Annotated in this window: 218 protein-coding genes, 2 tRNA genes, 2 pseudogenes, 1 riboswitch and 2 other annotated features (2 of these 225 running past the window's edge); of the genes and pseudogenes, 47 read left to right on the top strand and 175 right to left on the bottom strand. The window is 52.5% G+C overall.

Going from position 1 to position 230,686, the window contains the following annotated elements:
* Positions 1–410: the 5' portion of an MBL fold metallo-hydrolase gene (locus KNP60_RS07925; RefSeq protein WP_034778027.1), read on the bottom strand. Its footprint begins 211 nt before the window's first position; only the first 410 of its 621 coding nucleotides appear in the window; the start codon lies at positions 408–410; the stop codon falls past the left edge of the window.
* Between the two features lie 158 nt (positions 411–568).
* On the opposite strand from KNP60_RS07925, the gene KNP60_RS07930 reads away from it, so the two are divergent.
* Positions 569–748, top strand: coding sequence for a DUF2759 domain-containing protein (locus KNP60_RS07930; RefSeq protein WP_029595254.1), 180 nt, complete (start codon positions 569–571; stop codon positions 746–748).
* A gap of 80 nt (positions 749–828) precedes the next feature.
* On the opposite strand, the gene KNP60_RS07935 is transcribed toward KNP60_RS07930, so the two are convergent.
* From KNP60_RS07935 to KNP60_RS08040, 22 genes are all read right to left on the bottom strand, one after another.
* Entirely contained in the window at positions 829–2,745 is a 1,917-nt protein-coding gene (locus KNP60_RS07935; protein WP_214797256.1) for an LTA synthase family protein, read from the bottom strand.
* Between the two features lie 242 nt (positions 2,746–2,987).
* The gene (locus KNP60_RS07940; RefSeq protein ID WP_034778031.1) at positions 2,988–3,950 is read right to left on the bottom strand and encodes an ROK family glucokinase; all 963 of its coding nucleotides are present in this window, start codon (positions 3,948–3,950) and stop codon (positions 2,988–2,990) included.
* A 93-nt stretch (positions 3,951–4,043) separates the two neighbouring features.
* Positions 4,044–4,238: a YqgQ family protein gene (locus KNP60_RS07945; RefSeq protein ID WP_034778034.1), complete on the bottom strand. Its 195-nt coding sequence runs from the start codon at positions 4,236–4,238 to the stop codon at positions 4,044–4,046.
* Entirely contained in the window at positions 4,235–5,257 is a 1,023-nt protein-coding gene (locus KNP60_RS07950) for a M42 family metallopeptidase (protein WP_214797257.1), read from the bottom strand. The genes KNP60_RS07945 and KNP60_RS07950 overlap by 4 nt, the downstream gene beginning before the upstream one ends.
* 15 nt (positions 5,258–5,272) lie before the next feature.
* Positions 5,273–6,325: a rhomboid family intramembrane serine protease gene (locus KNP60_RS07955; RefSeq protein ID WP_138859253.1), complete on the bottom strand. Its 1,053-nt coding sequence runs from the start codon at positions 6,323–6,325 to the stop codon at positions 5,273–5,275.
* 151 nt (positions 6,326–6,476) lie between these two features.
* The gene (locus tag KNP60_RS07960) at positions 6,477–7,433 is read right to left on the bottom strand and encodes an L-lactate dehydrogenase (RefSeq protein ID WP_034778040.1); all 957 of its coding nucleotides are present in this window, start codon (positions 7,431–7,433) and stop codon (positions 6,477–6,479) included.
* A 169-nt stretch (positions 7,434–7,602) separates the two neighbouring features.
* The gene (locus KNP60_RS07965) at positions 7,603–8,373 is read right to left on the bottom strand and encodes a DUF92 domain-containing protein (RefSeq protein ID WP_214797258.1); all 771 of its coding nucleotides are present in this window, start codon (positions 8,371–8,373) and stop codon (positions 7,603–7,605) included.
* Positions 8,352–8,906 carry a 5-formyltetrahydrofolate cyclo-ligase gene (locus KNP60_RS07970; RefSeq protein WP_214797259.1) on the bottom strand — a complete coding sequence of 185 codons (555 nt, stop codon included), beginning with the start codon at positions 8,904–8,906 and terminating at the stop codon, positions 8,352–8,354. The genes KNP60_RS07965 and KNP60_RS07970 overlap by 22 nt, the downstream gene beginning before the upstream one ends.
* 55 nt (positions 8,907–8,961) lie before the next feature.
* Positions 8,962–9,126: a 50S ribosomal protein L33 gene (rpmG, locus tag KNP60_RS07975; protein ID WP_255313299.1), complete on the bottom strand. Its 165-nt coding sequence runs from the start codon at positions 9,124–9,126 to the stop codon at positions 8,962–8,964.
* An 84-nt stretch (positions 9,127–9,210) separates the two neighbouring features.
* Positions 9,211–11,412: a 1,4-alpha-glucan branching protein domain-containing protein gene (locus KNP60_RS07980; RefSeq protein WP_214753107.1), complete on the bottom strand. Its 2,202-nt coding sequence runs from the start codon at positions 11,410–11,412 to the stop codon at positions 9,211–9,213.
* A 14-nt stretch (positions 11,413–11,426) separates the two neighbouring features.
* Positions 11,427–12,194 carry a DUF4912 domain-containing protein gene (locus KNP60_RS07985; protein ID WP_214706178.1) on the bottom strand — a complete coding sequence of 256 codons (768 nt, stop codon included), beginning with the start codon at positions 12,192–12,194 and terminating at the stop codon, positions 11,427–11,429.
* Between the two features lie 118 nt (positions 12,195–12,312).
* Entirely contained in the window at positions 12,313–12,975 is a 663-nt protein-coding gene (phoU, locus tag KNP60_RS07990) for a phosphate signaling complex protein PhoU (RefSeq protein WP_034778050.1), read from the bottom strand.
* Positions 12,976–12,990: 15 nt separating this feature from the next.
* The gene (gene pstB, locus KNP60_RS07995) at positions 12,991–13,752 is read right to left on the bottom strand and encodes a phosphate ABC transporter ATP-binding protein PstB (protein WP_052090224.1); all 762 of its coding nucleotides are present in this window, start codon (positions 13,750–13,752) and stop codon (positions 12,991–12,993) included.
* 103 nt (positions 13,753–13,855) lie between these two features.
* Positions 13,856–14,767 carry a phosphate ABC transporter permease PstA gene (gene pstA, locus KNP60_RS08000; RefSeq protein WP_034778052.1) on the bottom strand — a complete coding sequence of 304 codons (912 nt, stop codon included), beginning with the start codon at positions 14,765–14,767 and terminating at the stop codon, positions 13,856–13,858.
* 1 nt (position 14,768) lies between these two features.
* Positions 14,769–15,713 (bottom strand): phosphate ABC transporter permease subunit PstC, encoded by a 945-nt coding sequence (gene pstC, locus KNP60_RS08005; RefSeq protein ID WP_034778054.1) that lies wholly within the window; start codon positions 15,711–15,713, stop codon positions 14,769–14,771.
* 83 nt (positions 15,714–15,796) lie between these two features.
* Positions 15,797–16,735: a PstS family phosphate ABC transporter substrate-binding protein gene (locus KNP60_RS08010; protein ID WP_034778056.1), complete on the bottom strand. Its 939-nt coding sequence runs from the start codon at positions 16,733–16,735 to the stop codon at positions 15,797–15,799.
* A 152-nt stretch (positions 16,736–16,887) separates the two neighbouring features.
* Positions 16,888–18,945, bottom strand: a complete 2,058-nt coding sequence (locus KNP60_RS08015; protein WP_052090135.1) for a peptidoglycan D,D-transpeptidase FtsI family protein — start codon at positions 18,943–18,945, stop codon at positions 16,888–16,890.
* A gap of 165 nt (positions 18,946–19,110) precedes the next feature.
* On the bottom strand, positions 19,111–19,719 hold the full coding sequence (locus KNP60_RS08020) for a superoxide dismutase (protein WP_034778058.1): 609 nt from the start codon (positions 19,717–19,719) through the stop codon (positions 19,111–19,113).
* An 84-nt stretch (positions 19,720–19,803) separates the two neighbouring features.
* On the bottom strand, positions 19,804–21,273 hold the full coding sequence (locus KNP60_RS08025; RefSeq protein ID WP_034778060.1) for an alpha-amylase: 1,470 nt from the start codon (positions 21,271–21,273) through the stop codon (positions 19,804–19,806).
* 125 nt (positions 21,274–21,398) lie between these two features.
* A tRNA-Ile gene (locus tag KNP60_RS08030) sits at positions 21,399–21,472 on the bottom strand.
* A 4-nt stretch (positions 21,473–21,476) separates the two neighbouring features.
* Positions 21,477–21,553, bottom strand: a tRNA-Met gene (locus KNP60_RS08035).
* Positions 21,554–21,661: 108 nt separating this feature from the next.
* Positions 21,662–23,305, bottom strand: a complete 1,644-nt coding sequence (locus tag KNP60_RS08040; protein ID WP_034778062.1) for a Na/Pi cotransporter family protein — start codon at positions 23,303–23,305, stop codon at positions 21,662–21,664.
* A gap of 181 nt (positions 23,306–23,486) precedes the next feature.
* Here KNP60_RS08040 and KNP60_RS08045 point away from each other — a divergent pair, with 181 nt between their 5' ends.
* Positions 23,487–23,963: a hypothetical protein gene (locus KNP60_RS08045; RefSeq protein WP_235420204.1), complete on the top strand. Its 477-nt coding sequence runs from the start codon at positions 23,487–23,489 to the stop codon at positions 23,961–23,963.
* Between the two features lie 15 nt (positions 23,964–23,978).
* Here KNP60_RS08045 and KNP60_RS08050 read toward each other — a convergent pair whose 3' ends face one another.
* Positions 23,979–25,610, bottom strand: coding sequence for a methyl-accepting chemotaxis protein (locus KNP60_RS08050; protein WP_251131362.1), 1,632 nt, complete (start codon positions 25,608–25,610; stop codon positions 23,979–23,981).
* Between the two features lie 271 nt (positions 25,611–25,881).
* Here KNP60_RS08050 and ispG point away from each other — a divergent pair, with 271 nt between their 5' ends.
* Complete coding sequence (gene ispG, locus KNP60_RS08055) at positions 25,882–27,003, top strand: flavodoxin-dependent (E)-4-hydroxy-3-methylbut-2-enyl-diphosphate synthase (protein ID WP_021065716.1); 1,122 nt, start codon at positions 25,882–25,884, stop codon at positions 27,001–27,003.
* 71 nt (positions 27,004–27,074) lie between these two features.
* Positions 27,075–27,656, top strand: coding sequence for a hypothetical protein (locus KNP60_RS08060; protein ID WP_233004382.1), 582 nt, complete (start codon positions 27,075–27,077; stop codon positions 27,654–27,656).
* A gap of 31 nt (positions 27,657–27,687) precedes the next feature.
* Here the strand turns inward: KNP60_RS08060 and KNP60_RS08065 are convergent, their stop codons facing one another.
* From KNP60_RS08065 to KNP60_RS08080, 4 genes are read right to left on the bottom strand one after another with little or no spacing between them, the layout of a single operon-like run.
* Positions 27,688–29,085, bottom strand: a complete 1,398-nt coding sequence (locus KNP60_RS08065; RefSeq protein ID WP_214797261.1) for an NAD(P)H-hydrate dehydratase — start codon at positions 29,083–29,085, stop codon at positions 27,688–27,690.
* A 59-nt stretch (positions 29,086–29,144) separates the two neighbouring features.
* Positions 29,145–29,555 (bottom strand): Fur family transcriptional regulator, encoded by a 411-nt coding sequence (locus tag KNP60_RS08070; protein WP_034778069.1) that lies wholly within the window; start codon positions 29,553–29,555, stop codon positions 29,145–29,147.
* Positions 29,542–30,405, bottom strand: coding sequence for a metal ABC transporter permease (locus KNP60_RS08075; protein WP_034778071.1), 864 nt, complete (start codon positions 30,403–30,405; stop codon positions 29,542–29,544). Before KNP60_RS08075 ends, KNP60_RS08070 begins: the two co-directional genes overlap by 14 nt.
* Positions 30,402–31,160 carry a metal ABC transporter ATP-binding protein gene (locus tag KNP60_RS08080; protein ID WP_034778073.1) on the bottom strand — a complete coding sequence of 253 codons (759 nt, stop codon included), beginning with the start codon at positions 31,158–31,160 and terminating at the stop codon, positions 30,402–30,404. The genes KNP60_RS08075 and KNP60_RS08080 overlap by 4 nt, the downstream gene beginning before the upstream one ends.
* A gap of 189 nt (positions 31,161–31,349) precedes the next feature.
* On the opposite strand from KNP60_RS08080, the gene KNP60_RS08085 reads away from it, so the two are divergent.
* From KNP60_RS08085 to KNP60_RS08095, 3 genes are all read left to right on the top strand, one after another.
* On the top strand, positions 31,350–32,882 hold the full coding sequence (locus KNP60_RS08085; protein ID WP_214797262.1) for a Ppx/GppA phosphatase family protein: 1,533 nt from the start codon (positions 31,350–31,352) through the stop codon (positions 32,880–32,882).
* Positions 32,879–35,044, top strand: coding sequence for an RNA degradosome polyphosphate kinase (locus tag KNP60_RS08090; RefSeq protein ID WP_034778078.1), 2,166 nt, complete (start codon positions 32,879–32,881; stop codon positions 35,042–35,044). Before KNP60_RS08085 ends, KNP60_RS08090 begins: the two co-directional genes overlap by 4 nt.
* Before the next feature lie 92 nt (positions 35,045–35,136).
* The gene (locus KNP60_RS08095) at positions 35,137–35,307 is read left to right on the top strand and encodes a DUF1427 family protein (protein WP_021065708.1); all 171 of its coding nucleotides are present in this window, start codon (positions 35,137–35,139) and stop codon (positions 35,305–35,307) included.
* A 33-nt stretch (positions 35,308–35,340) separates the two neighbouring features.
* On the opposite strand, the gene KNP60_RS08100 is transcribed toward KNP60_RS08095, so the two are convergent.
* The 5 genes from KNP60_RS08100 to KNP60_RS08120 form a co-directional block, all read right to left on the bottom strand.
* Positions 35,341–35,946: a hypothetical protein gene (locus KNP60_RS08100; RefSeq protein WP_251131363.1), complete on the bottom strand. Its 606-nt coding sequence runs from the start codon at positions 35,944–35,946 to the stop codon at positions 35,341–35,343.
* Positions 35,906–36,808 carry a deoxyribonuclease IV gene (locus KNP60_RS08105; protein ID WP_034778080.1) on the bottom strand — a complete coding sequence of 301 codons (903 nt, stop codon included), beginning with the start codon at positions 36,806–36,808 and terminating at the stop codon, positions 35,906–35,908. The genes KNP60_RS08100 and KNP60_RS08105 overlap by 41 nt, the downstream gene beginning before the upstream one ends.
* Positions 36,809–36,889: 81 nt before the next feature.
* Positions 36,890–38,242 (bottom strand): DEAD/DEAH box helicase, encoded by a 1,353-nt coding sequence (locus KNP60_RS08110; protein WP_353047329.1) that lies wholly within the window; start codon positions 38,240–38,242, stop codon positions 36,890–36,892.
* A 52-nt stretch (positions 38,243–38,294) separates the two neighbouring features.
* On the bottom strand, positions 38,295–39,233 hold the full coding sequence (locus KNP60_RS08115; RefSeq protein ID WP_034778085.1) for a sugar ABC transporter substrate-binding protein: 939 nt from the start codon (positions 39,231–39,233) through the stop codon (positions 38,295–38,297).
* Entirely contained in the window at positions 39,230–40,993 is a 1,764-nt protein-coding gene (locus KNP60_RS08120) for an ATP-binding protein (RefSeq protein ID WP_214797263.1), read from the bottom strand. Before KNP60_RS08120 ends, KNP60_RS08115 begins: the two co-directional genes overlap by 4 nt.
* Positions 40,994–41,113: 120 nt before the next feature.
* Here KNP60_RS08120 and KNP60_RS08125 point away from each other — a divergent pair, with 120 nt between their 5' ends.
* A complete protein-coding gene (locus KNP60_RS08125; RefSeq protein ID WP_214753094.1) occupies positions 41,114–42,067 on the top strand; it encodes a 4-hydroxy-3-methylbut-2-enyl diphosphate reductase in 954 nt (317 codons plus the stop codon).
* A gap of 47 nt (positions 42,068–42,114) precedes the next feature.
* Here KNP60_RS08125 and KNP60_RS08130 read toward each other — a convergent pair whose 3' ends face one another.
* The 26 genes from KNP60_RS08130 to KNP60_RS08255 all read right to left on the bottom strand — a co-directional run bounded on the left by KNP60_RS08130 (position 42,115) and on the right by KNP60_RS08255 (position 65,737).
* Positions 42,115–43,227 (bottom strand): Nif3-like dinuclear metal center hexameric protein, encoded by a 1,113-nt coding sequence (locus KNP60_RS08130; RefSeq protein WP_214753093.1) that lies wholly within the window; start codon positions 43,225–43,227, stop codon positions 42,115–42,117.
* Positions 43,227–43,943, bottom strand: coding sequence for a tRNA (adenine(22)-N(1))-methyltransferase (locus KNP60_RS08135; protein ID WP_214753091.1), 717 nt, complete (start codon positions 43,941–43,943; stop codon positions 43,227–43,229). Before KNP60_RS08135 ends, KNP60_RS08130 begins: the two co-directional genes overlap by 1 nt.
* 97 nt (positions 43,944–44,040) lie before the next feature.
* The gene (gene cccA / locus KNP60_RS08140; RefSeq protein ID WP_021065699.1) at positions 44,041–44,379 is read right to left on the bottom strand and encodes a cytochrome c550; all 339 of its coding nucleotides are present in this window, start codon (positions 44,377–44,379) and stop codon (positions 44,041–44,043) included.
* A 132-nt stretch (positions 44,380–44,511) separates the two neighbouring features.
* Positions 44,512–45,606, bottom strand: coding sequence for an RNA polymerase sigma factor RpoD (gene rpoD, locus KNP60_RS08145; RefSeq protein WP_034778096.1), 1,095 nt, complete (start codon positions 45,604–45,606; stop codon positions 44,512–44,514).
* 35 nt (positions 45,607–45,641) lie between these two features.
* Positions 45,642–47,462, bottom strand: coding sequence for a DNA primase (dnaG, locus tag KNP60_RS08150; RefSeq protein WP_233004389.1), 1,821 nt, complete (start codon positions 47,460–47,462; stop codon positions 45,642–45,644).
* Positions 47,463–47,569: 107 nt separating this feature from the next.
* On the bottom strand, positions 47,570–48,418 hold the full coding sequence (locus KNP60_RS08155) for a pyruvate, water dikinase regulatory protein (RefSeq protein WP_214711413.1): 849 nt from the start codon (positions 48,416–48,418) through the stop codon (positions 47,570–47,572).
* On the bottom strand, positions 48,405–49,034 hold the full coding sequence (gene ccpN / locus KNP60_RS08160; protein ID WP_034778102.1) for a transcriptional regulator CcpN: 630 nt from the start codon (positions 49,032–49,034) through the stop codon (positions 48,405–48,407). Before ccpN ends, KNP60_RS08155 begins: the two co-directional genes overlap by 14 nt.
* Positions 49,035–49,055: 21 nt before the next feature.
* Positions 49,056–51,110 (bottom strand): glycine--tRNA ligase subunit beta, encoded by a 2,055-nt coding sequence (glyS, locus tag KNP60_RS08165; protein ID WP_214797264.1) that lies wholly within the window; start codon positions 51,108–51,110, stop codon positions 49,056–49,058.
* Entirely contained in the window at positions 51,103–51,996 is an 894-nt protein-coding gene (glyQ, locus tag KNP60_RS08170; protein WP_371743415.1) for a glycine--tRNA ligase subunit alpha, read from the bottom strand. The genes glyS and glyQ overlap by 8 nt, the downstream gene beginning before the upstream one ends.
* A 287-nt stretch (positions 51,997–52,283) precedes the next feature.
* Positions 52,284–53,033: a DNA repair protein RecO gene (recO, locus tag KNP60_RS08175; protein ID WP_034778111.1), complete on the bottom strand. Its 750-nt coding sequence runs from the start codon at positions 53,031–53,033 to the stop codon at positions 52,284–52,286.
* A gap of 3 nt (positions 53,034–53,036) precedes the next feature.
* Positions 53,037–53,945, bottom strand: coding sequence for a GTPase Era (gene era, locus KNP60_RS08180; RefSeq protein ID WP_029595225.1), 909 nt, complete (start codon positions 53,943–53,945; stop codon positions 53,037–53,039).
* A 35-nt stretch (positions 53,946–53,980) separates the two neighbouring features.
* The gene (locus tag KNP60_RS08185) at positions 53,981–54,331 is read right to left on the bottom strand and encodes a diacylglycerol kinase family protein (RefSeq protein ID WP_034778113.1); all 351 of its coding nucleotides are present in this window, start codon (positions 54,329–54,331) and stop codon (positions 53,981–53,983) included.
* On the bottom strand, positions 54,328–54,804 hold the full coding sequence (gene ybeY / locus KNP60_RS08190; protein WP_034778115.1) for an rRNA maturation RNase YbeY: 477 nt from the start codon (positions 54,802–54,804) through the stop codon (positions 54,328–54,330). Before ybeY ends, KNP60_RS08185 begins: the two co-directional genes overlap by 4 nt.
* Positions 54,782–56,863, bottom strand: coding sequence for an HD family phosphohydrolase (locus KNP60_RS08195; protein WP_034778117.1), 2,082 nt, complete (start codon positions 56,861–56,863; stop codon positions 54,782–54,784). Before KNP60_RS08195 ends, ybeY begins: the two co-directional genes overlap by 23 nt.
* An 18-nt stretch (positions 56,864–56,881) precedes the next feature.
* Positions 56,882–57,838: a PhoH family protein gene (locus KNP60_RS08200; protein WP_034779973.1), complete on the bottom strand. Its 957-nt coding sequence runs from the start codon at positions 57,836–57,838 to the stop codon at positions 56,882–56,884.
* Positions 57,839–57,972: 134 nt separating this feature from the next.
* Positions 57,973–58,413, bottom strand: coding sequence for a hypothetical protein (locus tag KNP60_RS08205; protein ID WP_214706245.1), 441 nt, complete (start codon positions 58,411–58,413; stop codon positions 57,973–57,975).
* Positions 58,414–58,418: 5 nt separating this feature from the next.
* Positions 58,419–59,399: a flotillin-like protein FloA gene (floA, locus tag KNP60_RS08210; protein ID WP_034778121.1), complete on the bottom strand. Its 981-nt coding sequence runs from the start codon at positions 59,397–59,399 to the stop codon at positions 58,419–58,421.
* Positions 59,396–59,908, bottom strand: coding sequence for an NfeD family protein (locus tag KNP60_RS08215; protein WP_034778122.1), 513 nt, complete (start codon positions 59,906–59,908; stop codon positions 59,396–59,398). The genes floA and KNP60_RS08215 overlap by 4 nt, the downstream gene beginning before the upstream one ends.
* A gap of 136 nt (positions 59,909–60,044) precedes the next feature.
* Entirely contained in the window at positions 60,045–60,494 is a 450-nt protein-coding gene (locus KNP60_RS08220) for a GatB/YqeY domain-containing protein (protein WP_021065683.1), read from the bottom strand.
* A gap of 33 nt (positions 60,495–60,527) precedes the next feature.
* Positions 60,528–60,722, bottom strand: a complete 195-nt coding sequence (gene rpsU, locus KNP60_RS08225; RefSeq protein WP_029334745.1) for a 30S ribosomal protein S21 — start codon at positions 60,720–60,722, stop codon at positions 60,528–60,530.
* A gap of 77 nt (positions 60,723–60,799) precedes the next feature.
* Positions 60,800–61,465 (bottom strand): deoxyribose-phosphate aldolase, encoded by a 666-nt coding sequence (gene deoC, locus KNP60_RS08230; RefSeq protein WP_029595219.1) that lies wholly within the window; start codon positions 61,463–61,465, stop codon positions 60,800–60,802.
* 91 nt (positions 61,466–61,556) lie between these two features.
* Positions 61,557–62,444 (bottom strand): EamA family transporter RarD, encoded by an 888-nt coding sequence (gene rarD, locus KNP60_RS08235; protein ID WP_214797265.1) that lies wholly within the window; start codon positions 62,442–62,444, stop codon positions 61,557–61,559.
* A gap of 122 nt (positions 62,445–62,566) precedes the next feature.
* Entirely contained in the window at positions 62,567–63,724 is a 1,158-nt protein-coding gene (locus KNP60_RS08240; protein ID WP_214797266.1) for a bifunctional cystathionine gamma-lyase/homocysteine desulfhydrase, read from the bottom strand.
* Positions 63,690–64,628 carry a PLP-dependent cysteine synthase family protein gene (locus KNP60_RS08245; protein WP_214797267.1) on the bottom strand — a complete coding sequence of 313 codons (939 nt, stop codon included), beginning with the start codon at positions 64,626–64,628 and terminating at the stop codon, positions 63,690–63,692. The genes KNP60_RS08240 and KNP60_RS08245 overlap by 35 nt, the downstream gene beginning before the upstream one ends.
* On the bottom strand, positions 64,629–65,096 hold the full coding sequence (locus KNP60_RS08250) for an S-ribosylhomocysteine lyase (protein WP_021065678.1): 468 nt from the start codon (positions 65,094–65,096) through the stop codon (positions 64,629–64,631).
* Positions 65,093–65,737: a class I SAM-dependent methyltransferase gene (locus KNP60_RS08255; protein ID WP_034778130.1), complete on the bottom strand. Its 645-nt coding sequence runs from the start codon at positions 65,735–65,737 to the stop codon at positions 65,093–65,095. Before KNP60_RS08255 ends, KNP60_RS08250 begins: the two co-directional genes overlap by 4 nt.
* Before the next feature lie 329 nt (positions 65,738–66,066).
* Here KNP60_RS08255 and KNP60_RS08260 point away from each other — a divergent pair, with 329 nt between their 5' ends.
* Positions 66,067–69,732, top strand: a complete 3,666-nt coding sequence (locus tag KNP60_RS08260) for a S8 family serine peptidase (protein WP_034778133.1) — start codon at positions 66,067–66,069, stop codon at positions 69,730–69,732.
* Positions 69,733–69,819: 87 nt separating this feature from the next.
* Here the strand turns inward: KNP60_RS08260 and KNP60_RS08265 are convergent, their stop codons facing one another.
* The 6 genes from KNP60_RS08265 to hrcA all read right to left on the bottom strand — a co-directional run bounded on the left by KNP60_RS08265 (position 69,820) and on the right by hrcA (position 76,207).
* On the bottom strand, positions 69,820–70,566 hold the full coding sequence (locus KNP60_RS08265; RefSeq protein WP_034778135.1) for a 16S rRNA (uracil(1498)-N(3))-methyltransferase: 747 nt from the start codon (positions 70,564–70,566) through the stop codon (positions 69,820–69,822).
* 3 nt (positions 70,567–70,569) lie between these two features.
* Complete coding sequence (gene prmA / locus KNP60_RS08270) at positions 70,570–71,508, bottom strand: 50S ribosomal protein L11 methyltransferase (RefSeq protein WP_034778137.1); 939 nt, start codon at positions 71,506–71,508, stop codon at positions 70,570–70,572.
* Between the two features lie 17 nt (positions 71,509–71,525).
* A complete protein-coding gene (gene dnaJ, locus KNP60_RS08275; protein WP_034778138.1) occupies positions 71,526–72,632 on the bottom strand; it encodes a molecular chaperone DnaJ in 1,107 nt (368 codons plus the stop codon).
* A 109-nt stretch (positions 72,633–72,741) separates the two neighbouring features.
* Positions 72,742–74,565 carry a molecular chaperone DnaK gene (dnaK, locus tag KNP60_RS08280; protein ID WP_138859216.1) on the bottom strand — a complete coding sequence of 608 codons (1,824 nt, stop codon included), beginning with the start codon at positions 74,563–74,565 and terminating at the stop codon, positions 72,742–72,744.
* 29 nt (positions 74,566–74,594) lie between these two features.
* Entirely contained in the window at positions 74,595–75,167 is a 573-nt protein-coding gene (gene grpE, locus KNP60_RS08285; RefSeq protein ID WP_034778140.1) for a nucleotide exchange factor GrpE, read from the bottom strand.
* Between the two features lie 17 nt (positions 75,168–75,184).
* The gene (gene hrcA, locus KNP60_RS08290) at positions 75,185–76,207 is read right to left on the bottom strand and encodes a heat-inducible transcriptional repressor HrcA (RefSeq protein WP_034778141.1); all 1,023 of its coding nucleotides are present in this window, start codon (positions 76,205–76,207) and stop codon (positions 75,185–75,187) included.
* Between the two features lie 191 nt (positions 76,208–76,398).
* On the opposite strand from hrcA, the gene KNP60_RS08295 reads away from it, so the two are divergent.
* Entirely contained in the window at positions 76,399–77,004 is a 606-nt protein-coding gene (locus tag KNP60_RS08295; RefSeq protein ID WP_214797268.1) for a DUF1054 domain-containing protein, read from the top strand.
* A 41-nt stretch (positions 77,005–77,045) separates the two neighbouring features.
* Here the strand turns inward: KNP60_RS08295 and hemW are convergent, their stop codons facing one another.
* The 5 genes from hemW to lepA all read right to left on the bottom strand — a co-directional run bounded on the left by hemW (position 77,046) and on the right by lepA (position 83,624).
* The gene (gene hemW / locus KNP60_RS08300) at positions 77,046–78,215 is read right to left on the bottom strand and encodes a radical SAM family heme chaperone HemW (RefSeq protein ID WP_214797269.1); all 1,170 of its coding nucleotides are present in this window, start codon (positions 78,213–78,215) and stop codon (positions 77,046–77,048) included.
* A 65-nt stretch (positions 78,216–78,280) separates the two neighbouring features.
* Entirely contained in the window at positions 78,281–79,465 is a 1,185-nt protein-coding gene (locus KNP60_RS08305; RefSeq protein WP_214797270.1) for a DUF1015 domain-containing protein, read from the bottom strand.
* 12 nt (positions 79,466–79,477) lie between these two features.
* Entirely contained in the window at positions 79,478–80,641 is a 1,164-nt protein-coding gene (locus KNP60_RS08310) for a 3-phosphoglycerate dehydrogenase family protein (RefSeq protein ID WP_214797271.1), read from the bottom strand.
* Entirely contained in the window at positions 80,619–81,692 is a 1,074-nt protein-coding gene (gene serC, locus KNP60_RS08315; RefSeq protein WP_214797272.1) for a 3-phosphoserine/phosphohydroxythreonine transaminase, read from the bottom strand. Before serC ends, KNP60_RS08310 begins: the two co-directional genes overlap by 23 nt.
* 108 nt (positions 81,693–81,800) lie before the next feature.
* A complete protein-coding gene (lepA, locus tag KNP60_RS08320) occupies positions 81,801–83,624 on the bottom strand; it encodes a translation elongation factor 4 (RefSeq protein WP_034778150.1) in 1,824 nt (607 codons plus the stop codon).
* A 219-nt stretch (positions 83,625–83,843) separates the two neighbouring features.
* On the opposite strand from lepA, the gene rpsT reads away from it, so the two are divergent.
* A complete protein-coding gene (rpsT, locus tag KNP60_RS08325; RefSeq protein WP_034778152.1) occupies positions 83,844–84,104 on the top strand; it encodes a 30S ribosomal protein S20 in 261 nt (86 codons plus the stop codon).
* 30 nt (positions 84,105–84,134) lie between these two features.
* On the opposite strand, the gene KNP60_RS08330 is transcribed toward rpsT, so the two are convergent.
* Positions 84,135–84,569 carry a GNAT family N-acetyltransferase gene (locus KNP60_RS08330; protein WP_214797273.1) on the bottom strand — a complete coding sequence of 145 codons (435 nt, stop codon included), beginning with the start codon at positions 84,567–84,569 and terminating at the stop codon, positions 84,135–84,137.
* Positions 84,570–84,578: 9 nt separating this feature from the next.
* A complete protein-coding gene (holA, locus tag KNP60_RS08335; protein WP_353048645.1) occupies positions 84,579–85,589 on the bottom strand; it encodes a DNA polymerase III subunit delta in 1,011 nt (336 codons plus the stop codon).
* 90 nt (positions 85,590–85,679) lie between these two features.
* Between holA and KNP60_RS08340 the strand changes: the two genes are divergently transcribed.
* Positions 85,680–85,844, top strand: coding sequence for a YqzM family protein (locus KNP60_RS08340; RefSeq protein WP_016508105.1), 165 nt, complete (start codon positions 85,680–85,682; stop codon positions 85,842–85,844).
* Between the two features lie 49 nt (positions 85,845–85,893).
* Here KNP60_RS08340 and KNP60_RS08345 read toward each other — a convergent pair whose 3' ends face one another.
* The 7 genes from KNP60_RS08345 to KNP60_RS08375 all read right to left on the bottom strand — a co-directional run bounded on the left by KNP60_RS08345 (position 85,894) and on the right by KNP60_RS08375 (position 93,952).
* Positions 85,894–88,035, bottom strand: coding sequence for a ComEC/Rec2 family competence protein (locus KNP60_RS08345; protein ID WP_214797275.1), 2,142 nt, complete (start codon positions 88,033–88,035; stop codon positions 85,894–85,896).
* 1 nt (position 88,036) lies between these two features.
* The gene (locus KNP60_RS08350; RefSeq protein WP_034778163.1) at positions 88,037–88,606 is read right to left on the bottom strand and encodes a helix-hairpin-helix domain-containing protein; all 570 of its coding nucleotides are present in this window, start codon (positions 88,604–88,606) and stop codon (positions 88,037–88,039) included.
* 155 nt (positions 88,607–88,761) lie between these two features.
* Positions 88,762–90,405, bottom strand: coding sequence for a methyl-accepting chemotaxis protein (locus KNP60_RS08355; protein WP_214712729.1), 1,644 nt, complete (start codon positions 90,403–90,405; stop codon positions 88,762–88,764).
* Positions 90,402–91,373: a BMP family lipoprotein gene (locus tag KNP60_RS08360; RefSeq protein ID WP_034778167.1), complete on the bottom strand. Its 972-nt coding sequence runs from the start codon at positions 91,371–91,373 to the stop codon at positions 90,402–90,404. The genes KNP60_RS08355 and KNP60_RS08360 overlap by 4 nt, the downstream gene beginning before the upstream one ends.
* Before the next feature lie 138 nt (positions 91,374–91,511).
* Positions 91,512–93,026: a flotillin lipid rafts scaffold protein FloT gene (locus KNP60_RS08365; protein WP_214797276.1), complete on the bottom strand. Its 1,515-nt coding sequence runs from the start codon at positions 93,024–93,026 to the stop codon at positions 91,512–91,514.
* A gap of 3 nt (positions 93,027–93,029) precedes the next feature.
* A complete protein-coding gene (locus tag KNP60_RS08370; protein WP_034778172.1) occupies positions 93,030–93,551 on the bottom strand; it encodes an NfeD family protein in 522 nt (173 codons plus the stop codon).
* Complete coding sequence (locus KNP60_RS08375) at positions 93,551–93,952, bottom strand: hypothetical protein (protein ID WP_034778175.1); 402 nt, start codon at positions 93,950–93,952, stop codon at positions 93,551–93,553. Before KNP60_RS08375 ends, KNP60_RS08370 begins: the two co-directional genes overlap by 1 nt.
* A gap of 123 nt (positions 93,953–94,075) precedes the next feature.
* On the opposite strand from KNP60_RS08375, the gene rnhC reads away from it, so the two are divergent.
* The 3 genes from rnhC to KNP60_RS08390 all read left to right on the top strand — a co-directional run bounded on the left by rnhC (position 94,076) and on the right by KNP60_RS08390 (position 97,222).
* On the top strand, positions 94,076–94,987 hold the full coding sequence (gene rnhC, locus KNP60_RS08380) for a ribonuclease HIII (protein ID WP_214797277.1): 912 nt from the start codon (positions 94,076–94,078) through the stop codon (positions 94,985–94,987).
* A 72-nt stretch (positions 94,988–95,059) separates the two neighbouring features.
* Entirely contained in the window at positions 95,060–95,872 is an 813-nt protein-coding gene (locus KNP60_RS08385) for an alpha/beta fold hydrolase (RefSeq protein WP_138859206.1), read from the top strand.
* A gap of 327 nt (positions 95,873–96,199) precedes the next feature.
* A complete protein-coding gene (locus KNP60_RS08390; protein WP_034778182.1) occupies positions 96,200–97,222 on the top strand; it encodes a PTS sugar transporter subunit IIC in 1,023 nt (340 codons plus the stop codon).
* Between the two features lie 42 nt (positions 97,223–97,264).
* Here KNP60_RS08390 and pheT read toward each other — a convergent pair whose 3' ends face one another.
* The 9 genes from pheT to infC all read right to left on the bottom strand — a co-directional run bounded on the left by pheT (position 97,265) and on the right by infC (position 104,820).
* A complete protein-coding gene (gene pheT, locus KNP60_RS08395; RefSeq protein ID WP_214797278.1) occupies positions 97,265–99,640 on the bottom strand; it encodes a phenylalanine--tRNA ligase subunit beta in 2,376 nt (791 codons plus the stop codon).
* Between the two features lie 12 nt (positions 99,641–99,652).
* Positions 99,653–100,675 (bottom strand): phenylalanine--tRNA ligase subunit alpha, encoded by a 1,023-nt coding sequence (pheS, locus tag KNP60_RS08400; protein WP_034778187.1) that lies wholly within the window; start codon positions 100,673–100,675, stop codon positions 99,653–99,655.
* A gap of 301 nt (positions 100,676–100,976) precedes the next feature.
* Positions 100,977–101,723: a TrmH family RNA methyltransferase gene (locus KNP60_RS08405; RefSeq protein ID WP_034778188.1), complete on the bottom strand. Its 747-nt coding sequence runs from the start codon at positions 101,721–101,723 to the stop codon at positions 100,977–100,979.
* A gap of 1 nt (position 101,724) precedes the next feature.
* Complete coding sequence (locus tag KNP60_RS08410; protein ID WP_214797279.1) at positions 101,725–102,804, bottom strand: M42 family metallopeptidase; 1,080 nt, start codon at positions 102,802–102,804, stop codon at positions 101,725–101,727.
* 25 nt (positions 102,805–102,829) lie between these two features.
* Positions 102,830–103,312 (bottom strand): dUTP diphosphatase, encoded by a 483-nt coding sequence (locus KNP60_RS08415; protein WP_214797280.1) that lies wholly within the window; start codon positions 103,310–103,312, stop codon positions 102,830–102,832.
* Between the two features lie 23 nt (positions 103,313–103,335).
* A complete protein-coding gene (locus KNP60_RS08420; RefSeq protein WP_214797281.1) occupies positions 103,336–103,590 on the bottom strand; it encodes a hypothetical protein in 255 nt (84 codons plus the stop codon).
* A gap of 86 nt (positions 103,591–103,676) precedes the next feature.
* Positions 103,677–104,036, bottom strand: coding sequence for a 50S ribosomal protein L20 (gene rplT, locus KNP60_RS08425; RefSeq protein WP_021065642.1), 360 nt, complete (start codon positions 104,034–104,036; stop codon positions 103,677–103,679).
* A 28-nt stretch (positions 104,037–104,064) separates the two neighbouring features.
* Positions 104,065–104,259 carry a 50S ribosomal protein L35 gene (rpmI, locus tag KNP60_RS08430; RefSeq protein WP_021065641.1) on the bottom strand — a complete coding sequence of 65 codons (195 nt, stop codon included), beginning with the start codon at positions 104,257–104,259 and terminating at the stop codon, positions 104,065–104,067.
* Between the two features lie 30 nt (positions 104,260–104,289).
* Complete coding sequence (gene infC / locus KNP60_RS08435) at positions 104,290–104,820, bottom strand: translation initiation factor IF-3 (protein ID WP_021065640.1); 531 nt, start codon at positions 104,818–104,820, stop codon at positions 104,290–104,292.
* Between the two features lie 338 nt (positions 104,821–105,158).
* Here infC and KNP60_RS08440 point away from each other — a divergent pair, with 338 nt between their 5' ends.
* The gene (locus KNP60_RS08440; RefSeq protein ID WP_034778198.1) at positions 105,159–105,368 is read left to right on the top strand and encodes a hypothetical protein; all 210 of its coding nucleotides are present in this window, start codon (positions 105,159–105,161) and stop codon (positions 105,366–105,368) included.
* 52 nt (positions 105,369–105,420) lie between these two features.
* Here KNP60_RS08440 and KNP60_RS08445 read toward each other — a convergent pair whose 3' ends face one another.
* The 8 genes from KNP60_RS08445 to KNP60_RS08480 all read right to left on the bottom strand — a co-directional run bounded on the left by KNP60_RS08445 (position 105,421) and on the right by KNP60_RS08480 (position 113,575).
* Positions 105,421–106,284 (bottom strand): DUF1002 domain-containing protein, encoded by an 864-nt coding sequence (locus KNP60_RS08445; RefSeq protein ID WP_214797325.1) that lies wholly within the window; start codon positions 106,282–106,284, stop codon positions 105,421–105,423.
* Between the two features lie 113 nt (positions 106,285–106,397).
* Positions 106,398–108,335: a threonine--tRNA ligase gene (thrS, locus tag KNP60_RS08450; protein ID WP_034778201.1), complete on the bottom strand. Its 1,938-nt coding sequence runs from the start codon at positions 108,333–108,335 to the stop codon at positions 106,398–106,400.
* Positions 108,336–108,647: 312 nt separating this feature from the next.
* On the bottom strand, positions 108,648–109,562 hold the full coding sequence (gene dnaI / locus KNP60_RS08455) for a primosomal protein DnaI (protein WP_021065636.1): 915 nt from the start codon (positions 109,560–109,562) through the stop codon (positions 108,648–108,650).
* Between the two features lie 5 nt (positions 109,563–109,567).
* On the bottom strand, positions 109,568–110,920 hold the full coding sequence (locus tag KNP60_RS08460; RefSeq protein WP_034778203.1) for a DnaD domain protein: 1,353 nt from the start codon (positions 110,918–110,920) through the stop codon (positions 109,568–109,570).
* A 42-nt stretch (positions 110,921–110,962) separates the two neighbouring features.
* Positions 110,963–111,430 (bottom strand): transcriptional regulator NrdR, encoded by a 468-nt coding sequence (gene nrdR, locus KNP60_RS08465; protein ID WP_021065634.1) that lies wholly within the window; start codon positions 111,428–111,430, stop codon positions 110,963–110,965.
* Positions 111,431–111,442: 12 nt separating this feature from the next.
* The gene (locus KNP60_RS08470) at positions 111,443–111,814 is read right to left on the bottom strand and encodes a hypothetical protein (protein WP_034778204.1); all 372 of its coding nucleotides are present in this window, start codon (positions 111,812–111,814) and stop codon (positions 111,443–111,445) included.
* A 111-nt stretch (positions 111,815–111,925) separates the two neighbouring features.
* A complete protein-coding gene (speD, locus tag KNP60_RS08475; protein WP_029595188.1) occupies positions 111,926–112,312 on the bottom strand; it encodes an adenosylmethionine decarboxylase in 387 nt (128 codons plus the stop codon).
* Between the two features lie 231 nt (positions 112,313–112,543).
* A complete protein-coding gene (locus KNP60_RS08480) occupies positions 112,544–113,575 on the bottom strand; it encodes a glyceraldehyde-3-phosphate dehydrogenase (protein WP_034778206.1) in 1,032 nt (343 codons plus the stop codon).
* Positions 113,576–113,730: 155 nt separating this feature from the next.
* On the opposite strand from KNP60_RS08480, the gene KNP60_RS08485 reads away from it, so the two are divergent.
* Complete coding sequence (locus KNP60_RS08485; RefSeq protein WP_034778208.1) at positions 113,731–114,213, top strand: site-2 protease family protein; 483 nt, start codon at positions 113,731–113,733, stop codon at positions 114,211–114,213.
* Positions 114,214–114,232: 19 nt separating this feature from the next.
* Here KNP60_RS08485 and coaE read toward each other — a convergent pair whose 3' ends face one another.
* The 15 genes from coaE to dnaE all read right to left on the bottom strand — a co-directional run bounded on the left by coaE (position 114,233) and on the right by dnaE (position 133,871).
* A complete protein-coding gene (coaE, locus tag KNP60_RS08490) occupies positions 114,233–114,838 on the bottom strand; it encodes a dephospho-CoA kinase (protein WP_034778209.1) in 606 nt (201 codons plus the stop codon).
* 12 nt (positions 114,839–114,850) lie between these two features.
* Positions 114,851–115,675 carry a DNA-formamidopyrimidine glycosylase gene (mutM, locus tag KNP60_RS08495; RefSeq protein ID WP_034778211.1) on the bottom strand — a complete coding sequence of 275 codons (825 nt, stop codon included), beginning with the start codon at positions 115,673–115,675 and terminating at the stop codon, positions 114,851–114,853.
* A gap of 20 nt (positions 115,676–115,695) precedes the next feature.
* Positions 115,696–118,293, bottom strand: a complete 2,598-nt coding sequence (gene polA / locus KNP60_RS08500; protein ID WP_214797282.1) for a DNA polymerase I — start codon at positions 118,291–118,293, stop codon at positions 115,696–115,698.
* A 207-nt stretch (positions 118,294–118,500) separates the two neighbouring features.
* Positions 118,501–120,228, bottom strand: a complete 1,728-nt coding sequence (pnpS, locus tag KNP60_RS08505) for a two-component system histidine kinase PnpS (protein WP_034778215.1) — start codon at positions 120,226–120,228, stop codon at positions 118,501–118,503.
* A complete protein-coding gene (locus tag KNP60_RS08510; protein ID WP_034778217.1) occupies positions 120,225–120,929 on the bottom strand; it encodes a response regulator transcription factor in 705 nt (234 codons plus the stop codon). Before KNP60_RS08510 ends, pnpS begins: the two co-directional genes overlap by 4 nt.
* A 195-nt stretch (positions 120,930–121,124) precedes the next feature.
* Positions 121,125–122,060, bottom strand: a complete 936-nt coding sequence (gene mdh, locus KNP60_RS08515) for a malate dehydrogenase (protein ID WP_214797283.1) — start codon at positions 122,058–122,060, stop codon at positions 121,125–121,127.
* 30 nt (positions 122,061–122,090) lie between these two features.
* Positions 122,091–123,359: an NADP-dependent isocitrate dehydrogenase gene (icd, locus tag KNP60_RS08520; protein ID WP_034779982.1), complete on the bottom strand. Its 1,269-nt coding sequence runs from the start codon at positions 123,357–123,359 to the stop codon at positions 122,091–122,093.
* Between the two features lie 118 nt (positions 123,360–123,477).
* The gene (gene citZ / locus KNP60_RS08525) at positions 123,478–124,590 is read right to left on the bottom strand and encodes a citrate synthase (RefSeq protein WP_034778221.1); all 1,113 of its coding nucleotides are present in this window, start codon (positions 124,588–124,590) and stop codon (positions 123,478–123,480) included.
* 185 nt (positions 124,591–124,775) lie between these two features.
* Positions 124,776–125,240 carry a DUF441 domain-containing protein gene (locus KNP60_RS08530; protein WP_034778223.1) on the bottom strand — a complete coding sequence of 155 codons (465 nt, stop codon included), beginning with the start codon at positions 125,238–125,240 and terminating at the stop codon, positions 124,776–124,778.
* 66 nt (positions 125,241–125,306) lie between these two features.
* Complete coding sequence (pyk, locus tag KNP60_RS08535) at positions 125,307–127,049, bottom strand: pyruvate kinase (RefSeq protein WP_214797284.1); 1,743 nt, start codon at positions 127,047–127,049, stop codon at positions 125,307–125,309.
* Between the two features lie 95 nt (positions 127,050–127,144).
* Positions 127,145–128,113 (bottom strand): 6-phosphofructokinase, encoded by a 969-nt coding sequence (gene pfkA / locus KNP60_RS08540; RefSeq protein ID WP_034778227.1) that lies wholly within the window; start codon positions 128,111–128,113, stop codon positions 127,145–127,147.
* Positions 128,114–128,273: 160 nt separating this feature from the next.
* Positions 128,274–129,209 (bottom strand): acetyl-CoA carboxylase carboxyltransferase subunit alpha, encoded by a 936-nt coding sequence (locus tag KNP60_RS08545; RefSeq protein WP_034778229.1) that lies wholly within the window; start codon positions 129,207–129,209, stop codon positions 128,274–128,276.
* On the bottom strand, positions 129,202–130,056 hold the full coding sequence (gene accD, locus KNP60_RS08550; RefSeq protein ID WP_034779984.1) for an acetyl-CoA carboxylase, carboxyltransferase subunit beta: 855 nt from the start codon (positions 130,054–130,056) through the stop codon (positions 129,202–129,204). Before accD ends, KNP60_RS08545 begins: the two co-directional genes overlap by 8 nt.
* A gap of 14 nt (positions 130,057–130,070) precedes the next feature.
* Positions 130,071–130,625, bottom strand: coding sequence for a FadR/GntR family transcriptional regulator (locus KNP60_RS08555; RefSeq protein ID WP_034778231.1), 555 nt, complete (start codon positions 130,623–130,625; stop codon positions 130,071–130,073).
* Positions 130,626–130,700: 75 nt separating this feature from the next.
* Positions 130,701–133,871 (bottom strand): DNA polymerase III subunit alpha, encoded by a 3,171-nt coding sequence (gene dnaE / locus KNP60_RS08560; protein ID WP_214797285.1) that lies wholly within the window; start codon positions 133,869–133,871, stop codon positions 130,701–130,703.
* 103 nt (positions 133,872–133,974) lie between these two features.
* Here dnaE and KNP60_RS08565 point away from each other — a divergent pair, with 103 nt between their 5' ends.
* The gene (locus KNP60_RS08565; protein WP_034778236.1) at positions 133,975–134,166 is read left to right on the top strand and encodes a YtzJ family protein; all 192 of its coding nucleotides are present in this window, start codon (positions 133,975–133,977) and stop codon (positions 134,164–134,166) included.
* Between the two features lie 18 nt (positions 134,167–134,184).
* Here the strand turns inward: KNP60_RS08565 and KNP60_RS08570 are convergent, their stop codons facing one another.
* Positions 134,185–135,150, bottom strand: coding sequence for a DHH family phosphoesterase (locus KNP60_RS08570; RefSeq protein ID WP_214706652.1), 966 nt, complete (start codon positions 135,148–135,150; stop codon positions 134,185–134,187).
* Between the two features lie 77 nt (positions 135,151–135,227).
* Here KNP60_RS08570 and KNP60_RS08575 point away from each other — a divergent pair, with 77 nt between their 5' ends.
* Positions 135,228–135,542 carry a YtpI family protein gene (locus KNP60_RS08575; protein ID WP_233004412.1) on the top strand — a complete coding sequence of 105 codons (315 nt, stop codon included), beginning with the start codon at positions 135,228–135,230 and terminating at the stop codon, positions 135,540–135,542.
* 45 nt (positions 135,543–135,587) lie between these two features.
* Here KNP60_RS08575 and KNP60_RS08580 read toward each other — a convergent pair whose 3' ends face one another.
* Positions 135,588–136,898, bottom strand: coding sequence for a DRTGG domain-containing protein (locus KNP60_RS08580; RefSeq protein ID WP_034778238.1), 1,311 nt, complete (start codon positions 136,896–136,898; stop codon positions 135,588–135,590).
* A 161-nt stretch (positions 136,899–137,059) separates the two neighbouring features.
* On the opposite strand from KNP60_RS08580, the gene KNP60_RS08585 reads away from it, so the two are divergent.
* Positions 137,060–138,157 (top strand): M24 family metallopeptidase, encoded by a 1,098-nt coding sequence (locus KNP60_RS08585; RefSeq protein ID WP_034778239.1) that lies wholly within the window; start codon positions 137,060–137,062, stop codon positions 138,155–138,157.
* A gap of 44 nt (positions 138,158–138,201) precedes the next feature.
* On the opposite strand, the gene KNP60_RS08590 is transcribed toward KNP60_RS08585, so the two are convergent.
* Positions 138,202–138,924, bottom strand: a complete 723-nt coding sequence (locus tag KNP60_RS08590; RefSeq protein WP_214753041.1) for a metallophosphoesterase family protein — start codon at positions 138,922–138,924, stop codon at positions 138,202–138,204.
* A gap of 12 nt (positions 138,925–138,936) precedes the next feature.
* Positions 138,937–139,662 (bottom strand): SDR family oxidoreductase, encoded by a 726-nt coding sequence (locus KNP60_RS08595; protein ID WP_214797286.1) that lies wholly within the window; start codon positions 139,660–139,662, stop codon positions 138,937–138,939.
* A 183-nt stretch (positions 139,663–139,845) separates the two neighbouring features.
* Between KNP60_RS08595 and KNP60_RS08600 the strand changes: the two genes are divergently transcribed.
* A complete protein-coding gene (locus tag KNP60_RS08600) occupies positions 139,846–140,283 on the top strand; it encodes a universal stress protein (protein ID WP_021065608.1) in 438 nt (145 codons plus the stop codon).
* A 52-nt stretch (positions 140,284–140,335) separates the two neighbouring features.
* Here the strand turns inward: KNP60_RS08600 and KNP60_RS08605 are convergent, their stop codons facing one another.
* The 4 genes from KNP60_RS08605 to tpx form a co-directional block, all read right to left on the bottom strand.
* Positions 140,336–140,932 (bottom strand): 3D domain-containing protein, encoded by a 597-nt coding sequence (locus KNP60_RS08605; protein WP_214797287.1) that lies wholly within the window; start codon positions 140,930–140,932, stop codon positions 140,336–140,338.
* A gap of 431 nt (positions 140,933–141,363) precedes the next feature.
* Positions 141,364–142,575 carry an acetate kinase gene (locus KNP60_RS08610; protein ID WP_214797288.1) on the bottom strand — a complete coding sequence of 404 codons (1,212 nt, stop codon included), beginning with the start codon at positions 142,573–142,575 and terminating at the stop codon, positions 141,364–141,366.
* Between the two features lie 126 nt (positions 142,576–142,701).
* Complete coding sequence (locus tag KNP60_RS08615; RefSeq protein ID WP_034778248.1) at positions 142,702–143,589, bottom strand: class I SAM-dependent methyltransferase; 888 nt, start codon at positions 143,587–143,589, stop codon at positions 142,702–142,704.
* Positions 143,590–143,688: 99 nt separating this feature from the next.
* Positions 143,689–144,177 (bottom strand): thiol peroxidase, encoded by a 489-nt coding sequence (gene tpx / locus KNP60_RS08620; RefSeq protein ID WP_131471299.1) that lies wholly within the window; start codon positions 144,175–144,177, stop codon positions 143,689–143,691.
* Between the two features lie 155 nt (positions 144,178–144,332).
* Here tpx and KNP60_RS08625 point away from each other — a divergent pair, with 155 nt between their 5' ends.
* Complete coding sequence (locus KNP60_RS08625; RefSeq protein WP_034778250.1) at positions 144,333–145,151, top strand: NAD kinase; 819 nt, start codon at positions 144,333–144,335, stop codon at positions 145,149–145,151.
* A gap of 48 nt (positions 145,152–145,199) precedes the next feature.
* Here the strand turns inward: KNP60_RS08625 and KNP60_RS08630 are convergent, their stop codons facing one another.
* Positions 145,200–146,780 carry an amidohydrolase gene (locus KNP60_RS08630; protein ID WP_034778251.1) on the bottom strand — a complete coding sequence of 527 codons (1,581 nt, stop codon included), beginning with the start codon at positions 146,778–146,780 and terminating at the stop codon, positions 145,200–145,202.
* A 74-nt stretch (positions 146,781–146,854) separates the two neighbouring features.
* Entirely contained in the window at positions 146,855–148,585 is a 1,731-nt protein-coding gene (gene ezrA / locus KNP60_RS08635; protein WP_214711728.1) for a septation ring formation regulator EzrA, read from the bottom strand.
* Positions 148,586–148,822: 237 nt separating this feature from the next.
* On the opposite strand from ezrA, the gene KNP60_RS08640 reads away from it, so the two are divergent.
* Positions 148,823–149,305, top strand: a complete 483-nt coding sequence (locus tag KNP60_RS08640) for a GAF domain-containing protein (RefSeq protein ID WP_034778253.1) — start codon at positions 148,823–148,825, stop codon at positions 149,303–149,305.
* A 223-nt stretch (positions 149,306–149,528) separates the two neighbouring features.
* Positions 149,529–150,128 (top strand): 30S ribosomal protein S4, encoded by a 600-nt coding sequence (gene rpsD, locus KNP60_RS08645; RefSeq protein ID WP_029595169.1) that lies wholly within the window; start codon positions 149,529–149,531, stop codon positions 150,126–150,128.
* 44 nt (positions 150,129–150,172) lie between these two features.
* Here the strand turns inward: rpsD and KNP60_RS08650 are convergent, their stop codons facing one another.
* Both KNP60_RS08650 and tyrS read right to left on the bottom strand, forming a co-directional pair.
* Complete coding sequence (locus tag KNP60_RS08650) at positions 150,173–150,796, bottom strand: GTP pyrophosphokinase (RefSeq protein WP_034778254.1); 624 nt, start codon at positions 150,794–150,796, stop codon at positions 150,173–150,175.
* Positions 150,797–150,902: 106 nt separating this feature from the next.
* Positions 150,903–152,150 carry a tyrosine--tRNA ligase gene (gene tyrS / locus KNP60_RS08655; protein ID WP_214797289.1) on the bottom strand — a complete coding sequence of 416 codons (1,248 nt, stop codon included), beginning with the start codon at positions 152,148–152,150 and terminating at the stop codon, positions 150,903–150,905.
* A 47-nt stretch (positions 152,151–152,197) separates the two neighbouring features.
* Positions 152,198–152,395, bottom strand: a binding site (T-box leader).
* Positions 152,396–152,563: 168 nt separating this feature from the next.
* Between tyrS and KNP60_RS08660 the strand changes: the two genes are divergently transcribed.
* Positions 152,564–155,044 (top strand): transglycosylase domain-containing protein, encoded by a 2,481-nt coding sequence (locus KNP60_RS08660; protein ID WP_214797290.1) that lies wholly within the window; start codon positions 152,564–152,566, stop codon positions 155,042–155,044.
* A 44-nt stretch (positions 155,045–155,088) separates the two neighbouring features.
* Here KNP60_RS08660 and acsA read toward each other — a convergent pair whose 3' ends face one another.
* The gene (gene acsA / locus KNP60_RS08665; protein WP_214797291.1) at positions 155,089–156,795 is read right to left on the bottom strand and encodes an acetate--CoA ligase; all 1,707 of its coding nucleotides are present in this window, start codon (positions 156,793–156,795) and stop codon (positions 155,089–155,091) included.
* A gap of 155 nt (positions 156,796–156,950) precedes the next feature.
* Between acsA and KNP60_RS08670 the strand changes: the two genes are divergently transcribed.
* Genes KNP60_RS08670 through KNP60_RS08680 form a run of 3 tightly spaced genes read left to right on the top strand, consistent with a single transcriptional unit; the run spans position 156,951 to position 159,391 of the window.
* On the top strand, positions 156,951–157,580 hold the full coding sequence (locus KNP60_RS08670; protein WP_034778259.1) for a GNAT family N-acetyltransferase: 630 nt from the start codon (positions 156,951–156,953) through the stop codon (positions 157,578–157,580).
* Between the two features lie 12 nt (positions 157,581–157,592).
* Positions 157,593–158,225, top strand: coding sequence for an acetoin utilization AcuB family protein (locus KNP60_RS08675; protein WP_214753029.1), 633 nt, complete (start codon positions 157,593–157,595; stop codon positions 158,223–158,225).
* Positions 158,222–159,391: an acetoin utilization protein AcuC gene (locus tag KNP60_RS08680; RefSeq protein WP_214788791.1), complete on the top strand. Its 1,170-nt coding sequence runs from the start codon at positions 158,222–158,224 to the stop codon at positions 159,389–159,391. The genes KNP60_RS08675 and KNP60_RS08680 overlap by 4 nt, the downstream gene beginning before the upstream one ends.
* Before the next feature lie 50 nt (positions 159,392–159,441).
* On the opposite strand, the gene ccpA is transcribed toward KNP60_RS08680, so the two are convergent.
* The 4 genes from ccpA to KNP60_RS08700 all read right to left on the bottom strand — a co-directional run bounded on the left by ccpA (position 159,442) and on the right by KNP60_RS08700 (position 163,068).
* Entirely contained in the window at positions 159,442–160,455 is a 1,014-nt protein-coding gene (gene ccpA / locus KNP60_RS08685) for a catabolite control protein A (RefSeq protein WP_034778263.1), read from the bottom strand.
* A gap of 126 nt (positions 160,456–160,581) precedes the next feature.
* Positions 160,582–161,673, bottom strand: a complete 1,092-nt coding sequence (locus KNP60_RS08690; protein WP_214797292.1) for a bifunctional 3-deoxy-7-phosphoheptulonate synthase/chorismate mutase — start codon at positions 161,671–161,673, stop codon at positions 160,582–160,584.
* 137 nt (positions 161,674–161,810) lie between these two features.
* Entirely contained in the window at positions 161,811–162,521 is a 711-nt protein-coding gene (locus KNP60_RS08695; RefSeq protein WP_214797293.1) for a YtxH domain-containing protein, read from the bottom strand.
* 22 nt (positions 162,522–162,543) lie between these two features.
* On the bottom strand, positions 162,544–163,068 hold the full coding sequence (locus tag KNP60_RS08700; protein ID WP_034778266.1) for a DUF948 domain-containing protein: 525 nt from the start codon (positions 163,066–163,068) through the stop codon (positions 162,544–162,546).
* 172 nt (positions 163,069–163,240) lie between these two features.
* Here KNP60_RS08700 and KNP60_RS08705 point away from each other — a divergent pair, with 172 nt between their 5' ends.
* Positions 163,241–164,353 (top strand): aminopeptidase, encoded by a 1,113-nt coding sequence (locus KNP60_RS08705; protein WP_034778267.1) that lies wholly within the window; start codon positions 163,241–163,243, stop codon positions 164,351–164,353.
* A gap of 39 nt (positions 164,354–164,392) precedes the next feature.
* On the opposite strand, the gene KNP60_RS08710 is transcribed toward KNP60_RS08705, so the two are convergent.
* The 6 genes from KNP60_RS08710 to KNP60_RS08735 form a co-directional block, all read right to left on the bottom strand.
* Complete coding sequence (locus KNP60_RS08710; RefSeq protein WP_034778268.1) at positions 164,393–164,845, bottom strand: Dps family protein; 453 nt, start codon at positions 164,843–164,845, stop codon at positions 164,393–164,395.
* A gap of 101 nt (positions 164,846–164,946) precedes the next feature.
* Entirely contained in the window at positions 164,947–166,254 is a 1,308-nt protein-coding gene (gene murC / locus KNP60_RS08715; RefSeq protein ID WP_034778269.1) for a UDP-N-acetylmuramate--L-alanine ligase, read from the bottom strand.
* Between the two features lie 88 nt (positions 166,255–166,342).
* The gene (locus KNP60_RS08720) at positions 166,343–167,293 is read right to left on the bottom strand and encodes a hypothetical protein (RefSeq protein ID WP_214797294.1); all 951 of its coding nucleotides are present in this window, start codon (positions 167,291–167,293) and stop codon (positions 166,343–166,345) included.
* Between the two features lie 53 nt (positions 167,294–167,346).
* Positions 167,347–167,967, bottom strand: a complete 621-nt coding sequence (gene ytpR / locus KNP60_RS08725) for a YtpR family tRNA-binding protein (protein WP_138859168.1) — start codon at positions 167,965–167,967, stop codon at positions 167,347–167,349.
* A gap of 48 nt (positions 167,968–168,015) precedes the next feature.
* Positions 168,016–168,807: a DUF1444 family protein gene (locus KNP60_RS08730; protein ID WP_214797295.1), complete on the bottom strand. Its 792-nt coding sequence runs from the start codon at positions 168,805–168,807 to the stop codon at positions 168,016–168,018.
* Between the two features lie 5 nt (positions 168,808–168,812).
* Positions 168,813–169,124 (bottom strand): thioredoxin family protein, encoded by a 312-nt coding sequence (locus KNP60_RS08735; protein ID WP_034778277.1) that lies wholly within the window; start codon positions 169,122–169,124, stop codon positions 168,813–168,815.
* Positions 169,125–169,238: 114 nt separating this feature from the next.
* Here KNP60_RS08735 and KNP60_RS08740 point away from each other — a divergent pair, with 114 nt between their 5' ends.
* Positions 169,239–169,571, top strand: coding sequence for a hypothetical protein (locus KNP60_RS08740; protein WP_114167197.1), 333 nt, complete (start codon positions 169,239–169,241; stop codon positions 169,569–169,571).
* Positions 169,572–169,621: 50 nt separating this feature from the next.
* Here the strand turns inward: KNP60_RS08740 and KNP60_RS08745 are convergent, their stop codons facing one another.
* Positions 169,622–170,638, bottom strand: a complete 1,017-nt coding sequence (locus KNP60_RS08745; protein ID WP_214797296.1) for a PTS sugar transporter subunit IIC — start codon at positions 170,636–170,638, stop codon at positions 169,622–169,624.
* A gap of 125 nt (positions 170,639–170,763) precedes the next feature.
* Positions 170,764–171,837: a M42 family metallopeptidase gene (locus tag KNP60_RS08750; protein ID WP_214797297.1), complete on the bottom strand. Its 1,074-nt coding sequence runs from the start codon at positions 171,835–171,837 to the stop codon at positions 170,764–170,766.
* A 136-nt stretch (positions 171,838–171,973) separates the two neighbouring features.
* Here KNP60_RS08750 and KNP60_RS08755 point away from each other — a divergent pair, with 136 nt between their 5' ends.
* From KNP60_RS08755 to dhaM, 4 genes are all read left to right on the top strand, one after another.
* Positions 171,974–172,276 (top strand): PepSY domain-containing protein, encoded by a 303-nt coding sequence (locus KNP60_RS08755; protein WP_021065576.1) that lies wholly within the window; start codon positions 171,974–171,976, stop codon positions 172,274–172,276.
* A 103-nt stretch (positions 172,277–172,379) separates the two neighbouring features.
* Positions 172,380–173,357 carry a dihydroxyacetone kinase subunit DhaK gene (dhaK, locus tag KNP60_RS08760; protein ID WP_214797298.1) on the top strand — a complete coding sequence of 326 codons (978 nt, stop codon included), beginning with the start codon at positions 172,380–172,382 and terminating at the stop codon, positions 173,355–173,357.
* A 24-nt stretch (positions 173,358–173,381) separates the two neighbouring features.
* Positions 173,382–173,972, top strand: a complete 591-nt coding sequence (gene dhaL / locus KNP60_RS08765; RefSeq protein ID WP_138859163.1) for a dihydroxyacetone kinase subunit DhaL — start codon at positions 173,382–173,384, stop codon at positions 173,970–173,972.
* Positions 173,965–174,333 (top strand): dihydroxyacetone kinase phosphoryl donor subunit DhaM, encoded by a 369-nt coding sequence (gene dhaM / locus KNP60_RS08770; protein WP_256440833.1) that lies wholly within the window; start codon positions 173,965–173,967, stop codon positions 174,331–174,333. The genes dhaL and dhaM overlap by 8 nt, the downstream gene beginning before the upstream one ends.
* A gap of 24 nt (positions 174,334–174,357) precedes the next feature.
* Here the strand turns inward: dhaM and KNP60_RS08775 are convergent, their stop codons facing one another.
* Both KNP60_RS08775 and trmB read right to left on the bottom strand, forming a co-directional pair.
* Positions 174,358–174,867, bottom strand: coding sequence for a hypothetical protein (locus KNP60_RS08775; protein ID WP_235420207.1), 510 nt, complete (start codon positions 174,865–174,867; stop codon positions 174,358–174,360).
* A 105-nt stretch (positions 174,868–174,972) separates the two neighbouring features.
* Complete coding sequence (gene trmB / locus KNP60_RS08780) at positions 174,973–175,620, bottom strand: tRNA (guanosine(46)-N7)-methyltransferase TrmB (protein WP_034778289.1); 648 nt, start codon at positions 175,618–175,620, stop codon at positions 174,973–174,975.
* A 135-nt stretch (positions 175,621–175,755) separates the two neighbouring features.
* Between trmB and cydS the strand changes: the two genes are divergently transcribed.
* Positions 175,756–175,866, top strand: a complete 111-nt coding sequence (gene cydS, locus KNP60_RS15675; RefSeq protein ID WP_021065570.1) for a cytochrome bd oxidase small subunit CydS family protein — start codon at positions 175,756–175,758, stop codon at positions 175,864–175,866.
* A gap of 45 nt (positions 175,867–175,911) precedes the next feature.
* On the opposite strand, the gene KNP60_RS08785 is transcribed toward cydS, so the two are convergent.
* From KNP60_RS08785 to pepV, 6 genes are read right to left on the bottom strand one after another with little or no spacing between them, the layout of a single operon-like run.
* On the bottom strand, positions 175,912–176,706 hold the full coding sequence (locus KNP60_RS08785) for a phosphotransferase family protein (protein ID WP_034779996.1): 795 nt from the start codon (positions 176,704–176,706) through the stop codon (positions 175,912–175,914).
* Positions 176,707–176,756: 50 nt separating this feature from the next.
* On the bottom strand, positions 176,757–178,922 hold the full coding sequence (gene pulA, locus KNP60_RS08790; RefSeq protein ID WP_214797299.1) for a type I pullulanase: 2,166 nt from the start codon (positions 178,920–178,922) through the stop codon (positions 176,757–176,759).
* 21 nt (positions 178,923–178,943) lie between these two features.
* Complete coding sequence (locus KNP60_RS08795; RefSeq protein ID WP_034778292.1) at positions 178,944–179,783, bottom strand: NERD domain-containing protein; 840 nt, start codon at positions 179,781–179,783, stop codon at positions 178,944–178,946.
* Complete coding sequence (thpR, locus tag KNP60_RS08800; protein WP_034778294.1) at positions 179,753–180,328, bottom strand: RNA 2',3'-cyclic phosphodiesterase; 576 nt, start codon at positions 180,326–180,328, stop codon at positions 179,753–179,755. The genes KNP60_RS08795 and thpR overlap by 31 nt, the downstream gene beginning before the upstream one ends.
* 5 nt (positions 180,329–180,333) lie before the next feature.
* On the bottom strand, positions 180,334–181,485 hold the full coding sequence (locus tag KNP60_RS08805) for an MFS transporter (protein ID WP_084592834.1): 1,152 nt from the start codon (positions 181,483–181,485) through the stop codon (positions 180,334–180,336).
* Between the two features lie 59 nt (positions 181,486–181,544).
* Positions 181,545–182,930, bottom strand: a complete 1,386-nt coding sequence (gene pepV, locus KNP60_RS08810) for a dipeptidase PepV (protein WP_034778296.1) — start codon at positions 182,928–182,930, stop codon at positions 181,545–181,547.
* A 306-nt stretch (positions 182,931–183,236) separates the two neighbouring features.
* Between pepV and KNP60_RS08815 the strand changes: the two genes are divergently transcribed.
* A complete protein-coding gene (locus tag KNP60_RS08815) occupies positions 183,237–183,458 on the top strand; it encodes a DeoR family transcriptional regulator (protein WP_081637897.1) in 222 nt (73 codons plus the stop codon).
* 81 nt (positions 183,459–183,539) lie between these two features.
* Here the strand turns inward: KNP60_RS08815 and KNP60_RS08820 are convergent, their stop codons facing one another.
* Both KNP60_RS08820 and KNP60_RS08825 read right to left on the bottom strand, forming a co-directional pair.
* The gene (locus KNP60_RS08820) at positions 183,540–184,250 is read right to left on the bottom strand and encodes a pseudouridine synthase (RefSeq protein ID WP_214797300.1); all 711 of its coding nucleotides are present in this window, start codon (positions 184,248–184,250) and stop codon (positions 183,540–183,542) included.
* Positions 184,250–185,947: a putative polysaccharide biosynthesis protein gene (locus KNP60_RS08825; RefSeq protein WP_034778300.1), complete on the bottom strand. Its 1,698-nt coding sequence runs from the start codon at positions 185,945–185,947 to the stop codon at positions 184,250–184,252. The genes KNP60_RS08820 and KNP60_RS08825 overlap by 1 nt, the downstream gene beginning before the upstream one ends.
* A gap of 138 nt (positions 185,948–186,085) precedes the next feature.
* On the opposite strand from KNP60_RS08825, the gene KNP60_RS08830 reads away from it, so the two are divergent.
* Entirely contained in the window at positions 186,086–187,360 is a 1,275-nt protein-coding gene (locus tag KNP60_RS08830) for a BaiN/RdsA family NAD(P)/FAD-dependent oxidoreductase (protein WP_034778302.1), read from the top strand.
* Positions 187,361–187,399: 39 nt separating this feature from the next.
* On the opposite strand, the gene KNP60_RS08835 is transcribed toward KNP60_RS08830, so the two are convergent.
* The 4 genes from KNP60_RS08835 to KNP60_RS08850 form a co-directional block, all read right to left on the bottom strand.
* The gene (locus tag KNP60_RS08835; protein WP_214797301.1) at positions 187,400–187,912 is read right to left on the bottom strand and encodes a pyrophosphohydrolase domain-containing protein; all 513 of its coding nucleotides are present in this window, start codon (positions 187,910–187,912) and stop codon (positions 187,400–187,402) included.
* A gap of 14 nt (positions 187,913–187,926) precedes the next feature.
* Entirely contained in the window at positions 187,927–189,000 is a 1,074-nt protein-coding gene (locus KNP60_RS08840; RefSeq protein WP_214797302.1) for a hypothetical protein, read from the bottom strand.
* A 117-nt stretch (positions 189,001–189,117) separates the two neighbouring features.
* Positions 189,118–191,520 carry a leucine--tRNA ligase gene (gene leuS / locus KNP60_RS08845; RefSeq protein WP_214797303.1) on the bottom strand — a complete coding sequence of 801 codons (2,403 nt, stop codon included), beginning with the start codon at positions 191,518–191,520 and terminating at the stop codon, positions 189,118–189,120.
* A 41-nt stretch (positions 191,521–191,561) separates the two neighbouring features.
* Positions 191,562–191,780 (bottom strand) — a binding site (T-box leader).
* Positions 191,781–191,822: 42 nt separating this feature from the next.
* Positions 191,823–193,013: an MDR family MFS transporter gene (locus KNP60_RS08850; protein WP_214797304.1), complete on the bottom strand. Its 1,191-nt coding sequence runs from the start codon at positions 193,011–193,013 to the stop codon at positions 191,823–191,825.
* 176 nt (positions 193,014–193,189) lie between these two features.
* Between KNP60_RS08850 and mnmL the strand changes: the two genes are divergently transcribed.
* Together mnmL and mnmM are read left to right on the top strand one after the other, a co-directional pair.
* Positions 193,190–194,167, top strand: coding sequence for a tRNA modification radical SAM protein MnmL/YtqA (mnmL, locus tag KNP60_RS08855; RefSeq protein WP_214797305.1), 978 nt, complete (start codon positions 193,190–193,192; stop codon positions 194,165–194,167).
* Positions 194,121–194,693 carry a tRNA 5-(aminomethyl)-2-thiouridylate-methyltransferase MnmM gene (gene mnmM, locus KNP60_RS08860; RefSeq protein ID WP_034778311.1) on the top strand — a complete coding sequence of 191 codons (573 nt, stop codon included), beginning with the start codon at positions 194,121–194,123 and terminating at the stop codon, positions 194,691–194,693. Before mnmL ends, mnmM begins: the two co-directional genes overlap by 47 nt.
* Before the next feature lie 32 nt (positions 194,694–194,725).
* Here the strand turns inward: mnmM and KNP60_RS08865 are convergent, their stop codons facing one another.
* On the bottom strand, positions 194,726–195,442 hold the full coding sequence (locus KNP60_RS08865) for an alpha/beta fold hydrolase (RefSeq protein WP_034778316.1): 717 nt from the start codon (positions 195,440–195,442) through the stop codon (positions 194,726–194,728).
* A 90-nt stretch (positions 195,443–195,532) separates the two neighbouring features.
* On the bottom strand, positions 195,533–196,003 hold the full coding sequence (locus KNP60_RS08870) for a GNAT family N-acetyltransferase (protein WP_034778317.1): 471 nt from the start codon (positions 196,001–196,003) through the stop codon (positions 195,533–195,535).
* 164 nt (positions 196,004–196,167) lie between these two features.
* On the opposite strand from KNP60_RS08870, the gene KNP60_RS08875 reads away from it, so the two are divergent.
* The gene (locus tag KNP60_RS08875) at positions 196,168–196,695 is read left to right on the top strand and encodes a hypothetical protein (protein ID WP_214797306.1); all 528 of its coding nucleotides are present in this window, start codon (positions 196,168–196,170) and stop codon (positions 196,693–196,695) included.
* 41 nt (positions 196,696–196,736) lie between these two features.
* On the opposite strand, the gene metK is transcribed toward KNP60_RS08875, so the two are convergent.
* Positions 196,737–197,945: a methionine adenosyltransferase gene (gene metK / locus KNP60_RS08880; protein ID WP_138859148.1), complete on the bottom strand. Its 1,209-nt coding sequence runs from the start codon at positions 197,943–197,945 to the stop codon at positions 196,737–196,739.
* Positions 197,946–198,075: 130 nt separating this feature from the next.
* Positions 198,076–198,195: riboswitch (SAM riboswitch) on the bottom strand.
* Between the two features lie 314 nt (positions 198,196–198,509).
* Here metK and pckA point away from each other — a divergent pair.
* Positions 198,510–200,081: a phosphoenolpyruvate carboxykinase (ATP) gene (pckA, locus tag KNP60_RS08885; RefSeq protein ID WP_034778322.1), complete on the top strand. Its 1,572-nt coding sequence runs from the start codon at positions 198,510–198,512 to the stop codon at positions 200,079–200,081.
* Between the two features lie 29 nt (positions 200,082–200,110).
* Here the strand turns inward: pckA and KNP60_RS08890 are convergent, their stop codons facing one another.
* The 12 genes from KNP60_RS08890 to KNP60_RS08945 all read right to left on the bottom strand — a co-directional run bounded on the left by KNP60_RS08890 (position 200,111) and on the right by KNP60_RS08945 (position 210,071).
* Complete coding sequence (locus KNP60_RS08890) at positions 200,111–200,872, bottom strand: alpha/beta hydrolase family protein (RefSeq protein WP_214797307.1); 762 nt, start codon at positions 200,870–200,872, stop codon at positions 200,111–200,113.
* The gene (ytkD, locus tag KNP60_RS08895; RefSeq protein ID WP_034778327.1) at positions 200,853–201,326 is read right to left on the bottom strand and encodes an RNA deprotection pyrophosphohydrolase; all 474 of its coding nucleotides are present in this window, start codon (positions 201,324–201,326) and stop codon (positions 200,853–200,855) included. Before ytkD ends, KNP60_RS08890 begins: the two co-directional genes overlap by 20 nt.
* A gap of 98 nt (positions 201,327–201,424) precedes the next feature.
* On the bottom strand, positions 201,425–202,777 hold the full coding sequence (locus KNP60_RS08900; protein ID WP_034778329.1) for a glucose-6-phosphate isomerase: 1,353 nt from the start codon (positions 202,775–202,777) through the stop codon (positions 201,425–201,427).
* Between the two features lie 106 nt (positions 202,778–202,883).
* Positions 202,884–204,047 carry an iron-containing alcohol dehydrogenase gene (locus KNP60_RS08905; RefSeq protein WP_034778331.1) on the bottom strand — a complete coding sequence of 388 codons (1,164 nt, stop codon included), beginning with the start codon at positions 204,045–204,047 and terminating at the stop codon, positions 202,884–202,886.
* A gap of 68 nt (positions 204,048–204,115) precedes the next feature.
* Positions 204,116–205,114: a Gfo/Idh/MocA family protein gene (locus KNP60_RS08910; RefSeq protein WP_214797308.1), complete on the bottom strand. Its 999-nt coding sequence runs from the start codon at positions 205,112–205,114 to the stop codon at positions 204,116–204,118.
* A gap of 93 nt (positions 205,115–205,207) precedes the next feature.
* Positions 205,208–205,600 (bottom strand): S1 domain-containing post-transcriptional regulator GSP13, encoded by a 393-nt coding sequence (yugI, locus tag KNP60_RS08915; RefSeq protein WP_016509788.1) that lies wholly within the window; start codon positions 205,598–205,600, stop codon positions 205,208–205,210.
* 194 nt (positions 205,601–205,794) lie between these two features.
* The gene (locus tag KNP60_RS08920; RefSeq protein WP_353048646.1) at positions 205,795–207,030 is read right to left on the bottom strand and encodes a lysine N(6)-hydroxylase/L-ornithine N(5)-oxygenase family protein; all 1,236 of its coding nucleotides are present in this window, start codon (positions 207,028–207,030) and stop codon (positions 205,795–205,797) included.
* A gap of 68 nt (positions 207,031–207,098) precedes the next feature.
* Positions 207,099–208,286 carry an aminotransferase gene (locus KNP60_RS08925; RefSeq protein WP_214797310.1) on the bottom strand — a complete coding sequence of 396 codons (1,188 nt, stop codon included), beginning with the start codon at positions 208,284–208,286 and terminating at the stop codon, positions 207,099–207,101.
* On the bottom strand, positions 208,283–208,777 hold the full coding sequence (locus KNP60_RS08930; protein WP_021065542.1) for an Lrp/AsnC family transcriptional regulator: 495 nt from the start codon (positions 208,775–208,777) through the stop codon (positions 208,283–208,285). The genes KNP60_RS08925 and KNP60_RS08930 overlap by 4 nt, the downstream gene beginning before the upstream one ends.
* 2 nt (positions 208,778–208,779) lie before the next feature.
* Positions 208,780–209,580 carry a glycosyltransferase family 2 protein gene (locus KNP60_RS08935; protein ID WP_214797311.1) on the bottom strand — a complete coding sequence of 267 codons (801 nt, stop codon included), beginning with the start codon at positions 209,578–209,580 and terminating at the stop codon, positions 208,780–208,782.
* Positions 209,577–209,825, bottom strand: coding sequence for a NifU N-terminal domain-containing protein (locus tag KNP60_RS08940; RefSeq protein ID WP_214797312.1), 249 nt, complete (start codon positions 209,823–209,825; stop codon positions 209,577–209,579). The genes KNP60_RS08935 and KNP60_RS08940 overlap by 4 nt, the downstream gene beginning before the upstream one ends.
* A 12-nt stretch (positions 209,826–209,837) precedes the next feature.
* Positions 209,838–210,071, bottom strand: coding sequence for a DUF1871 family protein (locus tag KNP60_RS08945; protein WP_034778345.1), 234 nt, complete (start codon positions 210,069–210,071; stop codon positions 209,838–209,840).
* A gap of 508 nt (positions 210,072–210,579) precedes the next feature.
* Here KNP60_RS08945 and KNP60_RS08950 point away from each other — a divergent pair.
* Genes KNP60_RS08950 through KNP60_RS08960 form a run of 3 tightly spaced genes read left to right on the top strand, consistent with a single transcriptional unit; the run spans position 210,580 to position 214,380 of the window.
* Positions 210,580–212,847, top strand: a complete 2,268-nt coding sequence (locus tag KNP60_RS08950; RefSeq protein WP_285800878.1) for a ribonucleoside-diphosphate reductase subunit alpha — start codon at positions 210,580–210,582, stop codon at positions 212,845–212,847.
* 29 nt (positions 212,848–212,876) lie between these two features.
* Entirely contained in the window at positions 212,877–213,383 is a 507-nt protein-coding gene (locus tag KNP60_RS08955) for a flavodoxin domain-containing protein (RefSeq protein WP_214797314.1), read from the top strand.
* Positions 213,340–214,380 (top strand): ribonucleotide-diphosphate reductase subunit beta, encoded by a 1,041-nt coding sequence (locus KNP60_RS08960; RefSeq protein ID WP_034778351.1) that lies wholly within the window; start codon positions 213,340–213,342, stop codon positions 214,378–214,380. Before KNP60_RS08955 ends, KNP60_RS08960 begins: the two co-directional genes overlap by 44 nt.
* A 52-nt stretch (positions 214,381–214,432) precedes the next feature.
* On the opposite strand, the gene KNP60_RS08965 is transcribed toward KNP60_RS08960, so the two are convergent.
* Positions 214,433–216,574 (bottom strand): N-acetylmuramoyl-L-alanine amidase, encoded by a 2,142-nt coding sequence (locus KNP60_RS08965; protein ID WP_214797315.1) that lies wholly within the window; start codon positions 216,572–216,574, stop codon positions 214,433–214,435.
* A gap of 127 nt (positions 216,575–216,701) precedes the next feature.
* Positions 216,702–217,490 carry a MazG nucleotide pyrophosphohydrolase domain-containing protein gene (locus KNP60_RS08970; RefSeq protein WP_034778353.1) on the bottom strand — a complete coding sequence of 263 codons (789 nt, stop codon included), beginning with the start codon at positions 217,488–217,490 and terminating at the stop codon, positions 216,702–216,704.
* An 85-nt stretch (positions 217,491–217,575) separates the two neighbouring features.
* Here KNP60_RS08970 and ytvI point away from each other — a divergent pair, with 85 nt between their 5' ends.
* On the top strand, positions 217,576–218,703 hold the full coding sequence (ytvI, locus tag KNP60_RS08975) for a sporulation integral membrane protein YtvI (RefSeq protein WP_214797316.1): 1,128 nt from the start codon (positions 217,576–217,578) through the stop codon (positions 218,701–218,703).
* A gap of 4 nt (positions 218,704–218,707) precedes the next feature.
* On the opposite strand, the gene KNP60_RS08980 is transcribed toward ytvI, so the two are convergent.
* The 3 genes from KNP60_RS08980 to KNP60_RS08990 are packed head-to-tail and all read right to left on the bottom strand — an operon-like array spanning position 218,708 to position 220,945.
* The gene (locus tag KNP60_RS08980) at positions 218,708–219,367 is read right to left on the bottom strand and encodes a DUF429 domain-containing protein (protein WP_214711847.1); all 660 of its coding nucleotides are present in this window, start codon (positions 219,365–219,367) and stop codon (positions 218,708–218,710) included.
* A complete protein-coding gene (locus tag KNP60_RS08985; RefSeq protein WP_161787546.1) occupies positions 219,348–219,506 on the bottom strand; it encodes a hypothetical protein in 159 nt (52 codons plus the stop codon). The genes KNP60_RS08980 and KNP60_RS08985 overlap by 20 nt, the downstream gene beginning before the upstream one ends.
* Positions 219,503–220,945, bottom strand: a complete 1,443-nt coding sequence (locus KNP60_RS08990) for a leucyl aminopeptidase (protein ID WP_214797317.1) — start codon at positions 220,943–220,945, stop codon at positions 219,503–219,505. Before KNP60_RS08990 ends, KNP60_RS08985 begins: the two co-directional genes overlap by 4 nt.
* A gap of 329 nt (positions 220,946–221,274) precedes the next feature.
* Here KNP60_RS08990 and ptsP point away from each other — a divergent pair, with 329 nt between their 5' ends.
* A complete protein-coding gene (ptsP, locus tag KNP60_RS08995) occupies positions 221,275–222,993 on the top strand; it encodes a phosphoenolpyruvate--protein phosphotransferase (RefSeq protein WP_214797318.1) in 1,719 nt (572 codons plus the stop codon).
* Positions 222,994–223,128: 135 nt separating this feature from the next.
* On the opposite strand, the pseudogene ptsG (KNP60_RS09000) reads toward ptsP, so the two are convergent.
* The 5 genes and pseudogenes from ptsG (KNP60_RS09000) to KNP60_RS09020 form a co-directional block, all read right to left on the bottom strand.
* Positions 223,129–225,066 (bottom strand): annotated as a pseudogene (gene ptsG / locus KNP60_RS09000) (glucose-specific PTS transporter subunit IIBC); the annotation flags it as partial.
* Between the two features lie 140 nt (positions 225,067–225,206).
* Positions 225,207–226,706, bottom strand: a pseudogene (ptsG, locus tag KNP60_RS09005) (glucose-specific PTS transporter subunit IIBC); the annotation flags it as partial.
* Between the two features lie 216 nt (positions 226,707–226,922).
* Positions 226,923–227,768, bottom strand: coding sequence for a glucose PTS transporter transcription antiterminator GlcT (glcT, locus tag KNP60_RS09010; RefSeq protein WP_214751818.1), 846 nt, complete (start codon positions 227,766–227,768; stop codon positions 226,923–226,925).
* 105 nt (positions 227,769–227,873) lie between these two features.
* On the bottom strand, positions 227,874–228,191 hold the full coding sequence (locus KNP60_RS09015) for a YuiB family protein (protein ID WP_021065526.1): 318 nt from the start codon (positions 228,189–228,191) through the stop codon (positions 227,874–227,876).
* A gap of 123 nt (positions 228,192–228,314) precedes the next feature.
* Complete coding sequence (locus KNP60_RS09020) at positions 228,315–229,526, bottom strand: NAD(P)/FAD-dependent oxidoreductase (protein ID WP_138859130.1); 1,212 nt, start codon at positions 229,524–229,526, stop codon at positions 228,315–228,317.
* A 266-nt stretch (positions 229,527–229,792) separates the two neighbouring features.
* Here KNP60_RS09020 and KNP60_RS09025 point away from each other — a divergent pair, with 266 nt between their 5' ends.
* Positions 229,793–230,686 carry the 5' portion of an NAD(P)/FAD-dependent oxidoreductase gene (locus KNP60_RS09025; protein ID WP_214797320.1) on the top strand. It continues 84 nt past the right edge of the window, so only the first 894 of its 978 coding nucleotides appear in the window; the start codon lies at positions 229,793–229,795; the stop codon falls past the right edge of the window.

Below are 230,686 nucleotides of genomic sequence, written 5' to 3' on the forward strand. Positions count from 1 at the left end.
ATGTGGAGCGTGACGCTGCCCGGCGAATGACCAGGCGTGTGATGCAACTCAATCGTGAAGGCACCGATTTCGAGCGTTTTACCTTGATAGACCCGTTCGGCCGGACGCATCGATGCGCTCGGCAGATGGAACTTCGCCGCCCCGTTCTTCTCGTCGTCCATCAACCACGTCCGTTCCGCTTCATGGACGTACACCGGTACGGCGTAACGATCACGCAGGGCATCGATGCCACCGATATGATCAAAATGGGCGTGTGTCAACAAGATGGCGTTCAAGCCACCGAAGCGTTCGACCGCCTCAAAGAATTTCGGATCGTCCGTACCTGGGTCGACAATGAGGACCGTCCCGTCTTTCTCGAGCACGTATCCGTTCTCTTGGGCCAAGCCCGATGTGATTTTTACAATATTCATTCAGAACACCTCCACATCCCATTCTAATCGATATTGTGGCAAAATTGTAGCGGAGGCTTTCTTTGCTCGACAGCGTGTACATTATCGGATAAAATAATAATGATATTTCAGTGAAATTTTTATGAATTTCATGACGTATAATAAAGGGGGAACTCGTCATGCATTTGTATGAACCATTTGGATGGATCTCGCTCATCGTTGCACTCGTTGCAATCTGGGGAATGGCCCGTTCGTTTAAGAAACGCCAATTCTTTCCACTGGCTTTCGCCGCGGTCACTGTACTCGTATTTGGATTCTTCGGCGTCGCGACATTGATTTACGGTGGAATCCCAGGCTAATGAGCATGAAGACGACCTCGGTCGTCTTTTTTTGTATAACAAACAGCGCCGTCCCGGCTAAGCCGGGATGGCGCTGTTGCTTACTGTTCGGTCTGTTCTTTAAAACGAAGCAGATCCGAATAAATCAAGTCATCATTCATTTGGAGAATCTTCTCTGCTTCTTCACTATCCGGTCCACAAAGTGAAACGTCCTCAACGACTTCACCACTCGAGGCGTCATAGCATGTCGATTGCGTCCAGACATACTCCTCAGTGATAACGGTGCCGTCACGGAAGATGGCGCGGCTCGTCCGGTCTTCCGATAACAAGTCGCTACCGAATCCGACCGTGTCCGACGTATCGATTCCGAGCAAGTGAAGGATCGTCGGTTTCATGTCGACATGACTGCCGATCGTGTCATGTACTTCGCCCTTGGCTTGTCCCGGTAAGTGGACCGCGAACGGGACCGCTTGGAGCTTGGCGACGTCGTATGGCGTCAACTCGTCTTTCCCGAGCAGGTCGGCCATCGCGTCGTTATGGTTCGTCGAGATGCCGTAATGGTCACCGTAGACGACGAAGATCGTGTCATCCCACATACCGTTCGCCTTCAACTCGTCGATGAACAACCCGAGCGCGTAATCCTGATACGCGAGCGCCTGCGGGAAGTTGTTGAGCGTCGTCGAGTTCGTCTCGAATTTCGGGACGAGCTCATAGTCTTCGCTCGGCATCGTGTACGGGAAGTGGTTCGTGAGCGTGATGAACTTCGCGTAGAACGGCTCCGGCAACTCTTCGAGCATCGGGATCGACTGTTCGAAGAAACTGTCGTCGAGAAGTCCCCACTCCGTCATATCCTCGGGGTTCCCGAGGTCATAACTCTTTTCGTCGAAGAATTGATCGACGCCGATATTTTTATACATCAAGTCCCGGTTCCAGAACGACTTGTTGTTGGCGTGGAACACGGCCGAGTAGTAGTTGTCTTCCTTGATCAATTCAGGAAGCGCCTGATACTCGTTGTCGGCGTTCGTGAAGTAGACGGCACCGCGCGGGAGGCCGTAGAGCGAGTTATCGAGTGCGAACTCGGCATCTGACGTCTTCCCTTGTCCGACCGTATGGTAATAGTTCGGCCAGTAGTGTGACTCTTCAATCAATTTGTTCAAGTTCGGCGTGATGTATTCGCCGTTCGAGGCCTTCATGTTGTGCGTGAAGTTTTGGGCCGACTCGAACGAGACGACGATCACATTTTTGCCTTTATATTTCCCGAAGTAGTCCGGGTTCGGTGCCGCGTAATGTTGACGGGTATATTGCTCAACTTTCGCCAGTTCCGATCCATCGGCCATCGCTTTCTGGGCCGATGTCTTCGTTTGAAGCATCGCGTCATAGACGTGGAAGTTGAACGTCCCAATATTTTTGACCAACAGCTCCCGGTCGAACGAACGTGTCAATAGTTCAGGGCGTTCCGTTTCGGCGAGCGATAAGTTGAACAAGAAAACGACGACCGCTGTTGCGAACGTCACGAGCGCTCTCCGATGAGAGGCCGCCGTCGCCTTCGCATTGATGCGCCGTAAAATGAACGGCAAGGCGAGCACATCCCCGAGGATGATCAAGTCCTTCCATTCCAACAATGAGGTGAACGAGGTCGACAACGTCTCCATGTTCGAAGGTTGCAAGATGACCGGCATCGTCAAGTAGTCGGTGAACTCGCGGTAATAGACGGCGTCAGCGAACAAGATGAATGACGCCGCGGCATAGAGCATATACAATACCCACTTCTGCTTATTTCCTTTAAAGAAGAAACTGAAGGCGAATAAGAATAGTGTGGAGCTGATCGGGCTGATCAGCAAGATGAATGCCTGGGCGGTGTTTTCAATCGGGATGTTGAAGAAAAATTGGTAAACTACGTACGTCTTCGTCCAAAGTAATAGCGTGAAAATCCAAAATAACCGATATTCTTGAAACGAAGCGCGGACCGTATCATTCAGTCGCATAGTAAGCTTCGAAAAGCTCTGAGATGACTTCATCTGACGGCCTCCTCCTCTGTTCAACGGGCGACGAGATCAAACGAACTCGCTCCCCCTATTTTTTTATAAGTTCAATTGGCTTGTTATCCATTTCACGTACGATAACAGTCCGGTATCAAGTCCAAATCTTACCCCTTTTTTAACAAAAAATCAACTCTGTCATTACAAATTTTACATTATCCCATACCCGTTCCATATGAAAAACACGCCTGCGTCAAGACGCAGGCGTGCCTAGACAATTATTAGACACGAGTCGGCAAGAAATGTTTGCGGGCGAGCCAAGCACACCCGATGACACCGGCGTCGTTCTCGAGTTCCGCAATTTTGAACGTGGTCGAGGCGTAGACGCGTTCAAGCGCGAACCGTTTGAACTGCTCATCGAGCGGTTCAAGGAGCGCTTCACGCGCTTTCGAGACCCCTCCTCCGATGACGATCATCTTTGGATTCAACGTGTTGGCGATATTTGAGATCGTTAGGCCGAGATATTCCGTCATCTCTTCGACGACTTCTGTGGCGACGGGATCGTTCGCCTTGAACGCTTCAAACACGTCACGTGCCGTCACTTCTTTCAACTCGTTCAACGACGTCGTCCGATTTTTTCGTTTTTGGAGCGCCAAGCGGGCGACACCTGTCGCCGAAGCGATCGTCTCGATGCAACCTTTGCGTCCGCAACCGCACATGACGGCTTTCGACTCGTCACGTTCAACAGTGATGTGACCAATCTCTCCAGCCATCCCTGCTGCCCCGTGGACGATGTTCCCATTCGTGATGACACCGCCACCGACGCCCGTGCCGAGTGTAATGGCAAGGAGTTCTGACGCGCCTTCACCGGCACCTTTCCACATCTCACCGAGTGCGGCGGCGTTCGCGTCGTTCTCTAGGACGGCCGGCAATCCCACGGCTTTCTCAAACTCGCTGACGAGCGCAAAGTTTTTCCAACCGATGTTCGGCGAGTATTCGACGACACCCTCTGAGAAGTTGATGAATCCAGGTGCCCCGATCCCCGCACCGGCGAACTCCTCTTTCGCTTTTCCCGATTTTTCTAGATAAGCCTCGAATGAAGCAGCGATATCAGTCGGAATATGTACCCCGTTTTCTCGAATGTCCGTCGTGATCTCCCATTTGTCAGAAATGATCCCGTTCATATCTAAGACGGCCATTTTCACCGTCGTCCCACCAATGTCGATTCCTAATAACCACTTCATCTGTTCCACTCCTCATCTCGATTAAATCGCTTTCATCCCATAGTTTACACTATTAAACCCCTAGTGCAAACCTTTGCACTAGGGGTTTTTCTGTCAATCTATTGAATTTTTCAATTCATGCGTCAAAATGATCTTGGCCGTGTCATACTCTCGTTGTTCAATCATCCCGCCGGCATGCAACTCGTCGAGTTCCATCATCATGAGGCCAATCTCGGCATCGCGTTCGCCGATATAAATGATCGTCCCGAATGATTTCAAGAATTGTTGGACATCATAAAAATTTCTCATCGTCCGTCTCCCATCGTCGTGAGCACATAACGATAGAGCAGTTCCCGTGTCGCTTCGAGCGATTTTGTATGCGTCCGCTCATAGCTATGGCTCGACTCGATGCCTGGTCCGACGAGTGCATGGCGTACATCGTAGCCGGCACTGATTGCTGCCGAGGCATCGGATCCATAATACGGATAAATATCGACTTTATGGGCGATACCGTGTTCCCGGCACAACGCGGTGAACTGACGGCGTAATCCAAGATCGTACGGACCTGATGAATCTTTCGCGCAGATTGAAACCGTATATTCGTCCGAGTGCTGGCCGTCCCCGAGCGCTCCCATATCGACGGCGATATATTCGGTCACCGCTTCCGGGATCCCGGCGTTGCCCCCGAACCCGACCTCTTCATAGTTGGAGATCAAGTAATGGACCGGATGTGGCAAGTCGGCGCCGACGAGGTCTTTTGCCAAGTCGAGCAAAATGGCGACGGACGCCTTGTCGTCGAGGTGTCGAGATTTGATATAGCCCGCGTTCGTCTGGCGAAAGCGTGGATCGAACGAGACAAAGTCCCCGACCTCGATGCCTAGGGCACGCACGTCTTCAGCCGAATGAACGTCAGCGTCCAGTCGTACCTCGATATTTGATGCCGTCCGTTCGGCACTGTTCGTGTCTTTATACACATGGACGCTTGATTGATGGATAAGAATCGTTCCTTCGACAGGTTCACCCGCCTCCGCATGGACCAAACAGTTCTCCCCTTCAATGGCGGTCCAGGCGTAGCCGCCGACTTGTGTCAACCGTAGACGGCCACTCGGCAAAACCTCTTTCACCATCGCCCCGAGCGTGTCGACGTGAGCCGTCAACAGGCGCGCCCGATCCGATTTCCCGTCAAACGTCGCAAGGAGCGCTCCTTTATTCAAGCGTTTCGTGGCGACGCCGAGATTCGTGAGTTCTTGCTCCACGAAGCCGATCGCCTCATCCGTCATGCCCGACGGACTCGGAATTTCAACCAGTTGCTTCAACGTATTAATCATATCCTTACTCCTTTGTCATCGATTATAGCCGAACCAGAATAACGCTCCAGATGCCACGAGTACGATCACCGCAAACAACAGGCGGCGCTTCTTCGTATGCTCATCCGGCAAGCCGACCACTCCCGCCATCAGAAAACCCCCGACCAGCCCCCCCGCATGTGCGGAATGGTCCAAACTAGCGCCAAGGACGAAAGCGAGTCCTACGTTTAATCCTAACATAATAAACAGCGGCGGACCGAGCGTCTTCATAAATAAGGAACGGTCTCGGAGGCCAAAATAGAGGAGTGCCCCGACGAGCCCGAACAGCGCCCCCGATGCCCCGGCCGATATGGCTTCACTGAACGCGTAAGAGGCGACTGTGGCGATGACGCCGGCTAACAAATAAATGGTGACGAAGCGTGACGAACCGTACATCCGTTCAACGAGCGGACCGAGCGACCAAAGCGCGAACATATTGATTGCGAAATGGAACCAGCCGATATGGAGGAACATCGGTGTGACCAGGCGCCACCATTCCCCTTCGTCGATGAGCGGATTCACTTTCGCCCCGAAGCGGATGAGCGTATTCGGGTCGAGCGTCGACCCGATTGATTCGGCGAACCACATGACAAGAAACGTCACGAACATGAGTCCATAGACGAATTGTGGTTTCCCGAAGGAGAACCGTTGCTTTAGTTCGTTCTTCCGTTGTTGATCGAGCGCGACGGCCCGTGGTCGGTACGACTCTTCTGTTTGCCCACACGGTCTCATGCCGAGCTTCACTTTCGCCGCAATCGGAAACGTGAGGGACGATAGGCGCTCCTCATCGACAAGCGGATCGCCGTAAATGTGGACGTGTAACTTCTCACGACCGATACGGGCCAATCGAAACGAGTTCATGACCGCCTCGACGTCCATGCCGACATGGTTCGCCCAGGCTTTGTCCGTCCGTATGTAGAGGTGATAGACGTCCCCCGCTTTCGTGTCGAACAATAAAAGTGCCCGCGACGGCTCTAAGATGCCCTCGATGCGCCCTCCCGATTCGACCGCACGATATACGTCTTCCCAAAAACAAGCTGGCTCTGACATCGATGGTCACCTCCTTCTATACTTTTATTTTAAAGGAAATTATAGCTGGCGACAAAAGAGAGCCTCTATGCAACGTGTCGAGAAGAGCGGATGACAAAAAAACCGTAGCGGCGTTAGCCGGCTACGGTGATGAGCGAAGGATTGCTCGGTTTTATAAGACAGGTTGCATCGTTTTCAAGAGCACTTCTGCCGAATGATGCATCTTTTGTTTTTCTTCTTCTGATAACTCGATTTCCACGACTTGACGGACACCTTGACGGTTGATGATCGCTGGTACCCCGATGTGGATGTCGTTCAAACCGTACTCACCATCCAAGTGCGCGCCGACCGTCAATAACGTGTTCTCGTTGCGAAGCACGGCTTTGACAAGACGAAGGAGACCAAGACCGATGGCGTAGTACGTCGCCCCTTTACGTTCGATGATATGGTAGGCTGCGTCACGAACGTTGACGTAGATATCTTCGAGGTCTTCCCATGTGTACTCGTCATTCTCTTCAAGCAACTGTTCGACCGATTTTCCGTAAATGCGGGCGTTGCTCCATGCCGCGAACTCTGTGTCGCCATGCTCGCCCATAATGTAAGCGTGGCAGTTACGTGGATCGACGTTGAAGTAATCTCCGAGCATGTAGCGAAGACGTGACGTATCGAGTACCGTTCCTGAACCGAACACCCGATGCTTCGGTAATCCTGAATATTTCCAAGCCAAGTGGGTCATGATGTCGACCGGGTTCGAGGCGATGATGATGATACCATCAAAACCAGATGCCATGATGTCCCCAATCATCGACTTCATGATTTTGGCGTTCTTTTCGACGAGGTCGAGACGTGTTTCACCTGGTTTTTGCGGTGCGCCGGCAGTGATGACGACGATATCTGCTGCACCACAGTCTGTGTAGTCTCCTGCCCAGACGCGCATCGGTGAAGAGGCGAACGAGACACCGTGATTCAAGTCCATTGCTTCCCCTTCAGCTTTCGATTTGTTGATATCGATGATCACAAGTTCCTCACAGAGACTAGCTGTCGTCAATTGGTAAGCAAAGCTGGCACCGACCGCTCCGGCCCCGACGAGCGCGACGCGTGTTACTTTAGCATGATTTAATGTTTCCATATTGATTCTCCACCCTTCGAACAATCTGTTTCATGTTTTTGTTTTGTCTGTTACATAAAGATTGTAACATCATTCACAAACACTCACTACAAGGGAAACCGTTTTCAGTTTGGCAATATTGTGACAATATTCACATTCATTTGAAACATCTTCACTGACTGTACTACCCTCATCGCAGCAAGAGGAAACTAATCGCCGCCGCCGAGGCGATCGCCAAAAAGTTGACGGCGTCATTGCCGAGAAAGCGCCAGCCTGAAACGTAAGTCGTCGGCTCGTGATGATGGACTTTCTTCTCGGTCAGCTTACCGCATACACGACAGCGAAACTTGCGTTGAACCGTCGCCCCAAGGAGAGTGTCGACAACGCTTCCGGTCAACCCGAGAGCAATCAACAAGCCGGCGAACCGTAAGCTGATATCGATAAATGGCAACGAAGCGACGATAATGACCGTTGCCCCCGCGACCGACATGAACGTCCCGAACGGAGACACCCCGCCACTCGTTCCCGGTTCCACTTCGCGGAACGTCAAAATGGAGCGCGGTTTTTGTTTGGCGAGCACCCCGAACTCGGAGCCCCATGTGTCGCTCGTCGCCGCCGCAATCGAAGCGATGTACGCGAATAACCAGGCATCGTTCGGTGTAAGCAACGTACCGAGCGCCGTCGCCATCCCGATACCACCATTGGCGAGCACTTGAACGAAGTCACGAGGTCCCGATTTCTCAACGATTTCATCGACAGGCTCTTTGTCGCGGGAACGGTATTTCGAGGCGAGCGATGACGTCGAAAAGAAGACACCGAGCAAATAGAGCCCGAACCAACCAAATCCGTACCCAATGACCGTACCCGTCACGACCGTCAAGACAGCCCCAGAACGGGTCAGTGAGCGCAGACGATAGCCGGCGAAGGCTACCAGACAAGTTACGAGAAAGATGGCGAGCATAGAATCGTTTCCCTTTCCGTCACGATAAATTCGACAGGAATGTCGTGTGGCTCGACCGGGATTTCATCGAGCAGTTGGACGTCATAGGCCAACGAGATGGTGACACCTTCATACGTCGCTAAAAAACGGTCGTAATATCCCCCACCCCAGCCGATCCGATACCCGGATCGGTCAAAGACACGTCCCGGCACGATACAGACGTCAATCGTCCGCGTCGTCGCGGCCGTCGTCGGCTCTAAAATACCCATGACGCCCGGCTCAAGGTCTTCGAACGAATGAATTTCATGGAACGTAAGTCCCTGTTTTGTAACTTTCGGCACGAACACCGATTTTCCTGCCTGCCAAGCTAAGCGAATGAGTGGCAACGTATCAATCTCTAAATCGAGGGCGAGCGTGACGGCCACCGTATCCGCCTCTCGCCACGCCTTCAGTTCGGTCAATGTATGTATGATGACGCGGTCCCGGTCCGGTCGGTCGTCGAGTTCACGGATTTGACGATGTACATTTTGCCGGAGTAGTTTCTTTTCAATCACTTCAATTCCCCCTTGTTCAAAAAAAAGGCCGCCACATGAGTGACGGCCAGTCTCATTATTTCACTTCGCGGTAAAGCGTGTGACGACGGAGACGTGGGTTGTATTTGCGCAATTCGAGGCGCTCTGGGTTGTTACGTTTGTTTTTCTTCGTGATGTACGTGCGATCGCCTGTTTCTGTGCAAGCTAGTGTGATTTTAACGCGCATTTCTTTCACTCCCATCTTACTGATGTTGTATCAAGTGCTTTTGCTTTACAGTCTAAGCATACTCAATTATCCTACCAAGTTTTATTTGAAAAAGCAAGGTTATTTCGTGTTCTTTTTCAAACGTTTCTGCCCGTATGGCGAAGCATCGAGCGGCAGGCAGGTTTTTACGTTATCGCCAATCGGATAGCGCATTCCGACTTCCTCGGTCGACAGTTGTTCGCAAATAAAGACCGTATCGGCTTCAGCGAGGATGCTGCTCTCGATTCGATGGATTGCGTCGAACAGTCCGCCGTGTCCATGCGGATTGCGAGTCGTTTCAAATGACAACATAGTTGAGTATAACGGAACTTGTAGTGCTTTCGCAAGTGAACGTGCCGCTGTAATCGTCATCCAATCGAATTGATGGATCGCTTTGAAGGTGACTTTCGAGACAAGCTCATGTGCAAGTTTGACGTAGGCCACGTTTTGAGCCGCAACTTGGTTCATCACATGCTCCAAGAACGGGCTCGTCAGGCGAACGCGGTACACGTGAACACGGTTGTGGCGTTCATATTCCGGCAACCCTTCTTTGAACGGTGTCAAGACGTACACTGTCTCCCCATCCGCTGCTCGTGCCTCGACCTCGTCGATGACGCGACGACCGAGGTCCCCGACGACGTTGCCTGTATATTCAGGCGTCAAGACGAGGATTGCCTCGTCCTCTTGGCCACGCTCCGTAGTCACATAATAGTCGTGTGGCGACAAGAACGTGTCGATGTCGATGTCCACATCGTCAAGGAACGGATACGCGCGATAATGTTCAGCGAGCAACTCGTCCGATAGCTTGTCTTGATAAAGTGCCGTCTCGAGCTCGGCGAACAGTCGCGTATGCTCGCGGAACCTTTCTGCCGCATATTGGGCCGTAGTCTGCCCGTCGAGGATAAACGCCCAGTCACTCGACACAGCGAGTACGTAATGGCGAATGAGTTGGATCAGTGTCCGGTCGACGAGTGGCGACTTGTGACGATAGTCGGCCACGTCTTTGACGAGTTGCGTCTCCATCATGTGTAAGTGACGTAGCATCCATTCGTTGCGTTCGTTGATCCAGACGTCGCCGTACCCTTTACGTCCCCACGTGTTCATCGATACGTGGACCGTCTCGAGGTCTTGGAAGTGACGCTCGAGGAACAAAGCTGGCGTGATTGTCTCGATGCCAAACTCTTCGAGCCGTTCGGCGACTTTCCCGAGGAACTCGGGTCCTTCAAACCACCAGTGTCCGAACAGCTCAGCATCGAACGGTGCCGTCACGAGAAACGGCGGGAACATCTGTCCACCGTGGGCCTCGAGATGCCCTTCGAGCGTCTGTGCGAAATCGAGGGCGTGGTTGTCGATTTGATGTTCGGCCCAGGCGCGGACATAATAGTCTTTCTCATCCGAGTCGCCCGTGATGCGGTGCATCTTCAAGCCCGTATCGAAGCGAATTCCTTCCGGATGCATGAACTTTTCAATATACTCCCAGTCGCGATCGTAGGCGAGGTCACGATAAAACTCGCGATAGTCCGGATGGCCCGGATACCCGATCATCGAGCTCCAGATTTTTCCGGAGATGATTTGGTCACGCGGGAACAAGGCGACGCCATGTGGCGAGTAGACCGGAGCGCCAATGCCTTTCTCCGGCGTCGGATCAGCTTCGAGCAAGGCGTGCTCATCGACGAACGTATAGCGAATCCCTTCTTCATAAAGGATACGGTCGACACCTGGTGTGTAGGCGCATTCCGGTAACCAAATGCCGGTCGGACGGAACCCGTAATGACGTTCGAAACAGTTCAGTCCCGTCCGGATTTCAGCGCGAGCCGCCTGCTCAGTGAACAAGTGCGGGTTGAAGCCGTGCGTCGCCGTACACGTGACCATATCGATGAACCCTTGCTCACGATATGTACGGAACGCATGGTTCAAGTTCTTTTCCCAATGCAGGAACGTTGTTTTCAAATCGTTGTAGCGCCCGCGATAAAAATGGAGCGTCTCAACTTCCTGTTCGCTCCGTCCTTCGGCGAGCTCGATCTCAATCAATTCGAGCATCTCATCCAAATGTTCCACGTAACGGTCCTGGACGAGCGGGTCGGCGAGCATCTCGACGACGGGCGGTGAGATGCTGACCGTCCAATGGAGCGGTTTTTGCAGACGGTCGACTTGCCAAAGAATCGGGATATATGTCTCGGAGATGGCTTCATACACCCATCTCTCTTCTAGGCGGTGTTTCTCTTCATGTCTTACGTACGGAAGGTGGGCATGAAGGACGAGTGAAAAATAACCTGGTTTCATCTAAAAAATCCTCCTCAGCGCACGAATCGATATGCGGAATATTTTGGTAACGTGTCGAGTAGTTCAGGAGCCTCGACTTCCCCGTACTGCCAGCGTCGCACCGGTTCGGCGAAACGACCGTGCCCGGCCGGCTCTGCCCGTGGCGTATCAATCGGTGAGGATGCGAGCAACGGCAGGAACTCCCCTTCCATCGTCCGAATCCCAAACTCAAATACGTATGTCGTATTCGGGTCGAGCGGACGGACGAACCAACTGTTCGTCATCTCCGGCAATTCGAACGTATACGCCCGGTTCGCATGCCCGCTCGCGTAATCAAGCAATGTGATGTCAAGGATGCGGAACGCTTTCGGCAAGTCTTCCCATGGACGCATAAATTGCATCGAGAGCGTCTCTTTGACGCTGTCCGACACTTCCCAGAAGACGTAAACGGCGTTCGGTGATTGGACGACCGCATGCATCAAATCTTGATCATAGCGGTCTGGGAGCTTCCAGAACCCTTCTGGACCTTTGTCAAGAAGCGGTGATTGGGCAGGCTCCTCGTGTTGCAGTGTCGAAGCGACCTGCTTCACAGACGAGGCGGGTACTTGCTTCGATTTAGATGTCATTGCTTTCTTCCCTTCAGTCTTTCGTTTTGGTGCGGCTACCGGCTTCGCCGGCTCCCCATGTTGGGAACGCCATTTACGCCAAGCGTATTGGACTTTCCCGATTGGCATATCTAATTGTTCTGCAATCTGTTTTAACGTCAGTCCTTGTTGTTTCAAGGAAACGATTTTCTCTTCCATATATATGTGGCTCCCTTCCTAAAAAAAATCCATGTGTTCTACTATTCGCTCCTTATCCGTGAATTCCTGCACAATAAAAAGTAAAGAACAACTGGTCTGTTGTTCTTTACCACTCTTGTCACTGATTTAAATCATAATGTTTCCCTTTTTCAAGGAAAATGAGATGTTCTCCGAAATTGGTCACATGATCACCCATCCGTTCTAAATAACGGGCGATGTTCGAAAACTCATACACGTCGTTCGTCCCAACCGTCATGTTCGGAACGAATCCCATGTATTGTTTGATTGTCTGTAAGTTCAAATCATCGATGACTTTATCCATCTCATTCAATTCACGCACCCGGCTGACCTCACCCTTCCGGTAAGCGCGCGTCGCGAGCTCGAGCATGTCGATCAACTGCTCGGCCATCTGTTTGAGCGGTTTGATGTCGAGGACGTACGGGACGTGCTCGATACGGCCGACGGCTTTGGCGATGTTCGTCGCATAGTCCGCAATCCGCTCAAGGTCCGTCGCCGATTTCATCGTCACGATCAAGCGGCGGAGGTCGGTTGCGACCGGTTGCTGTTTCGCGATCAATAGAATGGCCTCGTCGTTGATTTCGAGCTCGAGGTCGTCAAGCTCATTATCGTTGTCGATGACCGTCTGGGCGAGCTCGAGGTCACGTTTCTCGAGCACCTCGATGGCGGTCGCCGTCTGGCGCATCGTCAAGTTCGCCAAGCGAACGACTTTATCTTCTAATTCGTTTAACTTCATATCAAAGAATGTGCGATTTTGTGCCATGATTGTCTCCCCTTCTTAACCGAACCGGCCAGAAATATAATCTTCAGTCCGTTTATCAGTTGGATTCGAGAAGATTTTGTCGGTCGCATCGAACTCGACAACTTCTCCGTTCAAGAAGAACGCCGTCTTATCCGATACACGAGCCGCTTGTTGCATGTTGTGTGTGACGATGATGATCGAGTACTGCTCTTTCAACTCTTGGACGAGCTCTTCGACTTTGAGCGTCGAAATCGGGTCGAGCGCTGACGTCGGTTCATCCATGAGGATGACGTCCGGTTCGATGGCGAGCGTACGAGCGATACAGAGACGTTGTTGTTGACCACCCGAGAGGCCATAGGCGTTCTCGTTCAAACGATCTTTCACTTCATCCCAGATCGCCGCGCCGCGAAGCGAACGTTCGACGATTTCATCGAGCACTTTCTTGTTTTTGATTCCGTGTGTACGCGGCCCGTATGCCACGTTGTCATACACTGATTTCGGGAACGGGTTCGGCTGTTGGAATACCATACCGACCGACGTCCGAAGATCTTCGACCCGATAGTCGCGGTCAAAGATGTTGCGGCCGTGATAAAGAATCTCACCGTTCGTACGCACCGAAGGCACGAGCTCGACCATCCGGTTCAACGTCTTGATGAACGTCGACTTCCCGCAACCCGACGGACCGATGATGGCCGTCACTTCGTTTTGCTTGATGTCGAGATTGACGTCAATCAACGCCTGATCGTCACCATACCATAAGTTCAAGTTGTTCACGACATAGGCACTGTCTTTCTGCATCACCGTTTCGTTCGGTTGGGTCGTCGTTGTATTCACTTCATGATCTCCTTTGAGTTCTTTTTGTTTCATCATCTCGAGAGTCCTCCTCGTTTACTGCTACGACTTAATGTCGGTTCGTATATTTGTTACGGATATAGATGGCGGCCGAGTTCATGATGATCAACATCGTCATCAAAACGATGATACCGGCAGCGGCCAAGTTTTGGAATTCCGCTTGCGGACGGCTCGTCCAGTTATAGATTTGAATCGGGAGCGCTGTGAAGTCCGAGAACACGCTGCTCGGCGTCGTCGAAATAAACGTCGCCGCTCCGACCATGATCAATGGAGCCGTCTCGCCAATCGCACGTGATACGGCCAAGATGATCCCTGTGATAATCCCTGGAATCGCCGACGGCAAGACGACGTTGAACGTCGTCTGCCATTTCGAGGCTCCGAGCGCGAGCGATGCGTGACGCAACTCCATTTTGACCGAGCGGAGCGCTTCTTGCGACGCGACGATGACAATCGGTAGACTCATCAGTCCGAGCGTCAAGGCTCCGGCCATAATCGAATTCCCGAGTTCCATGACACGTACAAAAATGGTCAATCCGAGCAAACCGAACACAATTGACGGCACGCCGGCCAAGTTCGAAATGTTCACTTCGATAAACGACGTGATGCGGTTCTTCGGTGCGTACTCTTCAAGATAAATCGCGGCACCGACACCGATGACAAACACCATCGGGACGATGAGAAGCATCAACCAAAACGTCCCAATCAAGGCAGGGTACAGCCCGGCCTGTTCAGGACGACGGGATGGGAAGTTGCGGAGGAAATCCAAATTCACCCAGCCGCCACCTTTAGATACGACGTCATAAATCAACGTCGACAAGACGAGCAGGGCGAAAACGAGCCCCGCTAAGAAGATATATTTAAAAATCTCATTCAATTGAAGACGGCGTTTGATTCGTTGTGAAACCGAATCACGATCCATCAAGTTCTTCGTATTCTTGAACTCACTGTTCGGCAATGCCATATTAGTACTCCTCTCTGAAGCGGCGCGTCACCCAGTTCGCGAATAGGTTCATCACAAGGGTGAAGACGAACAATAACGCACCAACCGCATAGATACTGTAGTATTCGATTGTCCCGTATCCTGCATCACCTTTGGCGATTTGGACAATATACGCCGTCATCGTTTGAATCGCGTTGAGCGGGTTGAACTCGAAGTTCGGCTGCGACCCACCAGCGATCGTTACGATCATCGTCTCACCGATGGCACGGCTTATCCCGAGGACGATCGAGGCGATAATCCCTGAGAGCGCGGCTGGCATGACGACTTTGATGGCGACTTCGAGACGTGTCGCGCCAAGACCGAGGGCTCCATCCCGAATCTTTTTCGGTACGGCGCTCATCGAGTCTTCCGAAATAGAAGCGATCATCGGAATAATCATGATTCCGACAACGATCCCCGGGCTGAGTGCGTTATAGATTTGAAGCCCCGGAATCAACGCTTGCAAAATCGGTGTAACGAACGACAAAGCGAAGAATCCGAAGACAATCGTTGGAACGCCAGCGAGCACTTCAAGAATCGGCTTCAAAATGGTGCGGGCACGCTCAGATGCGTACTCGCTCAAATAAATCGCCGATGCCAAACCGAGCGGGACAGCGACAATCATGGCAATGACGGTGATCTGGAGTGTTCCCATGACGAGGGCCCAGACGCCGAACCGTTGATCGGCACTAAGCGGATACCATTCGGTCGAGCCTAAAAACTCGGCGACCGGTACGCGCTCGAAAAACTTGAACAGTTCAAAACCGAGTGTGAACGCGATGCCGACCGTCGTGACGACCGAAACGAATGCGCTCAAGAATAATAAGAACGGCATGACTTTATCAAACACGTTCGTCGTACTATATTTCTTTTTCTTATTGGCTTCAATCATCTCTCGAATTGACAGCCCTTTGTTTGGTTGATTCATCTCGTGTATCGCTCCCTACCTCTTCATACTAGAAAGCACGGCGAGAAGGCGAGAGCGACTCTCACCTTCTGCCTTCTGCGCTATTACTCGCCAGCGATCTCGTCGATCACTTCAGCGTTCTCATCGTATCGTGCTTGTTCCATTCCGACATATCCGACTTCTTCTGAAAGGGCTGCTGCATTTTCATTCAAGAAGCGCGTGTAGTCAGCGACTTGCGGCTTATCTTTCAACGACGCGTTGTTCACGTATGTGTAGATTTCACGTGAGAGCGGGTATGAAAGATCATTGATTGTGTCAGTCGTCGGTTCAATACCTTCGACGTTCAATGCGCGAAGCGTATCTTTGTTTTCAATGTAGTACGCATATCCGAAGAATCCGATCGCACCTTTCGTACCGGCAACACCTGTTACGAGAACGTTATCGTCTTCTGACAATTGTGCGTCTTCGCGGATGTCTGTATCTTCAAGGACTGCTTCGTTGAAGAAGTCATACGTTCCTGAATCTTTACCAGGTGAGAAGAATGAGATTTCTTCATCCGGCCAGTCTGAACGGACGTCCTTCCATGTCTTCACGTTCGGATCAGTCCACATTTTGTTCAATTCATCAATCGTGATATCTTGGGCCCAATCATTCTCTGGGTTGACGACGAGCGAGAGACCGTCAAGCGCTACAGCGAGTTGTGTGTACTCAACGCCATTCTTCTCGGCTTCAGCCGCTTCTTCTTCTTTGATTTCACGTGATGCGTTCGAGAAGTCTGTCTCACCAGTGACGAAACGTTTGAATCCGCCACCTGTACCTGAAACCCCGACCGTCACTTCAACGTCTGGCTGTTCAGCTGAGTATTCTTCCGCTACAGCTTCCATGATTGGGAATACGGTAGACGAACCATCCATGACGACTTTACCTGAAAGTCCTTCACCTTCGGCTGCGCCGTTTCCTTCTTCATTGTTTCCACACGCGGCACCGATAATGGCCACCGAAGTGATTGAAGCGACTAAAGCTGATTTTTTCATCCAAGACATTTCTGACGTCCTCCTTGAGTTTGCTTTGATTTGTGTTGTAGCTTCCTTGCTCTGTCCTACAATTAACATCCTAATAAACTACTATTAACGAGAAATAAACGGAACGTAAAAGAATTGTAAAGACAAAAAAAGAAGCCACCGAAGTGACTTCTTTACTGGAGCTGTGCTTGGACGTCTTCTAAATCAAAGTACGCCTTCATGATGTCGTGCGCGACACGGGTGTTGATCCCTTCTGCCTCGAGCCCTGGCATGATGATGGCCCAGGCGATTTCCGGGTCATCATACGGCGCCCAGCCGACGTGGTTCGAGTTGAGCGTCTTGATCGGTTCCCCGTTCGCGTTGCGCTTCGCTTGACCATCCGGCCCTTCTGCGATCGCTTGAGCGGTACCGGTCTTACCGGCCGCCGTGATTCCTGTCTGTTGCAGGATACGAGACGTTCCGCTCTCGACCCCTTGTCGGAAGCCTTGGCGCGCCCGTTGAATGAATTCATCACGGATGTCGACTTTATTGAGCGCATTCGGTTGGAACGTGCTGACGACTTGCTTGTTCGACTCGTCGAGCGAACCCGGTTCGATGATTTCTTTCAATAGGTGCGGTTGAATCCGGTAGCCGCCGTTCGCGAGCGTCGACGTATACTGCGCCAATTGAATCGGCGTGTACGAGATGAACTGACCGATCGACATGTCCATGAGGAGCGTGACACGGTCCGGTACACTACGGAATCCGATTGATTCGTACGGGAGGTCGATCCCTGTCTCGATTCCGAGCCCGAACTGTTTGTAGTAATGTTCCATCGTATTGAACGCCTCGGTCACGTTGTCGCCGACGATTTGGCCGGTCGAGTAATAATCGGCGAGCCGCAGGGCAATTTGGAACATATAAATGTTCGATGACAAAGCGAGGGCATCCAGGTCGTTGATGTTCCCCATGTTTCGATACGACGACTTGAGTGACGAGCCGATGCGAATCGGCGTGTCATAAATGTATTCACCCGGTTGGATGACTTCTTCTTCAAGGCCGAACGCGACCGTCGCTCCCTTGATCGTCGAGCCGATTTGACTCGCTCGCAGGACCGTCCCGGTCGAGACATCTTTGAATTCGTTCGTTTCATAGTCGAGCTCTTGTCCCGATAGGGCGAGCAGTTCACCCGTCCGCGGGTTCATGACGACGACGAAAGCACGGTCAAAGTGTGGGCTACCCGAACGGCCGGCTCGAATCGCTTTCTTCAAAATCTCATCGATTTCTTTTTGGAACTCGATGTCGGTCGACAAGATGATATCTTTCCCTGGGTTCCCGCTGACACGAGTCGGTTCTCCGACCGGTTCCCCTTTATACGTCGTAAAGACGTCATAGGCCGGGGTTCCGCGTAGCACGTCCTCATACTGTTGTTCGAGATAAGATGTGCCGACGCGGTCGTTCAAGCCATAGCCTTTCGCTTGATACGAGGCGCGTTGCTCGGCCGGGATTTGACGATAACTTCCGAGGAAACTTTGGAACGTCTCACCGAACGGATAATCCCGCTGATAATACGGTTCAACGCTGACGCCAGGGAGCAGTTCCAAGTTTTCTTCAATCAGTGCCATCTCTTTCGGAGACGCCCCGATTTTGATGACTTGCGGGTCGAGGGCGTAACCCGACTCCATGTTATGTTTGATGGCGATGATTTCCTCGGTCGCATCATCGAACGTGATTTCCGCTTCTGTGATCGAATCGAGCAACAGTTGGTCGACATCTTGGTTCGACAGGGCGGCCCGCTCTTCTTCCGGGAGATCGGCTAATAGATTTTGGACACGTTCTTGCGAGCGCTCAGGATCGATGGCGATCCAATAATCCTTGCGGTCCCGCTCCGTCACTTTGCGGTCTTTCTCTGGGACGTCGACGATCTCAGCGAGCTTGATGGCGACATCGAGCCGTTCTTCCGTCTTTGTCACTTGCGAACGACGGTACATGACCGAATAGTTTGAGATAGTATCGGCGAGTACTTGCCCGTTCCGGTCGTAAATCTTGCCACGCGGCACCTCGTATTTGATTTTACTCGATTCCGTCTTTTGCACTTCACGGGCGATCAACTCGCCGTTGACGATTTGAACGACGCCTAAACGAAAAATGAGCGTCGCGAACAAGATGAACACAATGAAAAACAATAAGTTCAATCGCAAGGGCAGGTGGTTGCGCCGTTTCTTCGGCACTTTCACACGGTGTCTGGCCAATTCAGTTGTCTCCTTCCTGACTCGTTCTTTCTATAAGTATAGGTGACATATATGTCGATGATATTTCTATTTTTAGACTCGATTTTCACTATATCATAATTTGTTTACAAAATAATGAAATGTAGAAAAAATCCCGAGATTCAATAGAATCCCGGGACAGTGTCATTATTTTGCGTCTGCGTAGAGCTTCGCGACGTAATCCCAGTCGATGACATGGAAGAACGCTTGGATGTAATCCGGACGACGGTTTTGGTAGTTCAAGTAGTACGCATGCTCCCAAACGTCAAGACCGAGGATTGGCTGAACGCCTTCCATGATCGGTGAATCTTGGTTTGGTGTCGATGTGACTTCGAGCTTACCATTTTTCACGACGAGCCAAGCCCAACCAGAGCCGAAGCGAGTTGTTGCTGCTTTCGTGAACTCATCTTTGAAGGCATCAAAGCTACCGAACGCCTCATCGATGGCAGAAGCGAGTTCGCCTGTCGGTGCGCCGTTCTCGTTTTTCTTCAACAATTTCCAGAAGAATGAGTGGTTCCAGTGACCGCCACCGTTGTTGCGGACCGCTGTTTGAATGTCAGCAGGAAGCGAATCGATTTTTTGGAGCAAGTCTTCGAGCGAAGAGTATTCCACATCTTTTCCTTCGAGTGCATTGTTCACGTTCGTGACGTAAGTGTTGTGGTGTTTCGTGTGGTGGATTTCCATCGTGCGTGCGTCAATGTGTGGTTCAAGTGCATCGTATGCGTAATCAAGTTGTGGTAATTCAAATTTAGCCATAACTAAAATCCCCCTTAAAATTGGTTTGAACAACGTTCGTTTTAAATGTAACAGATTTGTGACGGCTGACTCAATTGTAATGCCTCACTCGACGTCTTGTTCCGGCAATGCCCATACGGAAATCGACCCTGCCGCCACTTTAAATACCCCTTTTCCGTCTTCGTCAATCTCGACGACCTCATCGACGGTCTGCGTCAAATCGACCCATTTCTCACCGGCTCGTTGTTCGCCGACGAACATCTGCTTCTCAGCTGCTTCGCTGTTCGAAATCACAACAGCACATCCTGAGCGCTCGATATCTTCACTGCCGTGACGGACCCAGCCGATGACGTGCTCGTCATCGAAGTAGTCATCTTGCTGGCCGTATGCCTTTTCACGACGGGCATAAAGAAGCGGATCGATCGCCGGTTTTTTCCCTTCGGCCGGATGCGGACCGTTGATTCCGTAATAGTCACCGTAGAACACACACGGATAACCGTCTTGGCGAAGCAAGATCAATCCGTAAGCGATCTGTTTGAACCAATCCTCGACCCATGACTCGAGCGCCTCTTCCGGCTGTGAATCGTGGTTGTCGACGAACGTCACCGAATGGAGCGGGTGGGACTGGACGAGCGTGTCGTCAAAGATGGTCCGCATATCGAACGATTCTCCTTCGGTCGAGGCGCGTTGCAAGTTGTAATGGAGCGGCACGTCGAACAAGTCGACATGATAGTCAATGTTGTCGAGGAACTCACGGCATGCCTCGAGCTCTGACTTCCAAAACTCACCGACCAAATAGAAGTTCTCACCTTTTTCAGCTTTCATCGTCTGACTGAACTCTTTGACGAAATCATAGTTGATGTGTTTAATCGCGTCGAGTCGGAACCCGTCACACTTCGTCTCTTCGATAAACCATTTGCCCCAGCTGAGTACTTCTTCCTTCACTTCTGGGTGATGATAGTCGATATTGGCGAACATCAAATAGTCATAGACGCCGAACTCGTCGTCGACGTTATCGTTCCACTTCTTATTCTCACCCATGATGAAGAAGATGCCGCTCTTGTCGTTCGCAGCGTCATAATCCGTCCCGTTGAAATGATGGAAGTTCCATTTAAATGAAGAGTATTTATCTTTGCGGCCTTCAAAATCGAATTTCGTCCATCCTTCGATCTCGAACGGCTCTTCTGAAAGTACGTTCGTACGGTCCTCCGGGTCGACCTCGAGCACATCGAACTTCTCGGTCGCATCGGCACCGGCTTTATGGTTCAAGACGACATCCATATAAATCTGCATGCCGAGCTCTTGCGCGTGTTTTGTCGCCTCGAGCAGTTCTTGTTTCGTCCCGTATTTAGTTGCGACGGTTCCTTTTTGGTCAAACTCTCCTAAATCATACAAATCGTACACGCCATATCCCGTATCTTCGTCGCTCTGGCCTTTCGTGACCGGCGGCAACCATAATGCGGTGATTCCAGCTTCATTCAACTCGGAAGCCCGTTCTTTCAATCGCTTCCAATGCTTCTGGTCAGCCGGGACGTGCCATTCAAAAAATTGCATCATCGTATGATTTCGTTCCATCTCGCTTCGCCTCATTTCATATTTTTCAAAAAACAAAATGCTAACGGATATTTACCCAGGACTTCGGATTTGAAAACTAAAAATGAAAACAAAAAAACAGCTTTCATCTGAAAGCTGTTCACAAATGGACCCTGTAGGACTTGAACCTACGACCGGACGGTTATGAGCCGTCTGCTCTAACCAGCTGAGCTAAGGGTCCTAATTGGTAGCGGCGGAGGGAGTCGAACCCACGACCTCACGGGTATGAACCGTACGCTCTAGCCAGCTGAGCTACACCGCCACGTTGTTATACAGTAATAATATACTGAATGCAGGCGTGACTGTCAATCAAAAGTCACATCTATACAAAAAGTCCCTCTGGCTCAATCGAGCCAGAGGGACCGTTTGATTAAACGATTCCTTCGTTTGCATCTTCAAGCGTGATTTCTGTGATGTTCATCGCGTGGTCACCGATGCGCTCCAAGTTCGAGAGCATATCGACGAAGAACATCCCGGCTTGACCGTCACACTCGCCTGTGTTCAAGCGGACGACGTGATTTTTACGGAATTGACGTTCAAGCATGTCGAGTTTCGCTTCCATCTCGATGACTTGACGAGCTTCGACCATGTCGCCGCTCGCAAGCGTTTGAAGCGACTTCTCAAGCGTGGAACGAGTCAAATCGTACATCTCCGTCAACTCTTTTTGAGCGTCGGCCGAGAGATTGACGCGCGTTGCCGTCTTATAGTCGATCAACTCGATGATGTTCTCGACGTGATCACCGATGCGTTCAATATCATTGATCGCATGCATGAGTGTCTTGTGTTCTTGTGATTCTTGTTCTGTCAAATCGACAGCGGCAAGCTTCACGAGGTAATCCGTGATTTTTGAGTTGAGTGAGTTGAGCGCGTCTTCGATGTGCGCCGACTTCTCAGCATGTTTCTTATCACCAGTTGCCATATATTTGCGTGCTTCATCGAGACCAAGTTTTGCGAAATCGCCCATGCGGATGACTTCATATTTAGCTTGCTCGACAGCAATTGATGGCGACTGTTGGATGAAGATTGGATCCAAGTGCTGTGCTTTCGTATCGACGATTGAATCTTCCCCTGGTACGAATTTCGTCACGATCCATGCGATCGTTCCGATGAACCAGAACTGGATGAACGTGTTGACGACGTTGAACGTCCCGTGAGCGAAAGCGATTTGCATCTTGTCTTCGATTGCTAAGAGATCTGTGACCCAGTAGATATATTGCGTGAACGGAATCAACAAGATCATGAAGATTGTTGTTCCAATCAAGTTAAAGATAACGTGGGCTGCTGCTGCACGACGGGCCGCGACCGAAGCACCAATCGAAGCAAGAATCGCCGTGATCGTCGTACCGATGTTATCCCCGAACAAGACCGGGAGTGCCGCGTCGAGTTGAATCGATCCACCAGAGTACAATTCTTGCAAGATTCCGATCGTCGCTGATGATGATTGGACGATGACCGTGAAGACCGTACCGACGACGACACCGAGGAACGGGTTGTCACTCATCGATTGCGTCAAATCGATGAAGTATTCGCTCGAACGGAGCGGCTTCATCCCGCTGCCCATGAGTTCAAGACCGTAGAACAGCATCCCGAACCCGAAGAAGATTTGACCTAAGTGTTGCAACTTCTCTTTTTTAAAGAAGAACAGAAGAATCGCACCGATAGCGATAATCGGCAATGCATAGGCGCCGACGTCGAAACCGATGATGAACGCCGTCACCGTCGTTCCGATGTTCGCTCCCATGATGACCCCGATTGCTTGACGGAGTGTCATGAAGCCGGCACTGACAAGACCGACCGTGATGACCGTCGTACCTGACGATGATTGAATTAAGACCGTTACAATGATCCCGGCTAGTACTCCGAGGAACGGATTCGATGTATACTTATCAAGGATGTCGCGCAGGCGGTTACCTGCTGACTTTTGGAGGCCGTCTCCCATCGATTTGATACCGAAGAGGAAGATTCCTAATCCTCCAAAAAACATGAATAACATTTCTTGCAAATTGTATTCCACGATTTTTGTACTCCTTTTGATTGTGAATTAGTTGTGTTTGCTTGGTTTTTATTGCCCTACTCATTATGCCCGCATCACCCATTCGATGTAAACAGGTTTAATGTTAAGGTTTTATTAAACCACTGTATGATTTACGTGTGTTTTACTAGATTTGTACTATAACAGATTGGAGTTAGATTTTATGCTCAAAACGACGTCACAGTTTCTCCGCCACAGCCTCTTCCCGTCCAAGCAGGCGTTACGGTTACGCCTCGCCCCACTCCACGCCTATATGTTGGCGAGTCTCGTCTTGACGGTTGTGGTCACGTTGCTCGATTACATCGTATTACAACCCGATTTCTTTTGGCCGATGTGGATCTTTTTACATGGCTTCGCCATCTTCTTCTTCTATATGGGGTTCGTCGCGCTCAGTGCCCTTCTCGTCCAACTCGCCACGAAATGGCGCACTAAGAAAACGTGGCCGTATCGCCAGGCTTGGCCGTACGCAGTCGCGATGACGATGATTCCAGTCCTCCTCCTGGTTATGTTGTACCATGCCGCGCCTCCACTGACTTGGCTCGGAGTTCTCTTATCCCTCGTCTATTTGATTGTTCCGTTGCGTCATATCCCCGTCAAATCGAAGTCATCAAACAAGCCGGACAACGCACGTTTGCGTTGAACCGGCTTTCTATCGTTATAACGTCGGTGCCAAATCAGATAATACGGTTTGAAGCCGTTGACTTTGTTTGCCTAAGTCGACCCCTGCGCCTTGTAACGTCTGTTGTACGCCCGACCAACCCTCGACGCCTTTATATAATTCGTCTAATTTACGTTCGAGTGCCACGCCGACTTCTTTTAGTTGCTCATTTGCTTCCGCCATATGTAGTAATTGATGTCCGGTGGCAGTCGTTTGCTCGGTGATGGATTGGAACTGCGTCATTTGTCTTCTCATTTCCTGGTCAATGGTTTCAATCCCGCCCTCAACCCGGCGCAACGTCTCGCCTAAATAAAGGATATCTTCTTCGAAGCGTTTCATCTCATTAAATATCTCGGCACGCTCCAAGCGAATGGCTTCGATGGCAGCCACGGCCGACAGTGTCGATTCGTTCGTTACTTTCGCCAACTGACCGACCTCATGGGCGACGACGGAAAATCCTTTGCCGTGTTCTCCAGCCCGTGCCGCTTCAATCGAGGCATTGAGTGCCAACATCTTCGTCGCAGCCGCGACAGACAAAATCTTCTGAAGTGCGTCATCCGCCTGTTCAGACGTCGTTTCACTTTCTAGCAACCGGTTCTGAACCGCACTCGCTTTTCTTGCGAATCGCTCGCTGGCTCCTTTGACAGTCGAGAATGATTCAATCTCTGTCTTAATCGTCTGTTTCAACGCCTCGGCCCGCTGATCAACCGAACCGATCTCTTGTTCGAGCGAACGGACGTGTCCCGCCAAATCTGTAAAGCGGTGCGTCGATTCGTTCGTGAACGACTGATAAGACTGACTCGTCGACGCGACGGTCGCGGCAACTTGTTTGAACCCCGTCACTTGCTCTTGATTCGCTTCAAGTTGTTGCATAAAGACCGGTAGACTCGATTCGAAAGCGGTCGAGGTCTCGAGCATCGTCAACAACGAACGTTTCCATAGCCCGATAAACGTGTTGTACTCTCGTTCCAAACTTCGCATTTCAAACGATTTTGCGTGAAGTTCAACCTCTGAGAACGAACGCGTGGCGACTGATTCGCGAAGCCGGACCGCAAATGCCGTCAACGGCTTGATTTCACGCCGAATCATGAACGAGAATAAGCCAATCATCATAACGAGCATGACCGTGATTGCGACGAGAACAAGTTCTCTTAAATTCCACATCGTGCCGAGCACCGACTGTTTCATGACGACAATCGCATAATGGGCTTTCAACTCGGGAATCGGTGCCGTAACGATAAACACGTCTTTTTGTTCGCTGACACTCACATCGTTCGATATGATGTCGGCCATACGATTCATAAACCGATCCTCGACTTGTCGACCGCTCAATTGCTCGACTTCTGTGTCGCGCAATAAATATTGACTCGCTTCTAGACCATCCGCCGATAGAATGGAAGCCTGTTGCATATACATCGACTTCAACGCCCGATTCAACACTTTTTCATTCGCGACGTACGCCCCATACGTCGTCTTGACCGTTTCGCGGACGACGGTCGCTTCACGATGTAGCCGTTTCTCAACCTCGCTCGTCAACAACTGCTCCGCTTTCAAAGCGAACCAGCCGAACACGGTTAAAAACAGGACGAGCATGACCGGCATCAACGTCCATAGCAAACGTTGACTCATTTTTCTCTCCGGCTGATGATTCCTACTCCATATTCGTTTCATTCGTTCCAACATCATACATTCCACCTTTTCAGACGTCATTTCTTTGAATATATCGGTCCTGAGACGGTGGAAAATTATGAAGCATCTGTTAAGATAACGTTAGCGTTTCGTAAGAGCACACCGATCAAGCGCTTGCCGGGTGCTTTTTCACAAACATTTCGTTATGATAATAAGGAAACCACTCATCTTAAATCGATTGGAACCTTTCCAAAAGAAGGAGATTACGTATATGTCAGAAATTTTGCATCGTTCATTAACCCGTCCGATCCGTGTCGGTAACCTCATCATCGGTGGATCCAATGAAGTCGTCATCCAGTCGATGACGACAACAAAAACTCATGACGTCGAGGCAACCGTCGCTGAGATTTTACGTCTCGAAGAAGCGGGCTGCCAAGTCGTCCGCGTCGCTTGTCCTGACGAGCGTGCGGCTGACGCCCTCGCTGAAATCAAGAGCCGCATCAATATCCCGCTCGTCGTCGATATTCACTTTGACTATAAACTGGCGCTCAAAGCCATCGAGAGCGGTGTCGATAAGATCCGCATCAACCCGGGTAACATCGGCCGCCGCGAGAAAGTTGAAGCGGTCGTCAACGCTGCTAAAGCAAAAGGTATCCCGATTCGAATCGGTGTCAACGCCGGCTCGCTCGAAAAGCAGTTTCTCGAGAAATATGGTTACCCGACGGCCCAAGGGATGGTCGAGAGTGCCATGCACCACGTCAAGATTTTGGAAGATCTCGGCTTCTATAACACGATCATCTCGCTCAAGGCGTCTGACGTAAACCTCGCCCTCGAAGCATACACGCTCGCGGCCAAGACGTTTGACTACCCGCTCCACGTCGGGATCACCGAGTCGGGTCCTCTCTTCTCAGGCTCACTCAAGTCAGCAGCTGGCCTCGGTGCGATTCTCTCGCTCGGTATCGGTTCGACGGTCCGCGTCTCGTTATCGGACGATCCGGTCGAAGAAATCAAAGTTGCCAAAGAAGTGCTCAAATCGTTTGGTCTCGCGGCTAACGCAGCGACACTCATCTCATGCCCAACATGTGGTCGCATTGAAATCGACTTGATTTCGATCGCCAAAGAAGTCGAGGAGTATATCCAAAACATCAACGTCAACATTAAAGTTGCCGTTCTCGGCTGTGCAGTAAACGGACCAGGGGAAGCCCGTGAAGCCGATATCGGGATCGCCGGCGCCCGCAACGAAGGCCTTCTCTTCCGTCACGGGAAAATCATCCGGAAAGTACCGGAAGCCACGATGGTCGAAGAATTGAAAAAAGAAATCGACGCCATCGTCGCCGAAAAATTGGCCGCACGTGAACTCGAAGAGCAAGAGCTCGCCAACCAATCTAACTAATCCTTTGCCCGCTCGGTTGCAACCGAGCGGGCTTTTGGTACAATAAGGGTTATGAGCAAGGAGGGACGAATATGCACATTGGAATTGACCTCGACGGAACCGTCACGGATCCGCAAAGTTGTTTTCATTATATGAACGATGCGCTCGGATACGCCATCGATTATCATCAGGCGACCGAATACGAGCTGCACACTTATACAGATATGACACAAGAGGCGTTTTGGCGCTTCATGATTGAACAAGGTCATGAGGAAGCGATTTATCGTCGCTCACTTCCGCATTCCGAAGTGAACGCCGTCTTATGGAATATGCGCAAGTCGCACCGCCTCCATTACGTCACGGCCCGGAGCGAGGCCGTGCGCGCCGTCACCGAGGAGTGGATTCGACAGCATGAACTCCCACTCGATTCCCTCATCATGACGGGGAGTCATGACAAGGTCGGTGTCGTCAAACAGCTCGACCTCGACTTGTTTATGGAAGACCGCTATGAGAACGCGATCTCCATCCATGAACAGACGTCGATTCCGGTGCTGTTGTTCGACGCCCCGTATAATCGTAAGCCGTTGCCGACCGGCGTGAAACGCATCTCCACGTGGAGCGAGGCCCAGCACATCGTGCGTCACATCGAGACGACAAATTCAATCACCATCTAAAAAAGAGGAATCCACTCGGGATTCCTCTTTTTTAGATGCGTCCGATCGCTTCGATGACATCGGTCGCGAGCACGCTCGCCGGATGAACCTGTTCGCTCGCCTTTCTCGCCGCGAGCGCATGCCAGAGAACCGCTTGCTCATTCGGGGACTTGTCGGCATGGATTCGGTCCGTTCTCGCCCATAACGCGAGCAACATCCCCGTCAACACGTCCCCACTACCACCTTTCGCGAGCGCTGAAGCCTCGACCGTATTGACCGCCCCGGTACCATCCGGATTGACGATGAGGGTAAACGTCCCCTTCAAGATGAGATGGACCCCGTGCGTCCTCGCAAATTCTGAGGCAACCTGAAATCGATTCGCTTCGATCTCGTCGACTGATTTATCGATCAAGCGCGCCAGTTCACCCGGATGCGGTGTCAGCGTGAGCGGGCCAGATGCCTCGAGGCGCTCTTTCGTCAGCGCTCCGGCATCGACGATGAGTGGCGCGCTCACGTTGCTGATGAGTGCCCACACTCGCTTGAGACGCTCGTCATCGATGAGGCCAGGACCGATCGCCGTGGCAGCGTAGTCCTTGTCCGGTAACTCGTCGATGTCGTAATACATTGCCTCCGGCAAACTCGAGGCGAGCGCGAGCGCCTCATGCGGGATGGCCAGATCGAGCAGACCGACTCCCGTCCGGAGCGCCGACCGCGCCGCCAAGAACGGGGCGCCGATCAAATGACGACTTCCGCCAATCAAGCGACCGTGCCCATACGTATTTTTATGACTATAGGAATCCCGTTCGAGTAGGTTACGGTCAAAGTCTGATTCCGTCAGCACGCGCCATCTTGACGTATGCGGCAGTCCGATCTCAACGACCTCGACCTTGCCGTAATACGGCGCAGTCCGTTTTAAAAACGCGCTTCGCTTATAGCCGTGGAGCGAAAACGTCATCTCCGCCTCAACGGCGTGACCGTCAAAGTTGATTGCGTCGTCACTCGGGACACCGGACGGGACATCGATTGCCACAACGGGTGCTTGTTGCTCGCGTATCCATGTGATCACGTCACGAGCCTTACCCGTGACCGGACCATGGAAGCCCACTCCGAACAACGCATCGATGACGTGATCGGCGTCTTGCGGCTCATCGCTGACCGTGACAAACTGTCGCGCGTACTGTGCATGCCTGCTGCCTTCTGTCGATTTCGGTTCACCGAACGGGGCATAGACAGTGACGGCATGACCTCGTTGCGCCAATTCGCGCGCCACGACCCAACCGTCTCCCCCATTGTTGCCCGCTCCACAGACGATGAGGACGGACGTTCTCAACTTGAAGGTAAGACGTGCCGCCAAGGCCGAGGCCGCCCGCTCCATCAAGACGTCAGCCGGCATGCCATGTCGGAGCGCTGTCTCATCGGCCTGCTTGATTTCAGCTGCCGTGTAAATCATTCCGACTCCCCCTTTCGTGATTCGACAAAAAAGGGATTGCATGAACAATCCCTTTTTGGTCACTTACATTGTTTACAATACCCATAAATCTCAAATTTATGATCGACGACTTCAAAATCAGGGTCGAGCGTCTCGACGTAGCGCATCGGACAGAGTTCGAGCAACTTCGTCTTACCACAACCTCGACAAATGAGATGGTGATGGTGATGATTCGATCCGCAGGTGACACGGAACGCTTTTTCCCCGTTCAACTCGGTCGCCTCGAGCAATCCTTCCTCAGCGAATGACTTCAAGTTGCGGTACACGGTGTCAAAACTCATCGTCGGATGCTTTGAGCGCATATAATCGAGGACGTCTTTCGCACTGACATAGCGTTCTTCCGCTGCGAGAAAGGCAAACATCTCGATCCGTTTCGGCGTCACTTTGAGCGACGAGGACTGCAAGCGGGCCAACTGTTCAGTTTCCTTCATAGCGAACCTCCTTTTTCCGGGCGATCCCGAATCGCTCGGCCAACATGACGACGGCCAAAATCAAGACGGCGAGCAAAACGATGACACCGCCTGGGGCGACATCAAGTTCATAGGCGAGCACGAGCCCACCGATTGTCGCGACCTCACCGAAGACGATCGACCAAAGAATCGTCTGTTTAAAGCTGTTTGTGAACCGGAGTGCAGCCGCGACCGGTAACGTAATGAGACTCGATACGAGAAGCGTACCGACGATGCGCATGCTGACGGCGATGACGAGTGCGACGACGAACATGAACAACACATGCAACATCGTGCTCGGCAAGCCGGACACTTTGGCTTGTTCCTCATCGAACGACAAGAACAACAGCTGTTTATAAAACATGACGATGACGAGCAAGGTGATACCGGCCACCGCCAAAATCAACCAAATATCCGACAGACTGACCGCCGAAATCGATCCGAACAACAGCGTCGATAAATCAATTGAAAATCCACGCGATAGCGAGATGAAGATGGCACTAAGCCCCATCCCTGCCGACATCATGATGGGAATCGACAACTCTTGGAAGTGCACATATTTCCCGCGAAGCCAGTTCAGCCCGAGTGCTGCGAGGACGGATACGAGCGTCCCGAGGTAAAGCGGGTTCAACTCGTTGAACAGTAAAACGTACTGTCCGAGAAATAGACTGAACGATATTCCGGCAAGCGTCATGTGGGATAGCGCGTCGGCAATCAGGCTCATCCGTCTGACGACGACAAATGAGCCGATGAGCGGTGCGGTGAACCCGATGACGACGGCTGCGATGAACGCATAACGTAAAAAGCTGTACGTAAACAGATCCGCAATCATGACGTACCTTCATGGACGAGCACTTTGACCGGATATGGCTTGATCGCGGTCAATTCGCCGAGTTCACTATATTCTTTCAATCCACAGTTGCACGCCATCCGTCCGTGGTCGAGATGGACGACTTTCGTGACGAGGTCGGTGACGACGTTCAAGTCATGGGTGACCAGAATGAACGTACATGTCGTATGTTCACGCAACAGATGAAGCACTTCGTAGAAGTCGCGCAAATGCTTCTGGTCGACGCCGACCGTCGGCTCATCCAAGATCAGCAGGTCCGGCTGATTGACGATGGCCCGGGCGATAAAGACGCGCTGTTGTTGCCCACCAGACAAGCTACCGATCTTCCGATGCCGGAACTGCCACATGTTGACTGTCTCAAGGGCGTTTTGAATGGCCGCCTTATCCTCGATGTTCAAACGCTTGAACAAACCGAGCCGTCCATAGCGGCCCATGGCAACGACTTCCTCGACCGTCACCGGAAAACCCGAGTTAAACGATGCCGCTTTTTGGGAAACGTAACTGATACGGGACTTGTCTTTGAACTGGCCTTGAGGGCGTCCAAACAGTTCCACTGTCCCGGTTTGTGGGGATAACAGTCCGAGAATCGTTCGAATCAATGTCGATTTCCCGGATCCGTTCTCCCCGACGACAGCAACGAAGTCGCCTTGTTTGATATCGATGGACACGTCCTGTAGCGCGGCGGTCCCATCGTAGTGATAGGAAACATGATTTAATTTTACGACGGATGTCGTCATAAGCTACCCTTCTCTCGTGTTATAAATCGTAATCATTTCTACTTGCTTGGCGTCTGTATTATACAGAATATCAGGCGAGGCTTCAAGTATGAGGCGATGAGAGAGGATGGTCGGTCCGTCCGTATGAAATGCATATGTCTTTTCAGGATCTTCGTTGTACACTAGAGATAACGCAGAGGGGGTTTTTCCGTGGAGAAAAAGCTAGCAGTCATCGATATCGGATCGAACTCGATTCGAAACGTCATCTTTGAAGTGAACGGGCACGGCCAATATTTCGAACGGCTGAACGTAAAAGAAGTGGCCCGGTTATCGAGTCATATTACCGACGACAATGAACTGTCCGATTCCGGCATCGAGGCGCTCATCGAGACGCTCAACCATTTCCGCTGGTTGAACGATCATCATGGAGTGAAAGAAGTACTGCCGGTCGCGACAGCCGCCATCCGTAACGCCAGCAATTCTGAAGCCATCTTAGAGGAAGTGCGACAGGCGACAGGGATGGAGATTCGACTGTTGAGCGATTATGAAGAAGCCTTTTACGGCTATTCAGCCATCGTCAATTCGACGTATATCGAGGATGGCTATTCGGTCGACATCGGCGGCGGTTCGATGGAAGTGACGTACTTCAAAGACCGTGAACTCGTCTTCTATCACAGTTTTCCATTCGGCGCCGTCACGTTGACTGAAGACTTCATGAGAGGTGACACGCTCTCAAAAGACGAGCGCAAGCAACTGACGTCGTTTTTGAAGAAGTCGTTCAAAGACATCGACTGGCTCGTGCCGCATGGCATTCCGCTCGTCGGAGTCGGAGGGACCGCTCGAAACCTCGTCCGGGTCGAACAGTCGCTGTCATTGTTCCCGCTCGAAGGCATCCATCAATACACGATCGGGGCCGACCGCTTGCACGATGTCGTCGATGAGCTCATCGATATGTCGAGTAAACAACTGGGCCGACTTGACGGGTTGTCGAAAGACCGAATCGATATCATCGCCCCAGCTGTGACCGCCATCGATGAACTAGCGAAATATTTGAAAGTGCCCGAGTTCATGATGAGCAACAACGGGCTGCGCGAGGGCTTATTTTACGAATATTACTTAAAAGAAAACAACCGTGTCCGCTTCGGCGACGTCAAAGAGGAAAGTTTCCGTCACTTTGAGAAGCAGTATGACGTCGACCCAATCCGGCACAAACATTTGATTCACTTGGCCCGTCAAATTTATACCGGCCTGATCGAGACGAAGACGATTAAACCGAAACCGTTCGAACCCGGCCTGTTAGAAGGGGCCTGTCGCCTCGCCTACGTCGGGGAATATATCGACCATAACAATAAAAGTGACCACACGTTCCACTTGATCACGACGAACGACTTTAAAGGGATGAACAATGAGGACCGGCTCGCACTCGCCTTGGTGACGTCATATAAATCGCGCCGCCTGCTCGAACAACACATCGAGGGCTTCCCGGAATGGTTCGACTCGAAGATGTTGAAGAGCTTAGAGCTGCTCGGCTCAATCGTCAAACTCGTCGATGCGCTCGATTTGACCGAACGTCAAGTCGTCGAGGACATCGACGTCTCTTCGACGGACGAGGGACTCGTCTTCACGCTTCATACGCACAGCTCGCCGCGTTTTGAAGTCCAGCGCGGCATCCGTCATAAAAAACATTTGGAACGTGCCATCGACCAAACGATCGAGTTACGTGTAGAGGAGAGAGATTCATGACCATCTACTTACCCGAACATTTCAATAACCGCGAGCTCAGTTGGCTGAGCTTCAACGAACGCGTCCTCCAAGAAGCGATGGACGAACGCAACCCGCTCATGGAACGGTTGAAGTTTCTCGGCATCTTCAGTTCGAACCTCGACGAGTTTTACATGGTCCGTTTCGGCGGATTGAAAGATGAAGTGCTCGCCGGCTTCAACCGTCCGGAAGACAAGGCCGGATTGACACCGAAACAGCAAATCAAAGCCATCTCTATCAAAGCTCAGGAACTCGTGGAGGTCCAGTACGCGACATATAAGAAAATCGTCAAACAGCTCGCCTCGGAGAACGTCCGCTTCCTACGTCCGAAACATTTGAACAAAGAACAGCTCGACTTCGTCAAGTTATACTTCCGGACCCACGTCTTCCCGGTGTTGACGCCGATTGCCGTCGACGCTTATCGACCGTTCCCGATGCTGTTGTCCAAATCACTCAATATCGCCGTCGAGATCGCCTCGACCGATGAAGGCAAAAAACGGCTCGCCCTCGTCCAAGTCCCTGCCGTGTTGCCGCGTTATCTCGAATTGCCGACAGAGGACGAGGACCATACCGATTTGATGTTGCTCGAGGACGTCATCATCCAGTTCATCGACTCGCTGTTCAAAGGTTTTGAAGTCGAGTCGACGATGCCGTTCCGGATCACACGGAACGCGGATATGCCGTTCCATGAGGAAGGAAGCCGCGACGTCCTTAAACAGATTGAAAAAGAGTTGAAGAAACGGCGTTATGGTGTCGCGATACGCCTTGAGGTTCAGCAACGGTCGCTCAGTAAAGAGCTATTGTTCATGCTTCAAGACGTGCTCGACTTGCATGACCGCGACATCTTCCTCGTCGACGGCCCGATCGATTTGACGTTCCTGTTTGGGGTGTATAACAAGATTGGTATCGAATACGATGACATGATCAATGAGACGCTCATCCCGTTCGTCCCAGAAGGACTCGAGCCGGGGAAAGACTTGTTCCAAGCGTTACTCAAACGCGACTATTTGCTCCACCACCCGTACCATTCGTTCGACCCGATCGTCCGCTTCATCGCCCAAGCCGCCAAAGACCCGAACGTGCTCGCCATCAAGCAGACGCTCTATCGTGTCTCCGGCGACTCACCGATTATCAAGGCGTTGACCGACGCCGCCGAGAGCGGGAAACAAGTGACCGTTCTCGTCGAATTGAAGGCACGGTTCGACGAGGAGAAGAACATCCAATGGGCGAAACAGCTCGAGAAGGCCGGCGCCCACGTCATTTATGGCTATAAGGAGTTGAAGACCCACTCGAAGATCACGCTCGTCGTCCGCATCTTAGAAGGCGGGGTGCTGCAGCGGTTCGTTCATCTCGGTACCGGCAACTATAACGACTCGACCGCCAAACTGTACACAGACATCGGTTTGTTGACGACAAATGAAGAACTCGCTGAAGATGCGACCAACTTCTTCAACTGGCTCTCCGGTTACGGCGAACGCCCGTCATGGCACAAGTTCGAGACGTCACCGGACGACATGCACGACTTCTTCCTTCAAAAGATTGACGAAGAGATTAAACTGCATGAGAAATACGGGAACGGTCGCATCGTCGCCAAGATGAACTCGATCACCGACAAACCAATCATCACAAAACTGTATGATGCCTCACAGGCCGGGGTCAAAATCGATTTGATCATCCGTGGCATCTGTTGTTTACGTCCCGGAATCAAAGGCATCTCGGATAATATCCGCGTCGTGTCCATCATCGACCGGTATTTGGAGCACTCGCGCATCTTCTACTTCTATCAAAATGGGAAAGAAGACTTGTATTGCTCATCGGCCGACTGGATGACGCGCAACATGCGCAAACGGATCGAGATCCTCTTCCCGATTCTTGACGCGGGACACAAGTCATACATCAAAGATATGCTCGCGCTGCAACTCGTCGATAACGTGAAAGCGAGAATCCAGCGTGCTGACGGCAGTTACGTCTATTTGAAACAAGAGGCCGGACAAGAGCGCATCCAATCACAAATCATCATCCATCAATACACGGGCGGACGTTGGAACAACATCCCGAGCGTGTTTGAGCGCGAACCGTCGAACTGGGCCGAACGGGAAGTCCTCCGCTTGCGAGCCGAAAACGAGAAAATGACAGATGACTGATGTTAGACTTCTCAAACGAGAATGAACATTGTATAATGAACTCGGTTACCTGTTAGTTAAGCGTTTTCATTTCGATTATGGAGGAATCATTCATGCAAGAAATCCTATTGTCATTGCTCGCTGGTCTCATTTGTGGCATGATTTTCACGGCCTTGAAGTTGCCGCTCCCTGCCCCGCCGGTCTTACCGGGCGTCATCGGCATCTTCGGTGTGTTTCTTGGGATGAAAGTATATCAATTCGCACTCGCGAACTGGCCCTTTTAATTCAAAAAACGAAGCCCGCGGGCTTCGTTTTTTTTATAGATTATAATGTCTCGCTTTGTGACACGTCGGGCAGAGCCACGTGCCGCTCCCTGCTTCGAGATGATACTCCATCAAACGAATGCCGATCGGCCCGAAACGGTTCATGTCATCCCCGCACGCTTCACAGATGGCCATCGGGGCGAGCTGTGACACTGCCTGCTCTTCGGTCAAGTGGGCAGTGAACGTCTCCCGGGTCCACTTGGCAGACGGGACGCGGTACCCTTGCTCCCATTTGGTACGGATGACGGCGTCCGTGTCTTCCTCGTACATACCTGATTGAAGCAACGGATGATGGAAATCAAGACCGACCACGTCGACGAGGCTATACGCCTTCGCCTCTGGTACCGCCTCCGTCCGCCAATAGCGGTCGGCCGGGCGCTTGGTCATCTCGACGAGCATGACTTCGACTTCAGCCACGATACCGTATCCGAGAATCTCAATCCAAGCTGTCCCCTCTTCGAGCCGGCCTTCCACATAGAACGGGCTCGCTTCCTGAAAGTAGATCGGGAGCGCGGACCAGACATCATACTCGTTCGGATCGATTCGGATGATGTTCATCTTACTGGTGCGCGAGCGTGAACTGTTCGCGCCATTCGGCATCGAATCGGTTCGCCCGGAACATCTCGATCTCTTGTTTGTATGGTGCCACTTTCGTCTTCTCACTGATCGGGATATACGGCGTCTCCAAAATTTTTGGCAAGTGGGTGAACGCCTCGTGGTGGATGATCCGGTTCAACGTGTCGAAGCCGATTTCGCCATAGCCGATATTCTCGTGACGATCTTTTTTCGCGCCGCGCACGTTCTTCGAATCGTTGACGTGGATGACGCCGAGACGGTCCAGTCCGACGATTTGGTCGAACTGTTCAATGACACCGTCCAAATCGCCGACGAGGTCATAACCCGCGTCATGAACGTGACATGTGTCGAAACAGACCGAGAGCCGGTCGTTGTGTGTCACCCCGTCGATGATCGTTGCCAGTTCTTCGAACGTCTTGCCGAGTTCGCTGCCTTTTCCAGCCATCGTCTCAAGTGCGATTTTCACGGTCTCGTCACCGGTGAGCACCTCGTTCAAGCCTTCGATGATGCGGGCCAAGCCGACGTCTTCCCCTGCACCGACATGCGCGCCCGGGTGAAGGACGACGTGACGTGCGACTTGGAGCGCTTCGGCCCGTTTGATTTCGGCGGCCAAAAACGAGACGGCGAGTTCGAACGTCTCCGGTTTCGTCGTGTTGCCCAAGTTGATGATATAAGGGGCATGGACGACGATCTCATCGATGTCGTGCGCCGCCATATGGGCGAGCGCCGCCTCGATATTCAAATCCTCGATTGGCTTGCGCCGTGTGTTTTGGGGCGCACCCGTATATACCATCATCGTGTTAGCGCCGTATGAGACGGCTTCTTCACTGCCAGCGAGCAACATTTTCTTACCGGATACAGAAACGTGGGAACCAATTTTTAACATAGTCATTTCTCCTTCATTCTCATCTGTCCTTAGTGTACACAAAAAGAAGAATCGACTCCACGAAGTCGATTCTTCTTTTGCTTAGCGTCGGTTCTTTTTACGAACTTCGCGACGTTCCTTACGTTGGCTCTGCATATGCTCACGTGAGGCCGTCTCTTTCAATTTATACTTGAACTTCTTCTTGTAACCAGGTTTGACCTTTTTCTTCGCCTTCTTGATTTCGCCCGCCATCCGGCTGTGCGCCGTTTGCGAGACTTTCATCTTCCGGTCGGTCGTGCGGCGTTTGCGTGTCTTGATCTCTTGAAGCGATCCGTTCTTCAAATCGACGTGCTTGAACGTGAATCCACGCTCTTCGAGTCGATTGATTGGACCGTTCTCGTGATCTTCATACAGCGTGTACGCTTCGCCAGTCTCACCAGCGCGGCCCGTCCGGCCGACACGGTGCGTATAGAAGTCGAGGTCTTTCGGAATGCCGAAGTTGATGATGTGCGACACACCTTTAATATCGATGCCGCGCGCCGCCAAGTCGGTAGCAATCACGAACTGATATTTCGCGTCGTTGATGTCTTTGATCGCTTGCTTCCGGCGACGGGCTTGCATGTCCCCATGAAGCGTGCCGACGTTGAGTCCCGCCTCGCGGAACGACGTCTCCAACTCATCCGCATCTTGTTTCGTGTTCGTGAACACGAGACAGACGAACGGGTTGATTGCTTTTGCGATGTCGACCGTCAATGCCTTGCGGTCCCGGTGACGGACCGGGATGACGTGATGCTTGATTTTCGGAACGACGCGGTGCTCTTCACTCGCTTCCGCGTAACGCGGGTCATGCAAATATTTCTTCAAGAACGGTTGTAGCTTCTCAGGAATCGTCGCTGAGAAGACCATCGTTTGAAGTTTCTCTGGCAACGACTGCGCGATGCGGTCGACTTCAGGCAAGAAGCCCATGTCGAGCATTTGGTCGGCTTCATCGACGACGAAATGCGTGACTTTGTGCGGGAATAACGCTTGGACTTTCATCAAGTCGAGTAGACGACCTGGTGTCCCGATGATCAGTTGTGGTGGGTTTTTCATCTTGTCGATTTGTCGTTCCCGGTCAGTTCCTCCGACAATCAGACTTGTTTTAATGTAGTCCGGCTGTTTGACGAGGAGTGTTTTCAACTCTTCGTGAATCTGCCAAGCGAGTTCGCGCGTCGGTGCGACGACGATGGCTTGGACCGATTCTTCTTTCGGATCGATTGCTTCTAAAATAGGTAAGAGGAACGCAAGCGTCTTCCCCGTCCCGGTTTGTGATTTCCCAATGATATCGCGGCCATTCATCGCAGCCGGAATAATCCGGGCTTGAATGTCCGTCGGTACTGTGATGCGCTTTTCTGTCAAGGCATCGACGATAAACGGTAACAATTTGAACTGTTGGAAGCTGTTCAATCGATACACCTCCTGTTTCTTTCCACTTTTCCTAGCATAGCGGAATCTAATCATTTGTCAATTAATCTTTTGCGAGCCCTTCGTACAAATAGCTCGACGAATAGTAGTGTGACGCAATTTTCTTGCCGTTCAAATGATGTTCGAGCGCCTTGAATCCGACCTCGATCATTTCGTTCGGTGATTGGACGACGGTCGCATCGACTTTCCCGCTATGAATCAGCGGATAAATGCCGGTCACACCGTCGACCGATACGAGCGTTTTGTCACTGAGGCCATGGCTTTCGAGGGCCCGGACGACACCGAACGTATTGTCATCATTGTGAGAAAAGACGGCATCGAACGGAATACCGGCATCGAGCCACCGAGACATCTCTATCTCGGCTTGGAACGTGTCGTAATTACCCGTGATTGAGGCGACGACTTGCAGGTTGTCGTTGGCCTTGTCATATTCCGTCAACCCGAGGCTCCGATCGATCGTCGAACGGACTTTGGCGGTCCCTCTCACTTCGACGACACGAATCGGACGGTCGAGCCCGGCGTGTTGGGCGGCGATATGGTTCGCTGCCATCCGGCCGATCTCGACGTTATCGGACATGACCGACGTCAAGACGCTGTCATGGTCGATCATCCGATCGATGGCGATAATCGGAATACCCTCCCGTTCGGCCCGTTCGAGCGATGGCCGGATGAATGCTTCATCGAGCGTCGTCACGAAAATCGCTTCGACCCCGCGGTCGATCAGCGCGTCCAATTTTTCTTTCTCCAGGACACGGGAATCCTCACTCGTCGTCGGGACAGGGATAAAACCTTTTTGATTCGCCGTCCGGACGAACGCGGCCAACAGTTTATTGGCATGCTCATGCTTTTCACTGACGAATACGAAACCGACTTCATTATTTTCTCTCGCCCGTTCCGGTAATTGGATTGACGTAATCAATAGAATCGATAGCGCCCAGACGATCGGCAGCCAAAGCCAGTAATGTTTGAACCCTTTCGTCATGGGTGCGACCGCCTTGGGATTTTAATCATCATGGCCGTACCTTCTCCTTCAACACTTTCAATTTCCATGTGACCGTTCACGGCTTTCAAGTATTCCCGAATCATGTAGAGCCCTAAGCCGTTGCCGTTCTCTTTCGTTGTATAAAACGCGGACCCGACCGACTTGACTTGAGATTTGGTCATCCCGATCCCATTGTCTTCGATCAAGAAGCGGTAGTCCCGTTCCGTGAATTGAATCGTGACCGTCACGACGCCGTCGGCACCTTTCGTATCGACGGCCTCGACCGCGTTTTTGAACAAGTTATAGATGATTTGGACGAGCATGTCGTTCGAACAGTAAAACGGCGGCATGTCGTTCGGGACGTTCAACTCCCAGTTCGTGACCCGCTTATAGCATTCGGCGTCGAGCAAGAATTCGAGACGTTTCGCAAACTCGGTCATGTCGAGCCACTCTTCTTGTAGCTTCGCCTGGTCGGGCTTCGCGAGCGTGAGCATCGTCGTGATCAAATGGTTGGCCCGATCAAGTTCTGAAAGCGCGAGATCGAGCATGTCGCTGCTACTGTGCCCTTCTTTCACCATCTGCAACGTGATTTGGACCGGCGTGAGCGGATTGCGAATCTCGTGGGCAATCCCTGCCGCGAGCTGTCCGAGCGAGGCGAGCTTCTCTTGCTGCAACAATAGTTGCTGTTGACTGAGCTGTTCGCGTCGGGCCGTCTCCATGCGGCGGGAATAATCGTTGTACGTATCGAGCAGCGTCTCGACTTCTTTGGAGCCGGTCCGTTCGAGTTGGATCGGTTCGAGCGACTGTTGTTTCTTGATGTTTTGCACAAGTTCAAGCAGCGGACTTGTCAACGTCTTCGACAACAGTAGACCGACCATGATACTCAAGAAGAACGTCACGAGCGTAATCATCAAGTATTGCCAACGCGTCGCGTACACCGCTTCGTAGACCGAATCGGTACTATGCTTTGCAAGGACGCTCCATCCGTTGACACGCGCATCGGGCTCAAACATGAGGACATCGTCTTTCGTACTGAACACCGAACGGACGTCGTAGGTGTCCGTCGCTTCGATGATGGACCGGGACAAACGCCGTTCTGCGTCCGTGACGAGATTGAACGAGGTCGACAATACTTCGCCCCGTTCATTCAACAAGTAGAGAATCATGTCATCATTCGCCGATTCGAGCATCCGACGATATAAATCTGAATTGAGCACGCTGATACTACCGCCGAACATCCCGATCATCCGGTTGTCTTCAAGCACCGGTACGTATAAATACGTCCCGACGTCACCCGAGATCGAAATCGGGTCACTCATAAACAAGTCGTTCCTGCCGCCGGTGAGCACCTCTTTAAATTTCGGATCACTCTTGAGCGTCAGCGCCGGTACTTGGCGTTGCGAGTACCACGTGAACGCATCGCCTTCTAAATCGTAATAAAAAATCGAGGTGAAGCTCGTCCGCTGATTCAAATAACCGGTGCGGATCCGCTCTTCGATATACGTCTCATTCCCGACGTAAGCACCGAGATAGACCAAGTCTTCGTATAGTTTACCGAGCCGCGTCTCCAGGTTTTCAATACTCCCGTCAATCGCGTAGTCGAATTGTTCTTTCGCCAGTTCTTCCGCGCGGGACACCGTCACGCGGTCGGCAGAGAAGGCTAATGAAGAGATGACAAGTCCTAGTATAATGAAGATAATGAATGTAATCTGAAAGAAGTACGATTTTCGAACTTCAAGCAATGTTCTTAGGCGTTCCACGGTGTCCCTCCTTTCTAACCTTAAGATTATAGCATGAATACACGGAAATCTTTTCGTATTTTCGAAACAATGTTAGACTAATACGTATGAAAGCATCGCGAAAGGAGCGTTCCTTACAAAATGAAAGTTAAAAAAATTAGTCCACGCGGATATTGCTACGGCGTCGTCGATGCCATGAAGCTCGCCAACGAAGCTGTGGCCAACCCAGATTTACCGCGTCCTATCCATATACTTGGCATGATTGTCCATAACCGTCATGTCACCCAAGCATTCGAGGAACTCGGCGTCAAGACGGTCGACGGTGAGGATCGAATGAAAGCGCTCGAGACAATTGATCGTGGAACGGTCGTCTTTACCGCCCACGGCATCTCGCCGCTCGTGCGTAAGCGTGCCATTGAGAAAGGCTTGACGATTGTCGATGCCTCGTGCCCGGATGTACTGGTCACCCACGATTTGATTCGCGAAAAGACAGCTGTCGGCTATGAAGTCATCTACATCGGCAAGCATGGCCACCCGGAACCGGAAGGCGCGATGGGCGTCGCTCCAGGAAAAGTTCACCTCGTCCAATACGAGAGTGACTTCGAGGCGCTCCCGGCTCACCTGTATGATGCAAAAATTCTCGTCACGAACCAGACGACGATGAGCCAATGGGACGTCTCGGCCTTGATTGAGATGATTCAAGAACGGTATCCTCATGTCGAGGTCCACAACGAGATCTGTAACGCGACCCAAGTCCGGCAAGAAGCTGTCGCTGAACAAGCCGGTGACTGTGAACTATTGATCGTCGTCGGTGACCCGAAGTCGAACAACTCGAACCGTTTGGCCCAGGTATCGAAAGAGATTGCAGGCACGAACGCCTACCGCATCGGCGACTTGAGCGAACTCGACCTGGCTTGGCTCGAAGGTGTCGAAACGGTCGCCGTCACGTCAGGCGCGTCGACCCCGACACCAATCACAAAAAAAGTCATCGACTTCTTGACCCAATATGACCCGCTCGATTTGAGCACGCACGATAAGACGCCATATCTTGAACTGCGCAGCATTCTTCCGAAAGTGAAGGCGCTCCGTAAATGACATGAACCCCCGTCCTCTCCCGAGGACGGGGGTTTTTCGTTTAATCATCAGTAGAAGCGGAACGGGTTTGTATCGGCTTCCGAAACAAACAATTCGACATCGAGTTTCGCACGTTCACACTTCTCGCGCATCACGTCGACGACGCCTTGCTTCATCACGCTCTCCACGTGATGACCCGGGTCGACGACAGAAAGTCCGAGCGCCATTGCATCGTGGGCCACATGGAAGTACAGGTCGCCCGTCACATACGCATCCGCACCTTTGAAATGGGCTGCCGATACGTATTTATTCCCGTCCCCGCCGAGCACCGCCACTTTCTCGATGATCCGGTTCGGATCGCCGACGACACGGACGGCTTCGACGTCAAAGCTCGTCTTGACGTGTTCTGCGAACGCGGCGAGTGTGAGAGGCACCTCGAGACGTCCGATACGACCAAGGCCGAACACGGGCCCGTCAATGTCGTCACGAATCAAATCGTAGGCCACCTCTTCGTATGGATGCGCGTCCGTCATCGCCTTAAGCACTCTTTTCTTTTGGCTCTCCGTGACAATCGTCTCGATTTTCACTTCTTCGACACGCTCCGTCTTGCCATGCTGACCGAGGTACGGGTCGGACCCGGCAAGCGGAGTAAACTGCCCTTCTCCTGAAACAGTGAACTGGCAGTCCCCATAATCCCCAATTCGGCCGGCGCCGGCACGTCCTAGCGCATCCGAGACGGCGGTCCGATGGGTCACCGGAACGAAGACGGACAGCTTATACACCGGTTCTTCATACGTCGGAATGAGTACCGTCGGGTCGACGAGTCCAAGTGCCTGACTCATCCAATCGTTGACCCCGCCCTGACAGACGTCCAAGTTCGTATGGGCGACATAGACGGCAATGTCATGCCGAATGCATTTCATAACGATCCGGCCAGCGGCACTGCGATCGTTCACTTGCGCAAGCGCGCTGAAAATGGGTGGGTGATGGGCGATAATCAAATCGACGTCTCGCTCGATCGCTTCATCGACGACCGATTCGAGCACGTCTAGCGTCACCATGACTCGTCGTACCGGTTTATTCAACGTACCGATTTGAAGACCAATTTTATCGCCCTCGACCGCGAGATGTTTCGGGGCGAACTCCTCAAACAATTGAATGACATGATTTCCGTTCGCCATCAGTTGCTCACCTCTCTCATTTTGTCACGCAGCGTCTTGAACTCCTCCTGTTTGCGGATGAGCGCTTCGGTTTGGGCACCTGCCGCCATCTGACCGAGCACGTAATCGAGCTTGTCCGCCTCGCGGCCCCATTTCATTTTGAACGCCTCTGGGCGTGTCGTGAGCAAGTACGGTCCGAACATGAGCTGCCACGCGCGTTCTGTGTCATCTAGGCTATAGCACGTCTCCGTGCCACGTTCGCCGACGAGAATCTCGTATACTTTGTCATTCTCTTCAACGATTGATTCCGCGACTAGGACGAATCCTGCGTCGAGCAACCATTCGCGGACGTATTGCCCGTCCACGTTCGGTTGCAGGACGAGCCGTTCGACCGCTCCTAACTTGTCACGGCCGCTCTCTAAAATCGACCGAATCAAACTTCCGCCCATCCCGCAAATCGAGATGCATGTCGCCTCATCTGCTTCGAGGACGGCGAGCCCGTCACCGAGACGGACGTCGATGTTTTCGGTCGCCCCGATGAGCTCGACTTGAGCTTTGGCCGCTTCCATCGGTCCACGGTTCACTTCGCCTGCGATGGCGCGGTCGACGATGCCTTGCTGAACGAGATAGCATGGCACGTAGGCGTGGTCAGAGCCGATGTCCGCCACTACACTGCCTTTCGGAATGAAATCGACGACTTGCTTCAGCCGCCGGTCTAACGTCACTTGTTCTTGCATAGGGACAACTCCTTTTTCTACTTCTTCACTATTAGGGTAACGAATATTTATATCCAGGACAATAAAAAACGTACCCCAGAAGGAGTACGTTTCACCCTTATTGTTCGAGCAACCAAGTCGCGAGTACGTCTGCTTCTTCGGCAGTCGCGAGACCGGCTGGCATTGCACCTTTACCGTTGACGATGATGTTTGTGATCTCTTCCGCCGATAAACGTTCGCCGACGCCTGTCAACGCAGGACCGACGCCACCTTCGAGATTTCCACCGTGGCAACCTGTGCAGCCTTTCGCCGCATACAAGTCTTCCGGGTTCATCTCAGTGACCGACGGACCTTCAGCAGCCTGCTGAGCTTGGTTCACGCCAAAATACGATAATGAGACCATGGCAATGATTGCGACGATCGCGATCGCTGCAAACGGTAACAATGGATTACGCATTGTATTTCCCCCTCATGTTCATTCCAAATTTCTACCCATCACTATTTTACTCAAAAAATAATAAAGAAGGAAGGAAAATCACTCATTTTCCTTCCTTTCTTCTAAAACTTCACATTTTATTCAAAAACACAATTAATCAAGGAAGTCTTTCAAGCGTTTCGAACGGCTCGGGTGACGGAGCTTCCGGAGCGCCTTCGCCTCGATTTGACGAATCCGCTCGCGGGTGACGCCGAACACTTTCCCGACTTCTTCGAGCGTGCGCGTACGGCCATCATCGAGACCGAAACGGAGACGGAGCACGTTTTCTTCGCGGTCCGTGAGCGTGTCGAGCACGTCTTCGAGCTGTTCTTTGAGTAGCTCATAGGCAGCGGCGTCTTGCGGTGCCATCGCATCTTGGTCTTCGATGAAGTCGCCGAGGTGCGAATCATCCTCTTCCCCGATCGGTGTCTCGAGCGAGACAGGCTCTTGGGCGATTTTCAAGATCTCACGCACTTTTTCAGGTGTGAGTTCCATCTCTTTGGCGATTTCTTCAGGTGCCGGTTCGCGCCCGAGGTCTTGCAACAGTTGACGTTGAACACGAATCAACTTGTTGATCGTCTCGACCATGTGGACCGGGATCCGGATTGTCCGAGCTTGGTCGGCGATGGCGCGGGTGATAGCTTGACGAATCCACCACGTCGCGTACGTCGAGAACTTGAACCCTTTCATGTAGTCGAACTTCTCGACGGCTTTAATGAGGCCCATGTTTCCTTCTTGAATCAAGTCAAGGAAGAGCATACCGCGCCCGACATAACGTTTCGCGATCGAGACGACGAGACGGAGGTTGGCTTCGGCAAGACGTTTCTTCGCCTCTTCGTCCCCTTGTTCAATCCGTTTCGCGAGTTCGGTCTCATCTTTCGCACTGAGGAGATCGACGCGGCCGATCTCTTTCAAATACATGCGGACCGGGTCGTTGATCTTAATACCTGGCGGGACGGACAAGTCGTTCAAATCGACCTCTTCGTCCTCTTTTTTGGTTGGTGTTTCTTCGGCATCGGCCGCATCTTCTGTGACGCGGATATCTTTACCTTCTAAGTCTTCAATGAAGTTATCGATAAAGTCCGAATCCACCTCGAAATGGCTGAGGCGATCTTGGATTGCTTGCATGGATACGACGCCTTTTTTCTTACCTAATTTCTCGAGTTCGTCTATGGCGTTAAATAAATCCTCTTTTTTCTTCTCTGCCATCTAGCAGTTCAACTCCTTCCAAACTTCCTTCACGTTCATCGTTCACGAAGACGACGACTCCGGGTAATCAATTCTTGTAACTTGGATGCCTGGTCTACTATACTTTCGGCATCTTGTCCGATTTCCCTTTTCGCTCGTTCGATTTGACGCTGTTCCTCATAACTGTTTATGACCTTAATGTATTCATCTAAAACCTCTTCGGTCAGTTCGTCCGGTGCGGACATGAGCCGAATCTCGGCATACCGATTCGCATAGTCCGGACGTTGGTCACAATAGCGCTCCATGAACGGGGGCGCCACTTGTTCGAATTCTTCATGCGTCATGTCCTCCGAGACGATCTCATAGAGGGCCGTCGCCAGCATGCGATGCACTTCGTCCTGATAGGCTAGCCCGAGGCGGTCCCTGACGAAGCGGACCCGCTCCGGACCACTCAGCATGGCCCGAAGTAACAGCTTTTCGGCTTTGACATAACGCGGTTCATTCGTCTTAGATGAACGCCGGCGAACCGGTTCAGCTTCCGGCACTCGTTGGGGTGCGATTTCTTTCGGTCTTGTCGAGGGCATCCGTGACAACAATGTCTCGACTGGAATCTCAAATTCGTCGGCCAGCTTTCTCACATATAAATCACGTCGAATCGAATTGTCCGTTTTACTGATTTCCACAAGCATAGATTCAATAAATCGAATCCGTTCTCCTTCTCGATTCATGTTTTTCCCACGCCGTAGCGTCCGGTTCATGAAGTCGAGGACGGATAAACGCTCCGATTCGACAAGTCTGTGCCACTGCTCCGCCCCGTTCGTCCGAATATAATCATCCGGGTCGGTCTTCTCAGGTAACATCAGCACCTGGACATCGAGCGGGTAGCCCTCGAGCAAGCGGACGACTTTCATCGTCGCTTCTTGTCCGGCCGTATCACCGTCATAACAGATGATCACCTCTTCGACCATGCGTGCTAACGCACGGGCATGCTGCGTCGAAAACGCCGTCCCGAGCGACGCGACGACTTCCTTCGTCCCAGCTTGCGCGACTTGCAAGACGTCGACGTTCCCTTCCACAAGCACGACCCGTTTTTGCTTTCGCATCGTGGCCCGTGCCTGTGAAAAGCCGAAGAGGAGTTCGCTCTTGTTGAACAAGGGCGTATCCGCCGTGTTGACGTACTTTGGCTGTCGTTCATCGATCGCCCGTCCGCTAAATCCGACGATGGTGCCGTCTCGATCCGCAATCGGAAAGACGACTCTGCCTTCAAACCGGTCAAAATATTCACCGGACCTTGACTTAGAAATCAACCCCGCCTCCACCATGACCTCGAGGTCGAAACCTCTTCGTTCCAGTGAATCAACGGTAAAACGGCGATGATCAGGCGCATACCCGATCTTATACTGTCCGATCGTCGTCTCCTGTAGACCGCGCGCTTGCAAATACGTCAATCCGACTTCGCCCGCTTCGGTCTTCATCAACACTTCATGATACAAATCCGCCACGACACGATGGGCATCGCGCATCTGTTTACGAATGACTTGGTCTCGTGACAACTCCTCATCGCCAGACACCCCGCCCTCGATGGCGATGTTCGCCCGCGTCGCGAGACGTTCAATCGTCTCAGGGAACGACAAACCTTCTGTCTCCATGACGAACGTAAATACGTTCCCGCCGGCTCCACATCCAAAACAATGGTACATCCCTTTTTCCGGGGACACGGAGAACGATGGACTGTTCTCCGAGTGGAACGGACAGAGACCGACGAGGCGATGGCCTTGCTTCTTCAATTCAACGCGTTCACTGATTAAATCAACGATATCTGTGGCTTGTTTCACTTCCGCAATGACTTCATCCGGTATTCGCGGCAACTCGACCACTCCCTATCCAAACTCGCAACGAAACGGAACGCTCACCACGTTCCGTTTCACTGTAATGTCAGTACTCTATTATACCGTTAACACCAGTCGATTACTAATCCGAGTACTCAATCGTCTTTCGATTGGTCGAGCATCCGTAAAATGATGCCTGCCGTCTCTTCGACGGCTTTGTTCGTCACGTCGATGACCTCGCAACCGATTCGTTCGTAAATCCCTCGGGCATACTCGAGTTCACGATTGATGCGTTCGAGTTGGGCGTAGTCGGCCTCCGGTTTCAAACCGAGCGACTTCAACCGTTCCATCCGAATCGAAATCAACTTATCCGGCGAGATGATCAACCCGACGCACTTGTCAGGCGGCAGATCGAACAGTTCTTCCGGCGGGCGTGATTCCGGCACGAGCGGTACGTTGGCGACCTTATACCGCTTCAACGCCAAATATTGTGAGAGCGGCGTCTTCGATGTGCGTGATACGCCGACGAGGACGATATCAGCTTTTTTCAAGCCTCTTGGGTCACGTCCGTCGTCGTACTTGACCGCGAACTCCATCGCTTCGATTTTCCGGAAGTAATCCTCATCGAGACGATAGATGAGTCCCGGTTTCTCGCGCGGACTCTCTCCGAGTTGACCGGCGAGCACGTCGAGTAAGTCGCCGAGCAAGTCGACCGTCTTCACGTCATGCTCTCTTCCGAGTTGGACGAGGAGGGCCCGATGCTCTTCGTTGACCAACGTGAAGGCGATGACTGCTCCTTGGGCACGCGCTTGTGTCACGACATCGTGAATCGTCTGTTCATCTTCCACGAACGGAATTCTAAGCGTCTCAATCGCATTCTCGTGGAACTGGATGCTCGCGGCGCGGACGACGAGTTCACATGTCTCCCCGACCGAATCGCTCACGACAAATACGAGTTGTTTTTGTGTCAGTGTCAAACCAGATTCCTCCTCAGAACGACTCATCGTTGGCGAGTGCGATCAATACTTTCGTCATGTTCGTCTTCGTCATGCGACCGAGCACGATCAGCTTGCCGTCTTTCTCTTCGACGACTGGCATGGCATCGATTTGTTTCTCGATCAGCTTCATCCCGGCCCGAATCAACGTCTCACTCTTCTCGCACACCGTGATGTTCGGCATGCGGGTCATGATGACGTTGACCGGCAATTGATCCAAGTCTTGATTGCCGATGGCGGCCCGAAGTAAGTCTTTACGTGACAAGACACCGACGAGCTCGTTGTCCTTGCCGACGACGAACAGCGAACCGACGTCTTCTAAAAACAAGGTCACGACGGCGTCATACACCGTCATCTCGTCACTGACGACTTTCGCGGACGACATGAAGTCGCCGACCGTCAATGAATCCAATTTTTCCCGAAGCAGGGATGAGTTTCGTTTGCCGACGAACGTGTAGCCGACACGTGGCCGGGCTTCTAGTATTCCAGTCATCGTCAAGATGGCCAGGTCCGGGCGGAGCGTGGCGCGAGTGAGCGACAGCTCTTGCGCGATCTGCTCACCCGTGATCGGTCCGTTGACCCTGACGATCTCAACGATCTTCTGTTGGCGTTCATTCAGCTGCATAGCCAACCCCCTCAAGTTTGGTCAGAGTACGAGCGCGCTAAAGTCGGCGACGCTCTCGATCGTCATGGCGAGTCGTTTCATCTCGCGCAGACGGTTCTCGCGAATCGCTTCAACGTCGCTCATGACCATTGTATTTTCGAAATAAGCGCTAATCGGTTGTTCCAATACGCGCAATGACGCGATCGCTTGATGATAATCCCCATCCTCGACGGCTCGCTCCGTTTCCGGTAGCGTCGCTTCGATGGCGACATGGAGTTCGTTCTCTTCTTTGTTTTCGAACAATGCCGGATCGACCTCTCCAGCCTCACCTTTCTTGGCGATATTGACGACACGCGTCAATTGCTCAATGAGTAGTTTCGCATCGTTTGCGAGCATGGCTTGAACCGCGTCCGCTCGGGCATCGAGCCGGTTGATGGCGAGCTCTGTCGTCAATACGGCGTCGATGACGTCATAACGGACTTGCCGTTCTTGGAGACGATACTTCAGGCGAAGCATGAAGAAGTCTTTTAGTTGCGCCTTGACTTGTTCTTTATCGGCATCATAAAGTCCTGCCTGAAGTTGCGAATCGACAACTTGTGAAAGTAATTTGTCGAGTGGGAGCGCAATCTTCCAATCCGCTAGAATTTGGACGACCCCTTGGGCTTGACGACGAAGCGCGAACGGGTCTTGCGAACCGCTCGGAATCATGCCGATTCCGAAGAATGCAGCGATCGAATCCAATTTATCGGCGAGTGCGAGAACCGCACCCGTTGGCGTCGATGGTGACGCGTCGCCCGCAAAGCGTGGCATATAGTGTTCACGGATGGCCGCGGCCACTTCTTTGTCCTCACCTTGTTGGAGCGCATACTTCTCACCCATCACCCCTTGGAGCTCTGTGAACTCATACACCATTTGGCTGACGAGGTCGAACTTATGGATGGCTCCAGCCCGGGCGACTTTGGCTGCATCCGCATTGAACAATGGCGCCAGCGTTCCGGCGAGTTGTTCTACGCGACGGACCTTGTCTCCCGTCGTGCCCAACTTCTCATGGAAGACGATGCGGTCGAGACGGACGAGTTGATCGTCAATCTTCGTCTTTTGGTCTTCCTCATAGAAGAAGACGGCGTCTGCCAAGCGGGCCCGGATGACCTTCTCGTTCCCTTTGGCCACGTTTTGAAGATGGTCTGCGTTCCCGTTACGGACGGTCACGAAATAGTTTTTAAGCGTTTCACCGATATAGACCGGGAAATAGCGTTGGTGCTCTTTCATCGTCGTGATCAATACTTCTTCCGGAAGTTCGAGATAGCTTGCATCGAATTCACCGAACAGCGCAGTCGGCCATTCGATGAGGTTCGTCACTTCCTCGAGCAACGACGCGTCGAGCGGAACCGTCCACCCTTGTTCTGAAGCCAACTCGTCGATTTGACGCTCGATGCGGGCCTTACGGTCTTCATATGACGCGACGACGAATTCGCGTTCGAGCGTCTCGGCGTAGGCGGCCGGCTCGGCGATCGTGACGTCACCTTTACTCAAGAAGCGGTGACCACGTGTCACGTTTCCTGTTTTTACGCCTTCGATTTCAAAATCGATTTGCTCGGCACCGAACAACGCGACGAGCCAACGAATCGGACGCATGTAGCGGAGACTGCTCGTGCCCCACTTCATGTTTTTCGGGAACGTCATACCACGGACGACGTCTTCGAGTGCCGGAAGCAGCGTGCTCGTCGCCTGACCTGACTCGTGACGGTCTGCGAACACGTACTCGACACCTTTCTCTTCAGCGAAGTACAAGTCGTCGACCGAGAGACCACGGCCACGGGCAAACCCAGCGGCTGCTTTCGACCAGTTTCCTTCAGCGTCTTGAGCGATCTTTTTCGCCGGTCCGCGAAGCGTCTCCGTCAAGTCTTGTTGCTTCTCTTCGACGTCTTTGACAAGAACGGCGAGACGGCGCGGTGTTGAATAGACGGTCAATGTCCCGAACTGGACACGGGCGTCCGTCAAGAAGGCGGTCACACGCTCTGCCAATTGTTTCTCCGAACGGAGGACGTATTGCGCTGGTAATTCTTCAAGTCCAATTTCTAATAAAAGGTCACGCATCAAGGGCACCTGCTTTCTCTTGGTTCAAAAGTGGGAAACCGAGACGTTCCCGCTCTTCGATAAATTTGGCAGCACACGCACGGGACATGTTACGGACACGTTGGATGAAACCGGTCCGTTCCGTCACCGAGATGGCGCCTTTCGCATCGAGTAGGTTGAACGTATGCGAACATTTGAGGATATAGTCGTAAGCCGGGAAGACGAGGTTCTCGTCAAGGGCACGCTTCGCTTCTTTTTCGTACGTATCGAACAACGTGAACAACATGTCGACGTCTGAAAGTTCGAACGTATATTTTGAGTGTTCATACTCGGGCTGGTAGAAGATGTCCCCATACTTGAATCCGTCCGTCCAGACGAGGTCAAACACGCTCTCGACTTCTTGGATGTACGACGCGAGACGTTCGAGACCGTATGTGATCTCGACGGCGATCGGGTCACACTCGATACCACCGACTTGTTGGAAATACGTGAACTGGGTGATCTCCATCCCGTTCAACCAAACTTCCCAACCTAGACCGGCCGCGCCGAACGTCGGGTTTTCCCAGTTGTCTTCGACGAAACGGATATCGTGCTCGAGTGGGTTGATTCCGATCAACTCTAAACTTTCTAAGTAAAGCTCTTGGATGTTGCTCGGTGACGGCTTCATGATGACTTGGAACTGATGATGCTGATACAAACGGTTCGGGTTTTCACCGTACCGTCCATCCGCCGGACGACGTGATGGCTCCGTGTAACAGACGTTCCACGGCTCTGGTCCGAGACTCCGTAAGAACGTCATCGGGTTCATCGTACCGGCCCCTTTCTCAACGTCATACGCTTGCATTGTCAAGCAGCCTTTCGACGCCCAGAAATTTTGTAACGTCAAAATAATTTCTTGCACGGTCATGTGCTTCATATGTGACACCTCCAAAAGTATTGAAACGACAAAAAACGCCCCTATGTGCCATGCACATAGGGACGGGATTACCCGCGGTTCCACCCTACTTGCCTCGAGATGAGGCCACTCTTTGGATTGTGGGCGCTCCGGAATTGCCATTCACTTCCCCCTGGCGTTCGGCTCCCACCTCCCCGAACTCGCTGTACCCATGGCGTAAAAGCTACTCGTTTCCTTCATTGCGCACGCTATTTCATTTGTCTAATCGTAGATTATGGTATCGAATCTTGTCGAAAAAGTCAATCATCGTTCAAGTAAAGGCGCTGCATTTGATCGAGGACACGTTTCGTCTTCAGCCGCAAGCCACTGTATGATTCCATATAGGCGTCGAACAGCTGCCTGAGCAGAATCCGCGTCTCTTTTGTGAGCGGGACGTTACTGAATTCGGACAGCTCGTGTCGGCTCATCAAATAGAGGAGCTTCGCTAGACGTTCGCTCATGCGGGCCGACCCTTCTTCTTGGTGACGCGAGCAAAGAAAACCACCGGCCGCCACTGAAAAATACATCGGGTCGGTCACATCGTTGCAACGGATGCACCCGGTCAAGACCGGTGCGACCCCGAGCAGGTGCAAAATGCGCAGTTCAAAGTGGTGCGTGATCACATCCGGATCCATCCCTGCATTGAGCGCCTGCAGGGCGTCGTTCAAGATGCGATAGAGCGGGCGGTTCGGCACCCGGTCCTCGACGGTGCGGTCGACGAGCTCGAGCCAGTACATGGCGTACGCCATGCGCTCGACGTCTTTCCGGATTTCCGGATAGGACGTGATCACATCCGACGACTTCAGTTGACCGAGGCCACGGCTCGCCGGGAAAATATATACCGCCTCGACGAAAGGCTGGCTCGACGCATGCAGGCGACTGCCCGGCTTTTTCGCACCGCGCGCCATGACGGCGACTTTCCCGAGTTCTTCGGTGAACAACGTGACGACTTTGTTCGATTCCCCGTAATTGACCGTCCGAATGACGATTCCCGTGACCTTTTGCAACATGGCTTAATACTCGTCGTCGCGGAAACCGAGGTCGCGGAGTTGACCCATCTTGTTACGCCAATCTTTTTGTACTTTCACCCATAGGTTCAAATACACTTTTGTCCCGAGGAGTGCCTCGATGTCGTGGCGTGCTTCTGTCCCGATTTCGCGGAGCATCGCACCTTTTTTGCCGATGACGATTCCTTTTTGCGAATCACGCTCGACCATGATCACGGCCTCGACATCAATCATTTCCGAGTTTTCCCGTTTCTTGATCGATTCAATGGCGACCGCGATTGAGTGCGGCACTTCATCACGCGTCTTATGGAGCACTTTCTCGCGAATCAATTCAGAGATGATGAACCGTTCCGGGTGGTCGGTCACTTGGTCGGCCGGGTAATACATCGGTCCTTCCGGGAGCAACTTTTTGATTTCTTTAAGAAGCGGTTCGACGTTATTGCCTTGAAGTGCCGAGATCGGGACGTACGCCGCGAAATCGAGTTGGTTCGTATACTGCTCGATGACAGCCGGAATCTCGTCCGGATGAATCAAATCGATTTTGTTCATGACGAGGATGATTGGCGTATCGAGCCCTTTTAACTTCTCGATGATGAACTCATCGCCGGCGCCTCGCGGTTCCGTGACGTTGACCATGAAGAGGATCGCGTCGACTTCACGGAGTGCGTTCGTCGCGACTTTCATCATGAAATCGCCGAGACGGTGTTTCGGCTTATGAATCCCTGGCGTGTCGATAAAGATGATTTGCGAATCATCCGTCGTATATACACCTTGGACCTTGTTGCGCGTCGTCTGCGGCTTGTCTGACATGATGGCAATCTTTTGTCCGATGACCCGATTCAAGAACGTCGATTTCCCGACGTTCGGACGACCGATGATGGACACAAACCCTGATTTAAAATCTTCTTGATACATAGTGCACCTGCTTTCTAAATTTCCAATACGTTCAATCATATAACGAATTTGTCGATTACATAAGGGCCAAAAATGAAAAGTGCCGTGATGGCGGCCCCGATGGCGGCAACGAGCACTGATCCGGCTGCGACGTCTTTCGCTTGCTTCGCTAACGGTTTAATGTCTTTCGTGACGAGGTCGACCGTGCGCTCGACCGCCGTGTTCATCAGCTCGAGAGCGATGACGAGTACGACCCAACCGAACAGAATCAAGTTCTCGAGTTTCGTCGTTGGGAGCCACCAGGCAAATACGACGACGAGCAGGCTCGATGCGAGATGAATCAGCATGTTGCGTTCGGTCCGCACTGCGTGCACGATACCGTGCACGGCGAACCAGAACGGTTTCACACTTCGCCTCGTTTCAGCTCGAAGTGAGCAAGCACTTGTTCTTGGCGCGCCGTCATTTCCGCTTCTTCCTCAGGCGTCATGTGATCATAGCCGAGGAGATGTAAGAAGCCATGAATGGCCAAAAATCCGAGTTCTCGTTCGAATGAGTGGCCATAGTCGGCCGCCTGTTCGCGGCAACGCTCGACCGAGATGAGTAAATCGCCAAGGAGACGAGGCTCGTCTTCATCGAGCATGAAATCCATCTCTTCTTCGCCCATCTCGTCAAAAGCAAAACTGATCACGTCGGTCGGCGCATCTTTCCCGCGCCATTCCCGATTGATTGCTTGAATCTCGTCGTTCGTCAAAAAGGTGACCGACAGTTCGCTCGGTTCTTCAATGTCCTCTTCGAGCGCTGCGTGCATCAAAATAGATTCGACGAGCTCGACTTGAGCATCGGTCAACAACCCGTGCTCATCGTTCGAAATGATTTGCATGTAATTCGCCTTCTTTCTTCAGTTCTGGGTACTCGATCCGTTCATGGAACAAGCCGGTCAACGTCTCACACGCGCTCTCCCCGACCCGCCATACTTCTTTCGTCGTCAACTCGCAGTCTTCGAACTGTCCGTCTTGCAACTTGTCACGGATGATCGCGCTGACAAGCTGCCGGATCCGTTCTGGTGTCGGCTGCTTCTGTGACCTTACCGCCGCCTCAATCGAATCGACGATCATGACGACCGCCGCCTCGCGCGTCTGCGGTTTCGGTCCCGGGTAACGGAAGCGCGACTCAGTGACATCTCGTGTCTCTTTCGCTTTCACATAAAAGAACTTCAACAATGACGTGCCGTGATGTTGCTCGGCGATATCGATGATTTCTTTCGGTAGCTTGTAACGGCGCAACAGATCAGCACCGTCATACGGATGGGCCATGATGATGTCGGCCGATTCTTCTGGTGTAAGCCGGTCGTGCGGGTTGACGCCGCTCTGTTGGTTCTCGATGAAGTGGAGCGGCCGCTCGGTCTTCCCAAGATCATGGTAATAACTAGCGACCCGGGCGAGCAATCCGTCGGCTCCGATCGCCTCACAAGCCGATTCAGCCAGGTTGGCGACCATCATGCTGTGATGATACGTACCCGGTGCCTCCATCAATAATTTCCGCAACAGCGGGTGCGTCGGGCTCATCAATTCGATTAAGCGACCCGATGACAAGACGCCGAACCACGGCTCGAGGAACGGCAGGAAGCCGAACGTGAGCACGATTGATAACAGGGCACTCGTGATCGCGAAGCCTGACAGATACGCGACCATCTCCCATGTCACTACCGTGTTACGAAGGAACAAGAGCGCGAGCACCATAATGATGTTGATGATGCCGAGCAAGACACCTGACAAGAATAAGCGTTTCCGCTGAATCTTCGGTTCGACGAGGAAGACAGCCAGGAAACTACCGGTCGCAAAATAGACGACCGTCATGAAGCTCGTGTTTTGCCCGAAACTCGCCACGATCGATCCGGCGATCATCGTAATGAGTGCCGAGGCGAGCGCGACCCGTTCATCGACGAGGATACGGAGCAAGAGGACAACGAACGCCGTCGGTGCGAGCACGTATGCGTACGTCGTAAACTCGATGCCGATATAGCCGACCCCGAAAAAGATGCCGAGTTGAAGCAGTAACAACCCGTACACGGTAATCAAAATTTTAGGACGAAGCAACAACTGTTGAATCTTCGACCGGATCAACATGAACAGAAATCCGGTCGTCAACAGTCCGCTCAGTAAGTAAGCCCCGAACAGCGGTGCGAACGAACGGTTCGGGTCGATCGCACCGGTCAATTCGAGCTTCCGATAAATCTCACGTGTCACGACCTCGCCTTGATTGACGAGCAATTGTCCTTCTTGGATGATGACCGGCTCGACCGCGTCGAGCGCCTGCTGTTCTTTCTCGCGCGTCGCCTCAGAGTCGAACACGTAGTTCGGGACGATCAATTGATCGCTCAGGCTGTTGGCGATGGCCCGGAACTCGAGTGAGAGCGGGGATTGGTCGACGAGCGTCTCGGCCCGGTCTCTCGCTTCTGAAATCGACTGTGAGCTCGTCTCGATGCGGTTGCCCATTACTTCTTGGAGCGCCGTCACGGTGACGTCTTCGACCGTTCGACGCGTGTTCTCACTAGCCTCGAGCAACAGATTCAACTCATCGTCACCGAGAAAGCCATTCACTTCGGTCGAGTTCAACCGGTTCTTAATATCCGAGAGTTCGGTCTCTTCTCCCGTCTCCTCGAACGCCGCGAACAGTTGCTCGACTTTGGCGATTTGTTGATCGGCAAACTCGCGTCGGAGCGAAAATTGACTACCGACGCCATTGACGGCTTCTTGTTGCAACCGTTCCGTCGCCGTTCGGTCCTCGACCGTGATGGGCGAGCGGATATCCTGTTCGGCAATCCCGAGCGGTTCGACGCTAATAATAGATGGGCGCACCGTAAAATAGAGAATCGCGCCTAGAATGAGAAAAAAGAGGACGGAGATTGTCGCGACCGTCCAATGACGTGCTTGCTGCATCAGTGCCCCCCCTTTTTGTTATGTGAGTTCGGTACTATAAGCGTTAATAATTTTCTTGACGAGCGGATGTCGAACGACATCGGACGACGTGAAGTGTTCGAAATGAATCCCTTCGACTCGCTCGAGCAGGTGTAACGCCTCTTGAAGACCTGACGCCTTCCCTTTAGGTAAATCCACTTGCGTCAAGTCGCCGGTGACGACCATTTTCGACCCGAAACCGAGTCGCGTCAAGAACATTTTCATCTGCTCTTTCGTCGTGTTCTGCGCCTCATCTAAAATGACGAACGCATCTTCAAGCGTGCGTCCTCGCATATAGGCGAGCGGGGCGACTTCGATTGTGCCACGTTCGAGCAACCGATTCGTCTGCTCGACGCCATAGACGTCAAACAAGGCGTCATAGAGCGGACGTAAGTATGGATCGACTTTCTCTTTCAAGTCGCCTGGCAAGAAACCCAAATTTTCCCCTGCTTCGACGGCTGGACGCGTCAAAATAATACGTTTGACTTGTCCTTCTTTCAATGCCCGTGCTGCCAAAACGACGGCCAGATAGGTCTTTCCGGTCCCGGCCGGCCCGATTCCGAAGACAAGATCGCGTTTTTCAATGGCACGAACGTAGCGGCTTTGTCCGACTGTCTTCGCCCGGATCGGTTTGCCTTTGTTCGTCGTGAAGACGACCCGCTCATAATGCTCGAGCAGTTCATCGCCTTTGCCGACCTTGATATGTTGAATCACGCTGATGGCATCACTCTCGTTCAAGCGAGCCCCTTTTTTGACAAGCTGTTGTAGCGTCTTGATGACGGTTTTCGTCAATTCAAGTGTGTCAGCAGTATCGGCCTGAATGATCAATTCTTCTCCACGAGGAGTGAGTGCGACCGCGAGTTCTGCCTCGATAGCGTGAAAGACCTCGTCTTTCGGCCCGAGGAGTGCCTGTGCTTCGTTCGCATGTTCCATGACGAACGGTATCTTATCAGTCATAATCAATGGTTGTTTCTCCTCCCCATCAGTAGATTGTTCCTTCTTTACTTTAGCACTATCAAGCCGTTCGTGAAAGAAAGACCGTCCGTTTCGGCCACAAAAAGAAGCAGTGACTCGATGTCACTGCTTCAGGCTTAGCGACGGCGTTTCGACACCGGCGGCTGCAAAATTTCACTCCAAACGACAGCTTGCCGAACTTGCTTCATCGACATGCGCGGTTGCGGTTGCGGCCGAGACTCGGTCGCCTCCGAAATCGGCGGAATCTTGACTGTCTGTTCGAACTGCGCACTCACGTGCGGTAATTCTTCCCGCCGGCGCGGCGGCTGAGACTCTCTTGATTCAGCCGGGGCAGCGACACGACGACGCAGTTTTTGCGGCGTCGGTTTTTCCTTGCCATCGCGTGGCTCGTCAAATGTCGCCTCGACTTCTTTCATCATGTCACCGACCGTATCGAGATAGCGTTTCAAATCCGTACTCGGCGGCCGTTCTCCAGTAGAAGATGATTTCTCCATCCGCTTCATGACCGCCGAAGCGATCCCGAATGCGGCGAGGAGTAGTACCCAAAGTCCATCCATCCCGATCACTCTTTGTCAGATTCGACTGGGTGACCGATCGCTTTACGCATTTCTGTATCGGCTTGGACGTTCAAGTAGTTGACGTAGTCCATGACACCGAGCTTGCCGTGGCGAAGCGCATCTGCCATCGCAAGCGGGACTTCAGCCTCGGCCGCGACAACTTTCGCGCGCATCTCTTCGACTGATGACTTCATCTCTTGCTCACGGGCGATCGCCATCGCGCGGCGTTCTTCCGCTTTCGCTTGCGCGATTTTCTTATCAGCCTCGGCTTGGTCGGTCTGAAGAACCGCTCCGATGTTTTTACCGATATCAATGTCGGCGATATCGATGGACAAGATTTCAAACGCGGTCCCTGAATCAAGACCTTTCGTCAATACGGTACGTGAAATCATATCCGGATTTTCCAAAACGTGTTTATGGTTGTGTTGCGAACCGATCGTCGAGACGACCCCTTCACCGACACGGGCGATAATCGTCTCTTCTCCGGCACCCCCGACAAGACGGTCGATGTTGGCACGAACCGTGATCCGGGCTTTCGCTTTCACTTCAATCCCGTCCATGGCCACACCGGCGATGAACGGCGTTTCGATGACTTTCGGGTTGACGGACATTTGAACAGCCTCTAACACGTTTCGGCCGGCAAGGTCGATTGCTGCGGCACGTTCAAACGACAATTCGATATCGGCACGGTGGGCCGCAATCAAAGCGTTGACGACACGGTCAACGTTACCCCCAGCCAAGAAGTGACTCTCGAGCTGGTTCGTGTTTAAGCCAATACCGGCTTTGACCGCTTTGATGAGCGGGTTGACGATTTTCGATGGGACGACGCGACGGAGTCGCATCCCGATCAATGTGAAAATCGAGACGTGGACGCCAGCGGCGAACGAGCTGATCCACAGCCCGACCGGGACGAACGTGAAGAATACGGCGAGCGCAATCAATCCTCCACCTGAGATGAGTAACGTGGTCAATAGTTCTGGTGTCATTCTGTTACATCCTCCTTCGGCTCTATAAAGCTACGGACGACAACGCGCCCTGAATCGACTTTATACACCTGAATTTTCGTTTGCGAATCGAGATAGCTACCTTCTGTCACGACATCAATCCGTTCTCCGTCAATCTCAGCGGTACCCGCCGGGCGCAGCGGCGTCAATGTGACCCCGACTTTCCCGAGTAACCGTTTGCGGTCATCGTGAGACAGATACCCTTTGTCTGATGACGTCGAATCGGTCAAAATCAACCCTTTATACATGAGCGAACGATTGGACTGCAGGCGACGATATGCCCAAAATCCGAGTCCAGCGACGATAGCCGTGGCTAAACCGAGCGACAACCATAGCTGCCCGATCGTGGCGCCCGCCATAATCAAACTGGCGACGACCGCCCCGATCCCTAGCACGCCAAACAATCCAAAACCGGCAACGAACACTTCAATTCCTAGAAGGACGATCCCGACAAAAAACACCGTCAGAATCACTCCGAGACCAAATGTCATCGTATTGCAACCCCCTTCCGAGTTCACAAGCTACCTCTTATCTCTAGTGTATACGAAACAAGTTTGCTTGTGGTTTCAGAATACGCAAAAAAAGACAGAAACTTTTGGTTTGACCCAAAAGCTCCTGTCTCTTTCATTAATTCGTCAATTGTTGTTTGACAATGCGGTTCACAAGACCACCGTCTGCCTTGCCTTTAACTTGAGGCATGACGACGCCCATCACCTTACCCATATCTGACGGGCCTGTGGCATTCGTTTGAGCAATAGCTGCTTTCACGATCGCCGTGACTTCATCTTCAGAAAGTTGTTCAGGCATATAGGCCTCTAGTACGACAATCTCGTCAGCTACTTTAGATGCAAGGTCTTCACGACCAGCGCTTTCGAATTCTCGGAGGGAGTCTCTGCGCTGTTTCATCTCTCGGTTGAGCACCGTGAGTTCCTCTTCCTCAGTAAGATCTTGTCGACCAAATTTGATGGCCTCATTTTGGAGCGACGCTTTGACCATCCGGATCGTCGTGAGACGATCTTTTTGTTTTGCGCGCATGGCTTGCTTCATGTCGTCCGTCAAGCGTTCTTGAAGACTCATGAGCTAACACCCTCTCTACAAATGAAACTGAAATTAGAATTTCTTACGCTTACGCGCAGCTTCTGATTTCAATTTGCGTTTTACGCTTGGCTTTTCGTAGTGACGACGTTTGCGAACTTCGGCAAGAGTGCCATCTTTCGAAACACCGCGTTTGAAACGACGAAGAGCGTCTTCAAGCGATTCGTTTTTACGGACACGAGTTTCCACTAGTTTTCCCTCCCTCCGAATTACACGACTAAGGAAACGTGTTTCACACGTCATAACATATTATAGTGAAAGTAAGTCGTGCGGTCAACCACTAGTTATTAATAGTCGCTATCTGAACGTCCGCCTGTGACGATGGCGATTCCAGCTGATGCGCCGATGCGCGTCGCGCCGGCATCGATCATTGCTTGTGCGCCTTCGAAATCACGTACGCCGCCTGAAGCTTTGACGCCGAGATCTGGTCCGACCGTCTCACGCATGAGGCGGATATCTTCTACCGTCGCGCCGCCTGTTGAGAAGCCAGTCGACGTTTTCACGAAGTCTGCACCTGCTTTGACTGAAAGTTCAGCCGCTTTTTTGATTTCTTCTTTTGTAAGGAGGCACGTCTCAAAGATGACTTTGACGAGCGTCCCGTTTGCCGCTTCGACGACAGCGCGGATGTCGCGTTCGACGAGATCGAAGTCGCCGTCTTTCATGGCGCCGATGTTGATGACCATGTCAATTTCATCTGCACCGTTGGCAATCGCGTCTTTTGTTTCGAACGCTTTCACTTCTGGCGTGTTGGCTCCGAGCGGGAAACCGATGACCGTACATACTTTGACGTCGTCATCTGATTTGAGTTGTTCCGCCGCGTACTTCACCCATGTCGGGTTGACACAGACGCTTGCGAATTTGTATTCGAGCGCCTCGGCACAAAGTTTCGTGACTTGATCTTTCGTTGTTTCTGCCTTCAAGGCTGTGTGGTCGATATAACGTGCTAATTCCATCGTAAAATTCCTCCTCTGATGTATCGGTCTGACATATAGGTCTGACATCTAACATATTATCATGTTTTCTTGAAATGTAACAGCTTTCAATTCAGACGAGTTGACGACGTTTTCGTGTCTGGATCCAGCTGTTCCAACTAAAGAAGAAAATCGCAATCCAGATGCACGTGAACGCAAAAATGTGATAACCCGTGAACGGCTCATTATAGAGGATGACCCCGATCGCGAGACTGAGCGTCGGTGCGATGAATTGAAGAAACCCGACAAGCGTGAACGGGATATGTTGTGCTCCGTACCCGAACAAAAGAAGCGGCAACGCCGTCATCACGCCTGTCCCGACCAAGGCGACCCAAATGACCGGTTCGGTCGTCATCGTCAATCCGCCCTGTGACGTCTGCCAACCTAAGAAAATGATAGCGACCGGCACGACCGCGAGCGTCTCAATCCCGAGACTGACCGTCGAGGCAAGCGGTCGGCGTTTCTTCACCATGCCGTAAAATCCGAACGTACTGGCCAGAATGAAGGCGATCCAAGGGAACGACCCATACCCGAACGTCAAGACGAGCACGCCGATCGCCGCCACGGTCACCGCGAGCCATTGGACTCGGTTTAATGATTCCCGAAAAACAAGCACACCTAACACCATGCTCACGAGCGGATTGATGTAATAGCCGAGTGACGCCTCGATGATATAGCCGTGATTGACCGCCCATATGTACACGAACCAGTTGGCACTGACGATGAAGCCGTTCAACATAAAGGCGTTCCGCGTCGCCCGGTGCCGGAGCGCATAGTTGAACTCAGTCCACTGCTTCGTCCATTTCAAGACGAGTAAGATGAAGAGAAACGACCAGACGATCCGATGGGCCAAGATTTGACCGCTCGGTATCTCCTGTAAAAACTTCCAATAAATCGGTAGGACGCCCCACATGACGTAGGCTCCGACCGTCGGCATGACGCCTTTGTTCACTTCGTTCACCCGCTCTCGTAATCAATTATCGTCAGTGTAGTCGATGCGATTAGGACATTCAAGCGAATTCTTTCGCCATGCACACGACAAAAGAGGTGCGCTCGCAAGCGCACCTCGCATCACTATGAATGTTAGTTCGGAATCGTCGCCACGGTCGCGAGCGCTTGCTCCAAATCTTCAATCAAATCTTGTACATCTTCGAGACCGACGGAGATGCGGACGAGCCCGTCCGTAATGCCGAGCTCGAGACGACGTTCCGCCGGGATTGACGCATGGGTCATCCGGGCCGGGACGCTAATCAAGCTCTCGACCGCGCCGAGACTCTCGGCGAGCGTGAAGTATTTCGTCTTCGCGACGACGAGTTCGGCCGCATCGGCTGAACCGACATCGAAGGCGATCATTCCACCGAAGCCGCGTGCCTGCGACAAGTGGACCCGCTTCGCTTCTTCGCTGCCGACACTCGGATGTAGGACACGGCTCACCGCCTCGTGCTTCGTCAAGTAGTCGACGAGCGCGAGCGCGTTTGACTCGATCGCTTCCATGCGGACCGCGAGCGTCTTGATGCCACGGACGACGAGGAAGCTGTCTTGCGGTCCGAGTACCGCGCCGACTGAATTTTGAAGGAATGCGAGACGCTCTCCGAGTTCTTCCGTCCGAGCGACGACGAGACCGGCGACGACGTCGCTGTGGCCACCCAAATATTTCGTGGCGCTATGAAGCACATAATCGGCCCCGAATTCGATCGGATTTTGGAAGTACGGGGTCATGAACGTGTTGTCGACGACGAACAAGACGTCCGCCTCGTCAGCGATGGCGCGAATCAGGCGCATGTCGGTCACGTTCAACAGCGGGTTCGTCGGTGTCTCGACGTAAATCATTTTTGTGTTCGGTTGGAGCGCTTCACGGACCGCTTGCGTATCGGCCGTATCGACAAAAGATGCCTCCAAGCCAAGTGATTGAAATACTCGATTGAATACACGGTACGTTCCCCCATATACGTCAGAACCGACGATGACGTGGTCCCCTGATTTCATTAACATTAAAATCGTCGAGATGGCTGCCATCCCAGAGCCGAACGCGAATCCGCGGGCACCGCCCTCGATATCGGCGATGAGCGTCTCGAGTGCCGTCCGCGTCGGGTTGGCCGTCCGCGAATACTCATATCCGTCCCGGAGATTGCCGATGCCGTCTTGCTTGTATGTGCTCGTCTGATAAATCGGTGGTGTGACGGCTCCTGTCAGGGGATCCGTCGTTTTACCGCCATGAATGAGTGCTGTTTTTGTACGCATATTCTGCCTCCTTGACTATTCCTTGACTTAAATACCGTTCGACACTGTCCGGTAAAATCGTGACGATGACACCTTCCGTCATCTTCGCTGCTTCTTGAACACATGCCGCGATGGCCGCTCCGGATGAACTTCCGACGAGCAAGCCTTCTTGTTTAGCGAGATGAGCGACATAATAGAACGCCTCTTCGTCCGTAATCGTGTAAATCCCGTCGACGAGGTCGTGCGGCAAGAATGCCGGCCACGCCTCGACCCCAATTCCTTCTGTCTTATGGGGGCCAGGAGCTCCCCCGTTCAAAATCGACCCTTCCGGCTCGACGACGATCGCCTTCGTCCCGTTCGGCCGCAACTTGCTCGCGACACCGGTGAACGTGCCGCCTGAGCCGGCCCCGGCGACGAACACATCGATGTGGGGAAGGTCGGCCTGAAGCTCGAGTGCGAGCGTGTCGACGTACGCGTCCGGGTTATCCGGGTTCGAGAACTGTTCCGGCACATAGGCGTCATGTTCGATGGCGAGCTCTTTCGCCCGCGCGATGGCGCCTTTCATCCCAAGTTCGGTCGGCGTGTTGACGACGGTCGCCCCGAGAAGCGTCATGAGCGCCTGCTTCTCTTGACTGAACTTCTCCGGGGTGACGGTCATCAACTTGATGCCGTGTCGTTGACAGGCGAGCGCGAGCCCGATTCCGGTGTTCCCGGCCGTCGGTTCGACGACCGTTCCCCCGCGTTCAAGTTGTCCACGTTCAAGCGCCCGTTCAATCAATTGCAGACCGAGCCGGTCCTTGACGCTACCGCCCGGATTCATCATCTCGAGCTTGCCGTATACTTTGACGCCCGCAGGTACCGGCAACGTCCGTAACTCAAGCAGAGGCGTCTCACCAATCAATTCATAGACGCTTTGGACAATCATTTACGCTTCGTCCTTGAAGATGATGTGCCACTCGTCACGCTTGGCAAGCATATCGGCCGCGAGCTTCTTCGCGCCTTCGAAATCGTGATGGTTCGCGCTCCCGCATTGAATTGGGTTTTGTGCCGGCAACTCCGTCGCATTTGCTGCGTCGCGGAGTGTCGCTTCGACGAGGTCGAGCATCGCTTCGTAATCCCCATCGTTCAACATCGTCCAATAGAAGCCTGTCTGGCAACCCATCGGCGAGACGTCGATGATTTGATTCGAATGGCTGCGGCTGTTCTCGGCGATCAAATGCTCGAGCGAGTGGACGGCCCGCATTGGCATGAGCCCTTCGTTCGGTTGAATGAAGCGGATGTCATATTTATAAATCGTATCGGCCGTCCCTTTCTTCACTCCGGCTAAACGGACGTAAGGCGCTTGTACTTTTGTATGGTCTAAATTGAAGCTCTCGACTTTATAACTTTTCATGATTGAGTTCCTCCTGATTGTTTCGTGGCCACGACGAGCCAGACGAATTTATTTTTTTGCGTGAGCGTAACCGTATAGCCGTTTGCTTCGAGCATCGCTTGAATCGTCTGGGTATACGGATAAAACTCTCGATTCAAATCCTCGAGTAAATCGGTATAGCCGTTCGCTTCGGCCCAGTCCAAGATGCCCCGTTTCGCTGTTTGCGAGGCGAACATCGTATCAAGCAAGACGAAGCGCGGGGCGTCGAGATGTTCGACGTAACTTCGAATCGCCGTCCGTTTCTCGTCATCCGTCAAATGATGGAACGCATACGACGACACGATCGTATCGACGGATTTGTCAGTCGGATAGTTGAGAAAATCACCGTCAATGATATCGAGCTGTAACTTCTCAGCCGCGACGGCCCGCATCTCTGGCGACGGTTCGACAGGGATGAGGTCGTGCCTCTCTAGAATTCTTGCGCTTAAGTTCCCCGTCCCAATCCCGAACTCCATGACCCGGCCTTCTAACTGGTCGACGACCTCGCCGAGCATCGTCTCGTACCCCGCGAATACTTCGCGATATTGTTCGTCGTGTCCGGTCACGGCTGCGTCATATTCCGACGCCCACTCCTTAAAAATGTCCATGAACTGTAATCCCATTCTGTCACCCCATCATCTTTATTCCGACTATATCGATAAGTTTTATATGATTTATCTACTACAGACTGTATCAACTTACGCTAGAAATCTCAAGTAAATTGTTCATTTCGTTTTAGAGACTTCATTTTTTTGAGACTTGGAGGCCTACACTGGAAAAAGACCTATCTGCCAATTTGAGCACATAGGTCCAAAGTAATTGTCAGAATCTTTTAATTTGTTCAAATTCATTACCCTTCCGTTTAAAAAACAGGAGGATTTTTGGATTTAAATCCGCTATCATTTTCCACAAATGGATTTATTTTTTCAAAAAACGATTGGAGGATACTAAATTGCCACAACCAAAATTTTATTTGAACGTCTCCCTCGCGACATGTCTCGCGTTGACCCCTGGCCTGCTCGGTCTCGGTGCCGAACCGGTCTTGGCCAAACCGTCCGTCAAACAAAGCGTGAACACGACGGACAAACACGAGAAGTTACGTGTCGTCGTCGAACTCGTCGGTGCCCCGGCGATCGATCAAGCGAAAAAGAAAGGCAAGAAATTCAATGAATTGACGAAGACCGAGAAAGATGGCGCCCAAAAGGTCGTCAAAGCCGAACAAAAGAAAGCAAAAGCGGCCATCTCGAAAAAAGGCGTTAAAGCCGTGACGCTTGAAGAGTTCACAACCGTCTTCAACGGGTTCAGTACGATGCTCACAGCGACAGATGTCAAAAAAGTCGAGGCGTTACCTGAAGTTGCGCACGTCCACGTCGTCAATGAGTACGAACGTCCAGAAGTCAAACCGGATATGGTCACGAGCAACGGCATGGTCCAATCGCAACAGACGTGGGGCGACTATGGCTTCACGGGCGAAGGCACGATCGTCGCCGTCATCGATACAGGCGTCGACGCCGACCATCGCGACTTCCGTCTCACCGATGATTCGAAGGCTGAGTTATCTCAAACCGAAGTCGAGACGGCCGTCAGCACGTTCGGCATGCCAGGAACCTACATAAACGAGAAAGTCCCTTATGCCTATAACTATTATGATGAGAACGATGACATCCGTGACGATTCGCCTGGCGCCTCGATGCACGGCATGCACGTCTCGGGTACCGTCGCCGCCAACGGTGATGAAGCGGCCGGTGGCTTGAAAGGTGTCGCTCCTGAGGCACAAGTGCTCGGGCTCAAAGTATTTAGTAACGACCCGAACTACGCTTCGACATATGGCGATATTTACATTAAAGCCATCGATGACGCCATCAAACTTGGGGCGGACGTCATCAACATGAGTCTCGGATCAACGGCCGGATTCGTCGACGCCGACTCACCGGAACAACAAGCCGTCCAACGTGCCGTCGACAACGGTGTCTTCATGTCCATTTCAGCAGGGAACTCGGCCTACTTCGGGAACGGTTATGACCTTCCATACGCCAACAACCCGGACACGGGCGTCGTCGGTGCCCCGAGTGTCAGCTCGGCATCGACATCGGTCGCATCGCTTGAGAACGATCAAATCCAATTGGACGCGTTCTCCATCAAGTCAGGCGACAACACCGATAAAATCGGTTGGAAAAAACAAGACGGTCCCGCCTTTACACAAGGAGACTATGAACTCGTTTACGTCGGCGACGGACAACCGAGCCAGTACGTCGGAAAAGATGTCAAAGGGAAAATCGTCCTCGCCGTCCGTGACGGTAGTTACTTCTATTCGAACATTCAGCAGACGGCCGAAGCGAACGGCGCGGCCGGTGTCATCGTCCGCGGTGCTGTCGGTCACGGCGACTACGTGAGCATGGCCTTGTCAAACCCGCAAGTCCCGATGGCCTCGCTCAGCATCAAGGACGGAAACGCCTTGCAACAACGTCTCCTTGCGGGCGAACAGATGACGATCGGCTTTGCCGGCGATCGACTCAGCGTCGTCAACGGTGCGGCCGGTCAGCTCTCGAACTTCACATCATGGGGCATGACGCCAAACCTTGACTTCAAACCAGAGATCTCGGCACCAGGCGGACAGATCTTCTCGACGTTGAACGATAACCAGTACGGCTTGATGAGCGGTACATCGATGGCTGCGCCACACGTTGCCGGTGGAGCCGCCCTCGTCCTCGAACGCGTTGACCGCGACTTCAACTTGACAGGCACGGCACGTGTCACGATGGCGAAGAACTTGCTTATCAACACGTCAAAAGCTGTCACGGATATCGGACCGCTCAACAAACAGTTGCAACAAAACCTTCCGTACACGCCACGTCGTGGTGGAGCAGGTCTCATGCAATTGCATGCTGCCGTTTCGACACCAGCGATCGCGTACGAGAAGAAAACGAAAGAAGCAAAAGTCGCGCTCAAGGAATTGAACCGCAGCAAAGCTACGTTCACACTCGTCGTCGAGAACTTGTCGGATAAGGCCGTGTCGTATAACGTGTCTTCGTCACTCCAGACCGATCTCGCCATCGAACAGACGGCTGGACTCGTTCAGAACGCGATGGAAGCACAAGCACTCGAGAATGCAAAAGTGACGGTGAATGGCAAAAAAGTTCGCACGGTCAAAGTGAAACCAAATCAAAAAGTTGAATTGAAAATCGCGCTCGACGTCTCGAAAGCGAAAGTGCTCAATCCGAAAACGCTCGACGGCCTCGTACCGGCGAAAGACGTCTTCGAGAACGGTTACTTCGTCGATGGATTCGTCCGCTTGACGGACGTCAACGGTCCTGAGGGCAACCCGTCACTCGTCGTACCGTTCGTCGGTTTCGAAGGAGACTGGGGCAAGGCACCGATCTTCGATGCCTCGATCTATGAAGACGGCTCGTTCTATGAAGTGTCAGGCATGGTCGACCAGACAGGGAACTATCTCGGTTCGAACCTTGACAAGTCTGTCGATGCCGACGCGATCGCCTTCTCACCAGACAAAGATGGCTCGAAAGATGCTGCCGTTCCGGTGTTCTCGTTGCTCCGTAACGCCAAAGACGTCAAGTACCGCATCGTCGACGAGTCAGGGAACGTCGTCCGGACGCTGTTCCAAGACGAAGAACTTCGTAAGAACTACTTTGACGGTGGTGCCAACACGCCTTACTACTACTCGGCCGCTTACACGTGGGATGGTCAGTTGAACGGAAAACCAGCTCCTGCCGGTAAGTACTTCTACGAAATCGAAGGAAGCATCGACTACATGAAGAAACAAGCCCAGACGCTTCGCTTCCCGGTCAAAGTCGATTACACGGACCCGACGTTCACGACGAAATGGCAAGGGGACAGCTTGGCCGTCCAAGCGAAAGATGAGTTCTCAGGCATTCATTCGGTCGAATATTTCTTGAACGGAAAATCCGTCGCCAAACAGGCTGACGGAAAAGCGGCTTACACGTTCGCAGGCGTCAGTGACGCCGATCAAGTCAGCGTTCGCGTCGTCGATCACGCCGGCAACAGCACAACGAAGACGGTCGTCTACTCGACAGACGCCGATAAGCCTGGCGTGTTCGTGAACGCCCCGCTCGCTTTGACGCCATACGCGACATCGGACATCCCGGTATCTGGAACGATTCAAGATGCATCTGCGATCCAATCGTTCCAAGTTGACGGCGTTGACGTGCCACTCACGTGGGATGATGCGAAGAAAGAACACGTCTTCAACACGACTCGCAGTTTCGGGGACGGCGTCCATAAATTACGTTTCGTCGCCGAAGACGCGGCCGGCAACGTGACCAACTTCCAACGTGCGATTTTCGTGGACACGACACCAGCCGTCATCGAAATCGGGAAACTGCCGAAGAAAATCGGTAAAAAACAATCGACGGTCAACGTCGATGTGACCGTGAAAGACAACTTTGATGAAGTGAAGCTTCTCGTCAACGGTGACTTGAAATTCAGCCAAACGCTGAAGGCTCCGTATGAGATGCGTTCGTTCACTAAAACCGAGCGAATCGCGTTACCTGTGACATCAGGTGAGAACACGTTCACGTTCGAGGCGACTGACCTCGCCGGAAACGTGACGACGAAGACGATCACACTCGTCAAAAAATAAGTAGAAGGGCTCGCCTCTTGGATGCGAGCCCTTTATCTTTCCACAAAAAATGGCTCTCGCATATGCGAGAGCCATTTTTGTGGTGTATCAATTCAATTCAAGGGCGTAGGAAATAGCTGAGAGCGCATAGAGCGGAGCCGTTTCCGAACGCAAGATACGCGGACCGAACGCACAAGGTACGGCACCCGCCTCGATCCAACCGGCCACTTCCGCTTCATCGAAGCCGCCTTCTGGACCAACGAGAAGCAGGAGCTTCGAGCCCGGTCGAGCGGCTGTCAACACCGTCGCAAACGCGGAACCTTCTCCGTGTTTGGCCACCTCTTCGTACGCGAGAACGACCGCATCATACGCATTGAAACGAGCCGTTAGCTCTTTTGGGGTGAGATAAGCACATGTCGGGACGACGGCGCGGTACGACTGTTCGGCCGCCTCCTGCATGATTTTTTGGAGCCGTTCCAGCTTTTTCGGCACCTTCTTGGCGTCCCATTTGGCGACCGAGCGCTTCGACTCGAACACCAACAGATGATGCATACCGAGCTCGGTCCCTTTTTGGGCAACGAGTTCGACTTTATCCCCTTTCGGGAGCGCGTAGGCGAGCGTCACGTCAACCGGCAGTTCGGTCGTCGCTTCCCGCTTCTCGACGACGCGTGCCGTACCGGACTTCTTATCGAGCGTCACCACTTCGGCCACGTATTCAAATCCGGTCCCGTCCAAGAGCACGAGTTGATACCCAGGACCTCCCCGAAGCACTGTGCCGATGTGATGCACGACGTCGGCCGGCAATTCGACGAGATCGCTTCCAAACGCTTCACGTTGTAAAAAATATCGTTGCATGGCTTACCCTTTCTTCGCGATGATGGCGACCCAATCTTCCATGACACGCGTCTCTTCAATCGTGAACCCGGCCGCTTCGAGCGCAGCTGTCACTTCGGCCCGCTTCTGACCGATGATCCCAGACGTGATGAAGTAACCGCCTGATTTGACGCGCGCATAAGCATCATCGATGAAGAGCATGATGACGTCGGCCAAAATGTTGGCGACGACGAGATCGTACTCGCCCGTCATCCCTTTCAGCAGATCTCCCGTCTTCACGTCGACGACGTCTTGGGCATCGTTCGTCTCGACGTTTTGACGCGCCGATTCGACGGCGACCGCATCCAAATCAAGCGCCTCGACACGTTCGGCGCCAAGCTTCGCCGCGGCGATGGCGAGTACACCGGATCCGGTACCGACATCAATCAAGCGGTCACCCGGCTCGATATAATTCTCGATTGCTTGAATGCACAGCATCGTCGTCGGATGTGTCCCGGTGCCAAACGCCATGCCCGGGTCAAGCAAGATGACGTTCTCTTCAGGTTGCGGCTCATAATCTTCCCAGAGCGGGACGATTGTGAGATGTTGCGAGATTTTGACGGGCTTGTAGTATTGCTTCCACGAATGGGCCCAGTCCTCTTCGTCCATCTCGACGACCGTCACTTCGCCGGTGCCGATGTCGAGCATATGACGCAACCCGTCCACTTCTTTTTTGAACGCGGCGAGGGTGTCTTGGAAATCACCCGACGCCGGGACGTACGCTTTCACGTAGACGCCGGACGTCGGATACGATTCTCGTCCGGAAACGTCCCAAATCTCTCCGAAATGGTCTTCGGCCATCATCTGGTCGTAGTCCTCGACGTCCTCGATGACGACCCCTTGTGCCCCCACTTCATGTAATAAGTTCGATACGGCTTCGACTGCCTGCTGTGTCGTGTGGACACAAATTTCAGACCATTTCATCGTTTCACACGCTCCTTTTACTGGCTAAAAAACTTCTTCATTTTTTGGAACAGGCCGTGCTGTTCTTCGACGCCTGCTTCCCCGCTAATCTCTTCGAACTCACGAAGCAGTTCTTTTTGACGGTCGGTCATGTTCGTCGGTGTCATGACGACGATATTGACGTACTGGTCGCCATTGCCGCCGCCGCGGACGCTCGGCATCCCTTTGCCGCGCAAGCGGAATTTCGACCCGGTCTGCGTGCCGGCTGGTACTTTTAGGCTCACCTTGCCGTGGACGGTTGGCACTTCTAGCTCGGCACCGAGTGCTGCTTGTGCGTATGTGACCGGCATCTCCATCGTGATGTGTTGGTCGACCCGTTCAAAGATCTCGTGGGCCCGGACGCGGACGACGATATATAGGTCACCGGCTGGTCCGCCGTTATAACCTGGGCCGCCTTTACCGGAGAGACGGATTTGTTGGCCGTTGTCAATCCCGGCTGGAATCTTGACTTCGACTTGCTTCTGTTTCTTGACGTGGCCAGAACCATGGCACGTTTCACATTTTTCTTTAATCGTCTTCCCGCTGCCGTGACATTGGCTACACGTCCGCTGGTTGACCATCCGCCCGAGAATCGTGTTCTGTTCAACCGTCTCGACGCCACTACCGCCACAACGGCCACACGTCTCTGGTTTCGTCCCTGGTTTGGCACCGCTGCCCATGCACGTGTCACATTCCACTTCGATCTCGAGGTCGATTGTTTCCGTCTTACCGGTCACGCTCTCCATGAAATCGAGATCGACGACGTATTGATAATCTTCGCCGCGACGTGGAGCGTTCGGGTCTTGACGTCGTCCGCCGCCACCGAAGAACATATCAAAGATGTCACCGAAGCCACCTTGGAAGTCGCCACCGCCACCGAACTGGCTGGCCCCTTCAAAACCGAAGCGGTCATACTGGGCCCGTTTCTGCTCGTCTGACAGCACTTCATACGCTTCTCCGAGCTCTTTAAATTTATCGGCCGCATCCGGCTCTTGGTTAATGTCTGGGTGATATTGTCGTGCGAGCTTACGATATGCCCGCTTGATGTCTTGTGCCGAGGCCGATTTATCCAGGCCAAGCACTTCATAATAATCTCGTTTCGCCACGTTACTCTCTCCTCTACACTGTCTAAACTAAGATTCTACCGAATCTACCTTAACATGGAAAGAGCCAAAGCAGAAACCTGCTTTGGCGCTCTCCTATCTATCGGTTGCCTTATTTACGATCGTCGAGGTCTTCAAACTCCGCGTCGACGACGTTGTCGTCTTTCGCTTCCGTCTGTGTCTCGGCACCTTCAGCACCTTGCTCTTCAGCCATGTTCGCATATACTTTTTGCGTCAATTCTTGAACGACGTTTGACAATTCGTCTTTCGCCGTACGGATTGCTTCGAGGTCTGTGCCTTCGAGTGCTGACTTGGCTTTTTCTTTCGCCGCTTCAGCACGTTCTTTGTCAGCCGCATCGACTTTGTCGCCAAGGTCTTTGATCGCTTTGTCTGTCGCGAAGACGAGTTGATCCGTTTCGTTGCGGAGTTCGGCTTCTTCTTTACGCTGTTTGTCCGCTTCTGCGTTCGCTTCCGCTTCTTTTACCATGCGCTCGATTTCAGCCTCATCGATACCTGAAGACGATTGGATCGTGATCGACTGCTCTTTGTTCGTACCGAGGTCTTTCGCCGATACGTGAACGATTCCGTTCGCATCGATGTCGAATTTGACTTCGATTTGCGGCACACCGCGTGGTGCCGGCGGGATGTCCGTCAATTGGAAGCGGCCGAGCGTCTTGTTATCCGGCGCCATCGGACGTTCCCCTTGGAGGACGTGGATGTCTACGGCCGGCTGGTTGTCAGCTGCCGTCGAGAAGACTTGTGATTTCGAAGTCGGGATCGTCGTGTTACGGTCAATCAACTTCGTCATCACGCCACCCATCGTCTCGATACCGAGCGAGAGCGGAGTCACGTCGAGAAGGACGACGTCTTTGACGTCACCAGCGAGGACACCACCTTGGATGGCTGCACCGAGAGCAACAACTTCATCCGGGTTGACACCTTTGAACGGCTCTTTTTTCGTGAAGTCGTGAATTGCTTTTTGGACCGCTGGGATACGTGTCGAACCACCGACGAGGATGATCTTGTCGAGGTCAGATGGTGTGAGCCCAGAGTCTTTCAAGGCACGGCGTGTCGGTTCCATCGTGCGCTCGACGAGGTCGGCTGTCAACTCATCGAATTTCGCACGCGTGAGCGTCGTTTCAAGGTGAAGCGGACCAGCAGCTCCGGCCGTGATGAACGGAAGGCTGATGTGTGCGCTTGTCACGCCTGAAAGGTCTTTCTTCGCTTTTTCAGCTGCGTCTTTTAGACGTTGGAGCGCCATCTTGTCTTGTGCGAGGTCGATGCCGTTCTCTTTTTTGAATTCAGCTACGAGGTAGTCGATGACTTTTTGGTCAAAGTCGTCACCGCCGAGACGGTTGTCCCCTGCAGTAGCCACAACTTCGAAGACACCATCGCCAAGTTCGAGGATCGACACGTCGAACGTACCGCCACCGAGGTCATAAATCAAGATCGTGTGGTCTTCACCTTTGTCGAGTCCGTAAGCGAGTGCTGCTGCCGTCGGCTCGTTGATGATCCGCTTGACATCAAGTCCAGCGATTTTCCCTGCGTCTTTCGTCGCTTGACGCTCGGCATCGTTGAAGTAGGCAGGAACAGTGATGACCGCTTCTGTTACTGACTCACCGAGGTAGTCTTCTGCATCTTTTTTCAATTTTTGTAAGATAATCGCCGAAATTTCTTGCGGCGTGAACTTCTTGCCATCGACTTCTACTGTATGAGCCGTACCCATGTGACGTTTGATCGACTGGATCGTGTTCGGGTTTGTGATCGCTTGACGTTTCGCGACTTCTCCGACTTGACGCTCTTCCCCTTTGAAGGCGACGACAGATGGTGTCGTACGGTTCCCTTCCGCGTTCGAGATGACGACTGCTTCGCCACCTTCCATCACTGCTACACATGAGTTCGTTGTACCTAAGTCAATTCCGATAATTTTACCCATTGTCTATTCCTCCATCTAATTAAGTAATGTTATTCTGAGACTTTTACCATGCTCGGACGAATGACGCGCCCGTGCATCGTGTACCCTTTTTGAAGCTCCATCGTCACGATCCCTGATTCGAACTCATCGCTCGGCTCTTGCATGACCGCTTGATGATAGTTCGGGTCAAACGGTTGTCCGACCGCTTCGATCGCTTCGACGTTCTCACCGTTCAAGACGTCGAGCAACTGGCGGTGAATCATGTCGACACCGGCTTGAATCTGCTTGGCGTCGTCCGAATTCGCTTCGACTTGGAGCGCACGCTCAAAGTTGTCGATGAGCGGGATCAATTTCTCGACGACCGTCTGCGATGCGAATTTGACTCGTTTCGCGTTCTCTTCGTTCGTCCGGCGTCGGAAGTTGTCAAAATCCGCACGGATGCGGAGCTCGCTCGCCTTGAGCGCATCGATTTCTTTTTGTAAATCCGTCCCCTCAGAAGTTTCTTCCACAAACTCAACATTTGAAACCTCTTCAGCTTCTACCGTCTCTGTCTGTTTCGGATCAAAATCTTTTTCTTCGAGCACTTCTTCTGGCTCTGGCCCATTCTGTTTGTCAGTTGTCATAATGAGGCTCCTTTCCATCACTCTTCTAATTTCGTTCGCCTGAGCGCCTCAATGATTTGTCCCATCATCTGAACCCCGTGTCGATAATCCATCCGGGTCGGTCCGATCATCGCGATCGTCCCGAACGTCTGACCGTCGAGCGTATAGTCGGACGTGATGACGCTACAATTTTGAAGCGCGACGATGCCATTCTCGCTTCCAATGCTCACATAAATCTCGCGGTTTGGCAACGATTCGAGCCAGTCGGTCAACCGCTCCTGCTCGTCGATCCATTCAAGGAACGGACGCAACGTATCAAGCGTCTGGAACTCAGGTTGGTTGAAGATGTTCTTCTTCCCGCCTAAGTAGAGCGAAGCAGGATGTTGGACGCCGACGGTCGATTGAATGAGTTGCATCATGAACTCGAATTGTTCCTGATGCGCGAGTCGAAGCTTGGACACTTCTTCTCCGATCCGGAACTTCAGCTGACCGAGTGGAGTTCCTTTCAGACGATCGTTCAAGAAGCGGATCGTCTGTTCGACCAGGTCCGGCGCCATCGGAGAGTCGAATACGACCGTCCGATGTTCGACGTGGCCTTGATCGGTCACGATCAAGACGACGCCACGCCTTTCGTCGAGCGGCATCAAATCGATCCGGGCCAGCCGATTCATCTGGCTGTTCGGACCGAGCGCCACCGTCGTATAATTGGTCAGGTCAGAGAGTAGGTCGGCGGCTTGACGGATGAGCACTTCCGACTCTTGGGCCGAGGCACGTAGCCGCTCGCCAAGGCGATACGTCTCCCGCTCGTCGATGATTTTCGTCTCGACGAGATGGTCGACATAATACCGATAGCCGACTTCGGACGGGATGCGTCCGGCCGACGTATGCGGCTTTTCAATCAGACCCATATCTTCTAAATCAGCCATGTCGTTCCGAATGGTTGCCGAACTGAATGACAAGTCATCCCGCTTCGATAACGTTCGCGAACCGACTGGTTGGGCCGTTTGAATATAATCATCAATGATGGCTCGTAAAATGAGCAATTGTCTTTCTGTCAGCACAACGTCACTCCTCTCTGAAGGATTGGCCTCGCTTTATTAGCACTCATATTTACTGAGTGCTAATCACACTTCAAATATTATCATGTTCTCCATATTTGTCAATTCATTCGCATCATTTTTTCCAGTCCCATAGAGCCTTCCGGTATGCATGTTTCTTCAAGTTTCGGTATGATACGAATTGAGGTGATTAGATGTTTACAACACAACAATTTAACGTATTCACGCAAGACGGACTCGATGCCCGCATGGCAGGCATCCGCTCTGAGATTCAACCGCTGTTCCATCGTATCTATGAAGAGGTCGGTCCCCAACTCGAGGCCGATGTCGGTGTCCCGCTTTACTTGCATGTCGCCAAACATGCCCGTCGGACGGTCAATCCACCGAAAGACACGTGGATGGCGATCGGCCATGACAAACGCGGCTATAAGAAACATCCCCATTTCCAAGTCGGGTTATTCGACGACCGGGTCTTCGTCTGGCTCGCGTTCATCTATGAGATGCCGAACAAAGAAGCGATCGGCCGTCGACTCATGACGATCGACTTCAAATCAGAGTTCCCCGACTTCCATATCGCCGGGGACCATATGAAAAAAGACGCGTTCTTAATCGAGGATTCGTCAGCTGAATCGATCGAAGCGATCACAGAACGGTTCGCGACGGTGAAGAAAGCGGACTTCTTGATCGGTCGTCAACTTCCGGCCGATGCGTCGATTCTGCAAAACGAAGCCGCCTTCCTGGCGCTCGTCGAGGATACGTTCAGCCGGCTCATGCCGATTTACCGCGATCTTGTCTTATAACCAAAACAAGGGCGAACCCAATCCGGGTTCGCCCTTGTTTGTTATGACATCGATGTCTGTTCCGGTGAGTCGCTCATCCGTGCCTCGCCGATGAAGGCAGCGAACGCCTCGTTGGCGAGCGGGAGCCCAGATTCGGTCAAGCGGACGTGTGTGTCCGTCGTCTCGATCAACCGTTTTGCCTCGAGTTCCGACAAGACATGCCCGAATACCGAACGCATCGACACACCATACTTCGACTCGAACGTCGCAAACGACACGCCTTGACGCATCCGGAGTCCAAGGAACAGTTCCTCTTCCATCTTCTCGACCGTCTCGAGCGTCGTCGTATTGCGAACCGGTAGCCCTTCCGCCTTGATATAGTGCGGAATCGGCGCGATGTTCGCCCGACGCTCCCCGTTCAAATAACTGTGCGCCCCAGCCCCGAAACCATAATACTCTTCGTTGCGCCAGTACACTTGGTTGTGACGGCTTTCGCGTCCTTCGAGGCTATAGTTCGAGATCTCATACTGTTTCAAGCCTCGACGTTCGAGCGTCTCCATCACTTTCAAGTACATCTCGACTTCGATATCCTCGCCCGGGAGGCGCAACTTCCCTTTCCGCTCTTGAATCGCGAACACGGTGTGCGGCTCGAGAATCAACGAATAGGAAGAAACGTGATGGATTGGGAGCTGGAACGCCAAGTCGAGGTCGCGCTCAATCTGTTCGAGCGTCTGTTCCGGCAAGCCGAACATCAAGTCGATCGAGATGTTATCGAATCGCTTCGCCGCTTCCGTCACGGTCGCGAACACGTCATCGGCCCGGTGTGTCCGTCCGATTCGTTCGAGTCCACCGTCATCGAACGTCTGGACGCCGAAACTGACGCGGTTGACCCCTCCATGTTTCATCGTATCGAGCTTCTCGGCGCTCACGAAGTTCGGATTCGCCTCGACCGAGTATTCGAGGTCTGGCGACGCGAGCGGGAGCAAGTGACGCGCGACCATGTCCATGAGACGTTTCATCTGCGCCTCATTGAGGGCGGTCGGTGTCCCGCCGCCGATAAAGATCGTCTCAATCGTATCGGTCGGGTATTGTTCGAGCGAGAGTTTGATTTCTCGTTCTAATGCATCTAAATAGTCATCAACCGGTTGGTTCTTCAAGAACACCTTGTTGAAATCGCAGTAATAACAAATATGTTCACAAAATGGAATGTGAAGATATACGGCTTTAGCCATGGCGGCCACCCCTTTCTTCTCTTCCATTTATAACGCTTTTCACGCCGTGACGCCACTCTGCACGTTCAATCGAACCGATGAATGAACAGACCACTCTTTAATTTCGGTTCGAACCACGTCGATTTCGGCGGCATTTGACCGCTCTCGTCGGCGACGCGCATTAGCTCTTCCATCGCCGTGGCGTGACACGTCAACACGACGACGTCATCACGTTCAGCCAAGTCGGCGAGGCGCGTCGGGGCATCTTTGCCGCCGATGAAATCGATTCGTTTGTCCGTCCGTACGTCTTTGACATGGAAATACGGCTCGAGCACATCCCGTTGCAACGTCGCGACGTCGAGTGCCGTCGTCGTCTGCCGTTTTTTGAGCATAAAATGCTCGCCCCGGTAAGACAAACCGAACGTGCCCCGTTCGTTCGGGACGTGTAAGGCAGGCACCGATTCAATCTCATACGAGAAAGCTAAACCGTCAAGCAACGCTCTGACTTCTTCTGGCGCCACATCGTTCAAAATGCGATGATACGGCAAAATCGTCAGCTCATCGCTCGGGAACAAGACGCCGAGGAAGTGGTCCCGCTCTTGTTTCGATTCCCCTTCATGGATCGGGCTCCGGGCGACGACAGCTGCGGCTTTGGCCCGGTGATGCCCATCGGCGATATAGATGGCCGGAATGCTGGCCCCGAGCATGATGACGCGTGCTTGATGCTTGGATGGCACGGCATAGCCTTCATGGATGACACCTTCACTGTCCGTGAAGGCAAACAACGCCTCTCCTGTCGTCGCGTCGTCCAAGATACGACGCAATCCTTCGTCCGGGACGTGACTCATCAAAATCGGGCCGGTGTGCGCTTTCGTCGCCGATACGTGTTCGACCCGTTCACGCTCTTTCACCTCACGTGTGTGCTCGTGGATTTTGATTCTTCCTGCCTCATAATCAGTCACCGAGAACGTGGCAACGAGTCCGGTCTGCACATGTCCGTGGTCGGTGAGCCGGTAGACGTAAAACCCATGTGTCCGCTCGGTCAATTCTGATTCATAGAGCCGTTCGAGCTCATGACGGGCTCTGCGTCCCCAGGCGTCGAGCGGCATGTCCGCCGTGAACAGTTCTGGTTTATCGACCGAAAGAAAAGAATCGGGACGCTGACCGACGTCTTCACGCGCCTGTTCGACAGTGACGATATCGTACGGGGCGGCAGCGACCGCCTCGGGGTGTTTCGGCATATACGGGGCAAACGGTTTAAATACGACCATGGTCATTCCTCCTTAAAATTCGCGGACGCGCATGACACCCTCGATGTCATATAGGGCATGCACGGATAACGTCTCATGTTTATGGTTGTCGATGTCGATCAACGTATAGGCCACATCGTTGCGGCTCCGGTTGACCATGTTATCGATATTGATTCCGTTTTCGGCGAGCCGGCTCGCGATTTGACCGACCATGTTCGGGACGTTCAAATGAAGTACCGCCAAACGCCGCTTCCCGACATACGGAAGTTCCGCGTTCGGGAAGTTGGCCGAGTTACGAATGTTACCGGTCTCTAAGTACAGTTTGAGCGTATCGACGGCTTGAATCGCACAGTTCACCTCAGACTCGTGCGTCGACGCCCCGAGATGCGGGAAGGCGACGACTTGCGGATGACCGAGCAGCGCCTGTTTCGGGAAGTCGGTGATGTACGTCGCGACGTTCTCATCGAGCGCCTCGAGCAAATCGGAATCGTTCACGAGCTCACCGCGGGCGAAATTCAAGATGGTGGCGCCCGGTTTCATCTGTTTGAACCACGTCGCATCGATCATGTGACGCGTGTCATCGGTGAGCGGCATATGAATCGACAGGATATCGACATCTGCGAGCAATTCGCTCAACTGCTTCGCCCGCTTCACTTGTTGCGAGATGTTCCACGCCGCGTCGACCGATAAATGCGGGTCGTAGCCGACGACGTCGATGCCAAGGTGGAGCAAGTCGTTGGCGAGCGACGCGCCGATCGCACCGAGACCGATGATCCCGACTCGCTTGCCTCTTAGCTCAGACCCGACAAAGCGCCGTTTCTCGTCTTCCATCGCCTGCTCGAGCGACGCCTGATCGGAAAACGTATGACCGTTGACCCAGTTCGTCCCTTCTAAAATCGGTCGAACCGACAACAGCATGCTGGCGAGCACGAGTTCCTTGACGGCGTTCGCATTCGCGCCCGGTGTATGGAACACGACGACCCCTTGACGAGCCAACCGTTCGAGCGGAATGTTGTTCACACCGGCACCGGCCCGGGCGATGGCCAGCAAATAAGGCGGGATGTCCGCGCCATGGACGTCATGACTCCGAATGACCCAGGCGTCGGCTTGCTCCGCATCATTGACGGCGTACTCGCTCGGTTCGAAGCGTCTTAGCCCGTCTTTGGCGATTTGGTTATACGTTTTTATATGAAACATCTTGTCCCTCCTGTTCAAACTCGTGCATCACGTCAATGAGACGCGTCACACCTTCAAGTGGCATCGCATTATAAAGGCTCGCTCGAAGACCCCCGACCGACCGATGACCCCCGAGCTCGATCAACCCGCGCATCTCCGCAAACTGCCGGAACGCTTCATCCGTCGCGTCATTTCCGCTCGTGAACGGGATATTCGTCAGCGACCGATCCTTGCCGGAGACGAGCGCGTGAAATACCGGTGACGTATCCAAGGCGTCATATAACAGCTTGCTCTTCTTTTCGTTACGGCGTTCCATCTCGTCGACGCCCCCTTCGGTCTCGACCCAAGCGAGAACCCGCTCAGCGACATATAAACTGAACGTCGACGGGGTGTTGAGTAGCGTGTCGACATGCTTGCTGTAAGCCAGATACGACGGCAAATCGCGCTCGGTGACCAAGTCACGACGGATGATGACAATCGTCAATCCGGCCGGACCGATATTTTTTTGGGCACCGGCGTACAAGAGACCATAGCGCTGTACATCGATCGCTTCCGCTAAAATGTTCGACGAGATGTCGGCGACGAGCGGGACGTTCGTATCCGGCAACGTCGTATAGCGCGTCCCTTCGATTGTGTTGTTCAACGTCACGTGAAGATAATCCACATCCTGAATATGTTCCGGCCACTCCGGGATTGTGTCGTAGTTGGATGACGCTGAACTACCGACGACGATGACGTCACCGAAGTGTTTTGCGTCATTGATCGCTTTCTTCGACCATGTCCCACTGTCGAGATAGGCGAAGCGACCCGATTCCCGCAGGTTCATCGGCACCATTGAAAATTGAAGCGTCGCCCCACCTTGAAGGAACAGGACGGCGTAATCGTCTGGAATCTGCATCAATCGCCGCAGTCTCGTCTCGAGCTGCTCGACGATCGTCGCGAACGTGTCGGAGCGGTGGCTCATCTCGACGATGGACACCCCTTGTTTATAGGAAAGAAATTCGGCTTGCACTTCTCGTAAGACAGGTTCTGGCAATACGCCCGGCCCTGCTGAAAAATTATATATCGGCACCGCCACTCCTCCTCTATTTATCTGTAAGTGGGTACTATTCCGTACCTGGACCACCGAATCCTGCCAAATGCGAAAAAAACGCCCTCATCCGTAGATAAGGGCGAACGATTATTCTTCGTCCATCGACAAGACGGACATGAACGCTTCTTGCGGCACTTCGACAGAACCAACCATCTTCATGCGCTTTTTACCTTCTTTTTGTTTCTCGAGCAATTTACGTTTCCGTGAGATATCGCCGCCGTAACATTTGGCGAGGACGTTTTTACGGAGCGCCTTGATCGTCGAACGGGCCACGATCTTCGTTCCGACCGCTGCCTGAATCGGCACTTCGAACTGCATACGCGGAATGAGCGCCTTCAATTTCTCAACGATGACCTTCCCACGTTCGTAGGCGAAATCGCGGTGCACGATAAAGCTGAGCGCATCGACAAGTTCGTTGTTGAGGAGGATATCCATCTTGACGAGGCGTGACGGGCGATAACCAATCAAGTCGTAATCAAGCGACGCATATCCTTTCGTGCTCGACTTCAACTGGTCGAAGAAGTCATAGACGATTTCACTGAGCGGGATGTCATACGTGATTTTGACACGCGTCGTATCGATATATTGCATGTCGATGAAACTGCCGCGCTTCTTCTGACAAAGTTCCATGATGGCGCCGACATAGTCGTTCGGTGTCATGATGGCCGCTTTGACGTAAGGCTCTTCAATCGACTCGACTTTTTGTTGTTCCGGCATTTTTGACGGGTTATCGACATGGATGACGTCGCCGGCCGTCGTTGTGACGTGATAGATAACCGATGGCGCCGTCGTGATCAAGTCGATCCCGAACTCACGCTCGATTCGCTCTTGAATGATTTCCATGTGAAGCATGCCGAGGAATCCGCTGCGGAATCCGAAACCAAGTGCTTGTGACGTCTCCGGCTCGAATTCGAGCGCCGCGTCCGATAACTGAAGCCGTTCGAGCGCTTCACGTAAATCGTTATATTTGGCGGCATCGATCGGATACAGACCACAGTACACCATCGGGTTCATTTTCCGGTAGCCCGGGAGCTGTTCCGTCGATGGATTTTTAGCGAGCGTGATCGTATCACCGACGCGGACGTCGCCGACCGTCTTGATTGACGCCGATAACGTACCGACATCACCGACGTTCAGTTCCTTCACCGAGACCGGTTTCGGTGTCGAGACGCCGAGATCCGTCACGTCGAACGATTTGCCGGTCGACATCATTTGGACTTTGTCCCCGACTTTGACCGAACCGTTGACGATTCGGATCGAGGCGACGACGCCACGATAGGCGTCATAATACGAGTCGAAGATAAGTGCTTGGAGCGGTGCCGATGGGTCACCGGTCGGTGGTGGAACGAGTTCGACGACTTGCTCGAGAATCTCTTCAATCCCGATTCCCGCCTTGGCAGAAGCCGGCACAGCGTCACTAGCGTCAAGTCCGATCACATCCTCAATTTCTTGACGGACGCGTTCGACGTCAGCCGATGGCAAGTCGATCTTGTTGATGACCGGGATGATTTCAAGGTCGTTATCAAGCGCGAGATAAACGTTCGCGAGTGTCTGAGCTTCAATCCCTTGAGCCGCATCGACGACGAGGACCGCCCCTTCACAGGCTGCGAGCGAACGCGACACTTCATATGTGAAGTCGACGTGTCCCGGTGTATCGATCAAATGAAGGATGTACTCTTCGCCATCTTTTGCGGTATAGTTCAATTTAACGGCGTTCAATTTGATTGTGATCCCACGTTCCCGTTCGAGATCCATCGCATCAAGCGTCTGTTCTTTCATTTCACGCGCTGTGAGCGCACCAGTTCTCTCGAGAATCCGGTCAGCGAGTGTCGACTTCCCATGGTCGATGTGGGCGATGATGGAAAAGTTCCGTATTCTCTTCTGACGATTCTCTAATTCTTGTTTGTTCATATATGGGTTCACCTATCCTTCTCATGCATACCGTGTCATTATATCAAAATCCTAAGTTAATGTGTACGACCTACTACAACAATACCACATATAGTTTTCAGAATAATCATCAAGTGGTTGCTTTTCGAATAACCGTTTGCTACAATTGTGCTTGTTCTGTTGAATGATTACTTGAAGTAATGAGAACATACACTTTCTTGTTTCAGGAGGTGAAATAACATGGCAAATATCAAATCAGCAATCAAACGTGCAAAAACTTCTGAAAAGCGTCGCGTAGCGAACTCGCAAGAGAAAGCAGCAATGCGTACAGCAGTAAAACGTGTTGATACTCTCGTTGTAGAAGGTAACAAAGAAGCGGCTCAAGAAGCTTTCGTCCTCGCTACGAAGAAAATCGACAAGGCTGCAGCAAAAGGTCTAATCCACCAAAACAAAGCAGGTCGTGACAAATCACGTCTCGCAGCTCGCATCGCAGCTCTCTAATTAGAGACTAAAACGAAACAGCCGCCTCCATTAGGAGCCGGCTGTTTTTTCGTATTTCATCACATAATGGGGTCCAATCCCTGGAATGTCGAACGCGTCACCGACCGTCACCAATCCGTTCCGTTCATAGAACCGGACGGCGATCGCTCGAGCGTTGCACCACCACGAATCACTGACCGCTTCATGCAACGCCTGTAAAAAGGACGAGCCAATTCCTCGGCCAGCAAATGCCGGGTCCGTTGCCATCCCTCTAAGCTGATACGGCACCGTCTGACCGTCGAAGTCACGCCCCACTTCCATCACGGTCGCAATCGACACGACACGACCGTCTTCGACCCAGGCATAGTGGCGTGTCGTCTCGGCGTCATCCCCTTCAAAATAACATGTCTCGACCGCCTGTCCCGGCCGTAACACGTCATGCCGGAGCGGAATCACGTCCATGAGTCTCACTTCCTGTAATCCCATGTCTTCACCTCACAGTAACGTTAATTGGCAGACGAGTGTGTCGAAGACGATTTGCTTGTCGCCCCGTCCCGTCTTCATCGCCTCGTCCGCATCGGCAATCATCGTCAGCGCCCGGGCGAGCTGGGCCTCTGAGAAATTCCGGCTCGCTTGTGAGGCGAGTTTTACCGTATATGGATGCGCCCCGATTTTCGAGGCGATCTGCTTCTCGCCATAACCTTTCTCGGTCAACTGTTTGGCCAGATACATATTCCGGTACTGCCGGGCGAGGAGCGACAACAGACCAATCAATTCCTGCCCCTGTTTCTCCAAGTCCCGTACAAGCCGAAGCGCAGCATCCGCACGTCGGGCCACTAAAAACTCGGATAGCTGGAATACGTTATCCTCGAGCGTCCGTGGGACCAAGTCGTTGACGATTTCCATCGGGATGTCGGCGCCTTCACTCGCATAGAGTTGTAACTTCTCAAGCTCGCGCACGAGTTTTCCCCAATCGTCCTGACAGAGGAACAACAGACGCTCGACGGTCGCCCGCTCCATCTTTTGACCACGACGATTCAATTCGTCGCCGACGTAACGCATTAATTCGGATTGGCTCGGTTTTTTCGCTTCGAGGACGATGGCCCGTTCTTTCAGGCGTTTGACAACTTTTTTTCGTTCATCGAGTTTTTCCGCTTCAATGACAAAGACGAGCACAGAGTAAGGCGCCGGTTGTAACGCGTAATCCGTCAAGCGCTCGACGTTTTGTTTCTGCTTTTCTTTCGCCCCCGTCAAAAACTGGGCATGTTTGACGATGACGGTCCGATACTCACTGAAAAAAGGTACTGTCTCCGCTTCATCAAGCGCCGTATCGAGTGACGTCTCGTGCAAGTCGAGCTGCATGACATCAAATTGATCACCAGACGGGTTGGCGGCTTTGATGATTGCCCGTTCCCACGTCTCTAGTAAATATTTCTCTGTCCCAAATAGGACGTACACGTTCGACAACTTTCCGTTATGCAGCCACGGTTCATTCAAAACACACACCACTTTCACAATTTATTCTTATCTAAACATAGATTATCCTTCACTGATTCGCTATACTTAGGACGGAACCATTTCAAGGAGGGACTCACTATGCATATTAACTCTGTTCGCCCACAAAGCGAAAACCCGTTCGAGAACGACGTGCAGTGCAAACGTAACGATGCCATCGATTCAGCTATCGGCTTCATCGTCCCGTTCGGCTTTTTCTTCACCATCTTCGCGATCGGTGTCCTCATCAAGTTCTTGAGCTTATAAGTCAGTCAGAAAGCGATTGCCCCGGGGGAGCAATCGCTTTTTTAGTTTATCATAGATTTCTTGGAGTGACCCCCCTCGTTACGATCCCGCGACAGCGATTTCGTTCACAGACGACCATCCCGTCCTCGTCCGTCCGCAATAACCGTCTTCCTTCGATTCGCTCTAACGTGTCGGGGTGGGGGTGACCGTAGCGATTGTTCGCCCCGACGCTGACGACAATCCATTCCGGATCGACCCGCTCAATCAACTCACGACTCGAGGATGAGTCCGCCCCGTGATGTCCGAGCTTGAATACATCGACATCGACGGTGGGGATCATCCCTTCCCGTCTGTCCGGTAAGTCTCCGGTCAATAAATAAGTGAGGTCCCCGACTTTCATGAACAGTGACACCGAGTTCGCATTCTCATCCTCTCCTGACTCGTCCGGGGCGACGACCCACATCCACGGGTACGGCCTGTCCCCGCTCGACAGGAGCCGGACCGGGACTTGATAGGCCGCCAGCTCGGCCAGTAACTCGTCTCGTTTGCCTTGACCCGCTACTTCCGCCGAGAGCCACACCTCATCTACTTCGATGGACGAGAGCAAACCGGACAGTCCGCCGACGTGATCATGATCGGCATGGGTGAGCAGCAAGAAATCGAGACGCGTCTCCCCTCGCTTCCATATATACGGGGCGACGACATCCGCTCCCGGATCATACGTGGACCGTTTCGATTCCTTCGGGTCTTGAAACACTCCGCCGACATCGATGACCCCGGTCACATCACCATACTCGACGACGATGGCATCGCCCTGCCCGACATCCAAAAATGTGACGCGTGGCTGTTCGGTCCATTCCAACGAGACGTGAAGGAAGAAAAGGGAACTGATGGCCAGCGCCCAGCCCGTCCAGCGCTTCCATTCGAGTAAGATCAACCCACCCCACAGCACGGCAGCGAGCGTTACAGCGTGCCAAAACGTGAACTCGTGCAACGGGAGCCACGGCTGCCAGTCATGGTGCAGTTGGAACGTCCCGTTCAACCCGTCGAGGACCGGATAGAGGAGTGGTTCGGCCGTCGGTACGAGGTACGAGAGCAGTGTGATCGGGATGATGAACCAAGAGATCAACAGCCCGACGAGCACGTTATATACCGGTGCCAACATCGATAAAATTGGTTGCACGGGCCATAGGAAGATGAGACCGAACCATTGCGCATAGATGGCCAATCCGAACGGCCCCTTCCAAATCGACCGGGTCACGAGCAAAAATAGCGTCATCGCGACCGTCAATTGAAACCCTAGATTCCAGAACAGATAAGGTTGCACGGCGAGTAGCATCGCGGCACACCAACTCAGTAACCGAATCGGGTCACGGACACGGTAGCCGAACAGCGACAACCCGAGCAACAGATCGGCGACGAGAACGGCCCGTGCGACCGGTGGCGAAAACCCGGTCAGCCAGCCGAACAGCGTGACCGCGGCGATGATGAGTTGCGTCTTCGTCTCCTGACGAAACGGCAAACCGCGCATCAGCCAACGGAACGCCAAAACGAGGAGCGCGATATGTGACCCGGAGATGACGAGCAGATGAAGCAGACCCGTGACCCGGTAAGAGAACGAGGTGTCCTCATCGAGCAATCGGCTCTCCCCAAACAATAACGCCTCCATATATAGCGCCACATCTGGTCGATACGTCGCCTCGATTCTCGCGAGCTGCCGTTCTTTCCAGCGGAGCATCCGCCCCGCTATCCCGTCACTCGGACGACACGCCTCGATGGCGACGTCACTCCCTTTGAACGTCAGACCGGCTCCGAGCGCCCACGCCGCCTCATTAAATCCGCCCGTATTACGCAGCGGTGCGAACGGGGTTTGCGTGAACGTGACGAGGCACGTCTCTCCGGGACGACCGAGCGCGAGGTCACGACCGGTCAACACACCTTCCGTGCCGTCGATTTGTCCATACAGTCGCGCTGATAGTCCGTTGTCCCGCCGGCTCTCGATGGCGAACAGATAGGGCCCGTCCTCCGGCAACGGTTCGGCGTCAGGACGTACGAACACGAACAGGACGAGCAGGACGGCGCCGATATGCGTATAGACGGATTGACCGCGACAGGTGAACGCGATGGCGACAGACAACAGGAGGCAGAGGGCGACCGACCCGTACATCCCGGCAATCAATAGGCTGATCGGCAATAGTGGATACAGCGGCATGTCACGGGACCAATAAATAGCCTTCCATGCTTTCTAACGTCTTCTCCCCGAATCCTTTGACGTTGCCAATCTCTTCGTATGACTTGAACGGCCCATGTTGTTTCAAATGATTGAGAATCGCCTCGGCTTTGGCCGGGCCGATGCCCGGTACGGTCATCAGTTCGTCCTTCGTCGCACTGTTGACATGGACCCCGTTCGTCCCCCCGCTCGCTTCTTCAGCGGCCGGCACAACGACCGTCTCCCCTTTTTTCGGGACGCTCACTTTCGTCCCATCGACGAGCAGTTGGGCCAAGTTCAATTGTTCGGGGTCGGCCTCATCCGTCAAGACAGCGAGTGACAACACGTCACCGACACGCGCCCCTTGTGGCATCGTATACATGTCCGGTGCCTCGACCGCCCCGGTCACATAGACAACGATTTCGGTCGGGACGCTCGGCTCGACTTCCGGTTCGGGTGTCGCAACGAACTGTTCGACCATCGGCGTCTCCGGTTCTTTCGAATAAAACATATAGCCCACCCCGATAAACAGTCCGATCAGCAGCACGACGACATATCGTTTCCACTTCTCCATACGTCCCCTCCTCGAGCGAGTCTTTTCTATAGTATGAAGAAACGTTGTCATCTGTGCCGAGGCCGAACTCGTCGTTTTCCACGCGCCTATCGGACGAAGGCATCCGCTTCCCGTACATAGCGAGACGACAAAAAAGAGACAAGCCGAAACTTGTCTCAGTGCTCTTCAAAATGTTGGACTTGGCTCGCGAGTGCCGCGGCTTGTCCTTCTAACTCTTGCATCAAGGCGAAAATCTGATCGAAGCTCGCTTGCTGTTCTTTCATCGAGGCTGCGACTTCTTCGTTCCCCGCCGCAAGTTCCTCGGTGACACCGCTCACTTCCTCGACCCGTTTCAAGACGTTCGTCACTTCCGAACTCGACGCGACCATCTCGCGTTCAATCGTACTGACAAACGAGGCGACGTGGTCCGTGCGGTCATGGATTCGATTGAACGCCTGCTTCGTCATTCCGAACGCCTCGAGCTGTGCCGTCTGTTCCCGACTCGACTCTTCGACCATGTCCGTCAAGCGGACGACCTCGTCCCGGATCGTCTGGACGACACCAAAGATGGAACGTGTCGCGACGTTGCTCTCCTCTGCCAATTTCTTCACTTCGCTGGCGACGACTGCAAAACCTCGTCCTGCCTCCCCTGCCCGTGCAGCCTCAATGGCCGCATTCAAGGCGAGCAAGTTCGTCTGGGCGGCGACATCTTCCACGAGCTTCGCCATTTTTTCGATTTCTTCTGTTTTCCGGGCGAAATCATCCATCCGGTTGACGAGCGATGCGTTACGTTCGCTCGAACGTGCTAAAATCGCTTCCTGGTCCGTCAACGTCTCGATGCCGGCTGCGACTTCGCGTGTCATCTCAGACGTCTGTTCGGTCGTCTGCTTCGTCTGGTTCAAACTTGTCTCGAACGAGGTCGCCATGATGCCGACCGATTCAAGTGTCTCTTGCAGTTCGGTCGCAATCGACTGGGCCCCGTTCGCCATCTCATCGACGGCATTCGTGATGTTCGATGTCGTACTGACCACGGCCTCGTTCTCAGCTGCCGCCGTCTCTGTCATATCGTTCACTTTCATCGACGTGACACGGATGGAACCGATGACCGTCTGGAGCGACATCGTCATTTCCCGCATCGCTCGTTCTAAGCGTCCGATTTCATCACGTCGCGTCGAATCCGGCAGCGTGATCAATCGTCCGGCCGCGATCGCTTCCGCTGCCTCGACGTTACGTTCGAGCGGGTGGGTGATCGAGCGGGCGAAGAAGAAGTTGTATACACTGAGCGCGACGATGACAAAGACCGTCAACAATACGGACACGAGCAGGAGACGTTTCGTCTCACTCGCCGCCTCGGCTTGTAACGCCTCGTAGAATGTTCCATTTTTCAAGAGGAGCGTATTCACATCGTTCAATACCCCTTCAAGCTTCGCCGCTTGAATTCGGGCGGCGATTCCGCCGGCCTCGGCCGCCTCGACCTCCGCTCCGATCCGCTCGTATTTCATCGTCGCGCGTTCGAGGTGGTTCGCAAATTCAGGAATAAGATACGTTTGTTTCAATGTCGTAAACGTCTCCGTGTTTGTCGTCCGAATCCGCTCGAGCTGTGTGAGCGTCGATTGACTCATCTGCTCACCGAGCGAGGTCCAAAGGGACTGCTCCTGCAAGAGCGACGTCTCGAGTTGGGACAACTCAATCATCTGGGTGCCGTACTGCTCGTTATAAGTTTGCAGACGATTCAACGTCGACAAGACATAACTCATCATCAAGACAATCAATAAGACCGTGAACACGGTCGAAAAGATGAACCGTTTCCGTAAGCTCATTTCAGCGTCCCCTCCATCAACTGTTTCTGAAACGCCTCGAACCGTTTTGTCTCGTCGTCATCCCATTGGACACGACGAAGAGCGGCCAAACCGACACCGCCTTGATCGATCCCGAGTTCGACGTGAGCGTTGAACGCCTTCGCTTCGACCCGATCCGCGATTTCGACGATGGCCAAATCGACTTGTTTCAACATCGACGTGATGACCGCGTCCGGTGCGATCATCGATTGGTCGCTATCGACGCCAATCGCTTTCACGCCGTTCCGTTCCGCTGCTTCTAAGACACCGACCCCTGTCAGTCCTGCAGCGGCGTACAGCACGTCCGCTCCGGCTTCAATCTGTTTCTCTGCCAACTTACGTCCGATTTCAGGCGAGGCAAAATCGTTGGCGTAATCGACGAGCATCGTTACGTCTTCATTCACGCCTTTTGCACCGAGCTCGAAGCCGGTCCCGAATTTTTGAATCAGCTCGTTGTCGACACCCCCGATGAAACCGATTTTATTCGATTCCGTCTCGAGCCCCGCGACTGCCCCGGCGAGTGCACTGCCTTCCGTCTCTTGGAACGTCACCGAGATGACGTTCGGTAACGTCGATACGGCATCAATCAACGCGAACTGTTGCTCTGGATGTTCGGCCGCCACCGCTTCAAGATCCGTCTGACATGCGAAACCAAGACCGATGATAACATCATGTCCGTCCGCGACGAGCTGTTCGAACCCCGCTTTATACGTCTCCGTCTCGGCAAGCTCGCGATAGTCGACGAACCATTTCCCTGTCTCCCGGAGTTGCCCCATGCCGCGCATCGCCGCGTCGCTGAACGATTGGTCCCCGAGACCAACATCGGACAAGACGACGCCCATCGATTGACGTGTTTCCACGGTTTGTTCCGGTTGATCGATGACAGACTGACAACCGGGCAACCAAGTCACACATGCGGCCAACAAGCCGATGATGAGTGATTTCTTCATAATAGCTACTTCCTCTCTCTAATGGTCTGACATCTCCCTTATCGTCAGAAACCAATCGAGTTTGAAGTCTTTCCTTTCAAATTTAGGGCAATCCGTGCGAAACAAAAGAGCCACAGACGATTGTCTGCGGCTCTCGGCTCACTCTTCCGTCGCGACGAACGTCGATTCGCTCAATTCGCGATTCGCGCTCGGTTGGACGTTGCCTTTTCCGGCAAAATTGTCGAGTAAATCTTTCATGTCGATTCCTGACGACGCTTTGAGCGTCTGTTGGAGCGATGCCATCAAGTCTGTGGCGTAGCCTGTGACTTTGCCGGCACCCCCATCTTTGCCGCTGCCCGTATCGACGACCGTAATCTTGTCGATATTGCCAAGCGGTGCTGCAATCTGTTTCGCATAATCCGGAAGCATCTTGACGACCATGTCGAGAATGGCAGCCTGTCCATACTGTTCGAACGCTTCGGCGATTTTTTGTTTCGCTTCGGCTTCGGCGAGACCCGTCAAGCGGATAATCTCGGCTTCGGCTTCCCCTTTGGCCCGTTCCGAGTCCGCTTCGGCCACACCGGCGAGACGGACGCGTTCGGCGTCAGCTTTCGCTTCAGCTTCGATACGATATTTCTCGGCATCGGCCGAGGCGATTTGACGCGCCTTGTCGGCTTCTGCTGACTGTTCGATCGCATAGCGGTCGGCGTCGGCCTTTTTCTTCACTTCTGAATCGTATTGTTTCTCACGACGCATGATTTCTTTCTCTTCGAGCTCGATTTGCTTTTGACGCTCGATGATTTGGACTTGCATCTGTTGCTCGGTGACTTCTTGTTTGGCGCGGGCTTCTTCAAGTTCATACGCTTGGTCGGCCCGGGCCTTGGCGACGTCTTGCTCACGACGATAGGCGGCGATGCGGAGCTGGTTCTCTTTCTCGGCTTCTGCGATTTCCGAAGCTCGTTCGAGTTCAGCTTTCTTCGCGTCTTTCATCGCTTCTGCTTGTTTGATGCGTGTCTCTTTGTCCGCTTCGGCCGTTGCGATATCAGCATCGCGTTTCACTTGCGCGATTCGTGGTTTCCCGAGTGATTCGAGATAGCCGTTCTTGTCACGAACATCTTTAATCGTGAACGACACGATGACGAGCCCCATTTTCGCCAAGTCTTGTGAGGCGACGCGTTGGACTTCTTGTGAGAACTTATCACGGTTCTTATAAATCTCTTCAACTGTCATTGAACCGAGGATGGAACGGAGGTGACCTTCGAGCACTTCTTTCGCCTCGTTCTCGCGTTCGATTTTCGGTTTGCCGAGGAACTGCTCGGCCGCCGTGGCGATCTCGCTGATCGAGCCACCGATTTTGATGATGGCCGTACCGTCCGCCATGACCGGTACGCCCTGCTCGGTGTACACTTCCGGCGTCGTTACTTCAAGTTTGCTCGAAAGAAGGCTGAGCGGTTCCGCTTGCTGGAACACCGGCAAGACGAACGTTCCGCCCCCCCGGATAATCTTTACACGGTTGCCCGACGCGTCGCTATGGACGTTCTTTTTCCCTAAGTAGCTGCCGGTGACGATGAGCGCCTCATCTGGTCCGACCGTGCGATACTTCAACACGAAGACGAAAATCAAGGCGAGCAAAATCACCCCGACGATAATACTGGCTAATATGGCTGTGCTCATAAGTTAAAACTCCTTTCGGATTGTCGGCTCGTCATATTCCATGACGACCGCAATGTTTCGTTCGACTTCGATGATGATGACCCGTCGATCACTCGGAATCGCTTTGCCGTCCACACTTTGAGCCGTCTTTAAAATCGAACCGATGACCGATTCGACGAGTACTTCCCCGTAACCGCCTTCCGGAACGGGGACGGTCAACCGTCCGACAAGTCCGACGAGCGATTCATCGGTCATCCCGATCGATTCTTCCGCGTTCGATAACGGCAATAGGACGAATAAGTACAGGAGCGTCGTGAGCGCGAACGATCCGACGAGTGCGACGGCGAGCCCGATCATCGGGGACACATGGGCGAGCGCGTTCAAAATGAGGCCGATGCCCGCACCGAGTGCTAAAAATGACAGGATGACCGCTGGATTGAACCAACCATCGAATAAATCAAACGCATCTGAAAATAACATGTACAAAAATGTACCGAGACCGGCGATGATGAGTACCCACCAATACAGCTGATCTAACGATTCCATTACCACTCCTCCTCGGCGCGACGCTGTCGTTCATAGGAAAGAACACGACGCAAATGTTCGACTTCGAGTGCGAGTGCTTGCTCGATCGTGTCCCATTCGGACAAAGGCCGGGTCGGTTGATCGACCACCTGCCGCACACGTCCTAACGTCTGTTCGAGACGCAAGCGGTCGTAGCGATCGACCGCTTCCGCTCGCTCTTGTCGCAATAGCGATAAAAAATGATCGACTTCCGCTTGCAGCGCAATGATTTGTTCGGTCGCCGCGGCCGACGATTCTTGCATCAGCAGGCGACGCACCCTGACTTGATGGGCGATCAGCTTCGCAATCCTAGCCTCTAGCTCGAGAATATGTTTATAGAGAGATCCCGCCTCATCTTCATCCGTGTCATCGCGCCACCACATCTCCGACTCACCTCACTTCTTTCTTTACTCACTTGTCTATACGTTTAGAGCGAAACTTTGGTTTCAAAATATCTAAAAAAAATGTAAGATTGATTTGCTAGAGTTAGAAAGGAAGTGCTCACGTTGGGCAATCAAGTCATCAAATTGTCGACCGCGGCCCAAGAAGAACTCATCGCGAGTTATCGGGCCCACGCGGTCAATCCACCGCCCCATGCACGATTCAGTGCCAAAACACCTCAGTGTGTGATTACGGTCTACAATTCGGGTAAAGTCATGTTCCAAGGACGCGAGGCCGACAGCGAGGCCGCAAAATGGGGAACGAGTATAAAGAAAGAACCAAGTGTGCCTAAAACCGTTCTACCGGAAGGCTTTTCGGACTGGTCTGTCATCGGGAGCGATGAAGTCGGAAAAGGAGATTATTTCGGCCCGCTCGTCGTCGTCGCCGCCTATGTGCCGAAAGAGAAAATCGCCCTTGTCAAAGAGCTCGGGGTCAAAGACTCAAAACTATTGTCCGATACAGAGATCGTCCGCATCGCCAAAGATTTACATGTTACCATCACCTATCAGAAAGCGACGCTGCACAATCCGGCGTATAATAAGATGCAGCGGACGATGACACAAGGTAAAATGACGGCCATCGCTCATAATGCCGCCTTGTCGGCCTTATTACAGAAGCTCGATGCGACACCGGACGCGATTTTAATCGATCAGTTCGCTGAAAAGAACGTCTATTACAACCATTTGCGATCTGAAAAGGCGGTCGTCAAAGACGACGTCTATTTCTCGACGAAAGCGGAAGGACTGCACGTCGCCGTGGCCGCCGCCTCGATCCTCGCCCGGGCCTTGTTCTTAAAAGAAATGGACAAGTTAAGCGCGACACTCGGGGTCACGTTACCGAAAGGGGCCGGTGCCAAAGTCGATCAAGTCGCTGCCGAGTTGATCATCCGTTACGGTCAAGAACGTTTGAACGAAGTGGCGAAAGTCCACTTCGCCAACACGAAGAAAGCGATCCGTTTGAGTGAGCTGAAACGATAGTCCTCACTTCGAAGATATGGTATATTAATTTTAGGGTTTAATGAACTTAAAAATTTTTGGAGGATAGCGTTCATGTTGCATTATAAAACGTACACTTTAAGCGACGACCATCCTTGGGTCATCTTCATCCATGGCGCGGGTGGAAGTCTGTCGCATTGGTATCGTCAAATTCGGCCGTTCAAAAAAAAATATAACGTGCTCTTGCTCGATCTCCGTGGACACGGCGGCTCGTACAACGAAGAACAGTCGTTGAACCAACCGCTGAACGCATATACGCTCGACGTCGTCGTCGAAGACGTCGTCGAAGTCATGGATCATTTGAAGATTGAAAAAGGACATATGGTCGGCCTGTCGCTCGGGACAATCGTCATCCAGGCGATGTTCGAGCACCATCCGGAACGAATCGCTTCCGTCGTGCTCGGTGGGGCCATCGTCAAGTTCAACGTCCGCTCGACGTTGTTGATTCGACTTGGCAGTCTCGTGCAGAGCTTCGTGCCGTACATGTGGCTGTATCAGTTGTTCGCGTGGATCTTGCTACCAAAAAAACGTCATAAAAAATCACGGATGATGTTCGTCCGCGACGCGGCCAACCTATGCCAGCGCGAGTTCATCCGCTGGTTCAAGATGACCGAGAATATGAATCCGTTGCTTCGTCACTTCTCGTCAATCGAGACGAACGTACCGATTCTCTATATTATGGGTGATGAGGACTACATGTTCCTCGAAGCTGTCGAACGGACCGCGAAACATCAACCGACGGCTCGCGTCCAGGTCGTCTCGGACTCGGGTCATGTCGTCAACGTCGACCAACCCGATCACTTCAATTCGATCTCGATGGCGTTCATCGATCAACAAGTCGGCTCACTCGCCGCCAGCACATCTTAAAGAAAGACGGTCCTGCACGGGGCCGTCTTTCTTTTTGAGCGGTTTTCAATTTTTTTCAAATAAATTTTCAGAAAATATTGATTATTGAAAAATATCGTGTTACTCTTAGACAAATCTTAACAAACGGAGGAGCTGGCACTGATGAAAACCCATGCACAACACGGCCTACTGATTATTATTCGACTGAGGGACTGAAAATCGACTCGATGACCGAGACGAATTTTTGGGCCCTTGTTTCGATGGTTTCGGACGAGGCGCTCATGGTTTGACCGACGCGCCTATCCAATCTGGATAGGTTTTTTTATTGGAACGATACACATAGAGGAGATGATGGAAGTGAAACAGTACGCAATGGATCGGATGATCAAAATATCAGCAGGAATGGCAAGCGCCGTCCTCGTCACGCTCGGGGTCGGACTCTTGATTGAAACGATTGGGAAGATGGCCGGCATCGAGACACTCGTCTTGATCGGGCAAGTCGCGAAATCGTTGCTCGCCCCGGCACTCGGTGCCGGTGTCGCCTACCAGCTCGGCGGCAATACCCTCGTTTTGTTCAGTGCGATGATTGCGGCAACCGTCGGTGGTGCGGCGCTCCAACCGACCGAGAGCGGGCTCGTGCTCGTACCTGGTCAACCGATCAGTGCTTTAATCGCGGCCGCGGCTGCAGTTTGGCTTGGTAAACGTGTCCTCGGCAAGACGAAGTTCGACATGATGGTCGTCCCGGTCACAGCCGTCCTCGGCGGCGGGATCGTCGGGGTCGGGGCAGCCGCCGTCACGACACCGCTCATCAACTCGATCAGTGCGAGCATCACCGCATCGGTCAATACGTCTCCAATCGCGACATCGCTCGTCATCGCGCTCGTCTTTAGCGTCATGCTCATGTCGCCTGCTTCATCGGCCGCACTCGCCATCGCGCTCCAGCTCGACCCGGTCGCCAGCGCCGCCGCGTTGATTGGATGTACGGCCCAGTTCGTCGGCTTCACCCTTATGGCGTATCGCCAAACGGATCCGGGCGGGTTGGTCGCCTCGTTTTTCGTCACACCGAAAGTGCAGTTCCCGAACGTCGTCAAAAACCCTCGCGTCGTCATGCCACCTTTTATCGCGGCGATGATCAGCGCTCCGATCGCGACGCTCGTCTTCTCGCTCGAGGTCCCGTATGAGATCGCAGGGCTCGGCCTCAACTCGTTGATCGCCCCGCTCAACATCCTTGCCGCGCAAGGAATGGACGCGTTCCTCATCTTCGTCGGAACGGGTGTCGTCCTCCCGGCCGTCATCACGCTCCTGTTGTATAAAGTGACATGCCTCGTCGGTTGGACGAAGTTCGGCGACTTGGCTCTCGAGGTCCAGTAAACTCAAAAAAGGTGTCCACACGGGGTGGACACCTTTTTTAGGTTAGGCGCGAACTTCTGCGCCGTGGGCCGCTTGAACGGCCGCAAGGATTGCTTCATACGACGCCGTCACTTCTTCATCTTGAAGCGTCCGCGTCGGGTCTTGATATTTGAGCGAGAAGGCGATCGATTTTTCATCGTCTCCTACGTTCTCCCCGACATAGACATCGAACAAGGCGAGGTCGATCAAGAGCGGTCCGGCAGCCTGTTTAATCGTTGCTTCGACTTGACCCGCCGGGATATCCCGCTTCAAGACGAGTGCCAAGTCGCGTGAGATCGATGGGAAACGTGGCACATCTTCGTAGACGAGTTGTGCCGTCTGATGCAACACATCCAAGTCGAGCTCGAATACGTACACTTCTTTCAAACCGTAAGTTTCTTTTGACACGCCCGGATGGACTTGTCCGACATAGCCGATGACACGTCCGTCCGCGAGGACGTTCGCAGTCCGGCCCGGATGCATATCCGCAATCGTCGCCGCCTCATACGTCGCGTCGATGCGAAGTGCATGCAACAGCGTATCGACGATGCCTTTGGCAACAAAATAGTCGACCGGGACACGTGTGCCTTGCGAGCGATGGTCGTACCAAAGCCCCGTCAATACACCAGCGACACGTTCCGTTTCGCGTGGTAACGTCTCGCCTTCTTCCACGTAGACGCGTCCTGTTTCATACAAGCGCACGTTCGCTTGTTGGCGTGACGTGTTGTATCGCGCCGCTTCGAGGAGACCTGGGACGAGAGAGGTCCGGAGCACTGAGCGCTCTTCGCTCATCGGCATCGCCAAGTTAACTTTGTCCGAGCCTTCCCCACTGAAGCGTGCGGCGTGTCCGACGCTCGTGAGCGAGTACGTGATCGCTTGCGACAATCCTGTCCCTTGAAGGACACGACGAACTCGGCGACGTAACACGTTTTCTTGTGGGAGGTACCCTTTTAAACGCGACGCCGGGAGTGTCGACGGCAGACTGTCATACCCATAGAGGCGCGCCACTTCTTCCGTGATGTCGGCCGGTAGTTCCAAGTCAGGCCGGCGTGACGGTACGTGGACCGTCAACGTCTCGTCTCCGGTCACGTCGAGACCGAGTCGCTCCAAGATGCGGACGATCGTCGCTTGTTCGAGGTCCATCCCGAGGCGATGGTTGATATAGGCGACCGAGACATCGATCGTCCGGGCCGCTGAAGCTTTGTCCCCAGCGACGACGATGTCGCTGATCGTGCCATCGCTCACTTCAACGATGAGCTCGGCGGCACGGTCGAGGGCCAGTTGCAACCGTTCCGGGTCGACTCCTTTTTCAAAGCGGGCACTCGAATCCGAACGCAATCCGAGCGTACGGCTCGTCTTCCGGACCGATGCCGGTGCGAAGTAGGCCGACTCGAGGATGATACTCGACGTCGTCGCATCGACTTCTGTGTTCGCACCGCCCATGACGCCGGCAATGGCGACAGGACGTTCACCGTCCGTGATGACCATCATCGAGGCATCGAGCGTGCGCGTCACGTCATCGAGCGTGACGATTTCTTCGCCGTCATGCGCTTGACGGACAGCAATCGTCGTCCCGAGTTTTGCCGTATCGAACGCATGTAGCGGCTGGCCGAGCTCGAGCATGACATAGTTCGTCACATCGACGACGTTGTTGATCGGCCGGACACCTTCGGCAATCAAGACGTTCTTCAGCCATTGTGGCGAATCTCCGATTGTGACACCATCGACGCGACGTGTCGCGTAGTACGGGCAGTTGTCTGTCTCAAGACGGACACTGACCGCGTTTGGTGCTTCAGTCGTCACATCTGCCGACGGAAGCGTGTAAGGACGCTCGAGAATGGCCGCGACTTCATGGATGATTCCGTATAGGCTCAAGCAATCCGAGCGGTTCGGTGTCAACCCGAGCTCGATCACTTCGTCGTCAAGGTCGAGTAAGCTGATGACGTCCGCACCGACCTCGACCGATTCACGGAACGTATGGATGCCGTCCTGTTCATCTTCACGAATCTGCTTCTTCTCAAAACCGAGTTCCTCGAGTGAGCAAATCATGCCTTGTGACTCGACACCACGCAGTTTCGCTTTCTTAATTTTGAGTCCTGGGAGACGAGCTCCGACCGTCGCCACGATGACGTGCTGTCCGGTCGCGACGTTCGGTGCGCCGCAGACGATTTGCACCGGGCTGTCCGCACCGATATCGACCGTCGTTACGTTCAACTTGTCCGCTTCGGGATGTTTCTCGCACGAGAGGACGTGACCGACGACGAGTCCTGACAATCCTTCAGCGCGGCTGATGACGCTCTCGACTTCGATTCCGTTCTTCGTGATCAAGTCTCCGAGTTCTTGCCCGCTCAAGTCTGATACATCAATATATTGATTCAACCATTTTTTCGATAATAACATATGTGTTCCCCCTTAGAATTGCTCGATGAAACGTAGATCGTTTGTATAGAAGTGACGGATATCGTCTACTCCATGTTTTAACATCGCCATCCGTTCGACGCCGATCCCGAATGCGAATCCAGACATCTTCGTGGCGTCATAGCCAGCCATCTCGAGAACGCGTGGATGGACCATGCCGCCTCCGAGAATCTCGATCCAGCCTGTTCCCTTACAGACGTTGCAGCCTTTGCCTCCGCATTTGAAGCAAGAGATATCAACTTCGACTGATGGTTCCGTGAACGGGAAGAAGCTCGGGCGAAGACGAATTTCACGCGTCTCACCGAACAATTGCTTGACGAACACTTCGAGTGTGCCTTTCAAATCAGCCATCGAGATGTGCTCATCGACGACAAGCCCCTCGATTTGCATGAACTGGTGTGAGTGTGTCGCGTCGTCTTCGTCGCGGCGGTACACTTTCCCCGGGCAGATGATTCGAATCGGTTTCCCGTCGGCTTGGAGCATCGTCCGGGCCTGAACTGGTGACGTGTGTGTCCGGAGAAGCGTCTCATCCGTGATATAGAACGAGTCTTGCATATCACGTGCCGGATGGTCTTTCGGCAAGTTGAGCATCTCAAAGTTGTACAGGTCTGTCTCGACTTCCGGGCCTTCGGCGATTGTATAGCCGAGCCCGACGAACAAGTCTTCCATCTCATCGACGATTTGTTGAAGTAAATGGGTATGGCCCGGCAGCGCCGTCCGACCCGGTAGTGTGACGTCGATTGTCTCAGCCGCGAGTTTCGCTTCAAGTTCGACCGCCTTCACTTCCTCGATCCGTGCCTCTAACGTGTCTTGGATCGTCGTCCGGACCGTGTTGACCAACTCTCCGACGACCGGACGTTCTTCAGGAGAAAGTTTCCCCATCCCACGAAGCACCTCGGTCATCGGACCTTTCTTCCCTAAATATTTGATGCGGACATCGTTCAATTCTTTTTGCGACGAAGCCGCCTGAATCTCATGCAATGCCTCTTGCTGTAATTGTTCTAACTGTTCTTTCATCCTTATTTCCTCCTCTACAAAAAAAGTCCCTCCAGTCGATGACTGAAGGGACGAATAATCGCGGTACCACCCTACTTGGCCGAAATCGGCCCACTTGAGAGCATCGATATCGGGATGCTACCCCGGTGTTGTCTCCAACACGACTCGAGAGTGAATTCGGCGCCGACCAAGGCATCGGCTCGCAGTCTCGGCCCATGCTCCCTGTACTCGTTCGGTAGTTCGCGTACTATGCTCTTTCAACGTCTATTCGGTATGTTGTTCGATGTTATAAACCTATCACGATTTTTCAGTGCTGACAAGATTATTGTAATGCGATCCGGTACATGAGGATGCCCGCCGCAACAGCCGCGTTCAATGATTCGGCATCGCCGAGAACCGGGATATGAACGCGCGTGTCACATAAATCAAGTACGTCGTTATGGACGCCTTGCGCCTCATTGCCGATGACGAGCGCGACTTTGTCCTTGAAGTCGACTTGTTCGTAAGACGTCGCTTTCGCGAGTGCGGTCCCATACACATGGAAGCCTTCGCTCTTCAGTTCTGGCAGCGTCTCGAGCAAATCGACCGAGCGCACGTTCACGTGGAACAACGAACCTTGCGTCGCCCGGACGACCTTGGCGTTGAACGGGTCGACCGTCCCTTTGCCGAGGAGGACCGTGTCAAATCCGGCCGCATCGGCCGTGCGAATCATCGTCCCGAGGTTACCTGGGTCTTGAATCCGGTCGAGGACGAGGACGTGCTTCATCTTCCGTTCGACCGGGGCCATCTTGACGACGGCGAACACACCTTGTGTTTTCTCTGTCTCTGACAATAAGTCAGCCACATGGTCGGATAGTTCGAGGACAGGCATCTCATCAAGGCGCCATGATCCTTTCGGGGTATACGACTCCCCCATAATCAGCTGGACGAGACGTCCGGCACGGATGGCCTCGTCGACCAAATGCTCGCCTTCGACCAAAAATTGTCCGGACTCTTGTCTGCCTTTTTTCGTCATCAAACGCTTTAAGCGTTTGATCGTCTCACTTTTCGTAGACGTGATTTTCGTCATATTATCCCTCTTTCAACCATTGAACCGTTTCGTGGTCGAGTCGTTTCGTGAGCGCTACGACCAAATCGACGGCTGCTTCATAATCTGCTTTGTGAATGATTGAGACATTCGTATGCAAATAACGGACCGGCACCGTGAGCGCGACGGCCGGCATCCCGACTCCAGACAAATGGAACCGACCTGCGTCTGTCCCGCCGCCCGGCGTCAAATCCAATTGGTACTTGATGTCGTTCTCTTTGGCCACGTCGACAATCAAATCGATGAGGCGTGGGTTCGTGACGGTCGTCGCATCAAAGAAGATGACTTGGACCCCTTCCCCGAGTTTCGACAATCCTTCTGCCGGTGTCATTCCTGGCGTATCTCCAGGAATGCCTGTATCGACGGCGATGGCGACGTCTGGTTTGACCAAGTTGGCGGCCGTGACGGCACCACGCAACCCGACTTCTTCTTGGACCGTCGCTCCTGTGTAGACGACACCTGGTACTTGTTCGTTCTTCAAACGTTTCGCCGCCTCGATCGCGATGGCACAACCGATTCGGTTATCCCATGCTTTCGCCATCAAGAAATCTTCGTTCTTCATGACCGTGAACTCACAATGCGGGACGACCGTATCGCCCGGACGAATGCCCCACTCGGCCACTTGTTCTTTCGACGTTGCACCGATATCAAGGAACATGTCTTTGATTTCAACCGGCTTTTTGCGTGCCTCGACCGGAAGGACGTGAGGTGGTTTGGCACCGATGACGCCTGGGATTTTCTCTCCCGAGCGTGTGACGACGTCCATGCGCTGTGCGAGGAGAACTTGGTTCCACCAGCCGCCGAGTGCTTGGAAGCGGAGGAAGCCGCCCTCTTCAACGCGCGTGACCATGAACCCGACTTCGTCCATATGACCGGCAATCATGACACGCGGACCTTCCGCATCGCCCGTCACTCGACCAAACAGACTGCCTAGCCCATCCTGTTCGAACGTTTCGACGTGAGGTTCTAAATACTCACGCATGAGTGAGCGGACTTCGCCTTCATTTCCAGGGACACCTGTGGCATCCGTCAAGCGTTTCAACATATGTAATGATTCGTTCATGGGGCATCGCTCCTTCGATTTTTGATTAGTAACCTTGATTTTGTCGCTCATGGTTCTTTTCATTTTTCGCCATATACGCCATCACCATCAACTCTTCATTGATCCCGAGCGTATAGCCAAGTTCGAGATAAGCCGCCATCAGCGTCTCGTACATCGGTTCCGTCTTCGACAAACCAAAGTTCGTCACTTTGCGGAACACGTCTAAAAAAGCGTCAGTCGCGTCAAGATACGAGCTACCTGCCGGGAACGAATCACGTTCATACCCGAGGGCAAGTCCGAGCGACAATAAGAAATGAATGCCGTCGACATACTCTTCTAAGATCACGTCTTGAGGCGACGGGCCCTTTGTTGACCAAAATTTAAAACTACGGGTCTCATTGGCGAGTTCACCAAGCTCGACGAGCAAAGCAAGCAAACGCTCATCGAATTGGTTCCCGGATAATTGATGTTCTTCTTTGATCCGCTCATCTAATTCACGCTGCCAATCAAACAATGTTGTCCAGTTCACCGGTTGCTCCTCCTATTCTCCATTCAAAGCAGTACTAAAATCATTAAAGACCAGCCGACTGCCAAAATCAATACTTGTATTTGAACACGTTTTGGGGCATGAACCGCCTTTTTACGCGTCAAATGAAGTCCGAACAGAGCACCGATCGCACCGCCTGCGTACGCGTACAAGACATTGAAATCACCTTCTCCGAGCGTGTAACGTTTCGCCTGCACATAGGTGTAGACGTTCAAGACGATGAGCGCCAATGCGACGATGGCTAAGACTGATTGATTCATGGGACGTCCTCCTTATCTTAAGTTTAAGGAAAAAATCTGAAAAAAGAAAGCGCCGAGATAAGGTCTCGGCGCTGTCGATTGAACGATTACGCGTTCAATTTTGATTTAGCTGTATCAGCAAGTGACGCGAATGCTTGTGCATCTGTCACAGCAAGCTCAGCAAGCATCTTACGGTTGATGTCGATCCCTGCGAGCTTGAGTCCGTGCATCATACGGCTGTATGAGAGGCCGTTTGTGCGTGCTGCCGCATTGATACGTGTGATCCAAAGACGACGGAAATCACGTTTCTTTTGACGACGGTCACGGTAAGCGTACATGAGTGACTTCATGACTTGTTGTTTTGCTACTTTAAATAGAATGTGTTTCGAGCCAAAATAACCTTTGGCAAGCTTGATTTGCTTTTTACGACGTTGACGAGTCGTATAACCGCCTTTTACGCGTGGCATATGGTTTCCCTCCTAAATTCTTTCTGTATTACTTCGCGATCATGTTGCGAATGCGTTTGAAGTCTCCAGCTGATACGATAGCACCTTTACGGAGCTTACGTTTCGCTTTAGTCGATTTGTTACCAAACAAGTGACTTGTGTAAGCGTGTGAACGCTTGAGTTTACCTGATGCAGTACGTTTGAAACGTTTAGAAGCACCACGGTGCGATTTCATTTTCGGCATGAGTATTTCCTCCCCACTATGACTCGATGATTAATCTTCTTTCTTCGGAGCCAGCACTAAGAACATGCTGCGTCCTTCCATCTTCGGCTTTTGCTCAACTGTTGCCAAGTCGGCACATTCCGCCGCCAATTTTTCCATAACGCGTCGGCCGATTTCCGAGTGTGTGATGGCGCGTCCGCGGAAACGGATCGACGCTTTCACTTTGTTACCATTTTCAAGGAATTTGCGAGCGTTACGCAATTTCGTTTGGAAATCGTTTTCCTCGATTGTCGGGCTGAGGCGTACTTCTTTCAATTGGATGACTTTTTGGTTTTTACGCGCTTCTTTCTCCTTTTTCTGGAGTTCGAAACGGTATTTCCCATAGTCCATGATTTTAGCGACCGGTGGGTTAGCTTTATCGGCGACCAAGACGAGATCGAGTTCAGCCTCTTCTGCTAAACGTAATGCTTCATTACGCGATTGCACACCGAGTTGTGCACCGTCCGCTCCAATTAAGCGAACTTCACGGGCACGAATGTTTTCGTTGATAAAGAGCTCTTTGCTAATGGTTAGCACCTCCATCGTGCGATTGCACGAGTTTTAGATTGATAAGACAACATGGCAATAAAAAAAGCGTCGGCAGTTTCCCGCCCACACATCATTTCGGAGTCAGCAGAGACCAAGGCTCAACTGCTTCACGTACATGATGGACCTGACCGAAGCTGTTCGGACGAGGTGAGAAGCGGGCGCTTCTGCTTTGTTGTATTTAATCACTATGTCATCTTAACACCAATAGGATTAAGATGTCAAGAATTCGCGCATGAATAATTGGTAGCTCACACTTTTATGATGATAACAGTCATTTCGTTGTTTCGCAATACCTTTTCCGAGGGAATAAAATAAAAAAGGAGGGATGGGCCGTGTCTTGGAGACAGCAAGTGAAAGGTGACCATGATTATCACGACCAAATCAAACACATCGTACAAGAGACGATGCGCCACCATGACGTGAGTGATGCCAAGCTCGAAGCGGTATTGACAGACCTTTTAGAAGAGATGAACCGCATCACGTTGAAGATTGTGGACGACCACGAGTCTGCTCGCGACTATATCCATAAACGATGGTATTGAAAAAGGGCCGAGGCCCTTTTTTCAATACCATTTGTCATGTACTCAAAGCCGTTCAATTCGTCAACGACTTGAAGAAGTTGCTGAGCGCTTCGAACAAACGGGCGAAGAAGCCTTGGACTTCCTCCGTCTCGAGGAACGCTTGAACGTCTTGACCGGCCCCTTGTAACCCATTGCTGATCGCACCCCAGTCGAGGTTCGCCTGTTGCATGTTCTCGAACAACGTCGTCAATTGCGTCAACTGCGTATCAGACAGTTGGACGTTGTTTTGATTCAATACTTGGATGACGATATCGCGAATCTCAATGTTCGTCTCCGGTGCCTTGTTCGCAATTTCCGCTTTAATCTCGTTCATGAGTCCGGCCACGTCCTCTTGCCCGACCGTCTTCCCGATCTCAGATGTGACCGCGAGCTCTTCTTGCGCCAAGTCTTTCCGTTCCTCGCTCAATTGAATGCCTGTCTCCGCGGCCGTCTGATCATAGGCTTTCATGATGCCCGTCAACGCCGACGTCCCGGTGACGCGAATCGGCGACGTGATATAAATATCGGCATCCGTGACGCCTGCCGTCACGAGAGCATTCGCATACATATCTTCGGTCACCCATGTGACATTCTCCGTTTTGATATCGAGCCCGGTCCCGTCGGTCAGTTTAATGCGGGCTGATGAATACATCCCCCCGCCGCGCTGCGCCTGAGGGACGGCGTCCCCTAAGTATTTATCTTCATCGGCTGCGGTCGTGATGATCGGCTCAATCCCCGCCGGTGCCTCGACCCGTTCGAGCACCCAGTCCCGTTGGCTCGCCGATAACGACTCTCCGAGTGTGACGATCGTGTCATCGACGATGGCTTCTGCGTTTACTTTTGGAATCATGCTTGTCGCGACGATCGAACCGATCGTCAACGCCACTAATGGTTTCATATAATTCAAGATGAATCACTCCTTTCTTCTACCATACGTGTTTGGTGAAGTCTTCCGCATCCGTCTCAAGACCGAAAAAACGACCACCCTTCCAATGAAGGATGGTCGACATATTAACGTGAACGGTTGGCGATCTCTGCTGTAAGTGACGACAAGAATTCATCGAGCGTGGCCGATACTTGTTCTTGTTGTCCGTAGCGACGGATGTTGACTGCACGCTCATCACGTTCTTTATCTCCGAGGACGAGCGTCATCGGAATTTTCTTCATCTGTGCTTCCCGAATCTTGTAGCCGAGTTTCTCGTCACGAAGGTCCGTTTCGACGCGGACACCGCGCTTAACGAGCTCTGCTTTCACTTCCGCGACATATTCGTCGTGGACGTGTGAGACCGGGATCAATTTGACTTGGACCGGGGCGAGCCATGTCGGGAATGCGCCTTTATATTCTTCAATCAAGTAGGCGACGAAACGTTCCATCGTCGAGACGACCCCACGGTGAAGGACGATCGGGCGATGATCTTTGCCGTCAGGACCGGTATACGTCAAATCGAACCGCTCTGGGAGCAAGAAGTCGAGTTGGACCGTCGACAACGTCTCTTCTTTGCCGAGCGCCGTCCGGACTTGGACGTCGAGTTTCGGTCCGTAAAATGCCGCTTCACCTTCCGCTTCGAAATACGGGAGACCGAGCTCATCCATCGTCTCTTTCAACTGGCGTTGGGCTGTTTCCCAAATTGCGTCGTTGTCGAAGTATTTCTCTTTGTCGGCCGGGTCACGGTACGACAAGCGGAAACGATAGTCTTTGATGCCGAAGTCAGCGTACACTTCTTGAATCAAGTGGACGATATCTTTGAATTCTTGCTTCATCTGTTCCGGCGTGACGAACGTGTGCCCGTCGTTCAACACCATGTAACGGACGCGTTGGAGGCCTGTGAGCGCACCTGACATCTCGTAACGGTGCATACCGCCGAGCTCGGCGATGCGAAGCGGGAGTTCGCGATATGAGCGCGGCTCATGTTTATAAATCGTCATGTGGTGCGGACAGTTCATCGGACGAAGGACGAGTTCCTCGTTGTCCATCTCCATTTTCGGGAACATATCGTCTTGATAGTGATCCCAGTGACCAGACGTCTTATACAAGTCGACCGAACCGAGGACCGGTGTGTAGACGTGCTGGTAACCGAGCTCGAGTTCTTTGTCGACGATATAGCGTTCGACCGTCCGACGGATCGAGGCACCTTTCGGAAGCCACATCGGTAAGCCTTGACCGACTTCTTGCGACACGAAGAAGAGATCGAGCTCTTTCCCGAGCTTGCGATGGTCGCGCTCTTTCGCTTCTTCCAATAGACGCAAGTGTTCCGCGAGTTGTTCTTTCGTCGCGAACGCCGTTCCGTAAATGCGTTGGAGCATCTTATTGTCCGAGTCGCCGCGCCAGTATGCACCGGCCACGCTCATCAACTTGAACACTTTCAACTTCGATGTCGACGGGACGTGCGGCCCACGGCATAAGTCGAAAAATTCGCCTTGATGGTAAATCGTGAGCGTCTCGCTCGACGGGATATCTTCAATCAATTCGATTTTGAGCGGGTCTCCGAGCGCCTTGTAGCGTTCGAGCGCCTCGTCGCGCGACACGACTTCACGTGTGATGTCCAAGTTCTCGTCGACGATCCGCTTCATCATTTTCTCGATTTCCGGGAGATCTTCTTCGTTGATGCGGCGATCCATCTCGATATCATAATAGAAACCGTTCTCGATCGTCGGTCCGATCCCGAGGTAGATGCTACCTTCTTCCCCATATAACCGTTTGATGGCTTGGGCCATCAAGTGGGCTGACGAGTGGCGCATCAAGTCGATGCCCTCTTCTGAATCCGGCATGACGAGCTCGATTTTACCGTCCTGTTCAATCGGACGACGATAATCGATCATCTCACCATCGATTTTGGCGGCGATTGCTTTTTTTCGGAGTCCTGGACTAATCGAACCTGCTACTTCTTCTGCTGTGATGCCTGCCTCAAACTCTTTGACGGCCCCATCTGGAAATGTCAATTGAATCATGTGTCAACTTCCCCTCTCTACATTTAAAAATAAATAAAAAAAGCCCATCCCTGTGAAAGGGACGAGCTTTGATTCTCGTGGTACCACCCTCGTTCCCAAGCGTAACGCTTGGCTCGAACACACGATAACGAGTGTGAATCGCCGCACGATTGGCCCGTACGGTGCTCTGAGGGAGTAAGGCGATCGGCGTGTTTAGGAAGCTCTCACCAGTCTTCCCTCGCTTTGAAACCCGTGACGACGTCTCATGTCCTCTTCGATGCATCGGTTATATGATTATTAGTATAGTCAACTCGTTCAAGAAATACAATCCCTTTACCGACGTCGGTTCTCACCTTTTAATTCGATTTGTGTCGTCGTCGTCGAGATGCGCTGCATGAGCCGCTGGGCTTTCATTTTGTTCTGCGGCGAACCGTCGATCGAGAAGTGCGTCTCGAGCTCTTCACCGCTGAAGTTCGAACTGTAAAGCGTCGGTAAGCGATGCATCATGCGATATTGCAAGATGATCCCGAACAGCTCGTCGCGTACCCACGGACTGATCGCCTCGGCACCGATGTCATCGATCAGTAACACCGGTACGTGTTGGAACGACGTCAAAAATGAGTCGAACGAATCGGTCCGGATCTTCCGTTTCGCTTCCGAGACGAATCCCGGGGCGTGGACGAGAATCGTCTCGATGTCCGCCACTTTCAGTTCGTTGGCGATCGCCGCAAGCAAATACGTCTTCCCGACCCCGAAGCTGCCGTGTAAGTACAGGCCGTTCACTTTTTGGCGGGTCTTCATGCCCGAGACGAACCGCATCGATTCACGGAGTGCGATTTTACGGGCGTCATCCGACCAGTCGAACGATTCAAAGCTCGCCTCTCGCACTTCTTCCGGCAAGAATAAGCTTTTAAACTTCCGGTCCATCTCTTTTTGGCGCCGTGCTTGACGATGCTTGACCGTCTCTTCATAACGAATCGCGATTTGACCGAGGTCGACATAGAGCACCGGCTGATGGCCCGGGATGACGGCTTGCTCCTCGACGAGCTTCTTGCCGTCCATCTGTTCTGCATATTCACTGAGCTTCGTAAAGCCGACCTCGACCGCCGTCTCGTCTAACTCCGGATGCGCCTTTAAAAAGGCGACGACTTCTGGATGTTCGAGGGTGCGCCGGCGAATCGATTCGTACGCTTCCCGCACTTCTTTCCGGTTCATCATTTGGGCGAGCGTTTGATTGATGCGTTCCATGTCCCTCATCCTTTCTCTTTCAATTCATTTAACAACTTGACGAGTTCCGCGTCGTCTGGAACCGATGCCTCGAGCTCTTGTTTTCGTTTTTGATCGTACGTCCGTTGCTCTTTCGCCTCGTCCTCGAGCCATTTTGGCATCTCGGTCTTGTCTTTGCGTCTCGAGCCGACGGTCGTCCGCTGTTGCACGTTCTCCCGCTTTTGCTGTTTCTTCTCGATGAGCGCGTCTTGCGTCGCTTCTTGTTCCAACGCGTCTTTGGCGTTCAAATAGCCTGCCGTCTTCCAACTCGTCGCGATCCGCATGACGTAGTTCTCACTGAGCCGGGTCTGCTTCTTCACTTCGATACAGTAATAGAACAATGCGTTGATAACACTTGGCGCGAGTCCGAGCGTATCGACGAGGTCGATGATGAGTTGCTCGTCGCTCTTCGACAACTGTGGCGTCTTCCGTAACGTCGACACGTACTGATGCGGATGCGCTTCTTCCATGACAGTCACGTCATGCAAATCACCGATTTCTGCCTTCTCCGTCTCGTCCGACTTCACTTTCCGATGGCGCGTCTGTTTTTTCTTCAACTGCAACACCATCTGACGGCAGCCGTCGCGTTTCTCTTGCTCGCTGAGCGGTAGATACGCCTCGTGGACGAAGTACTCCTTCAACATCTCGGCCATCGTCTCTTCATCGATTTGGGAGACGTAGGCAAGCTTCGTGATCGTCTCATCGAGCTTCTTCGTGAAGAAGCCGACGGGGAAGTTCGTCAACTTTTTGACGATTTCCATATCGAACGTATAGTTGATCTCGATTTTGGCGCGGTCAGGTTTCTCGTAGTTCTTTTGTGTGAACGCCATATGATTGACCCCTTTGACGTCGAACACTTCATTAAAGTCTTTTGTCACTTCAATGATTCCGGCCGGCAACGGATCAATCGTGAATCGACCTTGTAACTGTTTGAAGCGGACTTCCCCGACTTTATAGAAGAGGAAACTCGACAACAGCCCGTCATTCAAGAACGTATGGGGTGCGAGCGGGACCCGCAGTTGATACACGTACTGGGTCAAGCGCTCGTCTTTCGTCTTATACGTCCGGACGAGACCAATCGCTTCGAGCCGGAACAGACAGTCCGTCAGCTCGTTGATCGAGTAATCGAGCATCTCACAAAGCGCGCTGTGTGACATATAGTTCGATTTCATCTTCCCGGGCTTCAGCTCGCTCCAAAGCGTCTGATACATCGCGAGCGCCTTCACTCCGATGACCGGCTGATATAAATGGTACAGCGACTGATACGACTCGCGATCGATGAGTCCGGTGCTCATGATCAACAGTTCGTCAGTTCCGTACAGGATTCGTTCTTTTTCCATGGTAGGTCTCCCTTGAAAAAAGGCGACCAGCAGGCCGCCCGTTTAGTTGGTCGATTTTTCTTGCTTCATTAAATCTTCTAGTTCTTTAAAGAACACAGAGATATCTTTGAACTGGCGATAGACGGACGCGAAGCGGACGTATGCTACTTCGTCGACCCGCGCGAGCTCGTTCATGACGAGCTCCCCAACCTGTTCACTCGGAATCTCGGACTGGCCGAGGGCGCGTAACTGTTGTTCGACTTTCGTGACCACACCTTCAAGTTGCTCCAGCGTGACCGGACGTTTCTCGCACGCCCGAATAATCCCGCGAAGCACTTTCTCACGGCTGAACTCTTCCCGATTCCCGTCTTTTTTGACGATGATGAGCGGTGTCTGTTCGACCGTTTCAAACGTGGTGAAGCGATAGCCGCACTCCTCGCATTCGCGACGGCGACGAATCGAATAGAAATCTTGTACTGGCCGGGAGTCGAGCACTCTCGTTCCATTATGATCGCATTTAGGACAACGCATGCTCAGCCCTCCTTATCGTTCGACAGATTGATTCCCGATGGCGCGGAGCGGGAACTTTACGGATAGCGCCTCATAATATGTGGTGACGATTTGACCGAGGTCCGGTCCGAGCATCTGGTCACGGTTCAATGTAAAATCGACGGCCGTGCGTCCGCCGTCCACTTGGACGATGGTCGCCAATGCGTCCCATCCGTCTCCATGAAACGCCACTTCGCCCCGGTCTGCATCAACCCGGCGAACCGTTTGACCTTCTGCTTGAATCCGTTCGCGGAGCCATGTGAGCACGGCGCTTGGCGATGCCGCCACGTAACGCGTCCGTAACGCCTCATTTTTATGCGAATCGTCCGTTTGGACATGTGTTTGAAACTTATCAAATAATCCCATTATCCACCTCGACACCTTATTTATATAGGTTAAGCATATCAAAATTAAGCGGTTAACAAAACAATTAAAAGGGCTGACCGAAAATCGGCCAGCCTCATAAGGTCAATCTGATTATTTGCTGATTGCCACTTGCGCTTCAGGAACACGAATCGGTCCCATCCCACGGTCAAGTTTCACATCTTCACGAACTTTTGCTTCCAAGCCTTCTGCAATGTATTGCGAGGCTGTAGCTGGATCGATTCGATCCCCACATGTGAACACATCGACTGATGCGTAGCCATGCTCTGGGAAACTGTGAATCGTTAAGTGTGATTCTGAAATGATAACGACTCCACTTACACCGTGCGGCGCAAATTTGTGGAAAGCGACTTCGCGGACTTCAGCGCCCGAACGAAGTGCTGCATCGACGAACAAGCGCTCGATGTAGTCGATATCGTTTAATTTGTCGGGATTGCACTCCCAAAGTTCTGTAATAATGTGACGTCCCATAGTATCCATATTAGTGGATCCCCCTTTACATCAATGGTCTCAAAGTAGTTGATGATCACTCACTTTGTGCCTGAATCGCCCACAACCACGGGGGCAAGTTAGTCCTAAGAGGTCCTAACCCTTTAAGTTGCGTTTGTCAGACCAATTGAAGTTCACGAGTTAGAGTGTATCTTGTTTAGGACGTCGTTACAAGACATTTGTTTCAATTCTTTAAAAATATTTTTAGATAAATATATTTTTTCAGACGTGGGTTTCTTGTTGTCCGATTTGCAGGTAGCTCGCGACCATGTCCAACAAGTCGACGACGCGGCACGAATAGCCCCATTCGTTGTCGTACCAAGCGAGCACTTTGACATGGTTGCCCCCGAGCACCATCGTCGAATCGGCATCGATGATTGACGAACGCTCATCTCCATTGAAGTCGATCGAGACGAGCGGTTCGTTCGAGACGCCGAGAACGCCCGTCATTTCCCCGTGTGCAGCACGCTCGAACGCCTGATTCACTTCATCGACCGTCACATCTCGACGCAACTCGACGACGAGATCGACGAGCGAGACGTTCGGCGTCGGCACTCGTAGCGCCATCCCGTTCAATTTGCCCTGAAGTTCCGGCAAGACGAGCCCGATGGCTTTCGCAGCACCAGTCGAAGTCGGTATAATGGAACTGCCACAAGCACGGGCACGACGCAAATCTTTATGCGGATTGTCGATATTGTTTTGATCGTTCGTATACGCATGCACCGTCGTCACGAGCCCCGTTTCAATCCCGAACGTCGAATCCAATACTTTGACGACCGGGCCGAGACAGTTCGTCGTACACGAGGCGTTCGAAATGACGTGATCGTGCTCCGGTAAATAATCCCGATCGTTTACCCCCATGACAATCGTCCGCAACTCGCCTTTTCCTGGTGCCGTCAAAATGACTTTTTTCGCACCGGCCGTCAAATGTTTTTTCGCCCCGACATCAGAATTGAATTTCCCCGTCGCCTCGATGACAATCTCGACACCGAGTTCAGCCCACGGCAATCGCTCCGGGTCTCGCTCGGATACGAGCATGATGCGTTTCCCATCGACTTCGAGCGCATCCCCATGCGCTCGGACCGTCAGTGTGAACGGTCCGTGGACCGTGTCGTGTTTGATCAAGTGCGCGAGCGTTTCCGCCGGATAACTCGCATTGATGGCGACCACGTCGTGACGCCCTTCGAGCATCAACTTCCGAAATACCATTCTGCCGATTCGACCAAATCCATTGATTGCAACTTTCGTCCCCATTCTGAATCCCCCTTTTTTCTGCGTTACGACACCATTATAACGGAAAATTGGAAGCGTTTTCACTATGAATCGTCACATTTTTTTCACTTTTTTACAGTTTCAGATTTGAAAAAGAGGGAAATTTGGTGTAGAGCTTGGAAAGGAGCTAAGACTATATGTTTGATTGGACAGACCTAGATAAATTTGTCATCTCATTTTTCATCATCTTACCGATTGTGACGATTATCCATCAATTCGGTCATTTCTTCTTCGCGAAACTATTTGGGGGTTCGCTCGACATGGAGATTGGGACCGGAAAAAAATTGTTTAAAATCGGACGCCTTCAATTTAACCGCGTTTATTTTTATGACGCCTGGTGCCAATTCAGTGACTTGAAGTACAGCAATCGCCTGACGCGGAGTCTCGTCTACGCGGGCGGTTCAATTTTTAACTTATCGAGTATTTTGATTGTGAACGCCTTCATCTTGACGCGAGAGATTGAGCCGACAATTTACACGTATCAGTTCGCATACTTCTCGTTCTATTATGTCTTCTTCTCACTCTATCCGATTTACTATTCGAACGGCCATCCGAGCGACGGACGCGCCATCTTCGACACGTGGAAAAAAGGGAAGCCTGACTCAGACCCACTCAACTGAACAAAAAAAGAAGGCGTCGTCAGTCGCCTTCTTTTTTCATGTCTTCAAATTGTTCGACGAGGCGGACCACTTGGGCCGACAAGTCGCCTAACGCACCGTTGTTGTTGATTAAAAAATCAGCCTGTTGTTTCTTCTCCTCGATCGGCATTTGCGCATGGATCCGAGCGAGTGCTTCTTCTTTCGTCAACCCGTTGCGCTCCATGAGACGCATCAGCTGAATCTCTTCACGGCAATAGACGACGACCGTATAATCGACGAGGTCCCGCATCGTTCCCTCGAACAAGAGCGGGATATCGAATATGACGACCGTCTCCCCTGCAGCCTCGTATCCGCGCATCTCCTCGAGCATCTCTTCTCGGATGGCCGGATGCATGAGCTGATTCAGTAACTGACGTTTTGTGTCATCATGAAAGATTTCTCGTCCGAGCGCCTGCCGGTTCAACTCGTCGCCCGTGAAACATTGCGGGAACGCCTCGCGAACGCCCGCGAACGCTTTGCCGCCAGGCTCGATGACGATCCGTGCCATCTTGTCGGCGTCGATGATCGGGATGCCCTGCTTTCGAAACAGTCTGGATACGGTCGACTTCCCTGTCGCAATTCCACCTGTCAAACCAATTTTCAACATCATGTCCACCTCTTACTGTTGGCAGTGCGGACAGTAATGTGTGCCCCGTCCGCCTAATTTCATCTTTTCAATCGGTCGGCCGCATCGCTTACACGGCTCCCCGGTCTGTCCATATACGTACAGTGTCTCTTGATACGTCCCGCTCGCCCCATCCGGATTCGTATAGCTCCGAATCGTGCTTCCGCCTCGTTCAATCGCTTCCGTCAATACGGCTATAGCCTCTTGGTGCACCCGACGGACCTCATCAAGCGAGAGTGTCGCTGCCGGGCGAGTCGGATGGACACCGGCCCGATATAACGTCTCATCGACATAAATATTGCCGAGCCCGACGAAAATCGATTGATCGAGCAGCGCCGTCTTGATGGCACGAACGTTCATCCGCTTCAGACGGCTGTGAAGCGTCTCCGCTGTCACTTCAGGATCGAACGGTTCGAGGGCGAGCAGTGACAATGGCGGTGTCACAAACAACTCTTCATTCGTCTTCAACTCCATCGTCCCGAACTTCCTGACATCGTTATAATGAAGCGTAGTCCCGTCCGTGAAGGTGAAGACGACATGCGTATGCTTGACCGGACTGACCATTTCGTCATGCGGGAAGAATTTCCCTTCCATTCGCAGATGCGAAACGAGATAGCCGTTCGTCAATTTGAACAAAATGAACTTGCCGCGTCGCTCGACGTCTTGAATCGTCTCGTCGAGCAACTGTTGTTTCCAAATCTCCGGTTCGTGACCTCGAATGATTTTTGCGTCGAGCACCTCGACATTTGCAATTGTTTTTCCCGAGACGAATGGCCGCAATCGGCGACAGACCGTCTCCACTTCTGGTAATTCTGGCATATCGATTTCCTTTCTCGTCTTTATTTCGTGTCGAACCATGTCTCACCGAACGAACCGTCCGCGCGGAGCGGCACGTCCAAGGTGACCGTGTGTTCCATCGCTTGTTTGACGATCGTCTCGAGCGAGTCCATTTCTTCTTTAGGTCCTTCAAAGATGAGTTCATCGTGGACTTGAAGCAATAATTTCGACTGAAGTCCTGACTCACGGAGTGCCACGTCGACATCAATCATCGCTTTTTTGATAATATCGGCGGCCGTCCCTTGAATCGGCGTGTTGATCGCTGTGCGTTCCGCGAAACCGCGCAAGTTGAAGTTGCGGGAATGGATGTCCGGGATATTGCGGCGACGCTTCAGCATCGTCTCAACATAACCGTGTTCCCGCGCCCGTTCGATCGCGGCATCCATGAACCGTTTCACACCTGGGAACTGCTCGAAATACGTATCGATGAACGTCTGTGCTTCTTTTCGGCTAATGCCGAGGTTTTGCGACAGCCCATAGTCGCTAATGCCGTAAATGATGCCGAAGTTGACGGCTTTGGCTTGGCGACGCATGAGCGATGTCACTTCTTCTTTGGCGACTCGGAACACGTTGGCAGCCGTCGACGTATGGATATCCTCATCATGGAGGAACGCCTCGAGCATCTTCTCATCTTGCGACATGTGGGCCATGATCCGAAGCTCGATTTGCGAATAGTCGACCGCATACAGCATCCAGTCGGCCTCACTCGCGGTGAACGCCTTGCGAATGCGCCGCCCTTCTTCCAGGCGGATCGGGATGTTCTGTAAGTTCGGGTTGACCGAGGACAACCGTCCGGTCTGCGTCAACGTCTGCGTATAGCGGGTATGGATCTTCCCGTCGTCTTTGATGACTTTTTGCAAGCCTTCGACATATGTCGATTGCAACTTGCCGAGCTCGCGGTAATGCATAATATGTTCGACGATCGGATGGAGCGGCGCGAGTTTCTCGAGCACGTCCGCTGCCGTCGAGTAACCGGTCTTCGTCTTTTTGACCGGTGGCAACGCCAACTTCTCGAACAGGATGACGCCGAGCTGTTTCGGCGAGTTGATATTGAACGCCTCACCGGCGAGACTGTGAATCTCCGACTCGAGTTGAAGCAACCGTTCCCGCAAATCGTCTTCCATCACTTTCAGCGTCGCCACGTCGACGTGAATCCCGGCCCACTCCATCTCTGCAAGCACCGAGGCGAGCGGACGTTCCAAATCTTCATACAGCGACGTCTGTTCGTTTTGGTCGAGTTCTTTGCCGACGTTTACAAACAGCGTCAAGATCGCCATCGCCTTCTCGCCGAGATGTTGCTCGAGCACGTCCTGTTCCGGGACGTGCAGCTTCGCACCCTTACCATAAACCGCCTCGTCTTCCGGTAACGTGTAATCGAAATGAGCGGCAATCGAATCGAGTGTCGTCCCGCCCGACAGGTTCAGCAAATATCCGGCGACGAGCAAATCGTCATAGCCTCGGAGCGTCACACCATGTCGCTTCAATTGAATGATCGTCTGTTTCGCATCGAGACAAATCGTGGCTCGGTTCTCGTCGGCCAACCAGTCTCGTACTGCCGGGACGTCTAAAAGCGACACATCGCCGACCGTCACGCCGGCTTTCGAGGCGATGGCCACACCGATGACCGGTTCTTCGAAATAGTCGTCACGGAGTTGCTCGAGGATGAGGACCGCTTCTGTCAAATCTTGCTCGTCGATCGCGATATGATTCACCTCACGTGCTTCGACCGCTTCCTCGCTCGACGCTTCAAGGTTCAGTTTGCTCAGAAGCGATTTGAACTGAAGGCTCATGAACAACGGCTTCACTTTTCCAGCGTCATACGGATGGAACGTAAGGTCGTCCGTGCTAATATCGATTGGGACGTCCGTATAGATCGTCGCCAATTGTTTCGACATGAGTGCTTCCCGCTCGTTCGCCTCGACTTTCTCTTTTTGTTTCCCTTTTAATTCATGCGTATGTTCATATAGTCCTTCGACAGATCCGTAAGCCGTGAGCAGTTTAAGCGCCGTCTTCTCACCAACCCCCGGGATTCCGGGGATATTATCGGACTTATCACCCATTAAGCCTTTCAAATCGATCATTTGGAGCGGGGTGAGACCGTCATAGCGCTCTTTGAACGCCTTCGCGTCCATCGTCTCCACATCGGTGATCCCGCGCTTCGTCAAATAGACGGTGACGCGATCGTCAATCAGTTGCAGTAAATCTTTATCCCCAGTGACGACCGTCACTTGATCGAACGCCTCATTTTTTGAGAGCGTCCCGATAATATCGTCGGCCTCGTACTGGTCGAGTTCGAGCACTTTGATCCCGAACGCCTCACAAATCTCGCGGACAATCGGGAATTGCTCGCGGAGTTCCCCTGGGGTCTTCTGCCGTCCCCCCTTATAGTCAGCATACGTGTCGTGCCGGAACGTCTTCTTCGACGCATCAAATGCGACCGCGAAATGCGTGGGTTGCTCGTCTTCCATCAGTTTTAACAACATCATCGTGAACCCGTACACGGCGTTCGTATTTCGACCGCTCGCATCCGTCATCGGAGGCAGCGCGAAAAACGCACGATATGTGAGTGAGTTTCCATCAAGAAGTAGTAGTTTATTCATTGGTCAACCTCCATTCTATCTGATTCCATCATATCATACGGGCACATGCGTTCGAAAAAAAAGACCCTTTTCTAGTAGCTAGAAAAGGGTCAATCTTCCTGACCGAGTGGAGATGAGCACCGGCCGGGACACGAGATGATGAAGAGGTCTCATCTATAGAGTAGCATCGCTTTGTAAAGTCGGTATGAACCCGACATGAATTCCATGTTAAGCGATTGGGAATTTGATTGTGAACGTTGTCCCAGCACCTTCGACACTATCCACGTGAATCGTCGCGTGATGAAGGTCGATGATATGTTTGACGATGGCAAGTCCGAGACCTGTCCCGCCGGAGTTCCGGCTCCGCGCTTTATCGACCCGGTAGAATCGTTCAAAGATTCGGCTCACTTCTTTCGGCGCGATGCCAATCCCGTTGTCTTTGACAATCAAATATGATCCGTCCGTTCTCTTTTCGACCGCGATTTCGACACGGCTGCCTTCCGGCGAGTAGTTGATGGCGTTGGCGACAAGGTTCAAGATGACTTGCTTGATTCGGTTCATGTCCGCCTGCAAGACGACTTCCCCGTCGTGGCGCGACTCCAAATGAATCGATTTCTGCTCCGCTTTCTGGCTCAACACGAGACACACTTCCTCAACGAGCTGATTGAGCTGGACCGGGGTGAAGTCCAAATGGAAATCTTCACGTTCAAGCCGTGACAGCTCGAGTAAGTCCTCAACGAGCATTTGCATGCGCGTCGCTTCTTTTTGAATGATATCCAAAAATTGATCGCGCAACTCGGGCACTTCTTTTGCCCCGTCAAGGAGTGTCTCACTGAAACCTCGAATCGATGTGAGCGGCGTTTTCAACTCATGGCTGACGTTCGCGACGAAATCTTTCCGCATCTTCTCGAGTCGTTTCAATTCGGAAATATCGTTAAACAGGAGCGTCGTCCCGCGCAACATGCCTGTATCACTGAAGATCGGTGCGGCCGACACCATATACGTCTTTTGGTTGAATCCAGTTCGAATCGACAATTGACGGCGGTGGGGCTCTTCGGTCAAATAGACGTCCTCGATCAACGTCTCGACGTCCGGACTCGGTAAAATGCCGTGATAAAATTGACCAATCATCAAGTCGTCGTATTGGAACATGTCACGATATGAGCGGTTGACGAGCGTCACGATGCCACGTTCGTCGACCAAAAGCAACCCTGCCCCCATGTATTCGATGAGTGACTCAAGCCTTGCCCGTTGCACGGATTCGCCAAGTGAGATCGTCTCCAAGTTACGGGCGAGAACGTTGATCGACCCGGCCAGACTGCCCGTTTCTTCATCATTGCGCAATTCGTAGACACGGGCCCGATAGTTTCCGTCGGCAAGTTCACGTAACACGATTGTCGCCTCATCGATCGGTCGGATAAACTGATTCGTCAAATTGTGCAACACGAACAAAATCAAGAAGAATGAGAAAATCAAGGCCAAGGCAATCGTCAGCCAAATCCGGTCATATACCCCTTCTAGATCGGAGACGTAGCGGATGAAACTGAGATACACCGTATCACCCGAGGAGAGTTCGATCGGTTTTGTGAACTGAATCAAATCATCGCGCGTCTCGTTCCCAAACGTCCCGTCGTCTGGGATTGAAGCAGCGTCCATCCGAAAATCGAACGAACCGACCCGAAACGGTGTCCCGGCGATCACTTCCATTCGGCGATTGAGGAGCAGAATGTCGAAACTGCTCTCGTCATCGATTTGCCGGACATAGTCTTGAATCGCCTCGAGGTCGCCCCCTTCTAAATATAAGGCGGCGAGCTCCGTGTCCTCTTTCAAACGATCGCGTTCGGAGTCCAAATAGAAGTCTTTGAACAATTGACCAAGCACGATCCCGAGGGTCAACAAGACGCCCGTCACGAGCAGGATGAGCGTCGTCAAAAAACGCGAGCGGTACGTCTTCATTCGGGCATCGGCTCTTCCATCTTATAGCCGAGACCGCGAATCGTTTTGATATATGTCGGTTTTTTCGTCACCGGTTCAATCTTTTCCCGAAGGTGGCTAATATGGACATCGACGATGCGCGTATCGCCGACGAAATCGTAATTCCAAATAGCCGATAAGAGTTGATCACGCGTCAAGACACGGCCTTTGTTTTTAGCAAGATAAGCCAACAGTTCGAACTCTTTTGGGGTCAACTCAAGCCGCTCCCCGTTTTTGAACACTTCATAGTTCGAAGCGATAATTTTCACGTCGCCGATTTCAATGACGTCCGCGTCCACCGCCGGCACCTCTTGTGGAGCCGAACGCCGTAAGATCGCTTTGACCCGGGCCACGACTTCACGCGGACTGAACGGTTTCGTCAAATAATCATCTGCCCCTAGTTCGAGTCCGAGCACTTTATCGAACTCATCGTCTTTTGCCGTCAACATCAGGATCGGCGTGTTCACTTTCTGTTGGCGGAGTCGCTTACAAACTTCGAGACCATCCATCTCGGGTAACATCAAATCGAGGACGATCAATACCGCATCCTGCTTCTCGGCGAGTTCGAGACCGGTCTTCCCATCATGGGCCGTCTCAACCTCAAAACCGGCTTGCTCCAAATTGAATTTCAATAACGTCGCAATCGACACCTCGTCATCGACAACAATCACTTTTTCGGCCACGCTTAGTTCCTCCTCTAATCTATCTGTTCTGTCACGTACACTACCTATTTTACAAATCAATGCCACGTCCGACCAACCTCAAAGCAAATCTTTACAAAAACAAAACAAATCCACGTTCTTCTTTCAGTGTAGCACGCGACCCTCAAAAACCAAGCGTACAAAAAACCTCGCCTGCTCAGCAGACGAGGTGACGAATCAGTTAAGGACGTTCAAGACGGAGCGGACCGATTCAGCCGAGCGCTCAAGCGCGGCCGTCTCCTCTTCCGTCAATTCAAGTTCGAGCACACGTTCAATCCCATTCGCGCCAAGTATCGTCGGGACACCGAGATACAAGTCGTGGAAACCGTACTCACCGTCGAGATACGCGATGGCCGGTAAAATACGTCGTTGATCTTTCAAGATCGCTTCAACCATCTCGACGATGGCCGCTGCCGGCGCATAGTAGGCCGATCCGTTCCCGAGGAGCTGGACGATTTCGCCGCCACCTTTACGGGTCCGATTGACGATCGCATCGATTCGGTCGCTCGGCAATAGCTTCTCGAGTGGGATGCCTCCCGCGTACGAGTAACGGATGAGCGGGACCATGTCATCCCCGTGCCCGCCGAGCACGAATCCAGAGACGTCCTTCACGGAGATATTCAACTCCGCAGCGACGAACGTCCGGAACCGGGCCGTATCGAGCACACCGGATTGACCGATCACTCGCTCTTTCGGGAACCCAGATTCTTTAAAGGCGGCATATGTCATCGCATCGACCGGGTTCGTCAAGACGATTAAAATCGCATCGGGTGAATAGCGGGCCACTTCTTTCGTGACGGCCCGCATCACTTTGGCGTTCGTCGAGACGAGGTCGTCCCGGCTCATGCCAGGTTTCCGGGCAATCCCGGCCGTGATGACGACGATATCCGAATCCACCGTGTCGGCGTAATCCGACGTCCCCGTGATCCACGAGTCAAACCCTTGAATCGGCGCCGTCTCTTGCATATCGAGCGCTTTTCCTTTCGTCGGGTTCTCGTTTTCTTTGATATCGAGCAGGACGACGTTACCGAGCTCTTTTTGAGCCAGATAAAGTGCAGTCGTGGCTCCCGTGAATCCGCTACCGATCACCGAAATTTTATTGCGACGAATCATTGTGCTCTCCCCCTTGGTTTAACTGATGAATTACATGTTTTTGATTAGTTCATCTGCAAACTCTGAACACTTCACTTCTGTCGCGCCGTCCATAAGGCGGGCGAAATCGTATGTGACGACTTTCGAGGCGATTGTCTTCTCCATCGAGTTGATGATGAGGTCAGCCGCTTCGTTCCAGTTCATATGACGAAGCATCATCTCACCTGACAAGATGACTGATGACGGGTTGACCTTGTCGAGGCCTGCATATTTCGGTGCCGTACCGTGTGTCGCTTCAAAGATCGCATGGCCCGTCACGTAGTTGATGTTCGCTCCTGGCGCGATCCCGATTCCGCCGACTTGGGCAGCGAGTGCATCCGAGATGTAGTCCCCGTTCAAGTTCATCGTTGCCACGACATCGAATTCACGTGGACGTGTCAAAATCTGTTGCAAGAAGATATCGGCGATCGAATCTTTTACGATGATTTTGCCTTCCGCTTCTGCTTTCGATTGAGCTTCGTTTGCAGCCGCTTCGCCTGACTCTTCTTTGATGCGGTCGTACTGTGCCCATGTGAAGACTTTGTCGCCGTATTCTTCTTCTGCAAGCTCATAGCCCCAGTTTTTGAAGGCGCCTTCTGTGAACTTCATGATGTTCCCTTTATGGACGAGCGTGAGCGATTTACGGTTGTTCGCGATCGCGTACTCGAGAGCCGCGCGAACAAGGCGTTTTGTTCCTTCAGACGAGATCGGTTTGATGCCGATTCCAGACGTTTCTGGGAAACGGATTTTGTTGACGTTCATCTCTTCTTTTAAGAATGAGATCAATTTTTTCACTTCGTCGCTGCCTGACGCGTACTCAATCCCAGCGTAGATATCTTCTGTGTTCTCACGGAAAATGACCATGTCTGTATCTTCTGGGCGCTTGACCGGTGATGGGACGCCTGTGAAGTAACGGACCGGACGCAAGCACGTGTACAAGTCAAGTTCTTGACGGAGTGCTACGTTGAGTGAACGGATTCCGCCGCCGACCGGTGTCGTCAATGGACCTTTGATGGCAATCAAATATTCACGGATTTGATCGAGTGTCTCGTTTGGAAGCCATTCGCCTTTTTGGTTGAAGGCCTTCTCCCCAGCGTACACTTCCATCCATTCGATTTTCTTCTCGCCGCCGTATGCTTTTTCGACAGCCGCATCAAAGACGCGCACCGATGCGTTCCAGATGTCTGGTCCTGTGCCGTCACCGATGATAAATGGAATCGTCGGTACGTTCGGTACGTTTAATACACCGTTTTCAACTGTGATTTTTTCGTTTTGTGTCAACATAATGAATCCCCCTAAGTACATTTATGTAGGCCGACGCGAACGCCGACCTACGTCAATTGTTAGTTTACCAAAGTTTATGTCTAAATTGTGACTCGATCTTCTCGTGTCGCGTCAATTAACGCTCATTCACCGGGACGTATGACCGGTTCGTCTCGCCAACGTACTCGGCGCGCGGACGAATCAAGCGGTTGTCCGCATACTGTTCGAGAATGTGGGCGATCCAGCCCGACATGCGTGAGACGGCGAAGATCGGTGTGAACAACTCTTCATCGAGACCAAGCGCATAATAAGTCGATGCTGAGTAGAAATCAACGTTCGGCTTCAAGCCTTTCTCTGTCTCGACGAGGTGATCGATCTTCTCAGACATCTCGTACCATTCCGGCTCGCCGATTTGGGCCGTCAGTTGTCGGCTCATCTCTTTCAAATGTTTCGCACGCGGGTCGCCATCCTTATAGACACGGTGACCGAAGCCCATGATTTTCTCACGACGCTCGAACTTGCCGCGAACGTAGTCTTCGACTTTGTCGACCGAACCGATCTCGTGGAGCATTTTCATGACCGCCTCATTCGCACCGCCGTGAAGCGGGCCTTTGAGCGCGCCCATCGCTGCCGTCACGCCTGAGTAAATATCAGACAACGTGGCAACGCAGACGCGGGCCGTGAACGTCGAAGCGTTCAATTCATGGTCGGCGTGAAGGATAAGTGCCTTATCAATCGTCTTCTCGGCTACCTCACTTGGTTCTTCTCCGTTCAACATGTATAGGAAATTGGCCGCATACGACAAGCCAGGTTTCGGCGCAACCGGTTGTTCGCCTTTACGAAGACGAGCGAACGCCGTTACAATCGTCGCAATTTGAGCTTGGAGACGAATCGCTTTGCGCATGTTCGCTTCTGTACTCATATCTTCAGCCTCTTCATCATAAAGCGCGAGCTGTGAAAGGGCCGTCCGAATCGTCGCCATCGCATTGGCCGATTTCGGCGCCCGTTCGAGCGTCGCGATGACTTCTTCTGGTAATTTGGCTTCTTTCACGAGCGCTTCAGAGAGCTCAGTTAATTCATCTGCTTTTGGAAGACGGTCGTTCCATAATAGGAAAACAACCTCTTCAAAAGTGGCGTGGTCCGCCAAATCGTCGATTGTGTATCCTCCGTAAGTCAATTGTCCGTCGATGATCGAACTGACTTTTGAGGCCGCTGCCACAATTCCTTCTAATCCTTTTGTCGTTGACATCAATAACTCCCCCTCAGTCTTTAAAAGTGATCGACCGCATCATACAGTCTGTTGTGTAGGGAATAAGGGCGGGAAGTCGAACACTTTCCCCAATCCGTTTCGAGCTCGCTCCACCCTGTCCTTTATCTAGTATAAACAATTTACTGAAAAAAAGAAATGTAAGCGTATCCAGCCGTCAAAAAATGTCAGAACCATTTTTCTAACAGGCTAAATCCACCTAAAATCAAAGCGGCGATCCCGGCTCCAATCAGCGGTCCAACCGGCACGCCTTTCATGAAACCGACGGCTAGGATGGTGCCCGCGAGGAGTGCCGTCGTCACGACTGGTTCGACTCGCATCAGTTGAACGCCTTGGGCCGCGGCGAGCGCGACGAAGATTCCTGAGCCGAAAGCGATGATGCCGACCGGCCCTTTAATACTATTCCACAATTCCCTAAACCCGATGTCACCGGTCGCAATCGGGACGAGCACGGCAATCGTGATAATCGTCACGCCCCAATGGATGCCTTTTGAGGCGAGCGTCGGAAACAGTTGATCACCGAATCCGATTGCTTTAATAATCAATAGGACGCTGCTGGCGATGATGATCGATTGGTTATGGGCAATGACGCCGATCAACACGAGCAACAATAAAAATAAATACGCACTCATCATAGTCTCTCTTTCTGAATGGAAAAAGAACCGACTCATGAGAGAGTCGGTTCGATTGGCATTCGATTACGCGTTGTAGATTTTACCAGTAAGTGGGTCGATCGAAATCATCTGTCCGTCACGGAACGTTGATGTCGCTGATTCGACACCGACGATGACTGGTTTACGGAGTGATGGTCCGACGATACCAGCATGGCTCGTCAATCCGCCGTCTTCAGTGATGATTCCAGCCGCTTTTTCAATCGCTGGCATCATTTCTTTATCTGTGAATGGTGCGACGAGGATCATGCCGTTTTTCGCTTTCGCATTCGCTTCGTCTGCATTGTTCGCAATGACGACTTCACCGACGAGACCGCGCTCACCGATCCCGCGTCCGTTTGCGAGGGCGTGACCGACGATATGAACTTTCATCATGTTTGTCGTACCCGCAGTCGCAGCCGGGATACCTGCCGAGATGACGACGAGGTCACCGTCTGTGACGAATCCAGCGTGGCGAGCCGCTTCTGAAGCTTGTACCAACATCTCATCCGTGTTGTTCGGCATCGTGTCAGCGATGATCGGGTACACGCCCCAAACGAGGTTCAATTGACGTGCCACACGCTCTGACTCTGTGACCGCGATGATGTTCGCCTCTGGACGATACTTCGCTGTACGAGCAGCCGTGTAACCTGATTGTGTCGGTGTCAAGATCGCTTTCGCGTTCAAGTTGATTGCCGTGTGGGCAACCGCTTGTGAGATTGCATCCGTTACCGTGTGCTCACTGCGTTTCTGACGATCTTTGAGCAAGTTTTTGTAGTCGAGCATTTGCTCAGTACGAACAGCGATCGCTGCTTGCATTTGAACTGACTCGATTGGGTAGTCCCCTGCTGCCGTCTCACCTGAAAGCATGACCGCATCCGTACCATCGAGGATGGCGTTGGCAACGTCAGATGCTTCCGCACGTGTTGGACGCGGGTTGCGTTGCATTGAATCAAGCATTTGTGTAGCCGTGATGACCGGTTTCCCGAGGTCGTTACACTTCTTGATCAATTCTTTTTGAACTGGTGTGACTTCTTCCGTTGGGATCTCGATTCCGAGGTCACCACGAGCGACCATCAAACCGTCAGAAATCGCCAAGATTTCGTCGATATTGTCGACACCTTCTTGGTTCTCGATTTTCGGATAGATTTTGATGTGTGACGCGTTGTTGCGTTCAAGAAGTTGACGAATCTCAACGACGTCAGACGCACGGCGTACGAACGATGCCGCGATGACATCGATGTCTTGTGAAATCCCGAACTCGATGTCCGCGATATCTTTGTCTGTAAGGGCAGGAAGGTTTACCTTGACGTTAGGCAAGTTGACACCTTTCTTCGTCTTGATGATGCCTTCGTTTTCGATGACGCAGCGAAGATCACGGTTCGGGAGCTTCTCGACGACAAGGAGACCGATGAGTCCGTCATCGAGCATGATGCGTGAACCGACTTCTACGTCTTCGTAGAGACCTTCGTACGTGACCGAGAAACGGTCTTTCGTTCCGACGATTTCTTCAGTTGAGACGATGATGACTTCTTTGCCTTTTTCGAGGAGTGCTTTTCCGTCTTCAAACGTATGTGTACGGATTTCAGGACCTTTCGTGTCAAGAAGAACCGTCACGACTTTGCCGGCAGCTTTTGATGCTTCACGGATGTCGCGGATACGTGCGCCGTGCTCTTCATAGTCACCGTGTGAGAAGTTGAGACGGGCGACGTTCATACCGGCTTCAATCATTTCCGGAAGACGTTTCTCTGAAGCTGGTCCAATCGTACATACAATTTTCGTTCTACGCATAAATAAAAACCTCCTAGGGGATGTATTACATTTACACACAGAAAACGGGGGGTCAACCGACCTGATCCCGTCTCTGTGGAGTTCACTGGTACTCGTTAAATCGAAAGTTGGTTCGAAAGATCGATCAACTGCATATCGAGCGTGTGCTTGTTGTGGTCGAGCGCTTCGTCGATATCGAGATCCATCATCTTACCGGCACGAATGCCGACGACACGTCCTGCCTTGCCTTCGAGTAAAATCTCGACAGCGTAAGCACCCATGCGGCTCGCAAGCACGCGGTCCGCAGCAGTCGGGGAACCGCCACGTTGAATGTGTCCAAGAATCGTCACGCGTGTCTCTGAGTTTGTCTTCTCAGCGATCATTTTTCCGATCTCTTCCGCACTGCCGGCGCCTTCAGCGACGACGACGATCGAGTGTTTCTTACCGCGAGCCACACCATGGTTGATGCGTTCCACGATCGCACTCAAGTCTTCTGGACGTTCTGGGACGAGGATTGACTCGGCACCACCGGCAAGACCGGCATAAAGTGCGATATCACCTGCGTCACGGCCCATCACTTCAATGACATACGTCCGTTCATGCGACGACGCCGTGTCACGGATTTTGTCAATCGCGTCAAGCGCCGTGTTGAGCGCTGTGTCGAATCCGATTGTCGCATCTGTACCCGGGATATCGTTGTCGATCGTTCCCGGCAGACCAATTGTTGGGAAACCGAGTTCTGTCAACTTTTGGGCGCCACGGTATGAACCGTCTCCACCAATTACTACGAGCGCGTCGATGTCGAATTTCTTCAACTGCTCGACCGCTTTCGCACGACCCTCTTCCGTTCTAAACTCAGGGCAACGGGCCGAACGTAAGAATGTTCCTCCGCGTTGAATGATATCGCCGACCGAACCGAGGTTCAATTCGACAAGATCTCCTTCGATTAGACCTTGATAGCCGTTATACACACCGTACACTTCTAGACCTTCGAAAATTGCTTTTCGGGTCACGGCACGGACTGCAGCGTTCATTCCAGGGGCGTCTCCCCCACTTGTCAATACCGCAATACGTTTTAAATTCACGTCACTCACCTCTTATGTGTTTTAACGAAATCTGAAAATAAAATACCATGTCTGACCTTTGTTTTACAACACAAGTATGTGAAAAAAAAGCATGGGGTGTGCTCAAAACCAGTCATCTCGTGAGTGAATGAACGTGAACCCGAAGCGGTTGTTAACGTTTTCACGAGCCAATTGTGCCAATTTGATGATATTTGGCGGCCCGCCCTTGCAACAACTCATTTTGAGTCCGGCCTCGCAACTCCGTCATGTGTTGTGCTAATACAGGCTTTAAGAGTGATGACTGTAATGACACATCGATGTGGGCGCCGCCGAATACCTCGGTGACGACTTCATCGACAATCCCTAAATTCAGCAAATCTTGTGCGGTAATCTTCATCGTTTCCGCTGCGCGTTCTGCGAGCTTCGCGTCTTTCCACAAGAGCGCGGCGGCGCCTTCTGGTGAAATGACCGAATACGTGCTGTTCTCTAACATGAGCAGACGGTCACAGACACCAATCCCGAGCGCTCCGCCCGACCCGCCTTCTCCGATGACGATCGAGATAATCGGCACTTTCAACGTCGCCATCTCGAACAAGTTGCGCGCAATCGCCTCGCTTTGTCCACGCTCTTCGGCGGCTTTCCCAGGGTAAGCGCCTTTCGTATCGATGAACGTGATGACAGGACGATTGAACTTTTCCGCTTGCTTCATAAAGCGAAGCGCTTTGCGATAGCCTTCTGGATGCGGCATCCCAAAGTTACGTTTCATGTTCTCTTTCGTGTTACGACCTCGTTGATGGCCGATAATTGTCACCGCTGTCCCGTCGAGTGTGGCCAATCCCGTTACGATGGCAGCATCATCATAGCCGTGACGGTCACCGTGCAACTCGATGAAATCTGGAAACAGTTGGGTGATATAATCGAGCGTCGTCGGCCGTTTCGGGTTACGCGCCAGTTGCACGCGATCCCACGGTTTCATATTCCCATAAATGTCTTTTTCTAATCGATGAAGCTTTGCTTCAAGATGACGGATTTCACGGGATAAGTCGATGCCTTTCGTCTCTGCCGTCTCGCGCAACTTCCCGAGCTGTTCGTTTACTTCTTTGATTGGATCAAACATGATGGACCTCCCCGCCGTGTAACTCGATCATCTTCTTCAAGAACGAACGCATCTGTTCACGGTGAACGACGGCGTCCAGTTGCCCCGCTTCTAACAAGAACTCGGCAGTTTGGAAGTTGTCTGGCAATTTCTCACGAATCGTCTGTTCGATGATGCGGCGCCCGGCGAAGCCGATCAACGCCCCAGGTTCGGCGACGTTCACATCCCCGAGCATCGCGAAACTGGCTGATACGCCACCTGTCGTCGGGTGCGTCAAGTAGGCGACGTACAAGAGACCGGCCTCGTCATGTTGTTTCAACGCAATCGACGTATTGGCCATCTGCATCAAGCTGACCATGCCTTCTTGCATGCGCGCTCCGCCTGAAGCGGTGAACAGGACGACCGGCAATCGTTCTTTCGTCGCGGTCCGGACGGCCGAGGCGATCGCTTCTCCGACATACGCCCCCATCGATCCCATACGGAAGCGGGCGTCCATGACGCAGACGACGACCGGGAGCCCATCGATCGTGGCGCGGCCACAGACGATGGCTTCTTCAATCCCAGTTCGCTCCCTGTCTTTTTTCAATTTATCTTCATAATCTGGAAAATCAAGCGGGTTCTCTTTGACGAGCGGTCCCGCAAATTTTTCAAACGATTGACCGTCGACCAACATGTGAATCCGCTCATCTGCACTGAGCGGGAAATGGTAGCCGCAATCACACACTTTATGATTTTCGTTTAACTGTTTCGTGTAATGCATATATTTACAGGATGGACATTTTGTCATCAAGCCTTGTGGTGCGTCAATTTTTGGTTCTCGTTGACGCAAAGGCATATATCGTTTCGGTTTCTTGAAAAAAGCAGTCATCGCTTCCCCCTCGTTCATTCCGGCATCCCCGCCTCACGCCACATCTCCAACAATCGTCTACGTTCATCTTCAGTATACAAGTCGCCCGCGTCCGTCCCGTCATAAAATCGGTTTACTTCACTCCAAATTCGAATGAACAGTTCATTCTTCAACCCGAAGATGAGATGCTGCCGGAAGGCACGGTCCGTCTCCACACTCCCCTCGAGCAACGCGATGCGTTCCGGGGTCGGTTCGACTTCCGTCAACGCCAAGCGTTCGAGCAGTCGCAACATATCGACAATGTCTGACGCCTTCGTCTGTTTCGTGACGATAAATTCAGACAAAATCTCAATATACCGATGGCGATCTTGCTCACATAAAAACGTGCCGCCGCCATGTCTCGTCTCAACGATTCCAAGGAAGCTGAGTGCCCGTAACGCTTCACGGACCGAGGCACGGCTGATGGATAGCGTCTCGGCGAGTTCCCGTTCTGACGGGAGACGGTCGCCTGGCTCGAGTGAGGCCTGGACGATCAACGTTCTAATTTTAGAAATATTTTCGTGAAATGAGGATGCGTGTTTTCCATGCATCTGACCGTTCAACTCCCTTTTTGGATGGCATTTTCTCTAAAGTGGTCAGACCAATTAATCAGATTATACCACTTTTTATGACTTGGTACTAGTTTTCGTACCGGGCAATTTCGAGTCGACCCGCTTCAACACGACATCCGTTTCACCAAACCGTTGTTTCAACGCCAAGAGCAATGACTCCGTCGGATTGATCGCATACGCCGAGGCAAGTTGCTTCACTTCCTTTGAATCCGAGAACCGACAAATAACCGGCACATCCCCTTTGGACGTATGGAGCAACTCTTCGAGGTCGGCGAACGACTCCAAGCGCAGACGGACAAAGAGCGCTTGTCCATGGAGCGGCCGGACCCGCTCGACGACGAGTTGACGTCGTCCGTCCCGTTCATTTGGATGCACCTCGAGCAAGAGGACGTTCCCGACGTAAAGCGAGCGCGAAAATTGCGCGAACACCCGCGGGAAGATGACGACCTCATCTTGCGACACACCGTCATCGACCATGACGACACCCATCTCTTCGTTCTTCTTCGTCTTGAACGTACGAATCGCGTCCACATAGACGACGATGAATCCGCGTTCGCCATGGAGCACTTCATCAATCGTCACCGTCTCGATCGAGAGCGGCGCGACCGTCGTCAATGGCGAATGGACGATCCACGTCCCGAGCGCCTCTCGTTCTTCCTCGGACCAATTCGGCTCAATCGGCGCGGATCGTTTTAATCCGAGCGCGGACAATTCGTCCGGGAGCAGATGCGTCTCCGTCTCCTCGCGAAGCCGTTCGACCGCTTCAAAGGCACGTCGACGCTCACCATGGTACATCCGATCCAACGCCCCAGCACCGAGCAGGCGTCGCAGTTTCATATGGTCTTTCGTTCCCCAGTCCATGAGTTCAAGCAGACGCTTCACATCCGTGAACTCGGCATGATGCTCAATCAACCGCTCGACATCGCGTTTCGTCAACCCTTGGACCGCCTTCAGTCCGAGACGCACGCCGGGCCCTTCTAAAAAGGCGGCGGCTTGTCCGTGCAGAACGTCGGGCGGATAGACAGGGATTTTTCCTTTCCGCAACATGCGGACGAGCTGATTCGTCTTGTCGTACGTCACGAGGTAGAAGATTCGTTCAAAGTGCGCCTTCACATAAGCTAGACGGTAACTGATCAAACTGTAGGCGACGGCGTGGGAACGGTTGAAGCCGTAACCAGCGAACTTCTCGATCCACGAGAACACTTGCCGCATCGAGTCACTGTCGAACCGCTCCGACGAACGTTCTAAGAAGCGGGCTTTCTCGACGTCAATCGCTGCCACGTCTTTTTTGGCGATGGCGCGGCGTATCAAATCCGCCTCGGCGTATGAATACCCCGCGAGCTCCCGTAACAAGCGCATGACTTGTTCCTGATAGACGAGCACGCCGTTCGTCGTCCGCATGATGTCACCGACGACCGGATGGACCGCTTGATAAGGCATCCCATGCTTGCGCTTCGCATACGTATCGATGAACTGCATCGGCCCCGGACGATAGAGCGACATCGTGACAACGATATCCTCGAACTCGGTCGGCTTCACTTGCCGAAGCGCTTGTTTCATCCCTTCCGACTCAAATTGGAAGATCCCGTCCGTGTCACCCCGGGCGAGCACGCGGAACGTCTTGGCGTCATTCAATGGAATCGTCTTCAGCGAAAACAGCTCATCCGTCTCTCGAATCAGCGCCTCCATCTGCCGGAGCCTCGTCAAGTTGCGCAGGCCGAGCAAATCGATTTTCAACAGACCGAGCGCTTCGAGATCCTTCATATTATATTGGGTCACTTGCTCCCCTGTCGTCGGCTGCAACGGTGTGATCGCATCAAGTGCCTCCCGACTGAGCACAAGGCCGGCCGCATGGACCGAAGCTTGGCGCGGTAACCCTTCCAACTCGGAGGCGATTTTCAAGAGCTGCGAGCGCTTTTGACTGCCGGCGAACCATTTCACTTTCGAAGGGTTGGCCAAAATCCCGGCCAGTCCGTCATCTTTTACTTGTTTGCTGGCCGCTTGTCCTTCTTCAAGCGTCAGACCGAGCGCCCGCGCGACATCCCGTAACGCCGCCTTTGCACCGAACGTGGCGAGCGTACCGATTTGGGCCGCATGGTTTTCACCATACTTCTCCAACACGTAGCGAACGACCTCATCGCGTCGTTCATCCTCGAAGTCCAAGTCGATATCCGGCATCGTGATTCGTTCCGGATTCAAAAATCGTTCGAACAAGAGACCGAACCGGACTGGGTCGACCTCGGTGATGTGAAGCGCGAAACTGACGAGCGACCCGGCCGCGGAACCACGACCCGGACCGACCTCGATCCCTTGTTCCTTCGCATAGCGAACGATATCTTCGACGATGAGGAAGTAAGAGGCGAAACCCGTCCGCGCGATGATATCGAGTTCATAGCGGGCCCGTTCGATGTAATCTTCTTGGAATAGGTCGAGCGCCTTTAAGCGGTCGGCAACGAGTCGCTTCAACCGGTCGATGGCACCTTCGAATTCTGGGATGGATGTTGTCGCTTGCGGCAACCGAGTGACGGACACGAGAGATTCGAATCGGTCGAGTGCCTCGAGTTCGATCGGTTCAAACCAATCGTTCATCTCACTCGGTAGGCGGACGTATTTCCCTTTCTGGTAAACGTCTTCTTGCGAGATGAGCTCTCCTTCGCCGATGGCGACGATGGCACGATACGCCTCGAAATCTTCTTGGCGCATGTAACACGTCTCGGGGGCCGGCACGAGCTTCGTGCCGAGCTCCTCCCGCATCTCGCGGAGCTGTCTGAGCATCAACGTCTGCTCCGTCGTTTGGGGCGCCGGCAATCCGAGCCATAGTTTCTCCTCGTTCACGTAACCGAGCAGATGGTTATACAAGCGCCTGCGGTGAACTGGGTCGTTCGTCTTCCAATTCTCCGGTAAGACGACTACCGCCAGTTCGGTCGTCTCGGTCACTCCATCGGCCTGCACAAGGCGATACAGTTCCGGCAACTGCTCCTCGGTCAACGCGTAGACGAGGACAGACACGTCAAACCCGTCCATCCGCAACGTGGTCCGCAACCCGATGACAGGTTTGACCGCATAGCGTTCGCACAATCGGACGAACTGCGGCAAGCCGTATAATGCATCGTCAGCGAGCGCGACGGCCCGACTCCCTCTCTCAGCCATCAGCGCGACGTATTGTTCAAGTCGAATCGTGCTCTGCATCAAACTAAAAGCCGATCGTACATTCAAGTGGATCACAAGATCCCCCCTTTCTTTTTTTCACAATTGTCAAACTCATTCCGGCACTTGTCTGATACAATAATTATAGACAAAACTTCTCCTAAAAGGGGGTATAAACCGTATGATTATTAATCGGGGCAAAATCGCACGTGACAAGCTCGAAAATTTACAGAACGGCCAGACCGTCTTCGCCGATAGCCCGGAGATTATCGACCGACTCCGCCGCTATATCGCCGAGTATCAACTCGACGTCGTCGAGGACGTGACCGACCGCGGCACATGGTTCATCCCACAAGATCAGGACAAAAGCTGAAGAGAGCTGACCAACGGGTCAGCTCTCTTCTGTTTCGAACGTGAACGGTGCCGCGACTTCATCGAGTGCCGCGATCACTTCGTCCATCTCTTCCCATGTATCGATCGTGGCACCGGCTGCCATCGGATGGCCGCCACCGCGATAGCGTTTCGCCACTTCATTGATAACCGGCCCTTTCGAACGGATTCGCACCCGAATCTCATCTTTGTTCTCGACGAACATGACCCAGCACTTCAATCCTTCGAGTCCTGAGAAACTGTTGACGAGCAACGATGCCGCTTCCGGTGTCGCGTGGAACGTCCGCAGGACGTCCGCATCGATTTTGACGTAGCCGACACCCGCTTCTGTCACGTTGACGTTTTGAAGCACATAGCCTTGGAGTTGTAACGTCGCCAAGTTCGTCTTATACATTTGACGATACAACCGATTCGTATCGATGCCGTAGTTGATCAATTCGGCGGCGACCTCAAACGTGCGCGGCGTCGCATTGCGGAACTGGAACCGTCCCGTGTCGCCGACAATCCCGGCGAACAACAAGAATGCGGACGCCTCGTCAAGGGCAAGCCCCCAGATTCCCGCAAGTTCAGCAATCATCTCCGACGTCGAACTGACCGTCGTGTCGACGATTTGATGGGTCGCATACGCGTCCTCATCAGGGTGGTGATCGATTTTGACGACCGTCTTGCCTGTTAAGGCGTGCGGCCCATCGATTCGTTCGTGGTTAGCCGTGTCGAGCACGATGACGAGCGCATCTTTGTACATGTCGGCTTCAACATGCTCCATCTTGCCTAAAAATTCTAAGTCGCGGACGATGCCGCCGACGACGTAAATCCGTTTTTCCGGATAGGCGACCTCTAACATCCGCTTCAACCCTAGCTGACTGCCGAGCGCGTCAGGGTCAGGACGGACGTGTCGGTGGATCATGATCGTATCCGCCGCTTCAATCAATTTCAATATCGTTGCTGCCTCTGGCCAGTGTGCCATCGCCATTCCTCGCTTTCTTGAACACTATTCTATGGTATGATGATAACAGATTACACGTCTGAAAGGGGTTTCTTCACTTGGGTCAATTAATTATGATCGGACTCATTTTGTTTTCGTTAGGTGCCTATTTCGTTTCTAAACGACGCGCCTATTTGACGAAGACACCATACCGGAAAGCGCTCTTTAACACGCAAGCGCTCATCTGGTTGAGCCTGTTCCTCGCACTTTTCGCCGTCAACCAAATGATCGGCGGCCTCGGGCTCGGCTCGACGATCGGTTGGATCGTCAGCATCGCCATGCTCGTCCTAGGGCTAGGCAATGCCGTCGTCGGGTTCATCCGGTACCGTAAAATCTATCCGCTCGCGAACGAAGAGCCGATCAAACAAGCATAAGGGCAGACAGAAACGAGCTGATGACATCATCAGCTCGTTTTTTAGTTAACGGTCGATCAATTGCGCCGTAACGAGCGCTTTGGCAACGAGTTGCGTGCCTTGCGTCATCTCGACGTCGACTTTCCCGAACTTCCGGCCAAGGTCGAACACGTTGGCCGAGACTCGGATTTGGCTCTCGATTTGAATCGGTTTCATGAAATAGACCGTGATATTCTCGACGACGAGGTCGCCTTTTTTCATATGACGCAGACTCCGGGTCGCCCCTTCGACAAGTAACGTCGTCAAGACACCTGACGACGCCGTCCCCATGTGGCTCGTCATTTGCGGCGCGACCTCGACGGTGAACGCGGTCCCGTTCGAGTTCGGATCTTCTTTCAATTGATTCGTGATCATATTGTCGAACGTCTCGCCGACTTGCGGTTGGCGGTTGGCGAGTTGGAGCGCCTTCAAGACGTCTTGGCGGCTGATGATTCCGAGCAGACGGCCGTAGTTGTCGACAACCGGCAACATCTCGATACCTTCCCATACCATTTGGTGGGCGGCATTGGTGACGCTTGTCTGAACGCCGACCGTGATCGGGCTCTTCGTCATCACTTTCTCGATTTCGGTGTCATGCGGGCGGTCAATCAAGTCTTTCGCCGTGATGACCCCGACGACTTTCATCTGTTCGTCGATGACGGGATAGCGATTATGTTTCGTCCGTTCATTCAGCTCGTGCCAACGTTTGACCGTATCGTCCACTTTTAAATAGAACGTGTCGTGGAGCGGAATGACGATATCCGATACGAGTAGAATCTCTTTTTTGATTAAACGGTCATAGATGGCACGGTTGATCATCGTCGCGACGGTGAAACTATCATAGGAAGTCGAGATGACCGGCATGTGGTATTTATCCGCCATCCGCTTCACTTCGTCGGTCGTATCGAATCCACCTGTGATCAAGACGGCACCGCCAGACTGGAGCACGAGCTCATGCGCCTTTTCCCGGTTTCCGATGATGACGAGCGAGTCGACATCGATGTAACGCATCATCGCTTCGAGCTTCATCGCCCCGATGACGAACTTCGAGAGCGTCTTATGCAGCCCGTCACGGCCGCCGAGCACTTGTCCGTCCACGATATTGACGACTTCAGCGAACGTCAGTTTTTCGATATTCTCTTTGTGCTTACGCTTGATCCGGATCGTCCCGACCCGTTCGATCGTCGACACAAATCCTAAGTTCTCTGCTTCTTTGATGGCCCGATACGCCGTTCCTTCTGATACCGCCAACTCTTTTGCGATTTGGCGGACCGAAATTTTGGACCCGACATCGAGCGACTCGATATGTGCTATGATCTGTTCATGTTTTGTTGTCATGTCACGAGTCCCTTTCCTCAATACATTTTCTGTCATCCTCAGTATACTGTATCAGTCGTTCTTCTTCAAACTGTACTACTGAAATGGTGACATTTCCTTTCCGTTTTGGAAAACGTTATAATGAGAAAGAACGCCAATGAACGAGAAGGAAGGGAAACGAGTTGAATCAACGAACCAACCATATTGCACAATCTTTGGCCACGAAAGGGTTAGACGCCGCTTTCGTCACATCGAAAGCATCGGTCTTCTACTTTTCAGGAGTATACGCCGAGGCTCATGAGCGGCTCATCGCCATTCTTGTCTTGAAGAACGGCACGACCGCGATCGTCTGTCCAGCACTTGAAAAAGGAATCGTCGAAGCGAGCGAGTGGAACGGCGATATCGTCACGTACATGGATCATGAAAACCCATGGGACAAAGTCGTCAAACTGTTCCTCGACCAACAGATCATCCCCGAGCGAATCGGAGTAGAAGGCGAGCATTTGACGTACAATCGCGCCGAGCAACTCCGCGCCGGTTTCGCGGGACTGTCAATCATCGACTTGACGGAAGAGTTGCAGGCACTTCGCATGATCAAGTCACCGGACGAGGTCCGCTTGATGAAGCGCGCCGCCGAACTCGCCGATATGGCGATCGAGGCAGGGATTCGCGCATTGCGTGAAGGCGTGACCGAGCTCGAGGTCATCGCGGAAATCGAGTATGCGATGAAGAAGCAAGGCGTCCGGGAGATGTCGTTCGACACACTTGTGTTGTTCGGTGAGAATAGCGCCGACCCGCACGGTGTACCCGGCAACAATCGCTTGAAGAAAGGCGATTTCGCTTTGTTCGACCTCGGTGTCATTTGGCAAGGATACGCCTCTGACATCACTCGCACCGTCGTCTATGGAGAGGCGAGCACGAAACAACGAGAGATTTACGAGACCGTCCTCAAGGCCGAAGAAGCTGCGATCGAGATGGCGAACGTCGGGACGACGCTCGGCTCGATCGATATCGCGGCCCGTCAAGTCATCACGACGGCCGGCTACGGGGAATACTTCACGCATCGTGTCGGACACGGTATCGGCATCGAAGTACACGAATTCCCGTCAATGGCCGCCAATAACGACATGACGGCCCAAGTCGGGATGACGTTCACCGTCGAACCGGGGATTTATCTCCCTGGCGTCGGCGGCGTCCGCATCGAGGACGACATCGTCATGACCGAGAGTGGCCCGATTCTGTTGACGAGTTATCCGAAAACGCTCCAAGAAATCGATTGAGTCACAAAGAAAGACCAGCCGCGCGCGGCTGGTCTTTTTCACGGTCAATAAAAGAGTCGGAACATGACGTCTCGTTGTGGCACGTCACGGCGTTCCATCGTCTCAAGGAACGAGCGTTTGTCATACGGCACGGCTTGTGGGTGAATCGAGAAGCCGGCCTCACCCCACTCGAGGATGCCGTAACGGGCCAAGTCGTCACGGGCGACACCGAGCGCTCCCGGATTGAAATAATGTTTCACGTCATCCCGAAACATGTGCTCCGGATGATGATGCCCGAAGCAGATGACATCCGCCTCATACGCCGCGTAAAGCGACTGCATGTTCGAAAGTGTCGCCTCGACGATGTCGTGGAACGGTTCCTCGGTGATCGGCGTCTCCCGTTTCTCGGTCGGGATATGGTAATGGATGCCGTATACGCGAGTCCCTTCGACAACACGTTCAATCGTGCGCGGCAGCTTGAAGAGCGCCTCCGCATAGGCAGGTTTCAACGTACGCGCCACCCACTCATGATGCGGGCGCGTGTGTGCGTAGCTTTCGGGATGCCCTGTCCCAGCCATGAGCGACAACACGGCCTCGTCATGGTTGCCCGTAATCATGTGCACGCCGCGGTCGAGCAGTCGCGCCATCACTTCGTTCGAATCGGGTCCCATCGCAATCATGTCCCCTAAACTCCAGATTTGATCGATCCGTTGCCGGTCCAGTTCGGCAAGCACCGCATCGAGCGCTTGGACGTTGCCATGGATATCGGTCAATATGGCCAACTTCATGCAGACCCCTCCTTATTTCCGGTATTGATGGACGACGTTGACACCGCCGGTCACATCAATGACAGCACCCGTGACCATGTCAGAATCGTGAGCGAGCAAGAACAGAATCATTCGTGCGATATCTTCGCCCGTCCCGTGCCGGCCGACCGGTGTTTGATCATCCGGTTCGGCCGCTTCGATTCGCATCTCTTTTTGTGCCCCGACAATATTGCCTGGATTGATCATATTGGCCGTGATGCCGTAGGCCGCCTCTTCAAGCGCGACCGATTTCGTCAAACTGACAAGTCCCGTTTTCGCTGCCGCGAACGCCGACCGGTGAATCCAGCCTGGTGCCGTCGCACTTTCCGGGAAGCCGTACGTGATGATGCGGCCGAACTGTTTCGACCGCATGCTCGGGATGGCTCGGCGCATCAACCAAAACGAGGCTGACAAGTTACCCGTGATCACCTCGTCCCATTCTTCGTCAGACAAGTCGACGAGACATTTCCGTTCAAAGATATATGGCCCGGCATTCAAGATGAGCGCGTCCGGTTCTCCGAACTTGGCCACTGCCTCTTCATAGGCACTCAAGACGGCCTGGCGGTCCGTCAACGGCGTCTCGATCATATGTAACCGCTCGTGGTTCCAATTGATCGGCTTCCGTTGCAATACGCTGACGTGCCAACCTTCTTCTAACAGTCGTTCCGTCACAATGCGGCCGATTCCTTTCGCACCGGCCGTGATGACTACGTGTTTCATCGTCATCCCTCCTCTGTATCATCTTACCCGTTCCGTCTGCTCATTTCCAAACTTCAACCTGTTCGGTGAGAAAGTTGTGAATATTTCACACATTTCTGAAAGAACCGGGCGTGAATTTAGGCAGAAGTGGTATACTATACATGTAAGCCGCACGTACATTTCAAGCGAAAGGTTGGGATTTACATGGCAATTGTCTACAAACATATTCTATCTGCCGTCGACGGCTCGAAAGAGGCGGAACGCGCATTTGAAACAGCAATCGACGTCGCCCTTCGAAACGATGGCAAGCTGTATATCGGTCACGTCATCGATACACGGACGTTCGCCACGGTCGAAGCATATGACCGGACGATTACCGAGCGTGCTGAAACGTATGCGAAGGAATTGCTCGAGGACTACGTCAATCGCGCGAAAGAACGTGGTGTCAAAGAAGTCGAGACGGTCATCGAGTACGGCTCTCCAAAAGTGACGATCGCTAAAAAAATCGCACCGAATCACGACATTGACCTCATCATCTGTGGAGCGACCGGTTTGAACGCCGTCGAACGCTTCTTCATCGGTAGCGTCTCTGAAAGCATCGTCCGCTATTCGAAGTGTGACGTGCTCATCGTCCGCCAATAACATGATTCACAAAAGGGCCATCGCAAATGCGATGGCCCTTTCGTATGATTGATTATAATACTTTGACAGTTACTGTCTTACGACCGAAGTTGAGGGCCGCACTTTGTGAGTACATCAAGATGTCGATTTTGTTGCCTCTGATGGCGCCGCCTGTATCGGCCGCTGTGTATGTGCCCATCAACTTCCCGCCGACGTACACTTGTACTTTCTTACCGAGCGGGATGACGCGCGGGTCGACAGCGACGACGTTACGTTTTTGGGCCCGGACGTTCCAGCCTAATGCCGTCACACCTGAACATCCTTTGCAATACGGTGTGTAAGCCGATGCGTTCATCGTATATGTTTTCACACTAGCCTTCGCGACCGTCTTTTTCACGGTGCGTAAGTATTTAGTAGCGATCCAACCTGCTTTGCCTTTGTAGTTGACGCGAATCCAAGCCCCTTTTGAGCCGGTACGCTGTAATTGTTGTCCTTTGTTGATCTTGCCGATGACTTTTCCGTTGAGTGAACCTGCCGAGCGGACGTTCAATCCGTTGACTTGGCTTTGAACGTAAACTTTTGAAGATGCCTCAACTTGTTGTTGTTGTGGCAAGAGCATAGCGAGTGTCATGACCGTCAGTAGTAAGACCGTTCCAATTTTTTTGAGCATGTGGTTTGTCCTCTCCTAGTCGGTTTGTGAGTTGTAAGTTCATGGTGTCGAATCTGTGGTGCCGTATTCACTGTCACATTTCACGTTTATTGCTGAATGTTTCGTCCAGATAACTATATGACGAAACATGACGACGTGCGTTTACAACTAAAATTCATTTGAGTGTCATCAAAGTTACGGTTAGATTACAAAACCGCCATCTTTTAAAGAAAGATGACGGTTTTAATAATAATCTTTAGTTTTTGTCACATTAATTACCATTTAAAGGAATTAATATATCTGGATTGTTACGAAAACCTGCTTTTCTTACGTCGAATGTTACAAACGAGATGGATTCATTCGGTCCATTGTCACAACCCCTTCCCCCTTCATGCGTCAAAAGCACTAAAAAAGTCCGTCTCGCAAGGTTGCGGGACGGACTTTGTAATAATTTAAACGTGTGACTCAACGAGGTTGGCGATGCGTACGGTATCGCGTGCGATGACCAACTCTTCGTTCGTTGGGATGATGATGACTTTGACTGGTGAGTGCGGGTAGTTGATGAACAACTCTTTACCGCGTGCTCCGTTGTTGAGTGATGGATCCCAGTAGACGCCCATGAACTCAAGGCCACGAAGGATGCGCTCACGGATGACGTCAGAGTTTTCTCCAACACCAGCTGTGAAGATGATCGCATCGACACCGTTCATCTCTGCCGCATATTGACCGATATAACCGTGGATGCGGTTCGAGAAGATTTTGAGCGAGACTTCGGCACGGTGGTTGCCTTCAGCCGCTGCTTGCTCGATATCACGCAAGTCACTCGAGATACCCGAGAGACCGTAGACGCCTGACTCTTTGTTCATGACGTTCAATACATCTTCAGCCGACTTGCCTGTCTTTTGCATCAAGAACGGGATGAGAGCCGGGTCAAGTGATCCTGAACGTGTGCCCATCGTGATTCCTTCGAGTGGCGTGAAGCCCATTGTCGTGTCGATCGAACGACCGCCGGCAACCGCTGCGATTGATGCACCGCTACCGAGGTGGCACGAGATTAAACGAAGGTCTTCAAGCGGACGACCGAGAAGCTCTGCCGCACGTTGCGTGACGTACTTGTGGCTCGTTCCGTGGAAACCGTACTTCCGGACGCCGTGCTCCGTGTAGTACTCGTACGGAAGGCTGTACAAGAAGTTCTCTTCCGGCATCGACTGGTGGAACGCCGTGTCGAAGACCGCGACTTGCGGTACGTTCGGTAAAATCGTTTGGAACGCACGAATCCCCGTCAAGTTTGGCGGGATGTGGAGCGGTCCGAGTTCGACGAACGATTCGATGTTCTTCATGACTTCCTCGTCGATGACGACCGAATCCGCGTACAACTCTTTTCCGTGAAGGACACGGTGACCGACGCCTGCGATTTCGTCGAACGACTGAATGATATCAAGGTCGATTAATTTTTCGAGCGAGAGCTCGACCGCTTCTTTATGTGAATGAAGCGGTGTGACGATATGGAACTTTTGTCCTTCGCCATATTTAATCGTGAAGATCGCATCTTCTTTTCCGACACGCTCGACGAGCCCGACGGCGAGCATCTTCTCAGATGGCATTTCGAGAAGCTGGAACTTTAATGACGAACTACCTGCGTTGACTGCCATAATTTTTGTCATGTCATACACCTCTTACCTTTCGATTTAAACACGAGTCTTTATCTGTTCTCTTAAAAACCGATAACTGTATCATAATGAAGATACTTGATATGGCATATGTTTTTCAAGTCTTTTGCCCAATAAAAATTATGTTGTTTTAAACCAATCGTCAATCTGTTTCACAATATTGGCAACCGCACGTACGTCCGTGAACGACGGCAATTCGACGAGGAGCGCTTGTTTCGGGCGTTTGACGCCTTCCCCGAGCTTTTGTAACATCAATAGGCTCTTCGCATATCGCTCATCTTTGAACATCGTCGTCGGGAGTTGCAGAACTCCTTTGACGACGGCCTCACGGTCCATCCACTGTTTTAATTTCCCTTCGTCATCCTGTTCAAACAAATTGTTCGGGATGACGAAGATGCCATGCGCGCCCGGTTTCAGGTGGCGCATCGCTTGTTCGATCAACAAGAAGTGGGAATAGGAATGGCCTTCCTCACGTTTCAAGGCGTAGCCTGACGCCACCTCATCGTTCGGATAGTAGCCGATCGGCAAATCGACGAGCGCTAAATCGCTCGGTTCGACGAACAACGGTGCGAGCGCGTCCTGGTGGAAATACGACACCGGTTTCCCGAGTAAGTTACTGATCGCGTAAGACAGACGTAGCATCGTCTCATCGACTTCGACGGCTTGTGCGGTGGCGTCTTTCAATTGTGTCAACACGGCATGCACGAGTGTCCCCGTCCCGCTCCCAAGTTCAAGCACGCTCGCCCCGTCTTTGACGAGCTTCGTTGCCAAGTACCCGATGAACAGGCTGACAGCGTCCGGTGTCGGTTGGTGGTTCGGCGGGAGTGTCGTCGTCTCCTCGAGCACGAGCAGACTGACGGCTTTGCGGACATCATCCGTCTTCTCTTGTTCGACATCGACCCGTTCAAATACTTCAATCAACGCCTCGAGCGGTAACAAATCAAGGTCGGTCGTCAGCTTCTTCGCCTCTTTCTTCCAATCCCGATACAATTGTTCAAATCGTTCCATCTTCGATCATCCTTTCCATACAAAACCGGCCCTCTGATGGAGAGCCGGTCGGTTCACTTCTATTAGTGTAAGCGATTCGTGGTCATTTCGCCAAGCGAATCAGTTCGCTTTATCAAACGCCTCGAGCGCCGCATCGAAATCGACCTCGTCTGTCATCTCATCCATGTACTGGACGTATTGGACCGTACCTTCTGAGTCGATGACGAACACCGAGCGTGCGAGTAGACGGAGCTCTTCCATCAACACGCCGTAAGATTTCGCGAACGATTGGTCGCGGTGGTCCGATAACATGATGACGTTATCGAGGCCCGAGGCCGCACACCAGCGACGTTGTGCGAACGGCAAGTCGTTCGACACGGTCAAGACTGTCCCTCCAAGCGTTGCCGCTTTCTCGTTGAACGCACGCGTTTGTGCATCACAGACGCCTGTATCAATCGACGGGACGACACTAATCAATTTTTTCCCTGGGTATGACGCGAGCGTCACCTCTTCAAGTGCCGTCGTGAGCGCTGTAAAGTCCGGTGCAGCATCTCCGACTTTGACCGGATTCCCTTGCAGTGTAACGGTATTGCCTTTAAATGTTGGCATCGTTTCATCCCCTTTGGTTTGATTTATACTTCTTCATCATATCGATGGTGCCGTCTCGATGACAAACTTCCTGCCTCAGACGGCCTGATTGTGATTTTCCCTATATCGAGCGTCTAAAACGCTGTATAATGAAAGAGACTCAATTGACAAAGGGGATGACATGGATGAGAAACAACGTTTATTTGTACCATCGTAACGTCAACGACTTTACTAAAGAGGTAAAGAAACTAATCGAGATCGGTGAGAAGCATGGCTTCAACGTCGTGAATCGTCCGGAAGACGCCAACATCATCGTCGCCATCGGGGGAGATGGCGCGTTCTTACAGGCCGTCCGTTATACAGGCTTCCGTCAAGACGCCATCTACGTCGGGTTCGGACGCGGATTGAATGAGTTTTATTGCGACTTCGACATACATAAGCTCGACGAAGTCGATCGTTTATTCTCAGATAACTCTGCTCGGATCGAAGCCGGGCTCGAGGTACGGAAATATCCGCTCTTATCGGCTTCAATCAATGAATCGACACCAATGCTTTGTTTGAACGAAGCTTCGATCAAATCGAGTATCATCAAATCACTCGCCATTGAGGTATACATCGACGATCTTCACTTCGAGACGTTCCGCGGCGACGGGATGGTCGTCTCAACGCCGACCGGCTCGACGGCTTATAATAAATCACTCGACGGCGCGATCGTCGACCCGCTCATCCCATGCATGCAAGTGAGCGAGATCGCTTCGGTGAACAATAACCGCTACCGTACACTCGGTTCCTCGTTCATCGTCCATGATTCACGCAAACTGTCGCTTCGCATCGTCGAAGACGGGAACGACTATCCGATCATTGGGATGGATAACGAGGCGCTCAGCCTCAAATATACCGACCGAATCGATATCGAGCTCTCTGATCAAGTCGTCAAAACGGTCAAGTTGAAAAACAACTCGTTCTGGCACAAAGTACAACGCTCATTCTTCTAAACGACAAAAGGCTAGCCGTCCATTTTACTTAGACGGCTAGCCTTTTTATTATGCGTTGACGACGTCGGCCTCATACACCGGCGACCCTTCGACGACCGTCATGACGAGTCGGTTGTCGAGGATGTCGCGCCCGCGAAGTTCGAAGAAGTCTTCTTCCCACACCGTGAACGTGGCGTTATAACTTTGAATCAACAAGCCGTCACGTCCGTGCGTGCCTGTGGCGACACGCGGGGCATACGTGAAGCTACGGAGCGCTTCATACATCGACAGGCGTTCCGGCGGATTGAGCGCGCCCGACTCCTCGAACGATTGACGGGTGACGGCACCATACAGGCCTTTTCGTACATCGACCGAAGAGATTGGGGCGTCACTGCCCCCGAGAACGAGCGCTCCCGTGTCGAGCATCGATTTGAAGCGGTAGGCGTTATCGACCCGGTCGTTTCCGAGCCGATCGAACAACAAGTTCATGTCGTCCGACAAGAAGATTGGCTGCGCATCAATCAATACCGGCAGCGCCTGGATCCGTTTCAACAATGCATCGTTCAAGAGCGAGGCATGGATGATTCGGTCCCGCGTCCCGCGCTTGGCCGGATACTTCTCGAGCAACGTGATGAACTGTTCGGCGGCGGCATCCCCGATGACGTGGGCTGCCACGTTCATACCATACGATCGCGCCTTTTTGACGAGCGCCTCGAGATGGTCCGGACGATGGACCTCGATTCCGCGCTGACCCGGTTCGTCCGTATACGGTTCTGATAAGAGTGCCGTCCGTCCCCCGAACGACCCGTCGACGAACAGTTTCATCGCCCCGAAATCGAAACGTGGTCGTTTCGCGAGCGCATCGTGACGAATTAATTGATCGACGACTTGTTCATGGACGAGCAGATGGGCATGGAACGGGAGATCTGCTAACACGTCCTCATACGCTTGAATCGTCTCGAGCGGGTCGCCATGATAGAACAGGTCTTCCGTATGGGCGCCAACAATCCCGTGGGCGAAAAGCGAGTCGATGGCCCGGTGGAGTGAGGCGACATTTTTCTCGCGATTCCCCCCCAGTTCTTTATGGAGCAAATCGAGCGCCGCATCGTATAGCACCCCGTTCAGTTTTCCTTCCGCGTCGCGTCCGAGCTTTCCGCCTTCGATGACGGTATGGTGAATCAAGCCAAGTCGTTCCAATCCTTTCGAGTTGACGACGGCGACGTGGCGACAGACCCGCTTCAAGACGACGGGCCGGTCTGGGATGACGGCATCAATCATCTCACGCGTCGGCATCTCTCCGAGCAGACGGTCATTGAACCCTTCCGCGACGAGCCAATCGTCACTTCTGTCACTGCCGTCCTTTTGTTTCATCGACTCGAGCAGAGCTTGCAAATCCGTCGTCTCGGTCGCATCGATGCGGTCGAGCGCTTCCCCGTATCCGATCAAATGGATGTGCGAGTCGGTGAACGCCGGATAAACGCTCTTCCCTTCAAGGTTCACAATCTGTTTGATCCTTCCGGCGTATGTACGACGAAGGTGGCCTTCCTCACCTAGCTTCAGAATGCGACCGTGCTCGACATACATGGCGCGAGCCTGTTCATGCTCTTTATTCATCGTATAGATCTTTCCGTTTACCCATAGCGTTCCCATCACAAAATTCCTCCTCGATTCAAAAAAGATTGACGTCTACGTTAATTCCCGTTTACGTCAATCTTCATGCATCATTATTTTCGTAATAGCTCTTGTTGCTCCAAACCTTTTTCGACACGCTGACGAATCTCGCGGGCCGCGCCTTCATCGAAGCGCCCGAGGACGCGTTCACCGATTTCGACGGCCGTGCCGTACTCTCCGTGTAAAAACTTGTTCTCGGCGAGCGTCAAGGCGATATGGACCTCGTTGTCACGCCGGCGATAGCGGTTCGCATATTGCAGCAGCTGCTCGGCGTACGTGACTTGGCGTAAGAGCGCTTTGACCCGGTCGCGGAAGTTGTCCATCGTCTCTTCGACGTCGTGGCTGAGTCCGACGATATACGTCATATTGAACGGCGCCTTCTCGAACTGTTCGTCCAACGATTGAACGCCTTTTTGCAATTGGCGCATATCGCTCGTCAAATCCGTCGGGACGACCGGCATGGCGCTCTTCGTAAGGAGTCGGCGATGGGCCGACAATTCCTTCTTCCAAGACTCGAGCTTGTTACGAACCTCGAGCTCTTCTTTACGGAGCGAGTTCGTATTCTCGATGAAGCGTTCATGCATGGCACTAAACTGGTCGAGCGACCGTTTTGCTTCTTGCACTTTTGACTTGATCATGCTGAACGGGATCATCTGGGCGACGAGCGCCTGTTCGATATCGAGCACGTTCGCCGTGAGCGTCGCCCGCTCACGTTCAAGCTGTTCAAATTCTTCACCGACTCGAGCGTTGATCTCATAGTTGCTGACGAGTCGAGTCATCTCTTGATGGAGTCGCGCCATGACTTCGCTCGTCTGGCGGTCACGGTCTTTCACACTCGCGAATTCTTTCTTCACGTATTGGCGCGCGTCGACTTCGGTCCGGAACGCTTCGAACAACTGGTCGATGTCCGAACTGAGCTGTTGCATGTCCATCTCGAAATGATCGAAGTCGAGCTGTTCGATGCGGTCCATAAGAGCCGATCGGCGATCTTCCGCCTGCTCGATTTCTTCCATTAAACCGAGCGGTTCGAGCGCGTAGCCGTCCATTTGCATCTCTTTATGCCCCGAACGCAACTGGTTGAGCTGTTGTTTCAAGTCAACCTGCACCGTGCGGACGAACTGAGGGATGACACTGACGAGTTCACGAATCTTCGTCACTTTCTCAGACAAGACTTGGCCGGCGACGTACGCCTCCGATACTTGGCCTTCTTGCTTCAACGTGATCATCTCGGTCCGTTTTGCTTCCGCTGCCGCAATCTCAGATTCGACGAGTTCATACGTCGGGCCGAACGCACTGTTTTGCGCGACGAGTGTCTTCCGGAATTGGTACAGCTCTTTCTCGTCTTTTTTGACGATATCGAGCAGCGACGAATGATGCTGATTAAACTCATCCATCTCGTCGAGCATGGCGTGTACCATCGACTCGAGCTCTTCAATCAACTGTTCCGTCGCATTCAAATCCGATTTGACTTTGAGGAAGCGATATTTGTCCAAATCTTCTTCGGCATGATAGAGCGCCTCATCGATTTGCCCGGTATGTACACTGACGAGTTCGTCCCATGACTGATGCCAACGCTCGAACTTTTCTTTCGTCTCGCCCTCCATTGGCCACTGTTTGAACTTCTGCAGTTCGGCCGGGACGCTGGCGCTGAGCACGCTTTGTTTGCGCATGTCTAAATCATCAATTTTCTGGTAAAAATTCCTTCGCACGAGCATGCTTCCCAGCATCGCCCCTAATGCGATGACAATGATTCCAATTAAAATTCCGTAGATTCCGTAATCCATCTCTGTCACAACCTCCAAGCCGCTTTCGTGGACTTATGTATCTGAATGAATAAATGAAGTATTTTATGAGTATAGATAATACTAATCATATTATAGAACCAATGATTTGCATAGGTTTTCCAACGGTTTAGGGAGAGAATGTTATTTTTCACATGAATCTTTTAAGAAGACAAAATAAAAAAATGCGTGTACCATAATGCTAATCAATCTTGCTTTCATTCATTAGGAGGGAATCCCATGTTCCAAACGACTACTTACTCTGGCGACTTGGCCGCCGGTTACGACCTACTAAACAAACAACTCGCCGCGCTACTCGAAGGCGAGACGAACCGTGTCGCGAACCTTTCGAACGCGAGCGCGCTTCTCAACCAATTCCTCGACCGGATCAACTGGGTCGGCTTCTATTTAACAGAAGGCGAAGACGCCCTCATCCTCGGACCGTTCCAAGGTCTGCCGGCTTGCGTCCATATCGCGTTCGGCAAAGGAGTTTGCGGGACAGCCGCCTCGACGCAAGAGACACAACTCATCGCAGACGTTCATCAATTCCCGGGCCATATCGCTTGTGACGCGGCTTCGAACTCGGAAATCGTCGTCCCGCTCGTCCGTGACGGTAAGACCATCGGCGTGCTCGATATCGACAGCCCTGAGTTCGATCGCTTCTCGGATGTCGACCGTCAAGGGTTGGAGCAATTCTGCCAGACATTACTTCACTTCATCTGATTGACAAGCGAATCATTTCGTCGTATACTGATTTTTGTGCATGAAATGACGATAGCAGTCATTGACAGACGTATCCACCTTTCGGGCCTCGACTGAGTCGGAGGAGCATCTCGTAGCTTCGCTATCAAGTGAAGGTGCTTGAACCTATGAAAGGGGCGTCACCAGTCTTTGACACCGTTGTTCTTTTGTGCAAAATACATGAACAACAAGGAGGAGTCCAAACATGGCTCGTTACACAGGTCCAGCTTGGAAACTCTCGCGTCGCTTAGGCATCTCGCTTAGCGAAACGGGTAAAGAATTAGCAAAACGTCCTTACGCACCAGGTCAACACGGAAATGGTCGTCGTAAAATCTCTGAATACGGTCTTCAGCTTCAAGCGAAGCAAGCACTCCGTCACATGTACGGAATCAACGAGAAGCAATTCCGTCGCATCTTCAACGATGCAGGGAAAATGCAAGGTATCCACGGTGAGAACTTCATGTTCTTGCTCGAGTCACGCCTTGACAACCTCGTTTACCGTATGGGTCTCGCTCGCACACGTCGTGGAGCGCGCCAACTCGTCAACCACGGTCACATCCAAGTTGACGGTTCACGTGTAGACATCGCGTCTTATCGTGTAAAACCAGGTCAAGTCATCTCAGTTCGCGAGAAGTCTAAAAACTTCAAAGCGATCGCTGAAGCTCTCGAAGTAGCACCAGCTACAAAAGACTACGTAACATTCGACGCTGAGAAGCTCGAAGGTACATTCGTACGTCTTCCTGAGCGTGCTGAATTGAACGACCAAATCAAAGAGCAACTCATCGTTGAGTACTACTCACGTTAATGCTTTTATCCCCTTCCCTGCCTCGGCAGGAAAGGGGATTTTTTTTACTTTAATATTTGTTCACGAATCCGGCCCATCTGCGTATCGAGCGCGTCCGCCATCTTGGCCGCTTCAATCAACTCGAGTTTCGACGCCTCCGGGACGACGTGCTGGTATTTATAATGAAGCTTATGCTCCGTCGCCGCCCAAAAGTCCATGGCGAGCGTGCGGATCTGAATCTCAGCCGGCACCCAAATGACGCGTTCCGCCAAATAAACTTTCGTCCGGACGATGAGATGCAGGCTCCGATAACCGCTCGGCTTTGGATCTTTGATGTAGTCTTTGATCTCATCGATTTGTAAATCGTCCCGCTTCTTCAAATGATCGAGGATGGCGTAAATGTCATCGCGGAAACTCGTGACGATCCGGACTCCTGCGACGTCATAAATATTGTCCCAAAGTGCTTCCACTTCAAGTGGGAGCCCTTTTTGGTTCATCTTCTTGATAATTGACGGCAACGTCTTCATCCTCGTCTTCACATGTTCGATCGGAGAGTAACCGAGCCGCGTCTGCCAATCGAGGTCGATGATGCCGAGGTCGCTCTCAAGCTCGGTGATCGCCATCTCATAGTAGCGGAACCGCTCCCGCCATTGGTGGAACTGTTCGCCAAAAAACTCTTCAATTTCCATAGGAAAGCCTCCTTATCGTCTATACTTGCCATCGTATCAGACCGAAACCAATTTGAGATATAAAAAAACGTCCATGTCCGCAACATTTGGGACATGGACGAATGCATCAGACGTGACGGATCACGAAGTATTTTTTCTTGCCTCGGCGGATGACCGTGAACTCACCAAGTGTATCGGCACGTGTCACCGTCTTATCGAGCGCTTGTTCGCGCTCCCCGTTCAAGTAGATCGCCCCGTTTTGAACGTCTTCGCGGGCTTGACGTTTTGATGGCGCAATCTTCGCTTCGACGAGAAGATCGACGAGGTTACGTTCGCCGTCAAGTTCGAACTGAGGCATGCCTTTGAATGCAGCATCCATATCTTCTGGCTTGAGCGTCTTCAAATCACCGCTGAAGAAGGCAGTCGTGATACGGAGCGCTTGCTCGAGACCAGCTTCACCGTGGACGAGTTTCGTCATCTCTTCGGCGAGGCGACGTTGGGCGACACGTTTTTCCGGTGCAGACGCCACTTCGCTTTCAAGCGCCAAGATGTCGTCATGCGACAAGAATGTGAAGTATTTGATGAACTTGATGACGTCGGCGTCGTCGACGTTGATCCAGAACTGGTAGAACTCGTAAGGTGTCGTCTTATCGGCGTCGAGCCAGACCGCACCACCGGCCGTCTTACCGAATTTTTGTCCATCCGACTTCGTCACGAGCGGTACCGTCAAACCGAACGCCTTCTCCGAGTGACCAAAGCGACGAATCAGTTCGAGACCGGCTGTGATGTTGCCCCACTGGTCGCTGCCCCCAACTTGAAGACGGCAGTTCTCATTTTCGTACAACTTCAAGAAGTCGAACGATTGCAACAGCATGTACGAGAATTCCGTGTACGAGATCCCGTTCTCCAAACGCGAGTCGACCGAGTCTTTGGCGAGCATGTAACTGATTGGGAAGTGTTTGCCGATGTCGCGCAAGAAGTCGATGATCGACAACTCTTCCGTCCACTCGTAGTTGTTGCGGATTGAGATTGGATTCTCTCCTTCAAGCGGCAAGAAGCGGCTCAATTGGTCTTTGATTCGATCCGAGAACTGTTTGACCGTGTCGAGCGTGTTGAGCGAACGCTCGTCCGAACGACCTGACGGGTCACCGATCATGCCGGTCGCCCCACCGACGAGGGCGATGACGTGGTGTCCCGCCTCTTGGAAACGTTTGAGTGTTAAAATCGGGAGCAAGTGCCCGATATGAAGCGAGTCCGCCGTCGGGTCGAACCCGGTGTAAAGCGTCGTCGGTTTGTTCAGCTGTTCTTTCAATCCTGCTTCGTCCGTCATTTGGTTGACGAGACCTCGAAATTCTAAATCCTTCAATAATTCCATCTGTTCCACTCCTTCAATTGACATAAAAAACGCCCCTTCTCATATTGAGAAGGGACGGAGATTCCGCGGTACCACCCTAATTGCCACAGCTGTGGCCACTTGTAGCGAGAGATAACGGTCTCGACCCGGCCGAACGGCACGCTCCAAAAGTGTAATTCATCGGCTGACATTGGCTAGTTCACAGCACCCACTAGCTTTCTGGACAAGCGGTCAGTCGACTACTTCGCTTTCTTCATAGCATCTTTGTTTATGGACTATGCTTTACATTTTATAAGTTCCATTTCCAAATTGTCAACCGAGAATATGGAAACTTGCATCCGGTAGTCGATTCGGGGTAAGGTCAGGAAGGACTTGTGCTATAATCGTATATATTACTGTCAAAAATAGTTTTACACCATATTAAGGAGGCTGTCATGCTGCAAAAGATTCGAGACACATGGAACCAACCAAAGTCCTTGAAAGCCCGCCGTTATGCCAATGTATTTTACGATGTATCGTGGAACGTACTGCTCTTAACGATTATATCGGTCGTTCTCATTGGATTTTTAGGCGCCGGGATCGGAGCGGGTTATTTCGCTTCCCTCGTCAAGGATATGCCGGCACCCGCATATAAGACGATGACGTCGCAAATCAACACCTACTCATCGACTTCTGACATTTATTTTGGAAGCGGTGAACGCATCGGAAACTATACGACGGATGAAGTCCGCGTTCCCGTCGCCGTCGAGAAAGTTTCTCCGTTCGTCGTCGACGCGTTACTCGCCACAGAGGACGTCGAGTTTTACGAACACGATGGTGTCGTGCCGAAAGCGACGCTCCGTGCCATCTTACAGGAAGCGACCGGATCGGAAGACCGGACCGGCGGTTCTACGCTCACCCAACAGCTCATCAAAAACCAAATGCTGACGAACGAAGTGTCGTTCGAACGAAAAGCGAAAGAGATTTTACTCGCCCTTCGCCTCGAAAAAGCAATGAACAAAGATGAGATCTTGAACGCGTACTTGAACGTCGTCTCATTCGGACGAAACTCGATGGGACGCAACATCTCAGGAATTGAAGCAGCTGCTCGCGGTGTCTTCAATACATCGGCTGAGAAGTTGACGTTGCCACAAGCCGCTTTCCTCGCCGGGATCCCGAAAAACCCGTTCCTGTATACACCGTATTATCAAGGCGGTGTCATTAAAGAGGATGTGTCACCGGCCATCAACCGGATGAAAACGGTACTCAACCGGATGTACGTCGCCGGGAAGATTACGAAAAAAGACTACGACGCTGCATACAACTACGACATCACAAAAGACTTCATGAAGACGCAATCGAAGCCGCGTGATCGCTATCCGTATGTTGTGCAAGAAGCTGAACTTCAAGCAAGACAAATTGTCACAAACTACTTGCTCGAACAGGACGGCATCGTCTTGGCAGATTTAAAAACGAAAGAACAAAATGAAATTAGAACGACTTACGCCAAACGCGCCCACAATATGCTGCGCCAGGGCGGATTCAAGATTCATATGACGCTTGATAAAAAAGTTCACGAGGCAATGCAACAACCCGCTAAAAATGCCAATAACTTTGATAAAAATCAATACATCAAAGAAGAAGATCGTACGTTGCCTGAACAGACGGCGTCAATCATGATCGAGAATAAGACAGGGCGCATCCTAGGTTTCGTCGGCGGTCGCTATATTAACGGAAAGACAGACGAAGTGAACCGCGCCATGCGTATGGAACGTCAAATCGGGTCGACAGCAAAACCGATCTTGGTTTATGCCAATGCAATTGAAGCTCGGATGATCACGCCTGAAACGACGATTTTAGATGAAGAATACTTCTACCGATTCACCGGTCCTGGTCAACCGAAAAAGGAAGTTGAAAACGAGAGTAGAACGCACAGCGGCCCTGTAACGGCTCGCGAGGCGCTGAAACGTTCCCTTAACGTTCCGGCTGTTAAAATCTACGAAGAACGTAACCAAAAAACTGCCGACACGCAAAAACTTGTCGACATGGGCATCGAAGTGTCAGAAGCGAACCGAAACGCTTCATCGATGGCATTAGGTGTCGGAGAAGTCAGCCCGGTCAACTTGGCCGCGTCTTATGCGATGCTCGCGAACTATGGGGAGCATGTGGAACCCTACTTTATCGAACGCATTGAGTATAACGGTGAAACTATCTTTGAGAAACAACCGAAAAAGACGCGCATCTATACCGATCGTACGTCTTACCTCGTCATCGACATGCTACGGGATGTCTATACGTCAGGAACAGCAACGTACGCTCGATCACTCTTGAACGTCCCTGGCGATTGGATGGGTAAATCTGGTACGACGAACGACCGACGCGACTCGTATTTGGTTGGCTCGAATCCGAACGTCACGCTTGCTGTTTGGTCTGGTTTTGACTCACAATTCGGTGAAATGCAAAACAGTTATGAAGTAGGTCAGTATTACCAACGGACGCAACGTATCTGGTCACAGACGGCCAACCGCGTATACGCCGACAATCCTGAAATCTTCAACACTGGGGCGCGCTTCAATCAACCTTCTAGCGTTTCTGCCGCTGACTTCAAAGACTCAGGCTCATTCTCTGAGAAGAAGAAAGTCGAAGAGAAGAAGAAGAAGGAAGAGGAAGCCAAGAAGAAAGCCGAAGAAGAGGCGAAGAAGAAAGAAGAAGCTGAAGAGAAGAAACAAGAGGCTGAAGAAAAACAAGAAGCTGACGCTGCTGCGAAAGAAAAGGCAGATGCTGAGGCTAAAGCGAAAGCTGAAGCGGAAGCGAAGAAAAAAGCTGAAGCTGATAAGAAGAAAGCTGAAGAAGAAGCCAAGAAGAAAGCCGAGGCTGAGAAAAAGGCTGAGGAAGATAAGAAGAAAGAAGACGCCGAAGCTGCAGATGGCGCCTAAACCGACAAGAAAGGTCGACACATCGCGTGTCGACCTTTTGTCGTTCAATCTTCCATTGTCGATAAGTCACCTGTTTCAAGGTTCAATTCCCAAGCTTTCAAGACGCGACGCATGATCTTCCCGCTTCGTGTTTTCGGCAGCTTGTCTTTAAATTCAATCTCACGCGGGGCCGCATGGGCCGCGAGCCCTTCTTTGACGAACTTTTGAATCTCCGTCTTCAGCTCGTCTGACGGCTCATAGCCTTTACGGAGCGCGATGAACGCCTTGATAATCTCTCCACGGACCGGATCTGGTTTCCCGATGACACCGGCCTCGGCAACTGCCGGGTGCTCGACGAGACGACTCTCGACTTCGAACGGACCGACCCGTTCGCCTGCCGTCATAATGACATCATCGACGCGGCCTTGGAACCAGAAGTAACCATCCTCGTCCATATAGGCCGAGTCGCCTGAGACGTACCATTCGCCCCAGAAATAGCTCTCATACTTGGCGTCGTTCTTCCAAATCTTTCGCATCATCGACGGCCACGGCGTCTTGAGTGCCAAGTTGCCCATCCGATGTGGCGGGAGCGGTTGACCGCGGTCGTCTAAGATGGCCGCTTCACAACCCGGGATGGCTTTCCCCATCGAACCCGGTTTGATATCCATCGTCGGATAGTTACAAATCATCATCGCACCCGTCTCTGTCATCCACCACGTATCATGAATCCGTAACCCGAACGATTCGTTCCCCCAACGAATGACTTCCGGGTTGAGCGGTTCACCGACCGAGAGGATATGGCGGAGAGATGATAGGTCATATTTCTCGAACGCTTCTTCGCCGGCACCCATGAGCATCCGGAACGCCGTCGGCGCGCTGTACCAGACGGTGACCCCGAACCGTTCGATGACCGAATACCAGAACTCCGGATTGAATCGTCCCCCGACGATCACATTCGTCGCCCCGTTCAAGAACGGTGCGAAAATCCCGTAGCTCGTGCCCGTCACCCAGCCTGGGTCGGCCGTGCACCAGTAAATATCATCCGGTTGTAAGTCGAGCACCCATTTTCCCGTCATCAAGTGCTGCACCATGGCGTTATGGACGTGCAGGACGCCTTTCGGCTTCCCGGTCGACCCTGACGTATAATGCAAGATCATGCCGTCCTCACGGTCGACCCATGTGATGTCGAGGTCAGTCGAAGCTTCAGCCGCCAATTTGCGATAGTCGATGATTTTCCCGGCTTCTTCTACTCCGTCGCCGACGATCAAAATCGTCTCCAAGTGCGGGAGCTGATCGACCGGGATGCGCGGCAAGAGCGCCTCGGTCGTCACGATGACTTTCGCTTCCGAGTCGAGCAAGCGGTCGTGAACGGCTTGTTCCATGAACGCCTCGAACAACGGTCCGACGATGGCGCCCAATTTAAGTGTGCCGAGCAAAATAAAATAAAGTTCTGGACTCCGCGGCATGAAGATGAAGACGCGGTCGCCTTTCTCCACTCCAACCGATTTCAGAACGTTTCCGGACCGATTGCTTTCTCGTTTCATATCTTCATACGTATAGCGCTCTTCTCGTTCCCCATCGAAATAGAGCAATGCCAGTTTTGTGGCCAGTTCACCTTCGGCGTGACGGTCGATCGCTTCGTACGCCATGTTGACGTTCCCCGTCAAATTCCAAGAAAATAGTGCTTCTGCTTGAGTCCACTCGAACGACTGACAAGCCTCTTCATACGACGCCAATTGATGTTCCCCTGATAACGCTTTCAATTTTTCCATCGCTAAAGATTCGCCTCCCCTGTAATGAATGGTATAACCACTTTCAGTATAGTGTTAATATTGTGACAAATCAATGAATTTCCAAAATCTCCAAAAGAGCGTGAAAGAAGGAGAATGAAAGCGCTATAATAGAAGGTGGAAAAGGTGGTGACTCCATGGAAAAACAATATCATTCAAAGGTGTGGGAAACCTCACTCGGAGCCGTAATCATCGATGGACCCATCGAAAGCGATGTACTGGCGACGTATCGCCTCGATGAGGGATTGACCGCATTTCGTGAACCAGAGGACCAACATAAGGCCCTCGTTGAAATCGCTGACTTGAAAGAAGGTCGCATTATCGTGGCCCGCGTCGACAATCTCGTCATCGGCTACGTGACGTATTTATATCCAGACCCGTATGAACGTTGGAGCGAAGGGAACGACCCTTACATTCTCGAGCTCGGCGCCATCGAAGTGAGTCCGCGCTTCCGCGGTCAACGGATCGGCAAACAGCTGCTCGAAGTGTCGATGATGGATCCACATATGGACGACTTCCTGATTTTGACGACGGAATATTATTGGCACTGGGATTTAAAAGGAAGCGGACTCTCCATTTGGGACTATCGGAAAGTGATGGAGAAGATGATGAACCACGGCGGGCTCGTCTTCTTCCCGACCGACGACCCGGAGATCGCTTCGCACCCGGCCAACTGTCTCATGGCACGGATTGGCAAGAACGTCCGGCAAGAGACGATTGACCACTTCGATTCACTCCGGCTGCGACGCCGGTTCATGTATGACTGAGGAGGGATCTGGATGCTGATTGAACAAATGATGAACCGTCATGTCGTGACGATTCAACCGACCAATACGATTGCCCATGCCGCCAAGCTCATGCGCGACCACAAAGTACGCCATCTCATCGTCACAAATCCGGCCCGTCAAGTCGTCGGAATCGTCGGCCAGTTCGAGATGAGCGGTGCGACGAGTGTGTTCCACCCCGAAAGCGAGAGCGCTGACTTTAAAAACCCCGTCTCGAGCATCATGCGTCAAGATGTGACGACGGCGCACCCGTACGATTTTTTCGAAGACGCGGCCGCCTTGTTTTATGAATATCGTTTGACGTGTCTTCCGATCATCGAACAAGGAAAGCTCGTCGGCGTGTTGACCGAGACAGATTTATTGCGTTATTTCGTCCAATTGACCGGTGCACTCGAGCCAAGTTCACAAATTGAAATCTTAGTCGAGAATACGACCGGCACGCTTGAGAAAGTGACACGGCTCCTCGCCAAGACGAACGTGAATATCATCAACGTGTTCGTCCACCCGACGGCCGACCCATATAAACGGATCATCTCGTTCCGCGTGCAGACGATGAATCCGCTCCGCATCATCGAACGGTTGAAGCGTGAGGGCTTCGACGTGCTCGGTCCGGAGATGTCCCCATGAGACCGGCCTACATATTCGGCGAGAACGAGAACTCGTACCGCTTTCACGAAGATCATCCGTTCAATCCGATTCGCCTGGAGCTGACGACGTCTCTCCTGATCGCCTCAGGCAAGCTTCAGGCCTCCGAGTGTATCGCTCCTCCCCTCGCCTCAGTCGAGTCGCTGGCGCTCGTGCACGACCTCGATTATATCGAGGCGGTCCAAGCGGCTGCCGCAGGTGAGCTGTCGACGTTGAAAGCGAACAAATTTGGGCTCGGTACTGAAGACACTCCGATTTTCCCAACCATCCATGAAGGGGCGGCCCGGCTGGTAGGTGGGACGATGCACGCCCTTGACTTGGTCGCGAGCGGAAAAGTCGAGCGTGCGTTTCACGTCGGGGGCGGTCTGCATCACGGGATGAGACGAAAAGCGTCAGGTTTTTGTGTCTATAACGATGCGGCCGTCGCCATCGCTCACGTCCGTCAGACGTACGGGTCGCGTGTCTTGTACGTCGATACCGATGCCCATCACGGTGACGGCGTCCAATGGCTGTTTTATGACGATGCGGATGTGATGACCTTATCCATCCATGAGACCGGCCGCTACTTGTTTCCTGGGACAGGATCGGTCACGGAGCGTGGTAACGGGAACGGCTATGGATACAGTTGGAACGTCCCGGTCGATGCGTTCACCCAAGATGATTCCTTCCTGCGCTGTTACGAGACCGTGTTCCGGGAAGCGTGCGAGTGGTTCAAACCCGATATCATCCTGACACAGAACGGCGCCGACGCCCATGCGTTCGACCCGCTGACACACCTCGCCTCGACGATTCGGACGTTCGAACAGATTCCACAAATCGCCTCTCGACTCGCCGATGAGTACACGGAAGGTCGCCTCGTCGCCCTTGGCGGCGGCGGGTATGACTGGTATCGAACGGTGCCGCGCGCCTGGTCCCAAGTATGGGCCGGCCTGACGCGTGAGGCGCCGTATCGCGGTGACATTCCGGTCGAATGGATTGAACAATGGCAGGCCAAAGCCGATCAAACGTTGCCGACGCGGTGGGATGACCACACGTACACGTTCCAACACATTCCACGAAAGCAACAAATCGAGGAGAAGAATTGGGAAGTGTCAAAACGCGCCTTTTGGCCGTTCATCTCGAACGATCGCAAATCAATATATGTCTAAAAAAATCCCCTCGTCCGCGGAGTGACTCCGACTGGCGAGGGGATTTTTATTCAGTCTTGACGTACCGAATCGCGACGTTCGATGCGGTGCGGCAAGACGACGTTTTTCTCTTCGATTTCTTCGGCGTTCAAGATTTTCGTCAAGAGACGCATGGCAACGGCACCGATATCATACATCGGTTGGACGACCGTCGTCAATTTCGGACGAATCATCGTCGCGAGACGCGTGTTATCATGGCCGACGACTTCAAAATCGTTCGGGACCGAGAAACCGGCGTCTTGAATCGCGTGAATGACACCGAGTGCCATCTCATCCGTACCGGCGAAAATCGCTTTCGGGCAATCGTCACGTTCGAGCATCTTCTGCATCGCCTCAAGGCCTGATGCGTACGTGTAATTCCCGAGGACGACGTCACTCTCACGGAACGGAAGTCCGGCGTCGTCAAGGGCACGGCGGTAACCAGAGAATTTCTTCTCGCCATTGATTTGTTGCTCGAGTGGTCCTGTGATGAAGCCAACTTGTTTGTGGCCGTGGCCGATTAACATTTCGGTTGCATCGTACGCTGCCTGCTCGTAATCGATGTTGACCGCCGGAAGGTCATATCCTTGGTTGAGCGTCGCCGCAAGGACGATTGGCACCGGCGACTTCTTGAACTCGTTGACGAGGTCTTCATGCAGACGTCCACCCATGAAGATGATGCCGTCGACTTGTTTGCCGAGCAACGTGTTCAACAAATGGATCTCTTTGTCACGGTTCGAGTCCGAGTTCCCGAGAATGATGTTGTACTTGTACATCGTCGCCACGTCTTCAATCCCACGCGCGAGGTCTGCGAAAAAGATGTTCGAGATATCAGGGACGATGACGCCGACCGTCGTCGTCTTCTTGCTGGCGAGTCCGCGGGCAACGGCGTTCGGACGATAACCAAGACGGTCGATGGCGTCCTGGACTTTCTTACGGGTCGTCGGTTTGACGTTCGGGTTTCCGTTGACGACGCGTGAGACGGTTGCCATCGACACCCCGGCTTCTCGTGCGACATCATAGATGGTTACATTATTACTATTCATTAAAACTCCTCCTACAAGCAATGATTTTCAAACGATTTTCAAAAAACGTGTCAAAAAAGGAAGACAGGTATCTGTCATCATTTTACCCTGTCTTCACGCTATATAAAACGTTTCCAATTGGAAAGCTTACTTTTTCACCAAATCAAGTTGAGGGAACTGGGCCGTAAGCCCGTCCACGAATTGATCGAATTGGTCGAAATCGAGTTGTTGCTGGGCATCCGACAAGGCAATCGCCGGATTCGGGTGCACTTCGACCATGACGCCATCGGCTCCGACCGCAAGCGCCGCCTTGGCCGCCGGCAGTAACAAATCACGTCGTCCCGTCGAATGGGTGACATCGACCATGACCGGTAAATGCGTCTCTTGCTTCAAAATCGGTACCGCCGTAATATCGAGCGTGTTGCGTGTCGCCCGCTCATACGTCCGAATCCCGCGTTCGCACAAGATGACTTGGCTATTTCCGCTCGCCATGATGTACTCCGCCGCATAGATGAACTCCTCGATCGTCGCCGCGAGACCGCGTTTCAACAAGACCGGTTTTGAGGTCTTCCCGACTTCTTTCAACAAATCGAAGTTTTGCATGTTACGCGCGCCGACTTGGATGATGTCCACATAAGGGAGGGCCGACTCGACCGCACCTGGTGTCATGATTTCCGAGATGACCCGCAAGTCGTGGCGATCCGCTGCTTGTTTCAACAGCTGCAATCCATCAAACCCAAGTCCTTGGAAATCATATGGGGAGGTTCGAGGCTTATACGCCCCGCCGCGCAAGATTTTGACACCAGACAACGCTAACTTTTCAGCGACGGCATTCACTTGTTCGAATGATTCGACCGCACACGGTCCCGCAATCAATTGCGGACGTCCGTTCCCAATCGTGACATCATCGAGCGTGACAATCGTATCTTCGGCTTGACGCTTACGCGAGACGAGCAACGTCTTATCACGGTCTTCTCCTTGAAGCTCGGCCGAGGCTTTGAACATCTCTTTGAACAAGTGCTGCAAGCGAGCCGTCTCGAAAGGACCAGGATTCGATGCCGCAACAAAGTCTAACATTTCTCGTTCCCGGACCGGGTCGTACCGTTCGACGCCTTGCAGACGTTTCACTTTACCGATCTCGACAGCGAGCGTGCCGCGGCGGCTGAGCAAGTCGAGCATCTCACGATTCAACTCATCCATCTCGCGACGTAAACGATTCAATTGATCTTGTGGACTCATAAATACCCTCTCATTTCTAAGCCGTTCTTTCCAGAAACCTAATTATATCGAACTTTAACCGCTTTGTCATAGGGAAATGGGCTAGCGACACAAAATCAACAAAAAAAAGCGTCCGGATGGTCCGGACGCTCGACGCATTACTTGTTGCCGTTTTTAAGATCGTTTTTCAAGTCCTTTAATTCTTGTTTCGACTCATCGTCGAGTAAGTCTTTTACAGGGGCCTCAAAATCCGATTCATAGTCTTCTGACTGATCACGGCTGCTTGATGCTTCTTGTTTGTTCGCCGCCGATTTGTTTGTGTTTGCTTTGTTCGCGTTCGACTTGCTTTCTGATGACTTCGGTTTATCAGATGAAGCATCCGTTTTGGCGTCTGCTTTCGATGAATCGTTTGAGTCGTTCGATTTTTTTGTTTCGCTCGACTGATCTTCTGAAGCGCGGTCGAGTTGTTCTTTCACTTCAGCTTCTGCCTCGGCTACGAGTTGATCTGCTTTCTCCATCGCTTCTTCGATTGACAACTCGTCTTCGTCGACTTGTTGCTTCAATTCGGCTGCTTCACGGGCCTTGTCTTTGACGAGGTTCAAGACAGGAGCTGCTTTATCGCTCGCCACTTTGATCCATTCGCCAACGACCGGCTCTGCTTTTTCACGTACTTCTTTCGATTTGACCGTCAATCGCTCACGCGACGTCGCCGTCTTTTCGTCTAAATACGTACGCACTTCACGACCGCTCTTCGGTGATGTGAGGAGGGCCACGGCCGCGCCGATTACGCCGCCAAGAACGACACCTGCCAAAAATCCACCGCTCGGTTGTTGTTCGTTGTTATATGTTTTGTTCTTGTCGTATGTCATCGTTACTTCCTCCTTGTGATGGTTATGATTTGATTGTATCATCTGTCGCAATCAAGCCTGGTGAGACCGTTGTCGGTTCTTGTTCTTGTTTCCGGTCTCGACGTCCGCGACGACGTGATGGTCGTTCGTCAGAAGAGGTCTCGGTTTTGTTTTTCTTAAATAGTTCTACAGCGACAGACCCCCATCGTACCGCTTGGGCGATCTGTTCTTTATTTTCGTCTGCTGCCACGTGAACAGAAGAAGAAACCGTCCGTACCGACTCTGTCACTTCGTTAAGCGACGTGCCGAGCTCATCAAGCGCGTGAGCCACTGGTGCGAGCAATTCTGTTTTCTCTTCGACGTTATCTACAAGACGGTTCGTCTTATGTAAGAGCGCCGTCACTTCCATTGTGATTCCGTCTAATTGACGTTCTAAGTTTTCAGTCGTGTTGGCGACGCTGCCGAGTGTCCGATTGACGTTCGACAAGACACGTGCCAAGAAAAATACGAGTACGACAAATGCGAGTGCCGCGATGAGCCCTGCAATGCCTCCTAATGTGATTTCCATGCATCCATTCCTCCTGTTCGATAATGTGGTGTTTTCATTATAGCACCATTATGACTGAAAAGATTTGTCACAACCGTTTTCGCCATCCGGTCTGATTATTCCTTTACCCGTTTTTATGTTTTCGATTACACTAAAATAGAAATAAATTTAAAAAAGTTAAAGGGGTGGACGTATGAGAGATCCAAGAATCACGCAACTCGCCGACGGATTGATCAATTATTCGGTCGAATTGAAGCCAGGGGAACGCGTTCTAATCGAAAATTTTGGTGTCGAGGAGTCGCTCGTCGAAGCGCTTGTCGAGAAGGCGTACGAAGCCGGGGGGCATCCGTTCGTCTTGTTGAAAGAGAGCCGTATTTTGCGTAAGCTCTACAGCGGAGCAAGCCGAGAGCAACTTGAGCTCATGGCCGACATCGAGCGCAAACAAATGCAGGCCATGGACGCCTATATCGGACTTCGGGCCGGTGACAACATTAACGAGTTATCAGACGTTCCGGCCGAGCAACAAAAACTCGTCGGGGCCACCATCGGTAAAATGCATACCGAGGACCGCGTCAAAGGAACGAAATGGGTCGTGCTGCGTTACCCGTCCCCATCGATGGCGCAACTCGCCGGCAAATCGACCGAGGCGTTTGAGGACTTCTACTTCAACGTCTGTACGCTCGATTACGGCAAGATGGACCGGGCCATGGACGCACTCGTCACGCTCATGAACGAGACCGACCGTGTCACGATCAAAGGGCCAGGAACGGACCTCAGCTTCTCGATCAAAGATATCCCGGCCATCAAGTGTTCCGGTCAGATGAACATTCCGGACGGTGAAGTGTTCACAGCGCCGGTCAAAGACTCGATCAACGGCGTCATCACGTATAACACGCCATCTCCATATCATGGCTTCACCTTCGAGAACGTGTCGTTGACGTTCCAAGACGGAAAAATCGTCAACGCGACGGCGAATGACACCGACCGAATCAATGACGTGTTCAATACGGATGAAGGCGCACGCTACGTCGGCGAATTCGCCATCGGCGTCAACCCGTACATCCAACACCCGATGAAAGATATCTTGTTCGATGAAAAAATTGACGGTAGTTTCCACTTCACACCAGGCCAGGCATATGACGACGCCTATAACGGGAACGACTCTTCAATCCACTGGGATCTCGTCAACATCCAACGTCCTGATTATGGCGGCGGCGAGATTTGGTTCGATGACGTATTGATTCGCAAGGACGGACGCTTTGTCGTCGACTCGCTCTTGCCACTCAATCCAGAAAATTTGAAATAACAAAAAACAAGCGTGCCGCAATCGGCACGCTTGTTTTCATTATAGCTTCGTCTTTTTGCCGAGCGCTGCCGACATCATCCAAATCTCTTTCTCGAGTCGCTCGATATGAGAGACGAACGTGTCTTCGATGGCTTCGTCCCCGTCTTCGAAGTTTTCCATCGCGTCTTGCATCTCTTGACGGATCTGTTTGAAGTCACTGATCACGTCCTTGATCATTTGATCGGTATCCGCATGGCGATCCCCTTCTTGCAACGTCGAATGTTCGAGATATTCTTTCATCGTCGCATACGGTTCGCCGTCATTCATCAAGAGCCGCTCCGCCACGTCATCGTACAGTTCAGCGACGAGGTTATACAGTTCCTCCAACTTTTCATGGTACGTGAAGAAGTGAGGTCCGCTAATGTACCAGTGGTAGTTATGCAGTTTGACGAATAAGAGGCCATAGTTGGCCACCTCTTTGTTCAATGTGCTCAATGCGCCTTGGCTTGCCATCATTAACATCTCCTTTTCCAAATTCAGTCGCTAATACTATTACCGTCTTGACTTGATGTTAAACACAAAAAAGCGAACGGCTTAAGCCATTCGCTCTCGATTCACGCTTCGAGTTGGACGTGATTCTCGTATTCACGTTGGTACGTTTGAATGTCTCCGGCTCCCATGAACAGGAGAACCGCGTCTTTATGTTGACTTAAGACACTGACCCCGCCCCGCTTCAAGACGTTCGCGCCTTCGATACGCGATTGCAAGTCTTCGATCGTGACGGTACCTTCTTGTTCGCGAGCCGAACCGAAGATGTCACACAAGTACACCGCGTCCGCTTCGGCTAATGCCGCAGCAAAATCATCCATGAATGACTTCAGGCGTGTATACGTGTGTGGTTGGAAGATGGCTACAACTTCACGGCCGGCGTATTTTTTACGTGCCGCTTCGACTGTCGCGCTGATTTCCCGTGGATGGTGGGCATAATCATCCACTAACACTTGGTTTCCGAGCGTCGATTCGCTGAAACGACGTTTCACGCCGTTAAACGTCTCGAGGCGGTCTTTAACCAATTCTTTCGGTAAGTTCTCATAGTCACACGTCGCGATGACGGCAAGGGCATTCAAGACGCTGTGGTTGCCATATCCCGGAATGCGGAACGTCCCATAGAAGTCGTCACGCAAGTAGACGTCAAACGTTGTTCCGTTGTCCGTCGAGTTCACGTTCTCGGCACGGAAGTCGTTATGGGCACCGAAACCGTAATAGACGATTGGCACGTTTGCTTGAATGTGTTGCAGGTTCTCATCATCGCCACAAGCGATGATGCCTTTTTTCACTTGCTTCGCCATCTCTTGGAACGCATCGATGACGTCATCGAGACCCGAGAAATAATCCGAGTGATCGAAGTCGATGTTCGTCATGATAGCGTAGTCTGGACGGTAGTATAAGAAGTGACGCTTGTACTCACATGCTTCGAAGACAAAGTTCTTCGAGTCTTCGACCCCTTCTCCTGTGCCATCGCCAATCAAGAACGACGTCGGCTCGATGCCGCGCATGACGTGAGCCAACAAACCTGTCGTCGATGTCTTACCATGAGATCCCGTAATGGCGACACTCGTGTAGTGGTCGGCCAATTCGCCGAGAAACTCATAGTATTTGTATATCGTCAATCCGAGCTCGCGCGCTCGAACGACTTCAGGGTGATCGTCAGCGAAGGCGTTGCCCTGTACGACGATTTGCCCTTCGGTAATATTTTCAGGATCAAACGGAAGGATTTCAATTCCTTTGCGATTCAATGCTTCTTCAGTAAAAAATGCTTTGTCAACGTCCGAACCTCGGACCTCATTGTTCATGTCATTTAAAATTTGAGCTAAAGGACTCATGCCCGTTCCTTTAATTCCGACGAAGTGATAACGGTTCATCTGTAAATAGCCCCCCTAATTCATTGCGGTCTGTTGAAAAAATGCGACAAACCTTTGTCATTATAGCAAAACTCCAGGAGTCATGCTATTACAGATTATTGTTTTTTTTCGCCAAACGACGACTCTTATACATCGCCATCCGGTCTTGCGGTGTCATCATGACATTGAGCGGAGGGCCTTCCGCTTTATACGAGACGCTCATCGCAGGCGTCAACTCTTCTTCGTCAGGCACTTCAATCGGTTCATCAGTCTGTAATGTTTTCGCAACATCTTCGACAACCGGGGCCACCGTCTCAACCGGCGCATCGAGCGAAACGTCCTCTTCGGTCACGTCTTGCTTTTCTTCTCGGACGGCAATCTTCGATGATTTCAAATCGGTCGAACCCATGAACACAGAGGCGAACCCGCTCTCTACAATCGAGACTTCCCCGAGGAGCGGTTTAGTATCTTGTTCAGCTGTCTCGTCTTCAGAGACGAACGGGCTTTCCTCAATCGTTTCCGTGGAAATAATCGTCTCTTCGCTTGGCGTATCCGCGTGCTCGGACACCATTTCCTCAAGCGTCTCCGCTGATGGCGATTCGTCCGCTGCGACATCGAGGTCAGGCTGTGACGTCGGCGCATCATCGACGGTCGGCACGGATTTGTCTACTGAATCAACCACGGGTTCATCCACTGATTCCATCACGGATTCGTCTACTGACTCCACCATCGGTTCATCTACGGAATCAATTACCGGTTCGTTCTTAGGCTCAGGCTCTACGCTTGGCGGCACCGCTTCTGACACTTCCTCAACCGGGACGGCCACTCGCTTTGCTTGGCGGATCGCTGAATCGTCACGCGTCTCCGGAGAATGTTCAGTCGGCAGAATGATTTTCGGTTTCGGTCGGGCGTATCCATAAATCGGAGATGGCACATCCGACGGTACAAATTCATCCTTCGGCTCGGGCTTCGGTACAGGCGCACCTTTCTTCCCTTCCTGGGATAGTTCGCGTCGAATTCGGTCTGCTTGTTGTTTTAATGAACGTTCATATGCATCCATACTTGATTCCTCGCTTTTTCACTCAATCCTATTTAGCAAAAAATCGGTCGAATTTAGCGACCGATTTCAAATGCTTTCCCTACTTCATATTCGTCATCCAATACGAGAATTCCTTTTTCTTGCGGTGCATCAGGTAAGTTCAATTCTCGCGCTGAACAAATCATCCCGTGTGAACTTTCACCTCGTAACTTCGATGGACGAATGATCAAACCAGACGGCATGACCGCTCCCGGTTTCGCGACGACGACCTTTTGGCCGGCCGCGACGTTCGGTGCGCCGCAGACAATCTGGACATCACCTTGATCGGTCTCAACTTGACAAATCGACAATTTGTCCGCATCCGGGTGCTTCTCAGCTTCTTTGACGTAGCCAACGACAAATTTCGGGGTGAAGTCCACGCCCGAAAGCTCGGCTTCGATATTTTGTTTACGCAAGATGACACCGAGCGTCTCAATCAACTCGGCCGTCAACTCGACCGGCCCGTGCCAGTCGCTGACGTCAAAATAATTACTGGCATTGAAGATGTTATAGCCATTGACTTTTCCCGTCGTCGATTTGACGATGGCGACATCATCTTTCCGTTCAACGACTTGGTGGTGGCGATCGCCTTCTCTTAACAAGACCATGAGGACATCGCCGATTCCTTCACGGTTATAAAAAGCATTAATTTGCATACGTAAAAACGCCCCTTCTTTCAAACTAGACACAAATAGTTTAGCAGATTATGCGTCCGTTGGTGGGTTCTTTTTTCCGACAATGAAAATTGGTTCGAGAACGCCTTCCTCATAATGGAAAGAAAGAGCCGTCACCGGAATCCGCCCATTCGTGAAAAAGTCGAACATGAGCTGTTGCATCGCATCATAACCTTGATCGTTGCGGATGTCCGCGATGATCATCACGTCCTGATGCGGTACCCCGACGAGCATATCGCCTTCGATACGTCGCTCCATGACCCGCAAGAACTCATCATTTAAAATCCGTGACGCTTCATACCCGTCCCGAGCAGCCAGGAAATAGAACGTATTCCCGGCTACGGTATCTTCTTTTAAATCGGTCGGCAACTTCTTGACGTTGTCCCGTGCCAATTCGTCAAGACGCGTCAAAGGCATCCCGCCCAAATGCCGCTCTTCGATCAAGCGATAGCCGTTGCCCAAATCGAGTGCATAAAAGACAGCCGTCTCAGCTGTATGTGGCGTCATCGCAAGTGCTTCCCCACGCTTCGTCTCCGTCGAGAACGAGGCCGAACGGATGACGGGATAAATGTTCGCTTCATTGCCAGCGAGTGTGACCGCATCGTCGGCCGAGAGCGCTGTCTTGATGTAGTCGACGACCTCTTCAATGGCGACTTCTCCCCGGACTTTTGCTTTCGCTACGAGCGGGGCGAGACGGATGTTGACGCCGAAGCGGTCCGTGGACCGCTCGATGCGCAACACCTCGTTCTCACGGTCATACGAGGTCCGGTACCCTTCCGTAAACCGGCTTTCGAGATGGCGACGTAATTCATTCCGTTCCATCTAGCTCACCCTAACCCATGAAGGAAGGCTTCGACTTGCTCAGGCGTCTTCCGTTCGCGTCCGACATAGCGGTCGACTTCTTGTCCGCCGTTGAAGGCGACAAAGCTCGGAATCCCAAAAATGTCGAGCTCTTGCGCGAGCTCCATCCAGTCGTCACGATCGACGTAGTAAAACGTCCAATCTTCGAACTTCGCTTCGATGTCTGGCATGAACGGATCGAGGAAACGGCAATCGCCGCACCATGTCGCTGAAAACATCAAGATGCTCTTCCCTTGTTTTGCTTCTGTATACTCGTTCATCGTTGTCAATTGTTTCATGTTCACCACTCCTGTTCTTTTTTCCCCATTCATGATAGCATAAGTCCGTTGTCACATTCCGCTCTCATGTTTTATGACCATCGGGAGCGAAGACTACGTGAAAAAGGTGAAGTCATGACAAAATGGACACGTGAACAGTTGAATCCAGAAATGAAACATCCGCTCGAGCAACTCGTCGGCGTCATCGGCATGCTGGCGATTCTGCGCTACGGCTACTTGTTCATCGATACGGACAAGACGCGAGGCGAGATTTTAGTATGGCTCGTCGTCGGGTTCGCCGTGATTTACATACTCGAACGGGTCGGCAAACGCCTCGTCCGTGCCTTGCCGATCATTCGAAAACGGTTTTTACTCCCCGTCTATGTCGTCTTGCTCGTCTTATTCTTGGCGAGCTTCCGCGTCCCTCGTGAAACCGTCGAGACCGTCCGAAATCTTTTCGGTTGGTGAACGAAAGAGAGCGTCCCGCTTATTCGCCGGGACGCTCTCTTTCGTGTCGCTCAATATTCGATTTTCATATCGTTCGGCCGAATCCGATTCATCCGGACCAACACTTGATAGACCGCATAACTGAGCACTGCCGGACCGACAATCAAAAAGCCGAAGACGACGATGAACATGTGCCAACTGAAGCCCATCGTCTCGAGCATGACAATCGGACCGACGAGTCCGCTCGTCCCCATCCCGGCACCAGCCGCGACGCTCTCGAGCTCGAACAACAGAATCGCGATTGGGGCGAGCACCGCCCCCGCTATCGTCGGCGGCAACAAGATCCAAGGATTCTTCACGATATTGCCGACTTGAAGCATCGAAGTACCAATCCCTTGGGCGATCGCACCGCCGATGCCATTGTCCCGATAACTCGTGATCGCAAAGCCAACCATCTGGGCGGCGCAGCCAACCGTCGCCGCGCCTGCCGCGATGCCGCTCAAGCCAAGCATGAGCGCGATGGCCGCACTCGAGATCGGTGCCGTGAGCGCGAGTCCCATCAGTGTCGCGACGACGACGCCCATGAATAAAGGCTGCTGTTCCGTGCCCCACTCGATCCACGTCCCGAGCTGCGTCATGAACAAGCCGACATACTTACCGATATACGTTGCAGCCAAATAACCGACGCCAATGGTCGTGAACGGTGTGACCAAAATATCAAGTTTCGTCGATTTCGAGACGAGTTTGGATACCTCGACAGCGAGCAACGTCGCCACATAACTGCCGGCTGGCCCGAACTCGTAACCGAACGCCCCGACGACGAGCGCCGAGAACAAGATGAGCGGCGGTGCTTGAAGCGCATAGGCGATTGCAATCCCGATGGCCGGACCGGTCAAGCCGATGGCCACATCACCAATCTCGATGAGCGTCGACCCGAAACCGGACAGACTCGTTTCGAGCAATTGCCCACCCGCTGTCTTCATGATCAAGCCGATGATGAGCGTACTGAATAAGCCGAGTGCCATATAACTGAGTGCCGTCACAAAATAAAGCGACGGACTGAGCGTGATCCCTTTTTTCTTAAACATGGAAATCCCTCTTTCCTGTCTTGTCAGTCGTAAAGTTTCTGTCTTCACACTTTTATCAGTATAAGCGTTTCTCGGGAAATTTCAATATAAAAAACGCCACTACACGAGTGACGTTCTCCCTACCTTTAGCGTGAAGCTCGAAGCGTCTCCATCGTCGAACGATCGAGGCGTTTGACAAGCGCCTTGAGTAGCGCTTTCGCCGCATCATAGTCGTCCGTATGCAGAATCGAGGCGTGTGTATGGATGTAACGCGCCGCGACACCGATCACGGCCGTTGGAACCCCTTCCCCGCTCATATGGATGCGGCCTGCGTCCGTTCCACCTGGCGAGACGAAGTACTGCGTTTTGATGTTTTCATCAGACGCCGTGTCGAGTAAGAAGTCACGCATCTCTGGAGACATGACCATGACCCGGTCAAGGATTCGGATGAGCGCCCCTTCCCCGAGTTGGCCGAACTCCGTCTTATTGCCAGACGCATCGTTGGCCGGTGACGCGTCGAGAACGAGCGCGACGTCCGGACGAATCATTTCGGCTGCCGTTTGCGCTCCACGGAGTCCGACTTCTTCTTGGACGGTTGCCCCGGCGAACAAGATGTTCGGATGATCGGCTTTTGTCGTCTCTTCGAGCAACTCGACCGCCAGACCAACCCCATAACGGTTATCCCATGCTTTGGCCATAATCTTTTTCGGGTGTTTGAGCGGCGTGAAGTCGCTTGTCGGCACAGCCGGAAGACCCGGACGGACACCCCATGACTCGGCTTCTTCTTTCGTATCGGCGCCGATGTCGATAAACATCTGTTTCATGTCCATCGGTTTACTCATTGCGTCCGGTCCGAGCAGGTGCGGAGGTGTTGATGCGACGACGCCCGGAATCAATCCATCGTTCGTCACGATATCAAATCGTTGCGCCATGAGCACTTGGCTCCACCATCCACCGAGCGGCTGTATGTATAGCATCCCGTTTTCTGTGATCCGGGTGACCATGAACGCGACTTCGTCCATATGTCCAGCGACCATGATGCGTGGTCCCGCCTCGTCCCCGACCCGTTTCCCAAAGATTGAGCCGATGCCATCCGTCATGACTTCATCGACATGCGGTGTGATTCGGTCACGAACAAACTGACGAACCTCTGATTCGAATCCAGGTGCGCCCGGAAGTTCTGTCAACGTCTTGAATAAGTCTCTCGTTTTTTGTTCCATTTCCATCCATCCCTTCAACCGTTCTTGTTTCATTATATACAGAACTTTTCGGCAGATGCGAATGGTTTTCGTTCCAATGGGGTACAGGTTTTGGTACGATGTACATGATAGCCATAGTTCAAGGGGAGGTAGTCATATGAAGAAAAGGTATTGGTTAGTTGGGATCGGGGTTGCCATCGCGGCCGCACTTATGACGAAAAAAGTGTTAGATGAACGAAGCTTATCGGCCGAGGACGCGCTCGAGTACACGAAACGGGCATTCTCAGCCAAAGGTCACGTTCAAGGCGCATGGATCTCGGCATCACCTGAGATTTACACGTATGACGGACGTGAGTATGACGTCTTTAAAGGCGGCATCTCGGTTCTCGAGAACGACGAAGAGAAGACGTACCAATTTACAGTCGATTCAGAGACTGGCGCTTTACTTGAATATGCATGATGTGGGTCGGCGATGACATTCGCCGACTTTTTTTGTTTAATCTGGGCGAAAGAGTGGAAAATTGAATATGGTACTTTTCAAACTCAAAAAGGAGTGATCCCACGTGAAGAAACTGATCGGTGAAGCAAACGAGCTCGTGTCACAAATGGTCGAAGGAATGGTCCATGCCCATCCTGAACTGTACGGTCGTGTGGAAGGATTCAACGTCATCTGTCGTGCTGACGGGGCCAAGTCCGGAAAAGTCGGACTCGTCTCGGGTGGAGGCAGCGGTCATGAACCGGCCCACGCTGGTTATGTAGGTGACGGGATGCTCGATGCCGCTGTATGCGGTGAAGTGTTCACGTCCCCGACCCCGGACATGGTGCTCGAAGGCATCAAAGCGGCCGATGGAGGAAACGGGGTATTACTCGTCGTCAAAAACTATGCCGGTGACGTCATGAACTTCGAGCTCGCCGCCGAACTTGCGGACGCCGAAGGAATTAAAGTCGACCACGTCGTCGTCGCAGACGATGTCGCCATCTCGAACAAGGAAGATCGTCGCGGTGTTGCCGGGACCGTGTTCGTGCATAAGATCGCCGGTGCGGCTGCAGCGAGCGGGAAATCACTCGCCGAAGTGAAAGCGCTTGCAGAGAAGGTCGCGGCAAACGTTCGCTCGATGGGTATGGCTGTCGAACCTTGTTACATGCCGGTGAGCGGCAAGCCAGGTTTTGATTTGAATGAAGAAGAGATGGAAATCGGCATCGGCATTCACGGGGAGCGCGGCGTCGAACGGAAGCCGACGACGAACGTCGATGCCATCGTGGATGACCTGCTCGACCACTTGAAAAAAGAAGTGAGTCCTGGCGAAGTTGCCGTTATGGTCAACGGTATGGGCGGTACGCCCTTGTCTGAATTGTACGTGACGTATCATTTCGTCGCGAAAAAATTAGAAGATGCCGGCTACACGTTGAAACGGAAATACGTCGGCAACTATATGACATCCCTCGAGATGCACGGGTTCTCGATCACGCTCTTGCCGCTCGACGAAGAAATGACGGGTTATCTCGATGCACCGTCGGCGGCACTCGGTTTCAAACTCTAATCCAATGAATGAGGTGTTTATGCAATGTTGACGATTGATGGGTTCAAGCAAGCATTACGACACGCCCAATCCGAGATTGAGGCGAACAAGGATACACTGACCGACCTCGACCGCGCCATCGGCGACGGAGACCACGGCATCAATATGTCGCGCGGCTTTGAAGCGGTCGTCGCCGTACTCGATGACGACTATGCCAGCCTTGGCGACTTGAGCAAGAAAGTCGGGATGACGCTCATGTCGAAAGTCGGCGGCGCAGCCGGTCCACTATACGGGTCGGCATTCGTCAAGGCTGCACCTAAGTTTGGTGACGCGACTGAGGCCGATTTTACGCTCGTTAAAGAAGCGCTTCTTGAGGCGTCGACAGCGATCAAGGCGCGCGGGAAGTCAGAAGTTGGCCAGAAGACAATGGTCGATGTGTGGGAACCGTTCTTGTCTGACTTGAGCGAGGCTGACGATTTTGATGCCAAACTCGACCGCCTCGTCGGCGAGACCGAAGATATGATCGCCACGAAAGGACGGGCATCTTATTTCGGTGAAAACTCACGCGGCACGGTCGACCCTGGCGCACTCTCGAGTTCCATCGTGTTGAAAGCGATTATGAAGGAGGTTGAGTGACATCGTAGAGCTCATCATCGTATCCCATAGCGCTAAAATCGCTGAAGGGATTCAAGACTTGATGAAAGAGATGGCCCCCGCCGTTCCGATCCATTTAGCGAGCGGGCTTGAGGACGGCAGCATCGGGACAGATGTGACCCGTATCCTCGAGGCAATCGAGGCCGTCGACAAAGAAGCGCTCATCTTATCCGATATCGGTTCGGCCACGATGAACGCAGAACTCGCTGTCGATATGTATGAAGGCGATAAAACGATTCAGTTCTATGACGGTCCAATCGTCGAGAGTGCCTTCGTCGCTTCCGTCTCATCCGGTAACGGCATGGATGTCGCTCAAATCGTCGAACAATTGAAAATGGCATAAAAAAAGAGCCTCGCGGCTCTTTTTTTAACGTGGGTTATCGTTTTTCTCATAAATCGGGTTCATGAACTCGGTCGTCGAGTAGAAACGTGGAACAACCACGAACAAGATGACTACCGGGATCGCGATTAAGAGTAGCAAGATCAACACAGGCAACCAATAGACAATTTGTTGTCCGAGCATGTCGATGTTCGCATCCGCAAATTCAGTCGCGCCTTCGACTTCTGCGAGGTCAGCTGTTGCGAGGATTTTGTTGTCCGTCGCATCATAGTAATGGAACTCGGTCTTACGTGTGATGAAGATGCCGTCACGGATCGTATCAATTTCAACGACCGCCGCGATGACTTCATTGCCATTCGAATGACGGAGCGTCTCTTCTTTTACGATTTCAGCTGTTCCTTCTTTGTAGTCGTAATGCGTGGCTTTCAGATCCTCTTCAAGGGCGTCCAAGAACGCCTCGTTTGCCGAGGTATTAAGTGGTGCGATTGTTAGAATGAAGATTAGTGCAAGCAGGCTTGCCCATGCTTTTTTCAACATCCCCATGTTCCCCCTTCTCTAATTCCAGTTTAGCGTCATTCCTATTGTACCAAGAAGAAAGAAAAAAGTGTGAAGAAAATGCTATTAAAATAAGAAAAAAGCGTGTCAAATTTTCGGACGGAAAGCTGCCTCCATCCGATAAATCGGTTGTCCCATGGCGCTGAAGCGCTCTTCGTACTCGGTGCGCACGTTATCCGCCGGTTCGTTCACATGAAGATCAAGTGAAATATCTGTGAAGTACATGCCGTATTGGCTCATGCTTTCGAGCGAATATTCGAATAACCCCCGGTTATCCGTCTTGAAATGAATCTCGCCTCCGCGTGGCAACACAGCCTCGTACGTGGCGAGGAATGTTTTATACGTCAAACGACGTTTCGCATGGCGTGTCTTCGGCCATGGATCGGAGAAGTTCAAATAGACGCGATCGACTTCACCGGCTTCGAAGTAGTCGACGAGCTGCTTGGCATCAACAGTCAACACGCGGACGTTAGGCATCGGCGTCTCGACGAGCTTTTGCACGATCGATACGGCGACGCTCTCAAATAACTCGATGGCGATGAAGTTGACGTCCGGGAACTGTTGGGCCATCCCTAAAATGAATTGCCCTTTCCCCGAACCGACCTCGATGAAGAGCGGATTGTCGTTCTTAAATTCTGCTTTCCAGTTCCCTTTTAACGTTTCGGGATGAGTGATAAAGACGTGTTCTTGAGCTTCCATATATTCTTTGGCCCAAGGTTTGTGACGTAAACGCATGTTTTTCCAACCTTTCGTTCAAGAAATGTTCAAGTTTATGCTGACTAGCCGCTTTGTGCGAGCAGTCCCCTTGCGATTATACACGAAATCATTGTTTAATGAACATGAATCATCCTTCACAAGGAGGTTATATCGATGAGCACGTTGGATCAATTTTTAATCTTTTACGCGGCCCCGCTGACGTTTTTCGGCGCCGTCATCGCCACGTTCGTTTGGGCGTATTTCATGAAACCTGATGATGTCTAATGCATATGGAAAGGGATGGCTCACACTCGTGATCCATCCCTTTTTTCATTGTGTCCGTTCATCTGCCTCATCGAGCAGTTCACGGAGCACGGTCAATCCTTCTGCCCGGGCGATGCCGTTCTGTTCCCCATACAACGTGAGAACCGTCTGGGCAATCGCATACCAGTGCATCCGGTAATGGAGCTCTGACGTGTAACGGATGCCGTAATGGCTAAACCACGTCTCCCACTCCGCCTCATCGACATAACTGTAAACGACCATCGCCAAGTCAAAAGCACGGTCGGCGATGATGGCGTCATCCCAGTCGGTCAAATACAACAGACCCGTCTCGTCCTCGATCCAGTTATTATGGTTAAGGTCCGAATGGCAGACGACAAGTTCACGTTCGTCATCAATCGGTTGATGCATAGTGAGCCAGCGGACCGCTTCATCAATCGTCACATCCGCCTCGTCTTGCTCATAGGCGGCACATTGCCGAAGCAATAGCGTCGACGTGACCGGTGTATGATTCAATTGCTGCAGCATGAATAATAGCTCTTTCGAATGATGAATCTTCCCAAGCTGTGCCGCCACATCAGACCGTTTCATATCGGTTGGCGATAGCTCACGACCTTCGATGAACTGTTGGGCACTGAGGACGTCGCCGTTGAACATCCGCTTCGTCCACAGCAATTTGGGGACGATGCCTTCGGCGGAAAGAATGGCTAAAAACGGGGACGAGTTCCGTTTGACAAAGATTTTTTGTTGGCGCGTCGTCGCTACGTACGCTTCGCCTGTAATCCCGCCTGCGGAAGCCACCGTCCACTCTTCACCGAGCGCACCGATTATATCTGAATACATATTCATCACGCTCAAATCTCATTAAGAATTACAAAGATACAATCACCATATTAACACGCGATAATCGTCATTGACAACGACTCGACTTGAATCTCACGCGGATTTCGTGCAATCGGGACGAGGCTCGCCGTTTCCCCTTGCACATAAACGTTCCAGTCTCCGTCAGCATGGAACGTCACGTCACCGAACGTTCCGTTCAAATAGACACGGACACGTTGCCACGCATCGTAGGAATGACTCGCCGTCAACTCATAGGCGATCACGCCTGGAGGCGACGGAAGGAACTTGAATTGCTCCACGACTTTCTGCCGACTATCGTAACGGAAACACGTATGACGGCGCCGCAATTTCAGCAGCGTCTTCACGAATTCGACCTCACTCTGACGCTCGTCCCGCAAATCCCAATCGAAGTGATTGATTCGGTCCGGTGCGTTGTAACTATTTTCGACCCCTTGTTTCGTCCGACCGAACTCCTGGCCTGCATGGAGGAACGGGACGCCTTGCGACGTGATGACGATGGCCGTGGCGAATCGTTGCATCCGTAATCGCACCGCCTCGTCCATATCCTCACACGATAAGAGCAATTTATCGTAGGTCGTATAATTGTCATGCGCCTCGACGTAATTGATTGTATATTGCGGGCTCGGGAATCGTCCGACGGTGACGTTTGGGATTTGAACCGCTCCCGTGATGCACTCTCGAAGCTCCCATTCCCGCCATTCGTTACCAGAGACGAAACCGCGTTCGCGGTCATTGAACGTCGACCCCTTTAACGCGTCCCGCATCATGTCATTGAAGTGCCCGATTCGAGGCATAAAGGCGGCGTTATGGGACGAGGCTTTCAACGATGGGCTGAGCGGTGTCGCCAAATCCCATCCTTCCCCGTAAATCAAGATTGAACGATCAATCTTATCAAGCGAAGCCCGGACTTGATTCATCGTCTCGACATCATGGATCCCCATCAAGTCGAACCGGAAGCCGTCAACGTGATACGCCTCGGCAAAGAAAGTCACACAATCGACAATCATCCGCCGCATCATGTATCGTTCCGAGGCCGTGTCATTCCCAACCCCAGTCCCGTTCGCGACCGTCCCGTCATGTTCATAACGGAAATAGTAGTAAGGGACGAGCGCTTCGAGCGAGGATTGTTCACGGATAAAGACATGGTTCATGACGACATCGACGACGACCCGCATCCCGTGACGATGCAGTTCCTCGACCATATGAGCATATTCTAGAATTCTCGATAACGGCTCGGCTGGGTCTGAGGCGTAACTCCCCTCTAACCCGAACCAATGAATCGGGTCGTATCCCCAATTGTATGGCATCCGGGTCGCCTCATCGACGCTGCCGAAGTCATGGACAGGCAACAGTTGCAGATGGGTGACCCCGAGTTCTTTCAAATAATCGAAGCCGGCACTGTTCTCGCCTCTCGTTCTCACTCCGGTCTCGACGATGCTGCCATACAAACCTCGCATTTGACTCATCGAGGACGGATGGCTCGTGAAGTCTCGGATGTTCAGTTCATAGATGACCGCATCGGTCGCTTTCCGAAGCGGCGGCCGTTCCGTCGGCGTGACATGGGCGGCGACATGCGCCTCGACATCGATCAATACGCCAAATTCGCCATTCAGGCTGACGGCTTTCGCGTAAGGATCGACGACCTCGTTCGTTTCGACCGGCGTCTTGACGTACAGTCGATAATAGTGACCTTCATAAAACCGAGGCACGTCGGCATGCCAGACACCACGGCTCTCTTTAGACATACGAAACCGCTCGATTTCACGATGTGTCGTCGAGTCGTGGATGACGAGCCAAATCGAGAACGCGACGGGAGACCAAACGTATGCCTCGATCGAGTGTTCGGAAAAAGTGAGGCCGAGCGGTCCGTCATAGGCATAACGGCGTTCGAACTCGTCCGTATGCACGATTTCACGTGGCACGACGACAATCGTTTTATGTCCGGGGTGAAATACAGTATAGACCGCTTCAAGCGTGACCGGTCGCGCCAATCGGATATCTCGCTCAATCGTACCGGCCTCTGTCGTCCATTCATTGAGCACCACATAGTCGACCGGTCGACCGTTCTGTTCAATCTGTACTGGAACGGATTCATATTCGGCGATGACTTCCAGTCGAATCGTCTCAAACGAGAGCAAAGATGCCCGTTCAATCGTCACATGTGACGTCGTTTGCTGCTCTGGTGTGTGATGCATACGCGTTCCATCCTCTCCAACCTACTGGTCCAAAAATTGTCGAAACGGCATCTGGGCTGTCGCATCTAGTAGTTTCGCCACATCTCGAATTTGTTGGGCTTTGACGATCGGTGCCCTCGTGTTCACTTGTTTCAGCCACGACTCATAATCAGAGCGTGAAATGAACTGAGTCGACCTTGTCTCGGGCACGTGATCGAAATAGCCTTCTGGGGCCACCGTGACTTTTTGGATGACCCCGTCATAGGACGGAAGAAACTGTCGAATGATTTCTTCAGTGCGCGTCAATGCAATGAGCGGATTGACTACACGTTTATTTTCCCCTTTGAGCGGTTGATGAATCCATGTCTTCTGCTTTGAGATGTGATAGATGCTCCGATCCCCGTCAAGCCATTCGACCAAATACAGATGTGACGGTCCGATGATAAGATGGCTCAATTCGACAGTTGCCCCGTTCCATTCGACAACTGGACGATACATGAAGAAGTGTTGGTCGTTCCATTCGGTCACCATCTTGCGATAACCGTATTCACGAAGGAACGGCAAGAACGGCATGTCTGCTTCGGTCGCCCCTTCACACGCGAACTGCAACTTCTGGATGTGGCGACGGTTCGCGAGGAGCGCCTGAAACTGCGTCTCCGAGAGCGGGGTCGGTTCGAGCTCGATACGTTCCGTTCGACGCCAAAATTTCCACCACGGGTTCTCGAACTCCATGATCTCGGGTGGATTCAACCGATTGGACTCATGCAGGCGGCGCATACGGGCGACATCGGACTCGACGTATTCTTGGAAACGATTGAACTGATCGAGCATATTTCGTTCATATTTAGATGTCACGTCAAAAATTTTAATCGGGATCGCCATGTGTCCTCCTCTGACCGCTGTAACGGAAATACTTCAACTGCCTCATAGGCAGGGGTGTGGTTCGGATTGATTCGATAAAGGATGACGGCTTCAATCGACTCTTCGATCTTAAACGTCGGGGGGATGTGTGGAATGATCGTTCCGGTGTCCCACTTTTTGGCGAGCGTGACGTGCGGGACGAACGGTTTCCGGTCGAGTGACGCGATCTCTTCAGACAGCTTGCGCCGGAGCGTCCCGGTGAGCGCCGTCAATTCCGCAGACGAATCCGGGACGATCGTCAATACTCGAGGACGATCTGGTCTCCCGAAGTGATCAATTTGTTGGAACATCAGTGAAAACGGAGCCGTCACTTCCGTCACGTCACGCGTGATCTCTTTGACCGCCTCGACTTCATCATCGTCCAATGCGCCAAGAAACTGAAGCGTCAAATGGAATTCTTCCGGCCGATACGTCCGGCGATACGAATAAAACGGCAAGATGGCCCGTTGAACGCGTTCGAACTCCGCCTCCTCCATCGGTAGCGCTATAAAGTAATGTGTCGACATCGGAATCATCCTTTCTCACGAAACCGTCTCAACCCTAAGAATAAAATCGCGCCAATCACACTGACGACTGTGTACATCCAAAATACACCGATAATGCTGTTCACTTCAATGATGATTCCGCTCAACTGATTGAACGCGGCCGTCGCCAAACCTGAAGTAACTGCCATATAGACGCCAATCGCCGTCGAGGTGACGTTTCGGCTGACAAGGCTTCGCACAAACTGAAGCGCGACCGGAATGAGCAGGCCGACGACGAGCCCTTGGACGATGGCGAGCAGCCAGACGACCCACAGTTCTGGTTCGAGTGCGAGCCAACCGTTGCGGAGCGCTGAAACTAACGCCGCTCCCGCAAGTACGTTGACCGTCCCAAGACGTTCGACGATTTGATACGCCACTTTCATGAACGGGATCTCACAAAGCACGGCCACTAAAAACAACGTCCCGACGAGCGTCGTCGAGCCGCCGATACTCGTCACGTATATCCCGAAGTAATAGTTGTTCGCATAGATTGGACCGAAGACGAGCATGCCCCCAATCAAAAAGGCGATGAACGGGGCGTTCCAGACGGCCGACCAAGCGAACGGGGCGACCGTCGTCGCGCGCGTTGCAACCGGTTCGGCAATCGTCCTTAACACGATGCTGCCGGCCACGAGTACGATGGCGCTGAGCAAAAATGTGCTCGCAAGACCCCACGTCGTATCCGCGATTCGTCCCATCATGAAAACGGCGATGGCGAAACCGGCCGATCCGAATAGACGGATGGCTCCATAATCAATTTTGACACGGGCCGTATAATCGAGCGTCATCATATCGATAAGCGGGATGTGCGCGCATTGGAACACCGACCAGGCGACCATCAAGAGCACGATCCAAACGTAATCGGTCGCGAACAAGAACGTGATGGAAAGGGCGGCCGCCCCGATCATGGCGATACCGAGCCACGCCCGGACACGGCCCGTCCGATCGGCAAGCATGCCCCATAACGGCTGGACACCAATCGAGAGGATCGGCATGATGGCGACAATCGTCCCGACCTGACCCGGAGACAAATCAAAGCGTGCCTGCGAGAAGAAAAGTGCCATGTAAGGAATGAGGGCCCCTTGCGCGAAAAAGATAGCGACATACATTGATTGAAACGATAGTTTTTGTTGGTTCACTGTAAACTTCCTTCCTAACAGACAGAGAGCCGACCGAATCAGTCAGCTCTCACGGATTATTATTTAGCGAGCTCATAAATCGCTTCCGCATAGATGGCGGCGGCGCGAAGTAAATCTTCAATTTCCATGTATTCATCGACTTGGTGTGCGACATCTTTCGCTCCTGGGAACAATGCGCCGAAGGCCACACCAGCTTCGAGCGAACGGGCATACGTTCCTCCGCCGATGGCCATCAAGTGTGCCGATTCGCCGGTTTGACGCTCATACACATCCGCCAACGTTTTCACGAGCGGATGGTCTTCGGCCACGTGGTGCGGCGGCATGTGGTGACGCGTCGACAGTTCGAACCCGAACGACAAGGCGATCTCTTTCAAGTTTTGCAACCGTTCTTCAAACTTCGCGGTATACGGATAACGGATATTGACCGTCGCCGTCCGCTCTTCGCCCTGATAGCGGAACACGCCACCGTTAATCGTCAAGTCACCGGTCTCGTCGGTCGCTTCGATGCCGAGCGAAATCCCGCGTGAGTCAGCAAAGACGTGGCGGATGAACTCGATGTAGCGCTCCCCTTGAATATCGAGTGGAAGCGTCAGTAGGAACCCGGCAAGTACGTAGGCCGCGTTCACACCATTATCCGGCTCCATCGCATGGGCGGCGACACCTTTCATCGTGAACGTATACGTCCCCGCTTCCCACGTGCACGTCCCGTCGGCCTCATATTTCGCAAGGTAGGCCTCAAATTTTTCTTCGAGCACATCTTCTGTCTCGAGTACCGCGGTCGCGAAATCTGGGACCATGTTCGGACGTTCTCCGCTCACGAACGAGACCAAGTGATGTTTCGAGCCGGGTACGCGCTGAATTGGGAGTTGCTTCAAGACACCGTCATACAAACCTTTTTCCGCGTTAATAATCGGGAAATCAGCATCCGGTGCGAAACCGTATGTCGGCATCGCTTCCTGCTTAAAATATTCACGGACACAGCGCCATTCGCTCTCCTCGTCACAACCGGCGATGAGGCGGACACGTTTCGATAGCGGCAACCCGAGCTCTTTCACGATGCGCAACCCGTAATAAGCAGCCATCGTCGGACCCTTATCGTCATTGCTGCCGCGGGCGTACAGTTTCCCGTCCGCGACCGTCGGATTGAACGCCCCATACGTCCATCCGTCTCCGGCCGGCACCACGTCTAAGTGGCAGAGGATCCCAACGATTTCTTCGCCTGACCCGTACTCCAAATGTCCAGCGTAACCGCCGACATCTTTCGTCACGAATCCGTCACGCTCTCCTAACGCAAACATATAATCGAGGGCACGGCGGACTTCAGGACCAAACGGCTCGTTCGGTCCGGCCTTGTCTTCATCGAGGACGCTCGGGATTTGTAACAACCCTTTTAAATCTTCTAAAAACGCGTCTGTTCGTGCGTCGACTTCTTGTCTCCAATTCATCTCAATCTCCCCTTTGCGAATGTTCTCTCCCTTATTAGTATATCCAAATGTTAGAAAGACGAACATTCATTTCGAAAATATTTTTTTGTTCGTCTTTTAGAAGTTTTATTATCCATTTACACGATGTTCATTCGATATTTACGTTCATAACATGTTCTTTACATTTCGATTGTTCGTTCTTTTCACTTGCAATTCTATTTGAGAGCGGTATACTAAAGGTGTAATTTTAGAAAATAACAATTTCATATTTCATTTGTCGTCCGTAGGTTTTGTCTTTCATCATTCTACGCATTGGGAGGTCATCCAATGAAAGGTTCAACAGATCGTATGCTAACCCGCATCAAGTCCATTTATTTGTTCATTAACGAAAGGGAATGCGTCACCACTTCAGAACTAGTAGAGGAGTTTGGGATCACGTCACGCACCGTACAACGTGATTTGAACGTTCTTGAATACAACAATCTGGTTGAAAGTCCGAGTCGGGGCACGTGGACGTCATCAAAACGTTCACTCAAGACGGCAAATTGAATAACAAGTTACAAGGGATTCCGCACGCGGGTCCCTTTTTTTGCACAAAAAAGTACGTGCCGATTGACACGTACTTCCGAATCATATGAGGAACAAGTCGACTTCCGTTTCTGTCAACTCACGGTATGCACCAGGTTCAAGCGTCGGATCGAGTTCGAGGCCACCGATTTGGACGCGCTCGAGCCGCTCCACATGTTTTCCGACCGCGGCGACCATCCGTTTCACTTGATGATACTTCCCTTCCGAGAGCGTCAAGCGAATCGTCGAGCGGCGCCCGGACTTGCTGAGCAGTTCAAGTCGTGCCGGTTTCGTCGTGTAGCCGTCCTCGAGTTCGACGCCTTCGGCGAAGCGACGGACATCATCTGCCGTCATCTCCCCATCGACTTCGGCGATATATACTTTGTCGACGTGTTTACGAGGCGACATGAGCGCGTGATTGAACGCCCCATCGTTCGTCAATAGCAACAGGCCGGTCGTATCTTTGTCGAGGCGTCCGACCGGGAACAAATCGTAATGGGCATAGGCCGGGTCGATTAAATCGACGACCGTCGACTCGACTTTGTCCTCGGTCGCACTGATGACACCAGACGGCTTGTTCATCATCAAATAGACGAACGGTTTGTACTCGACGACTTCCCCGTGCACGGTGACACGTTCCGCCTCTAAGTTGATTTGTCGTTTCGCATCTTTGACGGGCTGGTCATCGATCCGGACGGCCCCTTGTTTCAATAAAATCTTGACGTCTTTACGCGAACCATATCCCATGTTCGCCAATAATTTATCAATTCGCATTATGCTTTCCTCCGATATTGGAATCGTTTCCCTAGTAGTTTTCCGGCCAAGTGACTTCTCCAACCGAGATAGCCGTATACGACGAGGCCGATTCCGAAACCGACGATCGTAGCCAATATATCGTTCCCCCAGCTCGGCTCATCTTGGAGCGTGACGAACAACGAGCCGTATACCGCGATAAACATCGCCCCACCCATGGCAAACATGAGCATCGTCCGACGCAACAATTGCTTATACGGGAACTGGAGCGTCCGTTGAATTTTCCACACCATGAGGATGATCGCGACAATATAGCCGGCGATCGTCGCGTAACCGGCGCCGATGCCGCCGAGCGCATAGACGAACGGTACGTTGAGTGCAGCTTTCGTCAATAGTCCCATCGCCGTCGCGAAGATCGTGAAGTACTGACGATTGATCCCTTGCAGGATGGCCGCTGCCACCGAGTAATAGGCCAGGAAGAACGCACTCGGCGCATAGTGGAGCAAGTAGACCCACCCTTCCCGGTCACCCGGGAACAGTGTCCCGAACAACGGCTCGGAGAGGGCGACCAACCCGATGACGGCCGGGATGGTGACAAAGAACGACACTTGGAAGATGTGGTTCACTTGATTACGGACTTTATTCATGTCGCCGTGCGTGAACGATTTCGTGACGAGCGGAATCGTCGCCATCGACACACTTGCCGCGATCGATACCGGAATCAAGACGATCTTATGGGCGTTCCCGGTCAAGAATCCAAACGCGGACGTCGCTTCAGCGACTGACTTGCCCGAGTTGAGCAACGTGTTGACCATCGTCAACTGGTCGACGAACTGATAGAGCGGCGTCGACAAGCCGACCATGACGATCGGGATCGAGTAACTGAGCAACTCGAGCAAGAGCGATTTCATCGAACGGACCGGCGTACCGGCCGGATTATCCGTCTGACGATGGATGTCTTTCCGTTTGCGCCAATACATGGCGAGCACGACGATACTTCCGATTGCCCCGATAAAGGCGCTGAACGTCGCGATCGTCACGGCGAGTACTTTCAACCCGTTCAACTCGGTCGTCGCCACGGCAGCGGTCCCACCGAGCGAGTCGGCGAGCGGACGAATGAGTGCCGAGTCCGAGAAGACGAACAAGACGAGCATCGTTCCGCTAAGCAGGAACATGATGCGGACGATCTGTTCGATGACTTGCGAGATGGCCGTCGGGGCCATGTCCTGATGTCCTTGGAAATAGCCGCGCACCATGCTCATCGCTGGGATGAGCAGGAGTGCGAAACTGACGCTACGCGTGACGAGCGTCAACGAGTCGATATATTGCTGATTGTTCTCCGAGTTGCGGACCATGAGTTCTGATAACCACGGTGCTGAGAAAAACAGTAATAAAAAAGCGACGACTCCGGTCACGAGCATCAGCTTCATCCCTTGACGGAACAAGCGCTGACTCGTGCCATATTCACCGAGCGCGTTATACTTGGCGATAAATTTTGAGACGGCGACAGGAATCCCCGCCGTCGAAATGGCGATCATGAGCGCATAATAGGTGTAGGCCGCCTGATAGAGCGTGACGCCGGCAATCCCGACCATCGCTTGGAAGGGAAACGTATAGAGCAGTCCGAGCGCACGCGAGATCAAATTTCCGGCTGATAAGAGCAGCGTGCCTTTGACGAAGGACTCCCGTCCTGAATCTTGTTTGACGCTTGATGACATGAGATACCTCCATCTATTCTTTCACAACTAATGTACCTAGTTTTACAAAACAACCGTTTCTCATTATACTCTTACTGTTGCAGATAATAAAGTTACGAACCGTTAAAGTTTAGATTGAGAAGAGAAACGAGGGATACCATGATGAAAGATGTCATCGTCATCGGAGGAGGCCCAAGCGGCCTGATGGCGACCTACGCCGCCGCCAAAGCCGGAGCGAACACGCTCCTGATTGATAAAGGTTCGAAGCTCGGACGCAAGCTCGCCATTTCTGGCGGCGGGCGCTGTAACGTCACGAACCGCAAGCCCGTCGACGAACTGATTCAGTTCATTCCGGGGAACGGGCGCTTCTTATATAGCGCCCTCGCCCAGTTCGACAACCAGTCGATTATCGACTTGTTCACCGGGTTCGGCATCCCATTAAAAGAAGAAGACAACGGCCGGATGTTCCCAGTGACGGACAAAGCGCAAGATGTCGTCAACACGCTCCTCGGCGCCATCGACGCACTCGGTGTCGAGATTCGCAAAAACGCGAAAGTGAAGACGCTCCATTTTAATGAAGCAAACGAGTTTGAAGCGGTCGAACTGGAGGACGGTGAACGCATCGAGGCAGGCGCCTGTGTCATCGCTGTCGGCGGACAATCTGTCCCCCACACCGGCTCGACCGGCGATGGATATCCGTGGGCCGAGAAAGCCGGGCACACGATCACGGAACTGTTCCCGACCGAGGTTCCGATTTTGTTGAACGATGCCTTTATCGGCACGAAACAGCTTCAAGGGCTGTCGCTCCGGGACGTCGCCCTCACCGTCCACGGCAAAAAAGGCAAACCGATCAAGACACACCGTGGCGATATGATATTCACGCACTTCGGCATCTCGGGCCCGATCGCCCTCCGGTGCAGCCAATATACGATTAAAGAGCGCAAACGTAGTAAAGAGCGCGTCGTCGCCCTCTCGCTCGACTTGTTCCCGGACATGGCACGTGACGAGCTGTATCAAGAGCTGTGGAACCAAGTCCAAGAACAACCGAAACGGGCCGTCAAGAACGTCTGGAAAGGGTTTATCCCGGAACGGATGCTCGACCTGTTGTTGGCCGACCTCGCTTTCGGTGAAGAAGACGCGAGTCAGTTGAAGAAACAATCGGTCATCGATTTTGCGACACGACTGAAGACGTTTGAGCTACATGCGACCGGGACGCTCGATTTCGACAAAGCGTTCGTCACCGGCGGCGGCGTCTCTGTCAAAGAGATCGCCCCGCAGACGATGATGTCGAAGAAAGCGGACGGCCTGTTCTTCGCCGGCGAGGTGCTCGACATTCACGGCTATACAGGTGGTTATAACATCACGGCCGCCTTCACGACCGGGCATTGTGCCGGGTCGCACGCCGCAGAATTTGCTGTACGTACAACCGTATAAAAGAGAGCCTATCGCGCGCGATAGGCTCTCTTTTTGGTGTCACTGTTTCGCTTCAAGTTGGCGTCGCACTTCCGCCTCGAGCTCTGGCTCGGGTGGCAACCAGCCTTCCGGCTTCATGACCTTATTGTCTGACGCGCGCAGGATCGGCTTACCATCCGGACCGAGCTTCGCCATATTGGCGCGCTGCACGATCTCGAACAACGGCACCGGGTCGAGCCCGAGCTCGACGAAACTGCCCATCACGAAATAGAGGGCGTCCGTGAGCGCATCACCTTGTCCGACGAGTCGCTCGACGTCATTTGTCGGTGGGGCGTCCTGGAGCGATTTCTGAACAGCCTGTTCGAATCCTTGTTGGAACGTGGCGACGGCTTGCAGGAACTCTTCCTCGTTCCATGCCGATTGATGTAAAAATTCGACGACGGCCTCTTCTGCCGTCCAGACCGAACGTTTGACGGCCCGGTCTAACTCGAGCGGCTGTGGCGCACTCGCTTCCGGGTGCCCGAACGTCTCATGGAATTGGCGAACTTCTTCATAGAAATAGCGTTTGCTCATATGATTCTCTCCTATCAGTCGACCGAGACGAAATCGTCAAGGTCGAACACATCTGGTCGCACGATGGCGAAAATTTCATTGTCTTGCAAAAACATACCGGTCGACCCGTACACACGAGGAGTGACCATCTGTCCGTTCATCGTCCCTTCATCCGGGTTGATCGTGTAGAGGACGAGTTCTTCTGAATCGAGGACGTAAATGCGTCCCTGGCGTTCGACGAGGCCGACACCGCGGAAGTTCTCGAACTTCTGTTGAATCGAGGCGCTCATCCCTTCGGTCGTGAGCGGTTTTCTCGACTCAATGGCCCACTCCGTCTCAGGCGCTGGCGCTTCTTCGGCGTCTGCCTCATCAGCCGTGGTCGCCGTATCGGCGTCTGAATCCACTTCGGTCGTCGCATCCGTCTGGTTCGCATCGGCTGTTTCTTCTGTCTCTGGCTTCGCTTCAGCATCGGTGGCCGTCTCATCCTCGAGCGTCCGTTCTTGGACGTATAAAAGTTCCACGTCGGGCGTGTCCGCCAAACGGCTCATGATTTTCAGTCGTTTCGTCTCCTCGTCATAACCGAGGCCGAACAATCGGTCTGTCGAGGCGATTCCTTTAATCAATTTGCGTCGTTGTTCCGTCCACCGGCCTTCTTCACGCTCGATTGTCACGAGAACCCCATTCGCCGTGACGGCATAAATCTTGTCCTCGGAAATCATGCGCATACCGATGAACTCGCCGAACCGGTAGGGCTGTCCTTCGTTGCTGAGGATGAGTGACGCGTTCACGCGATTGGCGTTCCCGCTCACTTCGAAAAATTCTTTATTTTTCGTCAAGACGAGATATGACCCAATCGTGTCACTATAGTACACTTCGTCGAGCTGTTGAATCTGTTCGAGGGCATCGGTCGTATCGATATCCTCCTCGTCCGGCGAGGCTTCGACGGGAGGTACAGATGTCGCTTGGTGACTCGTTTGAATCTCTATTTTTTCAAACGTCGAGGCGATTTGGCTTTGAATATCCTCGTCCGAAAAGACGAACACATAGCACAAAATCACACCGACGACGACGGCAAACAGCGTCGTATATAGTACGTAAGAACGTTTCATGGACGTTTCGTCCCCTTTACATGCAGTATCGCCCTTTAGTGTAACAAACCCGCCCCGAAAAGAAAACGACATCATACAAAAGAAAGGAACGTGTGACAATGTCACACATTCCTTTGCTTATCCAACGACGATATTGACGAGCTTACCTGGAACGACGATCACTTTGCGGACCGTCTTCCCTTCCGTGAACTCTTGAACGCGTTCGTTCGCGAGCGCATCGGCCTCGAGCGCTTCTTTCGAAGCGTCGCGGGCCACGTGCATCTTCGCACGAAGCTTGCCGTTCACTTGGATGACGACTTCAATCGTGTCGCTGACGAGTTTCGACTCATCAAACTTCGGCCATGCCGCATACGTCAAGTCTTCCGTCATGCCGAGACGCTCCCACAACTCTTCGGCCAAGTGTGGCGCGACCGGGGCGAGCATCTTAACGAAGTTGACCATTTCTTGTTTCGGAAGCGTGTCTTGTTTATACGCTTCGTTGATGAAGACCATGAGTTGCGAAATCGCCGTGTTGAAACGGAGCGCCTCATAATCTTCTGTCACTTTCTTCACCGTCTGATGGTACGTCCGTTCGAAGTCGGCAGTCGGCGCGACGTCTTGAAGCTCTGTCTGATCGAACAAACGCCAGACACGGTCAAGGAAGCGACGAGCGCCGTCGAGACCGTTCGTCGACCAAGCGATGGCCGCATCGAGTGGTCCCATGAACATCTCGTAAAGACGAAGCGTGTCGGCTCCGTGCGACTTGATGATGTCATCCGGGTTGACGACGTTCCCTTTCGATTTCGACATCTTCTCGTTGTTCTCACCAAGGATCATCCCTTGGTTATAGAGTTTTTGGAACGGCTCTTTCGTCGGGACGATGCCTATATCGTAGAGCACTTTGTGCCAGAAACGAGCGTAGAGCAAGTGTAGGACCGCGTGCTCCGTACCACCGATATACAAATCGACCGGAAGCCAACGCTTCAACTTCTCTGGGTCCGCGATCATGTCTTCATTGTGCGGATCGATGAAGCGAATGTAGTACCAGCAGCTGCCGGCCCATTGTGGCATCGTGTTCGTCTCGCGACGACCCTTCTCACCCGTCACTGGATCCGTGTACGTCAACCACTCGTCTGCGTTCGCAAGCGGCGATTCACCCGTACCCGACGGTTTGATTTCATCGATAATCGGGAGTTCGAGCGGGAGGTCTTCGACCGGGACCGTCTTGAGCGTGCCATCTTCCATATGAACGATTGGAATCGGCTCGCCCCAATAGCGCTGACGGCTGAACAACCAGTCGCGGAGACGATACGTCGTCTTCGCACGGCCAGTGCCGGCAAGTTCAAGCTCTTCGATGATCTTGGCGATCGCGTCGGCTTTATTGAGACCGTCCAAGCTACCTGAGTTGACGTGGACGCCATCCTCGACGTAAGCCGCCTCATCCAAGTTGCCGCCGGTGACGACTTCACGGATTGGAAGGTCAAACGTCTTCGCGAACTCATAGTCGCGCTCATCATGTCCAGGAACGGCCATGACCGCACCTGTACCATACGTTGACAACACGTAGTCAGCAATCCAGATTGGAAGCTTCTCACCATTGACCGGGTTGATCGCGTAAGCGCCAGTAAACACGCCTGTTTTCTCTTTAGCAAGATCGGTCCGTTCGAGATCTGTCTTTTTCGAGACTTCTTCGACGTACGCCTCGATGGCGACGGTTTGTTCCGGTGTCGCGATTGCTTTCACGAACGGGTGCTCCGGTGCGAGCGTAACGTATGTCGCGCCGTAAAGTGTGTCCGGACGTGTCGTGAACACCGTGACGACTTTTTCGTGACCGTCGACTTTGAAATCGACTTCGGCCCCGACCGACTTGCCGATCCAGTTGCGTTGCATCTCTTTGACGCTGTCTGGCCAGTCAAGCCCTTCTAAATCATCGAGCAACCGCTCTGCGTATTCCGTGATGCGGAGCACCCACTGCTTCATCGGGACACGGTAAACCGGATGGCTGCCGCGCTCTGACAAGCCGTCGATGACTTCTTCGTTGGCGAGTACCGTCCCGAGGGCCGGGCACCAGTTGACGGCGACTTCGTCGACGTAGGCGAGTCCGCGGTCATGGAGCTGTGTGAAAATCCATTGCGTCCACTTGTAGTATTTCGGGTCGGTCGTGCTGATTTCACGATCCCAATCGTATGAGAAACCGAGCTCTTTCAACTGGCGGCGGAATGTGCCGATGTTGCGCTCTGTGAACTCGCGCGGGTCATTCCCTGTGTCGAGGGCATATTGCTCGGCCGGAAGACCGAACGCGTCCCACCCCATTGGATGGAGGACGTTGAAGCCTTGCATCCGTTTCATGCGGGCGATGATGTCCGTCGCCGTGTAACCTTCCGGGTGACCGACGTGAAGGCCGGCTCCTGATGGATATGGGAACATGTCAAGGACGTAGAAACACTCCTTGTCCGGGTCTTCTGTCGTCCGGAACGCATCTTTCTCGTCCCAACGTTTTTGCCATTTCGGCTCGATGTCTTGATGTTTAAAATAATCCAAAATTCATCCTCCTCTGCATAATAAAAAGCCTTCCGCCCCGGTAATGGGACGAAAGGCTTGAAAGCTTTCCGCGGTACCACCCATGTTGCATTTCTGCCACTTGAGACGCCGATAACGAGGCGTAACTCCGGTTCACCTTACTGTTCGTTCAGGCGAACTGCTCCAAGGCGAGTTCTCGCAGTCCATATACCGGTTCACACCACCCACCGGCTCTCTACAAATACAGACGTCACGATACTATTCCTCTTCTACGCATGTGTATGATCTCACTCGTTCATTTTAGCCCAATCTGTTTTAGAGCGTCAACTTGATTTTTCAGGCACTCGGATGTCTTTCATAAAAATGAAGAACGCGAGCGCGATGGCCGTGAGCAAGAATAGCATTGTGAAGACGGCACCGATGCCGAATACGTCATAGACGAGGCCCGATAAGGTCGGGCCGATCATCCGACCGACCGAGGCCGCGATATTGACGAGTCCTTGGAACTGTCCTGCTTTCCCCGGCGGTGCGAGTTTCGCGGCGATCGTCGGAACGGCCGGCCAAATGAACATCTCCCCGATCGTCATGACGACCATCGCGACCATGAACATCGTAAAGCCCCCCGCGAACGGAACGACCGCGAAGGCGGCGAGGAAAATAACGGCGCCAACGATGAGTTGCTTCTTCAAATCGTCTTCAAAGTAACGAAGGGCCCGGTTGAGGAGCGGTTGAGCGAACACGATCAAGGCGCCGTTCACCGTCCAAAGGAGCGAATACTGGCTGATTGTCACGCCGAGGTCTTTCGAATGGACAGCGATCGTGCCTTGCCACTGCACGTAAACGAACCAAAGGGCCGCGTAACCGATGGCGACGAACCACATCGATTTCATCGTCGCGCCGGACAACGTCGTCGCCGCAGCCTCCAGCTGCGATTGGACGACCGGACGGGCCGGGTCTTTCAAATAACGGAGCCCGAACAAGAGGACGACGACGAACAAGACCGATAAGAAGAAGTTCGCGTAAAAGATCCACTCGATGTCGATGCGCGCGATTTGCCCGCTCATCGCTGTCCCGAGGGCGACCCCGACGTTTTGAGCAACATAGATCGCGTTGAACGATCGTCGCCCCCCTTCCGGCCAGATCAAGCCAGCAAAAGCGTATACTGTCGGGAAGACGAGGCCACCCGAAAACCCAATCAATCCAAGCCAGCCCAAGTAACCGAGGAATGTGGCATGAAACAACAAGAAGCCGAGCGAGCTCGCGAGCAACAGCCCGACCGCGAGGATGAGCGTCCGCTTCCCGCCGATCCGGTCAAACAGCGTGCCCCCGATATAGTTCCCAGCGATGGCGAGCGCCGAGTTGACGAGGAGGGCAATCCCTGCGAGCGTCATCGATTCGCCTAAATATCCATTTATATAGAGTGTGTTAAATGGCCATAAAAAAGACGCCGCCGTTGTATTAAGCGCCATCGCAATGACCAAAATCCATACCGAAATCGGCATTTTATTGTTCATACCAGTTACTCCTTTCATTCCCGTTTAACGATAAAAATTCGGCACGACGGCCGAATCAAGAATAAGTCCTTCTCCAAGCTAACGGAACGCCCCATAACTGTCAAGAAAAATTACTTATTATGAAGTAAACACGAGGAGAGCTTGTGATAGCATGAGCAAAGAAGGAGAGGATATTCATGCAACATCCATTTGGTGACGCCAGATACCACAAATTAAATGAAGCATATCGCCGTGAGTTCGGCGGGAAAGTATTCAAGGTACCGCTCGACGGCGGTTTCACTTGTCCGAACCGGGACGGGCTCGTCTCGAAGGGCGGCTGTACGTTCTGTTCGGACGACGGCAGCGGTGATTTTGCCGGCAACGCCTGCGATCCGATCCCGGTCCAATTTGCCGAAGTGAAGGCACGGTTGCATCGGAAGTGGAAAGAAGCCCGCTACATCGCTTACTTCCAAGCGTTCAGCAACACGTATGCCCCCGTCGCCCGGCTCCGGGAATTGTTCGAGCCTGCCCTTAAAGAGGAAGGTGTCGTCGGTCTATCGATTTCGACCCGACCGGACTGTCTGCCGGACGACGTCGTCGACTATCTCGCCGAGTTGAACGAGCGGACGTCCCTCACGGTCGAACTCGGTCTACAGACGATTCACGATGCGACAGCGAAAAAAATCAATCGTGGCCATGACTATAAGACGTTCCTCGAAGGTCTCGCCAAGCTCCGCCGACGCAATATAAGCGTGGTTGTCCATATCATTAACGGTCTCCCTGGCGAGACGACAGAGATGATGCTCGACACGGCGCGAGAAGTTGCTAAAATGGACATACAAGGAATCAAGATCCATTTGCTCCACGTCTTGAAGCACACGCCGCTCGCCCGTCAGTACGAAAAAGGATTGCTCGAGCTCATGGACGAGACGACTTACGTCTCCCTCGTCTGCGACCAGCTTGAGACGTTACCGCCCGAGATCGTCATCCATCGGTTGACCGGTGACGGGCCACCGGATCTGTTGATCGGTCCGACGTGGAGCCGGCACAAGATGGCCGTTTTGAACGCCATCGATGCCGAACTGGTGCGTCGTGATTCCTTCCAAGGAAAAAAGAAGGATGAGAGCCATGGGATTAATGAGAGTCTTACCGTTCGCGAAGTACCTACTCCGTGAACACGTCACACCTGGTGCCGTCGCCATCGATATGACGGCCGGCAACGGGCACGATACATTGTTTTTAGCCGAACTCGTCGAGGCGACGGGACACGTCTACGCGTTTGATGTCCAAGCAGCGGCGGTCGAGGCGACACGCATTCGCATCGAGGAAGCAGCATTGACGGACCGCGTCACTGTCATCCACGATAGCCACGACACCGTCCGAGAAATTGTAGCGGACGAGACACGCCCAATCACAGCCGCCGTGTTCAACCTCGGTTATTTACCGGGAAGCGACAAGTCGGTCACGACGACGGGCAATACGACCATCGACGCCCTCGAGCAACTGCTCGACGTCATGGCCGTCGGTGGTGTCATCGTCGTCGTCATCTATCATGGCCATGATAGCGGCAAAATCGAGCGCGACGAGGTGCTCGCCTACGTCGAGGCACTCGACCAAAAGCGGGCCGGCGTCCTCCGTTACGGCTTCATCAATCAAATCAATCATCCCCCGTTCATCGTGGCGATTGAAAAACGTGCATGAAAACAGGCGACTCGAGCGAGTCGCCTGTTTTGTCATTCTCGAATCAATTCATAAAACGTGATGAGCGTCTCCGCGAACTTCGTGTTCAATCGTTCATAGCCGAAATGTGGGAAGCCTTCGAGCCGGCGGATGTATACTTGATCGCCGCCGATTTTTCGACAGACGTTGAGCGTCAGCTTCACATCGGCGAAGCGGTCGTCCGGCGCATAGAAGCAAGCGAGTGGGAGGCGCGGCAAATGTTTCTTCTCTTCTTGATGCTCGACGATCTCTTCCTCGATTTCCCGGTATTGCCCGTAGGTGATCTCACCAAAGCGGGACGACTCTTCGCCTGCACCCATGAACGTCATCATGCCGAGCGGCAAATCCGGACGGAAACGGTCGACCGCACTCGCGACGACTTGTTTCAATCCGCCGATTTGGCGGGACGGATGCCAATCGAACAAGGGTGAGATATACGTCAAACTGCCGAGCGGCACATCGTATTCCTGGAGCAATCGGTTCGTTAACAACGCCCCGAGACTGAAGGCGATGACGTGAATCGGCAGTTTGTACTGGCTCGCCTCGCGTAGCGTGTTCTTGATTAACAGCTTATGGTCTTCCGCCGTCAAGCCGACCGTCTGTCCGGTCACGACGAGAACTTCATATTCGTCACGTAACCGTCCTAAAAACGCCTCGCTCAAGCGTGACGTGAACTGGAGCGGATAGACGATCACGATGACCCCTTTTCGTGATTCTTCTTCGTATGTCATACTGTCACCTCATTTTATTATGTCCATGTTTTTATACTAACAAAAAACATCAGCTGAGACTGATGTTTGTCAGAAAATCCGTCTAGGGTCTTAGCTCGGGTCATAGCGCAAATGAATCAGTTCCATCGGTTGGTCGTACACTTCCTCTTGAATCCGATTCAATTCGATGAACGCCTCATGGTTCAAAAAGGCGATCGCCTGCTCGTTCGAACTCTCGACGTACAGTTCGATCGGTTGAACTTTACGTTCGCGCAGATGAGACAATAAGGCCGTTCCGAGACCTTGTCGGTGATGGGTCGGATGAAGATAGAGCCGGAGCACTTCCCACGTATCCCCGCGGTCGATCGCATGATAGAACCCGATGACGTCGCCTTCGGCTTCACCGACAATGAACAACTGCTCTTTCGCTTCCTCGCTTGAACTGATGGCGCGGACGATCTCTTCTTGCTGATAAGCCCGTTCCATTACTTTTGAACGAACCTCGTCTTGTTCACTGACCGTTGCGAGCGCAATATCGCGGATGGTGGCGGCATCTTCTGGTACGGCTTCCCTGATCTTCATAACGGCATCCCCCTTTTGGCCAATCTAGTAGTATCATTCCCCATCAGCAAAAAAATATCCTGCCCGCTCATTACTTTTTGATGTCGAAATGAAGGAAGACGTTATTTTCCATTTTGACTCGGGTATAAGAGTATCAATGCCAACTTACAAAAAGGAGTGTTACTATGGAACCGAAACTACAACATGATCCAAAACTAGAGCAAGCCAACAATCCAAATCGTCAGTTTGACCAAACAAATGCAGGTGGCCCTAAAATCACCGTCGTGACCGGGATGCTCCTCGGCGCCCTCGTCGGCGGTCTGCTCGCCTTACTTAGCACGTCGAACCGTGAGAACACGAAACAATCGTTCTCGAGCGCGAAATCGTCGGTCGGCGGTCTCGTCGATACAGTCAAACAAGACCCAGCCGGCAAGGCCTCACAAGTCATTGACCAAGTGAAATCGGCTTCTGGAATCATCCAAGAAGTTGCCACTGACGTTCAAAACGTATACGAGAAAGTCGCTGGTGAAGTCGACACGGTCAAAGAAGACGTGAACAAAGTCGTCGGCACGGCGCAAGAAGCGAAGTCAGATCTTCAATCGATCGGCGAGAAAGTTGTCGATGCGAAAGATACGGCGCTCGGGCAAGAAACTTCATCCGACACGTCATCAAGCAATAACGAATCATCGAATGACAACAAAACACAAGCCTAACAAAAAACGACCTTTCGCTGAGAAAGGTCGTTTTTACTGTCTTATGCGAAGCGTTTCGCGCCTTCTTCAAGCACTGCCGCTTTATCCGTTTGCTCCCATGGGAGTTCAACGTCTGTACGACCGAAGTGGCCGTAAGCTGCTGTCTGCTTGTAGATTGGACGGCGAAGGTCGAGCATCTTGATGATGCCGGCCGGACGGAGGTCGAAGTTCTCGCGAACGAGTTCGACGAGCTCAGTCTCGCTCAATTTACCTGTGCCGAACGTGTCGACTGCGATCGATACCGGGTGGGCAACGCCGATCGCGTAAGCAAGTTGAACTTCTGCTTTGTCAGCAAGTCCCGCTGCAACGAGGTTTTTCGCTACGTAACGAGCCGCGTACGCCGCTGAACGGTCAACTTTGGTTGGATCTTTACCTGAGAACGCGCCGCCGCCGTGGCGAGCGTAACCACCGTACGTATCGACGATGATCTTACGTCCTGTAAGGCCTGCATCCCCTTGTGGTCCACCGATGACGAAACGGCCAGTCGGGTTGATGAAGTATTTTGTATCCGCGTCGATGAGTTCAGACGGGATGACCGCGTCGATGACGTGCTCTTTCAAATCAGCTTGGATTTGTTCGAGTGTGATGTCTTCGGCGTGTTGTGTCGAGATGACGATTGTGTCGATGCGAACTGGGTTGTTCGCTTCGTCGTATTCGACCGTCACTTGTGTCTTACCATCAGGACGAAGGTAAGCGAGCGTGCCGTTCTTACGAACTTCTGCCAAACGACGTGACAATTTGTGTGCGAGTGAAATCGGGAGCGGCATGAGTTCTGGTGTCTCTTTTGTTGCGTAACCGAACATGAGACCTTGGTCACCAGCGCCGATCGCATCGATTTCTTCTTCAGTCATTTGTCCTTCACGAGCTTCAAGCGCTTGGTCGACACCTTGGGCGATGTCTACCGATTGCTCATCAATCGATGTGAGGACAGCACAAGTCTCTGCATCAAAACCATATTTTGCACGTGTGTAGCCGATCTCACGAACTGTTTCACGAACAACTTTCGGGATATCCACGTAAGTTGATGTTGTGATCTCACCTGCTACGAGCACGAGACCTGTCGTGACAGATGTCTCAGCCGCAACGCGGGCGTTTGGATCTTCAGCTAAAATCGCATCCAAAATCGCATCTGAGATTTGGTCACAAATTTTATCCGGATGTCCTTCCGTGACGGACTCCGAAGTGAAAAGTCGACGGTTCAAGTTTGCCATTTCGAAAAACCTCCTATAATAAGGGTGATGTGTGGACGGTACTCGTTCCCCTTACGCGTTGCTTTGGGACGGTAATGAAAAAAACCTTTCGCCATGTTCAATGGGAAAGGTTGAATCGTTCTTCCTTACCCTCTTATCGTTCGAAGCTTGCGCTTCGCTTCAGGATAGCACCTTTTCCGAATAACAATGACAAATCGGACGGTTGCTGGGCTTCGTAGGGCCTTGTTCCCTCCACCGCTCAGAATAAGAGTATCCGTTACGAAGACCATCATATAAATGACACCCCGTTCTGTCAAGCGTATCGACTGAATTCGTAAAACTTTTCACGAACTCGCAATAGTTATGTTTGTGAAATATCAAACATTTTTTTGTCGGTTTTCGATTTTGTACTATGACCTGGTACAGAATATGTTAGAATGACAGTGTAAGAAAGCGCTTACTTTAAAGGGTAAAAAAGGCTTGTTTTTGATTAGTATGTCACATATAATAAAAACGTCATACTAATTAAACGCGGAAGTATGCGGATTTCATCCACATCTATTTAGGGGAAAGGTGGGATTCAGGATGGCGACAACGCTCCTGAAAATCGAAGAATTAATTAAAGGTGCCGACATGATGCGGAACTTAACGGTTCCAGAATTGGTGGAAGAAGCCATTCGCAACGGGGAAGGCGTACTGACGAAAGACGGGGCTTTATCGGTCAGTACAGGTAAATTCACAGGACGGTCACCGAAAGACAAATTCGTCGTGCAAGATGAAGTCAGCAATCATTTAGTAGACTGGGGTCCGGTCAACCAACCGATCGCAGAAGAGAAGTTCACGGCACTGCTCGATAAAGTGCTCACGCATCTCGAGACGAAAGACAAGCTCTATTATCTCGAGGCGTCTGCCGGGGCTGACGAGCATTATACGCTCCCGGTCCGGGCCATCACAGAATACGCGTGGCACAACTTGTTCGCGAAACAGTTGTTCTTGCGCGAATGGCCGACACAAGGTGCCTTTGATCCGTTCACGGTCATCTATGCACCGAGCTATAAGGCCGATCCGGAAGTCGACGGGACGAACTCCGAAACGTTCATTCTCGTCTCATTCGCCAAACGGACCATTCTGATCGGGGGAACAGAATACGGCGGCGAAATTAAAAAATCGATTTTCTCAGTCATGAACTTCCTGTTACCGGAACAGCACGTCTTGTCGATGCATTGCTCGGCGAACGTATCGGACGCCGGCGAGACGGCTCTCTTCTTCGGGCTATCGGGTACCGGAAAGACGACGCTATCGGCCGACACAGAACGTCATTTAATCGGGGACGACGAGCATGGTTGGTCTCCTGACGGCGTCTTCAACATTGAAGGCGGTTGCTACGCGAAGACGATCAACTTGTCGCGTGAGAACGAACCTCAAATCTACGATGCCATTCGATTTGGCTCGTTGATCGAGAACGTCGTCTTGGACGAGGAACGGGCGCCAGACTACAAGAACATCTCACTCACTGAGAACACACGGGCCGCCTACCCGATTCAATTTATCGATAACGCGATGCTTCCGTCACGAGCCGGGCATCCGAACACGATCGTCTTCTTGACGGCAGACGCGTACGGCGTCCTGCCTCCAATCAGCAAATTGACGAAGGAGCAGGCGATGTATCACTTCTTGTCAGGCTATACGTCGAAGCTAGCCGGCACGGAGCGCGGCGTGACGGAGCCGCAGGCGACCTTCTCGACATGTTTTGGGTCACCGTTCTTGCCGCTCGCACCGGAACGCTACGCCGACATGCTCGGCACGTTGATCGAGAAACATGACGTCGACGTCTATCTCGTCAATACCGGTTGGACCGGCGGAGCTTACGGCGAAGGATCGCGGATGAAGCTCGCCTATACACGGGCGATGGTGAACGCGGCCGTCAACGGGAAACTCCGTGACGTCGAGACGACGCGCCATGACATCTTCAACGTCGAGATCCCACGCCACATCGACGGGGTGCCAGACGACGTGCTCAACCCACGGGGCACATGGAAAGACGGGGCCCGCTACGACGCCGAGGCGGCAGCGCTCGCCCGTAAGTTCCAAGACAACTTCAAACGATTCACGAAAGCGAGTGAGGCGGTCGTCGCGGCCGGCCCAATCATCGTGTAATAAAAAATGACTAGCGCCTGGTTCAGGCGCTAGTCATTTTTTGGTGCGACGGCTAACATCCAGTCCATCGCCTCATCGGTCGTCTTCCACTTTTCCCAAAACGGGAGTTGATGAGCGAACGGGACGATCCAAAGTTCGGCCCGCCCCCCCATCCGTTCGGCCACGGCTGTCGCATGGCGGAGCCGCACTTGCTCGTCGTCTGTCCCGTGAATCAATAACGTCGGGGCCTCCCAGTCCTTGTAGAGGGGTGAACGCTCCACATACGCCTCACGAGCCGCTTCCGGGTCACCCCCGGTCATACGGCGGAGCATTTTCCGCATCGAGCGTTGCTCTTCGTACGTCCATTCCAAATTGGTGACACCCGCCCATGACGTCACGGACGTGAGCGGCCGCTCCGCGGCGAGCGACAACGCCATCATGCCCCCGCGCGAGAAGCCAAGGGCATGAATGAGCGTGTCCGTTCGATGGACGCGATCATAGAGGGACAAGACATCCTCTAAATCGGCCCCGCCGAAGTCTTCTTTCCCGCTCCCCCCATGGTTACCACGGTAAACAGGCGCCACGACGTGGAAGCCTTTGGCCGCGAACTGCATCAACCGGGGCAAGCGCACGTCCCCGATGCGTCCTGTTCCGCCGCGCAAATAAAACAGGACGTGCCCGTTCGGTCGCGTCGGCGTGATCGTATAGGCGACGACATCCTCACCATCGCGCGTCGCGTACCAGCCACGGTGGACCGCATAACCGGCATATGGAGGGAGGACCTCGATCCGGTCAAACCATTCGTTTTTCATGTAACACCTTCATCGTTTCCGGGAGCACCCGGTCTTTCATCATGAAACTGTACCGGTTGTTTCGGAGCAGATTCGTTGGCAGTTCCTTCATGAGCACGGCGCCGTCGGTCTCATCGACGGCCGGATGGTCATCGAAGCGCTCGATCTCGGCGAAGTAAATATTTTTGATGACCGTGTCCCCGCGCCCGAGCACGCGGTATTGTCCGAGATAGTGCAGCGTCTTCACGACACCACCCGTCTCTTCATACACTTCCCGAATCGCGGCATCGTCCTCATGTTCGCCGGGCTCAACTTTTCCACCCGGGAACTCGAGTCCGCGTTGCTTATGCTTCGTCAGCACCCATTGATTCTCGTAGCGAGCGACGACCCAGACGTGGAGCGGTGTATCCGAAAATGGATAGTGCGCAAAGCTCAACTCGACTTTATTGTGATAGTAGTCCGTGAATGTCAACATAGTCCATCCCTTTCTTTCCCCTGTCTACTCTCACTTTACCTTGTCTTCCCCCAGTTTCAAACAAAAAAATAGGCCCGCCAGAGCGGACCTACTCAAAATTATTGGTTCAAGCGCTTTTCAAGCTCAGCTTTTTGTTCTTCGTAACCTGGTTTTCCAAGCAACGCGAACATGTTCGCTTTATACGCTTCGACGCCCGGTTGGTTGAACGGGTTCACCCCGAGAATGTATCCGCTCATCGCGCATGCCTTCTCGAAGAAGTAGAACAAGTAACCGAGGTGGTACGGCGTCATCTCTGGCAATTCGACAACGAGGTTCGGTACTTCTCCGTCCGTGTGGGCAAGGAGTGTTCCTTCAGCCGCTTTGTCGTTCACGAATTGAATCGTTTCGCCAGCGAGGAAGTTCAAGCCGTCGAGGTCTTGCGCGTCTTCTGGCACGTTCATCGCGTGACGGACGTTCGTGACACGGATGACCGTCTCGAACAAGTCACGACGACCTTCTTGGATGTATTGTCCCATCGAGTGGAGGTCGGTTGAGAAGTCGACAGCCGCCGGGAAGATCCCTTTGTTGTCTTTTCCTTCTGATTCGCCGTAAAGCTGTTTCCACCACTCCGACACGTAGTGCAAGGCCGGTTCGTAGTTGACGAGCAACTCGATCGACTTGCCTTTCGCATACAAGGCGTTACGGACGACCGCATATTGGTACGCCTCGTTCTCAGAGAGCTCTGGTGACGAATAGGCGTTTTGTGCGTCGCGTGCACCTTCCATGAGGGCGTCGATATCGATGCCTGCCGCAGCGATTGGAAGGAGTCCGACCGGTGTGAGGACCGAGAAGCGGCCTCCGACGTCATCCGGGATGACGAACGTCTCGTAGCCTTCCGCATCCGCAAGCGTCTTCAAGGCGCCACGGGCACGGTCTGTCGTCGCATAGATGCGCTCACGAGCACCGTCTTGACCATACTTGTCTTCCATGAACTGTTTCAAGACACGGAACGCGATCGCCGGCTCTGTCGTCGTACCCGATTTCGAGATGACGTTGACCGAGACGTCTTTGCCTTCGAGCACCTGGAGCAACTCCGTCAAATAAGTAGACGAGATGTTGTGACCGGCGAAGAAGACTTGTGGCGCGTTGCGCTCTTCTTTTGACAATACGTTGAAGAATGAATGTTGAAGCATCTCGATGGCCGCGCGTGCGCCGAGGTATGATCCACCGATCCCGACGACGACGAGGACGTCCGAGTTCTCACGGATTCGTTCCGCGGCCGCTTTGATGCGGGCAAACTCATCCGTATCGTAGTTTGTTGGGAGGTCGACCCACCCAAGGAAATCGCTACCTGCCCCGCTGCGGTCATGGATGACCGAATGCATTGCTTTCACGGTTTCTTGCAATTGATCGACTTCATGTTCCCCGACGAAAGACAGGGCGTTTGAATAATCGAAACGTACAGTTGACATGTCATTTCCTCCTTTAAATCGCTCCTTGAAGAGCCATACATGACCCATCATAAACGGAAACGTCGGATTCGTTCAATCATTATTGCAAAATAGGCATCAAATCGCCTTATTTGCTCAACTCAAGAATCGCTGCCACGTCTTCACGTTCGAGTGTGCGGAAGCGACCGAACGCCCCGCGTTTCATCGCCGAATCCAAGATGGCGTCGAACGTCGACTCGTCGATGTCATAGTCACGGAGCGAGCTTGGCGCGCCGAGCTCATCGAAGAAGGCACGAACGGCTGCAATCGTACGCTTCGCCGTTTCCAAATCCGTGTCAGCCGGTTCGACGTTGAACACTTCTGTGCCTAAGCGTGCGAAACGTGCTGCATTGTCTTCATCGAGTACATGTTCCATCCAGCGCGGGAACAGGATCGCGAGTCCGCCTGCATGCGGGATGTCATGGACAGCCGAGACCGCATGTTCGATGTTGTGCGATGCCCAGTCGCCCGAGGCACCCATTTGGAGCACACCGTTCAAGGCGATCGTACCTGAGAACAAGATGATGGCGCGCAAGTCGACATTTTCTAAATCGTCGACGAGTTTCGGTGCCGATTCGACGACCGCTTTCAACACGCCTTCCGTCATCCGCTCTTGAACCGGCGCATGGTTCGGGTGGAAGTACTGCTCGAAACAGTGGCTCATCATGTCGACGATGCCGTAAATCGTTTGGTCTTTTGGCACTGATACCGTGTAACGTGGGTCGAGGATCGAGAACGTCGGATAGACGAGCGGGTGACCCCAGCCGTACTTCTCTTGTGTCTCCCAGTTCGTGATGACCGAACCTGAGTTCATCTCAGAACCGGTCGCCGCGAGCGTGAGCACCGTACCGAACGGGATCGCTTCCGTCGGGATGTGGTCACGGAGCACGATGTCCCAAGCGTCGCCTTCATACGGGATGGCCGCCGAGATGAGTTTCGTGCAATCGATGACCGAGCCGCCGCCGACCGCGAGCAATGCGTCGATGTTTTCTTCACGCGCTTGTTTGACGGCACGACGTACCGTCTCGATGCGCGGGTTCGGTTCGACGCCTGAGAAGTCGACGAAATCGATCGAGGCGTTGTTCAGTTCCGCCACGACTTCATCGTACGTGCCGTTCTTCTTGATGCTCCCGCCTCCATAGACGAGCATCACTTTCTTGGCGTCAAGCGCCTTCAACTCGCTCGCGAGTTTTTCAATCTGATGTGTCCCGAAAATAAGTTTCGTCGGGTTCTTGTATTCAAAGTTGTGCATGTTTCATCCTCCTTCGAAAATATGTAACACCTACACTATATACCCTGTTTTTTATGATTGAAAAGCAATCAGGCCTGAGCGTAGATACGGTCGATGATCGTATGGAGCGTCACCGCCTGTTCCGCTTGCAGGTACGATGGCTCGTGCCGACAAGCCTCAAGGAACGTGCGAATCTGACTGGCGTACGGATCTTCGAGCGTCAGATGGGCCGGTGTTTTATCGAATAAGGCGCCATGCTCTTCCGTATGGAGTTGGAGTGGAAAGAGCGAAGCCCCGCCCATCGTGCCCCGTAGTTCGACCCGCATCATGTCAGCCGCCTCGACATTGGCCATGAAACTCGCGTCTAAAAACAAAGATGCTCCGTTGTCGAACGTGACCATCGCCCGGGCCGTGTCTTCGACCGAGAACGCCTCCGCGTCCCAATCACCCATCAGCCCGACACCAGGCCGTGTGCCGAGGTATTGACCGACGTGACCGATCACATCGACAGGCTTCGGATAATCCATCAAATACAAGGCGAGGTCGAGCATATGTACCCCGATATCGAGCAGTGCACCGCCTCCTTGCAGTTCCTTATCCGTGAACACGCCCCATCCCGGGATGCCACGACGCCGCAGGGCAAGGGCCGTCGCCGCATAAACGTGACCGAGTTCCCCGGCATCGATCATCCGTTTCAATAGTTGTGTGTCCGACCGGTGCCGATAATGGAATCCGTAATGCAGCGTCCGCTCTGCCTTCCGGGCCGCTTCTAGCATCTCGTTCGCCTCACGGGCCGAGATGGCCGGCGGCTTCTCACAAAGGACGTGGCATCCTGCCTCGAGTGCGGCGATGACTTGCGCTTTGTGGAGCGCGTTCGGCGTACATACACTGACCGCATCGAGTTGTTCTGTGACGAGCATCTCTTCGACCGTCTCGTACACCCGTTCGATTCCAAACTGTTCAGCCACCGCTTCCCCGCGCTCTCGCGTCCGATTCATGACGGCGACGACGTCGGCCCCTGCCGCGATGTATTGCGGGATATGGGCAGTCTTGGCAATTCCACCCGTACCGATGATTCCGATTCTCATGGTCCTCACTCCTTTTCTGTACTGTTCGTGAACGAGCGGGACATTTCCTGTACAAAAAAAGACGACCTGCACATGGCAGGTCGTCTCAATCACTTACTTCTTGAAGTTCGTGTTTTTGATCCAGTCTTCGAGCTTGTCCTTGAGGACAGTGAATCCTGGAGCTTCTTCTTGCTTGAAGTTTGAAGCTTCGTTGCGGCGTGGTGCGCCACGACGAGCTGGCTTAGCCGACTTCTCGCGTTTTGGAGCTTCTTGTGTCGCTTTCATTGAAAGCTTGATTTTCTTAGATGCTTCATCAACATCAAGAATCTTCACTTCAACTTCTTGACCGACTTGAACGTACTCGTTCACGTCTTTCACGTAGTCGTGTGAGATTTCAGAGATGTGGACAAGACCTTGAGTCTCGTCGTCGAGTGCGACGAACGCACCGAAAGGTTGGATTCCTGTTACTTTACCTTTTAAAACTTGATCTTTTTCGTATTTTGCCATTACAAACACTCCTATGCTAAATTCATCAACTTACTATAACATACTTTTTTCGATAAAGTGTACAAATTAGTAAAAAAGATTATTTGAGATTATTTTCGTGTTTCAAAGTCGACGGGTCGGGTAAATACAAATCAAGCAAGACTTCAAGTATTCCCCCCTGATTCCGCTAGGCTAACGCCTAGCCCTTTTTTTGTTCAAAAGCTTGTAAACGGTCGCTGTGCGGCCACCTCAAACACCGTCTCCCCTACCATCTCATTCAATATAATCGCGTTCCGATATACGGCCATCCCTAAATTCGTTGCCGCCGGCCCGTGCGAATGTTCCAAGTTCGTATGGGTGAACAGATTGCCGGTCAACCGAGTCTCCGTCGCGATTTGATAGAGGTTGTTGACGCGCCATAGTCGTTCCGCTTCCCATTCGATGTCAAAACGTTCGACCCACTCCGGAATCCGCGGTCGATACCCAGTCGCCGCCACGACCGCATCATATTCGTTCGTGAACGATTCACCGCTATGCTGCTGAGTCCCTTCGACCATATAGCTCGATGAGTGCGATACGCGCTCGATTTCGATTTGGGTACACAAGTTCGTCGCTTGGTCCGTCCCGTCCGCCGTCCGATGATATAACGCCCCATAGATGGCACGGAGCGTGTCCGGATTGACGCCATTGCGGAATCGTTCGAACGACTTCCCAAGCTGCTCACGTTCCGCGTACGGTAATCGATTGAAATACTCGATATACGACAAGCTGAAGATCTCTTCCCCGAGTTTGCCGCTCTCGAGCGACTCGAACACGTCCGAGCGCGTCACCCAATCGATTTGTTGCCGCGTTTTATCGGATCGACTCAATAAATCGAGATACACCTCCGCCGCGCTCTGCCCGCTGCCGATGACGACGATGCGGTCCTTTTCAAGCAATCGTTCCCGCTCCATTCGATACGAGCTCGTATGGATGACGTCTTGGAACGCCTCTGGGATGAGCGGTTCGGCCCCGGTCCCGATGACGACGTGTCGCGACGATAGCGTCTCTTCGCCTTTAGGCGTCGCGACCGTGACGAGGAAGCCTTCCTGTGCCGGACGGACGTCGACGACCCGGTGCGAGAACTTGATTGTGTCGAGCGAGGCAGCGATCGCCTGCAAATAGCGATTGAACTCTGTCCGGGGAATCGTCGGGCTCTCTTGGACGATGAACGTCTGCAGTCGGCCCGCCTGCTTCAAGTAGTTCAAATAACTGTGCCGGCTCGTCGGGTCAGCGAGCGTCACAAGGTCATATAAATAATGCGTCTGCATCGTCGCCGCTTCGAGCAACATTCCTTCATGCCAATTGAAGTCGGCCCGCTCTTCAAAACATATCCCCGTCAATTTGGTCGATTCGCTGAGCGCCATCAAGCCGAGATTGTACGGGCCACATCCGATTGCTACAAAATCCACTCGTTCCAATGACCTCACCTCGCTCGTCTTTTCCCATCTATTATACCACTAAAACGTAAAACAGACCCTCATCGCTGAGAGTCTGTCACTGTCGTCGTCACTTCGAACTGTTTCATGAACCGATCGATGCGACGAATCGCTTCTTGTAATTGTTCGACCGACGTCGCGTAACTAGCCCGGACGAAGCCTTCACCGCTCTCCCCGAAGGCGTTGCCCGGCACGACCGCGACCCGTTCCTCGAGCAAGAGACGCTCGGCGAACTCTTCGCTCGTCAATCCGGTATGGCGAATCGATGGGAAGGCGTAGAACGCCCCACCCGGTACGTGCGTCGGTAACCCGGCATCATTGAGGGCCTGGATGAAGTAGTTACGACGCTGCCGATAGCTCTTCACCATCTTCGGTACATGCTGGTCGCGGCTCTTCAGTGCCTCGAGACCGCCGAACTGAACGAGCGTCGGGGCACACATCATGCCGTACTGATGAACTTTGAGCATCTCCCGTGTCACGACTTCCGGCGCACATGTGAACCCGAGCCGCCAGCCTGTCATCGCGAACGCCTTCGAGAACCCGTTGACGACGATTGTCCGCTCGCGCATATCATGAAGCGTCGCAAAGCTTGTGAACGGCTCGTCATATGACAGTTCGGCATAAATTTCATCACTGACGACCCAAAGGTCATGTTTCGTCGCGAGTTCCGCGATCTCGGTGAGTTCTTCACCCGTCATCGTCGCTCCGGTCGGGTTTGACGGGAAGCAGAGGAGCATCGCTTTCGTGCGCTCCGTGATCGCCGCTTCGACGTCTTCCCGGTTCAGACGGAACCCGTTCTCCGGACGACAGGCGACCGGGACGACCGTCCCGCCGGCGAGCTCGATGAGCGGCCCGTACGAGACGAAAGCCGGTTCAACGACGATGACCTCGTCACCCGGGTTGAGGAGAGCCCGGAAGGCGATATCGAGCGCCTGCGACGCGCCCGTCGTGACGATCAGTTCCGTGGACGGGTCATATGTCGCCCCGAACCGGTCCTCCATGTAACCAGCGATTTCTTGACGTAACTCGAGGAGACCGGCGTTCGCGCTATAGGCCGTGTAGCCTTGCTCGAGCGCCGCATAGCTCGCCTCGCGCACGTTCCACGGCGTGATGAAATCCGGCTCTCCCACCCCGAGAGAGACGACGTTTTCCATCGTTTGCGCCAAATCGAAGAATCGGCGAATGCCGGACGGCTTCATTGAGACGACTTGTTGGGATAGTGACTTCATGGCGTAATATTCAACCGTTTGTCTTCGACTTGTGGGGTGAATAAAATGCCATCATGCTTATACGTCTTCAATTTGAAGTGCGTCGTCGTCGAGACGACCGAGTCAAGCGGTGACAATTTGTCCGAAACGAACGACGCGACGTCTTGAAGCGAGTTCGCCCGAATGACGACTTGCAGGTCGTAAGCCCCTGACATCAAATAGAGTGCCGTCACTTCCGGGAAGCGATAAATGCGTTCCGCGACCTCATCGAAACCACGACCCCGTTTCGGAGTGACTTTGACGTCGATGAACGCCGTGACATCGTGGCGATTGATTTTTTGCCAGTTGACCATCGCCCGGAAGCCGAGCAAGATGCCGTCCGCCTTGAACTTTTCGAGCATCGCCTCGACAGTCGCCTCGTCGGTCGCGAGCAAGTTCGCCAACAGTTTCGTCTCGAGGTAGCCTTTCTCTTCGAGCAGCTCGAGCAATTCTAGTTCTTTCGATGTATACATAGTTATTCTCCTTCCGTTCTACCGGGGAACGCCCCTGTGAACGTTCTCTCTGTCTGTCTCACATAGTCCCGTCGTTCGGCTTGGACGATATGGAAGTTTTTCATCTCCATATCGACGAGGCCGTGCTTGTGACAGAACCGATCAAAGTAACGACGACGCGTCTCATCTTGTTTGGCCGACAGATTATCCGTGCCATTGAACGCATAGAGCACCGTCGCGCGGGCCGGATGACGAATCGTCCCGACCTCACTGACACGTAGAATGAAATCCCAATCCCAGTAGTTATAAACGTCCTCGTCGAACGATCCAATCGTCTCGTGGAGCTGTTTTCGATAGAGCGTACCGGACGGGATAAACGTCGAGTCTTGGCGAAGTCGTTCCAAATCGAGGGCGTAGGCGAATGCCTCCCAGTCGGTGACGCGACGGCGCCCATCTTCCCACGTAAAGCGGAACAGTTCCGCGTCCGTGAAGACGAGGTCGGCCGAACGGATGTCCTCGAGCGCTTGTTCGATATGGGTCGGCATGAGCAAATCATCATCGTCGAGCAACAGGATATAGTCGCCGCTCGCTTCCTGTACGCCGCGATTGCGGGCTTTGACGTGATGATTCTCGCCAAGCTCGATATATCGAATCGATAATCGATTCAAAAAAGGCGCCAAAAGATGCTGTTTTGGCGGCCCGTCATTATTGATCACAAGTACTTCAAACTCCCCGAACGTCTGGACGACCAGACATTCGAGCAGTTCCGTCAGTTCCGTCTCCCGCGAATGGACCGGGATGACGATGGAAACGAGCGGGTTCATCCGCGGTAAGCAGTTTCGACGTGCGGCAAGATGGCTTCCCAGCTGACGCCGTTTTCTTTCGATACCGTGACGAAATCGCCATAGGCGAATACGCTCTCGACGCCTTCGATGCCGACGAGTTTCGCGAGAAGCGGTTGGTCCGTCTCTTCGCCGGCTTTCACGCTTTGGCTTTTCGCGCCGAAGACGTTCTCAGGAAGTGTAATTTTCATTGCATTTGGATTCGGTGTTGGATCGATACGTAACATCGTGGTTCCCCCTTATAGTTGACAAGATTCTGAAGACGCGAGTAGTCGTGCCGCCATGGCCCGTGTTTCTGGTTCACTTGGACAGTCGCCAAAAGCGTCTGTTAAGATCTGTCGAATCACGTCATCCAATTGATCGATCGAATCGACGTGAATGAGCGCCAAGGCGATATCGTCAAACTCTGGTCCATACGACCCAAGCCCGTAACCGAGTGGGTCCCATGCTAATAATAAGTCTTCTGCTCTCATTTGTTAAACCCTTCTTTTTACCTTGATTTCAAATCGTACTCCCTCAATCTACCTCACTTTTCAGTTCGATGCTAGTGAGCGTTCGAATTTCCCTCGTTTTGAAAAAGCAGTCGTCACTATATATAGTAATCGCTCAAATCGTAAATTGAATAGAAGATAGGACGAAATCCAATGAATTTATCGTTTATTTGGACATCCGGTTCATGATTGACCGCTTACATAAAATTGCACGCGTTCTCACGCAAACGTCAATTTAATTTTTTTCTATCTCATATCCCATCTCAAATCGGATGATAGCGCCGTTTTTGAGTAAAAGTAATCTAGGCGTCGACAGTTTGCCGAATGTCAAGATTGCAAAACTAAATATAGGTGATTTATGATTAAAAAGACAATAAAACGTCAATATATAGTTAACGGATATTTATCACGTTCATCCATCATTGACGTCGAATCGGACAAGTTCCGCTATACCTTTATAATATCTACATCCGAAGAAGGAGTGATCGTTTTGACATCCCCTATCCATCACGAGAATATGTTGGCTGCTGCGCCAACACTTACTGACGTCTCGACATTGATCCAATCATTAAAACAACGCTACCCACAGCTTAGTGTCGAACGATACGAAGAACGAGCCGTCCGGGCGCTCGAAGGAAAGACACTGACACAAGATGTAGTATATGAACTCTTGACGATGCACGCCCTCGATATGTTGAAGGCCGAAGAGCCGGACTGGACGTTCGTCGCCACAGAAATGTACTTAAACCGCCTCTATTTAGAAGCGGCCCGTAACCGCGGTTATGACGCCTCGATGCGTTACGGCGCTCTCTATCCAATGATTGAGACGCTCACGACAAAAGGCATCTTCACCTCGGCACTACTCGATACGTACTCGAAAGAAGACATCGCCTACTTGGAGACGTTGATTGACCCGTCACGTGACCGCATGTTCACCTACATCGGTCTCCGGACGTTAGCAGACCGTTACCTCGGCCGCGACCACGTCAAAAACTTGTACGAGTTGCCGCAAGAGCGGTTCATGGTCATCGCCATGACGCTCATGCAAAAAGAGAACGCTGACCAACGTGTGAAACTCGTCGAAGAAGCGTATTGGGCATTATCGAACCTCTATATGACGGTTGCTACACCGACGCTCTCGAACGCCGGGAAATCGTACGGGCAGCTCAGCTCATGTTTCATCGACACGGTCGACGACTCGCTCCGCGGCATCTACGACTCGAACACAGATGTGGCCACGCTCTCGAAAGGCGGCGGCGGAATCGGCGTCTATCTTGGCAAAATCCGCTCACGCGGCAGCGACATCAAAGGCTTCAAAGGCGTCTCGAGCGGCGCGCTCCCTTGGATGAAGCAACTGAACAACACGGCCGTCTCGGTCGACCAGCTCGGCATGCGCCAAGGCTCGATTGCCGTCTACCTCGACATTTGGCATAAGGACATTTTTGAGTTCCTCGATGCGAAATTGAACAACGGGGACGAGCGCCTTCGGACTCACGACTTGTTCACAGGCGTCTGCTTGCCCGACTTGTTCATGCGTACGGTCGAAGCACGTGGCGACTGGCACTTGTTCGACCCACACGAAATACGTACGGTCATGGGCTTCAGCCTTGAAGACTTCTACGATGAGACGGAAAATGGCGGTTCGTTCACCGAGAAATACTTAGCGTGCGTCAATACGCCGGAGCTTTCGCGCGTAACGGTACCGGCCATCGACCTCGTCAAACGGTACATGCGCTCACAGCTCGAGACAGGAACGCCTTACATGTTTTTCCGCGACGCCGTGAACCGTGCCAACCCGAACAAACACGCGGGCATGATTTACAGCTCGAACCTCTGCTCAGAGATCGCGCAAAACATGTCGCCGACGACAATCGATGAAGAGTACACGGAAGACGGAAAAATCGTCATCACGAAGACACCTGGTGACTTCGTCGTCTGTAACTTGAGCTCAATCGCCCTCGCCCGAGCCGTCAAATCGGACGTCCTCGAGCGACTCATCCCGATTCAAATGCGGATGCTCGACAACGTCATCGACTTGAACACGATTGAAGTGCCACAAGCGATGATCACGAACCAGAAATACCGCGCCGTCGGACTCGGAACGTTCGGTTGGCATCACCTGCTCGCCCTCGAAGGCATCCGTTGGGAATCGGTCGATGCCGTCCAGTACGCGGAAAAGCTGTATGAGAAGATTGCTTACCTTACGATTCAAGCGTCAATGGAATTAGCCAAAGAAAAAGGCGCATTCGGCGTCTTTGAAGGATCGGAGTGGCATACGGGTGAGTACTTCAAACGCCGTAACTACCGCTCACACGATGAACTCGATTGGGACGGCCTCGCGGAAGCGGTTCATCAAAACGGTGTCCGCAACGCCTACATGATGGCGGTCGCACCGAACTCGTCGACAGCGATCATCGCGGGTAGCACGGCTTCTATCGATCCGGTCTATAAGAAGGTCTACTCGGAAGAGAAGAAAAACTATAAGATCCCGGTGACGGTCCCTGACCTCAACCCGGAGACGAACTGGTTCTATAAATCAGCGTTCGAAGTCGACCAACTCTGGAGCATCCGTCAAAACGCGGCCCGCCAGCGTCACATCGACCAAGCGATCAGCTTCAACCTTTACGTCAAAAATGACGTGAAAGCGACCGAGCTCCTCTCGATGCATCTCGAGGCCTGGTCACTCGGAATGAAATCAATTTACTACACGCGTTCGACGACTGTTGAAGTCGACGAATGTGAATCGTGTGCTTCGTAACGTCACGTAACAGAAAGGTGGGACCAACCATGAACGTCGCAATCGTCTATAGTTCGATGAGCGGGAATACAGAAGAGGTCGCCGAGCTGATTCAGGCGACCCACGTCCATCGGGGCGACCGTGTCGCCCTATATGAAGCGGACCGCATTGGCCATCGCGAAGCCCAATCACTCGCCACGTACGACCTCGTTTACTTCGGGTCGTATACGTGGGCGGACGGCGTCTTGCCGAACGAGATGAAAGATACGTTCCGTCTCGTCTTGAAAGAACTTAATGTGCCGCTTCGCCAAGCCGCCGTGTTTGGGACAGGTGACAAGATGTTCGTCCACTTCTGCCGAGCGGTCGACGAGATGGCCTACCACCTTTCGAAATACGGAATTCCCCTCGCCGGTGAGACATTGAAAATCGAGCAGTCACCGCGCAATCAACCGTACAACGTCCGTCACTGGGCCGAACGGTTGGCTAGAAACACCGAAGAAGGAGTATATGTCCATGACCATTCAAAAGATCAAACTACTGTCGCCCAAACATCCTAACCGGGCGACTGCCATTATCGGGGGCGAGACGAGTTCCATCGTCAATTGGAACGACATCGCCTATCCGCAGTTTTACACCATCTATAAACAACTGCTCTCAAACTTCTGGATCCCGGATGAGATCTCGATGTCGAAAGACATGCAGCAATGGCCGCAGTTGAGCGAGCGTGAACAAGACGCCTTCAAACGGATCATCGGGTTGTTGTCGATCCTCGACTCGGTACAGACACGCTATATCCTCGAGTCATCGATGTTCTCATCAGACTCGTCGGTGCACGCCGTGCTCGCCGTCATCGCTCAACAAGAAGTCGTCCATAACCAATCATATAGCTACGTCCTCTCGAGCCTCGTCCCGCTCAGCGAGCAAAATCGCATCTTCGATATCGCCAAGGACGACGAGATGGTCATGAAACGGAATCAGTTCATCTTAGACTTATACGAGGACTTCCGGGCCGACCAGACGGCCGAGACGTTCGCCAAGTCGCTCGTCGCCTCGATTATTCTCGAAGGCATCAACTTCTATTCCGGTTTCGCCTACTTCTACAACTTGGCCCGTCACCAGAAGATGGTCGGCACGTCGACGATGATCAGCTACATCCAGCGTGACGAGATGCAACACTCGTATTTCGTCAGCCAGTTGCTCCGGGCCGTCTTGACGGAAAACCCGGAGATCGACGCCGACGGCAGCTTCAGCCAGTTCGTCTATGACACGATGGCGGAAGCCGTCGACCTCGAAGTCGAATGGTGCGAATACGTCCTTCGCGACCTCGACGGGCTCGACGTCAGCGAGATGCGCGATTACGTCAAATACCTCGCCAACAAGCGCCTCCGCGTCATCGGCTTGAACGATCTGTATGAAGGGTTCAACGAAGACGTCATGCCGTGGATTCGTGCGTACTCAGACGATTCATTGAATGCCACGAAATCCGACTTCTTCGAACAGAAGTCACGCTCGTACGCAAAAGTCACCGACGCCAACGGCTTCGACGACCTATAAGCACAAAATGCCCCGACTCATCGTGAGTCGGGGCGTTTTTAATGGATGAAATTTAATGATAAGCGCGTACGTACTGAGCGATCCCTTCAGCGACACCTTCCGCCATCCGTTGGCGTGAGGCGTTGCTCCGTAAATGGGTGACGTCTTGCGGCGAAGAGATGAAACCGAGTTCGACGAGGGCCGATGGCATCGTATTATAACGAATCACATAATAGTTCGCCGTCTTCACACCGCGGTTCGTCATCCCGGACATCTTGCCCATCAAATTGGATTGAATGTTCGTCGCCAGCACACGGCTCTTCGAACTGTGGGCTGAATAAGACGAATAGAACGTCTCGACACCTTTAGCATACTGAGTCGTCGCAGCATTCGTGTGCAAGCTGACGAACAAGTTGCCGCGAAGCGTTTTTGCCGTCTGAACGCGTTGGTCAAGCGTCAAGTAGACATCCGTCGAGCGCGTCAACCGGACTTGGTAGTCATACTTCGAACGAAGATACGCCTCGACTCGTTTTGTCACATCGAGAACGATCGCCTTCTCATAGAGCGATCCATTCACCGCTCCCGGGTCACCGCCTCCATGGCCCGCATCGAGGACGATGACGGCGTTGCTCGTCGCGCTCGGCTTGAGCGTCATCGCGTAAGCCGTCGAGATGTAGCCGTCGCGACCGTTGTACTTGATTTTATAAAAGCCGTTCGTCGAGCCGTAATGGTCGACTTGAGTGCCATGAGCGAGTCGGCCGAGAATCGTCGAGCTCGCCGAGGCGCTCGCCCGGACGTTCAAGACGTCCCCTGGTGTGTTCGTGTACACTTTCCCTTTAGGCGTCGCCGCAGGGGCGTCCGGGGCCTTCCCGGCCGACAACCAAGCTGTCGGGGTATAGAACGTGTCCGACCCGATATAGACGACCGACCAGCTCGAGTTATGTTTGCTGTACGTCACCGGCGTATACTTCGGCAACACACGAGCGACCGGTGATGATTGAAGCGTCTTCTTGAACAGGTTGGCATTTCGGTTCGCATATCCTGTTACTTTTTGAATGACCGGCGGTTTCGTCGTCGGCGGTTTCGTTACCGGCGGCGCTCCAGGTGTGATCCATGCCGTCGGCGTGTAATACGTTTTGCTGCCGATGTAGACGATCGACCAACTCGAGTTATATTTGCTCGAGACGACCGCCGACTTGGCCGGCAACACTTTCAACACCGTCGAACGTTGGTTGCGCGCGCCGAACAGTTTCAACTCGCGGTTGGCATGACCATCGACTTTTACGACTGGCGGTTTCGTCGTCGGCGGAGGCATCGTCGGTGCCCCAGGCGTAATCCAAGCCGTCGGCGCATAATACGTTTCGCTTCCGACATAGACGACCGACCAGCTTGAGTTATATTTGCTCGAGACGACTTCCGTCGTGACCGGCAATACTTTCAACACTTTCGAACGCTGATTGCGCTCGCCAAACAACTTCAACTCACGGTTGGCATGACCGTTTACTTTTGCCGCGCTCGGTTTCAACGTTCCCGGCGTGATCCATGCCGTCGGCGTATAATATGTGCTACTGCCAACGTAGACAACCGACCAGCTCGAGTTATATTTGCTCGAGACGACCGCTGACTTGGCCGGCAATACCTTCAACACCGACGAACGCTGATTCCGTTCGCCAAACAACTTCAAATCACGGTTCGTATAGCCTGTTTCACGGGCTGGTGTCGATGCGACGGCTTTCGGGGCAATATATGCCTTGGCCGCATAATACGTCTTCCCGTTCAAGTACACTTTCGCCCAAGACGAGTTATGTACGGCATATTGAACGGTCGTGCCTTTTTTAAGCGTCCGGTACACGGTCGCCTTGCTATGCGCCGACACACGGATGTTCAAGTTGACGGTCGTCACACCCGTCGAAGTGGCAGCTTGCTTCGTGACCGTCGTGGATTGGGACGGGATTCGCTTGATGTACTGGGCGGAAGCATAGTACGTTCGATCGTTTAAATATATCTTACTCCACGATTTGTTATAAATTACATATTTTACTTTTGTTCCCTTTTTTAGCGTTTGTATCAATTTTCCGCTCGTACTTGGTGCAGAGCGAACGTTCAAGTTTACTGTCGTCTCTCCGTCCAAAGTAGCGGCTTCCACCGCGGGTATTTGGATTGAAAACAAGACAACGGTCATGATGAGGGCAAGTTTAAAAAGCTTCATATTCATCCAAAATATTCCTTTCTTCATACGCACATCGCGACTGACAACACCTTCATAGTAGCACATTGCTTTTATTGAAAAAGTAAATATTTGAAAAAATGATGAATACTTTTTCCAAAAAAGGTGAATGTTTTTACCCTTGTTTTCGCACAATCCAAAACGTATCAGTGCCATGTCGCTCGATCTCGACGGCGAAAGGGGCCGCTAGTTGCAAATCAGTCTCGATGGAGCGATCGATTTGGAAAGGCGGCTCAGGTTGTCGAATGACAAACCCATCGAGTCCCTCGACTTCGGCGATCTTTAAAAACCGCGCCAAGTGCCCTTCCCGCTCTCTATATCGGCTCACTTCTTCGAAAGGTTTAGCCTTCACCCCGCCCCAGTACCGTCCTTCCACATAAGAACGATACGTGCGGACCGAATCTTCCGTAATCGGGTCGGGGGTATGGTCGAAGCGTCCGAAGTCTCGGGACGACTTGTCTTCGATCAACGAGGCGATCTCCGCGAATAGGTCAAATCCATTCATGTCGGCAAGTTCCATGACCGCCTGTTGAACGGCCTCGATGTGTCGTTGCAACGATCCCGGCGTCGCGGACGCCTTCAATTTTTTATCGCCTTCGTAGGCATTTAATATGCGGCCAACTTCCCCCGCCTCGCGCACGAGGCGGTAGTAGCTACGTTCTTCTTTCGTCTCGTCACGGTCTGTCGTTTGATTCGTGAGGGTGATGGCATATTGATTCGCCAGACACGTCGAAATAACGAAGACGTCCATCAGCTCTTCACGCAGGGCGACTCGGTCGTCGGCATAGAGCGCGCCGCCAACTTCGCCCACTTCTTCTAACAGCCGGGCCAACCCCGACAGCGGCCGCCAGTAGCCGCCTAAATGAATAATCATCCGATCGATTCGTCGTTGTAATTCCTTCATGTTTAATCACCTATCCATCCTCTATATTTACCGGTTGCGTGGTATACTATGCTCAATCCAATCGTTAGGAAAGGGGCCATGTGTCGTGTCGCCAGCCAGGCTTTGGCAGTTACTTCGTTTCCTGCTCGTCATTATCGGGCTCGTCTTCGTCATTTGGGGACTGAGCGTCCTCTTTACGTACACGTATCCTTTCGTGTTCGCCTTCTTGTTATCCTTGTTGACCGTCCCGCTCGTCAATTGGTTCGAGCGCGAGACCAAATTGCCCCGGGCTCTTGGGACGCTCGCTTCCTTGTTGATCGTCATGAGTGTCGTCAGCGGTGTGATTGCCATCGTGGTGACTCAACTCATCCGTTACTTGACGATCGCCGCCGAGAAACTTCCCGACCAGATTGAAACGTTCACCGAATACATACAACGCATGTTCAACGAAAAAATTGCCCCGTTCGTCAATGATGCGTATGACAGCGTCCAGCGGCTCAATCCGGGACAGACGAACTCGCTCGAAGGCGGGATCACCGAGATCGGGGTCCAGCTCGGAGCAGCGATCGGCGTCTTGTCACGAGGGGTCGCCGGTTTACTGCAAAATATCCTCAGCGCCTTACCGCTCGTCTTGCTCTTGTTCATCGTCATCGTGCTCGCCTGGTTCTTCATCACGAAAGACTGGAACGTCTACATGCGGTCCATCGCGCGCTTGAATGAGCGAAAAGGCTTCAAGGAATTTGAACTGGTCATGACCAATTTGCGCTCGGCGCTGTTCGGTTACGTCCGGGCCCAATTGACGCTTATCTCCATCACGTTCGGGATCGTCCTTGTCGGCATGTTCATCCTGCGGGTCGACAATCCATTCTCTTTCGCTCTTTTAGCGGCCATCTTCGACTTGTTGCCGTACCTCGGCGTCGGGACGCTGTTATTGCCATGGGCCGCCTATGCCGCTGTGAGCGGCGACTGGTTCCTCGCCATCGGCCTCGTCATCTTGTATATCGTCGTCATCGTCCAACGTAACTTGGCTGAACCGAAAATCGTTGGTTCTCACATTGGACTTGACCCGCTCGCCGCCCTCATCTCGATTTTTGTCGGTTTGCAACTGTTCGGGGTGCTCGGTTTCATTTTAGGACCGGTCTTGGCCGTTCTGCTCAAGGCGCTCTATAACGCCCAAGTGTTTCACTATATGTGGAGATTCGTCCTCGGGCCGACGACACCAAAAGAGCGATGACGCGTCATCGCTCTTTTGTCTTCGGTACCGCCACGAACGGCGCTCCTTCAGTTTGGTCAGGATGCGTCACCATCCCAGTCGTTCCCGCCTCATAGGCGGCCACGGCCAAAATACAGGCGTCGATAATATCATCGACTTGTACGTTCGACATCTTCCACTTCCAGGGCGAGCTTTTTGAATAGCGGCGCAACAACTCGATTCGTTCGAGCTCTCCCGCCTCGGTCTTCTTGCTGAAACGCGCCTCGTTCCCGGTCATGACGGCGAAGCACACTTCCGGATGTGACTCATAGACGTCCGTTTCAGCGATCGTTTGAAACTCTCGAATCCGCGGCACAAGGTTCCACGCTTGTTTGCTGATTCCTTTTCCGACTAGTTCGCGACTTCTCGCGTTGGCCGTCTCATACGATGCTTCTGTTACCACTTCTTGAATCGGTGGTGTGAAGATCGATGACTTCCGCTCTTTTAGTTGTGACCGCATCCACGCGTCACACGTTCGGTCCGGCTTGTCGATCGACCCTAAGTCTTTCGGCATATCGACAAAATGCACGGCCCCTTCGATCAATAAATCTTCCAACTTCTCTGAGATGGTCAAACAGAGCGAGATGCTGTCGTACGTGATTCGTACCCAGCCCCCGCGCGCGCCATCAATTCCTACTCCGACCACGGCGTCCCTCCTGCATCAAAAACAACACTCCGAGCACCGCGCAAAAGACGGTCACTCCTAACAACCAACGGCTTGGCCAAGCCGTGTATCCGAAACCGGAGACGACGGCCAAACCGATCAATACAAATCCAATTTTCAACGTTTCCATCCTTCGAGCATCGTCGCGAGTGTGCGCACCATGACGCCAGTCGGTCCTTTTGGTCCGAGATCGCTCGCCGACGAACGTTCGCTCGTCCCGGCGATGTCGAGATGGAGCCAAGGCGTGTCCCCGACGAACTCACCGACGAAAGCGCCGCCGAAAATCATATGACCGTAACGGCCCGGTGAGTTGTTCAAGTCGGCGACTTCCGACTTACGCACTTGGTTGATGAAGACATCGAAGTATGGCATCTGCCAGACGAGTTCGTTCGTGTCACGACTCGCGGCTTCTAAGGCGCCGTAGAGCGACGCATCGTTCGTCAGGCAACCAGTCACTTCCGTACCGAGCGCGACGAGCACACCGCCCGTGAGCGTGGCCACATCGATGATGGCTTGCGGTTCATACGTCTTGGCAAAAGTGACGGCGTCGGCGAGGACGAGACGACCTTCTGCATCCGTGTTGAGCACTTCAATCGTCTTCCCGTTCATCGCCGTGATGACATCGTCCGGCTTGAATGCGTCCCCTGAGATCATGTTGTCCGTCGATGGGATGACACCGATGACGTTCACGTTCGGTTTCGTCGTCGCGAGCGTCTCGAATAAACCGAGTACCGTCGCGGCGCCGCCCATATCCCCTTTCATACCGACGATGCCGTCTTTCGGCTTGATCGAGTAACCGCCCGTATCAAACGTGATGCCTTTTCCGACGACAGCGACAGGCGTCTCGTCTCCAGCTCCGCGATATTCGAGCACGATCAACTTCGGCGGGATCGTCGACCCTTGGTTGACGGCGAGAAGCGCGCCCATTCCGAGCCCTTCCATCTCTTCTTTCTCAATGATGCGATGTTCAAAGCCGTGACGTTCGGCCAACTCGACCGCATAGTCCGCGAGCGTTTCCGACGTCAAAATATTGGCTGGCATCATCGTGAGCGACCGCGCCACATTCACACCACGTCCGTAAGCTGCACCTGCTAGCGCCTCTTCCTCTTCATCAGCTCCGAGCAACGTGATCGTTACGTCCGGTTTCGCCGGTTTCGGCTCTGATTTGTATGTAGGATGCTCATACGTCGCCATCTCATACGCTTCAGCAAACAGTTTCGCCGTATTCGGTCCGAACGTGTCGAGGGCGACCGCGACGTCCGTGAAGGCACGGGCTTTGATGTGTTTGGCGACTTTCCCGAACCAATTGCGCACATTTTCAACCGTATTTTCGTTCCGTTGTCCGAGACCGACGAATAGGATCCGTTTAACCGTTCCCTCAAACGTCGGGACGATGGAGACTTCACCTGTTTTCGTTGAAATATCCGCCGATTGAATCAATGCTTTGACGCGTCCATTAAACAACGAATCGAGTCCTTCCTCAATCGTGTCGGCAGCGCCGATCCCCACGACGATCGTGTCATATGACCCGTTCCAATCTAAGTCTTTCACTTGATACATGTTTGCCACTTCCCTTCTTTATATATGGTTAGCATAACGAACTTCTGCCAAATAATGAAACAGTATGCGCAAGAGTCAATAAATCTTCGAATTCAGGCGTTAACTCCTCGTTGTGACGATGATTTATTTTATGATAGGATAAGAAAGTACGCAATCAGGCATCCCTCCCTGTTGAGGCGAGGCCATTTTGTTCGGTCGAGGCTTCCCCTAGTAGTAGACCGTTGCTACTTTAATCTTCCAGGTTTTCGTTAGTTCCTTTTTCATTTCGGGTAAGAACTAACGAGATAACGTTGGAAACCACTATTTCTTTGAAGAGAGGGACTACGCTTATGTCACACATTAAAGGTATTGGCGCATCTGCAGGAATCGCAGTTGCGAAAGCATTCGTCATGGAGACACCTTCATTTGACATCCCGACAAACAAAATCGAGGACGTAGCAGCTGAGAAAGCCCGTTTCCAAGCGGCGATCGCTCAGTCAAAGACAGAACTCGAAGAAATTCGCGAGATCACACTTCGTGAACTCGGCGAAGACAAGGCAGAGATTTTCTCGGCACACTTGCTCATCGTCGAAGATCCAGAGATCGTCTCACAAGTGAACGACAAAATTGAAAGCGAACACATGAACGCTGCGAAAGCGCTCGATGAAGTCGCTCAAATGATGGTCATGATCTTTGAATCGATGGATAACGAGTACATGCGTGAACGCGCTGCCGACGTTCGTGACGTCACAAAACGCGTCATGGCGCATATCCTCGGTGTCACATTCATGACGCCTGCGTCGATTTCTGAAGAAGTCATCATCATCGCTGAAGATTTGACACCGTCTGACACGGCACAACTCAACCGTAAATACGTCAAAGGTTTCGCGACAAACATTGGTGGACGTACGTCTCACTCAGCGATCATGTCTCGCTCACTCGAGATTCCTGCTGTCGTCGGAACAAAAGTAGCGCTCGAAGAAATCAAGAACGGCGACCTCGTCGTCATCGACGGGACAGAAGGCGACGTCTTCGTCAACCCGTCTGAAGAACTCGTCAATGAATACGTTGAAAAACGTGCTTCATTCGAAGCTTACAAAGAAGAGTTGAAACAACTCGTCAACGAAGAGTCAGTCACAGCCGACGGCCATAAAGTCAAACTTGCGGCAAACATCGGTACACCGAACGACCTCGAAGGCGTGTTGAAAAACGGCGCTGACGCCATCGGCCTTTACCGGACCGAGTTCCTCTACATGGACTCAGAAACGTTCCCGACGGAAGAAGAGCAATATGCAGCCTATAAAGCAGTACTCGAAGGTATGGACGGCAAACAAGTCGTCATCCGTACGCTCGATATCGGTGGAGATAAAGAATTGTCTTACCTCGACCTTCCAAAAGAAATGAACCCGTTCCTCGGCTATCGCGCGATTCGCCTTTGCCTCGAAGAGACGGACTTGTTCCGCACACAACTTCGCGCCCTTCTCCGTGCCTCAGCGCACGGTGACCTCGCCATCATGTTCCCAATGATTGCGACACTTGAAGAGTTCCGCGCGGCGAAAGCGCTCCTTCTCGAAGAAGAAGCGAAGTTGAAAGCAGAAGGCATCGCTGTCGGTAACTACGAGACAGGGATGATGGTCGAGATTCCATCGACTGCCGTCATGGCGAAGCAATTCGCGAAAGAAGTCGACTTCTTCTCAGTCGGCACGAACGACTTGATTCAATACACGATGGCAGCGGACCGCATGAACGAGAAAGTCTCGTACTTGTACCAACCGTTCAACCCGGCCATCTTGAACCTTCTCCACAACGTCATCACAGAAGCACATAAAGCTGGCAAATGGGTCGGCATGTGTGGCGAGATGGCTGGAGAAGAGCTCGCGATTCCAATCCTTCTCGGACTTGGCCTTGACGAGTTCTCGATGTCAGCTTCAAGCGTCCTTCGCGCACGTAGCCTCGTGAAGCGTTTGACGAAGTCAGAAACAGAAGCGATCGTCAACGATGTCCTCAACATGGATACAGCTGAAGAAGTCGTGAACTTCCTCAGTGAAAAATTCGATATTAAGAAGTAACAAAAAAAGAAGTTCTCGCAGTTGCGAGAGCTTCTTTTTTGTTTACTCGGCGCCTTTATCATCCGTTCTGAAGTCGAGCGCTTCACCGGCGACGACCGTCTCTCCGAATGGGACGACGACGATTTTGCCGTCTCCGTTCGTCCAAATAATCGGCGTGATGAGCGATGGAACTTTGTCGCGAATCAAATTGAGGTCAACGTCGAGCAAGACATCCCCCGCTTCGACACGGTCGCCTTCTTTCACTTTGGCGACGAATCCTTCGCCTTTCAGATTGACCGTATCGAGTCCGACATGGATAAGAATCTCGCGTCCATCGTCCGCAAGTAGACCAATCGCATGTTTCGTCGGGAAGAACGTCGTGATTTGTCCCGTGACCGGTGCAACGACTTGTCCCGAACTCGGTTCGATGGCAAATCCTTCGCCCATCATGCGGCCCGAGAAGACTTGGTCCGGAACGTCATCGAGTGACAAGATGACACCCGACATCGGGGCGAGGAAGCGATGATCGGCATGTTCGGCCGCTTCCGGTGTGATGACGGCTTTTTCTTTCGGCTTGTATTCGCCACCCTCGATGATGGCCGCGATTTGCGATTTGAGCGTATCTGATTTCGGTCCGAAGATGGCTTGAATGTTATCTCCGACTTCGAGTACTCCGGCCGCTCCCAAATCTTTCAGCAAGTCTTTATCGACTTGTCTCACATCGTTCACTGTGACGCGGAGACGCGTGATACAGGCGTCGAGATGTTTGATGTTCTCCGGTCCACCGAGACCGACGAGCACTTCGTACGGTAAATCGTCTCCGACGACGGCGCGGGCCCCTTTGCCTTCGGCGGCGGTTTCACGTCCCGGCACTTTCAAATCGAACTTCGTGATGGCGAAGCGGAACCCGAAGTAATAAATGACCGCGAAGACGAGGCCGACTGGAATGACGAGCCACCAGGCTGTCCGGTTCGGCAATACCCCGAACAACAGATAGTCGATGAGTCCGCCTGAGAACGTCATCCCGATCTTAACGTTGAGCAAGTGCATGGTCATAAAGGATAGTCCCGCAAAGACGGCATGAATACCAAAGAGTAGAGGTGCAACGAAGACGAACGAGAATTCGACCGGCTCGGTGATTCCCGTTAAGAATGAGGTGAGGGCTGCTGAGAAGTAAAGTCCTTCGACGTCTTTACGACGCTCTTTCGGGACTGTGTGGAACATGGCGAGACAAGCGGCAGGCAATCCGAACATCATGAACGGGAACTTCCCGGTCATATACGTACCGGCCGTAAATTCGACTCCGTCACGTAATTGTGCGAAGAAGATCCGTTGGTCCCCTTGGACAAGGTCTCCCGCCTGGTTCGTATATTCCCCGAACTGGAACCAAAACGGTGAGTACCAGATGTGGTGCAGACCGAACGGAATCAAAGAACGTTCGACCAAACCGAAGACAAAGGCTGAAACGGCGACGTTCGCTTCAATGATCGTGCTCGAGAACGTGTTGATCGCTGAACCGATCGGCGGCCAAATGTAGGCGAGCGCAATCCCGATCAATAAGCTGAATGCAGCGGTCGCGATCGGCACGAACCGTTTCCCGGCGAAGAACCCTAAGAAATCCGGCAACTTGATGTTGAAGTACTTGTTGTATGCGAATGCGGCAATGAGACCTGCGATAATACCCCCGAATACCCCCATTTGGAGCGTCGGGATCCCGAGTACCGATGCATAGGCCGGGTCTCCCTGGGCGATTTCCGCGGTAATACCGTTCCACGTACTGATAACTTTGTTCATAATCAAATAACCAACGATAGCTGCTAACCCGGCAACACCGTCCCCGTTGGCTAGCCCGATGGCGACACCGACGGCGAACAATAGACCTAGATTGGCAAACACGATATCCCCGGCATCTGTCATAACTTGCCAGACGAGGACGAGTGAATCGTTTGCCAAGAAAGGTAAGAGCGAAACGAGATCAGGGTTTTGGAATGCGGTACCAAATGCGAGTAATAGACCGGCTGCCGGTAGAATCGCAACCGGAAGCATGAGTGCCTTCCCGATTCGCTGCAAAACACCAAACACTTTCTTCCACATCATGGTTCCCTCCTTTTGTCAGAATACTTACTTTTCCCCATCTGCCAGTAGGCTGAAACCGTTTCACCCATACAAAAAAAGCCAATCCATAATGGATTGGCTTATAGCTTCATTCAGTTTGCTTTCTTTTCGTTACCTGAAGCGATGACCGCTTGCATTTCTGATTTCAACGCATCAGAACGTGGTCCGAAGATTGCTTGAATGTTGTTACCGACTTCAAGGACACCAGCTGCCCCGAGGCGTTTCAATTCTTCTTTGTTGACTTGGCTCTTATCTTTAACTTCAACGCGAAGACGTGTGATACATGCGTCTAAGTGTTTGATGTTTTGCGAACCACCGAAACCAACGAGGATATCTTGTGCAAGTTCCGAACCTGTAGCAGTTGATTGCTCAACGACTTCATCTTCACGGCCCGGTGTTTTAAGGTTGAACTTACGGATTACGAAACGGAATCCGAAGTAGTAAACGACTGCGAACACGAGACCGACTGGAATGACGAGCCACCAGTCTGTACGGTTAGGAAGTACACCGAAGAGAAGGTAGTCGATCAAACCGCCCGAGAACGTCATCCCGATTTTGACGTTCAAGATGTGCATGACCATGAACGAAAGGCCAGCGAAGACTGCGTGTACTGCGAACAAGAGTGGAGCAACGAACAAGAATGAGAACTCGATCGGCTCAGTGATACCAGTCAAGAACGATGTAAGTGCTGCCGAAGCCAAGAGACCACCGACGACTGCTTTACGCTCAGGACGTGCTTCATGGTACATAGCAAGTGCTGCTGCTGGAAGACCGAACATCATGAACGGGTACTTACCAGTCATGAACGTACCAGCTGTGAGCTCGGCACCATCACGAATTTGTGCGAAGAAGATCGCTTGGTCACCACGAACGATGTTACCCGCTGCATCCGTGTACGAGCCGAACTCGAACCAGAATGGTGAGTAGAAGATGTGGTGAAGACCAAATGGAATCAATGAACGTTCGATCAAACCGAAGATGAATGCCGCGAACGTGCGGTTTTCAGTCAACATGAAGTTTGAGAACGTGTTCAAGCCGTGTTGAACTGGTGGCCAGATGAGAAGCATAACGAAACCAGCGACAACTGCCAATACTGCAGTAACGATTGGGACGAAACGCTTACCAGCGAAGAAGCCAAGGAATTGCGGCAATTCGATGTTGAAGTACTTATTGTATGCCCATGCGGCAATCAGACCAACGATAATCCCTCCGAATACCCCTGTTTGGAGTGTTGGAATCCCAAGTACTGATGCGTAAGCCGGGTCACCTTGTGCGATGATTTCAGGTGTGAGTTCGAGCCAAACACCCATTACTTTGTTCATGATGAGGAATCCGACGATGGCTGCAAGTCCGGCAACGCCGTCCCCTGCTAAACCGATCGCGACACCGACTGCGAATAAGAGTGCTAAGTTCGAGAAGATAATGCCACCCGCTTGCTCCATGAGCTGAGCGAATTTCACAACGCCTGCGTTCGTTAACCAACCAGCGCGTGATGTGAGGGCCGGGTTTTGCATCGCGTTACCGAATGCAAGAAGAAGACCGGCTGCCGGCAAGATCGCTACAGGAAGCATAAGTGCTTTACCGACTTTTTGAAGAACACCAAAGATCTGCTTAAACATGATAAATCCTCCTTTTGTGATTGTTTCGTGCGGAAAGACGACTGTAGATGTCAGACAACCGACGTATCTAAACGTTTTCATAATAAACGTTTATAAAAACAGAAACAGGCATGAATAAGGTATAGAACGTAGACCTCTCCTAATGGAGACATCGTTGCGTTCCACTCCTTACTCATGCCTGATCGAATCAGTAACACGTAAGATACGTGGTATCAGTTATCTACTTGTTAGGCGCTGGAGATGCATCGTCAAATATGTCGCTTCACCTCGCGGGACAGGACGCTTTAATTCGCGTTCCATGATGCCCATCAGCTCCCAAGCAGTACTATAGCATAGCGGATATTCTTCGCGCAATACCTTTTCAATTTTTTGTGGGGCCTCCACCATCTCACCCGTCGCAACCCGCTCAACGGCGTACCTTAAGTGCCGAAGTAAGCGCTTATAATCGAGTGAAGTCCGGTCCATTTTGACGTTCAAACGACTCTCAATCGTCTGAACGATTTGCCCGATGATTTGGTTGTGACGGTTGACCTCGAGGACGTTTTTAAACGTCGTCGCCGAATGGATATGGAGCGCGATAAATCCGATCTCCGCATCGGGCAACAGCACGTCGAGCCGCTCGTGAATCATATCGACGATTCGTTCAGCCAAGGCGTACTCATTCGGATAGAGCGATTCGGTCTCAAGCAAGAACGGATTTGTCACTTCCATCCCTTGTTCGATCCGCTTCATCGTGAAGAACAAGTGGTCGGTCAAACCGATATGGATATGTTGATCGACTTTTTTACCTGTGTTGTTCTCGATAAACCCGACGATTTCTTGCATGAAGGCAATAAAGTCTTCATCGACGTGTTTGACGAGCTCACGGTATTGAGATTGTTCTTCTTTATCTGTCAGTTGATACACTTTCTCCGGGACACTGGCCGGGTCGACGAGATCGCCCGCTTTCTTGCCGAAGCCAATCCCTTTCCCGAGTAGAATGACTTCCGGTTCCGGATCATGTTGGCAAATGACAACGCTATTATTCAACACTTTCTTGATCGTATACATCGGTAATGTCATTCTCATCGCATCCCTTACTAATTAAATCGTTATCTCATCTAGTATATCGGTTCGCCTTCTAAAAAAGTAGGCAGAAAACAAAAAAGACGAACATTTCTGCCGTCTTTAAAACATTGAGTAACCACTCTTACGCAAGTAGCGGATCGTGACGCCGGCCAAAATCGCACCGAGCAGTCCGAAACCAAGCATGAACACATCCAAAAACTGAAGTCCGAGCACCCGTTCGTAAACGTTGGCGAGCGCGGTCGATGTCTCCGTGATGTAACTCGAGAGCTTGACGTTATCAATCATCATAATGACGAAAATCGGATAGATGAACACGAGCGTCCATGTTTTTTTAAGTAGCATGTTCAAAATGAAGCCGATGCTGAAGAAGATGACCAAATAAAGAATCGCCCCAATGACAGCCTGGATGATATGCATGCGATTGCCCCCTTTTCCCGTTGTCTATTATACCGAATCGCCCTCTCTTAGGTCAAAGGTCAACCATGAGACGCCATCAAAAAAGTAGCCCGTTCAGATGAGCGGGCTACTTGGTCATATTGCTTAGAATTTACCTTTTTTGAGGACGAGACCGTACTTCTTCAATTCGAGGAAGTGTTTGTTGTCGATCACTTTCTTCATGAATGAAGCGTTGCGACCGAAGATCTTTTTGCCCATGACGATGCCGATTCCGTCGTTATGGCCAAGTGAAGCGACTGTCCCTTTGCTCTCATACGTGAATTTCGAAGTCGATTTTCCGTTGATGAGCGCCGCGATGTTTTTCGCTACGTTGTGCGCTTGTTGCGTCGCGATTTGAGCAGTCGGCGGGTATGGACGGTTTGAGACCGGATCCATGACAGCCGAGCAGTCACCGATGATGAAGACGTTGTCGTGACCAGGGGCACGGTTGTCCGCCTCGACCATGACACGGTTACGGACCGCTTCAAAACCAGATTTCTCGATGATCGGGCTACCGCTCACGCCACCTGTCCAAAGGATCGTGTTCGCTGCGATCGTCTCCGTCGTATCGCCTTGAAGCGGACCGAACGTGACGACGCCAGGCTCAACGCCTTTGATGCCGTTGCCGAGTTTCATCTCGACACCGTTACGCTCGAGCCATTTCTGTGCATACGTCGTAAGTTCTGGGTCGAAACCAGGAAGGACGGTCGGAGCCGCCTCGATGTTCACGATGCGAACCGCTTCACGTGGCACGTCATACTGCTTGCAAAGCTCAGGGACACGGTTGACGAGCTCACCGAGGAACTCGATGCCTGTGAAACCTGCGCCGCCGACGACGATTGTCACGTACGAGCGGTCAGCCGACCCGTTCGTCTTATATTGTGCGAATGAGTATTCGATATGTTCTTTGATTTTACGGACGCTGTTCAATGAACTGATTGTCATCGCGTTCTCTTTGAGGCCTGGGATTCCGAATGTTTCTGGAATGCCGCCGAGTGCGAACACGACATAATCATATTCAACAGTCGAGCCGTCTGCGAGGAGTACTTGTTTAGCCGTAGTATCGACGCGATCGACGATCCCTTTGACAAATTTCACGCGTGACGGGTTCACAACGTCGTTGATGTAGATACGAGCTTGCTCCGGTTTCATCGTTCCGGCCGCTGGTTCATGGAGCCACGTCGTCTGGTAATGGTAATCATGCTTGTTGATGAGCGTGATGTTCGCGTCGCCAGCTGAGAGCGTCTTCTGGAGGTTCACCGCTGTGATGAGTCCACCGAAACCTGCGCCAAGAATAACAATGTTAGGTCGTTTCATGTTCATTTCCACCTTGTTTTGATAGTTTTGTTTTCTTGAACAATCATGTTGTGTGTTTTTTCACATGAATGTTCACAATAAAGCCTAAACCTTGTTCAACCAATGTTCACAATTGCTTCTCGTTCATTGTACGCTGTTTATTTCGTTTTCTCAATGGAAAAGCTTATCTTCTTGAATTTTTTTTGAATGTATAGGATGTTTGTACAGAATGGATTTAATTCACGATTGTCACTATAATGGATGTATACGTTTTGAGGAGGAATTCGATGAAATCGACGAAAGATGTGATCATCATCGGTGGCGGCCCGGTCGGACTGTTCACCGCATTTTATGCAGGTATGCGCCAACTCGATACGGCGTTGATTGAAAGTTTGCCGCAGCTCGGCGGACAATTATCGACACTGTATCCAGAAAAATATATTTACGACATCGCCGGCTTCCCGAAAGTGAAAGCCCAGGATTTGATTGACCAATTAAAAGCCCAAGCCGATCAGTTCGAGCAGGACTATCGCCTCGGGGAGACGGTCGAGACGGTCGAACGTCTTGAAGACGGCACGTTCCAGATTACGACGAACAAGGATGAGTACCATACGAAAGCCATCATCATCACGGCCGGGAACGGGGCATTCGCCGCACGACCACTCGGTCTCGATGGTTGTGAAGACTATGCCAACCTTCATTACTTCGTCGACAACATGGAGAAATTCCGTGATCGTCGCGTCATGATCGCCGGCGGCGGTGACTCGGCTGTCGACTGGGCGCTCATGCTCGAAGGCATCGCCAAGGAAGTCCATATCGTTCACCGCCGTGACCGCTTCCGTGCCCACGAGCATACGGTCGAACAGATGAAGGCCTCAACGATCAACGTGTGGACACCATATAACATTGAGTCACTTTCAGGGGGGACACACATCGAGTCGGTCGAATTGACGGACAAAGACGGCGAATCGAAATTCGTCGAAATCGACGACCTCATCTGTAACTACGGTTTCGTCTCATCGCTCGGCCCAATCAAAAACTGGGGCATGGAGTTCGAGAAGAACACGATCCGCGTCGACTCACGCATGGAGACGACGGTCGCCGGCATCTTCGCCTGTGGTGACATCGCGACTTATGAAGGAAAAGTGAAATTGATTGCGACAGGCTTCGGTGAAGCCCCG

It is taken from the genome of Exiguobacterium sp. s5 (assembly GCF_018618075.1).
In the GTDB taxonomy this organism is placed as follows: domain Bacteria; phylum Bacillota; class Bacilli; order Exiguobacteriales; family Exiguobacteriaceae; genus Exiguobacterium; species Exiguobacterium mexicanum_A.

What these genes read in the sequence shown, in the direction of transcription:
- KNP60_RS07930 (WP_029595254.1), top strand. Translation starts at nt 569, where the DNA reads ATGCATTTGTATGAACCATTTGGATGGATCTCGCTCATCGTTGCACTC.
- KNP60_RS07935 (WP_214797256.1), bottom strand. Translation starts at nt 2,745, where the DNA reads ATGAAGTCATCTCAGAGCTTTTCGAAGCTTACTATGCGACTGAATGAT.
- KNP60_RS07940 (WP_034778031.1), bottom strand. Translation starts at nt 3,950, where the DNA reads ATGAAGTGGTTATTAGGAATCGACATTGGTGGGACGACGGTGAAAATG.
- KNP60_RS07945 (WP_034778034.1), bottom strand. Translation starts at nt 4,238, where the DNA reads ATGAGAAATTTTTATGATGTCCAACAATTCTTGAAATCATTCGGGACG.
- KNP60_RS07950 (WP_214797257.1), bottom strand. Translation starts at nt 5,257, where the DNA reads ATGATTAATACGTTGAAGCAACTGGTTGAAATTCCGAGTCCGTCGGGC.
- KNP60_RS07955 (WP_138859253.1), bottom strand. Translation starts at nt 6,325, where the DNA reads ATGTCAGAGCCAGCTTGTTTTTGGGAAGACGTATATCGTGCGGTCGAA.
- KNP60_RS07960 (WP_034778040.1), bottom strand. Translation starts at nt 7,433, where the DNA reads ATGGAAACATTAAATCATGCTAAAGTAACACGCGTCGCGCTCGTCGGG.
- KNP60_RS07965 (WP_214797258.1), bottom strand. Translation starts at nt 8,373, where the DNA reads ATGCTCGCCATCTTTCTCGTAACTTGTCTGGTAGCCTTCGCCGGCTAT.
- rpmG (WP_255313299.1), bottom strand. Translation starts at nt 9,126, where the DNA reads ATGGGAGTGAAAGAAATGCGCGTTAAAATCACACTAGCTTGCACAGAA.
- KNP60_RS07980 (WP_214753107.1), bottom strand. Translation starts at nt 11,412, where the DNA reads ATGAAACCAGGTTATTTTTCACTCGTCCTTCATGCCCACCTTCCGTAC.
- KNP60_RS07985 (WP_214706178.1), bottom strand. Translation starts at nt 12,194, where the DNA reads ATGGAAGAGAAAATCGTTTCCTTGAAACAACAAGGACTGACGTTAAAA.
- phoU (WP_034778050.1), bottom strand. Translation starts at nt 12,975, where the DNA reads ATGGCACAAAATCGCACATTCTTTGATATGAAGTTAAACGAATTAGAA.
- pstB (WP_052090224.1), bottom strand. Translation starts at nt 13,752, where the DNA reads ATGCAGAAAGACAGTGCCTATGTCGTGAACAACTTGAACTTATGGTAT.
- pstA (WP_034778052.1), bottom strand. Translation starts at nt 14,767, where the DNA reads ATGGCATTGCCGAACAGTGAGTTCAAGAATACGAAGAACTTGATGGAT.
- pstC (WP_034778054.1), bottom strand. Translation starts at nt 15,713, where the DNA reads ATGAATCAACCAAACAAAGGGCTGTCAATTCGAGAGATGATTGAAGCC.
- KNP60_RS08010 (WP_034778056.1), bottom strand. Translation starts at nt 16,735, where the DNA reads ATGTCTTGGATGAAAAAATCAGCTTTAGTCGCTTCAATCACTTCGGTG.
- KNP60_RS08020 (WP_034778058.1), bottom strand. Translation starts at nt 19,719, where the DNA reads ATGGCTAAATTTGAATTACCACAACTTGATTACGCATACGATGCACTT.
- KNP60_RS08025 (WP_034778060.1), bottom strand. Translation starts at nt 21,273, where the DNA reads ATGGAACGAAATCATACGATGATGCAATTTTTTGAATGGCACGTCCCG.
- KNP60_RS08045 (WP_235420204.1), top strand. Translation starts at nt 23,487, where the DNA reads ATGCTCAAAACGACGTCACAGTTTCTCCGCCACAGCCTCTTCCCGTCC.
- KNP60_RS08050 (WP_251131362.1), bottom strand. Translation starts at nt 25,610, where the DNA reads ATGAGTCAACGTTTGCTATGGACGTTGATGCCGGTCATGCTCGTCCTG.
- ispG (WP_021065716.1), top strand. Translation starts at nt 25,882, where the DNA reads ATGTCAGAAATTTTGCATCGTTCATTAACCCGTCCGATCCGTGTCGGT.
- KNP60_RS08060 (WP_233004382.1), top strand. Translation starts at nt 27,075, where the DNA reads ATGCACATTGGAATTGACCTCGACGGAACCGTCACGGATCCGCAAAGT.
- KNP60_RS08065 (WP_214797261.1), bottom strand. Translation starts at nt 29,085, where the DNA reads ATGATTTACACGGCAGCTGAAATCAAGCAGGCCGATGAGACAGCGCTC.
- KNP60_RS08070 (WP_034778069.1), bottom strand. Translation starts at nt 29,555, where the DNA reads ATGAAGGAAACTGAACAGTTGGCCCGCTTGCAGTCCTCGTCGCTCAAA.
- KNP60_RS08075 (WP_034778071.1), bottom strand. Translation starts at nt 30,405, where the DNA reads ATGATTGCGGATCTGTTTACGTACAGCTTTTTACGTTATGCGTTCATC.
- KNP60_RS08080 (WP_034778073.1), bottom strand. Translation starts at nt 31,160, where the DNA reads ATGACGACATCCGTCGTAAAATTAAATCATGTTTCCTATCACTACGAT.
- KNP60_RS08090 (WP_034778078.1), top strand. Translation starts at nt 32,879, where the DNA reads ATGACCATCTACTTACCCGAACATTTCAATAACCGCGAGCTCAGTTGG.
- KNP60_RS08095 (WP_021065708.1), top strand. Translation starts at nt 35,137, where the DNA reads ATGCAAGAAATCCTATTGTCATTGCTCGCTGGTCTCATTTGTGGCATG.
- KNP60_RS08100 (WP_251131363.1), bottom strand. Translation starts at nt 35,946, where the DNA reads ATGCCGAATGGCGCGAACAGTTCACGCTCGCGCACCAGTAAGATGAAC.
- KNP60_RS08105 (WP_034778080.1), bottom strand. Translation starts at nt 36,808, where the DNA reads ATGTTAAAAATTGGTTCCCACGTTTCTGTATCCGGTAAGAAAATGTTG.
- KNP60_RS08115 (WP_034778085.1), bottom strand. Translation starts at nt 39,233, where the DNA reads ATGACGAAAGGGTTCAAACATTACTGGCTTTGGCTGCCGATCGTCTGG.
- KNP60_RS08125 (WP_214753094.1), top strand. Translation starts at nt 41,114, where the DNA reads ATGAAAGTTAAAAAAATTAGTCCACGCGGATATTGCTACGGCGTCGTC.
- KNP60_RS08130 (WP_214753093.1), bottom strand. Translation starts at nt 43,227, where the DNA reads ATGGCGAACGGAAATCATGTCATTCAATTGTTTGAGGAGTTCGCCCCG.
- KNP60_RS08135 (WP_214753091.1), bottom strand. Translation starts at nt 43,943, where the DNA reads ATGCAAGAACAAGTGACGTTAGACCGGCGGCTGAAGCAAGTCGTCGAT.
- cccA (WP_021065699.1), bottom strand. Translation starts at nt 44,379, where the DNA reads ATGCGTAATCCATTGTTACCGTTTGCAGCGATCGCGATCGTCGCAATC.
- rpoD (WP_034778096.1), bottom strand. Translation starts at nt 45,606, where the DNA reads ATGGCAGAGAAGAAAAAAGAGGATTTATTTAACGCCATAGACGAACTC.
- KNP60_RS08155 (WP_214711413.1), bottom strand. Translation starts at nt 48,418, where the DNA reads ATGAGTCGTTCTGAGGAGGAATCTGGTTTGACACTGACACAAAAACAA.
- ccpN (WP_034778102.1), bottom strand. Translation starts at nt 49,034, where the DNA reads ATGCAGCTGAATGAACGCCAACAGAAGATCGTTGAGATCGTCAGGGTC.
- glyS (WP_214797264.1), bottom strand. Translation starts at nt 51,110, where the DNA reads ATGCGTGACCTTTTATTAGAAATTGGACTTGAAGAATTACCAGCGCAA.
- glyQ (WP_371743415.1), bottom strand. Translation starts at nt 51,996, where the DNA reads ATGACCGTGCAAGAAATTATTTTGACGTTACAAAATTTCTGGGCGTCG.
- recO (WP_034778111.1), bottom strand. Translation starts at nt 53,033, where the DNA reads ATGTTGCAAAAGGTCACGGGAATCGTCATTCGGACGGTCAATTACGGG.
- era (WP_029595225.1), bottom strand. Translation starts at nt 53,945, where the DNA reads ATGTATCAAGAAGATTTTAAATCAGGGTTTGTGTCCATCATCGGTCGT.
- ybeY (WP_034778115.1), bottom strand. Translation starts at nt 54,804, where the DNA reads ATGCAAATCATTTCGAACGATGAGCACGGGTTGTTGACCGATGCTCAA.
- KNP60_RS08195 (WP_034778117.1), bottom strand. Translation starts at nt 56,863, where the DNA reads ATGCAGCAAGCACGTCATTGGACGGTCGCGACAATCTCCGTCCTCTTT.
- KNP60_RS08200 (WP_034779973.1), bottom strand. Translation starts at nt 57,838, where the DNA reads ATGACTGATAAGATACCGTTCGTCATGGAACATGCGAACGAAGCACAG.
- KNP60_RS08205 (WP_214706245.1), bottom strand. Translation starts at nt 58,413, where the DNA reads ATGGATGGACTTTGGGTACTACTCCTCGCCGCATTCGGGATCGCTTCG.
- floA (WP_034778121.1), bottom strand. Translation starts at nt 59,399, where the DNA reads ATGACACCAGAACTATTGACCACGTTACTCATCTCAGGTGGAGGATTG.
- KNP60_RS08215 (WP_034778122.1), bottom strand. Translation starts at nt 59,908, where the DNA reads ATGACATTTGGTCTCGGAGTGATTCTGACGGTGTTTTTTGTCGGGATC.
- KNP60_RS08220 (WP_021065683.1), bottom strand. Translation starts at nt 60,494, where the DNA reads ATGAGTCTTCAAGAACGCTTGACGGACGACATGAAGCAAGCCATGCGC.
- deoC (WP_029595219.1), bottom strand. Translation starts at nt 61,465, where the DNA reads ATGGAATTAGCACGTTATATCGACCACACAGCCTTGAAGGCAGAAACA.
- KNP60_RS08240 (WP_214797266.1), bottom strand. Translation starts at nt 63,724, where the DNA reads ATGCGTACAAAAACAGCACTCATTCATGGCGGTAAAACGACGGATCCC.
- KNP60_RS08245 (WP_214797267.1), bottom strand. Translation starts at nt 64,628, where the DNA reads ATGATTGTCCAAAGCGTCTATGAATTGATTGGTGAGACGCCTCTGCTT.
- KNP60_RS08250 (WP_021065678.1), bottom strand. Translation starts at nt 65,096, where the DNA reads ATGAAAAGTTATAAAGTCGAGAGCTTCAATTTAGACCATACAAAAGTA.
- KNP60_RS08255 (WP_034778130.1), bottom strand. Translation starts at nt 65,737, where the DNA reads ATGGGATTACAGTTCATGGACATTTTTAAGGAGTGGGCGTCGGAATAT.
- KNP60_RS08265 (WP_034778135.1), bottom strand. Translation starts at nt 70,566, where the DNA reads ATGCAACGATATTTTTTACAACGTGAAGCGTTTGGAAGCGATCTCGTC.
- prmA (WP_034778137.1), bottom strand. Translation starts at nt 71,508, where the DNA reads ATGAAATGGTCTGAAATTTGTGTCCACACGACACAGCAGGCAGTCGAA.
- dnaK (WP_138859216.1), bottom strand. Translation starts at nt 74,565, where the DNA reads ATGGGTAAAATTATCGGAATTGACTTAGGTACAACGAACTCATGTGTA.
- grpE (WP_034778140.1), bottom strand. Translation starts at nt 75,167, where the DNA reads ATGACAACTGACAAACAGAATGGGCCAGAGCCAGAAGAAGTGCTCGAA.
- KNP60_RS08295 (WP_214797268.1), top strand. Translation starts at nt 76,399, where the DNA reads ATGTTTACAACACAACAATTTAACGTATTCACGCAAGACGGACTCGAT.
- hemW (WP_214797269.1), bottom strand. Translation starts at nt 78,215, where the DNA reads ATGGCTAAAGCCGTATATCTTCACATTCCATTTTGTGAACATATTTGT.
- KNP60_RS08305 (WP_214797270.1), bottom strand. Translation starts at nt 79,465, where the DNA reads ATGGTCGTATTTAAACCGTTTGCCCCGTATATGCCGAAACACCCCGAG.
- KNP60_RS08310 (WP_214797271.1), bottom strand. Translation starts at nt 80,641, where the DNA reads ATGTTTCATATAAAAACGTATAACCAAATCGCCAAAGACGGGCTAAGA.
- lepA (WP_034778150.1), bottom strand. Translation starts at nt 83,624, where the DNA reads ATGAACAAACAAGAATTAGAGAATCGTCAGAAGAGAATACGGAACTTT.
- rpsT (WP_034778152.1), top strand. Translation starts at nt 83,844, where the DNA reads ATGGCAAATATCAAATCAGCAATCAAACGTGCAAAAACTTCTGAAAAG.
- KNP60_RS08330 (WP_214797273.1), bottom strand. Translation starts at nt 84,569, where the DNA reads ATGGGATTACAGGAAGTGAGACTCATGGACGTGATTCCGCTCCGGCAT.
- KNP60_RS08340 (WP_016508105.1), top strand. Translation starts at nt 85,680, where the DNA reads ATGCATATTAACTCTGTTCGCCCACAAAGCGAAAACCCGTTCGAGAAC.
- KNP60_RS08345 (WP_214797275.1), bottom strand. Translation starts at nt 88,035, where the DNA reads ATGCCGCTGTATCCACTATTGCCGATCAGCCTATTGATTGCCGGGATG.
- KNP60_RS08350 (WP_034778163.1), bottom strand. Translation starts at nt 88,606, where the DNA reads ATGGAGAAGTGGAAACGATATGTCGTCGTGCTGCTGATCGGACTGTTT.
- KNP60_RS08355 (WP_214712729.1), bottom strand. Translation starts at nt 90,405, where the DNA reads ATGAGCTTACGGAAACGGTTCATCTTTTCGACCGTGTTCACGGTCTTA.
- KNP60_RS08360 (WP_034778167.1), bottom strand. Translation starts at nt 91,373, where the DNA reads ATGAAGAAATCACTCATCATCGGCTTGTTGGCCGCATGTGTGACTTGG.
- KNP60_RS08365 (WP_214797276.1), bottom strand. Translation starts at nt 93,026, where the DNA reads ATGAGCACAGCCATATTAGCCAGTATTATCGTCGGGGTGATTTTGCTC.
- KNP60_RS08370 (WP_034778172.1), bottom strand. Translation starts at nt 93,551, where the DNA reads ATGGAATCGTTAGATCAGCTGTATTGGTGGGTACTCATCATCGCCGGT.
- KNP60_RS08375 (WP_034778175.1), bottom strand. Translation starts at nt 93,952, where the DNA reads ATGTGGTGGCGCGATGACACGGATGAAGATGAGGCGGGATCTCTCTAT.
- KNP60_RS08385 (WP_138859206.1), top strand. Translation starts at nt 95,060, where the DNA reads ATGTTGCATTATAAAACGTACACTTTAAGCGACGACCATCCTTGGGTC.
- KNP60_RS08390 (WP_034778182.1), top strand. Translation starts at nt 96,200, where the DNA reads ATGATGGAAGTGAAACAGTACGCAATGGATCGGATGATCAAAATATCA.
- pheT (WP_214797278.1), bottom strand. Translation starts at nt 99,640, where the DNA reads ATGTTATTATCGAAAAAATGGTTGAATCAATATATTGATGTATCAGAC.
- pheS (WP_034778187.1), bottom strand. Translation starts at nt 100,675, where the DNA reads ATGAAAGAACAGTTAGAACAATTACAGCAAGAGGCATTGCATGAGATT.
- KNP60_RS08405 (WP_034778188.1), bottom strand. Translation starts at nt 101,723, where the DNA reads ATGACGAAAATCACGTCTACGAAAAGTGAGACGATCAAACGCTTAAAG.
- KNP60_RS08410 (WP_214797279.1), bottom strand. Translation starts at nt 102,804, where the DNA reads ATGAACGAATCATTACATATGTTGAAACGCTTGACGGATGCCACAGGT.
- KNP60_RS08420 (WP_214797281.1), bottom strand. Translation starts at nt 103,590, where the DNA reads ATGAATCAATCAGTCTTAGCCATCGTCGCATTGGCGCTCATCGTCTTG.
- rplT (WP_021065642.1), bottom strand. Translation starts at nt 104,036, where the DNA reads ATGCCACGCGTAAAAGGCGGTTATACGACTCGTCAACGTCGTAAAAAG.
- rpmI (WP_021065641.1), bottom strand. Translation starts at nt 104,259, where the DNA reads ATGCCGAAAATGAAATCGCACCGTGGTGCTTCTAAACGTTTCAAACGT.
- infC (WP_021065640.1), bottom strand. Translation starts at nt 104,820, where the DNA reads ATGGAGGTGCTAACCATTAGCAAAGAGCTCTTTATCAACGAAAACATT.
- KNP60_RS08445 (WP_214797325.1), bottom strand. Translation starts at nt 106,284, where the DNA reads ATGAAACCATTAGTGGCGTTGACGATCGGTTCGATCGTCGCGACAAGC.
- thrS (WP_034778201.1), bottom strand. Translation starts at nt 108,335, where the DNA reads ATGATTCAATTGACATTTCCAGATGGGGCCGTCAAAGAGTTTGAGGCA.
- dnaI (WP_021065636.1), bottom strand. Translation starts at nt 109,562, where the DNA reads ATGGAACGCATCAATCAAACGCTCGCCCAAATGATGAACCGGAAAGAA.
- KNP60_RS08460 (WP_034778203.1), bottom strand. Translation starts at nt 110,920, where the DNA reads ATGGAAAAAGAACGAATCCTGTACGGAACTGACGAACTGTTGATCATG.
- nrdR (WP_021065634.1), bottom strand. Translation starts at nt 111,430, where the DNA reads ATGCGTTGTCCTAAATGCGATCATAATGGAACGAGAGTGCTCGACTCC.
- KNP60_RS08470 (WP_034778204.1), bottom strand. Translation starts at nt 111,814, where the DNA reads ATGGGATTATTTGATAAGTTTCAAACACATGTCCAAACGGACGATTCG.
- speD (WP_029595188.1), bottom strand. Translation starts at nt 112,312, where the DNA reads ATGGATACTATGGGACGTCACATTATTACAGAACTTTGGGAGTGCAAT.
- KNP60_RS08480 (WP_034778206.1), bottom strand. Translation starts at nt 113,575, where the DNA reads ATGGGGACGAAAGTTGCAATCAATGGATTTGGTCGAATCGGCAGAATG.
- KNP60_RS08485 (WP_034778208.1), top strand. Translation starts at nt 113,731, where the DNA reads ATGTTTGATTGGACAGACCTAGATAAATTTGTCATCTCATTTTTCATC.
- coaE (WP_034778209.1), bottom strand. Translation starts at nt 114,838, where the DNA reads ATGTTGAAAATTGGTTTGACAGGTGGAATTGCGACAGGGAAGTCGACC.
- mutM (WP_034778211.1), bottom strand. Translation starts at nt 115,675, where the DNA reads ATGCCAGAATTACCAGAAGTGGAGACGGTCTGTCGCCGATTGCGGCCA.
- polA (WP_214797282.1), bottom strand. Translation starts at nt 118,293, where the DNA reads ATGAATAAACTACTACTTCTTGATGGAAACTCACTCACATATCGTGCG.
- pnpS (WP_034778215.1), bottom strand. Translation starts at nt 120,228, where the DNA reads ATGAAGACGTACCGCTCGCGTTTTTTGACGACGCTCATCCTGCTCGTG.
- mdh (WP_214797283.1), bottom strand. Translation starts at nt 122,060, where the DNA reads ATGATTCGTCGCAATAAAATTTCGGTGATCGGTAGCGGATTCACGGGA.
- citZ (WP_034778221.1), bottom strand. Translation starts at nt 124,590, where the DNA reads ATGTCAACGACAAAAGGATTAGAAGGAATTGTGGCAGCGGCCTCAAAA.
- KNP60_RS08530 (WP_034778223.1), bottom strand. Translation starts at nt 125,240, where the DNA reads ATGAGTGCGTATTTATTTTTATTGTTGCTCGTGTTGATCGGCGTCATT.
- pyk (WP_214797284.1), bottom strand. Translation starts at nt 127,049, where the DNA reads ATGCGTAGAACGAAAATTGTATGTACGATTGGACCAGCTTCAGAGAAA.
- KNP60_RS08545 (WP_034778229.1), bottom strand. Translation starts at nt 129,209, where the DNA reads ATGTTTGATCCAATCAAAGAAGTAAACGAACAGCTCGGGAAGTTGCGC.
- accD (WP_034779984.1), bottom strand. Translation starts at nt 130,056, where the DNA reads ATGACTGCTTTTTTCAAGAAACCGAAACGATATATGCCTTTGCGTCAA.
- KNP60_RS08555 (WP_034778231.1), bottom strand. Translation starts at nt 130,625, where the DNA reads ATGCATGGAAAACACGCATCCTCATTTCACGAAAATATTTCTAAAATT.
- KNP60_RS08565 (WP_034778236.1), top strand. Translation starts at nt 133,975, where the DNA reads ATGATTATTAATCGGGGCAAAATCGCACGTGACAAGCTCGAAAATTTA.
- KNP60_RS08570 (WP_214706652.1), bottom strand. Translation starts at nt 135,150, where the DNA reads ATGGCACACTGGCCAGAGGCAGCAACGATATTGAAATTGATTGAAGCG.
- KNP60_RS08580 (WP_034778238.1), bottom strand. Translation starts at nt 136,898, where the DNA reads ATGACAACAAAACATGAACAGATCATAGCACATATCGAGTCGCTCGAT.
- KNP60_RS08590 (WP_214753041.1), bottom strand. Translation starts at nt 138,924, where the DNA reads ATGAAGTTGGCCATATTGACCGATATCCATGGCAACGTCCAAGCGCTC.
- KNP60_RS08595 (WP_214797286.1), bottom strand. Translation starts at nt 139,662, where the DNA reads ATGAAACACGTAGTCATCACGGCCGGTGCGAAAGGAATCGGCCGCATT.
- KNP60_RS08600 (WP_021065608.1), top strand. Translation starts at nt 139,846, where the DNA reads ATGGCAATTGTCTACAAACATATTCTATCTGCCGTCGACGGCTCGAAA.
- KNP60_RS08605 (WP_214797287.1), bottom strand. Translation starts at nt 140,932, where the DNA reads ATGCTCAAAAAAATTGGAACGGTCTTACTACTGACGGTCATGACACTC.
- KNP60_RS08610 (WP_214797288.1), bottom strand. Translation starts at nt 142,575, where the DNA reads ATGACAAAAATTATGGCAGTCAACGCAGGTAGTTCGTCATTAAAGTTC.
- KNP60_RS08615 (WP_034778248.1), bottom strand. Translation starts at nt 143,589, where the DNA reads ATGGAACGATTTGAACAATTGTATCGGGATTGGAAGAAAGAGGCGAAG.
- tpx (WP_131471299.1), bottom strand. Translation starts at nt 144,177, where the DNA reads ATGCCAACATTTAAAGGCAATACCGTTACACTGCAAGGGAATCCGGTC.
- KNP60_RS08625 (WP_034778250.1), top strand. Translation starts at nt 144,333, where the DNA reads ATGACATGGATGAGAAACAACGTTTATTTGTACCATCGTAACGTCAAC.
- KNP60_RS08630 (WP_034778251.1), bottom strand. Translation starts at nt 146,780, where the DNA reads ATGGGAACGCTATGGGTAAACGGAAAGATCTATACGATGAATAAAGAG.
- ezrA (WP_214711728.1), bottom strand. Translation starts at nt 148,585, where the DNA reads ATGGATTACGGAATCTACGGAATTTTAATTGGAATCATTGTCATCGCA.
- KNP60_RS08640 (WP_034778253.1), top strand. Translation starts at nt 148,823, where the DNA reads ATGTTCCAAACGACTACTTACTCTGGCGACTTGGCCGCCGGTTACGAC.
- rpsD (WP_029595169.1), top strand. Translation starts at nt 149,529, where the DNA reads ATGGCTCGTTACACAGGTCCAGCTTGGAAACTCTCGCGTCGCTTAGGC.
- KNP60_RS08650 (WP_034778254.1), bottom strand. Translation starts at nt 150,796, where the DNA reads ATGGAAATTGAAGAGTTTTTTGGCGAACAGTTCCACCAATGGCGGGAG.
- tyrS (WP_214797289.1), bottom strand. Translation starts at nt 152,150, where the DNA reads ATGGAATTATTGAAGGATTTAGAATTTCGAGGTCTCGTCAACCAAATG.
- KNP60_RS08660 (WP_214797290.1), top strand. Translation starts at nt 152,564, where the DNA reads ATGCTGCAAAAGATTCGAGACACATGGAACCAACCAAAGTCCTTGAAA.
- acsA (WP_214797291.1), bottom strand. Translation starts at nt 156,795, where the DNA reads ATGGAAAAATTGAAAGCGTTATCAGGGGAACATCAATTGGCGTCGTAT.
- KNP60_RS08670 (WP_034778259.1), top strand. Translation starts at nt 156,951, where the DNA reads ATGGAAAAACAATATCATTCAAAGGTGTGGGAAACCTCACTCGGAGCC.
- KNP60_RS08675 (WP_214753029.1), top strand. Translation starts at nt 157,593, where the DNA reads ATGCTGATTGAACAAATGATGAACCGTCATGTCGTGACGATTCAACCG.
- KNP60_RS08680 (WP_214788791.1), top strand. Translation starts at nt 158,222, where the DNA reads ATGAGACCGGCCTACATATTCGGCGAGAACGAGAACTCGTACCGCTTT.
- ccpA (WP_034778263.1), bottom strand. Translation starts at nt 160,455, where the DNA reads ATGAATAGTAATAATGTAACCATCTATGATGTCGCACGAGAAGCCGGG.
- KNP60_RS08690 (WP_214797292.1), bottom strand. Translation starts at nt 161,673, where the DNA reads ATGAGTCCACAAGATCAATTGAATCGTTTACGTCGCGAGATGGATGAG.
- KNP60_RS08695 (WP_214797293.1), bottom strand. Translation starts at nt 162,521, where the DNA reads ATGACATACGACAAGAACAAAACATATAACAACGAACAACAACCGAGC.
- KNP60_RS08700 (WP_034778266.1), bottom strand. Translation starts at nt 163,068, where the DNA reads ATGGAAATCACATTAGGAGGCATTGCAGGGCTCATCGCGGCACTCGCA.
- KNP60_RS08705 (WP_034778267.1), top strand. Translation starts at nt 163,241, where the DNA reads ATGAGAGATCCAAGAATCACGCAACTCGCCGACGGATTGATCAATTAT.
- KNP60_RS08710 (WP_034778268.1), bottom strand. Translation starts at nt 164,845, where the DNA reads ATGGCAAGCCAAGGCGCATTGAGCACATTGAACAAAGAGGTGGCCAAC.
- murC (WP_034778269.1), bottom strand. Translation starts at nt 166,254, where the DNA reads ATGAACCGTTATCACTTCGTCGGAATTAAAGGAACGGGCATGAGTCCT.
- KNP60_RS08720 (WP_214797294.1), bottom strand. Translation starts at nt 167,293, where the DNA reads ATGGATGCATATGAACGTTCATTAAAACAACAAGCAGACCGAATTCGA.
- ytpR (WP_138859168.1), bottom strand. Translation starts at nt 167,967, where the DNA reads ATGCAAATTAATGCTTTTTATAACCGTGAAGGAATCGGCGATGTCCTC.
- KNP60_RS08730 (WP_214797295.1), bottom strand. Translation starts at nt 168,807, where the DNA reads ATGGAACGGAATGAATTACGTCGCCATCTCGAAAGCCGGTTTACGGAA.
- KNP60_RS08735 (WP_034778277.1), bottom strand. Translation starts at nt 169,124, where the DNA reads ATGAAACAATTGACAACGATGAACGAGTATACAGAAGCAAAACAAGGG.
- KNP60_RS08740 (WP_114167197.1), top strand. Translation starts at nt 169,239, where the DNA reads ATGACAAAATGGACACGTGAACAGTTGAATCCAGAAATGAAACATCCG.
- KNP60_RS08745 (WP_214797296.1), bottom strand. Translation starts at nt 170,638, where the DNA reads ATGTTTAAGAAAAAAGGGATCACGCTCAGTCCGTCGCTTTATTTTGTG.
- KNP60_RS08750 (WP_214797297.1), bottom strand. Translation starts at nt 171,837, where the DNA reads ATGGAACAAAAAACGAGAGACTTATTCAAGACGTTGACAGAACTTCCG.
- KNP60_RS08755 (WP_021065576.1), top strand. Translation starts at nt 171,974, where the DNA reads ATGAAGAAAAGGTATTGGTTAGTTGGGATCGGGGTTGCCATCGCGGCC.
- dhaL (WP_138859163.1), top strand. Translation starts at nt 173,382, where the DNA reads ATGTTGACGATTGATGGGTTCAAGCAAGCATTACGACACGCCCAATCC.
- KNP60_RS08775 (WP_235420207.1), bottom strand. Translation starts at nt 174,867, where the DNA reads ATGTTGAAAAAAGCATGGGCAAGCCTGCTTGCACTAATCTTCATTCTA.
- trmB (WP_034778289.1), bottom strand. Translation starts at nt 175,620, where the DNA reads ATGCGTTTACGTCACAAACCTTGGGCCAAAGAATATATGGAAGCTCAA.
- cydS (WP_021065570.1), top strand. Translation starts at nt 175,756, where the DNA reads ATGAGCACGTTGGATCAATTTTTAATCTTTTACGCGGCCCCGCTGACG.
- KNP60_RS08785 (WP_034779996.1), bottom strand. Translation starts at nt 176,706, where the DNA reads ATGTATTCAGATATAATCGGTGCGCTCGGTGAAGAGTGGACGGTGGCT.
- pulA (WP_214797299.1), bottom strand. Translation starts at nt 178,922, where the DNA reads ATGCATCACACACCAGAGCAGCAAACGACGTCACATGTGACGATTGAA.
- KNP60_RS08795 (WP_034778292.1), bottom strand. Translation starts at nt 179,783, where the DNA reads ATGGCGATCCCGATTAAAATTTTTGACGTGACATCTAAATATGAACGA.
- thpR (WP_034778294.1), bottom strand. Translation starts at nt 180,328, where the DNA reads ATGTCGACACATTACTTTATAGCGCTACCGATGGAGGAGGCGGAGTTC.
- pepV (WP_034778296.1), bottom strand. Translation starts at nt 182,930, where the DNA reads ATGAATTGGAGACAAGAAGTCGACGCACGAACAGACGCGTTTTTAGAA.
- KNP60_RS08815 (WP_081637897.1), top strand. Translation starts at nt 183,237, where the DNA reads ATGAAAGGTTCAACAGATCGTATGCTAACCCGCATCAAGTCCATTTAT.
- KNP60_RS08820 (WP_214797300.1), bottom strand. Translation starts at nt 184,250, where the DNA reads ATGCGAATTGATAAATTATTGGCGAACATGGGATATGGTTCGCGTAAA.
- KNP60_RS08825 (WP_034778300.1), bottom strand. Translation starts at nt 185,947, where the DNA reads ATGTCATCAAGCGTCAAACAAGATTCAGGACGGGAGTCCTTCGTCAAA.
- KNP60_RS08830 (WP_034778302.1), top strand. Translation starts at nt 186,086, where the DNA reads ATGATGAAAGATGTCATCGTCATCGGAGGAGGCCCAAGCGGCCTGATG.
- KNP60_RS08835 (WP_214797301.1), bottom strand. Translation starts at nt 187,912, where the DNA reads ATGAGCAAACGCTATTTCTATGAAGAAGTTCGCCAATTCCATGAGACG.
- KNP60_RS08840 (WP_214797302.1), bottom strand. Translation starts at nt 189,000, where the DNA reads ATGAAACGTTCTTACGTACTATATACGACGCTGTTTGCCGTCGTCGTC.
- KNP60_RS08850 (WP_214797304.1), bottom strand. Translation starts at nt 193,013, where the DNA reads ATGAACAATAAAATGCCGATTTCGGTATGGATTTTGGTCATTGCGATG.
- mnmL (WP_214797305.1), top strand. Translation starts at nt 193,190, where the DNA reads ATGCAACATCCATTTGGTGACGCCAGATACCACAAATTAAATGAAGCA.
- mnmM (WP_034778311.1), top strand. Translation starts at nt 194,121, where the DNA reads ATGGGATTAATGAGAGTCTTACCGTTCGCGAAGTACCTACTCCGTGAA.
- KNP60_RS08865 (WP_034778316.1), bottom strand. Translation starts at nt 195,442, where the DNA reads ATGACATACGAAGAAGAATCACGAAAAGGGGTCATCGTGATCGTCTAT.
- KNP60_RS08870 (WP_034778317.1), bottom strand. Translation starts at nt 196,003, where the DNA reads ATGAAGATCAGGGAAGCCGTACCAGAAGATGCCGCCACCATCCGCGAT.
- KNP60_RS08875 (WP_214797306.1), top strand. Translation starts at nt 196,168, where the DNA reads ATGGAACCGAAACTACAACATGATCCAAAACTAGAGCAAGCCAACAAT.
- metK (WP_138859148.1), bottom strand. Translation starts at nt 197,945, where the DNA reads ATGGCAAACTTGAACCGTCGACTTTTCACTTCGGAGTCCGTCACGGAA.
- pckA (WP_034778322.1), top strand. Translation starts at nt 198,510, where the DNA reads ATGGCGACAACGCTCCTGAAAATCGAAGAATTAATTAAAGGTGCCGAC.
- KNP60_RS08890 (WP_214797307.1), bottom strand. Translation starts at nt 200,872, where the DNA reads ATGAAAAACGAATGGTTTGACCGGATCGAGGTCCTCCCTCCATATGCC.
- ytkD (WP_034778327.1), bottom strand. Translation starts at nt 201,326, where the DNA reads ATGTTGACATTCACGGACTACTATCACAATAAAGTCGAGTTGAGCTTT.
- KNP60_RS08900 (WP_034778329.1), bottom strand. Translation starts at nt 202,777, where the DNA reads ATGTCAACTGTACGTTTCGATTATTCAAACGCCCTGTCTTTCGTCGGG.
- KNP60_RS08905 (WP_034778331.1), bottom strand. Translation starts at nt 204,047, where the DNA reads ATGCACAACTTTGAATACAAGAACCCGACGAAACTTATTTTCGGGACA.
- KNP60_RS08910 (WP_214797308.1), bottom strand. Translation starts at nt 205,114, where the DNA reads ATGAGAATCGGAATCATCGGTACGGGTGGAATTGCCAAGACTGCCCAT.
- yugI (WP_016509788.1), bottom strand. Translation starts at nt 205,600, where the DNA reads ATGGCAAAATACGAAAAAGATCAAGTTTTAAAAGGTAAAGTAACAGGA.
- KNP60_RS08925 (WP_214797310.1), bottom strand. Translation starts at nt 208,286, where the DNA reads ATGAAGTCACTATCCCAACAAGTCGTCTCAATGAAGCCGTCCGGCATT.
- KNP60_RS08930 (WP_021065542.1), bottom strand. Translation starts at nt 208,777, where the DNA reads ATGTATACATCGAAAGAACTAGAATTGCTCGAGCTGCTCGAAGAGAAA.
- KNP60_RS08935 (WP_214797311.1), bottom strand. Translation starts at nt 209,580, where the DNA reads ATGAACCCGCTCGTTTCCATCGTCATCCCGGTCCATTCGCGGGAGACG.
- KNP60_RS08940 (WP_214797312.1), bottom strand. Translation starts at nt 209,825, where the DNA reads ATGTTACGTATCGATCCAACACCGAATCCAAATGCAATGAAAATTACA.
- KNP60_RS08945 (WP_034778345.1), bottom strand. Translation starts at nt 210,071, where the DNA reads ATGAGAGCAGAAGACTTATTATTAGCATGGGACCCACTCGGTTACGGG.
- KNP60_RS08955 (WP_214797314.1), top strand. Translation starts at nt 212,877, where the DNA reads ATGAACGTCGCAATCGTCTATAGTTCGATGAGCGGGAATACAGAAGAG.
- KNP60_RS08960 (WP_034778351.1), top strand. Translation starts at nt 213,340, where the DNA reads ATGACCATTCAAAAGATCAAACTACTGTCGCCCAAACATCCTAACCGG.
- KNP60_RS08965 (WP_214797315.1), bottom strand. Translation starts at nt 216,574, where the DNA reads ATGAATATGAAGCTTTTTAAACTTGCCCTCATCATGACCGTTGTCTTG.
- KNP60_RS08970 (WP_034778353.1), bottom strand. Translation starts at nt 217,490, where the DNA reads ATGAAGGAATTACAACGACGAATCGATCGGATGATTATTCATTTAGGC.
- KNP60_RS08990 (WP_214797317.1), bottom strand. Translation starts at nt 220,945, where the DNA reads ATGTATCAAGTGAAAGACTTAGATTGGAACGGGTCATATGACACGATC.
- ptsP (WP_214797318.1), top strand. Translation starts at nt 221,275, where the DNA reads ATGTCACACATTAAAGGTATTGGCGCATCTGCAGGAATCGCAGTTGCG.
- glcT (WP_214751818.1), bottom strand. Translation starts at nt 227,768, where the DNA reads ATGACATTACCGATGTATACGATCAAGAAAGTGTTGAATAATAGCGTT.
- KNP60_RS09015 (WP_021065526.1), bottom strand. Translation starts at nt 228,191, where the DNA reads ATGCATATCATCCAGGCTGTCATTGGGGCGATTCTTTATTTGGTCATC.
- KNP60_RS09020 (WP_138859130.1), bottom strand. Translation starts at nt 229,526, where the DNA reads ATGAAACGACCTAACATTGTTATTCTTGGCGCAGGTTTCGGTGGACTC.